Origin of the sequence: Enterococcus alishanensis (assembly GCF_019218635.1) — a bacterium.
GTDB lineage: Bacteria > Bacillota > Bacilli > Lactobacillales > Enterococcaceae > Enterococcus_A > Enterococcus_A alishanensis.
The window spans coordinates 115343-346028 of record NZ_JAHUZB010000004.1 but is presented as its reverse complement, the minus strand read 5'-3'; the positions used below and the strand labels follow the sequence as shown (position 1 = coordinate 346028).

219 protein-coding genes, 4 pseudogenes and 1 other annotated feature (2 of these 224 cut by a window edge) are annotated in these 230686 nt (G+C 36.1%); of the genes and pseudogenes, 171 read left to right on the top strand and 52 right to left on the bottom strand.

What is annotated here, in order from left to right; all coding sequences use genetic code 11:
- Positions 1-770 carry the 3' portion of a ribose-phosphate diphosphokinase gene (locus tag KUA55_RS12015; protein ID WP_218326580.1) on the top strand. 199 nt of this gene lie to the left of the window's left edge, so the window shows 770 of its 969 coding nt (coding positions 200-969); its start codon lies beyond the left edge, outside the window; the stop codon is at positions 768-770.
- Between the two features lie 82 nt (positions 771-852).
- On the opposite strand, the gene KUA55_RS12010 is transcribed toward KUA55_RS12015, so the two are convergent.
- A complete protein-coding gene (locus KUA55_RS12010) occupies positions 853-2349 on the bottom strand; it encodes a helix-turn-helix domain-containing protein (protein ID WP_218326579.1) in 1497 nt (498 codons plus the stop codon).
- A gap of 176 nt (positions 2350-2525) precedes the next feature.
- On the opposite strand from KUA55_RS12010, the gene KUA55_RS12005 reads away from it, so the two are divergent.
- Positions 2526-3125 (top strand): TMEM175 family protein, encoded by a 600-nt coding sequence (locus KUA55_RS12005; RefSeq protein ID WP_218326578.1) that lies wholly within the window; start codon positions 2526-2528, stop codon positions 3123-3125.
- 269 nt (positions 3126-3394) lie between these two features.
- Here the strand turns inward: KUA55_RS12005 and KUA55_RS12000 are convergent, their stop codons facing one another.
- Together KUA55_RS12000 and KUA55_RS11995 are read right to left on the bottom strand one after the other, a co-directional pair.
- Positions 3395-4138 (bottom strand): amino acid ABC transporter ATP-binding protein, encoded by a 744-nt coding sequence (locus KUA55_RS12000; protein ID WP_218326577.1) that lies wholly within the window; start codon positions 4136-4138, stop codon positions 3395-3397.
- 48 nt (positions 4139-4186) lie between these two features.
- Positions 4187-5785, bottom strand: a complete 1599-nt coding sequence (locus KUA55_RS11995; RefSeq protein WP_218326576.1) for an ABC transporter permease subunit — start codon at positions 5783-5785, stop codon at positions 4187-4189.
- Between the two features lie 397 nt (positions 5786-6182).
- Here KUA55_RS11995 and KUA55_RS11990 point away from each other — a divergent pair, with 397 nt between their 5' ends.
- From KUA55_RS11990 to KUA55_RS11970, 5 genes are read left to right on the top strand one after another with little or no spacing between them, the layout of a single operon-like run.
- On the top strand, positions 6183-6875 hold the full coding sequence (locus tag KUA55_RS11990; protein WP_218326575.1) for an NAD-dependent protein deacylase: 693 nt from the start codon (positions 6183-6185) through the stop codon (positions 6873-6875).
- A gap of 12 nt (positions 6876-6887) precedes the next feature.
- Positions 6888-7724 (top strand): chorismate mutase, encoded by an 837-nt coding sequence (locus tag KUA55_RS11985; RefSeq protein ID WP_218326573.1) that lies wholly within the window; start codon positions 6888-6890, stop codon positions 7722-7724.
- On the top strand, positions 7724-8248 hold the full coding sequence (locus KUA55_RS11980) for a transcription repressor NadR (RefSeq protein ID WP_218326571.1): 525 nt from the start codon (positions 7724-7726) through the stop codon (positions 8246-8248). The genes KUA55_RS11985 and KUA55_RS11980 overlap by 1 nt, the downstream gene beginning before the upstream one ends.
- Before the next feature lie 40 nt (positions 8249-8288).
- On the top strand, positions 8289-8723 hold the full coding sequence (locus tag KUA55_RS11975) for a GNAT family N-acetyltransferase (RefSeq protein WP_425514617.1): 435 nt from the start codon (positions 8289-8291) through the stop codon (positions 8721-8723).
- Positions 8716-9138: a GNAT family N-acetyltransferase gene (locus tag KUA55_RS11970; protein WP_218326570.1), complete on the top strand. Its 423-nt coding sequence runs from the start codon at positions 8716-8718 to the stop codon at positions 9136-9138. The genes KUA55_RS11975 and KUA55_RS11970 overlap by 8 nt, the downstream gene beginning before the upstream one ends.
- 119 nt (positions 9139-9257) lie before the next feature.
- Here KUA55_RS11970 and def read toward each other — a convergent pair whose 3' ends face one another.
- Positions 9258-9821: a peptide deformylase gene (gene def, locus KUA55_RS11965; RefSeq protein WP_218326568.1), complete on the bottom strand. Its 564-nt coding sequence runs from the start codon at positions 9819-9821 to the stop codon at positions 9258-9260.
- A 237-nt stretch (positions 9822-10058) separates the two neighbouring features.
- Between def and rpsO the strand changes: the two genes are divergently transcribed.
- The 3 genes from rpsO to KUA55_RS11950 all read left to right on the top strand — a co-directional run bounded on the left by rpsO (position 10059) and on the right by KUA55_RS11950 (position 15008).
- A complete protein-coding gene (gene rpsO, locus KUA55_RS11960) occupies positions 10059-10328 on the top strand; it encodes a 30S ribosomal protein S15 (protein ID WP_218326566.1) in 270 nt (89 codons plus the stop codon).
- 334 nt (positions 10329-10662) lie between these two features.
- Positions 10663-12789, top strand: coding sequence for a polyribonucleotide nucleotidyltransferase (gene pnp, locus KUA55_RS11955; protein WP_218326564.1), 2127 nt, complete (start codon positions 10663-10665; stop codon positions 12787-12789).
- A gap of 281 nt (positions 12790-13070) precedes the next feature.
- Positions 13071-15008, top strand: coding sequence for a KUP/HAK/KT family potassium transporter (locus KUA55_RS11950; RefSeq protein WP_218326729.1), 1938 nt, complete (start codon positions 13071-13073; stop codon positions 15006-15008).
- Positions 15009-15030: 22 nt separating this feature from the next.
- Here KUA55_RS11950 and KUA55_RS11945 read toward each other — a convergent pair whose 3' ends face one another.
- Positions 15031-16419: an MATE family efflux transporter gene (locus KUA55_RS11945; protein WP_218326562.1), complete on the bottom strand. Its 1389-nt coding sequence runs from the start codon at positions 16417-16419 to the stop codon at positions 15031-15033.
- A gap of 152 nt (positions 16420-16571) precedes the next feature.
- Between KUA55_RS11945 and KUA55_RS11940 the strand changes: the two genes are divergently transcribed.
- Both KUA55_RS11940 and KUA55_RS11935 read left to right on the top strand, forming a co-directional pair.
- Positions 16572-17381 carry a MerR family transcriptional regulator gene (locus KUA55_RS11940; RefSeq protein ID WP_218326560.1) on the top strand — a complete coding sequence of 270 codons (810 nt, stop codon included), beginning with the start codon at positions 16572-16574 and terminating at the stop codon, positions 17379-17381.
- A 13-nt stretch (positions 17382-17394) separates the two neighbouring features.
- On the top strand, positions 17395-17907 hold the full coding sequence (locus KUA55_RS11935; protein ID WP_218326558.1) for a ClbS/DfsB family four-helix bundle protein: 513 nt from the start codon (positions 17395-17397) through the stop codon (positions 17905-17907).
- A 48-nt stretch (positions 17908-17955) separates the two neighbouring features.
- Here the strand turns inward: KUA55_RS11935 and KUA55_RS11930 are convergent, their stop codons facing one another.
- The 3 genes from KUA55_RS11930 to KUA55_RS11920 all read right to left on the bottom strand — a co-directional run bounded on the left by KUA55_RS11930 (position 17956) and on the right by KUA55_RS11920 (position 20474).
- Positions 17956-18921, bottom strand: coding sequence for an ABC transporter substrate-binding protein (locus KUA55_RS11930; RefSeq protein ID WP_218326557.1), 966 nt, complete (start codon positions 18919-18921; stop codon positions 17956-17958).
- A gap of 394 nt (positions 18922-19315) precedes the next feature.
- Positions 19316-19642, bottom strand: a complete 327-nt coding sequence (locus tag KUA55_RS11925) for a DUF960 domain-containing protein (RefSeq protein WP_218326556.1) — start codon at positions 19640-19642, stop codon at positions 19316-19318.
- Positions 19643-19856: 214 nt separating this feature from the next.
- Positions 19857-20474, bottom strand: a complete 618-nt coding sequence (locus tag KUA55_RS11920) for a 50S ribosomal protein L25/general stress protein Ctc (RefSeq protein WP_218326555.1) — start codon at positions 20472-20474, stop codon at positions 19857-19859.
- A 335-nt stretch (positions 20475-20809) separates the two neighbouring features.
- On the opposite strand from KUA55_RS11920, the gene KUA55_RS11915 reads away from it, so the two are divergent.
- From KUA55_RS11915 to KUA55_RS11900, 4 genes are all read left to right on the top strand, one after another.
- Entirely contained in the window at positions 20810-21526 is a 717-nt protein-coding gene (locus tag KUA55_RS11915) for a 16S rRNA pseudouridine(516) synthase (RefSeq protein ID WP_218326554.1), read from the top strand.
- 9 nt (positions 21527-21535) lie between these two features.
- On the top strand, positions 21536-22222 hold the full coding sequence (locus KUA55_RS11910) for a YjjG family noncanonical pyrimidine nucleotidase (RefSeq protein ID WP_218326553.1): 687 nt from the start codon (positions 21536-21538) through the stop codon (positions 22220-22222).
- Between the two features lie 67 nt (positions 22223-22289).
- Positions 22290-22916, top strand: a complete 627-nt coding sequence (udk, locus tag KUA55_RS11905; RefSeq protein WP_218326552.1) for a uridine kinase — start codon at positions 22290-22292, stop codon at positions 22914-22916.
- A gap of 76 nt (positions 22917-22992) precedes the next feature.
- Positions 22993-23388, top strand: a complete 396-nt coding sequence (locus KUA55_RS11900; RefSeq protein WP_246601498.1) for a VOC family protein — start codon at positions 22993-22995, stop codon at positions 23386-23388.
- A gap of 140 nt (positions 23389-23528) precedes the next feature.
- Here KUA55_RS11900 and KUA55_RS11895 read toward each other — a convergent pair whose 3' ends face one another.
- Together KUA55_RS11895 and rpiA are read right to left on the bottom strand one after the other, a co-directional pair.
- Positions 23529-24215, bottom strand: a complete 687-nt coding sequence (locus KUA55_RS11895; protein WP_218326550.1) for a 2,3-diphosphoglycerate-dependent phosphoglycerate mutase — start codon at positions 24213-24215, stop codon at positions 23529-23531.
- A gap of 115 nt (positions 24216-24330) precedes the next feature.
- Entirely contained in the window at positions 24331-25005 is a 675-nt protein-coding gene (gene rpiA / locus KUA55_RS11890; protein ID WP_218326548.1) for a ribose-5-phosphate isomerase RpiA, read from the bottom strand.
- Between the two features lie 318 nt (positions 25006-25323).
- On the opposite strand from rpiA, the gene rpsL reads away from it, so the two are divergent.
- The 38 genes from rpsL (at position 25324) to truA (ending at position 48760) form a co-directional block, all read left to right on the top strand.
- The gene (rpsL, locus tag KUA55_RS11885; RefSeq protein ID WP_218326546.1) at positions 25324-25737 is read left to right on the top strand and encodes a 30S ribosomal protein S12; all 414 of its coding nucleotides are present in this window, start codon (positions 25324-25326) and stop codon (positions 25735-25737) included.
- 55 nt (positions 25738-25792) lie between these two features.
- Complete coding sequence (rpsG, locus tag KUA55_RS11880; RefSeq protein WP_218326544.1) at positions 25793-26263, top strand: 30S ribosomal protein S7; 471 nt, start codon at positions 25793-25795, stop codon at positions 26261-26263.
- Positions 26264-26341: 78 nt separating this feature from the next.
- Positions 26342-28429, top strand: a complete 2088-nt coding sequence (gene fusA / locus KUA55_RS11875) for an elongation factor G (RefSeq protein ID WP_218326543.1) — start codon at positions 26342-26344, stop codon at positions 28427-28429.
- Between the two features lie 165 nt (positions 28430-28594).
- Positions 28595-29782 (top strand): elongation factor Tu, encoded by a 1188-nt coding sequence (gene tuf, locus KUA55_RS11870; protein WP_218326541.1) that lies wholly within the window; start codon positions 28595-28597, stop codon positions 29780-29782.
- 173 nt (positions 29783-29955) lie between these two features.
- Positions 29956-30888: a DMT family transporter gene (locus tag KUA55_RS11865; protein ID WP_218326539.1), complete on the top strand. Its 933-nt coding sequence runs from the start codon at positions 29956-29958 to the stop codon at positions 30886-30888.
- A 390-nt stretch (positions 30889-31278) separates the two neighbouring features.
- Positions 31279-31587: a 30S ribosomal protein S10 gene (rpsJ, locus tag KUA55_RS11860; RefSeq protein WP_010756438.1), complete on the top strand. Its 309-nt coding sequence runs from the start codon at positions 31279-31281 to the stop codon at positions 31585-31587.
- A 21-nt stretch (positions 31588-31608) separates the two neighbouring features.
- Entirely contained in the window at positions 31609-32238 is a 630-nt protein-coding gene (rplC, locus tag KUA55_RS11855; protein WP_218326537.1) for a 50S ribosomal protein L3, read from the top strand.
- Between the two features lie 27 nt (positions 32239-32265).
- Entirely contained in the window at positions 32266-32889 is a 624-nt protein-coding gene (gene rplD / locus KUA55_RS11850; protein WP_218326536.1) for a 50S ribosomal protein L4, read from the top strand.
- Positions 32889-33176: a 50S ribosomal protein L23 gene (gene rplW, locus KUA55_RS11845; RefSeq protein WP_218326533.1), complete on the top strand. Its 288-nt coding sequence runs from the start codon at positions 32889-32891 to the stop codon at positions 33174-33176. Before rplD ends, rplW begins: the two co-directional genes overlap by 1 nt.
- A gap of 36 nt (positions 33177-33212) precedes the next feature.
- Positions 33213-34046 (top strand): 50S ribosomal protein L2, encoded by an 834-nt coding sequence (rplB, locus tag KUA55_RS11840; RefSeq protein WP_218326532.1) that lies wholly within the window; start codon positions 33213-33215, stop codon positions 34044-34046.
- Between the two features lie 42 nt (positions 34047-34088).
- Positions 34089-34367: a 30S ribosomal protein S19 gene (rpsS, locus tag KUA55_RS11835; RefSeq protein ID WP_010782058.1), complete on the top strand. Its 279-nt coding sequence runs from the start codon at positions 34089-34091 to the stop codon at positions 34365-34367.
- Positions 34368-34388: 21 nt separating this feature from the next.
- Positions 34389-34736 (top strand): 50S ribosomal protein L22, encoded by a 348-nt coding sequence (rplV, locus tag KUA55_RS11830; protein WP_218326530.1) that lies wholly within the window; start codon positions 34389-34391, stop codon positions 34734-34736.
- Positions 34737-34749: 13 nt separating this feature from the next.
- A complete protein-coding gene (rpsC, locus tag KUA55_RS11825) occupies positions 34750-35406 on the top strand; it encodes a 30S ribosomal protein S3 (RefSeq protein ID WP_218326529.1) in 657 nt (218 codons plus the stop codon).
- 2 nt (positions 35407-35408) lie between these two features.
- Positions 35409-35843, top strand: a complete 435-nt coding sequence (rplP, locus tag KUA55_RS11820) for a 50S ribosomal protein L16 (protein ID WP_218326528.1) — start codon at positions 35409-35411, stop codon at positions 35841-35843.
- Positions 35833-36024, top strand: coding sequence for a 50S ribosomal protein L29 (rpmC, locus tag KUA55_RS11815; RefSeq protein WP_218326527.1), 192 nt, complete (start codon positions 35833-35835; stop codon positions 36022-36024). Before rplP ends, rpmC begins: the two co-directional genes overlap by 11 nt.
- Positions 36025-36045: 21 nt before the next feature.
- Positions 36046-36312 carry a 30S ribosomal protein S17 gene (rpsQ, locus tag KUA55_RS11810; RefSeq protein ID WP_218326526.1) on the top strand — a complete coding sequence of 89 codons (267 nt, stop codon included), beginning with the start codon at positions 36046-36048 and terminating at the stop codon, positions 36310-36312.
- A gap of 53 nt (positions 36313-36365) precedes the next feature.
- Positions 36366-36734, top strand: a complete 369-nt coding sequence (gene rplN, locus KUA55_RS11805) for a 50S ribosomal protein L14 (protein WP_218326525.1) — start codon at positions 36366-36368, stop codon at positions 36732-36734.
- A 35-nt stretch (positions 36735-36769) separates the two neighbouring features.
- On the top strand, positions 36770-37081 hold the full coding sequence (rplX, locus tag KUA55_RS11800; protein ID WP_218326523.1) for a 50S ribosomal protein L24: 312 nt from the start codon (positions 36770-36772) through the stop codon (positions 37079-37081).
- 26 nt (positions 37082-37107) lie between these two features.
- The gene (gene rplE, locus KUA55_RS11795) at positions 37108-37647 is read left to right on the top strand and encodes a 50S ribosomal protein L5 (RefSeq protein ID WP_218326522.1); all 540 of its coding nucleotides are present in this window, start codon (positions 37108-37110) and stop codon (positions 37645-37647) included.
- Positions 37648-37665: 18 nt separating this feature from the next.
- On the top strand, positions 37666-37851 hold the full coding sequence (locus tag KUA55_RS11790) for a type Z 30S ribosomal protein S14 (protein WP_218326520.1): 186 nt from the start codon (positions 37666-37668) through the stop codon (positions 37849-37851).
- A gap of 34 nt (positions 37852-37885) precedes the next feature.
- Positions 37886-38284 (top strand): 30S ribosomal protein S8, encoded by a 399-nt coding sequence (gene rpsH, locus KUA55_RS11785; protein ID WP_218326518.1) that lies wholly within the window; start codon positions 37886-37888, stop codon positions 38282-38284.
- A 30-nt stretch (positions 38285-38314) separates the two neighbouring features.
- Positions 38315-38851, top strand: coding sequence for a 50S ribosomal protein L6 (gene rplF / locus KUA55_RS11780; RefSeq protein WP_218326517.1), 537 nt, complete (start codon positions 38315-38317; stop codon positions 38849-38851).
- 45 nt (positions 38852-38896) lie between these two features.
- Complete coding sequence (rplR, locus tag KUA55_RS11775) at positions 38897-39262, top strand: 50S ribosomal protein L18 (protein ID WP_343214720.1); 366 nt, start codon at positions 38897-38899, stop codon at positions 39260-39262.
- Positions 39263-39283: 21 nt separating this feature from the next.
- Positions 39284-39784: a 30S ribosomal protein S5 gene (rpsE, locus tag KUA55_RS11770; protein WP_218326514.1), complete on the top strand. Its 501-nt coding sequence runs from the start codon at positions 39284-39286 to the stop codon at positions 39782-39784.
- Between the two features lie 15 nt (positions 39785-39799).
- A complete protein-coding gene (gene rpmD / locus KUA55_RS11765; protein ID WP_218326513.1) occupies positions 39800-39982 on the top strand; it encodes a 50S ribosomal protein L30 in 183 nt (60 codons plus the stop codon).
- A 32-nt stretch (positions 39983-40014) separates the two neighbouring features.
- Positions 40015-40455 (top strand): 50S ribosomal protein L15, encoded by a 441-nt coding sequence (rplO, locus tag KUA55_RS11760; RefSeq protein WP_218326511.1) that lies wholly within the window; start codon positions 40015-40017, stop codon positions 40453-40455.
- The gene (secY, locus tag KUA55_RS11755; protein ID WP_218326510.1) at positions 40455-41756 is read left to right on the top strand and encodes a preprotein translocase subunit SecY; all 1302 of its coding nucleotides are present in this window, start codon (positions 40455-40457) and stop codon (positions 41754-41756) included. The genes rplO and secY overlap by 1 nt, the downstream gene beginning before the upstream one ends.
- A gap of 79 nt (positions 41757-41835) precedes the next feature.
- A complete protein-coding gene (locus tag KUA55_RS11750; RefSeq protein WP_218326509.1) occupies positions 41836-42480 on the top strand; it encodes an adenylate kinase in 645 nt (214 codons plus the stop codon).
- A gap of 177 nt (positions 42481-42657) precedes the next feature.
- Positions 42658-42876 (top strand): translation initiation factor IF-1, encoded by a 219-nt coding sequence (infA, locus tag KUA55_RS11745; protein ID WP_010756460.1) that lies wholly within the window; start codon positions 42658-42660, stop codon positions 42874-42876.
- Between the two features lie 33 nt (positions 42877-42909).
- Positions 42910-43026, top strand: coding sequence for a 50S ribosomal protein L36 (rpmJ, locus tag KUA55_RS11740; protein WP_034861773.1), 117 nt, complete (start codon positions 42910-42912; stop codon positions 43024-43026).
- A gap of 19 nt (positions 43027-43045) precedes the next feature.
- The gene (gene rpsM / locus KUA55_RS11735; RefSeq protein ID WP_218326508.1) at positions 43046-43411 is read left to right on the top strand and encodes a 30S ribosomal protein S13; all 366 of its coding nucleotides are present in this window, start codon (positions 43046-43048) and stop codon (positions 43409-43411) included.
- Positions 43412-43434: 23 nt separating this feature from the next.
- Positions 43435-43824: a 30S ribosomal protein S11 gene (gene rpsK, locus KUA55_RS11730; RefSeq protein ID WP_218326507.1), complete on the top strand. Its 390-nt coding sequence runs from the start codon at positions 43435-43437 to the stop codon at positions 43822-43824.
- An 85-nt stretch (positions 43825-43909) separates the two neighbouring features.
- Positions 43910-44848, top strand: coding sequence for a DNA-directed RNA polymerase subunit alpha (locus tag KUA55_RS11725; protein WP_218326506.1), 939 nt, complete (start codon positions 43910-43912; stop codon positions 44846-44848).
- Between the two features lie 26 nt (positions 44849-44874).
- On the top strand, positions 44875-45255 hold the full coding sequence (gene rplQ, locus KUA55_RS11720; RefSeq protein WP_218326505.1) for a 50S ribosomal protein L17: 381 nt from the start codon (positions 44875-44877) through the stop codon (positions 45253-45255).
- Between the two features lie 253 nt (positions 45256-45508).
- A complete protein-coding gene (locus tag KUA55_RS11715; RefSeq protein ID WP_218326504.1) occupies positions 45509-46345 on the top strand; it encodes an energy-coupling factor ABC transporter ATP-binding protein in 837 nt (278 codons plus the stop codon).
- Positions 46321-47184 (top strand): energy-coupling factor ABC transporter ATP-binding protein, encoded by an 864-nt coding sequence (locus tag KUA55_RS11710; protein WP_218326502.1) that lies wholly within the window; start codon positions 46321-46323, stop codon positions 47182-47184. The genes KUA55_RS11715 and KUA55_RS11710 overlap by 25 nt, the downstream gene beginning before the upstream one ends.
- Complete coding sequence (locus KUA55_RS11705) at positions 47174-47974, top strand: energy-coupling factor transporter transmembrane component T family protein (protein ID WP_218326727.1); 801 nt, start codon at positions 47174-47176, stop codon at positions 47972-47974. Before KUA55_RS11710 ends, KUA55_RS11705 begins: the two co-directional genes overlap by 11 nt.
- 33 nt (positions 47975-48007) lie before the next feature.
- On the top strand, positions 48008-48760 hold the full coding sequence (gene truA, locus KUA55_RS11700) for a tRNA pseudouridine(38-40) synthase TruA (protein ID WP_218326501.1): 753 nt from the start codon (positions 48008-48010) through the stop codon (positions 48758-48760).
- A 4-nt stretch (positions 48761-48764) separates the two neighbouring features.
- Here truA and KUA55_RS11695 read toward each other — a convergent pair whose 3' ends face one another.
- Both KUA55_RS11695 and rpmB read right to left on the bottom strand, forming a co-directional pair.
- On the bottom strand, positions 48765-51362 hold the full coding sequence (locus KUA55_RS11695) for a YfhO family protein (RefSeq protein WP_218326499.1): 2598 nt from the start codon (positions 51360-51362) through the stop codon (positions 48765-48767).
- Between the two features lie 450 nt (positions 51363-51812).
- Entirely contained in the window at positions 51813-52001 is a 189-nt protein-coding gene (gene rpmB, locus KUA55_RS11690; RefSeq protein WP_071861708.1) for a 50S ribosomal protein L28, read from the bottom strand.
- Between the two features lie 249 nt (positions 52002-52250).
- Here rpmB and KUA55_RS11685 point away from each other — a divergent pair, with 249 nt between their 5' ends.
- The 17 genes from KUA55_RS11685 (at position 52251) to gshAB (ending at position 75832) form a co-directional block, all read left to right on the top strand.
- A complete protein-coding gene (locus tag KUA55_RS11685; RefSeq protein WP_218326498.1) occupies positions 52251-52613 on the top strand; it encodes an Asp23/Gls24 family envelope stress response protein in 363 nt (120 codons plus the stop codon).
- Positions 52614-52640: 27 nt separating this feature from the next.
- The gene (locus KUA55_RS11680; protein ID WP_218326497.1) at positions 52641-54323 is read left to right on the top strand and encodes a DAK2 domain-containing protein; all 1683 of its coding nucleotides are present in this window, start codon (positions 52641-52643) and stop codon (positions 54321-54323) included.
- A gap of 376 nt (positions 54324-54699) precedes the next feature.
- On the top strand, positions 54700-57087 hold the full coding sequence (locus tag KUA55_RS11675) for a leucine-rich repeat domain-containing protein (protein WP_218326496.1): 2388 nt from the start codon (positions 54700-54702) through the stop codon (positions 57085-57087).
- 293 nt (positions 57088-57380) lie between these two features.
- On the top strand, positions 57381-58214 hold the full coding sequence (licT, locus tag KUA55_RS11670; protein ID WP_218326495.1) for a BglG family transcription antiterminator LicT: 834 nt from the start codon (positions 57381-57383) through the stop codon (positions 58212-58214).
- Between the two features lie 125 nt (positions 58215-58339).
- Entirely contained in the window at positions 58340-60193 is a 1854-nt protein-coding gene (locus KUA55_RS11665) for a beta-glucoside-specific PTS transporter subunit IIABC (protein WP_218326494.1), read from the top strand.
- 14 nt (positions 60194-60207) lie between these two features.
- Positions 60208-61614, top strand: coding sequence for a glycoside hydrolase family 1 protein (locus KUA55_RS11660; RefSeq protein ID WP_218326493.1), 1407 nt, complete (start codon positions 60208-60210; stop codon positions 61612-61614).
- Between the two features lie 175 nt (positions 61615-61789).
- Positions 61790-63817 carry an ATP-dependent DNA helicase RecG gene (gene recG / locus KUA55_RS11655; protein ID WP_218326492.1) on the top strand — a complete coding sequence of 676 codons (2028 nt, stop codon included), beginning with the start codon at positions 61790-61792 and terminating at the stop codon, positions 63815-63817.
- Positions 63818-63859: 42 nt separating this feature from the next.
- A complete protein-coding gene (plsX, locus tag KUA55_RS11650) occupies positions 63860-64861 on the top strand; it encodes a phosphate acyltransferase PlsX (RefSeq protein WP_218326491.1) in 1002 nt (333 codons plus the stop codon).
- 116 nt (positions 64862-64977) lie between these two features.
- Positions 64978-65223, top strand: coding sequence for an acyl carrier protein (gene acpP / locus KUA55_RS11645; protein WP_281419031.1), 246 nt, complete (start codon positions 64978-64980; stop codon positions 65221-65223).
- A gap of 164 nt (positions 65224-65387) precedes the next feature.
- Entirely contained in the window at positions 65388-65837 is a 450-nt protein-coding gene (locus tag KUA55_RS11640; RefSeq protein ID WP_218326488.1) for a hypothetical protein, read from the top strand.
- An 11-nt stretch (positions 65838-65848) separates the two neighbouring features.
- Positions 65849-66319: a hypothetical protein gene (locus KUA55_RS11635; protein ID WP_218326487.1), complete on the top strand. Its 471-nt coding sequence runs from the start codon at positions 65849-65851 to the stop codon at positions 66317-66319.
- 11 nt (positions 66320-66330) lie between these two features.
- A complete protein-coding gene (locus tag KUA55_RS11630; RefSeq protein WP_218326486.1) occupies positions 66331-66540 on the top strand; it encodes a helix-turn-helix domain-containing protein in 210 nt (69 codons plus the stop codon).
- A 166-nt stretch (positions 66541-66706) separates the two neighbouring features.
- On the top strand, positions 66707-67399 hold the full coding sequence (rnc, locus tag KUA55_RS11625) for a ribonuclease III (RefSeq protein WP_218326484.1): 693 nt from the start codon (positions 66707-66709) through the stop codon (positions 67397-67399).
- Between the two features lie 11 nt (positions 67400-67410).
- Positions 67411-71001, top strand: coding sequence for a chromosome segregation protein SMC (smc, locus tag KUA55_RS11620; RefSeq protein ID WP_218326483.1), 3591 nt, complete (start codon positions 67411-67413; stop codon positions 70999-71001).
- Complete coding sequence (locus KUA55_RS11615) at positions 70998-71804, top strand: Cof-type HAD-IIB family hydrolase (RefSeq protein ID WP_218326482.1); 807 nt, start codon at positions 70998-71000, stop codon at positions 71802-71804. The genes smc and KUA55_RS11615 overlap by 4 nt, the downstream gene beginning before the upstream one ends.
- A gap of 136 nt (positions 71805-71940) precedes the next feature.
- Positions 71941-73425 (top strand): signal recognition particle-docking protein FtsY, encoded by a 1485-nt coding sequence (gene ftsY / locus KUA55_RS11610; RefSeq protein ID WP_218326726.1) that lies wholly within the window; start codon positions 71941-71943, stop codon positions 73423-73425.
- Between the two features lie 142 nt (positions 73426-73567).
- Positions 73568-75832, top strand: coding sequence for a bifunctional glutamate--cysteine ligase GshA/glutathione synthetase GshB (gshAB, locus tag KUA55_RS11605; RefSeq protein ID WP_218326481.1), 2265 nt, complete (start codon positions 73568-73570; stop codon positions 75830-75832).
- A gap of 41 nt (positions 75833-75873) precedes the next feature.
- Here gshAB and KUA55_RS11600 read toward each other — a convergent pair whose 3' ends face one another.
- Positions 75874-76278 (bottom strand): hypothetical protein, encoded by a 405-nt coding sequence (locus KUA55_RS11600; protein WP_218326480.1) that lies wholly within the window; start codon positions 76276-76278, stop codon positions 75874-75876.
- Between the two features lie 133 nt (positions 76279-76411).
- On the opposite strand from KUA55_RS11600, the gene KUA55_RS11595 reads away from it, so the two are divergent.
- From KUA55_RS11595 to KUA55_RS11550, 10 genes are all read left to right on the top strand, one after another.
- The gene (locus KUA55_RS11595; RefSeq protein WP_218326479.1) at positions 76412-77311 is read left to right on the top strand and encodes a metallophosphoesterase; all 900 of its coding nucleotides are present in this window, start codon (positions 76412-76414) and stop codon (positions 77309-77311) included.
- Positions 77312-77327: 16 nt separating this feature from the next.
- Entirely contained in the window at positions 77328-78671 is a 1344-nt protein-coding gene (locus KUA55_RS11590) for a hypothetical protein (RefSeq protein WP_218326478.1), read from the top strand.
- Positions 78655-79107, top strand: a complete 453-nt coding sequence (locus tag KUA55_RS11585; protein WP_218326477.1) for a YaiI/YqxD family protein — start codon at positions 78655-78657, stop codon at positions 79105-79107. Before KUA55_RS11590 ends, KUA55_RS11585 begins: the two co-directional genes overlap by 17 nt.
- Positions 79108-79243: 136 nt before the next feature.
- A complete protein-coding gene (locus KUA55_RS11580) occupies positions 79244-80308 on the top strand; it encodes a D-alanine--D-alanine ligase (RefSeq protein ID WP_218326476.1) in 1065 nt (354 codons plus the stop codon).
- 104 nt (positions 80309-80412) lie between these two features.
- On the top strand, positions 80413-81759 hold the full coding sequence (locus tag KUA55_RS11575; protein WP_218326474.1) for a UDP-N-acetylmuramoyl-tripeptide--D-alanyl-D-alanine ligase: 1347 nt from the start codon (positions 80413-80415) through the stop codon (positions 81757-81759).
- A 307-nt stretch (positions 81760-82066) separates the two neighbouring features.
- Positions 82067-83632 (top strand): degradosome RNA helicase CshA, encoded by a 1566-nt coding sequence (gene cshA / locus KUA55_RS11570; RefSeq protein WP_218326472.1) that lies wholly within the window; start codon positions 82067-82069, stop codon positions 83630-83632.
- Positions 83633-83802: 170 nt separating this feature from the next.
- Positions 83803-84156, top strand: a complete 354-nt coding sequence (gene acpS, locus KUA55_RS11565; protein WP_218326471.1) for a holo-ACP synthase — start codon at positions 83803-83805, stop codon at positions 84154-84156.
- 17 nt (positions 84157-84173) lie between these two features.
- Positions 84174-85298, top strand: coding sequence for an alanine racemase (alr, locus tag KUA55_RS11560; RefSeq protein WP_218326469.1), 1125 nt, complete (start codon positions 84174-84176; stop codon positions 85296-85298).
- Between the two features lie 13 nt (positions 85299-85311).
- Entirely contained in the window at positions 85312-85671 is a 360-nt protein-coding gene (locus KUA55_RS11555; RefSeq protein WP_218326468.1) for a type II toxin-antitoxin system PemK/MazF family toxin, read from the top strand.
- A gap of 44 nt (positions 85672-85715) precedes the next feature.
- Complete coding sequence (locus KUA55_RS11550) at positions 85716-87161, top strand: AcpB/EbpR/MafR family transcriptional regulator (RefSeq protein ID WP_218326467.1); 1446 nt, start codon at positions 85716-85718, stop codon at positions 87159-87161.
- 122 nt (positions 87162-87283) lie between these two features.
- Here KUA55_RS11550 and KUA55_RS11545 read toward each other — a convergent pair whose 3' ends face one another.
- Positions 87284-88048, bottom strand: coding sequence for a DeoR/GlpR family DNA-binding transcription regulator (locus KUA55_RS11545; RefSeq protein ID WP_218326465.1), 765 nt, complete (start codon positions 88046-88048; stop codon positions 87284-87286).
- Positions 88049-88208: 160 nt separating this feature from the next.
- Between KUA55_RS11545 and KUA55_RS11540 the strand changes: the two genes are divergently transcribed.
- The 13 genes from KUA55_RS11540 (at position 88209) to KUA55_RS11480 (ending at position 105609) form a co-directional block, all read left to right on the top strand.
- A complete protein-coding gene (locus tag KUA55_RS11540) occupies positions 88209-89072 on the top strand; it encodes a ketose-bisphosphate aldolase (protein WP_218326464.1) in 864 nt (287 codons plus the stop codon).
- Positions 89073-89243: 171 nt separating this feature from the next.
- On the top strand, positions 89244-90659 hold the full coding sequence (gene araA, locus KUA55_RS11535; RefSeq protein WP_218326462.1) for an L-arabinose isomerase: 1416 nt from the start codon (positions 89244-89246) through the stop codon (positions 90657-90659).
- 32 nt (positions 90660-90691) lie between these two features.
- A complete protein-coding gene (locus KUA55_RS11530) occupies positions 90692-91156 on the top strand; it encodes an RpiB/LacA/LacB family sugar-phosphate isomerase (protein WP_218326461.1) in 465 nt (154 codons plus the stop codon).
- Positions 91157-91270: 114 nt separating this feature from the next.
- The gene (locus KUA55_RS11525) at positions 91271-92275 is read left to right on the top strand and encodes a dihydroxyacetone kinase subunit DhaK (protein WP_218326459.1); all 1005 of its coding nucleotides are present in this window, start codon (positions 91271-91273) and stop codon (positions 92273-92275) included.
- Positions 92272-92928, top strand: coding sequence for a dihydroxyacetone kinase subunit DhaL (gene dhaL / locus KUA55_RS11520; RefSeq protein ID WP_218326457.1), 657 nt, complete (start codon positions 92272-92274; stop codon positions 92926-92928). The genes KUA55_RS11525 and dhaL overlap by 4 nt, the downstream gene beginning before the upstream one ends.
- Positions 92921-93691, top strand: a complete 771-nt coding sequence (gene tpiA, locus KUA55_RS11515; RefSeq protein WP_218326455.1) for a triose-phosphate isomerase — start codon at positions 92921-92923, stop codon at positions 93689-93691. The genes dhaL and tpiA overlap by 8 nt, the downstream gene beginning before the upstream one ends.
- Before the next feature lie 19 nt (positions 93692-93710).
- Positions 93711-95606: a PTS fructose transporter subunit IIABC gene (locus tag KUA55_RS11510; protein ID WP_246601495.1), complete on the top strand. Its 1896-nt coding sequence runs from the start codon at positions 93711-93713 to the stop codon at positions 95604-95606.
- Between the two features lie 183 nt (positions 95607-95789).
- A complete protein-coding gene (locus KUA55_RS11505) occupies positions 95790-97532 on the top strand; it encodes an ABC transporter ATP-binding protein (RefSeq protein ID WP_218326454.1) in 1743 nt (580 codons plus the stop codon).
- Complete coding sequence (locus KUA55_RS11500) at positions 97522-99396, top strand: ABC transporter ATP-binding protein (RefSeq protein ID WP_218326452.1); 1875 nt, start codon at positions 97522-97524, stop codon at positions 99394-99396. Before KUA55_RS11505 ends, KUA55_RS11500 begins: the two co-directional genes overlap by 11 nt.
- Before the next feature lie 67 nt (positions 99397-99463).
- Positions 99464-100399 carry an NADP-dependent oxidoreductase gene (locus tag KUA55_RS11495; RefSeq protein ID WP_218326451.1) on the top strand — a complete coding sequence of 312 codons (936 nt, stop codon included), beginning with the start codon at positions 99464-99466 and terminating at the stop codon, positions 100397-100399.
- A 3-nt stretch (positions 100400-100402) separates the two neighbouring features.
- Positions 100403-100720, top strand: a complete 318-nt coding sequence (locus tag KUA55_RS11490) for a hypothetical protein (protein ID WP_218326450.1) — start codon at positions 100403-100405, stop codon at positions 100718-100720.
- A 145-nt stretch (positions 100721-100865) separates the two neighbouring features.
- Positions 100866-103601 (top strand): YhgE/Pip domain-containing protein, encoded by a 2736-nt coding sequence (locus KUA55_RS11485; protein ID WP_218326449.1) that lies wholly within the window; start codon positions 100866-100868, stop codon positions 103599-103601.
- A 175-nt stretch (positions 103602-103776) separates the two neighbouring features.
- Complete coding sequence (locus KUA55_RS11480; protein WP_218326447.1) at positions 103777-105609, top strand: amino acid permease; 1833 nt, start codon at positions 103777-103779, stop codon at positions 105607-105609.
- A 40-nt stretch (positions 105610-105649) separates the two neighbouring features.
- Here the strand turns inward: KUA55_RS11480 and KUA55_RS11475 are convergent, their stop codons facing one another.
- From KUA55_RS11475 to KUA55_RS11455, 5 genes are all read right to left on the bottom strand, one after another.
- Complete coding sequence (locus KUA55_RS11475; protein ID WP_218326446.1) at positions 105650-106303, bottom strand: ABC transporter permease; 654 nt, start codon at positions 106301-106303, stop codon at positions 105650-105652.
- 4 nt (positions 106304-106307) lie between these two features.
- A complete protein-coding gene (locus tag KUA55_RS11470) occupies positions 106308-107225 on the bottom strand; it encodes an osmoprotectant ABC transporter substrate-binding protein (RefSeq protein WP_218326445.1) in 918 nt (305 codons plus the stop codon).
- On the bottom strand, positions 107226-107864 hold the full coding sequence (locus tag KUA55_RS11465) for an ABC transporter permease (RefSeq protein ID WP_218326443.1): 639 nt from the start codon (positions 107862-107864) through the stop codon (positions 107226-107228).
- A 3-nt stretch (positions 107865-107867) separates the two neighbouring features.
- Entirely contained in the window at positions 107868-109046 is a 1179-nt protein-coding gene (locus KUA55_RS11460; RefSeq protein WP_218326442.1) for a betaine/proline/choline family ABC transporter ATP-binding protein, read from the bottom strand.
- 218 nt (positions 109047-109264) lie between these two features.
- Entirely contained in the window at positions 109265-110149 is an 885-nt protein-coding gene (locus tag KUA55_RS11455) for a VOC family protein (protein WP_218326441.1), read from the bottom strand.
- Positions 110150-110273: 124 nt separating this feature from the next.
- On the opposite strand from KUA55_RS11455, the gene queA reads away from it, so the two are divergent.
- Together queA and KUA55_RS11445 are read left to right on the top strand one after the other, a co-directional pair.
- Positions 110274-111305 (top strand): tRNA preQ1(34) S-adenosylmethionine ribosyltransferase-isomerase QueA, encoded by a 1032-nt coding sequence (queA, locus tag KUA55_RS11450; protein ID WP_218326440.1) that lies wholly within the window; start codon positions 110274-110276, stop codon positions 111303-111305.
- A 551-nt stretch (positions 111306-111856) separates the two neighbouring features.
- Entirely contained in the window at positions 111857-114499 is a 2643-nt protein-coding gene (locus tag KUA55_RS11445) for a calcium-translocating P-type ATPase, PMCA-type (RefSeq protein ID WP_218326439.1), read from the top strand.
- Positions 114500-114561: 62 nt separating this feature from the next.
- On the opposite strand, the gene KUA55_RS11440 is transcribed toward KUA55_RS11445, so the two are convergent.
- Entirely contained in the window at positions 114562-115398 is an 837-nt protein-coding gene (locus tag KUA55_RS11440) for an AraC family transcriptional regulator (protein WP_218326438.1), read from the bottom strand.
- A 154-nt stretch (positions 115399-115552) separates the two neighbouring features.
- Here KUA55_RS11440 and KUA55_RS11435 point away from each other — a divergent pair, with 154 nt between their 5' ends.
- The 5 genes from KUA55_RS11435 to adhE all read left to right on the top strand — a co-directional run bounded on the left by KUA55_RS11435 (position 115553) and on the right by adhE (position 124735).
- Positions 115553-117031: an amino acid permease gene (locus KUA55_RS11435; RefSeq protein ID WP_218326437.1), complete on the top strand. Its 1479-nt coding sequence runs from the start codon at positions 115553-115555 to the stop codon at positions 117029-117031.
- The gene (gene ebgA, locus KUA55_RS11430; RefSeq protein ID WP_218326436.1) at positions 117028-120105 is read left to right on the top strand and encodes a beta-galactosidase subunit alpha; all 3078 of its coding nucleotides are present in this window, start codon (positions 117028-117030) and stop codon (positions 120103-120105) included. The genes KUA55_RS11435 and ebgA overlap by 4 nt, the downstream gene beginning before the upstream one ends.
- Positions 120106-120265: 160 nt before the next feature.
- Complete coding sequence (gene tgt / locus KUA55_RS11425; protein WP_218326434.1) at positions 120266-121411, top strand: tRNA guanosine(34) transglycosylase Tgt; 1146 nt, start codon at positions 120266-120268, stop codon at positions 121409-121411.
- Between the two features lie 79 nt (positions 121412-121490).
- Complete coding sequence (gene yajC / locus KUA55_RS11420; protein ID WP_218326432.1) at positions 121491-121859, top strand: preprotein translocase subunit YajC; 369 nt, start codon at positions 121491-121493, stop codon at positions 121857-121859.
- Positions 121860-122131: 272 nt separating this feature from the next.
- Complete coding sequence (gene adhE, locus KUA55_RS11415) at positions 122132-124735, top strand: bifunctional acetaldehyde-CoA/alcohol dehydrogenase (RefSeq protein ID WP_218326431.1); 2604 nt, start codon at positions 122132-122134, stop codon at positions 124733-124735.
- Between the two features lie 217 nt (positions 124736-124952).
- Here the strand turns inward: adhE and KUA55_RS11410 are convergent.
- The 3 genes and pseudogenes from KUA55_RS11410 to KUA55_RS11400 form a co-directional block, all read right to left on the bottom strand.
- Positions 124953-125066: pseudogene (locus tag KUA55_RS11410) on the bottom strand (recombinase family protein); the annotation flags it as partial.
- A 459-nt stretch (positions 125067-125525) separates the two neighbouring features.
- Positions 125526-126764 carry an MFS transporter gene (locus KUA55_RS11405; RefSeq protein WP_218326429.1) on the bottom strand — a complete coding sequence of 413 codons (1239 nt, stop codon included), beginning with the start codon at positions 126762-126764 and terminating at the stop codon, positions 125526-125528.
- A 200-nt stretch (positions 126765-126964) separates the two neighbouring features.
- On the bottom strand, positions 126965-127681 hold the full coding sequence (locus KUA55_RS11400) for a MurR/RpiR family transcriptional regulator (RefSeq protein WP_218326427.1): 717 nt from the start codon (positions 127679-127681) through the stop codon (positions 126965-126967).
- A gap of 206 nt (positions 127682-127887) precedes the next feature.
- Here KUA55_RS11400 and KUA55_RS11395 point away from each other — a divergent pair, with 206 nt between their 5' ends.
- From KUA55_RS11395 to KUA55_RS11330, 14 genes are all read left to right on the top strand, one after another.
- Entirely contained in the window at positions 127888-129375 is a 1488-nt protein-coding gene (locus KUA55_RS11395; RefSeq protein ID WP_218326426.1) for an FAD-binding oxidoreductase, read from the top strand.
- 32 nt (positions 129376-129407) lie between these two features.
- On the top strand, positions 129408-130193 hold the full coding sequence (locus KUA55_RS11390; protein WP_218326424.1) for an electron transfer flavoprotein subunit beta/FixA family protein: 786 nt from the start codon (positions 129408-129410) through the stop codon (positions 130191-130193).
- Complete coding sequence (locus KUA55_RS11385) at positions 130193-131116, top strand: electron transfer flavoprotein subunit alpha/FixB family protein (RefSeq protein ID WP_218326422.1); 924 nt, start codon at positions 130193-130195, stop codon at positions 131114-131116. Before KUA55_RS11390 ends, KUA55_RS11385 begins: the two co-directional genes overlap by 1 nt.
- Positions 131117-131135: 19 nt before the next feature.
- Positions 131136-131912 (top strand): SDR family NAD(P)-dependent oxidoreductase, encoded by a 777-nt coding sequence (locus KUA55_RS11380; RefSeq protein ID WP_246601494.1) that lies wholly within the window; start codon positions 131136-131138, stop codon positions 131910-131912.
- A 16-nt stretch (positions 131913-131928) separates the two neighbouring features.
- Positions 131929-133371 (top strand): FGGY-family carbohydrate kinase, encoded by a 1443-nt coding sequence (locus KUA55_RS11375; RefSeq protein ID WP_218326420.1) that lies wholly within the window; start codon positions 131929-131931, stop codon positions 133369-133371.
- A 60-nt stretch (positions 133372-133431) separates the two neighbouring features.
- The gene (locus KUA55_RS11370; protein ID WP_218326419.1) at positions 133432-134544 is read left to right on the top strand and encodes an ABC transporter ATP-binding protein; all 1113 of its coding nucleotides are present in this window, start codon (positions 133432-133434) and stop codon (positions 134542-134544) included.
- 9 nt (positions 134545-134553) lie between these two features.
- On the top strand, positions 134554-135180 hold the full coding sequence (locus tag KUA55_RS11365) for an ABC transporter permease (RefSeq protein WP_218326417.1): 627 nt from the start codon (positions 134554-134556) through the stop codon (positions 135178-135180).
- Positions 135181-136092 (top strand): osmoprotectant ABC transporter substrate-binding protein, encoded by a 912-nt coding sequence (locus KUA55_RS11360; RefSeq protein ID WP_218326415.1) that lies wholly within the window; start codon positions 135181-135183, stop codon positions 136090-136092.
- Positions 136089-136706, top strand: coding sequence for an ABC transporter permease (locus KUA55_RS11355; protein ID WP_218326414.1), 618 nt, complete (start codon positions 136089-136091; stop codon positions 136704-136706). The genes KUA55_RS11360 and KUA55_RS11355 overlap by 4 nt, the downstream gene beginning before the upstream one ends.
- A gap of 645 nt (positions 136707-137351) precedes the next feature.
- Positions 137352-137570, top strand: a complete 219-nt coding sequence (locus KUA55_RS11350) for a hypothetical protein (RefSeq protein WP_218326412.1) — start codon at positions 137352-137354, stop codon at positions 137568-137570.
- A 186-nt stretch (positions 137571-137756) separates the two neighbouring features.
- Positions 137757-137930 (top strand): hypothetical protein, encoded by a 174-nt coding sequence (locus KUA55_RS11345; RefSeq protein WP_218326410.1) that lies wholly within the window; start codon positions 137757-137759, stop codon positions 137928-137930.
- A 42-nt stretch (positions 137931-137972) separates the two neighbouring features.
- Complete coding sequence (locus KUA55_RS11340; protein WP_218326408.1) at positions 137973-138368, top strand: BspA family leucine-rich repeat surface protein; 396 nt, start codon at positions 137973-137975, stop codon at positions 138366-138368.
- Between the two features lie 179 nt (positions 138369-138547).
- Positions 138548-139066, top strand: coding sequence for a hypothetical protein (locus KUA55_RS11335; RefSeq protein WP_218326407.1), 519 nt, complete (start codon positions 138548-138550; stop codon positions 139064-139066).
- Positions 139017-139805 (top strand): hypothetical protein, encoded by a 789-nt coding sequence (locus KUA55_RS11330; protein ID WP_218326405.1) that lies wholly within the window; start codon positions 139017-139019, stop codon positions 139803-139805. The genes KUA55_RS11335 and KUA55_RS11330 overlap by 50 nt, the downstream gene beginning before the upstream one ends.
- Before the next feature lie 29 nt (positions 139806-139834).
- On the opposite strand, the gene KUA55_RS11325 is transcribed toward KUA55_RS11330, so the two are convergent.
- The 5 genes from KUA55_RS11325 to mvk form a co-directional block, all read right to left on the bottom strand.
- Positions 139835-141181 carry an MFS transporter gene (locus KUA55_RS11325; protein ID WP_218326404.1) on the bottom strand — a complete coding sequence of 449 codons (1347 nt, stop codon included), beginning with the start codon at positions 141179-141181 and terminating at the stop codon, positions 139835-139837.
- Positions 141182-141351: 170 nt separating this feature from the next.
- Entirely contained in the window at positions 141352-142395 is a 1044-nt protein-coding gene (gene fni / locus KUA55_RS11320) for a type 2 isopentenyl-diphosphate Delta-isomerase (RefSeq protein ID WP_218326403.1), read from the bottom strand.
- Between the two features lies 1 nt (position 142396).
- A complete protein-coding gene (locus KUA55_RS11315) occupies positions 142397-143470 on the bottom strand; it encodes a phosphomevalonate kinase (RefSeq protein WP_218326402.1) in 1074 nt (357 codons plus the stop codon).
- Entirely contained in the window at positions 143467-144462 is a 996-nt protein-coding gene (mvaD, locus tag KUA55_RS11310) for a diphosphomevalonate decarboxylase (protein ID WP_218326401.1), read from the bottom strand. Before mvaD ends, KUA55_RS11315 begins: the two co-directional genes overlap by 4 nt.
- Positions 144455-145399 carry a mevalonate kinase gene (gene mvk / locus KUA55_RS11305; RefSeq protein WP_218326400.1) on the bottom strand — a complete coding sequence of 315 codons (945 nt, stop codon included), beginning with the start codon at positions 145397-145399 and terminating at the stop codon, positions 144455-144457. Before mvk ends, mvaD begins: the two co-directional genes overlap by 8 nt.
- A gap of 278 nt (positions 145400-145677) precedes the next feature.
- On the opposite strand from mvk, the gene KUA55_RS11300 reads away from it, so the two are divergent.
- Positions 145678-146343, top strand: a complete 666-nt coding sequence (locus KUA55_RS11300) for a deoxynucleoside kinase (protein WP_218326399.1) — start codon at positions 145678-145680, stop codon at positions 146341-146343.
- A 51-nt stretch (positions 146344-146394) separates the two neighbouring features.
- On the opposite strand, the gene KUA55_RS11295 is transcribed toward KUA55_RS11300, so the two are convergent.
- The 3 genes from KUA55_RS11295 to KUA55_RS11285 form a co-directional block, all read right to left on the bottom strand.
- Complete coding sequence (locus KUA55_RS11295; protein WP_218326397.1) at positions 146395-147096, bottom strand: YoaK family protein; 702 nt, start codon at positions 147094-147096, stop codon at positions 146395-146397.
- An 82-nt stretch (positions 147097-147178) separates the two neighbouring features.
- A complete protein-coding gene (locus KUA55_RS11290) occupies positions 147179-148432 on the bottom strand; it encodes a cupin domain-containing protein (RefSeq protein ID WP_218326395.1) in 1254 nt (417 codons plus the stop codon).
- Positions 148433-148451: 19 nt separating this feature from the next.
- Positions 148452-149792, bottom strand: a complete 1341-nt coding sequence (locus tag KUA55_RS11285; protein ID WP_218326394.1) for an FAD-dependent oxidoreductase — start codon at positions 149790-149792, stop codon at positions 148452-148454.
- A gap of 378 nt (positions 149793-150170) precedes the next feature.
- On the opposite strand from KUA55_RS11285, the gene KUA55_RS11280 reads away from it, so the two are divergent.
- The 3 genes from KUA55_RS11280 to KUA55_RS11270 are packed head-to-tail and all read left to right on the top strand — an operon-like array spanning position 150171 to position 152620.
- Positions 150171-151103 (top strand): PLP-dependent cysteine synthase family protein, encoded by a 933-nt coding sequence (locus tag KUA55_RS11280; protein ID WP_218326392.1) that lies wholly within the window; start codon positions 150171-150173, stop codon positions 151101-151103.
- Positions 151104-151157: 54 nt separating this feature from the next.
- Complete coding sequence (locus KUA55_RS11275) at positions 151158-151712, top strand: hypothetical protein (protein ID WP_218326391.1); 555 nt, start codon at positions 151158-151160, stop codon at positions 151710-151712.
- 2 nt (positions 151713-151714) lie between these two features.
- Positions 151715-152620 carry a magnesium transporter CorA family protein gene (locus KUA55_RS11270; protein ID WP_218326390.1) on the top strand — a complete coding sequence of 302 codons (906 nt, stop codon included), beginning with the start codon at positions 151715-151717 and terminating at the stop codon, positions 152618-152620.
- Positions 152621-152721: 101 nt separating this feature from the next.
- Here the strand turns inward: KUA55_RS11270 and KUA55_RS11265 are convergent, their stop codons facing one another.
- Complete coding sequence (locus KUA55_RS11265) at positions 152722-153531, bottom strand: Cof-type HAD-IIB family hydrolase (protein WP_218326389.1); 810 nt, start codon at positions 153529-153531, stop codon at positions 152722-152724.
- Positions 153532-153638: 107 nt separating this feature from the next.
- Positions 153639-153766, top strand: a sequence feature (ribosomal protein L20 leader region).
- A 22-nt stretch (positions 153767-153788) separates the two neighbouring features.
- On the opposite strand from KUA55_RS11265, the gene infC reads away from it, so the two are divergent.
- From infC to rplT, 3 genes are read left to right on the top strand one after another with little or no spacing between them, the layout of a single operon-like run.
- The gene (gene infC, locus KUA55_RS11260; protein ID WP_218326388.1) at positions 153789-154313 is read left to right on the top strand and encodes a translation initiation factor IF-3; all 525 of its coding nucleotides are present in this window, start codon (positions 153789-153791) and stop codon (positions 154311-154313) included.
- Positions 154314-154349: 36 nt separating this feature from the next.
- Positions 154350-154550 carry a 50S ribosomal protein L35 gene (rpmI, locus tag KUA55_RS11255; protein ID WP_010747119.1) on the top strand — a complete coding sequence of 67 codons (201 nt, stop codon included), beginning with the start codon at positions 154350-154352 and terminating at the stop codon, positions 154548-154550.
- A 39-nt stretch (positions 154551-154589) separates the two neighbouring features.
- Positions 154590-154949: a 50S ribosomal protein L20 gene (rplT, locus tag KUA55_RS11250; protein ID WP_218326387.1), complete on the top strand. Its 360-nt coding sequence runs from the start codon at positions 154590-154592 to the stop codon at positions 154947-154949.
- A gap of 365 nt (positions 154950-155314) precedes the next feature.
- Here rplT and KUA55_RS11245 read toward each other — a convergent pair whose 3' ends face one another.
- Both KUA55_RS11245 and KUA55_RS11240 read right to left on the bottom strand, forming a co-directional pair.
- Positions 155315-155971 carry a CPBP family intramembrane glutamic endopeptidase gene (locus KUA55_RS11245; protein WP_218326386.1) on the bottom strand — a complete coding sequence of 219 codons (657 nt, stop codon included), beginning with the start codon at positions 155969-155971 and terminating at the stop codon, positions 155315-155317.
- 384 nt (positions 155972-156355) lie between these two features.
- Positions 156356-156562: a hypothetical protein gene (locus tag KUA55_RS11240; protein WP_218326385.1), complete on the bottom strand. Its 207-nt coding sequence runs from the start codon at positions 156560-156562 to the stop codon at positions 156356-156358.
- 304 nt (positions 156563-156866) lie between these two features.
- On the opposite strand from KUA55_RS11240, the gene KUA55_RS11235 reads away from it, so the two are divergent.
- The 8 genes and pseudogenes from KUA55_RS11235 to KUA55_RS18745 all read left to right on the top strand — a co-directional run bounded on the left by KUA55_RS11235 (position 156867) and on the right by KUA55_RS18745 (position 161296).
- A complete protein-coding gene (locus KUA55_RS11235) occupies positions 156867-157373 on the top strand; it encodes a hypothetical protein (protein ID WP_218326384.1) in 507 nt (168 codons plus the stop codon).
- Positions 157374-157392: 19 nt separating this feature from the next.
- Complete coding sequence (locus KUA55_RS11230; protein ID WP_218326382.1) at positions 157393-158049, top strand: hypothetical protein; 657 nt, start codon at positions 157393-157395, stop codon at positions 158047-158049.
- 77 nt (positions 158050-158126) lie between these two features.
- A complete protein-coding gene (locus KUA55_RS11225; protein WP_281419028.1) occupies positions 158127-159377 on the top strand; it encodes an oxalate decarboxylase family bicupin in 1251 nt (416 codons plus the stop codon).
- Between the two features lie 67 nt (positions 159378-159444).
- A complete protein-coding gene (locus KUA55_RS11220; protein WP_246601493.1) occupies positions 159445-160149 on the top strand; it encodes a YoaK family protein in 705 nt (234 codons plus the stop codon).
- 261 nt (positions 160150-160410) lie between these two features.
- The gene (locus KUA55_RS18760) at positions 160411-160662 is read left to right on the top strand and encodes a hypothetical protein (RefSeq protein ID WP_425514616.1); all 252 of its coding nucleotides are present in this window, start codon (positions 160411-160413) and stop codon (positions 160660-160662) included.
- Positions 160656-160885 (top strand): annotated as a pseudogene (locus KUA55_RS18755) (transposase); the annotation flags it as partial. The gene KUA55_RS18760 and the pseudogene KUA55_RS18755, both read left to right, overlap by 7 nt.
- Positions 160882-161055: pseudogene (locus KUA55_RS18750) on the top strand (transposase); the annotation flags it as partial. The pseudogenes KUA55_RS18755 and KUA55_RS18750, both read left to right, overlap by 4 nt.
- A gap of 40 nt (positions 161056-161095) precedes the next feature.
- Positions 161096-161296, top strand: coding sequence for a transposase (locus KUA55_RS18745; protein WP_425514615.1), 201 nt, complete (start codon positions 161096-161098; stop codon positions 161294-161296).
- Positions 161297-161343: 47 nt separating this feature from the next.
- Here KUA55_RS18745 and KUA55_RS18535 read toward each other — a convergent pair whose 3' ends face one another.
- Positions 161344-161502, bottom strand: coding sequence for a type II toxin-antitoxin system PemK/MazF family toxin (locus KUA55_RS18535; RefSeq protein WP_218326380.1), 159 nt, complete (start codon positions 161500-161502; stop codon positions 161344-161346).
- A 184-nt stretch (positions 161503-161686) separates the two neighbouring features.
- Here KUA55_RS18535 and KUA55_RS11205 point away from each other — a divergent pair.
- Both KUA55_RS11205 and KUA55_RS11200 read left to right on the top strand, forming a co-directional pair.
- Positions 161687-161982, top strand: a pseudogene (locus tag KUA55_RS11205) (hypothetical protein).
- A 293-nt stretch (positions 161983-162275) separates the two neighbouring features.
- A complete protein-coding gene (locus tag KUA55_RS11200) occupies positions 162276-162794 on the top strand; it encodes a GNAT family N-acetyltransferase (protein WP_218326378.1) in 519 nt (172 codons plus the stop codon).
- A 1178-nt stretch (positions 162795-163972) separates the two neighbouring features.
- Here the strand turns inward: KUA55_RS11200 and KUA55_RS11195 are convergent.
- On the bottom strand, positions 163973-165580 hold the full coding sequence (locus KUA55_RS11195; RefSeq protein ID WP_218326377.1) for a DHA2 family efflux MFS transporter permease subunit: 1608 nt from the start codon (positions 165578-165580) through the stop codon (positions 163973-163975).
- 323 nt (positions 165581-165903) lie between these two features.
- On the opposite strand from KUA55_RS11195, the gene KUA55_RS11190 reads away from it, so the two are divergent.
- The gene (locus tag KUA55_RS11190) at positions 165904-166593 is read left to right on the top strand and encodes an MgtC/SapB family protein (protein WP_218326375.1); all 690 of its coding nucleotides are present in this window, start codon (positions 165904-165906) and stop codon (positions 166591-166593) included.
- Between the two features lie 41 nt (positions 166594-166634).
- On the opposite strand, the gene KUA55_RS11185 is transcribed toward KUA55_RS11190, so the two are convergent.
- From KUA55_RS11185 to KUA55_RS11170, 4 genes are all read right to left on the bottom strand, one after another.
- Positions 166635-167369, bottom strand: coding sequence for a tyrosine-protein phosphatase (locus tag KUA55_RS11185; RefSeq protein ID WP_218326373.1), 735 nt, complete (start codon positions 167367-167369; stop codon positions 166635-166637).
- Positions 167370-168572: 1203 nt separating this feature from the next.
- Positions 168573-169700: a UDP-galactopyranose mutase gene (gene glf, locus KUA55_RS11180; protein ID WP_218326372.1), complete on the bottom strand. Its 1128-nt coding sequence runs from the start codon at positions 169698-169700 to the stop codon at positions 168573-168575.
- A complete protein-coding gene (locus KUA55_RS11175) occupies positions 169701-171020 on the bottom strand; it encodes a sensor histidine kinase (protein ID WP_246601492.1) in 1320 nt (439 codons plus the stop codon).
- Entirely contained in the window at positions 171020-171727 is a 708-nt protein-coding gene (locus tag KUA55_RS11170; protein ID WP_218326369.1) for a LytR/AlgR family response regulator transcription factor, read from the bottom strand. Before KUA55_RS11170 ends, KUA55_RS11175 begins: the two co-directional genes overlap by 1 nt.
- Positions 171728-171922: 195 nt before the next feature.
- Between KUA55_RS11170 and KUA55_RS11165 the strand changes: the two genes are divergently transcribed.
- From KUA55_RS11165 to KUA55_RS11150, 4 genes are all read left to right on the top strand, one after another.
- On the top strand, positions 171923-174325 hold the full coding sequence (locus KUA55_RS11165) for a beta-glucosidase family protein (RefSeq protein WP_218326368.1): 2403 nt from the start codon (positions 171923-171925) through the stop codon (positions 174323-174325).
- Positions 174326-174329: 4 nt separating this feature from the next.
- On the top strand, positions 174330-174839 hold the full coding sequence (locus tag KUA55_RS11160; RefSeq protein WP_218326367.1) for a GtrA family protein: 510 nt from the start codon (positions 174330-174332) through the stop codon (positions 174837-174839).
- An 8-nt stretch (positions 174840-174847) separates the two neighbouring features.
- On the top strand, positions 174848-175858 hold the full coding sequence (locus KUA55_RS11155) for a glycosyltransferase (protein WP_218326366.1): 1011 nt from the start codon (positions 174848-174850) through the stop codon (positions 175856-175858).
- Positions 175859-176074: 216 nt separating this feature from the next.
- Complete coding sequence (locus KUA55_RS11150; RefSeq protein WP_218326364.1) at positions 176075-178981, top strand: glycoside hydrolase family 3 C-terminal domain-containing protein; 2907 nt, start codon at positions 176075-176077, stop codon at positions 178979-178981.
- A gap of 575 nt (positions 178982-179556) precedes the next feature.
- Here the strand turns inward: KUA55_RS11150 and KUA55_RS11145 are convergent.
- The 4 genes from KUA55_RS11145 to KUA55_RS11130 are packed head-to-tail and all read right to left on the bottom strand — an operon-like array spanning position 179557 to position 184256.
- The gene (locus tag KUA55_RS11145; RefSeq protein ID WP_218326363.1) at positions 179557-180315 is read right to left on the bottom strand and encodes a DeoR/GlpR family DNA-binding transcription regulator; all 759 of its coding nucleotides are present in this window, start codon (positions 180313-180315) and stop codon (positions 179557-179559) included.
- 54 nt (positions 180316-180369) lie between these two features.
- Positions 180370-181008, bottom strand: coding sequence for an L-fuculose-phosphate aldolase (locus KUA55_RS11140; RefSeq protein ID WP_218326361.1), 639 nt, complete (start codon positions 181006-181008; stop codon positions 180370-180372).
- Positions 181009-181029: 21 nt separating this feature from the next.
- Positions 181030-182811, bottom strand: coding sequence for an L-fucose isomerase (locus KUA55_RS11135; protein ID WP_218326360.1), 1782 nt, complete (start codon positions 182809-182811; stop codon positions 181030-181032).
- On the bottom strand, positions 182811-184256 hold the full coding sequence (locus tag KUA55_RS11130) for a rhamnulokinase (RefSeq protein ID WP_218326358.1): 1446 nt from the start codon (positions 184254-184256) through the stop codon (positions 182811-182813). Before KUA55_RS11130 ends, KUA55_RS11135 begins: the two co-directional genes overlap by 1 nt.
- A 187-nt stretch (positions 184257-184443) precedes the next feature.
- Between KUA55_RS11130 and KUA55_RS11125 the strand changes: the two genes are divergently transcribed.
- Genes KUA55_RS11125 through KUA55_RS11105 form a run of 5 tightly spaced genes read left to right on the top strand, consistent with a single transcriptional unit; the run spans position 184444 to position 189043 of the window.
- Positions 184444-185754, top strand: coding sequence for an alpha-L-fucosidase (locus KUA55_RS11125; protein WP_218326357.1), 1311 nt, complete (start codon positions 184444-184446; stop codon positions 185752-185754).
- Positions 185755-185756: 2 nt separating this feature from the next.
- Entirely contained in the window at positions 185757-186707 is a 951-nt protein-coding gene (locus tag KUA55_RS11120; RefSeq protein WP_218326356.1) for a PTS sugar transporter subunit IIAB, read from the top strand.
- A gap of 9 nt (positions 186708-186716) precedes the next feature.
- The gene (locus KUA55_RS11115; RefSeq protein ID WP_218326354.1) at positions 186717-187526 is read left to right on the top strand and encodes a PTS mannose/fructose/sorbose/N-acetylgalactosamine transporter subunit IIC; all 810 of its coding nucleotides are present in this window, start codon (positions 186717-186719) and stop codon (positions 187524-187526) included.
- On the top strand, positions 187510-188304 hold the full coding sequence (locus KUA55_RS11110) for a PTS system mannose/fructose/sorbose family transporter subunit IID (protein ID WP_218326722.1): 795 nt from the start codon (positions 187510-187512) through the stop codon (positions 188302-188304). Before KUA55_RS11115 ends, KUA55_RS11110 begins: the two co-directional genes overlap by 17 nt.
- 34 nt (positions 188305-188338) lie before the next feature.
- A complete protein-coding gene (locus KUA55_RS11105; RefSeq protein ID WP_218326353.1) occupies positions 188339-189043 on the top strand; it encodes an SIS domain-containing protein in 705 nt (234 codons plus the stop codon).
- A gap of 266 nt (positions 189044-189309) precedes the next feature.
- On the opposite strand, the gene KUA55_RS11100 is transcribed toward KUA55_RS11105, so the two are convergent.
- Complete coding sequence (locus KUA55_RS11100) at positions 189310-190161, bottom strand: MurR/RpiR family transcriptional regulator (RefSeq protein WP_218326352.1); 852 nt, start codon at positions 190159-190161, stop codon at positions 189310-189312.
- 236 nt (positions 190162-190397) lie between these two features.
- On the opposite strand from KUA55_RS11100, the gene KUA55_RS11095 reads away from it, so the two are divergent.
- The 10 genes from KUA55_RS11095 (at position 190398) to KUA55_RS11050 (ending at position 199027) form a co-directional block, all read left to right on the top strand.
- On the top strand, positions 190398-191411 hold the full coding sequence (locus KUA55_RS11095; RefSeq protein ID WP_218326350.1) for a D-isomer specific 2-hydroxyacid dehydrogenase family protein: 1014 nt from the start codon (positions 190398-190400) through the stop codon (positions 191409-191411).
- A 44-nt stretch (positions 191412-191455) separates the two neighbouring features.
- Entirely contained in the window at positions 191456-192292 is an 837-nt protein-coding gene (locus tag KUA55_RS11090; RefSeq protein ID WP_218326349.1) for a PTS mannose/fructose/sorbose/N-acetylgalactosamine transporter subunit IIC, read from the top strand.
- A 24-nt stretch (positions 192293-192316) separates the two neighbouring features.
- A complete protein-coding gene (locus KUA55_RS11085) occupies positions 192317-193162 on the top strand; it encodes a PTS system mannose/fructose/sorbose family transporter subunit IID (RefSeq protein WP_425514621.1) in 846 nt (281 codons plus the stop codon).
- Positions 193163-193190: 28 nt separating this feature from the next.
- Entirely contained in the window at positions 193191-193697 is a 507-nt protein-coding gene (locus KUA55_RS11080; protein ID WP_218326346.1) for a PTS sugar transporter subunit IIB, read from the top strand.
- A 27-nt stretch (positions 193698-193724) separates the two neighbouring features.
- Positions 193725-194585 (top strand): hypothetical protein, encoded by an 861-nt coding sequence (locus KUA55_RS11075; protein WP_218326345.1) that lies wholly within the window; start codon positions 193725-193727, stop codon positions 194583-194585.
- A gap of 18 nt (positions 194586-194603) precedes the next feature.
- A complete protein-coding gene (locus KUA55_RS11070; RefSeq protein WP_218326344.1) occupies positions 194604-195050 on the top strand; it encodes a PTS sugar transporter subunit IIA in 447 nt (148 codons plus the stop codon).
- A gap of 21 nt (positions 195051-195071) precedes the next feature.
- Complete coding sequence (locus KUA55_RS11065; RefSeq protein WP_218326343.1) at positions 195072-196142, top strand: mannonate dehydratase; 1071 nt, start codon at positions 195072-195074, stop codon at positions 196140-196142.
- Between the two features lie 21 nt (positions 196143-196163).
- Positions 196164-196790, top strand: a complete 627-nt coding sequence (locus tag KUA55_RS11060) for a bifunctional 4-hydroxy-2-oxoglutarate aldolase/2-dehydro-3-deoxy-phosphogluconate aldolase (protein ID WP_218326721.1) — start codon at positions 196164-196166, stop codon at positions 196788-196790.
- Between the two features lie 61 nt (positions 196791-196851).
- Positions 196852-197565 (top strand): HAD family hydrolase, encoded by a 714-nt coding sequence (locus KUA55_RS11055; RefSeq protein WP_218326341.1) that lies wholly within the window; start codon positions 196852-196854, stop codon positions 197563-197565.
- A 298-nt stretch (positions 197566-197863) separates the two neighbouring features.
- A complete protein-coding gene (locus KUA55_RS11050) occupies positions 197864-199027 on the top strand; it encodes an MFS transporter (protein ID WP_218326339.1) in 1164 nt (387 codons plus the stop codon).
- A 409-nt stretch (positions 199028-199436) separates the two neighbouring features.
- Here KUA55_RS11050 and KUA55_RS11045 read toward each other — a convergent pair whose 3' ends face one another.
- Positions 199437-201329 (bottom strand): Ig-like domain-containing protein, encoded by a 1893-nt coding sequence (locus tag KUA55_RS11045; RefSeq protein ID WP_218326338.1) that lies wholly within the window; start codon positions 201327-201329, stop codon positions 199437-199439.
- 283 nt (positions 201330-201612) lie between these two features.
- Positions 201613-202008 carry a RidA family protein gene (locus KUA55_RS11040; RefSeq protein WP_246601491.1) on the bottom strand — a complete coding sequence of 132 codons (396 nt, stop codon included), beginning with the start codon at positions 202006-202008 and terminating at the stop codon, positions 201613-201615.
- Between the two features lie 254 nt (positions 202009-202262).
- On the opposite strand from KUA55_RS11040, the gene KUA55_RS11035 reads away from it, so the two are divergent.
- The 7 genes from KUA55_RS11035 to KUA55_RS11005 all read left to right on the top strand — a co-directional run bounded on the left by KUA55_RS11035 (position 202263) and on the right by KUA55_RS11005 (position 213661).
- Positions 202263-203114 (top strand): VOC family protein, encoded by an 852-nt coding sequence (locus KUA55_RS11035; protein WP_218326336.1) that lies wholly within the window; start codon positions 202263-202265, stop codon positions 203112-203114.
- Between the two features lie 266 nt (positions 203115-203380).
- Positions 203381-204769: a tryptophanase gene (locus KUA55_RS11030; protein ID WP_246601490.1), complete on the top strand. Its 1389-nt coding sequence runs from the start codon at positions 203381-203383 to the stop codon at positions 204767-204769.
- Positions 204770-205119: 350 nt separating this feature from the next.
- Positions 205120-208467, top strand: coding sequence for a MucBP domain-containing protein (locus tag KUA55_RS11025; protein ID WP_218326333.1), 3348 nt, complete (start codon positions 205120-205122; stop codon positions 208465-208467).
- Positions 208468-209072: 605 nt separating this feature from the next.
- Positions 209073-210263, top strand: coding sequence for a glycine C-acetyltransferase (locus KUA55_RS11020; RefSeq protein WP_218326332.1), 1191 nt, complete (start codon positions 209073-209075; stop codon positions 210261-210263).
- A 53-nt stretch (positions 210264-210316) separates the two neighbouring features.
- Positions 210317-211318, top strand: coding sequence for an NAD-dependent epimerase/dehydratase family protein (locus KUA55_RS11015; protein WP_218326331.1), 1002 nt, complete (start codon positions 210317-210319; stop codon positions 211316-211318).
- Positions 211319-211575: 257 nt separating this feature from the next.
- Positions 211576-212928 carry an APC family permease gene (locus KUA55_RS11010; protein ID WP_218326330.1) on the top strand — a complete coding sequence of 451 codons (1353 nt, stop codon included), beginning with the start codon at positions 211576-211578 and terminating at the stop codon, positions 212926-212928.
- 184 nt (positions 212929-213112) lie between these two features.
- Entirely contained in the window at positions 213113-213661 is a 549-nt protein-coding gene (locus tag KUA55_RS11005) for an ECF-type riboflavin transporter substrate-binding protein (protein ID WP_218326329.1), read from the top strand.
- Positions 213662-213750: 89 nt separating this feature from the next.
- On the opposite strand, the gene KUA55_RS11000 is transcribed toward KUA55_RS11005, so the two are convergent.
- A complete protein-coding gene (locus KUA55_RS11000) occupies positions 213751-214191 on the bottom strand; it encodes an acyl-CoA thioesterase (RefSeq protein WP_218326328.1) in 441 nt (146 codons plus the stop codon).
- A 3-nt stretch (positions 214192-214194) separates the two neighbouring features.
- Positions 214195-215028, bottom strand: a complete 834-nt coding sequence (locus KUA55_RS10995) for an NAD(P)H-hydrate dehydratase (RefSeq protein WP_218326327.1) — start codon at positions 215026-215028, stop codon at positions 214195-214197.
- A gap of 104 nt (positions 215029-215132) precedes the next feature.
- Between KUA55_RS10995 and pepV the strand changes: the two genes are divergently transcribed.
- Positions 215133-216542: a dipeptidase PepV gene (gene pepV / locus KUA55_RS10990; RefSeq protein WP_218326326.1), complete on the top strand. Its 1410-nt coding sequence runs from the start codon at positions 215133-215135 to the stop codon at positions 216540-216542.
- A gap of 22 nt (positions 216543-216564) precedes the next feature.
- Here pepV and KUA55_RS10985 read toward each other — a convergent pair whose 3' ends face one another.
- The gene (locus KUA55_RS10985; RefSeq protein WP_218326324.1) at positions 216565-216915 is read right to left on the bottom strand and encodes a hypothetical protein; all 351 of its coding nucleotides are present in this window, start codon (positions 216913-216915) and stop codon (positions 216565-216567) included.
- A gap of 137 nt (positions 216916-217052) precedes the next feature.
- On the opposite strand from KUA55_RS10985, the gene KUA55_RS10980 reads away from it, so the two are divergent.
- From KUA55_RS10980 to ytpR, 4 genes are all read left to right on the top strand, one after another.
- A complete protein-coding gene (locus tag KUA55_RS10980) occupies positions 217053-217370 on the top strand; it encodes a thioredoxin family protein (RefSeq protein ID WP_218326323.1) in 318 nt (105 codons plus the stop codon).
- A gap of 10 nt (positions 217371-217380) precedes the next feature.
- Positions 217381-217839 carry a universal stress protein gene (locus KUA55_RS10975; protein ID WP_218326321.1) on the top strand — a complete coding sequence of 153 codons (459 nt, stop codon included), beginning with the start codon at positions 217381-217383 and terminating at the stop codon, positions 217837-217839.
- Positions 217840-217880: 41 nt separating this feature from the next.
- The gene (locus KUA55_RS10970) at positions 217881-218522 is read left to right on the top strand and encodes an endonuclease III domain-containing protein (RefSeq protein ID WP_218326320.1); all 642 of its coding nucleotides are present in this window, start codon (positions 217881-217883) and stop codon (positions 218520-218522) included.
- A gap of 70 nt (positions 218523-218592) precedes the next feature.
- Complete coding sequence (gene ytpR / locus KUA55_RS10965; RefSeq protein WP_218326319.1) at positions 218593-219204, top strand: YtpR family tRNA-binding protein; 612 nt, start codon at positions 218593-218595, stop codon at positions 219202-219204.
- A 157-nt stretch (positions 219205-219361) separates the two neighbouring features.
- Here the strand turns inward: ytpR and KUA55_RS10960 are convergent, their stop codons facing one another.
- On the bottom strand, positions 219362-220651 hold the full coding sequence (locus KUA55_RS10960) for a S1C family serine protease (protein WP_218326317.1): 1290 nt from the start codon (positions 220649-220651) through the stop codon (positions 219362-219364).
- Between the two features lie 342 nt (positions 220652-220993).
- Here KUA55_RS10960 and rlmH point away from each other — a divergent pair, with 342 nt between their 5' ends.
- From rlmH to KUA55_RS10935, 5 genes are all read left to right on the top strand, one after another.
- Positions 220994-221473, top strand: coding sequence for a 23S rRNA (pseudouridine(1915)-N(3))-methyltransferase RlmH (rlmH, locus tag KUA55_RS10955; RefSeq protein WP_218326316.1), 480 nt, complete (start codon positions 220994-220996; stop codon positions 221471-221473).
- 286 nt (positions 221474-221759) lie between these two features.
- Complete coding sequence (locus KUA55_RS10950; RefSeq protein WP_218326314.1) at positions 221760-222593, top strand: DNA adenine methylase; 834 nt, start codon at positions 221760-221762, stop codon at positions 222591-222593.
- Between the two features lie 4 nt (positions 222594-222597).
- A complete protein-coding gene (locus tag KUA55_RS10945) occupies positions 222598-224847 on the top strand; it encodes a DGQHR domain-containing protein (RefSeq protein WP_218326313.1) in 2250 nt (749 codons plus the stop codon).
- Between the two features lie 692 nt (positions 224848-225539).
- Entirely contained in the window at positions 225540-226058 is a 519-nt protein-coding gene (locus KUA55_RS10940; protein WP_218326312.1) for a YehS family protein, read from the top strand.
- A 271-nt stretch (positions 226059-226329) separates the two neighbouring features.
- Entirely contained in the window at positions 226330-227088 is a 759-nt protein-coding gene (locus KUA55_RS10935; protein ID WP_218326311.1) for a tyrosine-protein phosphatase, read from the top strand.
- Positions 227089-227121: 33 nt separating this feature from the next.
- On the opposite strand, the gene KUA55_RS10930 is transcribed toward KUA55_RS10935, so the two are convergent.
- Positions 227122-228675 carry an AcpB/EbpR/MafR family transcriptional regulator gene (locus tag KUA55_RS10930; protein WP_218326310.1) on the bottom strand — a complete coding sequence of 518 codons (1554 nt, stop codon included), beginning with the start codon at positions 228673-228675 and terminating at the stop codon, positions 227122-227124.
- A 313-nt stretch (positions 228676-228988) separates the two neighbouring features.
- Here KUA55_RS10930 and KUA55_RS10925 point away from each other — a divergent pair, with 313 nt between their 5' ends.
- Positions 228989-230203: an O-antigen ligase family protein gene (locus KUA55_RS10925; protein WP_246601489.1), complete on the top strand. Its 1215-nt coding sequence runs from the start codon at positions 228989-228991 to the stop codon at positions 230201-230203.
- Positions 230191-230686: the 5' end (the start) of a glycosyltransferase family 4 protein gene (locus KUA55_RS10920; protein WP_218326308.1), read on the top strand. The gene runs 554 nt beyond the window's last position; only the first 496 of its 1050 coding nucleotides appear in the window; the start codon lies at positions 230191-230193; its stop codon lies beyond the right edge, outside the window. Before KUA55_RS10925 ends, KUA55_RS10920 begins: the two co-directional genes overlap by 13 nt.

Genomic DNA, 230686 nt, shown 5'->3' with positions numbered 1-230686 from the left:
CCCCTGTCAACGATAATTTAATGGAACTTTTAATCATGATTGATGCTTTAAAACGTGCCAGTGCTAAAACGATTAATGTCGTAATGCCATATTATGGTTACGCTCGTCAAGACCGTAAAGCGCGTGCCCGTGAACCGATTACAGCTAAATTAGTGGCAAATATGATCGAAAAAGCTGGTGCAACTCGCCTATTAACATTAGACTTACATGCCTCTCAAATTCAAGGTTTCTTTGATATTCCAGTGGATCATTTAATGGGTGCACCATTAATTGCTAACTATTTCTTAGAAAAAAATATTTGTGGTGACGATGTAGTTGTTGTTTCTCCCGACCATGGTGGAGTGACTCGTGCCCGAAAATTAGCAGAATTTTTGAAATCACCAATTGCGATTATTGATAAACGCCGACCAAAAGCCAATGTGGCAGAAGTCATGAATATTATCGGTAATGTTGAAGGTAAAACTTGTGTGATTATCGATGACATGATTGATACTGCAGGAACGGTAACTTTAGCAGCCAATGCGTTAAGAGAAGCCGGCGCAGTGAGTGTTTACGCTTCATGTACACATCCTGTTTTATCAGGTCCAGCAATGCAACGAATTTCTGATTCAGCCATCGAACATTTAGTTGTAACAGACTCAATCTTTTTATCAGATGAACGCAAAATCGACAAAATCGATGAAATTTCTGTGGGTATTTTAATGGGAGATGCAATTAAACGCATCCATGAAAACAAACCAGTTAGTCCATTATTTGAAAAGAAATTCTAATAAATTATTTACTCTGTCAGATGCCTGGCAGAGTTTTTTTGACCAAAAAAATCGACTGCCAGAAAGACAGTCGATCATAAGATTATTTATTGACAAAATTTTTCTCATCGTAGATTTTACGTAGATTCATGTAAAGTGGCACTAGATCTTCGTTGGTGTAATCAATTTGGAAGATCTTTAGATTTGGTTTTTCTTTTTGTAAAATAGAAGAAGAAGTAATAATCAAATCATAGTCATCGCGAGCTGAAGTATCATAAGCTTCGGCATCAACAAAACGTAAATCTTCTAAAAACTGATAAATGTCTCGGACAAAGATGGCGTTATGCTCTAAGGCAACTGCAACTTTTAAATTGTCCGAATATGGAAATTGATTAAAGTAAGGTAGTAATAATTGTTTAAATGATTTTCCTAATAAACCGTGAATTGAGTTTATAAAGTTAAAGCTTGGATTTTCAGTAGCACTTTGCATGAAATTCATGATATTTTGTTCTAAGACATAACCACCTTGGGTTTGATTTTTAGCAGGCGCAAAAACCAAGCTAGTAATATTTGGAAATGGTTGGCGGTAAACAAAGAAAGTAAAGGTAATATTTAATAAATTACCAATAATCAAAGGATCATCCATGACGCCAGGTTTATCTGGGAACAAGACTTTTTTAGCAAAGGAACGAAATTCGTTTACAAAATCATTGACTGCGTTTGGTCGTGCAGAGAAATCGTGAATCGCTTGTTTTAAGCTACTATCTTCTCGAATAGTGTAGAAAGGTGCATAATGAGCAATGAAGTAAATAAAACTTGATTCCCCTTTTAATTGTCTAGGAGTCATTTCAAAATTCACTAAATCTTTTAATGAAGAGAAATCATAATAAGGATTGTCTTTCATCAAGAAATTATAACGAGGATCATACTTGGCAAAGTTTTGCTTGCTGACCCGGGCTAAGAATAGAGCACCAAATAAACGCAATTCCCGTGTACCAAAATAAGTCCGTGATAATGGGAAATAATGACTATAGTGATTAATTAATGAATCTAATATTTCTGTATCTATATTAAGAGGAATATCAATTCCGCGAGTCCCTAACCATAAAATATCAAATAAAGCCATTCGGATGAGACGTTCGTCACCTGACATACCCGCTTCCGTATAGGTAAAACGAATATTGAAATGTTTTAGATGTTTTTTTAAATTGTCGATTTTACGGGAAACAGTTGAGCGACTAACGAAGTATTTTTCACAGAATTTTTCAATGGTAGGCTCTTCTTCATTCAAGAAATATAAGATATACTGAAAGGGTACCGCTTTTTTAAGCAAGTGATAACGATATTCGTCAACCGATATTTTGATGTTTTGAATGTTGACTTTACCAGCTCTCATCATGATCTCTTTATGATCAGATTCAATTTCTTTCAATTCTTCTTCAATCTCGTTTAATTCAATAACGCTTTGTTGATAGTTTAGCTCCATGTCTTCAGACAATTGACTAATGGATAGAACGGGTTTTTCTGTTTTCAGTAAGTATTTGAAAATGTTGAATCGTAATAAGAGCGATGGATCCAACATTAACTCTTCGTATAACATATAGTATCCTCCTTGATATGTGTCACTAAATAATAACCATATTTAATTTAGTAACATTGTACTGTATTTTATATAAACTGTCTTGTTTAACACTTATAGAATAATGAATTATCAGTAATATTCTGATAAAAAAAATGGAATTGTGACTTTGTAATTTTAAGAAAGAAGATGAACCGATGACAAAAGCCCGTCTAGAGGCATTTACAGATGGTGTGGTAGCGATAGTTTTAACTGTTTTAGTGTTAGATATTCAAATTCCTGATTCACCATCTCTTTACTCAATATTAAATATTAGTAATACTTTATTAGCATATACGGTCAGTTTTATTTTTGTAGCTGTTATTTGGGTGAACCATCATCGGATGATGCAGATGGCCGAAAAAATAAATTATTCCGTCATTTGGGCCAATATTTTTTGGCTATTTTGGCTGACTTTGTGTCCAGCAGTGACTAGTTGGGTTGGCCGCAATCCAAATCGCTTTTGGCCTGAATTTTTCTACGTTGTTGTCTACATGATGTGGAGTTTTTCCTATGGAGTACTTTCAAAAAGAGTGGTCAAAGCTAATGACCCAAATAGTCATGTGGCCATCGTTTTATCTCGTGATCGTCGTAGCCAAATATCGATGATTATTAATCTTATTATTCTGGTAGGAGTGTTTTTTTATCCGCCATTAGGAATGATTGGACGTTTTTTCGTATCGGCAATTTGGATTGTTTCATATCGCACCGCAAACAAGTATTTTCAAAAAGTTCGAGGGTTATTTTTTAAATCATAAAGAGTCGGGAAATGTAGTTTTTTAAAGCAAAAAATAACGAATAAAGACTTTTAAATCAGCATTTTCTCGAAAAAATAAATAAGGTCATTTTTACTTATTTGACTTCAATTAGTTCCCATTTTATGACTCAATCTTTATTTTATAATTATGGAAAAACACGACAATTGCGCAATATACTTCAAAAATTTAATGATTAAACAGGGAACAAAAGAAAAACTGACGACATTCGATCTTAATCGAATGTCGTCAGTTTTTAGTTTATTTATTGTTTATGGTTCCGGATGTAGTACGCGATGTAGAAATTCTTTAGTACGAGCTTCTTTCGGATGAACAAAAATGTCTTCTGAGGTACCTTCTTCAGCGATAACACCTTTATCCATAAAGATTACCCGATCAGAAACTTCTTTGGCGAAAGCCATTTCGTGGGTCACAATGACCATTGTTAACCCTGATCCAGCTAAATCTTGCATAATACTCAAGACATCGCCGACCATTTCCGGATCTAGCGCAGAGGTAGGTTCGTCAAACAACATCACCTCTGGATTCATTGATAATGCGCGGGCAATGGCTACCCGCTGCTTTTGGCCACCAGATAATTGCGCAGGACGCGCATCAATAAAGCGGCCCATCCCAACTTTATTCAAGTTTTCAATGGCAATTTCTTTAGCTTCATTTTCTTTTCGTCCTAGGACTGTCATTTGACCCGTCATACAATTTTGTAAAACATTCATATTGTTGAACAAATTAAAGCTTTGGAATACCATCCCTAGATGTGTGCGATATTTTGGTAAGTTATAACCAGGTGCTAGGACGTTTTCGCCATTATAAATAATTGCACCACTGGTGGGTGTTTCTAGTAAATTGATACAGCGTAAGAAAGTACTTTTACCAGAGCCAGAAGCGCCGATGATGGTCACAACTTCTCCTTTGTTAACAGTTATGCTGATATCTTTTAAGACTTCATTATCGCCAAATTTTTTATTTAGATGTTCAATTTCGATAATACTACTCATAAGAACCTCCTACTTCATATTAATGTAATAAATTTCTTAAACAACGACCTATTTATCTGCTTCGATGGCAACATCAGTATCTTCTAAGCGAGTATAAGCATCAGGACCATCCATTTTCTTTTCAACTAAGCGCAATAGACGTGTTGCACTGAAAGTTAGAACAAAATAAATGACACAGATGATAAAGTACGTTTGGAAGAACAGGTAGTTGGTTCCGGCAGCACTTTTACCTTGGAAGAATAATTCGGTTACTGAAATGATACTTAAAACTGAAGTATCTTTAATATTGATAACTAACTCATTACCAGTTGCTGGTAAAATATTTCGCAATACTTGTGGTAAAACAACTTTGCGCATGGTTTGACCGTGAGTCATACCGATAGCGTGAGCTGCTTCAAATTGTCCATTGTCGACAGAGAAAATTCCTCCACGTACAATTTCAGACATGTAAGCTCCAGTATTAATGGAAACAATAAATAAAGCAGCAGCAATTCGATTCAAATCAATACCAAAAGCCATAGCAATTCCGTAATAAATCACGGCAGATTGAACGATCATTGGGGTGCCTCGGAAAATCTCGATATAGGCACTTAGTAACCAGCCAAATAATTTTTGGAAGAAACGATTTAATTTGTTTTTAGCTTCTGGCAATGTCCGGAAGACACCGACTAGTAATCCGATCAAGGTACCAACTGTTGTACCAACAATCGCTAAGAGTAAAGTGACACCAGTTCCCCGTAAGAACATACCGCCATTTTGACGTAAGATTCGGACAAAAACATTTTCTTTTTTACCGGATGAATTAGTCGCTACTTCTTCAGCTGCTGGTTGATCTTTGATGGCTTGATCCATTATTTCAACCCGTTCATCTTCAGGAATTTCAGCTAAAATTTGATTGACTTGCGCAATTTCTGAATCACCTTTACGCATTCCGACAGAGACTTGTGTATCTTCTGGATTGGTTTGGAAACCATTGGCAGCAGAAAATTCTACCATGTGTAATTCAGGATTGACACTTTCCGCAGTTACGCCTTCAGGTCGTTCGCTGACATAGCCGTCAATAACGCCAGATTCTAAAGCCACACGCATAGCTGGAAAATTATCCATCGCTTCTTGCTTGTTCACATCTGGAATTTGGTCCACTACATCATAATGGAAAGTTCCCAGCTGAGCAGTAATTTTGGCATCTTTAAAATCTTCTAATGAAGTTGCTTGGGCATATTTTGTATCATTTCGGGTAACGATTACTAGCTGTGATGTGTAATATGAATCAGAAAAATCAATTTCTTTGGAACGTTCAGCAGTTGGGGACATCCCTGCGATGATAGCGTCAATTTTGCCAGATTGTAAAGCCGGTAGTAGACCATCCCATTCAGTTTTGACAATCACTAGTTTGCGATTCATCTTATCGGCAATTTTTTTCGCCATTTGGACATCGTAACCGCCAGCGTAGGAGTCATCACCTTGAATTTTTACGGCACCTTTACTATCATTATTTTGTGTCCAGTTAAAAGGTGCGTAACCAGCTTCCATGCCGACCCGCAATTCTCCTTCAGGTGTTTGTGCATCTGCATGGGTTACATTTGGTAAAATGATTAAACTTAAAAACATAGCAACAAAGGCAAATAATGTTATTCTTTTTTTCATATTTTCTCCCTTTCCTTAAAGCTACGAGATGAGCCCAACAAAAAAAGCCGCCAAAAAGTTAAAGGCCGCCTGCAAATATAAGAAGATGTTCCTCTCACAAAAACATAGCGCAACTTAGCTCGATGCTAAGACAGTCCGCAAGTACGTTAGCTTGCGTCCCAACATACGAAGTGAGTAGATTCTTCGTACATTTCGGCGAAAACATCCTAGACCTATTTCAATGCGTCTATCCGCTCCATAGGGTTAATAAGTTTCGCGACCTCTACCTCATTGTATGAGGTATCTCGTATTCAGTTAGTATGGCTACTAGTCTATAATCTTACTAAACAAATGTCAATCACTCTGGCCGATAAATTGTTATTTCGTTTATAATAAAATAGATAATGAGGTGATTATTATGGACAGTCAAACGGCTGCAAAAAAAATATTGCAAGCAGATAAGCTGACTTTTTTAACGGGTGCTGGTGTTTCCACTCCATCTGGTGTACCCGATTATCGTTCCTTAAAAGGAGTGTATCAAGGACTTTCTTCGCCAGAGTATTTATTGAGTCATCAATGTATGATCAAGGAGCCAGCTAAATTCCATGATTTTGTCAAAAAGATCTATCATCCTGAGGCAAAACCCAATGTAATTCATCAAAAAATGGCGGAGCTAGCACAGACAAAAGAGGTTTGGGTGGTTTCGCAAAATATTGACGGCTTACATCAAGCAGCAGGCAGTCGGCAACTCATCAATTTCCACGGTTCTTTATATGATTGTTACTGTCGTAAATGTGGGCAAACCATTCCTTGGCAAAAGTATTTACAGACAGATCAGCATGAGGAGTGCGGCGGACAAATTCGGCCTAAAATTGTTTTATATGGCGAAGGTTTTACTGAAGAAACGATGATGGATGCTAAACAAGCGGTCTTCAATGCTGATTTAATTGTAATTGTTGGAACTAGCTTTCAAGTTCATCCATTTTGTGATTTAATTTATGATAAGAAAAAAACAACTGAAATATTAATAATTAATCAAACAGCACTGCATATTCCGATGATTCATGACTTTGTGGAAGCCGATGGCGTAACGGTGTTTGAAAAATTATAAAGGGAGAGAATTATGGTAACGGAAAAAGAAAAGATGATTGCTGGTCAATTATATTTTGCTTCAGATGCAGAATTAGTAGCCGACCGAGCTATCGCCAAAAAATTAGCCCAAGCAATCAGTCAAACAGAGGATAAACGAGCACGAGAAGAATTAGTTAAAGAAGCTTTTGGAAAAACTGGTGAACGGGTATATATTGAACCGAATATCAATTTTGATTATGGCTACAATATTTTCGTTGGCGAGAATTTCTATACGAACTATAATAGTATTTTATTAGATATTTGTCCGATTACAATCGGTAATAATTGTATGTTTGGTCCCAACGTTCAATTATACACGGCCTCTCATCCATTGAAACCTGGCAAACGTAACAGTGGGCTTGAATTAGGCAAACCGATTACGATTGGTGACAATGCTTGGCTTGGCGGGGGCGTTGTGATTGTTCCAGGGGTTACATTAGGGGATAATGTCGTGGTGGCTGCCGGTAGTGTAGTAACAAAATCATTTGGCGATAATGTGGTGCTCGGTGGAAATCCTGCAGGAGTGATTAAAACAATTGAAGAAGAAAAAACAACTGATTTGTTAGCAGAAGCACGCAAACAAATTGATACAGTTGATCAGCAACTTGTGCAGTTGTTAGAAAAACGGATGGCGGCTGTTTCTCTTGTGACAGAAGCAAAAGCAGAAAGTGGTCAAGCTGTATTTGATAGCAGCCGTGAAGCAATTGTTTTAGAAAAAATTGCTCAAAAAATTGAAAATCCAGATTTTCAAGTCCCTATCATTGAAACTTTCAAAGCAATCATGGAACAATCGAAAGATTATCAAAGAAAAAAATTAGGTGATAAATAATGTTAAGCGGTCCAGAACGAAGAGAAAAAATCTTAACAGCTCTACAAGATACAGAAAAGCCGATCTCGGCTAGTGCTTTCGCAAAAGAATTTGGCGTCAGCCGTCAAATTGTTGTAGGGGATGTCGCTTTATTGCGAGCCAGTGGTGTCGAGGTGATTGCGACTGCTCGCGGCTATTTAATTGCAGGGATAAACGAAAAAAAAGTCAGTAAAATTGTTGTTCAACACACACGACAAGAAACAGCACTTGAATTACAAACGATTGTTGAAAATGGTGGCGAGATTATTGATGTCATCGTAGAACATCCTTTATATGGTGAATTAACTGGACAATTGCATATCGAAAATCAAGCTGAAGTAGTTGATTTTATAACGGAATATGAAAAATCAAATGCCAGTCTGTTATCTGAATTAACGTCAGGGATTCACCTGCATACAATTGCTTACAAAGAAGCTGAAGATTTGGAAAAAATTAAAGCTGCGTTAAAAAAAGTTGGTATTTTATATGAAGCAAAGGAACATTAATTTTTATCGTTTTTACTGATTGGAGAAGAGGGGAAAAGTAGTGGAGATTGAAGTGAAAAAAGCGACTGAAATGGCACAAACAGAATTAATTGAAATCTTTCAAGAACGGGTAGCCGTTTTTGTCGTGGAACAAGAATGTCCATATCAAGAAGTGGATGAATATGATGCGGTAGCGTGGCATGTTTTGTTGAAGGATGAAGGTAAATTAAAGGCTTATGCCCGTATCATCGAAAAAGAAGATCATGTAACTTTTGGTCGGGTCTTAGTAGTTAAAGCTTATCGCGGTGAAAAATGGGGCAAAAAAATAGTAGCAGCTGCGATTGAAGAAACCAAAAAACGTTTTCCCGATAGAAAGATCCAAATTTCAGGACAGGCCTACTTGAAAAAATTCTATCAGTCGTTTGGTTTTGAGATTGTATCAGATATATATTTAGAGGATGGTATTCCTCATTTGGAGTTAATTTTAAATGATTGAACTTTTGAATGCAGAATATATGACGGCGGTGATGACTATTTGGTTGGAAAGTAATCTGGCTGTCCATAATTATATCCCAGCAGTTTATTGGTGGAACAAGTTTGATGACGTAAAGAGCACATTGAAAGAATCGGAAGTTTATATCTATCGTCAAGCAGATGAAGTCCTTGGCTTTGTAGGTGTACAGGAAGATTATTTGGCTGGGATATTTGTCGATAAAGAACATCGTAGTGAAGGAATCGGTCAGCAATTATTAAATGAAATGAAGCAAAAGCATTCACAATTATTACTGAATGTTTATCAAAAAAATCAAAGAGCAATCGATTTTTATTTGCGTGAAGGATTCCAAAAGATTGAAAAGCAAATAGACGAAGTAACCGGTGAACCAGAATGGTCGATGCAATGGGAGAAATAGTTTAACACACCTCATTATTGAAAGTGAGGTGTTTTTTTGTTGTGGTGGCTATTTATTAAACGAAAAATCGATAAAAGGTTGTTACAAAAAAACGACCGAGTCGGCTCGGTCGTTTCTTACTATTCAATAATCAAGACGCCATCTTTAATGCTTAATGGATTCTTTTCGTTGATGTGGTCATAGAACATTACGCCATTCAAATGATCAATTTCATGCTGTACCACGATGGCTTGATAATTTTTTAAGCGAATTTTATGTTTTTCCCCTTGTTCGTCAAAATAAGTTAGGGTAATTCTGGCTGGACGTACCACATATCCGGGTACTTCACGGTCAACAGATAGACAGCCTTCGCCTTCACCTAGAGCTGCTTCTTGGACAGAATGGCTCAAGATTTTTGGATTATACATCACAACACTGAGTTCGTCCTCTGATTTTTCGGGGTCGATGCTGGGTACATGGACAGCAATGATTCTTTTAGAAATATCTAGCTGTGGTGCGGCTAAACCAACGCCACCGCGTAAATGCATTTCTTTAGATTTTTCTGGATCTTGGCTATTTTTTAGAAATTGGATCATTTCCGCTCCTAGTTTTATTTCTTCTTCACTAGGTGGAAGTGGAATTTCTTTGGCTACCGCTCTTAAGGTAGGATGGCCTTCTCTAATAATATCATCCATTGTAATCATGGATCTGACTCCTCTCGAATGTTTTTCACCAATCTAGTTTAGCACAAAACTGAATCGGCGCCAAAAACTTCTTTTTATAGGGGAAAAATGTTGATTCCATTGGGCACTAGCTTGCATTTTCATATTAAATCAAGTAAAGTATTAGAGTGTGCGAAAGCACCGCTGCCTATCACTTGGTTGGACGATTCACCAACGTTTTACTCAGTCATAGGAAAAAATCAGAAAGAGGTGAAAAACATGGCATTTTCAAAAGAACGCAAAAACGAAATCATCAGTGAATATGCACGCCATGAAGGAGACACTGGTTCTCCAGAAGTACAAATCGCTGTATTGACGGCAGAAATTAATCATTTGAATGAACACGCACGTGTCCACAAGAAAGACCACCATTCTTACCGTGGTTTGATGAAAAAAGTTGGTCATCGTCGTAACTTGTTAGCTTACTTACGTAAAACTGACGTTCAACGTTACCGCGAATTAATCCAACGCTTAGGACTACGTCGTTAATTTTAAGCCAATTAGGAGTGGAAGCAATAATTTTTATTGTTTCGCTCCTATTTCATTATTAAAGTAATAATTTTTCAAAGAAAAATTAATCTGATTTTCAAACGGATACCATTCTACTAAGGCGGAGAAACGCCAAGAAGAACTGGCACCTATTTCATTATAATGAAGCCAATTTTAAAAAGACCATTTTTCTTCTATTGTAGAAGAATCAAAATATAAACATCCTTTCACTGATGATCGAACTTCTACTAACCAAATGAAAGTCGCGAAAGTTTCGCCGTTTCCATTTGTTTAGTAGATCCCATGAGTGCAGAAGGAAAAAAAGGAGAAATACATGTCATCAGAAAAACAAGTTTTTAAAACAACTTGGGGCGGACGTCCCTTGGAAGTTGAAGTTGGCCAACTAGCAAAACAAGCCAACGGTGCTGTCTTAGTACGTTATGGGGATACAGTCGTTTTGAGTGCCGCAGTTGCCTCAAAAGAAGCGAAGAACTTCGACTTTTTCCCATTAACGATTAACTATGAAGAAAAAATGTATGCAGTTGGTAAAATTCCTGGTGGATTTATCAAACGTGAAGGTCGTCCAAGTACCGATGCGACATTAACTGCGCGTTTAATTGACCGTCCGATTCGTCCAATGTTCGCAGAAGGATTCCGTAATGAAGTCCAAGTAACCAATATTGTAATGAGTGTGGAGCAAGATAACTCTCCAGCCATGGCAGCGATGTTTGGTTCATCTTTAGCTTTAGCAATTTCTGACATTCCTTTTGAAGGTCCGATTGCTGGTGTTGAAGTAGGTCGTGTCGATGGTGAGTATGTCTTGAATCCAACAACGGATCAAGCGGCTGCATCTGATATTGATTTAACCGTAGCTGGTACTAAAAAAGCCATCAACATGGTGGAATCTGGTGCTAAAGAAGCTTCAGAAGAAGATATGCTTGGCGCATTATTATTTGGTTTTGAAGCGATTAAAGAAATGGTTGCTTTCCAAAGCGAAATCGTAGCTGCTGTTGGTCAAGAAAAAATGGAAATTGATTTATTACAAGTCAATCCTGAATTGAAAAAAGAAATCTTCGACGAGTATTACCAAACAATGAAAACGGCTGTATTAACAGAAGAAAAATTAGCTCGTGAAGATGAAATTCATAAAGTCAAAGAAACAGTTATCGAAGTTTATGCAGAAAAATTTGCAGAAGCTGAAGATGTAGAATCATTGGCAAAAGAAGTGAAACAAATTGCTGAAGACCTTGAAAAAGATGTTGTGCGTGAATTAATCACGATCGACAAAATTCGTCCTGATGGTCGTAAACTAGATGAAATTCGTGCTTTAGATGCAGAAGTTGGTTTATTACCACGGGTTCACGGTTCTGGTTTATTTACCCGCGGACAAACTCAAGCATTATCAGCTGCTACTTTAGCACCATTAGGTGAGCATCAAATTATTGATGGCTTAGGTGTGGAAGATAGTAAACGATTCATCCATCATTATAATTTCCCACAATTTTCAGTGGGTTCAACTGGTCGAGCTGGCTCCCCTGGTCGTCGTGAAATTGGTCACGGTGCTTTAGGTGAACGTGCGTTGGCACAAGTAATTCCAAGTGAAGAGGATTTCCCTTATACTATTCGTTTAGTGGCGGAAGTTTTAGAATCAAATGGTTCTTCTTCGCAAGCAAGTATTTCAGCTGGGACTTTGGCTTTAATGGATGCTGGTGTGCCGATTAAAGCACCAGTTGCCGGAATTGCGATGGGACTTGTTTCTGATGGTGAAAATTATACAATCTTGACTGATATTCAAGGTTTAGAAGATCACTTAGGCGACATGGACTTTAAAGTTGCTGGAACAAAAGACGGAATTACAGCCTTACAAATGGATATTAAAATCCAAGGAATCACGGAACAAATCTTAAAAGAAGCTTTGGACCAAGCGAAAAAAGCTCGTTTTGAAATTTTAGAAGTGTTAACTGAAACAATTGCTGAACCTCGTAAAGAGTTAAGCCCATATGCACCGAAGATTGAAATGATCAAAATTGATCCAGCCAAAATCAAAGATGTTATCGGTAAAGGTGGCGACACAATTAACGGCATCATCGAAGAAACTGGCGTGAAAATTGATATCGATCAAGAAGGTAATGTAAGTATCGCTTCAGCTGATGCTGATATGATTAAAAAAGCCATCAAGATCATTGAAGAATTAACTAAAGAAGTTAAAGTTGGCGAAGTATACTTAGGTAAAGTTGTCCGCATTGAAAAATTTGGCGCCTTCGTGAACTTGATTAAAGGCAAAGATGCTTTGGTTCATATTTCTCAACTGGCAAACGAGCGAGTTGGTAAAGTTGAAGATGTGGTGAAACTTGGCGATGAAGTCTTAGTGAAAGTCACAGAAATCGACCGTCAAGGCCGTGTGAATGCTTCTCGTAAAGTCTTATTAGAAAAAGACGAAGAGAAGAAAGAAGACAAATAAGAATATTCTCTCATATCGCTTAATTTTCTTTGACAAATGGCAAAATTACGGTGATAATACATTGTGTTTTAGGGGAGTAGCGACATAGTTTTGACTATGCTTTTAGATCAACAATATCAAGTGTGATTACCACACTGGTCTAGAGGAGCAATTTGCAAGACCTAAACAAGCAGCCTGCTGTTTGTTTAGGTCTTTTTTTATAATCGAGGAGGAAGATTATTTTGGAGAAAACAAATCATAGCCAGAAGAAAAAGCTTTCCGTTGCGGGACTTTTGATTGCGATGGGTGTGGTATACGGTGATATTGGAACGAGCCCACTCTATGTAATGAAAGCAATTTTAAATGAACAGGGCGGCCTTGGTAGTGTCACCAATGACTTCGTAATTGGTGTTGTTTCACTAGTCTTTTGGACAGTCATGTTATTAACGACTGTAAAATACGTGATTATTGCTTTGAATGCAGATAACCATGGTGAAGGTGGGATCTTCTCTCTCTATGCTTTGGTTAGAAAAGGCGGAAAATATTTAATTGTACCTGCTATGATTGGTGGCGCCGCTTTGTTGGCCGATGGTGTCTTAACACCAGCAGTAACAGTCACGACAGCGATTGAAGGTTTGCGGGGAATTCCAGAATTTTCGGCGCACTTCGGGATGGATCAAAATATTATTGTCGTGATTACTTTGGTGATTTTATTGGTCTTATTCTTTATTCAACGTTTTGGAACTGAATTGGTAGGTCGTGCTTTTGGACCGATTATGTTGTTATGGTTCACTTTTTTAGGCGTGATGGGCTTGATGAATATTCCGTATGATTTTTCCGTGGTTAAAGCCATCAATCCTTATTATGCTCTTCATTTATTGTTTAGCCCGGATAACAAAGCCGGCATCTTTATTTTAGGTAGTATTTTTCTAGCAACTACGGGTGCGGAAGCTCTGTATTCAGATATGGGACATGTAGGCAAGAAAAATATTCGTTTTAGTTGGCCATACGTGATGGCGTGTTTGACTTTAAATTATGCTGGTCAAGCGGCTTGGATGATTCATTCAAAAGGAAATGTGAATCTTTATCAAGTAGAAGAATTAAATCCATTTTTCCAAATTCTACCAGATGGTTGGATTATTTTCGGGGTTGTTTTTGCGACGATTGCGGCAATTATCGCCTCTCAGGCCTTGATTTCTGGATCTTTTACCTTAGTCTCTGAAGCGATCAAATTAAAATTATTACCTCGTTTAAAAATTATGTATCCCGGCTCGTCGATCGGACAGATGTATATTCCAGCGATTAATTTGATTTTATGGTTGGCTTGTTCGTTGATTGTAGTGACCTTTAGAACTTCTAGTCACATGGAAGCGGCATATGGTCTATCGATTACAGTAACAATGTTAATGACAACTTTCTTGTTGTATCATTATATGCGGCAAAAAAATGTTTCTCGTTTATTGTCTTATTTAATGATTGTTTTCTTTGGTACTCTGGAAGGCTTCTTCTTTATTTCTAGTATTACTAAGTTTTTCCACGGTGGTTTTGTTGCTGTTGGTATGGCAGGTATAATTTTAATGGTAATGTATATCTGGCATCGTAGTAATCAAATTCAAGAAAACAATGCCGAAGAGGTTTCGTTAAAAGATTACTTACCGCAATTACAAGAATTGAAAGATGATAAACGTATTCCATATTACCAAACCAATGTCGTTTTCATGGTACCAAAATTAGAAAATGATCAGATTGGCAATCAATTTATTTATTCGATTTTAGATAAGCGTTTGAAGCGGGCAAAAGTTTACTGGTTTGTTAATGTGGAAGTAACCGATGAACCTTATACTAGAGAATATAGTATTGATATGATGGGTACAGATTTTATTGTCCAAGTGAAATTGTATCTAGGCTTTAGAATCTCTCAAGATGTGAATGTTTACTTGCGACAAATTATCCATGATTTAATGAGACAAGGGCGCTTAGATAAACAACCACAACATTATTCCTTGACACCAGGACGCCAAGTGGGGGATTTCCGATTTGTCTTGATTCAAGAAGAATTATCGACGGTAACCAATATTCCAAAATGGGATCGACAAATTATGCAGGCTCGTTTAGCAATTAAACGTTATGCCGTTTCACCAGAACGTTGGTTTGGAATTGAATATAGTGATGTTACTTACGAAACAGTACCGTTGGTTTTAGGTCAAGCGCGCAAAACTTGGTTGAAAGAACGGACATAAAAAAGATGCACAGTCTCTCTGATTATTCTTCAGAAAGACTGTGCATTATTTGTTTTTCAGCATGTTCTTGATTTTGTTCTTGATCTAATTTTTTTAAATGACGCATGGCTTTAAAATAAGAAGCTAGTAAAACAGCTACTGAACCCATCCAAGCTAGCGGAGGTGCAAAAGCAGCACCAGTATAACCAAATAATGGTGTTAAAATTAGAGCAGCAAAAGAGCGCATTATCAACTCCATAATTCCAGCAATTGTCGGTACTTTCGCTTGTCCCAAGCCTTGTAAGGTATAACGTAAAACAAAGAGAATCGCTAAAATCCAATAAAGAGAACCACTAATATTAAAATAGATTTGGGCTAATTGGAAAACTTTGACTTCACTACGGGCGACAAATAAATTAACTAAATGATCTCCAAAGAAAATCACGCCTAAACCAGCAAAAATACTAAAGCCAATGGTCATTATCAAACATTGTTTCACGCCTAATAAAATACGATCATATTTTTTTGCGCCAAAGTTTTGTGCAGTAAAAGTCGCCATTGTAATTCCAAAAGACATCATTGGTAAAATCGCAAACTGGTCAATTCGACTAGCTGTAGCTTGAGCCGCTACGACATTCGTACCTAAACTATTTAAAGCTGATTGTAAAATAACTGCTCCGATAGCAATAATTGATGATTGAAAACCCATCGGTAAAGCAGAATTTAAATGGATTCGAATTTCTTCTTTATCCCAAGTAAAATGTTTGCGACTAATTTGTAACAAGGGGATTTTCCTTTTGATGTAAACCACACACATTAAACTTGCAAAAACTTGGGCAATCACAGTGGCAAAACCTGCACCGGCTACGCCCATATGAAAATGAATAATAAAAATTAAATCCAATACAACATTCACCACTACTGCAATCGCTAAGAAAAATAGTGGGGTGCGGCTGTCACCTAAAGCACGAATCATATTAGACAGTAAGTTAAAAGCCATTGCCGCAAAAATTCCGGCTAAAATAATAGAAATAAATTGTTGCGCCTGGTCAATAATTTCTACCGGCGTCTGCATAAGCAATAATAAGGGCCGTAAAAAGATTAAGCTTAAAGCGGTTAAAACTACGGTCACGATCAGACTAATAATCACCGACGTAGCAAAACTTTTCCGAACAGCTAACGGATCTTTGGCCCCAAAACGCTGGGCTGTAATAATCGAAAGCCCTGCCGTTAAGCCTTGAGCAAAACCAATAATCAAAAAGTTTACCGATCCGGTAGCGCCAACTGCAGCCAATGCATCTTTGCCTAATGTTTGTCCGACAATTATCATATCCACCATACTGTAGAACTGTTGGAAAATATTTCCTACCAGCAAAGGTAAAGCAAAAAATAAGATTAATTTGGCAGGATTGCTATGGGTAAGATCTTTCATTATCTACTCCTTTTTGAGTGAAATCATTTTTGGTTCTACTGATATTACCACAGACTTTTCTGAATGCAAGGGTTATGAAAAAGTTTTTGAAAATTAATTGACATTAACACAGTGTCAACGTTTACAATAGAATAAACAAAGGGGGAAGCGTAATGTTTAAGATTAAACAATTTTCAAAACTGTCAGGAACCAGTAGTCGTATGTTACGTCATTATGAAAAAATGGATTTATTGAAACCCGCTAAAATTGATCCTGATAATAACTATCGTTATTATCAGGCAGAACAATTAACCACCGTCAATAAAATCAAGAAGCTCCAGTCATTTGGTTTTTCGCTGGCTTTAATCAAGGAAATTTTAAACCAAGAAAATCCGGTTGATCTTGAGAAATATTTATACACCCGACAGCAAGAGTTGGCAGAGGAATTAGCAGTCATTACCCAGCAAAAAGATAGTTTGGCTCAAATTCAAGCAGAGTTGGATGACCGTCAAAACTTACTAGATTACCATGTGGTCTTAAAAGAATTACCCGCTCGTAAAGTCATGAGTATTCGAAAAGTCATTGCAGATGCCAGCGGTGAAAGCGAATTGTGGCAAACACTTGGAGCAGCTGCTGAAGCTCAAAAAGTTCAATTTAGTTCACCGCCGGTGGGGATTAGTATCTATCACGACGAAGAATACCAAGATCAACAGATTGATTTAGAATTGCAAAGTACGGTTGTTGGTGACTATTCAGATATGGAAGAAGTCAAATTTTTTGTAGCTCCAGCCATAAAAACAGCTTCGGTAACATTTCAAGGATCCTATGGACAAATGCCACAAGTAATGAATGCATTGGCTCGTTGGTTGGAAACCCAGGATTACGAAATGGCTGGACCGATGTTTAATATTAATCATGTCTCCCCTGCGCAAACGCCTGATCCAGAAAAATGGGTGACAGAAGCCTGTCTCGTTTTAAAATAAAGGAGGAAAAATAATGGCAAGAGCACGTACAAAATCAGAATTACTTAGCTTTTCTCAAGAGAATTACGACAAACTATTTACTTTGATTGACAGTCTGACGCCAGCAGAGCAAGTAGGCATTTTCCCATTCGAAGATCGCGATCGTAATATTCGCGATGTCCTAATTCATCTCTATGAATGGCACCAATTATTGTTGACTTTCATTGCTGAGAATCAAAAGAGCGAGCAGGTGGTTCCCTTTTTACCCGCTCCTTATAATTGGAAAAATTATGGTGAAATGAATCTGGTCTTTTGGGAAAAACACCAAACGACTGAACTGGCGGATGCCAAGAAAATGCTGTCGAAGAGTCACCAAGCGTTGATGGACTTGGTAGCGAATTTTTCTGAAGAAGAACTATTCACCAAAAAATATTTTTCTTGGACCGGTAGCACTTCGTTAGGTAGTTATTGCGCGTCTTCCATGAGTAGTCATTATGAATGGGCTTTGAAGAAAATTCGCCAGTATAAAAAAACTTTAGCTAAGTAATAGATAAAGCCAATGAAATCTGTTCAATAAGATTTCATTGGCTTTTGTTTATTTTGGTTCTTTGATACTCTCAGGATCGATGCCTAAAGCCGCAGCCATGTCTTTATTAACATAGAACGCTAAATCTTTAGCAGACTCTACTGGCATATCTTCAGGATTCGCTTCACCATCTAAGATTTTTGCAGCCATTTCACCTGTTTGGTAGCCTAATGAAACATAATCTACGCCTAAAGTTACTAAGCCGCCTTCTTTAACTTGGTCAACGGAACCGGCAACTAACGGAATTTTTTTCTCTTTAACAACTTCGCCAACTACGGCAGCCGCACTGGCAAAAGTACTGTCAGTTGGGATGTAAATACCATCAGCATCATTGGCTACAGATTCTGTTGCTTGTTGGACATCGTTGGTATTTGATGCAGTCTTGATAGTAGTTTCGATACCCAATTCTTTTAAATATTCGGTTGCGACATCAATTTGCACTTGTGAGTTCACTTCACCGGAATTGTATAATAAGCCAATCTTCTTAGCATCAGGAACGACTGATAGCAATAGATCGATTTGTTTTTTGATGGGTGATAAATTAGTAGTTCCAGAAATGTTGGTACCAGGTTTGTCGTAACTTTTCACTAATTTTGCGGTTTTTAAATCTGTTACAGCAGTAACTAAAGTCGGAATATCTTGTGTTGCTGTGGCTAAACCTTGACCAGCTGGTGTGCCGATACCTAATAATAAATCAGGCTGGTCGGAAACTAATTTTTCGCTCATACTTTGTAAGTTTCCTTGATTACTTTGAGCATTTTGATATTCGATTTCTAGATTTTCACCTTCTGTATAGCCGTTTTCAGCTAATCCTTGGATGAAGCCTTCCCGTGATTCATCAAAAGAACCGTGCTCAACAGTTTGTAAAATACCGATTTTTTTAACTTCGCTTTTTTCATCGGCTTCACCTTGACCACAAGCTCCTAATACTAATAAACTTAACAATCCTAACCCCATTAACATTTTCTTCTTCATATACTTCTCTTCCTCTCCATAAAAAAATCACCCACTTAGAAAAACTAAATGGGTGATGAATCGACGAGAATAGATCGTACATGTTCAGCCATTTAGAATTTCTTCTACGTGGCTGGTGGTACGTTAAAATCCTTTAGCCATCATAGATAGATACAAAACTTCGGTAGTCTGCATCCATCTTGATGAATACAAACCTATCTAAAAAAGCTAAAGAAAAAGCGGTTATTCAGTTGTGAGTAGATTCTGTTTGTCATAAGAATGACCTCCAACTTGTAATTGCTCACTAGTATACATGATAAAAAATGAGATGTAAATAAGAAAAATGGAAATATTTTAATTTTAAACACAGAAAAACGACAACAGAATGAAACTTCTGTTGCCGTGGCTAATTGTTTTATCCTCTTTGGCGAATTTCGCTAGGTAATAAAATGGTTTGTCTAGTACCATCATCGTAAGCATATACTTCACTAGGAAATTCAGTTGAATACATAAAAGGTAAGTCGACGCCCATCTCAACACTATCATCATCTTGCGAAAAATGCATCGTGACATGGCCATTATTATTAATTACACCAAAAGAAAGCATATTGTTTAAAGGGATTACGCCTTTGATGTCTAAGTCAATAATATACCAGATACTATCGATTAATTCGCCAGGTAGACTGGATACAACTCCGACTGAGGCATAACGGCTGCGATTAGAATCAAATGTTTCAAACATTTTGTATCCTCCTTTGGATTAAATTTCTTTTCCAGAAATTTAATCAGATTTTTCAATGCGGATACCATTCTGAATGAGACGAACGGGTACCTTCATCTGCAAAAATTACTTATGTAGTGATTAATTTTATCCTGTTTAAGTAGAAAAAACAAATTTTTGGTTTCCAAATATAAAAAAAGCAGCTATCAAAAATGATAACTGCTTGGGCTTTAAATTATTCAGCTTCTGTTGCGCCGATAACTTCTGGTTCAGCTGCTTCTGCTGGTGCATCAACTTCTTCAGCTGCTTGTGCTTCACTGATGTTTGCGATTTGTTCTTCAGGATCAGTAACCACAGTGTAGTCTGCATCCTTAGGTAGATCAGCAACAGTAATTGATTGGCCAATTTCTAAGTTGGTAATATCTACTTCAATGTTTTCTGGTAAGTTTGCTGGAGTAGCTGAAACAATAACTGTGTATGAAGTTTGGTTCAAGACACCGCCAGCTTTCACGCCAGCTGCTTCGCCGACTAAGCTTATTTCAGTTTCAACTTCAGTTTCTTCAGACATATTTACTGATAAGAATTCTGCGTGAGTTAATACACGTGTGAAAGTATCAGATTGTGTCGCATGTAATAAAGTGTTGATTTTTTTGCCGTTTAAATCTAAAGCAAAAACGGTATTCCCACCATTTTCTCTTAATGCTTTTGATAGTTCAGCTTCATCAATTGAGATTGATGTGCTTTCTACTTGGTAACCATAAACGACTGCTGGGATCTTACCTTCGTGACGTAGTTTGTTACGTAGGGAACGGGGACGAGTTGCTCTTTCTTCAACTTTCAATGTTACTGCCATAACCAAATTCCTCCTTAAAATAGACTGCCTGCTGGTTTGTCAGACAGATTTTTTAAGTGACGGTTATTCTCAGCACGTTGGCTTTGCGAGAACGCAAAAAGACAGCTTTTTACAGCTGCCTAAAAAAAGTCTAAATTCAACTTTCTCCACCAGGTCATTACGCTGTGTATGAGAAACCTTTGACATAATTATGTCGATTCACTTAAGATACAAAGTTAATTTCTTCGTATTAATTAATGTTAGGACACTTTGAGGTATTTTGCAAGGATAAATTACTCACTTTATTTTTTAAACCAGAAAAAAAGAGTTATAATAAAGCAAAAAAAGGAAGACCCATGCGTTTAGATAAAGTTATAGAAGAACAATTGCAGACGACTCGTAAAGCAATGAAGCGTTTGTTTTTAATGCATAAAGTTATAGTTGACGGTCAAATTGAGCGTAATCCAGCTCGCAATGTCGATAGCCAGCTGCATGAAATAATCGTTGATGGAGAAAGATTAGTCACCCAGCAGGTTTATTATTTGTTAAATAAGCCATTCGGTGTAGTGACGGCTAAAAAAGATGGGCAATTTCAGACAGTTACTGAGTTGGTGGCACCGATAGATTTTAGAGCCGAGCTTTATCCAGTGGGACGCTTAGATCGTGATACTACTGGTTTATTATTGCTGACGGATAATGGACAACTAGGCTATGATTTATTACAGCCAGGCTTAAAAGTGAGTAAAACCTATCAAGCAGAAATTAATGAGCGGGTTACTGAGGCTGATATTGCTGCTTTTGCTGAAGGGATTATTTTTGATGGCGGCATTGTTTGTCAGCCGGCAAAGTTAAAAATTTTGGCAACAACTGAAAAGTCCAGTAAAGTAGAATTAACGATTCAAGAAGGTAAGTTTCACCAAGTCAAAAAGATGTTTTTAGCACGTGGAAAAAAAGTTACAGCTTTAAAACGTGTGGCGATGGGACCTCTAGTCTTGCCGGCTGATTTAGCACCCGGCGATTACCGCAAGTTAACTGTGCAGGAGTTACAACAATTAAAAATATATTTTAGATAGAGGGAAAAAATGAAATACAACACATTATTATTTGATATCGATGACACATTGTTAGATTTTAAAGCTACTGAAGAAAAAGCCTTGAATCAATTATTTACAGAGTTAGAAGTGAGAAACTTACCGCAAGATAAAGCGGCATACAAATTGATGAACCAAGGATTTTGGCGGGATTATGAATTAGGAAAAATTACCCGTGAAGAATTATTAGCTACCCGTTTTAGCCGTTTCTTCAAAACTATTGGTCGAGAAATAAACGGTCCAGCAACGGAAGATCGCTACCGCCAATTATTAAACGCCGGACATGATTTAATGCCAGACAGTTTGACTGTCGTAGAAAAATTAAGTCAAACTGAAGCACTCTACATTGTGACCAATGGTGTCTCGACAACCCAACGGCAACGTCTAAGTGAATCAGGCTTAGAACCGTATTTTAAAAAGGTATTTATTTCTGAAGAATTAGGTACTCACAAACCAGAAAAAGCTTTTTTTGATCACGTATTTAATGAAATTCCACAAATTGATTTAACCAAAACGGTGATCATTGGCGACTCATTAACTTCTGATATTAAAGGTGGACAAATGGCAGGCATCGATACAATTTGGTTAAATAATTGGCAAGACTCTGCTGAAACAATTAAGCCAACTTATGAAATTACGCGCCTAACAGAACTTTATCCGCTTTTAGACATGAATTGATAGTAGTAATTCTTTATATTTTCGTTATAATAGATAGAATGAAAAAAACGAAAGAGGTTTTAAGTAGATGAGTACAAGGCCAATTATCATCGGGGTAACCGGCGGATCAGGTAGTGGAAAGACCAGCGTCAGTCGGGCAATTTACAATCATTTTCCCGATCATTCCATCATGATGTTGGAGCACGATTCTTATTACAAGGATCAAAGTCATTTAAGTTTTGAGGAGCGGTTAAAGACAAACTACGACCATCCTTTTGCTTTTGATACGGATTTATTAATCACTCATTTAGAAAAATTATTGAAATACGAAGCCATCGAAGTTCCCGTCTATGATTATGTGAACCATACTCGTTCGGAAGCAACCATTGTGGAAGAACCGAAGGAAGTCATTATCTTAGAAGGCATCTTAATTTTAGAGGACGAACGTTTACGAGATTTAATGGACATTAAAATCTATGTTGATACAGACGACGATATTCGGATTATTCGCCGAATCAAACGCGACATGGAAGAACGAGGACGGACACTAGATTCAGTCATTGGACAATATTTAGGTGTCGTCAAACCAATGTATCACCAGTTTATCGAACCTACCAAACGCTATTCTGATATTATTGTGCCAGAAGGCGGCGAAAACCATGTTGCGATTGATTTGATTGCAACGAAAGTAGCTACCTTTCTAAATCACGATTAGTCGAGAGAATTCTCGGCTTTTTATTTTGACTGTATTTTTGATTCATGAGATAGTACTTCAAAAAGGAAGTGCCCTTATGACAATGGTTTTTACGAATTTTCCAGTTAGTGATTTACAGAAATCTATCACTTTTTATCAGAAGTTGGGATTTAAATTGAATGAAGACATGCAAAACGAACAATCAGCTGCTATGATGTGGGACGATAATTTCTGGGTCATGTTATTGTCACACGAATTTTATCAACAATTTATCGGTGAAAAAAAATTGATTGATACCAAACAATACAATACTTCAATGACTGCTTTTAGCATGGATAATGTAGCGGAAGTAAAACAATTTGGAAAATTAGCTGCTGATAATGGCGGCAGTACTTTTCACCTAGAATTAGGTTTTTCTGAAGAACAATTGTATCAATTAGAAGTAGAAGATTTAGATGGTAATCAATTACAGCCCATTTGGATGAAAGTTTAATCAAAGGAAACACCTGACAAAGGTGACGATTCAAAGGAGTTAGATCAAAAAGCTAACTTATTAAGGTCGCTACAAAATTGTCAGGTGTTTTTTATAAAAAAACGATTCAGCCAAAAGACTGAATCGTTTAAGAAAATATCTTATAGGTAATATTTTTTAGCAACTGTTAAGTCATCGTTTAATTCATAAACTAAAGGTTGACCAGTTGGAATTTCTAAGTCCATGATGTCTTCATCAGAAATACCTTCAATATGTTTAGCTAAAGCGCGTAATGAATTACCGTGAGCTGCTACTAAAACAGTTTTGTTGTCTTTTAGAGCTGGAGCAATTTCATCTTGCCAGAAAGGTAAAGCTCTTTCTAAAGTAACTTTTAAGTTTTCGCCACCCGGCACGTCACGAGGATCTAAGTCAGCGTAACGACGATCGTTTGCTGCAGAACCTTCGTCAGTTGCTTCCATTAATGGAGGTAATACATCGTAAGAACGGCGCCAGATGTGTACTTGTTCATCACCATATTTTTCAGCAGTTTCTTTTTTGTTAAGACCTTGCAATTTACCATAATGACGTTCGTTTAAGCGCCAAGATTTAACAGTTGGAACCCAAAGTTGATCAGATTCTTCTAAAATATAGTTACAAGTTTTGATGGCACGAGTTAAAACTGAAGTATAAGCAATATCAAATTCGATACCCGCTTCTTTAATTTTACGTCCGCCTTCTTTTGCCTCTTCAACACCTTCTGGAGCTAAGTCAACATCTGCCCAACCAGTGAATTGATTTAATTTGTTCCATTCGCTTAATCCGTGACGAGAAAATACTAATTTTGGCATGGATAAATCTCTCCTTGTGTAATTTATTTCTGAAATTTTCATACTACCGCTACATTGTACAATTTTTTTGGTGAATTTGCTATTAATCTTAACAACTTAAATTTAAAAAAAGTTTTTATGGGACTTCAATTGTTTTTGGTCCGTCAGGTGTACCAACAATCACGCGAGCAATCATATCTAAGAACAATCCATGTTCGACTACGCCAACTGTCTGATCCAATTCATCTGCTAAAGCATGAGGATCTTCAATCACTTCAAGATTTAAGTCAATAATATAATGCCCACCGTCAGTTGTTAATATCTCACCGTTTTCTGTCCGACGCCAACCAGGATGATAGCCCTTATCTTGAAAATGGCGGAATAAGTTTTCACTACCAAAAGGAACAACTTCAACTGGTAACGGAAATTTACCCAATTGATCTACCACTTTACTCTCGTCAACAATCCAAATGACTTCATTAGAATAAGTTGCGACAATTTTTTCGAATAAAAGAGCGGCACCGCCACCTTTAATCCCATGAAAGTCTGAACTAATTTCATCAGCGCCGTCAATTACTAGGTCAACATGATCAACATCATCGATGGCTTTTAAAGGAATTCCCAACTCCAAAGCATGTTCTTCTGTTTTCAATGAAGTAACCACACCAATAATATTTAAACCTTCTTCTTTAACCCGACGTCCCAATTCTTTCACCATGTAATAGGCGGTTGAGCCAGTACCTAAACCGACAATCATGCCGTCCTTAACATATTTGGCACTTTCAAGGCCTACTAATTCTTTCAAGTTCATTTGAAAAATCCCACTTTCTATACGTTTTCCTTATTGTAACCGCTGTTACATGAAAAAAAAAGGAATACTTTCATTAAACAAGTAAAAAAATATTTTTCAAACTAAAAAAAAGCAGCAGAGCTTGTTGACAGCTGAAATGTCCCATGGTATGCTATCAAAGGTGCTTTGTGAACAGGTCTCTCAGAAAGAGACGTGCTGACTGTGTCAAGGTACGTTTGATAATGGATGCACAGATGATGCATTATTTTTTATCGCCAAAAAAGAACCACCTGGATGTGTGGGTCTAGTCATGGCGAATCGAGGAAGGAGGAACAAGGAATGCCTACAATTAATCAACTAGTACGTAAACCTCGTAAATCAAAGGTGGAAAAATCTAATTCACCAGCATTGAATAAAGGATATAACAGCTTTAAAAAAGTTCAAACGAATGTCAATTCACCTCAAAAGCGTGGGGTAGCAACTCGTGTCGGCACTATGACACCTAAAAAACCTAACTCAGCGTTACGTAAATATGCTCGTGTTCGTTTATCAAACTTAATCGAAGTTACAGCTTATATTCCAGGTATTGGTCACAACTTACAAGAACATAGCGTGGTATTACTACGTGGTGGACGTGTAAAAGACTTACCAGGGGTACGTTACCATATCGTTCGTGGTGCACTTGATACTGCCGGTGTTAACGATCGTAAACAAAGCCGTTCTAAATACGGTACTAAACGCCCTAAAGCGTAATTATTCGAACTAAAAAAATTGAACATATTTCTCGTAAGAAGGAGGAGAGTTATTCATGACTCGTAAAGGTGCAATTGCAAAACGCGATGTTTTGCCAGATCCTATGTACAATTCTAAGTTAGTAACTCGTCTGATCAACCGAGTAATGGTTGACGGCAAACGTGGTACTGCTGCGAATATCGTATATAGCGCATTTAATACAATTAAAGAATCTACAGGAAATGATCCATTGGAAGTTTTCGAACAAGCAATGGAAAACATCATGCCTGTCTTAGAAGTAAAAGCTCGTCGTGTCGGAGGTTCAAACTACCAAGTCCCTGTTGAAGTACGTCCAGAACGTCGTACAACATTAGGTCTTCGTTGGGTAGTTAACTATGCTCGTCTACGTGGCGAACATACTATGGAAGAACGTATGGCTAAAGAAATCATGGATGCAGCTAACAATACTGGTGCTTCTGTTAAAAAACGTGAAGACACTCATAAAATGGCTGAAGCCAACCGTGCGTTCGCTCACTATCGTTGGTAAGATCCTCTTTTGTAGACAACGTCAATCAAAAGACAAGACGCAATTTTTATTTCAATTAAGAGGGGAGAAACAAAAGAAATGCCAAGAGAATTTTCGCTAGAAAACACTCGTAACATCGGTATCATGGCCCATATTGATGCAGGTAAAACAACTGCAACAGAACGTATCTTATACTACACTGGTAAAATCCATAAAATTGGTGAAACGCATGAAGGTGCATCACAAATGGACTGGATGGAACAAGAACAAGAACGTGGTATTACGATTACTTCTGCAGCAACAACTGCACAATGGAAGGGTTATCGTATCAACATCATCGACACTCCTGGACACGTGGACTTCACTGTTGAAGTTGAACGTTCATTACGGGTATTAGATGGTGCGGTTACTGTCCTTGATGCACAATCAGGTGTAGAACCACAAACAGAAACTGTATGGCGTCAAGCGACTACTTACGGTGTTCCACGGATCGTATTTGCTAACAAAATGGATAAAATCGGTGCAGATTTCTTATACTCTGTAGAAACTTTGCATGACCGTTTACAAGCAAATGCTCATCCAATTCAATTACCAATCGGTGCAGAAGATGATTTCGAAGGTATCATTGACCTAGTCAAAATGAAAGCTGAAATGTACACAAACGATTTAGGTACTGAAATTGAAGAAACTGACATTCCTGCTGATTATGTAGATTTAGCAACTGAATGGCGCGAAAAATTAGTGGAAGCTGTAGCTGAAACTGATGAAGAACTAATGATGAAATATTTAGAAGGCGAAGAAATCACTGAGGAAGAATTGGTAAACGGTATCCGTCAAGCGACAGTTAACGTTGAATTCTACCCTGTATTGTGTGGTTCTGCTTTCAAAAATAAAGGGGTACAATTATTGCTAGATGCAGTACTTGCTTACTTACCTTCACCATTAGATATCGAATCTATCAAAGGAATCGATCCTAAAACTGAAGAAGAAGTTGAACGTCCAGCCGACGACAGCGCACCTTTCTCAGCTTTAGCATTTAAAGTTATGACTGACCCATTCGTAGGTCGTCTAACATTCTTCCGTGTTTACTCTGGTGTTTTACAATCAGGTTCATACGTACAAAACGCTACTAAAGGCAAACGTGAACGTGTTGGTCGTATCTTACAGATGCATGCTAACTCACGTTCTGAAATCTCTGAAGTTTACGCTGGAGATATCGCTGCTGCAGTTGGTTTGAAAGACACTACTACTGGGGATACTTTGTGTGATGAAAAACAACAAGTTATTCTTGAATCAATGGAATTCCCTGAACCAGTTATCGAAGTTGCGATTGAACCTAAATCAAAAGCTGACCAAGATAAAATGGGTGTCGCTTTACAAAAATTATCTGAAGAAGATCCTACTTTCCGCGCTGAAACAAACGTAGAAACTGGCGAAACGATCATCGCTGGTATGGGTGAACTTCACTTAGATATCATCGTTGACCGTATGCGTCGCGAATTTAAAGTAGAAGCTAACGTTGGTGCACCACAAGTATCTTACCGTGAAACATTCCGTCAAGGTACGCAAGCTGAAGGGAAATTTGTCCGTCAGTCTGGTGGTAAAGGTCAATACGGTCACGTATGGATTGAATTTGAACCAAACGAAGAAGGTGGCGGATTCGCATTCGAAAACGCAATCGTCGGTGGTGTGGTTCCTCGTGAATACATTCCTGCCGTTGAAGCTGGTTTGAAAGATGCTATGGAAAATGGTGTCTTAGCTGGTTACCCAATCGTAGACGTAAAAGCAAAACTTTATGATGGTTCATACCATGATGTCGATTCAAATGAAACTGCCTTCCGTGTAGCTGCTTCTATGGCACTACGGGCTGCAGCTAAAAAAGCAAACCCAGCAATCTTAGAACCAATCATGGCTGTTGAAGTAGTTATTCCAGAAGATTACTTAGGTGATGTAATGGGACACGTAACTGCTCGTCGTGGTCGGGTTGAAGGTATGGAAGCTCGTACTGGTGGCTTACAAGTCGTCCGTGCAATGGTTCCATTAGCTGAAATGTTCGGCTATGCAACTACTTTACGTTCAGCTACTCAAGGTCGTGGTGTCTTCACTATGACATTTGACCATTATGAAGCTGTACCAAAAGCTGTTCAAGAAGAAATTATTAAGAAAAACGGCGGAAAAGCTGAATAATTCTTAGAAATTTCTAGGAAAACAGTTGAATTTTGTCAAGAAAGCATTGCTTTTTTGCAAGTTTCAGATAAAATCTATAAATGATGATACGGGCTCACGCTGCTAGTCAGCGTGGACTTATCAGATAAAAAATATTATACATTCATCTAGGAGGAACATTTTTAAATGGCTAAAGAAAAATTTGACCGTTCAAAACCCCATGTAAACATTGGTACTATCGGACACGTTGACCATGGTAAAACTACTTTAACTGCTGCAATCACAACTGTACTTGCTAAAAAAGGCGGCGCAGAAGCAATGGATTACTCTCAAATCGATGGTGCTCCAGAAGAACGCGAACGTGGAATTACTATCAACACAGCTCACGTTGAGTACGAAACTGACGCACGTCACTATGCACACGTTGACTGCCCAGGACACGCGGACTACGTTAAAAACATGATCACTGGTGCTGCTCAAATGGATGGCGCGATCTTAGTAGTATCTGCTGCTGATGGCCCTATGCCTCAAACTCGTGAACATATCTTGTTATCTGGCCAAGTTGGCGTACCTTACATCGTTGTTTTCTTAAACAAAGTTGATATGGTTGATGACGAAGAATTATTAGAATTAGTTGAAATGGAAGTTCGTGACTTATTAACAGAATACGACTTCCCAGGTGATGACACTCCTGTTATCGCTGGCTCAGCTTTGAAAGCTCTTGAAGGCGAAGCTTCTTACGAAGAAAAAATCTTAGAATTAATGGCTGCTGTTGACGAATATATCCCAACACCAGTTCGTGATACTGACAAACCATTCATGATGCCAGTCGAAGATGTATTCTCAATCACTGGTCGTGGTACTGTTGCTACTGGACGTGTTGAACGTGGACAAGTTCGTGTTGGTGACGAAATCGAAATCGTAGGTATCGCTGAAGAAACTGCGAAAACAACTGTAACAGGTGTTGAAATGTTCCGTAAATTATTAGATTACGCTGAAGCTGGCGATAACATTGGTGCGTTATTACGTGGTGTTGCCCGTGAAGACATCCAACGTGGTCAAGTATTAGCTAAAACAGGTACAATCACACCTCATACAAAATTCTCTGCTGAAGTTTATGTATTGAGCAAAGAAGAAGGTGGACGTCATACACCATTCTTTACTAACTACCGCCCACAATTTTACTTCCGTACGACTGACGTAACTGGAGTAGTTGAATTACCAGAAGGAACTGAAATGGTAATGCCTGGCGATAACGTAACAATGGAAGTTGAATTAATCCACCCAATCGCTGTAGAAAATGGGACTAAATTCTCAATCCGTGAAGGCGGACGTACAGTTGGCGCTGGTGTTGTAACTAAGATCGAAGCTTAATTCTGTAAAACAAAGCAACATTATACTCGGACGCAAGATCGCTGATTTTTTCAGCGATCTTTTTTTTCGCTTGAAAAAAAATAAGGCAAGCTAAATAATTTTTATGAAAACGCTTGTATTTTTCGTTAATCCATTGTCTAATTAAATTATATGAAGGACGATGAGGTGTTTTTATGAACATATTAGTTTTATTTCCAATACTAATGGGTGCTGGACTAGGCATGCAAACAGCTGTAAATGCGAAATTGAGAACTTTTGTTGAATCTCCCTATTTAGCATCGGCAATTTCATTTACAATTGGCACGATTTTTTTATGTCTGATCACACTCATTAGCGGAAGTGATTTATTAGTAACGGCAAGTGTTTTTCGAGATAATCCAGCTTGGATTTGGATTGGTGGATTATTAGGGACGATCGGCTTAACGATTAATCTTTTATTATTTTCAAAATTGGGTGGTATTCAAGCAGCGGTATTACCAATTTTCGGACAAATAATTATGGGCGTAGTCATCGATCAGTTTGGTCTTTTCAATGCACCGCAATCGATTTTAACTGTAAAACGTGGATTGGGATTGATGCTGGTAGTTATCGGTGTCTTTGTAACTATTGGTATGATGAAGAGAAATAAATTAGTTAAAAAGCCAAGAGAACAACAATTGTTGCCTTGGCAAATCATTGGGGTTGCTGGCGGTATGCTAACAGCTTTGCAAGCTGCGATTAATGGGCAATTGGGCACTGTTCTTGGTTCCCCGATTCAGGCTGCAGCAATTTCATTTACGATTGGAGCGATAGTATTAATTATCGTCTCAATTATAACAAAAGCTGACTTTAATAAAATTCAATCTACCATTAAAAATAGTAAAGATAGTTGGTGGATTTGGATTGGTGGATTCTTAGGTAGCATTTATGTTTTCGGGATGGCATGGCTCGTTCCTAAAATTGGTACTGGACAAGTGGTAGTGATGGCTTTATTTGGTCAGTTATTATTTAGTGCATTGGTTGAAAATTTTGGTTTATTTCGTTCAATTAAAATACCCATCAATTCCTCTAAAGTAATGGGATTAGTAATTATGCTAACGGGGGTCTTGATCGTTCACTTTTTATAAACTGAGATTGAAGGAATAAAAAGATAATCAAAATGTCTATATAATAGAAGAAAAAATAGTTCTCTTTATAATTGTGTAAGAAAATTATCTAGAAGTTGTCTGGTAAGGGCAACTTCTTTTTTTGAAAAAAAGTTGATTGAGTTCCAAATTTCAGAAAAAAGCAATGAAAACACGATTTAACAAAGAAAAACCTTGCAATAGCAGTCGAATTATAATATACTCATAAAGGCGCTGTTTACGAAAGTGAAACAGCACTGGGGGTTCCGTTTGGAATCTACCGGCTTTGAAACGAGAGGTTGCGACACGCCCGGACGCTTTGCCACGGAAGGGCATGACGGAGATTTTCGTGGAGCTATGTCTACTTTTAAAATAGGCGAGGAGGGAAACAAGATGGCAAAACAAAAAATTCGTATCCGTTTAAAAGCGTATGAACATGGTATTTTAGACCAATCAGCGGATAAAATCGTAGAAACTGCAAAAAGAACTGGTGCTAGCGTGTCTGGTCCAATTCCATTACCAACTGAACGCAGTCTTTACACAGTTATTCGTGCGACTCATAAATACAAAGATTCACGCGAACAATTCGAAATGCGTACTCACAAACGTCTAATCGACATTGTGAACCCTACACCAAAAACAGTTGATGCTTTAATGAAGCTAGACTTACCATCAGGTGTAAACATTGAAATCAAACTATAATAAGAAATCGGAGGTGTAATCATGACCAAAGGAATCTTAGGGAAAAAAGTGGGAATGACACAAATCTTTACAGAATCTGGCGAACTAATTCCGGTAACTGTTGTTGAAGCAACACCAAACGTAGTTTTACAAGTAAAAACTATGGAAACAGACGGTTACGAAGCTGTGCAATTAGGTTACCAAGATATGCGTGAAGTTTTGTCTAACAAACCTGCGAAAGGTCATGTTGCAAAAGCAAACACGGCTCCTAAGCGCTTCATCAGAGAATTCAAAGATGTTGAGCTAGGAGACTATGAAGTAGGACAAGAAGTGAAAGTTGATACTTTCCAAGCTGGAGACATCATTGATGTTACCGGAACGACTAAAGGTAAAGGATTCCAAGGCGTTATCAAACGTCACGGACAAAGCCGCGGCCCAATGGCCCACGGTTCTCGTTACCACCGTCGTCCTGGATCTATGGGTCCTGTTGCACCAAACCGCGTGTTTAAAAATAAAAAATTAGCTGGTCGTATGGGCGGCAACCGCGTAACAATTCAAAATCTTGAAGTTGTTCGTGTGGATGCTGAACGTAATGTTATCTTAGTTAAAGGTAATGTACCAGGCGCGAAAAAATCATTAATCACTATCAAATCTGCTGTTAAAGCAAAATAATTGTTAAAGGAAAGGAGGAACTAAGGAATGCCAACTGTAGCATTATTTAAACAAGATGGAACTCAAAATGGAGACATCACTTTAAACGAAGAAATCTTCGGTATTGAACCAAATGAAAGTGTTGTTTATGATGCAATCATCATGCAACGCGCTTCATTAAGACAAGGAACACACGCTGTGAAAAATCGTAGCGCAGTATCAGGCGGTGGCCGTAAACCATGGCGCCAAAAAGGAACTGGACGTGCTCGTCAAGGTTCAATCCGTTCACCACAATGGCGTGGAGGTGGCGTTGTATTTGGACCAACACCACGTTCATACAGCTACAAACTTCCTAAAAAAGTTCGTCGCTTAGCAATTAAATCTGTCTTATCAGAAAAAGTTGCTGAAAATAACTTAGTTGCTATCGATGCATTGAGCTTCGAAGCACCAAAAACCAAAGAATTTAAAGAAGTGTTAGCTAACTTATCAATTGACGCTAAAGTATTGGTAGTTGTTGAACCTGACAATGAGTTCGCTCAATTATCAGCTCGCAACATTCCAAACGTAGCAGTTGTAACTTCAGATAACGTAAGTGTTTTAGACGTTGTTTCTGCAAGTAAAGTCTTAGCAACACAAACTGCTCTTACTCAAATTGAGGAGGTGCTTGCATAATGGAATTATTAGACGTAATCAAACGCCCAGTTATCACTGAAAAATCTACTTTAATGATGGATGATAAAAAATACACTTTTGAAGTAGACGTACGTGCTAACAAAACATTAGTGAAACAAGCAGTAGAAGCTGCTTTTGATGTGAAAGTTAAAAACGTGAACATCCTAAATGCGAAACCAAAAGCTAAACGTGTTGGCCAATATCAAGGCTTCACGAAAAAACGTCGCAAAGCAGTTGTGACATTAACAGAAGATTCTAAAGACATTCAAATTTTCAGCGCTGAATAAGCCTGAAAAAAATCTCATTATAGGAGGGACATAGACGTGGCGATTAAAAAGTACAAACCTACCACAAATGGCCGTCGTAACATGACAAGTTCTGATTTCGCTGAAATCACTACTTCAACACCGGAAAAAACATTGTTGCAACCATTGAAAAACAATGCCGGTCGTAACAACAACGGTCGTATTACTGTACGTCATCAAGGTGGCGGTCATAAACGTCAATACCGTGTCATCGATTTCAAACGAAATAAAGATGATATTGTTGCTAAAGTTCAAACGATCGAATATGATCCGAACCGTTCAGCAAATATTGCATTAGTTCATTATACAGACGGAGTAAAAGCTTACATTTTAGCTCCTAAAGGCTTAGAAGTTGGCATGACTGTCGTTTCTGGACCTAACTCAGATATTAAAGTAGGTAACGCATTACCACTAGAAAACATTCCAGTTGGTACAGTTATTCACAATATCGAAATGAAACCTGGCAAAGGCGGACAATTAATCCGTTCTGCTGGTACAAGTGCACAAGTACTTGGTAAAGAAGGTAAATACGTTTTAGTTCGTTTGAACTCAGGCGAAGTTCGTATGATCTTAGCAACAGCTCGTGCAACAATCGGTTCTGTTGGTAATGAACAACACGAATTAATTAACATTGGTAAAGCTGGCCGTTCTCGTTGGATGCGCAAACGCCCAACAGTTCGTGGTAGCGTAATGAACCCTAACGATCACCCACATGGTGGTGGTGAAGGTAAAGCTCCAGTTGGACGTAAAGCACCAGTATCTCCATGGGGTCAACCTGCATTGGGTTACAAAACACGTAATAAAAAGGCTGCTTCAGACAAACTTATCGTTCGTCGTCGCAAAACTAAATAATTACATTGACCGTGTGTCGTATATTTTGAGAGGAGGTACACCATGGGTCGTAGTTTGAAAAAAGGACCTTTCGCGGATGACCATTTAATGAAAAAGGTCGAAGCGCAACAAGGTGTTGAAAAGAAAAAAGTTATTAAAACTTGGTCTCGTCGCTCAACAATTTTTCCTAATTTTGTAGGATTTACTATTGCTGTTTATGACGGACGCAAACATGTACCAGTTTACATCCAAGAAGATATGGTTGGACATAAATTAGGTGAATTTGCACCATCTAGAACTTATCGCGGACATGCTGCTGACGATAAGAAAACAAGACGTTAATTTTGAGGGGAGGAAATCATCATGGCAGAACAAATTACATCAGCTAAAGCAATTGCGAAAACAGTTCGCACTTCTCCTCGTAAATCTCGTTTAGTTATCGATCTTATCAGAGGAAAAAGCGTAGCAGAAGCAATTTCAATTTTAAAATTCACGCCTAACAAAGCGGCAGGAATTATTGAAAAAGTTTTAATGTCTGCAGTTGCTAACGCAGAAAATAACTTTGACTTAGACGTTGAAAACTTAGTGGTATCAGAAGCATTTGTAAATGAAGGACCAACAATGAAACGGTTCCGTCCAAGAGCAAAAGGTTCAGCATCACCAATTAACAAACGTACAAGTCATATCACCGTAGTAGTATCAGAAAAATAAGGAGGTATAATCAGTGGGTCAAAAAGTTAATCCTATCGGAATGCGTGTAGGCATCATCCGTGATTGGGATGCTAAATGGTATGCTGAAAAAGAGTATGCCGAATTTCTACACGAAGATTTAAGAATTCGTAAATTCATCGCGTCAAAACTTGCTGATGCTTCTGTGTCGACAGTTGAGATCGAACGTGCAGCAAATCGCGTGAACGTTTCAATCCACACAGCGAAACCTGGTATGGTTATCGGTAAAGGCGGATCTGAAGTTGAAAACTTACGTAAAGAATTAAACAAACTAACTGGCAAACGAGTTCATATCAATATTATTGAAATCAAAAAACCAGATTTAGATGCAAAATTAGTCGGCGAAGGAATCGCACGTCAATTAGAAAACCGTGTGGCATTCCGTCGTGCACAAAAACAAGCTATTTCTCGTACTATGAGATCAGGCGCTAAAGGAATCAAAACACAAGTTTCAGGTCGTTTAAACGGTGCTGATATTGCGCGTTCTGAAGGCTATTCAGAAGGAACTGTTCCTTTGCATACATTGCGTGCCGACATCGACTACGCTTGGGAAGAAGCAAACACAACATACGGAAAACTAGGAGTTAAAGTGTGGATTTATCGTGGAGAAATTCTTCCAACTAAAAAAAACGCTGAGAAAGGAGGGAAATAATCATGTTAGTACCTAAACGTGTAAAACACCGTCGTGAATTCCGCGGAAAAATGCGTGGGGAAGCTAAAGGCGGTAAAGAAATCGCATTTGGCGAATACGGTTTGCAAGCGGTAGATTCTCATTGGATCACTAACCGTCAAATCGAAGCTGCCCGTATCGCAATGACTCGTTACATGAAACGTGGTGGGAAAGTATGGATTAAAATTTTCCCTCACAAATCTTATACTGCCAAAGCAATTGGGGTACGTATGGGTTCTGGTAAAGGGGCTCCTGAAGGCTGGGTATCACCAGTAAAACGCGGTAAAATCATGTTTGAAGTTGCCGGTGTTCCTGAAGAAGTCGCTCGCGAAGCATTACGTCTTGCTTCTCACAAATTACCAGTTAAAACTAAGATCGTAAAACGTGAGGAAATGGGTGGTGAATCGAATGAAGGTTAAAGAAATCAGAGAATTAACCACTGCCGAAATGCTTAATCAAGAAAAGCAATTAAAAGAAGAATTGTTTAATTTAAGATTCCAATTAGCAACAGGTCAATTGGAAAACACTGCACGTATTAAAGAAGTACGTAAATCGATTGCACGCATTAAAACTGTATTGCGTGAACAAGCTGACAAATAGTGGAAGGAGGCCTTTTCTCGCATGACTGAAGAAAGAAATCAACGTAAAGTTTATCAAGGTCGCGTGGTTTCCGACAAAATGGATAAAACCATCACTGTTGTCGTAGAAACACAAAAGAATCACCCAATCTATGGTAAACGTATGAAATATTCAAAAAAATATAAAGCGCACGATGAAAACAATGAAGCAAAAACTGGCGACATCGTGAAAATCATGGAAACTCGTCCATTATCAGCAACTAAACGTTTCCGTCTAGTTGAAATCATTGAAAAAGCAGTGATTATCTAATCATCGAGATTTTCCTATAGATGTTCTTTTAAATCTGAAAGGAGGATACACTTGTGATCCAAACAGAAAGTCGTTTAAAAATTGCGGATAACTCAGGTGCCCGCGAAATTTTAACTATTAAAGTTCTTGGCGGATCTGGCCGTAAAACTGCTAACATCGGTGATATTATCGTTGCTACGGTTAAACAAGCAACGCCAGGTGGGGTTGTCAAAAAAGGTGAAGTCGTTAAAGCCGTAATCGTTCGGACTAAAACAGGCGCTCGTCGTGCTGATGGTTCTTACATTAAATTTGATGAAAATGCAGCTGTTATCATTCGTGATGACAAGAGCCCAAGAGGAACACGTATCTTTGGACCTGTCGCTCGTGAATTACGGGAAGGCAACTTCATGAAGATCGTTTCATTGGCACCAGAAGTACTATAATTGGAACTTTTAACCAAAGGAGGTGCGCAACAGTAATGTTCGTTAAAAAAGGCGATAAAGTAAAAGTTATTTCTGGCAAAAGCAGAAATAAAGAAGGCGTCGTATTAGAAGTCTTTCCTAAATTAGACAAAGTCGTTGTTGAAGGCGTCAATGTCGTGAAGAAACATCAAAAACCTTCTCAAACTTCCCCTCAAGGTGGAATCGTTGAAGTAGAAGCGCCAATCCATGCATCAAACGTTCAAGTAATCGATCCTTCAAACGGTGAAGCTACTCGCGTAGGATATAAAGTGGTTGACGGTAAAAAAGTCCGTTTTTCTAAGAAAACCGGCGAAGTTATCGATAAATAAAAAGCTAAGAAAGGAGGACTTCTTAAATGAACCGCCTAAAAGAAAAATATTTAAATGAAATTACACCATCATTGATGGAAAAATTTAACTATAATTCAGTAATGCAAGTTCCTAAAGTTGAGAAAATCGTTGTCAACATGGGTGTTGGCGATGCGGTATCAAACGCAAAAAACTTGGACAAAGCTGTTGAAGAATTAGCTTTGATTACTGGTCAAAAACCTATTATCACAAAAGCTAAAAAATCTATCGCTGGTTTCCGCTTGCGTGAAGGTATGCCAATCGGTGCGAAAGTAACACTACGTGGAGAAAGAATGTATGAATTCTTAGACAAATTAGTGTCTGTATCACTTCCACGTGTACGTGACTTCCATGGTATTAGCAAGAAAGCCTTCGATGGCCGTGGTAACTACACTTTAGGTGTGAAAGAACAATTAATCTTCCCAGAAGTTGATTACGATAATGTTGATAAAGTACGTGGTATGGATATCGTTGTCGTTACAACTGCTAACACTGATGAAGAATCTCGTGAATTATTATCACAACTTGGAATGCCATTCCAAAAATAATCAAGGAGGCGAAATAAATTGGCTAAAAAATCAATGATTGCTAAAAACAAACGCCCTGCTAAATTCTCAACTCAAGCATATACTCGTTGCGAACGTTGCGGACGTCCACATTCAGTTTATCAAAAATTTCATCTTTGCCGTATTTGCTTCCGCGAACTTGCCTATAAAGGTCAAATTCCCGGCGTGAAGAAAGCTAGCTGGTAAAAACAACAAGCGCAAAAAGGAGGTAAATAGTTCAATGGTCATGACAGATCCAATTGCAGATTTCTTAACTCGCATTCGTAATGCCAATATGGTAAAACACGAAGTAGTTGAAGTACCTGCTTCAAAAATTAAACATGACATCGCCGAAATCTTGAAAAAAGAAGGTTTCGTCCGTGATGTTGAATATATCGAAGATGACAAACAAGGCATGATCCGTGTATTTCTTAAATACGGTAAAAATGACGAACGTGTTATCACAAACTTAAAACGTATCTCTAAACCAGGCTTGCGTGCTTACGTTAAAGCTGACGAAGTGCCAAAAGTATTAAATGGTTTAGGTATCGCGATTATCTCTACTTCTGACGGTGTAGTCACTGATAAAGAAGCGAGATCTAAAAATGTGGGCGGCGAAGTGCTAGCTTACGTTTGGTAATTCTATAAAATTACAAGGAGGTGTCTTTAAGTGAGCCGTATTGGTAATAAAATTGTCGTTTTACCTGCAGGAGTTGAAGTAACTCAAAAAGGTAATGACGTAACTGTTAAAGGTCCTAAAGGTGAATTAACTCGTACGTTCTCTTCTGATATTACAATGAATATCGAAGGTAGCGAAGTGACATTTACTCGTCCTGATGACAGCAAAGAAATGAAAACAATCCACGGAACAACTCGTGCCAACTTCAACAACATGGTAGTTGGTGTATCAGAAGGGTTCCAAAAAGCTTTAGAATTAATCGGGGTTGGGTACCGTGCACAATTACAAGGATCAAAACTTGTTTTAAGCGTTGGTTACTCACATCCAGTCGAAATCGTAGCACCAGAAGGAATTACGATTGAAGTTCCGGCAAACACTCAAGTAGTGGTTAAAGGTTCAGATAAAGAAGTAGTTGGTGAAGTTGCAGCGAAAATTCGTGGCACTCGTCCACCAGAACCATACAAGGGCAAAGGTGTTCGCTATGTTGGTGAATATGTACGCCGTAAAGAAGGTAAAACTGGTAAATAGTAGGTCGTACCTACAACATGCGGCTTAGGCCAGCTTAAATTAGAGGTGAAAATTGTGATTACAAAACCAGATAAAAACAAAACACGTCAAAAGCGCCACATGCGTGTACGTAAACAAATCTCTGGTACTGCTGAGCGCCCACGCTTGAACGTTTTTCGTTCTAACAAAAACATCTACGCGCAATTAATTGATGACGTAGCGGGTGTAACGCTAGCAAGTGCCTCTGCCTTAGATAAAGATATTTCAGGTGGAAACAAAACAGAACAAGCAAGTGCAGTTGGTAAATTATTAGCTGAACGTGCTATTGAAAAAGGTATTAAAGTCGTTGTCTTTGACCGTGGTGGATACCTTTACCATGGCCGCGTACAAGCTTTAGCTGAAGCTGCTCGTGAAAATGGACTAGAATTTTAGGGAAAAGGAGGAATACCATTCATGGTTTATATCGATCCAAAACATTTGGAATTAGAAGACCGCGTTGTTTCGATTAACCGCGTAACTAAAGTTGTTAAAGGTGGACGTCGTTTACGTTTTGCTGCTTTAGTCGTTGTTGGCGATAAAAACGGACATGTTGGCTTTGGTACTGGTAAAGCACAAGAAGTACCTGAAGCAATCCGTAAAGCAATTGAAGATGCTAAGAAAAACCTTGTGGAAGTACCAATGGTTGGTACAACACTTCCTCACGAAGTCATCGGAGTATTTGGTGGCGGACGCATCTTGATGAAACCTGCAGTAGAAGGTTCTGGAGTTGCGGCTGGTGGACCAGTTCGTGCCGTACTAGAATTAGCAGGTGTTGCTGATGTAACTTCTAAATCTTTAGGTTCAAACACACCAATTAACGTTGTGCGTGCGACAATCAAAGGTTTAACAGAATTGAAAAAAGCAGAAGATGTAGCACAATTACGTGGCGTCTCTGTTGAAAACTTTGCAAGATAAGGAGGACGAAAAAACATGGCTGAATTAAAAATTACTTTAAGACGATCAGTGATTGGACGTCCTCAAAACCAACGTGACACTGTTAAAGCGTTGGGTCTTGGAAAAGTGAACTCTACAGTTGTAAAACCTGCCAATGATGCAATCAAAGGTATGGTTAACACTGTGTCTCACTTAGTGGACGTAGAAGAAGTTAAATAAAGTGAAATTTTGAACTAAGGAGGTGCCAATCAATGAAACTTCATGAATTAAAACCAACAGAAGGTTCACGTAAAGTGCGTAATCGCGTTGGACGTGGTACTTCATCTGGTAACGGCAAAACAGCTGGACGCGGTCAAAAAGGACAAAACTCTCGTTCAGGCGGTGGCGTACGTTTAGGATTCGAAGGTGGACAAACACAATTATTCCGTCGTTTACCAAAACGTGGATTTACTAACGTAAATCGTAAAGAATATGCTGTTGTTAATTTAGATGTATTAAATCGTTTTGAAGACGGTGCTGAAGTAACACCTGTTGCTTTAGTTGAGGCTGGTTTTGTGAAAAACGAAAAAGCTGGAATTAAAGTCTTAGCTAATGGCTCATTAGAGAAAAAATTAACAGTTAAAGCTGCGAAATTCTCTAAAGCTGCCGAAGAAGCAATTAAAGCAGCTGGTGGATCAATCGAGGTGATTTAATGTTCAAGCTTTTAAAGGATTCTTTCAAAGTTAGAGACATTCGATCACGGATCTTTTTCACTATCATCATTTTATTAGTTTTTAGACTTGGTGCACAAATTACGGTACCTGGAGTAAATGTTAGTGGTTTGCAACAATTGAGTGATTTACCATTTTTCAACATGTTGAACTTGGTTAGTGGTTCAGCGATGCAAAACTTCTCAATTTTCTCAATGGGTGTTTCACCATATATCACCGCATCAATCGTGATTCAATTATTACAAATGGATATCGTACCAAAATTTGTTGAGTGGTCAAAACAAGGGGAAGTTGGTCGTAAAAAGTTAAATCAGGCAACGCGCTATTTAACTTTAGTATTAGCTTTTGTTCAGTCTGTTAGTATTACAGCTGGTTTTAACTATTTCGCATCTTATGGTTTCGTACCCGAACAAAATGTTCAAACATTTGTAACAATTGGAGTTATTCTAACTGGCGGAACAATGTTTGTTACCTGGTTAGGAGAACAAATCACCGATAAAGGGATCGGTAACGGTGTTTCAATGATTATCTTTGCGGGGATCATTTCTCGATTGCCAGAAAGTATTCAGGAAATTGCGGAACGTTACTTTATTAATATTGATCAAAGTGATTTATGGAAATCAATTATTTTTATCGCAGTCTTATTGATCGCGATTATTGCAATTGTCGTATTTGTAACTTTCTTTCAACAAGCTGAAAGAAAAATCCCAATTCAATATACTAAACAAATTGTCGGTGCGCCTACTAGCAGTTATTTACCATTAAAAGTAAATGCCGCTGGTGTTATCCCTGTTATCTTTGCCAGCTCGTTTATTGCAACTCCCAATGCAATTTTGCAAGCTTTAGCAAGTAGTTATCAAGCAGAAGATTGGTATTCAGTATTGCAAGACTTATTTAGTTACAATACAGTACCGGGTGCGACGATTTATACAGTTCTGATTGTTGCTTTTACTTTCTTCTATGCTTTTGTTCAAGTGAACCCTGAGAAATTAGCGGAAAACTTGCAAAAACAAGGAAGTTACATCCCTAGTGTAAGACCAGGTAAAGGAACAGAAGAATATGTATCATCTATTTTAATGCGACTAAGTGTAGTCGGAGCATTGTTCTTAGGATTAATTGCTTTACTACCAATCATTGCACAAATGGTTTGGGACTTACCTCAATCAATTGGTTTAGGTGGTACCAGCTTATTGATCGTAGTGGGGGTTGCATTAGAAACAGCAAAACAATTACAAGGACTTATGTTGAAACGACGTTATGTTGGTTTCATGGACGAAGACTAAACGGCATTGTTGAGGATTTCCTCAACGTCCGTGGTCTCTTCTTAAATAAATTCTTTGAAACAATCTAGGAGGGAATGCAATGAACCTCATCTTAATGGGGCTGCCAGGTGCAGGTAAAGGAACACAAGCAGAAAGAATTGTTGCTACATACGGTATTCCACAAATTAGTACTGGAGACATGTTCCGGGAAGCAATTAAAAACGAGACTGCTCTCGGTTTAAAAGCTAAATCATTCATGGATGCAGGCGATTTGGTTCCAGATGAAGTAACAAACGGCATCGTAAAAGAGCGTCTAGCGCAAAAAGATACTGAAAAAGGTTTCTTGTTAGATGGTTTTCCTAGAACATTAGATCAAGCAGAAGCTTTAGAAGCTATGTTAAAAGATCTAAACAAAAAAATCGATGCTGTAATTGAAATTCAAGTTGCAGAAAAAGTCTTAATCGAACGACTTGCCGGTCGTTATATGTGTCGTAATTGTGGCGCTACTTATCATAAAATTTTCAATCCAACAAAAGTTGAAGATACTTGTGATCGTTGTGGTGGCCATGAGTTCTATCAAAGAGAAGATGACAAACCTGAAACTGTTAAAAATCGTTTAGCAGTAAATATGGAAGCTAGTGCACCAATTTTAGACTTCTATAAACAAGCAGGGTTGTTACATTCGCTTGATGGTGACCGTGACATTGACGAAGTCTTTAGTGACGTAGAAAAGATTATTGGTTAATAATTTGACTACCGACTTGAAATGCAGTTTTTCTTGCCAAGTTCGTTAATTTGTGATAGACTATGTCAGTCCGACTTCTGGCTTTACAGAAGTAACGTCAAGAATTAAGGTGGGAACTGCAGGTTTCCGCCATTTTATCGTGTGAAAATGCGAAACAATAACAAGGAGGTACTCTGCGTGGCAAAAGATGATATGATCGAAATCGAAGGGACAGTCGTCGAAACTTTGCCGAATGCAATGTTTAAAGTCGAACTAGAGAATGGACATGAAGTTCTTGCTCACGTTTCTGGAAAGATTCGAATGCACTACATTAGAATTCTGCCTGGCGACAAAGTGACTGTGGAACTTTCTCCGTACGATTTGAGTCGTGGTCGCATTACCTATCGCTTTAAGTAAATTGTACTCCGTAAAACTTCAGGAGGTATTATCATGAAAGTAAGACCATCAGTAAAACCAATGTGTGAACATTGTAAAGTAATTCGTCGTAAAGGACGGGTTATGGTGATTTGCTCAGCAAATCCAAAACATAAACAACGTCAAGGATAATTTGGAGGTGTAATTAAGTATGGCTCGTATTGCAGGAGTAGATATTCCTCGTGAAAAACGCGTAGTAATTTCTCTTACTTATATTTACGGTATCGGAAATACTACTGCTAAACAAGTTTTAGCCAACGCTGGCGTGTCTGAAGATGTTCGTGTTCGTGATTTAACGAATGAACAAGAAGACGCTATCCGTGCTGAAGTTGATAAATTAAAAGTTGAAGGGGATCTTCGTCGTGAAGTGAACTTAAACATTAAACGTTTGATGGAAATCGGTTCATACCGTGGTATCCGTCACCGTCGTGGTTTGCCAACTCGTGGACAAAACACTAAAAATAATGCGCGTACCCGTAAAGGCCCAGCAAAAGCTATTGCAGGTAGAAAAAAATAATTAGTGAAGGAGGTTAAATCTTCATGGTAGCAAAAAAAGTTAATCGTAAACGCCGTGTGAAAAAGAATATCGAATCAGGTATTGCTCATATTCATTCGACTTTTAACAATACAATCGTCATGATTACCGATGCTCAAGGAAATGCTTTAGCATGGTCTTCTGCCGGTGCATTAGGCTTCAAAGGAAGCAAAAAATCTACACCATTTGCTGCACAAATGGCTGCTGAAACAGCATCTAAAGCTGCAATGGAACATGGTTTGAAAACTGTTGATGTAACTGTTAAAGGACCTGGTTCTGGTCGTGAAGCAGCTATTCGTTCATTGCAAGCAACTGGTTTAGAAGTAACAGCAATTCGTGACGTAACTCCAGTGCCTCATAATGGATGCCGCCCTCCAAAACGCCGTCGTGTTTAATGAGTGCCCCAATACATGAGTTTGATTTACCGGAAAACGTCATTGAACAAGACACTTTTCGTTTTGAAAGGGGTAAAAACTAAGAATGATTGAATTCGAAAAACCAAGAATCACAAAAATTGATGAAGACAGAGATTATGGCAAGTTCGTTGTTGAACCTTTGGAAAGAGGTTATGGCACTACCTTAGGTAATTCTCTACGTCGTATTCTACTTTCTTCTTTACCGGGTGCGGCTATTACCAATATCCAAATTGATGGTGTGCTTCACGAATTCTCCACTATCAAAGGTGTTAGAGAAGACGTCGTACAAATCATTTTGAATATTAAAGGCCTAGCTTTGAAATTATTCGCTGAAGAAGAAAAAACCCTTGAGATCGATATTACTGGACCAGCTATCGTAACTGCCGGCGATATTATCGTTGATAGTGACGTTGAAATCTTAAATAAAGATTTGTATATCTGTACTGTTGCTGAAGGCGCGACTTTCCATGCTCGTCTAACAGTAAGACCTGGTCGAGGCTATGTTCAAGCAGACGAAAATAAAAAAGAAGAAATGCCAATTGGCGTTCTTCCAGTCGATTCTATCTATACGCCTGTACGTAAGGTCAACTATCAAGTTGAAAATACTCGGGTTGGTCGAAGAGATGATTTTGATAAATTAACGATGGAAATTTGGACTGATGGTTCAATCATCGCCCAAGAAGCATTGTCTCTAGCTGCGAAAATTCTTACTGAACATTTAGACATCTTCGTAAATCTTACTGATGAAGCGAAAAATGCCGAAATCATGGTAGAAAAAGAAGAAACGCAAAAAGAAAAAATGTTAGAAATGACCATTGAAGAACTTGATTTGTCTGTACGTTCATACAATTGTTTGAAACGTGCTGGGATCAATACGGTTCAAGAATTAACTAACAAGTCTGAACCAGAAATGATCAAAGTTCGTAACTTAGGCCGTAAATCACTTGAAGAAGTGAAAGCCAAATTACACGATCTTGGATTAGGACTACGTAAAGACGATTAATATTGTAACAAAGGAGGGAAACCTACGTGAGTTATCGTAAATTAGGACGCACATCTAGCCAACGTAAAGCGATGTTGCGTGATATCACAACTGACTTAATTATCAACGAACGTATCGTTACGACTGAAGCTCGTGCGAAAGAAGTTCGTTCAACAGCTGAAAAAATGATTACTTTAGGCAAACGCGGGGATCTTCATGCACGTCGTCAAGCAGCACGCTTTGTACGTAATGAAGTCGCTGATGTTCGCGAAGAAAACGACGATATCGTTGTAGAAACAGCGCTACAAAAACTATTTTCAGATCTTGGACCTCGCTATGCAGATCGCCAAGGTGGATACACTCGTATCTTGAAAACAGAACCTCGTCGCGGCGACAACGCCCCTATGGTAGTTTTAGAATTTGTATAATCACTCTTCACTTTATAGATGATTCAATTAGAGTGTTATGATGTTGGAGAAGATTCTCCGAGTCTAGCTCAGATCTGCTCCTCATGTATTTGAGGAGCAGACACTCTCATCATAAAGTGTTTTTTTATACCTAAATGATATGTCTTGACATTCAGTATAAAAAAGCATTTTAATAAAAAGCCGACTACTTGATTGAAAATAGTTGGCTTTTTTGCTAGTCTAAGAACAGATTTAAAAAGGATAAGGTGCTGTAATGGAGCCAATTATTGAAATCAATCAAATTGAATATAGTTATCAAGAAGATTTACCTACAGCTTTAAAAAATGTTAGTCTTTCGATTGAAAAAGGCGAGTGGCTAGCCATCGTTGGTCATAATGGGTCTGGGAAATCAACGTTAGCCAAAACAATTAACGGTTTACATCTGCCACAAAAGGGCGAGGTTAAAGTTGGTGGTATGTTGCTCTCAGAAGAAAATGTCTGGGATATTCGAAAAATGGTGGGGATGGTGTTTCAAAATCCTGATAACCAATTTGTTGGGGCGACGGTGGAAGATGATGTTGCTTTTGGACTAGAAAATCAAGGTATTCCTCGAGATGAAATGTTGATTCGAGTCAAGGATGCTTTAGAAACTGTTAAGATGTCTAAATTTGCAACACGCGAACCTGCCAGATTGTCCGGTGGTCAAAAGCAACGGGTAGCCATCGCAGGTGTTGTTGCTTTGCGCCCTGATATTATTATTTTGGATGAAGCAACTAGTATGTTGGATCCAGAAGGTCGGCGGGAAGTGATTGAAACCATTCACCAGATCAAAGAAGAAAGTAATTTAACGGTTATTTCGATTACCCATGATATTGACGAGGCAGCCTCTGCAAGTCGTATATTAGTTATGCAAAAAGGCGAGTTAGTTCAAGAAGGAACTCCTGAAAAAATTTTTTCTGAAGGCCCACGTCTGGTGTCATTAGGATTAGATTTACCATTTCCTGAAAAATTAAAAGCAGCTTTAAAAGTGCGAGGCATTCAGGTACCAGAAAGCTATTTAGATGAAGAAGGGATGATGAACTGGTTATGGACATCCGTTTTGAAAAAGTAAGTTACGTTTATCAACCAAATACACCCTTTGAATCTCGTGCTTTATATGATATTGATTTAGAGATTAAAGAAGGTTCTTATACAGCATTAGTCGGTCATACCGGTAGTGGGAAATCGACACTCTTACAGCATTTGAATGTTTTATTAAAACCAACTGAGGGTGTCGTTAATATTGGTGATCGTAAAATTACACCAGAGACTGATAATAAGAATTTGAAACCTGTCCGGAAAAAAGTTGGGATTGTATTTCAATTTCCTGAAGCACAATTATTTGAAGAGACTGTGGCTAAAGATATTGCTTTTGGACCACAAAATTTTGGTGTGAGTACAGAAGAGGCACTGGAATTAGCCAAAAAGAATCTTGCTTTAGTTGGTTTAGATGAAAGTTATCTGGAGCGATCACCTTTTGAGCTTTCTGGCGGGCAAATGCGGCGAGTAGCCATCGCAGGTGTGTTGGCGATGGAACCAGAAGTTTTAGTCTTAGATGAGCCAACAGCAGGCTTAGATCCCCTTGGTCGTAAAGAGATGATGGAAATGTTTTGGCGTTTGCACAAGGAAGAAAATATTACCATTGTTTTGGTGACCCATTTGATGGATGATGTGGCAAATTTTGCTGACTTTGTTTATGTTTTAGAAAAAGGTCAAGTGATTGAAGGTGGCTCACCACAAGTTGTGTTTCAAAAAGTTGATTGGTTAAAGGAAAAGCAACTAGGTGTGCCGCAAGCAACGGATTTTGCAGAAAAAATGCAAACAAATGGTACGCACTTTGCTCATTTACCACTGACAGCTGAAGAATTAGCTGATTGGATTGTCGAGGAAGGGGCGAAGAATCGTGGATAAATTGATTTTTGGCCGTTTTATTCCCGGAGATTCTGTGATTCATCGGATGGACCCTCGAGCGAAATTAGCAGGTAGTTTTTATTTTATTGCGATTGCTTTTTTAGCAAATTCTTGGCCTAGCTTTTTATTTTTAGGAGCAGTAGCCATTTCCGGGGTATTGTTATCTAAAATTGATTTACGCTTCTTTTTAAAAGGAGTACGTCCATTAATTTGGTTAATCATTTTTACAGTTGCCTTACAGATGTTGTTTACGCGTGGTGGTACTATTTATTGGTCGTGGGGTATATTTAGTTTGTCGCAATATGGCGTTCAAAATGGTTTGTTCATTTTTTGCCGCTTTATGTTGATTATTTTTACTTCTACCTTGGTGACTTTAACTACACCGCCGTTGTCGATGTCAGATGCGATTGAATCATTATTAAACCCGTTAAAAAAAATTCACGTACCGGTGCATGAAATTGCTTTGATGTTATCGATTGCTTTGCGTTTTGTGCCCACTTTAATGGATGAAACGGAAAAGATTATGAATGCCCAGCGTGCTCGTGGAGTGGATTTTGGTGCCGGAAGTATTATTCAAAAGATTAAAGCGATTGTGCCATTACTGATTCCTTTGTTTGTTTCTAGTTTTAATCGTGCCGAAGAATTAGCTACGGCGATGGAGGCACGTGGGTATCGTGGCGGCGAAGGTCGGACAAAATATCGGCGTCTAAAATGGGGCAGAAATGATTCTATTTTGGTAGTTATATTTGCAATCGTTACAGTTGGTTTATTATTTTTACGGAAGACTTAGCGTTTACTAAGTCTTTTTTTATGAGGAGAATTTATGAGATATAAAGCGATTATTGCCTATGATGGAACCAATTTTAATGGCTTCCAACGACAACCAAATGGACGGACTGTCCAAGAGGAGTTTGAAAAAACTTTGCAGAAAATTAATCACGGGGAACCGATTATGATTCATGGTTCTGGTCGAACAGATGCAGGTGTTCATGCTTTAGGACAAGTGATTCATTTTGATTATGACGATCCGCGTCCGCTGGAAAAACTGCGTTTTGCTTTAGATACACAAACGCCAGACGACATTGCGGTGCGCTCGGTGGAGCGTGTAGCGGAGGATTTTCATGCCCGTTATCATGTGGTAGAAAAGACGTATCATTACAAAGTACAAATTCAAAAACCACGTAGTCCTTTCAGAAGATATTACGCCGCTTACTATCCTTATCCTTTGGACTTGGAAAAAATCCGTCAGGCATTACCAGCCTTGTTAGGAACCCATGATTTTACTTCCTTTTGTGCTTCCGGTAGTTCGGTTGAAGATAAAGTACGCACGATTTACCAAGCTGATCTGGAAGTTAATGGGGATGGCACTGAACTGACTTTTATTTTTCGAGGTAATGGTTTTTTATATAAAATGATTCGCATTTTGGCAGGTACTTTGCTGAAAATAGGGAATGATCGTTTAGCAGTAGATAGTATACCAGTAATTATTGCCAAAAAAGATCGTAATGCAGCAGGACCAACTGCTCATCCAGAAGGACTTTATTTAGCAGAAGTAAAATATGCAGAAAATCCGTAAAGCGTTAAGCTCTACGGATTTTTTTTGGTCGTTTTAAGAATAGATAGAGAATGAACAGGGTTAGCGAAGCCAAACTAATAAGTATTCCTGGAATAAGTCCCGTTGGTAGATAACTAAAGGTTATTTCATGCTGACCTTTTGGTACATGGATACTTATAAAAGCATCTTGGAAGGCTTTTATTTTAGTTTCTTTGCCATCAATTTTGGCTGTCCAACCTTCATCGTATGGTATCGTAGTGACTAATGTTTGGGCTTGATTGATATCAACGGAACCACTGGCACTGTGTTTACCGACTTTTAAATCAACGCCATTTTCTTTTATTTGATCAGTAGCAAATTGGAAAGCCATCGTGTCTAAAGCTAAAACTTGTGGGCTTTGGAAACTTACCGATTTAGTACCGGAAAAACTGGCAGTGAAAGTCACGTTGGTTGCGTTTTGATAGTAGCCAAGATCATAGTATTGACCGGTAATATTTATTTGGGCTTCACGAGTTTGACCATTGGTAGTCACTGTTGCTGTCGAACTCTCTAAAGCACTAAAATCAGTTGGATATAAGCTTAAATAAGCTTGTGTGTTAGCCGGGACAGAAACTTGATAAGAAACTGATTTAACCCCTTCAGAATCGCCATCAGCGGTAATCGTCGTTGTCGTACCTGCCGTAGATACTTTGGCATTTGACGTACTGATTTCACGCATAGGTAAAAAGGTATAGTAGGTGTAATCAGAACCAGCTAAGGCGTTGTAAAGTTTTGTTTGGGTGCCTAAATTATCATTACTCATTTTCTTCAACTGATCAATTGATGGATCAGCGGTAAAAGCTAAAGGTAAAGCATTTTGATTTTCATATAAAAAATAATCGCCGGAGGCATCTTCTTGAGTGAAACCATATTTACCTAAGTTTTCAGTTTTAGCCAAATTATATTTGATTCCAGTAAAAGCATCCATTAGTAAAGTATTGTTTTGATAACGAATATTTAAGTTGGTTCCTTGTGAACGAAAACCTAATTCGTTTAAATAAGCAGACGAATGACGATTACGAACAGAAGAAAACATGCTGATACCGCTGTAGCCATAATTTAATCCGTCATTTGCGGAAACAGGGTCCAAGTTCTCTAAACGATAAAACGACTGATTTTCAGCCTTGGTTTGATCTACCAGTGTCTTAATTGGTGTTGAAGGCTTAGTATAAAGACTGCGGGAAGCATAATTCCAATCGTCTAAAATCCCTCGCAACATATAATTGCTGTTAATAAAACTTTCGCAAGAAACAATCAGTAATAATAAAAGTGTCACAGTTTTAACCGGGACTTTATTGAAATAGCGTCCTGTAAACACGAGTGCATATAAACCCAAGAAGCAAATCGATAAGATAAAATTATAGGTTTTCAGATAAGTATAGTCTTTGCCTTTAATTCCCCAAAAAATCGAGAAGGCAGCGATTAATAGTAAAAAGATAGCCACCAATTGCAGCACATTTTGCCGATCTAATTTTTCCCAGCCCCAAGCAGCTAGCGTAATGACTAAGAAAGAAAGTAAATAGGCATAGCGAAATAAAAACATATTGGGTGCGTGCATTCCATGCCAAAATAGATTTAACGGAATGATATAAAAACTGGCTACAATTAATCCACCGACTAAGCCATAAAGCACTTTGTTTTTCCAAGGAATCTTACGATTGATAAAGTAAAAAATACATAAAGCTAAAGGTAAGAGACCAATATAAATAAAGGGAATTGAGCCATATTTTGTCGTATCATAGACGCCAATCATATTTTTAGCCAATAAATCAAACCAACTAGTAGCTTCTGTTTTAAAACCACTGATGGTGGTCAGCTGTTCGCCATTGGCACGTAAATCTAAAATGGCCGGTAAAATCATCACCATTGAAGTGCCGCCAGCTAAAAAGGAGGTAATTATATAGGAAACAATACTTTTTTTGTACACTTTAAAATTGGTAAACAAACGAGCCAAATAATACAGAACCGAAAAAATGCCAACCATAAAGCCCATATAATAACTAGTGAGAAATAACATTAAATAGGAAATAAATAATACTTTTGGTTTTTTATCATCCATTAAACGATTGACACCTAAAATAATCAGTGGTAAATAAACAAAGGTATCTAACCACATAATAATTTCAGAATGGGCAATCGCAAAAGACATCAAGGCATAAGTAACACTCAAAGCGACCGTATTCCAATTGCTGAGTTTAAAACTATTCTTGGCATAAAACCAAAAAGCTAAACCAGCGGCACCAATTTTTAAAAGAGTAATAAAATATAACGCATCAGGCATCATATTATTAGGGAAAAAGATCACCAGTGAGGTAAAAAATCCACCTAAATAATAGGATACCAAAGATAAATAGTTTAAGCCTAAAGAGGCATTCCAAGTATAAAAAAAGCCTTGCTTACCTAACAACATATTACGGAAGCTAGCATGAAAGTTTGAAAATTGAGAAAAGGCATCGCTGGCTAAAACACTGCGAGAACTGCCAGGATAGATACCGATGGTTAAATAAGCAATCACCATTAAGCTTAAGGGAATCAAGAAACTCGCCAGCATGTACCAGCGGTTTTCTTTCAGGAATTTCTTCATAATATAAAATCACCATTCTTCTTTCGAATTCTATTCAAATTTTACCATAGAAGATTTTAATTAAGTATGAAGAAGCTGTGAAAATAACTGAAAGTGTAAAACTCTTAAAGAATAATTTCAAAATAAAAAGCCTATGACTGATTGCCACAAGCTTTATGATAATTAATTTTAACGAGTTTTTTTAATTTTGTTAAACTGTTATCTAAATTTTCTTTGCGCTAATTTTTTGAGCCTAATCTTAAGAAAGGATCATTGGTATAGGAGTTGCTAATCCGTAGATCACCCAGCTTTTTTATGATGAGTGAGCAATTCGGGGTCTACTTCTATTGTTAAGATATCAAAAGGATCATTCAAACTTTTTGTCACCTAAAAAAAATATACCTTTTTCAATAGAAGAAAAAAACCACTGATCATAGCGATCAGTGGTTTTTGAAATATGTTTGGTTGAATTTAAACGCGCTCAACTTTTCCAGATTTCAAAGCACGAGTTGATACCCAAACTTTTTTAGGTTTGCCGTCGATTAACACACGAACTTTTTGCAAGTTAGGTTTAACTGTGCGTTTTGTAGCGTTCAATGCGTGTGAACGGTTATTGCCGCTGCTTGTTTTACGACCAGTGAAATAGCATACTTTTGCCATGTTTTGTTTCCTCCTTCGCCTTGATTGTTGGAGCGCTTCTTTGGCTCATACTAAAATAATTTATCACAAAGGAGTTAAAAAAGCAACTGCATTTTCTCAGAAAGATTGACAATTCAGTCATAAGCAGTTAAATTATAGAATGTTGGGCTCGACTGACCAAAGAATCTTTCTTTGAAAAGTTAGTGGGCTATGATAAAATGTTATAGTAGAAAAAATGGGTCAGAAGGCTCGTTTAAGGAGGCTAATACTATGGCTGTCAAAATCAATACACAAGCAGGCACAATTGAAATCTCAAATGATGTGATTGCTACAGTCGTCGGTGGTGCGGTAACAGATGTATTCGGCATTGTCGGTATGGCTAGCAAAAGCCAGATTAAAGATAATATCACTGAAATTTTAAGAAAAGAAAATTATTCTCGCGGTGTCGTGATTCGTCAAGAAGAAAACGGGATTGCTGTGGATGTTTACACGATTGTTAGTTATGGGACAAAAATTTCTGAAGTGTCGCGTAACGTACAAGAAAAAGTGAAATACAACTTGGAAACCTTGTTAGGTGTTAAAGCCAATTCGGTAAATGTTTTTGTCCAAGGTGTGCGTGTCCTGCCTGATTAGGGTAGATTTTAAGGAGGATAATCTTAAGTGAAGATCACAGAGATCAGCGCAAGTCAATTCCAAGAAATGGTGGAAGCTGGCGCTAAACGTCTGCAAGCAAATGCAGAATTTGTTAACTCATTAAATGTATTTCCAGTACCAGATGGCGATACCGGAACAAATATGAATTTATCAATGACCAGTGGTGCAACTGCTGTAGTCAATGCACCAAATGAAAAAGTTGGCGAATTGGCCAATATTTTAGCTAAAGGGTTGTTGATGGGCGCGCGGGGAAACTCTGGCGTTATCTTGTCACAACTATTCCGTGGCTTTTCAAAAGAAATTCCTGATGAAACAACTTTATCTGCACAGCGCTTAGCTGATGCATTGGTTCACGGCGTAGAAACAGCTTATAAAGCGGTGATGAAACCAGTTGAAGGAACGATTTTAACGGTTGCTCGTGAAGCAGCCAAAGCTGGTGAAAGAAAAGCTCGCCAAACGGATGATGTAATTGAAGTAATGACTGCGATTGTGAAATACGGTCGTCGTGCATTAGATAAAACACCAGAAATGTTGCCAGTCTTAAAAGAAGTTGGCGTAGTTGATAGTGGTGGACAAGGTCTATTATTTATTTATGAAGGCTTCTTAAGTGCTTTAAATGGTGAATTTGTTGCAGATGAAAGCTATGAGCCAAGTCCAGCTGAAATGGATGAAATGGTTAATGCTGAACATCATCGCAGTGTACAAGGTCAAATGGCAACAGCAGATATTCATTTTGGTTATTGTACTGAGATCATGGTTCAATTAGGTGAAGGTCCAACGGTTGATAGCCAATTTGATTATGAAACTTTCCGTAACTATTTAAATGAGCTAGGTGATTCTTTATTAGTGGTCAATGATGAGGAAATCGTCAAAGTCCATGTCCATACAGAACATCCCGGCGAAGTAATGAACTATGGTCAAAAATTTGGTTCATTAGTTAAAATTAAAGTCGATAATATGCGTTTACAACACGAAACAATCTTAGAACATGATGAACAAGTCGCTGAGTTTGAAGGCGTGAATGCTGAGCGTAAACCTTATGCGGTGATAGCCATTGCAGCAGGTAGCGGCGTGCAAGAATTGTTCAAATCATTAGGTGCTTCGTATATTATTTCTGGTGGACAAACCATGAACCCAAGTACTGAAGATATTTTGAAGGCAGTTAGAGAAGTCAATGCTGACCAAGTTATTATTTTACCGAATAATAAAAATATCTTTATGGCGGCCGACCAAGCTGCTGAAGTGGCAGATGTCCCAGTGGTAGTAGTACCAAGTAAAACTGTTTCTCAAGGGATGACAGCGATGTTAGCCTTCAACGAAACACAAAACTTAGACAACAATAAACAAGCCATGACAGACATGCTAGATTCTGTTGTTAGCGGACAAGTCACTAATGCTATTCGGGACACTGCCATTGACGGCGTGGAAATTCACGAAGGTGATTATCTAGGTATGATCGATGGTAAAATTGTTTTATCAGAAAAAGATTTATACCAAGCCTCACTGGATACTTTAAAACAAATGATCAATGACGATATCGAAATCGTAACAATCATTTTTGGCGAAGAAGGCAATCAAGCCGAAGCTGAAAAAATCAGCAAGGTCTTAACAGAAACCTATCCTGATTTAGAAGTGGAAATCCACGAAGGTAATCAACCAGTTTACCCTTATTTATTGTCAGCTGAATAATAAAGATAAATAAAAACCATCTCTTTTTGAAGGAGATGGTTTTTTTGTCGTTGTTTATAGAAAAATTCCCAAAAAAGGTTAAATTTTTGGAAATAATTAGTTATTTTTTGATTTGTGGTTTTGTAAAAGAAAAATTATTTTAACTGAAAATAGACTTATCAAAAGAAAAGAATTTCTGTGAAACACAACTATTAATATTAATAGTAATAGCCGTGTTTCGCTAAAAATATTCATTTTATTTATTTGTAAGTAATATTTTTTGTTTAACGTTCGATTGTAAAAACTTCTCAAATTTTAATAAATGTACTATAATTTATTTTGAAAATCGGGTTATTTTATAACTTAATTTGAAATAATGTTTTTTTGGGAGGATTATATGAAAAGAAAAATGATGTTTTTTGCTGTTGCTTTACTATTAGCACCACAAGCAATGATGCCAATCACCAGTCTTGCTGTTACTGATGACGAGAGTAGCTCGGTTGTTGCAGCTGATGCGACACAAGATAGTTGGATGCCAGATAAAAATTTGCAAAAGATTGTTGGAGATCAGTTAAGCAATCCAGATTTTACGCAAGCAGATATGGCTAATTTGACTAATTTATCAATTAGTAATGCTGAAATTACAGATTTGACAGGTATTTCTTATGCTACAAATTTAACAAGTTTAGATATAAACAATACGGATTTGTCTAATACTAAGAATCTAGCGGAAATTGGCACACTAAGTAAATTGCAAACATTGACTGCTACAAATGACAATTTATCAGATGTCTCACTTTTGCAAAATAGTCAATTGACAAGTTTGGAGCAAGTGAATATCTCAAATAATTCATTTACTAACATGGATAGTTTTGAAGGCTTAGAACTACCGGCTTTAAAAGAAATTAATCTCTCTAACAATCAAATTGAAAATGTAAATGGAATTACAAAAATAAAAGTACCAGTCATTGAAAAGATTGACATTTCTAATAATAAAATCTCAGATGCTTCACCACTGCTTTCTACCGATGCGATTAATTCAGTCAAAGAAATGAATGTATCCAACAATTTATTTACTTCTTTAAGTAGTGTAACGGGTATTAATTTGCCTAATTTAGAAAAAATTGATATTTCTCACAACCAATTAAATGATGTTTCAATCTTGCAAAGTGCCCATGTCCCTGCATTAAACTATATCGATGCCTCTTACAATCAAATTAGTGACATTTCACCAATTGCAAATTCATCTATCACTAGTTTGACAACTTTGATTGCCAGTCATAATCAAATCAAGGATGTTGATGCATTTGCAAACTCTTCTTTTACTAAATTAGAAAGCTTAGATGTCGCGTATAACCAAATTGGTGACATCTCTGTCATGGAAAATTTAGTAGCAAAATATCCTAGTCTGCATACTTATATCGTTGATCATAACAATATTAATAATATTCAATTTATGGAAGGCTATGATCTAAGTTCTAGTACTTCAGCAAGAGATCAAGACTATGAAGAAAATGTAACCTTGGTTAAACCAACAAGTGCAAGTGGAGAAGTAGCTAGTCCAATCTTGTCAACGGATTTCCGTTATGATGATAGTTCTGGTTATTACCATGGCTATTCAGACCCAGAAGGAACAACACTTTCAATTAGTTCGATCACTGGAATCACTGGTGTAAAAAAATATGATGACTCAACAGTTACAGCTGCAGAATTAGATGGTGGATCCGTTCAAAGTGTTAAAAGTTTTATGGTTGATCCAGCAAACTTACCAAGTGAAATTACCTTTAACTGGAATGGCGCACAAGGCCAATTTAGTGGAACAGGAAAAATAAATATTACTTGGGTGGATGCACAAGCGCCAACTATTGAAGCAAGTGATCAAACCGTTAAAATGGGTACTGATTTTGATCCAAAAGCTAATGTTACAGCGTATGATCAACAAGCAGATGGTTCTGAAAAAGTTGATTTGACTAGTGGCATCAGTGTGATTAATAATACTGTAGATACTTCTCAAGCAGGCAATTACTCAGTGGAATACAGTGTAACTAATTCTTATGGTGTAACGACAACAAAAACAATTCAAGTCACTGTTGCAAAAACTTATACGGTTACTTTTGCTGCCGGTAAAGGTGGTTCATTGACAGGAAATACAAGTGTTGAAGTTCCTGAAGGGACAAAATTAACCGATCTACCACAAACAGTTGCTGACGAAAGCGATGTGGAAGATATTTTCTTCTTAGGTTGGTATCAAGGAGAAAAAGCGGTGAACCCTGCTGATGTAACGATTGATCAAGATACTACCTTTACAGCAAAATTCGGAACCGCTGTTTATCGTTTGTATAATAAAAACAACGGGGATCACTTGTTGACTAAGAATAAAAATGAAAAAAATGATATTGAAGCACAAGGTTGGGTAGTAGAAACAAACCCTGCAAATGAATATGGCAGAGCGGCGTTCTATGTACCAGTTAAAGCAGATAGCGCTAGCAAAAATAAAGTTTATCGGATTTATAACCCAAATACTGGTGAGCATTTTTATTCTACTAATAAAAAAGAATGTGACGCAGCAGTCAAGGCAGGTTGGAGACAAGAAACAGATCCTAACTATACCTGGGTTTCTGAAGGCGATGTAAAAGTCTATCGTGAATTTAATCCTGATGTACACACTGCTGGTAGCCATAATTTCACTACGAATTTAGCTGAGCATGAAAATGTGGTTAAAGCAGGCTGGTTAGATGAATCAAAAGATACATCTCTATGGACTGTTTTAAAAGCTGGATTTTAGAATAAAATAAGAAAACAGTCAGGTAAATTATTTTTTACCTGGCTGCTTTTTTACTAACTAAAAAGATTTGATTAAAATAAAATGAAATTTTGGATTGACACCGGTTTCAGTCGATGCTATACTTTGGCAAGTGGTCAGATGTTATTACTTCGGGTAAGCATGACTGACTGGATTATTTAAATGATGGATGTTATCACTTGATGTGAGCATGACCTGTTTACCACACGAATTGTACGTGTTTGTAAATAGGCTTTTTTATTTCCATCGATTGCCATCGTTAGTGGGGAAACTTTATGATCATAAAACGAGTACTAAATAATAATACGGTTATCTCAAGCAACAGCAAAGGCTTAGATGTCTTACTGATGGGTCGTGGGGTAGCTTTTGGAAAAAAGAAAGGCCAACCAGTTGCAATTGAACAGGTTGAAAAAACTTTTATCCTTCATGACAGAGATACACAAAATAAATTTACTGAACTGATGATTAATGTGCCAATGGAGCAAATTATGGTGGCTGAAAAAATTATTAATTTTGGTAAAATTAAACTAGGCAAAGGTTTAAACGAAATTCTTTATGTCAATCTGACGGATCATATCCATTCGGTGATTGAAAGATACAAAGAAGGAATTATCTTAAAAAATCCTTTACGTTGGGATATTGCAAGATTTTATCCTGATGAGTATGCAGTAGGAGAAAAAGCCTTAGAAATCATGCGCAGTGAATTAAAGCTTGAGCTGGAAATCGATGAAGCGGCTTTCATTGCGACACACTTTGTGAATGCTGAGACTGATCAGACCAATGATTTGGCTTATGAAATTGCAGAAATCACTAAGAAGATTGAAACAATCGTCAAAGATTTTTATCATACAGAATTTGATGAAGCTTCTCTAGACTATTATCGATTTATTACCCATGTGAAATTTTTTGCCCAACGGCTATTAACAGGTGATCATTATGATGATGAAGACAGTGAGCTACTAGAAACGCTGAAGAAAAAATATCAGAATGAGTATCAAGCCGCTTTAAAGATTAAGGAGTTTGTCATGGAGATTTTTGATTATGAACTGAGCTCTACTGAGATTCTCTATTTAACGACACATATTAGACGAATAACAAAGAACTTATAATAGGATTGTTATCCCAAAAGGAGCATGACCTAGAACACCACTATTTTTAGGGGGTTTTAGGTCATTTTTTATTTCTAGGAAAATATGAACTAAGAAAATAACAAATGATAATTGGAGGAACAAAAATGAATTACGCAGATTCAGCGAAAAAAATATTAAAAGAGATTGGCGATCAAGCTAATGTACAATCAGCTACTCATTGTATGACCCGTTTACGTTTTATTTTGAAAGATGAAAGTATTGTAGATGATCAAGCCGTAAAACAGATTCCCGGTGTGATGGGTGTTATGAAAAAAGCAGGTCAATATCAAATTGTGATGGGAAATGATGTGGCAGATTACTATCGTGCTTTGAATAAATTAGGAGATTTTGGTTCAGCTACAGCAGTCGAAGGAGGACCTAAGAAAAACTTATTTGATACTTTTGTAGATGTGATTTCAGGCTGTATGTCTCCTTTGATTCCAGCTTTGATCGGCGGTGGTATGATCAAAGTAATCTTAATTTTATTACCATTGTTAGGTTGGATGAGTGATAGTTCTCAAAGCTTCCAAGTGTTGACTTTCTTTGGTGATGCACCATTTTATTTTATGCCAGTGATGTTAGCATACACGGCTGCCCAAAAATTTGGTGTGACCCCGATGCTAGCAGTTACGATTGGTGGCATTATGCTACATCCTAATTTTGTTAGTATGGTTACAGCCGGCGATCCGGTGAGTATTTTTGGCTTACCGATTACTTTAGCTACTTATAGCTCATCAGTGATTCCTATCCTATTAATGGTTTGGATAATGAAATATATTGAACAATTTTTTGATCGAATCATTCCAACTGTATTGAAGAGTTTCTTGAAGCCTTTATTAATTATTTTGATTTCAGGTGTTTTAGCACTTGTAGTAGTTGGACCTTTAGGAACTTACGCCGGACAAGGTTTGTCAGCATTGGTTTTATGGATTCAAAGTAAGGCTGGTTTCTTAGCTTTAGGATTGATGGGAGCATTGATGCCGCTAATTGTTATGACTGGGATGCATTGGGCATTTTCACCAATTTTCTTAATAGCATCAATTCAAAATCCAGATGTTTTAATTTTACCAGCCATGTTAGCTGCTAACTTGGCTCAAGGAGCAGCGTCATTAGCGGTTTCCTTCAAAGCAAAAGATAAAAATTTAAAAACTTTAGCAATGGCTGCTGGGATTTCAGCGCTATTGGCAGGGGTAACAGAACCAGCTTTATACGGAATTACGTTGAAATATAAAAAACCTTTATACGCAGCGATGATTGCTGGTGGAATTTGTGGTGTTTATATGGGCTTCACTGGTTTATCGGCTTATGCCTTTGCCGTACCATCATTAGTCGCGTTACCTCAATTTGTTGGGCCGAATGGAAATGCGAATATTATTAATGCGATTATTGTCGCAATTGCTTCAATGGTGATTACATTTATTTTAACACTGGTCTTTGGTTTTGATGAGGAACCGATTGTTGCTGATCAAGAAGCGTTAGAAGTGGTTGAAGCAGGTAGTCATGACCCGAAAAAAGTTTTTGCGCCCGTAAAAGGACAAGTCATCCCTTTAGAGAAAGTCAATGATTCAGCTTTTTCTAGCAAAATGATGGGAGAGGGAATAGCGATTATCCCAGAAGAAAATACGATCGTTGCCCCTTTTAGCGGAAAAGTTTCTGCCCTTTTTCCAACGAAGCACGCTATTGGATTAACTAGTGATAGTGGTATGGAATTATTGATTCACGTGGGGATTGATACTGTTGAATTAGGCGGTAAGTATTTTGAAAGCTTTGTAGAAGCTGGTGACCATGTGAAGAAGGGGCAGCCATTATTAAATGTTGATTTTGCTGCTGTAAAAGCTGCTGGATATGATATTGTGACACCGATTGTTGTTACGAACTATGATCAATATATCGATGTGGTAGCTAAAGATGAAATGAATGAAACAACAGCTGATGATGCAGTATTATACGTTGTATAGAAAGGAAACGATCAATGAGTAAATTTCCAGAGAATTTTTTATGGGGTGGCGCGATTGCTGCCAATCAAGCAGAAGGTGCTTATAACGAAGATGGTAAAGGATTGAGTGTGCAAGATGTTGCACCTCATGGTTGGAAAGACCGACCGACTGAGGTACCGACGGAGGACAATTTAAAACTTGTAGGAATTGATTTTTATCATCGCTATCAAGAAGATATCAAATTATTTGCTGAAATGGGCTTTAAGGTTTTCCGACTATCGATTGCTTGGTCAAGAATTTTTCCAAAAGGAGACGAAAAAGAGCCAAATGAAGCTGGCTTAGCTTTTTATGATAAGGTTTTTGATGAATGTGCAAAATATGGCATTGAACCATTAGTTACTTTGTCACATTATGAAATGCCGCTACACTTATCCAAGAGTTATGATGGCTGGCGCAACCGAAAAATGATTGATTTTTTTGAGCATTATGCACGTACAGTTTTAACCCGTTACAAAGACAAAGTAAAATATTGGTTGACATTTAATGAGATTAATTCAATTGGTCACGCGCCGCTATTAAGTGGAGGGATTTACACGCCATTGGCAGAATTGACTAAACAAGATATCTATCAAGCGATTCATCATGAGTTGGTTGCTAGTGCCAAAGCAGTGAAAGCTTGCCATGAGATTATTCCAAGGGGGCAAATTGGTTGTATGATCCTAGGAATGCCGGTTTATCCATTGACCCCCGCACCTAAAGATGTCTTGAAATCGTTAGCAACAGAAAGAGAAAACTATTATTTTTCCGATATTCAAGTTCGTGGGTACTACCCAACGTATACCAAGCGCTTCTTCAAAGAAAATGAGATTCAGTTAGAGATCACCAAAGATGATTTGGCTAGCTTAAAAGAAACAGTTGATTTTGTTTCCTTTAGTTATTATATGTCTACTTGTGAATCAGCAAATCCAGATAAAGAAACTGGTGAAGGCAATATTTTAGGTGGTGTTCCCAATCCTTACTTAAAAGCCAGTGAATGGGGTTGGCAAATCGATCCTGAAGGACTACGTTATTATCTAAATAATCTGTATGATCGCTATCAAAAACCAATTTTTATCGTGGAGAATGGTTTAGGAGCAATAGATGAATTAGTTGAAATGCCTGATGGGACAAAAACAGTGATTGATGACTATCGGATTCAATATATGAATGATCATTTAGTCCAAGTAGCGGAAGCAATCGAAGACGGAGTGGATATTATGGGATACACTTCATGGGGCTGTATCGATTTGGTCAGCTTTACGACTGCTGAATTGAAAAAAAGATATGGTTTAATCTATGTAGATCGTCATGATGACGGCAGTGGTACTTTGGCACGCTATAAAAAGAAAAGTTTTGATTGGTACAAAGAAGTTATCACAACAAATGGTGCTTCGTTAAAATAAAATGTAAACCGTGAGATGAAATGTTCAATTCTACCTCACGGTTTTTTTCAGCATTCAAATAAAAGAGACAATTTAAAATGAATACCTCCATTAAAAATTGAAAAAAACTATATTAACTCGTACAATATACAGATAATAAAGAAACGACAATACATAGAACAAATGAGGTAAAAAGATGATAACCCAACCAGTCAGTGTTTTACCTGGCGTAGGCGAAAAGCGCCAACAAGTCTTGGCGAGTCTGGGAATTTTCACTATTGAAGATTTGCTGACTTACTATCCTTTTCGCTATGAAGATATTCAAGAACGTAATTTATTAGAAATTAACGATCAAGAAAAGGTGACTTTAAAGGGTGTGGTTGTATCAGCACCGGTCGTTAGTCGTTTTGGCTATAAAAAAAGCCGGATGCAATTTCGCATGATGCAAGAGCATGCTGTCTTTAATGTGTCTTTTTTTAATCAAAGCTATTTAAAAGATAAAGTCGAAGTTGGTGAAGATATCGCCGTTTATGGTAAATGGGATGCGAAACGAAAATCATTAGCTGGCATGAAAATTTTAGCCAGTAAGCAAGAAGAAGATTTTGCCCCAATCTATCATGTGACGAAAGCGATTCGCCAAACGACTTTAATTGAATTAATCAAAGTGGCTTTTGAAAAATTTGGTAACCAAATCGAAGAAAATCTGCCGAATCATTTAATTGAGAAGTATCGCTTAATGCCAAGAAATGAAGCCGTTCGAGCGATGCATTTTCCTAAAGATCCAAAGGAAAATCAATTGGCGAAACGCCGGGTTGTTTTTGAAGAGTTTTTTATGTTCCAAATGAAAATGCAAGGTTTAAAACAAAAAGAACATAGTGAGAAAAATGGCATTAGCGTGTTGTATGATGTTGAACGGTTGAAAAATTTTACTCAAAGCCTGCCGTTTGAATTAACTGAGGCTCAAAAAAGAGTCACCAATGAAATTTGTCGTGATTTGCGCAGCCCAAGACATATGCAACGCTTGCTACAAGGAGATGTGGGGAGCGGGAAAACGGTGGTGGCAGCCATTGCTTTGTACGCTACCATGACCGCTGGTTTTCAAGGGGCTCTAATGGTACCAACAGAAATTTTGGCCCAGCAGCATTTAGAAAGTTTGAATCAATTATTTGATCCATTGGAAGTATCGATCGCATTACTAACTGGTTCAACCAAAGCTAGAGATCGGCGTGCGATTTTGACAGGCTTAGCCAATGGAGAAATTGATATTATTGTCGGTACCCATGCGTTAATTCAAAAAGATGTGGAATTTAGCAATCTTGGTCTAGTGATTACCGATGAACAGCATCGTTTTGGCGTGAATCAACGGAAAGTCTTGCGGGAAAAAGGCTGGCATCCAGATGTTCTATTCATGACAGCCACGCCGATTCCACGAACCTTAGCAATTACGGCTTATGGTGAGATGGATGTTTCTATCATTGACGAAATGCCTGCGGGAAGAATTCCAGTGAAAACTTCTTGGATTTCCCAAAAGCAATTTGATTCAACTTTAGATTGGGCCCAGGCTGAATTAAAAAAAGGCCACCAAATGTATGTTATCTGTCCTTTAATTGAAGAATCAGAAGCCTTAGATGTCAAAAACGCGACGGAAATTTATGAGCATTTAGCGGCTTATTATGCACCAGATTATAAAGTCAGCTTACTTCACGGCAAGATGAAAAATGCTGAAAAAGAAACAATTATGGAAGAATTTAAAGATGCTGGCAGTCAGATTTTAGTATCCACTACCGTAATCGAAGTTGGGGTCAATGTTCCTAATGCAACAGTCATGTTTATTATCGATGCTGATCGTTTTGGTCTGGCTCAGCTACATCAATTGCGGGGACGGGTTGGCCGTGGCTCCGATGCTTCTTATTGTATTTTAGTAGCCAATCCTAAAAATGAAATGGGTAAAGAACGAATGAAGATCATGACGGAAACCAATAATGGCTTTGTCTTGAGTGAAAAAGATTTAGAATTACGGGGACCAGGTGAAGTTTTTGGCTTCCGTCAATCAGGCTTGCCCCAATTTTTGATTGCTGATTTGGTGAATGATGCCAATATTTTAGAAGTGGCACGTGATGAAGCAATGGCGGTTTGGCAAATCAAGGATTGGCAAATTTTACCAGAGTTTTCTAGTCTAGCCAAAGTGGTTCAGCCAGATGCGGGTGAAACCTATTTCGATTAATGCTATACTGCTAAAGTAAACTTTTAAAGGAGCGATGTTTGAATGAAAATTGCAGTCGATGCAATGGGTGGCGATTTTGCCCCTAAAGCGATTGTTGAAGGCGTCATGTTAGCAAAACAAAAACATCCTGAAATTGAATTTCAATTATATGGAAAAGAAGACGCGATTCGAGAATTTATTACCGATGAAAAAAATATTACAATTATCCATACAGATGAAAAAATTAACTCTGACGACGAACCTGTTAAAGCCATTCGCCGGAAAAAGACCGCATCTATGGTCTTAGCGGCGCAAGCAGTCAAAGAAGGGAAAGCCGATGCGATTTTTTCTGCAGGAAATACTGGCGCTTTATTAGCGGCTGGCTTATTTATTGTTGGTCGTATCAAAAAAGTCGAGCGCCCTGGTTTGATGTCGACATTACCAGTTTTAGGTGAAGGTCCTGGTTTTGATATGTTAGATTTAGGAGCTAACGCTGAAAACAAACCAGAACATTTACATCAGTATGCTATTTTAGGTTCTTTTTATGCTAAACATGTTCGCAAAATTACCAATCCACGAGTGGGTTTATTAAATAATGGAACGGAAGAAACCAAAGGTAGTGAATTAACGAAAGAAGCCTATAAATTATTAAATGCCGAAGAAAGCATCAACTTTGTCGGTAATGTTGAAGCCCGTGATTTATTAGATGGTGTGGCTGATGTCGTAGTTACTGATGGCTTTACTGGCAATGCTGTCTTAAAAACCATTGAAGGCACAGCTTTAGGTTTAATGACTTTATTAAAAGGCAGTATCACTGACGCAGGTACCAAAGGAAAATTAGGTGCTTTAATGTTGAAAGATACTTTATATAGCTTAAAAGACAAATTGGACTACTCTAGTCATGGCGGGGCTGTTTTGTTTGGTTTAAAAGCACCAGTCATTAAAACTCACGGCTCTACTGGTCCTGAAGCAGTTGCAACTACAATTGATCAGATTGCAACCATGTTAGATACAAATGTGGTGGGTCAATTGGTTCAGTTCTTTGAAACAGAAGATCACCAGTAAAAACCGATGATTTCTAGTCAATTTGTCTGAAAAAGGTAGACAAACTAGATGAAACTCAGTAAAATAAACGTGACCTTCTAGGTGAACGCAAGATAAACAAGCGGAGGTGAATGTTCTTGACTCGTGAGGAAGCTTTTAATAAAGTAGCAGAAATTATTTCGAATCACTTTGAAATTGATAAAGAAAAAGTGACACCCGAATTGAGTATTAAAGATGACTTGAATGCAGATTCAATCAGTATCATGGAGTTCGTTTTAGAATTAGAAGACGAATTTGGCACAGAGATTTCTGATGAAGATGCAGAAAAAATCGAAACAGTAAGTGCAGCTGTAGATTATATCATGGCTAGCGAAAAAGCTTAATGGAACAACCGCGTGAGGATTTCACCTCACGCTTTTTTATTGTTTAAAAATACATAATTAAATTAAAACGATAACTTTTTATCGAAAAACGATAAATTTTTATTGACTTTCATTATTTGGTGGTTTATGCTTAGTTCATCAAATAAATGAAAGAGGTTGTTCAAATGAAAAAGGAAAGTTTATTTAAGGGATTGAAATGGTTATTTACAGGGTTGATGGTTGTAACGGGATTTGCAGTCAGCAGTATTTTGATGGTGGCAGTTTTATTACATGGTTTGGATGTTAGCCAATTTACAGTTGAAGGGGCTGAAGTATTTAGTTCACCAGTATTTACTGGTTTGATGGTTTTAAATTACAGTCTCTTCACAGCTATTTTTTACTTGGCTCGTCGTCTATTTAAAAACTTCCAGTTAGGTGAAATTTTCGGATTAGAAAACCAAAAATTAGCTAAAATTTTGGCAGGATTATTAGCCGTCTTAACTTTTACAAACGGTGTACCGGATCTAGCTTTTCATAGTTATACATTGAATCTAAACTATTTAATTATCGGGATTGTTATTTGGATTGTTGCAGAAAAATTCATTGCTGTTGAACAAACAAGCAAATTTGCATAGGAGGGATCGTCATGAATCGTGAAAAAATGGTCTTTAAAGCTTTGAAATGGTTATTTACCTTTTTCGTCGTAGGGATTGGCATTTCAATCGTAGGTACTGCATTTATGTTTATTGCTTTGCGGTTTATCAATGTAGAAAGTTTAGGCGTGACTGCTACTGAGATGGGCTTTGTTGATTCGCCGATTTTTCTAGGATTATTGATAATCAATTTAGTCTTAATCGGCTTGTTATTTTATTATGTACGAACTTTCTTTAAAAATTTAGAATTGGATCAAATCTTTGTGATACGTAATGTGAAAATGGCCAAGAAAATTAGTTTACTACTATTAATTTTAACCTTTACAAATGGGCTACCAGATCTATTTAAAGAAGCTTATACTTTAGAATTAACTTATTCACTGGCGGCAGCTATTATTTGGGCATTGAGTAAAATTTTAGAAAAAGCCAATATGATTGCCGAAGAAAATCAATTGACGATTTAGGAGGGTGCCGAATGATTCAAGTAAATTTAGACGTCATGCTAGCGAAACGTAAGATTTCTTCTGGTGAATTAGCTAAAAAAATCGGCATGACCAATGCCAACATATCGATTTTGAAAACAGGAAAAGCCAAAGCTATTCGCTTTTCAACGCTGAATGAAATTTGTAAAGTTTTAGCCTGTACACCAGGCGATATTTTAGAATATATAGAAGATGAAGCATAAGATCACCTAGTAAGATTTCGTTAAGAGATTTTACTAGGTGTTTTTAATTATTAAAAATTTAGCGCTTTTAGTAAAGATAAACAAACAATCTCGCTAAGTTCGTTTAAAAATAATTGAAAAAACAGTATAATGAAACATGAATCTGTAAAAAAAGGACTGTAAGCCAATGGATATCGGATTGATCAAAGAATTGAAAGAAAATTACCAAATCGTTTTTCATGATATAAATTTATTGGAACAAGCATTCACCCATTCTTCTTATGTCAATGAGCACCGCAATTTACAAATTTCTGATAACGAGCGTTTAGAATTTTTAGGCGATGCGGTATTAGAAATTCAAGTATCAGATTATTTATTTCGACAATATCCGAACTTGCCAGAAGGAAAATTAACCAGACTACGTTCGGCAATTGTACGAGAAGACAGTTTATCGAAATTTGCCAAAGAGTGTCATTTTGATAAATATGTGTTATTAGGCAAAGGAGAAGAAAATTCTGGTGGCCGTAACCGCGCTTCTTTATTATGTGATTTGTTTGAATCATTTTTGGGGTCATTGTATTTGGATCAAGGCTATGGGGCGGCATTAAAATTCATCGAAGCAGTCATTTTTCCTAAAGTTGCTGCCGGTGATTTTACTCGAGAATTAGATCATAAAACCAAATTGCAAGAAGTCTTACAAAAAAATGGCGATGTGTCGATTGAATATCGTTTAGTCGCTGAGGTTGGTCCTGCCCATGAACGAATTTTTAGTATTGAAGTCTACGCCAATGGCAATTTGATTGGCGCAGGTGAAGGAAAATCAAAAAAATTAGCTGAACAAGATGCTGCTGCTAAAGCCTTACAGGACTTGGAAGCTTAGGAGAGAAATACGTGCATTTAAAACGAATTGAAATCGCTGGATTTAAATCTTTTGCGGATCGGACAAAAATTGAATTTGAACCGGGTGTTACCGCGGTGATTGGGCCAAACGGCAGTGGGAAAAGTAATATTACTGAAGCCATTCGCTGGGTATTAGGTGAGCAATCTGCTAAGAGTCTGCGGGGCGGGAAGATGCCAGACATTATTTTTGCTGGATCAGAGACTCGTCAACAATTAAATATCGCTGAAGTGACGGTTATTTTAGATAATAGTGATCATTATTTGCCGTTAGATTTTAGTGAAGTCAGTGTCACTAGACGCTATCGTCGAACGGGAGAAAGTGATTTTTTCATCAATAAAAAAGCTTGTCGCTTGCGGGATATCCAAGAATTATTTATGGATTCTGGTTTAGGGAAAGAATCTTTTTCGATTATCTCACAAGGGAAGGTTGAAGCAATTTTTGCCAGTAAACCAGAAGATCGACGGGGAATTTTTGAAGAAGCAGCTGGTGTGTTGAAGTATAAGCAACGCAAGAAAAAAGCTGAGCAAAAATTATTTGAAACAGAAGACAATTTAAATCGAGTGGAAGACATCGTCTATGAGTTAGAAGAACAATTGACTCCTTTAGCAGCTCAAAGTGAGGCCGCTAAGGAGTTTTTAGTACTCAAAGAACAATTGCAAAATAAAGATGTTAGTTTGACGGTTGCCAGAATTCTGACTAGTAAAGAAACCTGGGAAGAAACAAAAACTGATTTTGAGGGTTTATCGGCTGAGATTGAACAAAAGAATACACTGATTCAATCGACTGAAAAACAATTGGGAGAGCTACGGCAAAATCGTGGTGTGCTAGACCAGCAATTAGAACAAGGTCAGCAACAATTACTACACCTAACAGAGAGCTTAAAACAAACAGAAGGCCAAAAAGAACTATTGTTGGAACGCTCAAAAAATGCTAAAAAATCTAGCAGTGAATATCAAGCTAGCTTAGCCCAAACCAATAGTAAAATAGAAGAAACCCAAAACCACATTCAACAATTGGAAACGGAACAGACTGAAAAATTGGTCGAACGCAATCAATTAGTCGAAGCTATCAAGATGAAAACAGCTGAGAGTGCCAAATATCAAAAGTCTACCAAAGAACTGATTGAAGATTTGCGAGGCAACTATGTTGAATTGATGCAAGAACAAGCCAATGTCAGCAATGATCTAAAATACTTGGAGCGTCAATATCAACAGGAAACGGCTAAAAATCAACAAAGTGCGACTCGATTTGAAAACTTGAAACAAGAATTGGCTGAATTAAAAGAGCAACAAGCTAATGCGCTAGAAAAAAGCGGACAGATGGAAGTTTTGCTGAAAACCCAACAAACAGACTATAAAGAATTATTGATGCGTAAAAATCAATTAGAGACGAACATTAAGCAAGAACAAAATACGATGTACGATTTGATGAGCCAAGTCCAACAAGCCAAAGCCCGTCAAAAAAGTATGCAAGAAATCAAAGAAAATTATAATGGTTTCTACCAAGGTGTTCGTAGTGTCCTGCAACATCGCAAGGATCTTTCTGGAATTGTTGGTGCAGTGGCAGAATTAATAGAAGTGCCAGACCAATATACTTTAGCGATTGAAACAGCTTTAGGGGCAGCCGCCCAACATATCGTGGTGGAAAATGAACACGACGCCCGCAATGGGATTACTTATTTAAAAGAACATCGTTTAGGTCGCGCGACTTTTTTACCATTGACGACGATTAAAGCCCGTAGTTTAGCCGTTAATCACAAAAGTAAAGGGGAAAATCTACCAGGATTTATTGGCACAGCTAGTAGTTTGGTAAAATTTGATGATCGGGTCAGTAATATTGTTGAAAACTTATTAGGTGGCATTGTGATTGCAGAGGATTTAACGAGTGCCAACCAAATTGCCCGTGCACTAAATTTTCAAGTCCGTGTGGTTTCTTTAACTGGTGATGTGATGAATGCTGGTGGTTCGATGACTGGTGGCGCAAATAAACAAGGCCGCAATAACCATTTATTTAGCCAAGGTCACGAATTAGAAAAACTTACGCAGCAAGCTGAAATGATTCAGCAAAAATTACAGGTCAAAGAAAAGAATGTCGCTGACTTGCAACAACAATTAGCTGATTTAAATCAAGCATTGGAAAACTTGCGAAATCAAGGAGAAGAAACCCGACTAGCTTTTCAAGAAGCACAAAATCTAGCGGAAAGCTTAACTAATGATTTCACTCGCTTAGAAAAAGAACAAAGCTTATTTGCTTATGAAGCCAAAGAGCTGGAAACTTTCCTGGCTGATTATGAAAAACAAAAAAAGGAACTAACAGCTAAACAAATTGATCTGAAAGCACAACAAACCAGTGTTGATCAAGAAATCAAACAGCTGAATGAAGAAAGTGATTTGCTGGAAGAAAAACGCCAAACTTTAGCGAGTGAGCTTAGTCAATTACAAGCCAATCAAGCGGTTTTAGCAGAACAAAGCAATCATTTAATGAGCCAAAAGAATCAATTAAATCAAAGCTTGATGGAATTGCAAACCGAGCAACAACGTTTAGAAAATCAAATCGCGGCTTTATCTGACGCTTCTTTAAATCATGAAGAAACCGATGAAAGCTTAGCCCAACGCTTGGCTGAATTTACGGAAAAGAAAAGCGCTTTGGAAACTGACTTGGCTGATTGGAAAACCAAACGACAAGCCATTCAACTGCAAGTGGATCAGTTGGATGAAGCCTTGACTACCAATAATCGCCTGCAAAAACAATTGCTAGCACAACAATCGCAAGTCGATGTGCAAAAGAACCGTTTGGAGTTGCAGTTAGATAATGAGTTGGCCTATTTGCAGGAAGAATATAATTTAACCTTCGAAGCAGCTGAAAATCAAGCTGATCAAATTGAGAATTTGGCTGAAGCTCAACAAACAGTGACACAATTGAAACGCAAGATTGAACAGTTAGGGCCAGTCAATTTAAATGCGATTGAACAATACGAACAAGTTTCAGAACGCTTTGACTTTTTGACGACGCAAAGAGATGATTTGCTATCGGCTAAAGAGCAGTTGTTTGAAACAATGGATGAAATGGACGATGAAGTGAAAAAACGCTTCTATCAAACATTCAAAGGTATTCGAGATAAATTCCAAGTAGTTTTCCCGAATATGTTTGGTGGTGGGAAAGCCGAATTAATTTTGACTGACCCTGATGATTTATTAAATACTGGTATCGAGATTGAAGCCCAACCGCCAGGAAAAAAATTGCAAAACTTATCTTTATTATCTGGTGGTGAACGTGCTTTAACAGCGATTGCTTTACTATTTTCGATTATCCAAGTGCGACCTGTACCTTTCTGTGTCTTAGATGAAGTCGAAGCGGCATTAGATGAAGCCAATGTTGCGCGATTTGGTCGTTATTTGCGAAACTTCCAGAATGATACTCAATTTATCGTTGTGACTCATCGTAAAGGTACGATGGAGGCGGCCGATGTTTTATATGGCGTGACGATGCAAGAGTCGGGTGTCTCTAAAATAATTTCTGTACGACTAGAAGAAGCCAATGAAGGTGGAAATTTTACCCCAAAGAAAGAGGAAGCTAAATGATTAAATTGATTGCGATTGACTTAGATGGGACATTGTTAACCAACGAAAAAACCATTTCGGAAAGAAATAAAATAGCACTGCTGAAAGCCAAAGAAAAAGGAGTTAAAGTCGTTTTATGTACTGGACGACCACTAGTTTCTGTCCAAAATTATTTGCAGGAATTAAACTTATTGGATGCCGAAGATTATTCGATTACTTATAATGGTGGCTTGGTGCAAGCGAATACTGGAGAAGTTTTGGGAAAAACCGCTTTTAGCTTAGCTGAAGTGAAAGATGTGATTGAATTATTGAAGAGTCTAGATTTACCGACGGATATTTTATCAGGCTCTTCTTCATTACAGATTGAAACTTCTAAAGATCATCCTTCAATTTATCCATCAATTAACCAATTTGTAACTTACTTTGATAAAAAGGAAGCTGACTTAACTGAAGAAATTTTATACAATAAGGTTCTTTCAGCAACGGAAGAAGATATCTTAAACAATAAAATTGCTAAAATTCCAGCCGCATATTATGATCGATATGAAATCTTTAAATCACGCCCAATTTTACTAGAATTTATGCCTAAAGGTGTGACTAAAGCTTTTGGTTTAAGTGTTTTAGGTAAAGAATTAGCGATTGAGGCCAGTGAAATGATGACCTTAGGTGATGAAGCCAATGATCTTTCGATGATTGAATACGCAGGACTTGGTGTAGCGATGGGAAATGCCACTGAAGAAGTCAAGAGTTTAGCGAATTATATTACTGGGACAAATCAAGCTGATGGTGTCGCCCAAGCAGTCGAAAAATTCGTCTTAAATTAAGGAGAGAATCAAGATGGGCTTATTTGATCGAATAAAAAATGCTTTTAAAGCAGAACAAGTAGAAAAACCTGAAGTAACAGAAGAAAATACACCAGTCGAAGAGGCTACAAATCAAACCTCTGAAGAAAATACAGTTATGCCAGAAGAGGTTGCAAGTAATGATGAAACTGAAAAATCTCTGACACAAGAAGCTTTAGAATTATCAGCGGAAAAAAATGCTGGTGCGGCAGAACCAGTAGTTCCAGATGAAAATCTGACAGAGACGGCAGGACCAATTGAAACAACTGAAGAAGTGAATGCAGAAAATGAAGCGATTGAATCAACAGAAACGCCATCAATTACAGAAGCGTTAGAATTATCAGCTGAAAAGAATGCTGGTGCGGCAGAACCAATAGCACCGGAAGCTGAGTCAGTAGAAACACTCGATAATGCAGAAATAACAGAAGCACCGAAGAAAACTTTTGTTGATGAAGTATTGGAAAGAGTTTCAGAAAAAAATGCTGATGAAGAACCCATTGTACCAATTGAAGAAACGGTTGAAGTTGAAGAAATGCCTGTCACGATGGCAGAGCAAGAAAATACAGCTGAGATTACTACTGACACAGAAATTGATTTGCCAGTTGAAACTGTTGCAGAAGCAAATAATCAACCAGAAATAGTCGAAGAAGCTGAAACAGCGGAAGAAATTCAAAATAAATACGACAAAGGTTTGGAAAAAACGCGTAAATCTTTTGGTCAACGGATGAATGAATTATTCGCTCGTTTCCGCCGTGTCGATGAAGAATTCTTCGAAGATTTAGAAGAAACTTTGATTGGCGCCGATGTTGGCTTTGATACGGCATTAAAATTAACTGATGCTTTGCGTCAAGAAGTTAAGTTGCAGAATGCTAAAAAGCCCGCACAAATTCAAAATGTCATTATTGAAAAGTTAGTGGATATTTATGAAGCAGAAGGCGTAGATGAAAATAACCAAATTAATTTGCAAACAGATCAATTAAGCGTGATTTTATTTGTTGGCGTCAACGGTACAGGTAAAACAACCAGTATCGGGAAATTAGCTCATCAATATAAAAATGAAGGCAAAAAGGTTTTACTAGCAGCGGCAGATACTTTCCGGGCTGGAGCGATTGACCAGTTAATTGTTTGGGGCGAACGCTCTGGAGTTGAAGTGGTTCGAGGGAAAGCGGGTGGCGATCCGGCAGCAGTTGTTTTTGATGCGGTCAATCAAGCCAAAAATGGCGATTACGATGTTCTATTGATTGATACAGCAGGTCGTTTGCAAAATAAAGTCAATTTGATGAACGAGTTGGAAAAAATCAAACGAGTGATCCAACGGGAAATTCCATCAGCTCCTCATGAAGTGCTATTGGTAGTTGATGCTACAACTGGTCAAAATGCATTGAGTCAAGCCCGTCAATTTAAAGAAACCACGGACTTAACTGGTTTGGTTTTAACAAAACTAGACGGGACTGCTAAAGGTGGGATTGTTTTAGCCATTCGTAATGAATTGCAATTACCGGTGAAATTAGTTGGATTAGGCGAAGGTATCAATGATTTAGAAGTCTTTAATCCTAATGATTTTGCGATAGGTTTATTTAAAGGATTATTACAAGCGGAATAAATTGAAGTCTTTCCCCTAAAAATTGGCCATTCTGTCCAGTTTTTAGGGGTTCTTCATTTGAACGAGAAATTTTAGGGTTTTAAGCAATTATTTTTTGATTCCTGAACTTTTTTTTATATAATGAGCGGGGGAGGAAGAATCCATGAATATTAAAAAAATGATGCAAGCAGATAAAGTGATTCCTTATTTACTGCAGGCACGTTTTGGCATTGAAAAAGAAAGCCAGCGTGTCAATTTAGCAGGTGAATTAGTCACATCAGATCATCCTAAGACTGTAGGTGATCGTTTGTTTCATCCGTATATCCAAACAGATTTTGCAGAAACACAATTAGAATTAGTGACACCAGTTGCCGAAAATATTACTGATGTACTGGCTTATTTAGAAGCGATCCATGATGTGACTCAAAGAAGTATGCCTGAAAATGAAATGATGTGGCCGTTATCAATGCCGCCAGCCTTACCAGAAAATGAAGATGAAATTGATATTGCCAAACTTTTCCGCCACGAGGATGTTTTATATCGTCGTTTTTTAGCGCGGGTTTATGGTAAAAGAAAACAAATGGTTAGCGGGATTCACTTTAATTTTGAATACGGTGAAGATTTAGTCAAGCAACTATATCGTCAACAAAATGAAGTAGTGACATTAGAAAAATTCAAAACAGAATTATATATGAAGATTGCCCGTAATTATTTGCATTATCGTTGGCTGGTTATTTATTTATTCGGCGCAAGCCCTTTAAGTGAAGCTCGTTATTTTTATGACGACGATCGTCCAGACGAGCCAGTCCGCAGTATTCGCAGTAGTCGTTTTGGCTATGTGAACAAGCCAGATGTGGTGGTTTCTTATGAAAGCTTAGAAAAATATAACGAAGACCTATTAGAAAATGTTGAGCGGGGACGTTTATCTGAAGAAAAAGAATACTACGCGCCGGTTCGTTTACGCGGTGGGGAGCGGGTTTCTGATTTAATTAATCACGGTATTCGTTATGTAGAGCTGCGCAATATTGACTTGAATCCATTTGATCGTATCGGAATTAACTATCAAGAAGTTGAGTTTTTACAATACTTTATGTTGTATTTATTGTGGACTGATGAAGGCGAAAATGCTGATAAATGGGTGGCAGAAGGTGCTGTCCGTAACGAAGAGGTCTCATTAGAACATCCTTTGAAAGAAACGACTTACTTAGCAGAAGGTCAAAAGATTTTTGCTGAGATGTTAGAGATGGCTGATATCTTAGATTTAGATCGTCAATTAATCGAAGAATTTGCGACTTGGTTAGAGCAGCCAGAGAAAACAATTGCCGCCCGAGTTTTAACGGCTGATAAAAAAGAGGGGCAAGCGGCTTTTGCCACTGACTTAGGAAAAAAATATTATGATCAGGCTTATGAAAAGCCTTATCAATTAACTGGTTTTTCCGAGATGGAGTTATCCACCCAAGCATTATTATTTGATGCGATTCAACAAGGGATTGGCGCAGAAGTGTTAGATCGTAGTGATCAATTTGTTCGTTTGCAACATGGCGACCATTATGAGTATGTAAAAAATGGCAATATGACTAGTCGTGATACGTATATTTCGCCGTTATTAATGGCCAATAAAACTGTTACTAAAATGGTCTTAGCTCAAGCAGGCTTCCGAGTGCCTCAAGGGGAAACCTTTAGCAGTTTAATGGAAGCTAGAAAAGCCTATCCAAAATTTGCCCAACAAGCTTTTGTGATAAAACCCAAATCAACCAATTATGGAATCGGGATCACTATTTTTAAAGGCGAAACAGCTTTGGCGGATTATCAAACTGGTTTAGCCTTGGCTTTTAAAGAAGATCAAGAAGTGATTGTTGAAGAATTTATGGTGGGAACAGAATACCGGTTCTTCGTAATTGATGGAGAGGTCACTGCTGTTTTATTGAGAATCCCAGCCAATGTCGTTGGTGATGGCAAAAAAACAGTTAAAGAATTAGTGACTGAAAAAAATCAAGATCCATTACGAGGCAGCGATCATCGGGCTCCTTTAGAAATTATTCAATTAGGCGAATTAGAACAGTTGATGCTGAAAGAACAAGGCATGACCATCCAAAGTGTCCCAGCTGAAGGTCAGCAAGTATTTTTACGGGAAAACTCTAATATCTCTACTGGTGGCGACTCGATCGATATCACTGATGAAGTCGATGAAAGTTACAAAAAAATTGCGGTTGATGCAGTAGCTGCTTTAGGAGCAAAAATTAGTGGGATTGATTTGATTATTCCAGATATTCATAAACCTTATGAAAATGAACAAGATTATGGAATTATCGAAGCAAACTTCAATCCAGCGATGCATATGCATATCTTCCCATACGCCGGACAAGGTCGCCGCTTGACTCAAGACGTGCTGACTTTACTCTATCCAGAAATGCAAATTAAACGCTAAAAAATGTGCCGTAAGTGATTTTTACACTTGCGGCACATTTTTTAATAGGCAAAATCATCAATTTTGATGGTCTGTTTTCTTTCTTCAACAGTTAAGCCAGTTTTTTCTTCCCACCATTTTTTTAATTCTTTTTCGTAGGTACAAGGGAATTGCTTGGCTACTTCTAACAAAGGTTCTCCTTGCATTTTGGCATAAGGAAAGTTGAAAGCAAGATTGTATTTTAGCTCGGTCAATAAGCTATAATATTGGAACATCAAATACATCATTTCTTCCTCATCGTGCACAGCTAAAACGGTTGGTGCACGATCTAACATAAAACCAAAACTGCGCATCATAAATAAAACAGCTGGTAAATGTTCACTTTCGATGTCTTCCACTTCTTTTAAAATATCAATATGCAAGTCTAAGGCAGTAAGTAAATCTTTTTGCAATTCATCATAAGTCATAACAGACACCTCCTGATTGTTTAATTATCTTTAGTATAGCATAGCGCTTACATGAGAATTACTAAGAATTTGCATTTCACTGGGAAAATTGGTTTAATTTCCATAGAGCAATGTCGAAGGAGGCGTTTAAAAAATGGGAAAATTAGCTATCATCAGTGATTTGCACGCCGACATTAATCATTTTGAAACGATTGAATTAAATATATTATTGAATGTTTTGAGAGAACACGAAGTAACCTGGGTGCATTTTGCTGGTGACAGCGCCAATAAAATGCAGCGCACCTTGGAAATAAATCAAATTTTTCGTTTGTCTGGGATTGAAACGACTTTCAATTTAGGCAATCATGAAATGGCTGATATTCAAGGAGAAGAAATGATTGAGCATTATCCTGACAGTCATTTTTTAAATTTACGTTATTTACCTTTAAATGATAAAAAAGTTTTACTGGGCTTAAATGGCTGGTACGACTATGGCTTTTCTCAAAATCAAGATGTCGTAGAAAATATTGCTATCAAAAATCGCTATTGGTATGACCGAATGATTACACGAGATGGCAACGATCAGGAAGTTACCCAAAGAATCTTGAAGGAATTAAAACCAATTTTAGATGAATTAGCTGAAAAAAATTATCAAGTGGTGATAGCGACACATTTTGTACCTCAATCGGAGTTTATTGTCCAGATGACTGGTGAATATGCTGTTTGGAATAAAATGAATGCTTTTTTAGGAGCCGCCTCATTAGGAAAACTCTTAGACCAATATGATAATATTGAACAGGTTGCTTTTGGTCATACCCATCGGCGTTTTCCCGATAAGATCATTCACGGCACAAATTATAGTTGTCGACCTTTTGGTTATTTTTATGAATGGCAATTAACCCGCAATTTTATTTTGAGCAATCAATTGGCCGATAGTTTTGTGCCCATGAAAATGCGGCGAATTATTCGTGATCATCAAAAGGCTTTTGATCAATATAAGCATCGTTATCTAGCCGAAGAATTTGCGGCTTGTTTAACTTTTGTCGATTATTAAGTAGGAAGTGAAAAACATGCAAAAAGTTCGTAAAATAGTATCAGCAGCAGTGGAAACCACCCCTTTTCTACTTAGTAATTTGATTACGATAATTCCTTATTTTATGTATATTCATTTGTTAAACGGCCGACAAGTTATATCTGTCTTACCGTTCGTTTTATTTTATACTTTTCGTATGACAGGGATATTTTTATTAAAAGGGTTGAAGGAACCAATTGAAAAATATACGCTAATGATAGTTGCGCTACTAATCGGTAGTTTAGGCAGTATTTTTAGTTTGCTAGGAGAAGTTTATCCAACATTTTATTTAATCGGAGGAATTGGCTTAGGACTTTGTGCCGCTTGGTTGCCACCAGCCAATGTCAGTGTCCATTTTTATGAGAAAAAACAGGGTCAGGCGAAGATGCCTAACTGGCAATATTTATTGGTATTGCTATTATTAATTCCTTTGTTCTGGGGACTGACATTGCCATTAAGTAAGCAAATGTTGATTGTTCCAGCAATATTGACAATTTATTTTATTGCTGCTTATTATGGGATTCGTCGCCATCCTGATTATCAACTGGATTTTAAACATCTGTCACGGCAAATGTTTTCTCTTAGAGAATTTATTTATTTTGCGCTATTTTTTGTCATTTTATTTCTATTACGCAGTGGGCGATTAATGTTCAATGAATTTTATTTAAATATCGCGATTTTGGGGTTTACGCTGCTTTTTCTAACGCTTATTTTCAGTTTACAACGCAAGTATCAGCAGTGGGTATTGCCCCTTTGGCAAAATCTTATAACCTTTCTCAATGGAATCTTTGGTAATTTTATTATATTGTTTGGTTCATTTTACGTATCCGCTGTTTATGGTCGAGCGCAATTGGTTTATATGTTGTTTATTCCTTATGCGGTCGGTATGATTTTGGCTAGTTTGTTTGGTGAAAAAGTTCGGCGTAAGACAAATAAATCATTGCATAGTCAGTTGTTTGGTTTAGGAATCGGCTTATTATTAATGCTTATCCCGAGTTTCTTTTCATTAGGGATTTTTGTACTGACTTTCTTTCAAAAAAGTATCAATCAGTGGTTGAATCAACTTTACGATGAGAGCGATAAGATTCCAGCTAGTCGAAAATTTACGGCAAAATACGCTACTGCAAATTTAGGCAGTATTTTTCATCAATTTATGATGATGGTAGGCATGACTTTGGTGCTGTATTTACGCCATGATCCGTTACAAAGTATTCTATTGTATCAACAACAGCCAGTAGATTTTGTAGCTGTGATGACAATTATCAAACAAGTTTCAATTATTTGCTTGTTAATTGCTTTAATAATAGTGGAAAGGATTGAAAAACATGCGGTTAATCATTGATGGTGACGGTTCACCAGTTAAAGATACGACCATCGAAATTGCTGAAAAATATCATTTACCGGTGGTAATTGTCACTAGTATCGATCATTACTCCACCAAAGAATATCCTGATTTTGTTACCTTCGTGTATGTTGATCGAGGACAAGATTCAGCTGATTTCAAAATCGTTTCAGTCATCCAGTCACCAGATATATTGATTACGCAAGATTATGGCTTGGCTTCATTAACTATCAGTAAAGCTTTTGCCGTCTTGCATCAATCAGGGATGCGCTACACCAAAATGAATATCGATTCTTTATTGGAGCAGCGATTTTACGGCGCACAAATGCGAAAAGCGAATAAGCGTACAAAAGGGCCAAAAGCCTATACTGAAGAAGATCGACAAATTTTTCGAACAAATTTAGAAAAAATAATTCTAGAAAATGAAAGTCACTAGCTTAATTTAAAAAGGGAAAATCCTTACTAGCGCTAAGCAGACACGAAAAGTAACGAAGATAAGCAAAAAAAATTTATAGTCTAAGGTGATTTTGTGCTAAAATAGACAGGATCGAAAAAGTAATGGAGGATATGTTTTGAAAATAGTATTACTATACGGAGGAAAAAGTCCGGAACATGATGTGGCAATCTTATCTGCTTTTTCTGTAATTTCAGCAATTTATTTTGATTATTATCAAGTGCAACTGGTGTATATCTCCCGTGAGGGTCAATGGATCAAAGGACCGTTACTTACGGAGGCTCCTACAACAGATCAAACTTTACGTTTGTCTTGGGATCCTTCTGGTAATGAAACGATTGGCTTTAGCGGAAAATTAATCGCACCTGGCGATATCAAAGAAGAAGATGCGATTGTCTTTCCAGTTTTACATGGACCAAACGGTGAAGACGGTACGATTCAAGGTTTCCTAGAAACAATTGATATGCCTTATGTCGGAGCCGGTGTCATGACTAGTGCCAATGCCATGGATAAAATTATGACTAAATACATTTTACAAGCTGCTGGCATTCCACAAGTTCCATTTGTTCCTGTTTTAAAAAATCAATGGAAAGAAAATCCTAAGCAAGTGTTTGATAAGTGTGAAGGTACTTTGTTGTATCCAATGTTTATTAAGCCAGCTAACATGGGTTCTTCGGTAGGTATTACCAAAGCAGAAAATCGGGAAGACTTACAAAACGCTTTAGAAGAAGCTTACCGATTTGATTCACGGGCATTAGTTGAACAAGGTATTGATGCGCGAGAAATTGAAATTGCGATTTTAGGTAATGATGATGTTCGCACGACTGCACCTGGTGAAATTGTTAAAGAGGTCGCTTTCTATGATTACAACGCGAAATACATTGACAATAAAATCGAAATGGTTATCCCAGCTGATGTGCCAGCTGAGGTGGTTGAGTCTACCCAAAAATATGGTAAATTAGCCTACACTATGTTAGGTGGTAGTGGTTTATCTCGCTGTGATTTCTTTTTAACAAATAAAAATGAACTCTTTTTGAACGAATTAAATACGATGCCTGGATTCACTGAATTTAGTATGTATCCTTCTTTATGGGAGAATATGGGACTAAAATATGGTGATTTAGTTGAAGAATTGATTCAATTAGGTTTAAAACGCTATCGACAAAAAGCGAATTTCGAATAAAAAGTTGGCAGTTGTTTTTTTAACAATTGCCAATTTTATACATAAGAATAAGTCAAAAGGCAAATGGTTTAATCGCTTTGAGCGGTTGTTTTAGGAGGACAAGCATGAATTTTACAGTCAAGATTGTGGCGACGGCTGTTTTAGGTGAATTAGTCGGTGACGAAGAAACTAGAGTAACTGGAGCAGAGTTTGATTCGCGAAAGATCACTCAAGGAAATTTATTTGTCCCGTTGCAAGGAACAAATGACGGTCATGATTTCGTCGATAAGGCGATTGAAAATGGTGCTAGTGCCGTTTTATGGAGTAAAGATGCCAGTTTAGCGCCATCAGAAATTGCTGTTATCTTAGTAGAAGATGTGTTGAAGGCTTTTCAGTCGTTAGCTAGTTATTATTTATTGGAAGAAAATCCTGATGTGATTGGAATTACCGGTTCAAATGGTAAAACAACCACCAAAGATATGACCGCAGCTGTTTTGAGCCAAAAATATCAGACGTATAAAACTCAAGGAAACTATAATAATAATATTGGTTTGCCTTACACTATTTTGCATATGCCTGAAGGAACCGAAAAATTAATATTAGAAATGGGCATGGATCATGCTGGCGAGATTGATATTCTTTCTGAGTTGGCCCAACCAGACGTTGCGGCAATCACGATGATTGGTGAAGCCCACATCGAAAATTTAGGTTCTCGTGAAGCAATTGCAGAAGCAAAATTAGAGATTGTCCACGGTTTAATCGATGATGGCTTGTTAGTCATTCCTGCAGAAGATGCCTTATTGAGTACCCGAGTAGAAAATTTTGTCCAAAAAGTTGAAACTTTTGGGATTGGAGCTGGTGACCTTTCAGCAAACATTGTCGAAGAAACAAAAAATCACACTGTTTTTGAAGTTGATCAAGCTACCTATCAAATTCCGATGCCTGGTAGTTACAATGTCAAAAATGCGTTAATCGCACTTGCTATTGGACGCTGGTACGGACTAGCTGCTGAAGAAATTAGCCGTGGTTTAGCTTTAGTAGAAATCACTCAAAATCGGACTCAATGGTTGAAGGCGACAAATGGTGCGGATATTTTATCGGACGTTTACAATGCGAATCCAACTGCAATGGGCTTGGTTTTAGATACATTTAGTAAATTACCAACAAATGGTCGAAGAATAGCTGTTTTAGCTGATATGTTGGAATTAGGACCAGATACCAATCAATTACATGCTGAAATGGCGAATCATATTAATGAAGCGTATCAAGTACTTTATTTATATGGTGCTGAGATGATTTATTTAAAAAACCGTTTGGCTCAAACTCAGCCTAGCTTAACCGTGCATTATTTTACTAAAGAACAAAAGGCTGAAATGATTGCCCAAATTTTACAGGATTTACAGCCAGAAGATAGCATTGTTTTAAAAGGTAGTAACGGCATGGGGTTGTTAGAAGTGATTACAGCTTTGTAAAATAATAGTGTAAACTTGCAGAAAGCGAGAATTTGTGCTAATATTTTATAGCCGAAAGATGAAGTGATAATTATCATTCAAATAAATTTTTTGGAGTGAGATGACTAACTTGTTGTCTCACTCCAATTGTTTGCAAGATAGATTTGTAGATAAAAAGGTGGAACAAACTCATTTGTCCTGCCTAGTTGACTTCTAGCGATTTTTCGGTGGTATCACAAGGAATTGACTGATGGGACCAGTCAGTGCGTTGGTTAGATACGACAAATACGCTGAAAAAAAGAGTCAAAATTATTAGGAGGATTTATATTTGAAATTTACAGAATTACAGTTACCAGATACGTTACTAAAAGCGATTGAGCGCGCTGGCTTTGAGGAAGCAACACCGATTCAAGCCCAAACCATTCCATTGGCTTTAGATGGCCGTGATGTAATCGGTCAAGCCCAAACAGGAACTGGTAAAACAGCTGCTTTTGGTTTACCAATGTTAACTAAAATCGATGCCAGTCGTCAAGAATTACAAGGATTAGTGATTGCTCCAACTCGTGAGTTGGCTATCCAAACACAAGAAGAATTATTCCGTTTAGGTCGCGACAAAAAAATTAAAGTGCAAGCTGTTTACGGTGGTGCTGATATTGGTCGCCAAATTCGTGGCTTGAAAGATCGTCCACATATTGTTGTGGGTACACCAGGTCGGATGCTTGACCATATCAAACGTCATACGCTAAAACTTGAAACTGTTGAAACATTAGTTTTAGATGAAGCTGACGAAATGCTAAACATGGGCTTTTTAGAAGACATCGAAAGCATTATTAGTAAAGTCCCAGCGACACGCCAAACCTTATTGTTCTCAGCTACAATGCCTGATGCAATTAAAAAAATCGGCGTGAAGTTTATGAAAGACCCAGAACACGTAAAAATCAAAGCCAAAGAAATGACAGCTGACTTAATTGATCAATATTACGTACGGGCAAAAGATTATGAAAAATTTGACATCATGACTCGTTTATTTGATGTTCAAACACCTGAATTAGCCATTGTTTTTGGCCGGACAAAACGTCGTGTAGATGAATTGGCACGTGGTTTAGAAGCTCGTGGTTACCGTGCTGAAGGTATCCATGGTGATTTATCACAACAAAAACGGATGAGCGTTTTACGTTCATTTAAAAATGGAGACTTAGATATTTTAGTGGCAACTGATGTGGCTGCCCGCGGATTAGATATCTCAGGTGTGACACACGTTTATAACTATGATATTCCTCAAGATCCAGAAAGTTATGTTCACCGCATTGGTCGGACTGGTCGTGCTGGTAAAGGTGGGATGTCAGTAACTTTCGTAACACCAAACGAAATGAGTTACTTACATGTTATCGAAAACTTAACGAAAAAACGCATGACAGCTTTACGTCCACCAACTGAAAAAGAAGCATTCAAAGGTCAATTAGGTGCAGCGATTGAAGAAATTGAAAAACAAATGGAAGAAAAGCATAATGATTTAGAAAAATATGCTGACTCTGCCAAAGATTTGTTAGCTACTTATTCACCAGAAGAATTAACTGAATTGCTACTTAAAGTGATGGCTAAAGATCCATCCGATGCTGTTCCAGTTAAAATTACACCAGAACGTCCATTACCAGCCAATAAAAAAGGCGGTGGTGGAAACTATCGTGGCAAACGCAACAATAGTGGTGGTAATCGTAACCGCGGTGGCGGCAGTGGTGGTGGCAACAAAGAAAACTACCGTAAAGATCGCAAAGATGGTTTCAAAGACCGCGATCGCAAAAATAAAAATTATTCAAATCGCAAACCTAAAAGCAACAATAATCGTCCCAACGATAAAAAACGTGGCTTTGTGATTCGAACAAATAACGATTAATCAAGAAGCTGTGCCATTTATTTGGCACAGTTTTTTTTATATAAGTGACACTTTTGTCATAAGTTCAGATTAATTTTGCTAGGAGATTTAATTTGAGGTAAAATGAAACATAGTATTTTAAAGAGTTTTTATGACAGACTAGTGATAACCAGTTAGAAAGGTTAGAATAAATGATTAAAGGTATTGGAATTGATGCTGTCGAATTAGCAAGAATTGAAAAAATTATTGAACGACGGCCGCATTTTATTTCACGAATTTTAACACCAGGAGAAATCGAATTATTTGATGCCCACATTAAACAACGCCAAGTTGAATTTCTGGCCGGTCGTTATGCTTGTAAAGAAGCTTTTTCAAAAGCTTGGGGAACAGGGATTGGTGAAATCAGTTTTCAAGATTTAGAAATTTTAAGAAATCAAAAAGGCTCCCCGATCTTTACTAAATCTCCCCATCCTTTGGATCAAGTCTTTGTGACGTTGACTCATACTGAAGAGATTGCGATTGCGCAAGTTTTATTGGAGAGATAGAAAGAAGGTCAAACAATATGGTAGTCACCTATCATCGGCCAACACGGGCAATTATTCACCGTAAGGCAATTTTTGAAAATATAAAAAAAGAAGTCAAACGATTACCAGCAGGAACCGAGATGTTTGCGGTAGTTAAAGCCAATGGCTACGGACACGGTGCGGTTCCAGTGGCTCAGGCAGCACTGGCAGCTGGCGCGGCAGGTTTTTGTGTCGCAACTTTAGATGAGGCAATTGAATTAAGAGAATCGGGCATTATTGAACCGATCTTAATTTTAAGTGTAGTTTTTCCTAGTTATTTATCGGTGGTTTTAGATTACGATCTATCGATTACCGTAGCGACTAAAGAATGGTTAGTGGATGCTCAAGATATATTAGAAACTTTTGGTGAAAACCATCCTGTTAAAATACATCTAAAAGTTGATAGCGGCATGGGAAGAATTGGTTTTCGTGAAGAGCCTGATTTAAAAGAAGCCATCGACTTGCTAGAATCTTCTGATAAAATGGAATGGGAAGGTATTTTTACTCATTTTGCGACTGCTGATGAAGTTGATCAAAGCTATTTAAAAAAACAAGCCAGTCGTTTTAAAACAATGCTAGAAAATTTAACAAAAATGCCTCGTTACATCCACGCTAGTAACAGTGCCACCACTTTATGGCATGAGGATGAAATGTTGGGTAATGTCATTCGCTATGGGGTAGCAATGTATGGATTAAATCCTTCTGGTGATGTTTTAACGGAACCTTATCATTTGAATCCAGCTTTAGAATTAATTTCTGAAGTGATTCAAGTCAAAGAGTTACCAAAAGATGAAGGTATCGGTTATGGTAAAACATATACGACAAAAGAAAGTGAATGGATTGGTACAGTTCCAATTGGATATGCCGATGGTTGGGTCCGCAAAATGCAAGGATTTTCATTGTTGGTAGATGGTCAAGCTTGCGAAATTGTCGGTCGGGTGTGTATGGATCAATTAATGATTCGTTTGCCAAAGAAATATCCAGTGGGTACAAAAGTAACGTTAATTGGTAAAAATGGCGGTAAAGAAATTACCATGCAACAAGTTGCCGATTATTTAGAAACGATTCATTACGAGGTTGCTTGTCTGCTTTCAGAACGTGTACCGAGGATGTATCGAGAATAGGGGGTTAGGGTTAATGGTTAAACGCGGCGACATTTATTTTGCTGACTTGTCTCCAGTAGTCGGTTCAGAGCAAGGCGGCATTCGTCCAGTATTAGTTATTCAAAATAATTTAGGCAATCATTTTAGTCCGACAATTATTGTCGCGGCAATTACTGCAAAAATGGCTAAACCAAAATTGCCAACACATATCGGCATTGAATCGGATGGTACAGGCATTGAAAGAGATTCAGTCATCTTATTAGAGCAGATTCGGACAATTGATAAATGTCGATTGAAGGAAAAAGTATGTCACTTGGAAAAAGAAGTGATGGAAGAAGTCGATGCAGCATTAAGAATCAGTGTCGGTATTGAAACAATGACAGTTTTACCATAAGAATATATACATAGTTTAAAATAGTGAGATAAAGGAGGGTTTATGTGAAAAATTTATTGAAAACTTCAGCTCAGCGACGCATTTCAATTATTGGTATTTTACGAGATTTTCATGATTGGCAAGATCCTAATCTACTGGCAAATTTATTAGATTGTACACCGAAAACGATTTTGACTGACGTCGATGCGATTAATAGTGATTGGGGCGACAAAATCGGGATTGAATATTCTAAAGCAAAAGGCATTCGTTTGGACAGTACGATGCAAAATAAGATTCGCCCATTGGCCCATGATATCATGGAGGAATCTGAAAGTTTCCAATTTTTAGAAAAAGTATACTTTGAACCGGAACAAGATGCTGAATACTGGATGCGAGAACTATTCGTCAGTGAAGCGACTTTTTATCGAATGATTCGCCTAATTGATGATGTTTTAGAAAAACGAGATTTGGTATTGGAACGCAAACCATTTCGCATTACTGCTAAAGATGAGCGTTGGGTCCGAATTTTTTACACACAAGTTTTTATTGAAAAATATGGCTTGGATAAATTTCCTTTTGACCTAGATATGCTGAAAGTTCTAGATTTTGTTACGGCAGCAAGCGAGACTTTTAATGTGCATTTAAGTGATCGCAAAAAAATGGAGTATGGATTCTTGGCAGCCGTTGGAATTATTCGAACAGCACAAGGCTTTTATAATCAAAACAAAGAAGTATTCACCGATGAAGTAATGTCAGCACTAGAACCACTACGTCCTTTAGCCGAAGCAGCGATCGCAGATTCTCGTTATCATACTGACGATAATTGGTATACAGAGGTCAGCCACTCACTCTTTTTAGATTACTTTATCACTTGTCACGATGGTGGCAGTATGAAAAAAGATGCAGATGCTTTTGTTAATCAATTAGTCGAATTTTTTGGCACACCAATTAGTGAACAAAGCCGCACGAAAATTGTGCAAAGCTTTGCTCAGATAAAGCGCTCTTACGATATATATCCCCATAGTCGAATGATTTTATTTAATGACGATGCTTTCTTTTCAAGAACCGCACAAAACTATTATCCTCACTTTTCAAAATTGGTTCAGCAGTTACTGAGTGACTTAGAAAAAAATACCATTTTTCCATGGTTCACTAGTTTTTATTTTAAAATTTTACGGGTCGTCTTTACCGATTGGGGAGAATTGACCCATCATCTAGATGTTTATGCTACCAAAGCCAAAATTTTAGTGGTTAGCGATTCTGGTAATGAACATGGGCAAATGGTGATGGAATTAATCAAAAGCCGTTTTTATTATCGGGTAGAGCTAAATTTATATGAAGGTTCTGTTTGGGAATTTGCGGAAGAATTGGCAAAAGCTGAAAAATACGATTTAGTTGTTACAAATTTTGTAGTGAAGGATTATCCTTATGAAAATAGCTTGATGGTAGATGATTTTTTAACAGAAGTTGACTTTGAGCAGATTAATGAAGTGATTAAACAGGTGAAATAGCAACAATATTAAAACCGATTATCAATATTATTTAACACTGTAACAAATGGAAATTGATCATAGTCAGAAACCATAAAAATAAAAGGCTTTACAAACATCGAACTGTTTGTAAAGTCTTTTATTTATTCTGCGGGTAATATAACTTCGATATCATTTTCTAGGCAAGCTTTTTCAAGATCTAACGGTAATTTTGCATCGGTTATCAAGACATCTATTTGATTTAATGTTAAAGCTTCACAAAAGAAAGCTGTTGAAAATTTTGAACTATCTACTAATAAAATCGTTTTTGCTGTTTTTTTGTGGAAACTCTTTTTGACTAACGCTTCTGACTCAGTCAAATCGGTGATGCCATGAGTATTTATTCCTTTGCAAGATAAAAAGAGTAAGTCGGCATTGTGTTCTTCAATATATCTTAAAGCGTGATAGCCATTTACACTGGATCTTTTAGAATAGACTTCACCACCCGTTGAAAAAATTCGATTATTGGTTTCTTCAGATAACATGTGAGCAGTCAACAATCCGTTAGTTACAATGGTGAGATTATTGAAATAGCTTAATTTTTGCGCTAAGTAAAAGCAAGTGCTGCTGGAATCTAAGAAAATAATTTGATTTTCAGAAATATAATCCAGTGCCAGTGCAGCGACGATTGCTTTTTTGTCGCCATTATCTAAATTGGTGACGGAAATAGGCCGTTCAAGATGGGCATCTTTTACATAAAAAGCACCTCCGTTGACTCGCTCGACATCTCCTCTTTTTTCTAACTGAGTTAGATCTCTCCGAATAGTTGCTTCACTGGAAAAAAATTGTTTGGCTAAGGAAGAAACAGTTTGAAATTTCTTTTTCGCTAAAACGTCTAGTATTTCTTCTTGTCTTTTGTGTAATTTCATCCGCTAGACCTCTTTTTAAACTATTATCCCAAACCACTTGTTCAATATCAATCAAATAAGCAAACAAAAATGCTCGAATAGCAACTTTACGGGAGGATATTGTTTATATGTTTGCAAAGGATATACTTTATTTGTAAATAAAATTTTGGAGGTAGATACGATGCTTTATACGATGAAAGACTTATTAAAGGTGGCAAAGGAGAATAAATTTGCCGTTCCAGCATTTAATATCAGCAGTTTTGATATTTTAAAATCGATTATTGAAACGGCTGAAGAAACAAATTCTCCGGTGATTTTAGAAATTCATCCGTTGGAGATTGATTATGTTGGCGATAATTTTGTTTCAGTAGTTCAAGAATATGCTTTAAGAAGTCAAGTTCCTGTGGTTATTCATTTAGATCATGGTGCTGATATAGAAAATGTGACACGAGCAATTAAAAATGGTTATACATCTGTGATGATTGATGCTTCCCATGATTCACTTGAAGACAATATTGCAATTACGAAAAAAGTTGTTGAGATGGCGCATTCAGTTAATGTTTCAGTAGAAGCTGAAATTGGAACGATCGGAAATAATGGTAGCTCTGAAGGTGGCAGTTCTGAAATTATTTATACTGATCCAGAACAAGCAATTTATTTTGTGAAAGAAACTGGCATCGATACATTAGCGGTAGCAATAGGGACGGCCCATGGTTTATATCCAAAAGACGTAACGCCAAAATTAAATATTCAATTGTTAAAAGAACTAAATCAAAAACTGGATATTCCATTTGTTTTACATGGTGGATCAGGAAACCCTGACGCAGAAGTTTCTGAATCAGTGAAATACGGGGTTGCAAAAGTAAATATTTCTAGCGACGTCAAAAGTGCTTTCTTTGCTGAATTAAGTAAACAGTTGGTAGAGAATCCAGATGTTTATGAACCATTTGAGGTTTATACTTCTGCCAATGAAGCAGCTAAAAAAGTTGTGAAACATAAATTTACGGTGATGAATACAATTGGTGCAGCAAAATATTATAAATAATCTATGGAGAAGTCTTTTTGCAAAGAGACTTCTTTTTTTGCTCCAAAATGTTCGTAATCGAAAAAATGACCACGCTTTCTTGATTGCCATTCAACATTCGCGCCGTATATTGATTGGCAATGAACAAATATATAAAATCAAACTAGATAAAAACAAGGAGGATTTAAAATAATGCAGAATGAATTTTGGTTTATCGTAGGTAGTGTTGAATTTTACGGCGAAGAAGCCTTATCACATGTTCGCGCTCATGCTGAAGAAATGGTTGATTATTGGAACAGTAATCAAGTTTTTGAATTTCCTGTGAAATTAAAAGAATTAGGTATTTCCTCCAGTAATATTGAGAATCTTGTATTAGAAGCCAATTATCGAAAAGAAGTCAAAGGTGTCATTTTTTGGATGCATACTTTCTCTCCAGCTAAATCTTGGGTGAAAGGCTTAAAAAAATTGCAAAAGCCAATGTTGCATTTAGCTACTCAATATAATGAAGAATTGCCATGGCAAACAATTGATATGGATTTTATGAATTTAAATCAAAGTGCCCATGGTGACCGCGAATTTTCTTTTATCAATAAAAGGTTAGACATGAAAAATAAAATTGTTGTCGGTTATTGGCAGGATGAAACAGTGATTGAACAAATCAATTGTTGGATGAACTTAGCAGAAACGACGGCTGTTTCTGAAAATATTAGAATTGCTCGTTTTGGTGATAATATGCGAAATGTTGCGGACACTGAAGGGGATAAAGTTTCTGCTTTAATCGATCTTGGTTGGGAAGTTGATTATTACGGTGTCGGTGATTTAGTTGCTGAGATGGAGCAAGTATCAACAGCAGAAATCGATCAAGTATATCAAGAATATTTAACAGAATATGAAATATCTGATGAAAATAAGCAGTCTGAATTTTTTGAAGAACATACAAAAGAGCAAGCTAAAATGGAAATTGCTTTAGAAAAATTTCTTATTAAAAATAATTATCAAGGATTTACTTCAAATTTTGAAGATTTACATGGTTTGAAACAATTACCTGGTCTGGCTGTTCAACGATTGATGGTCAAAGGATACGGATTTGCTGGCGAAGGTGATTGGAAAACTGCTGCTTTGACATATTTACTTAAACATTTAGCAAAAAACAATCAAACAGGATTTATGGAAGATTATACTTATAACCTCAATAAAAATAACGAATACATTATGGGAGCCCACATGTTAGAAGTGGATCCAGTGTTAGCAAATGAAAAACCAATTTTGGAAGTGGCACCTTTAGGAATTGGCGGCAAGGAAGACCCTGCTAGATTAGTTTTTGGTGGAAAGGCAGGTTCGGGAACAGTCACTTGCATGATTCACAATGGAAATGAATACGAAATAATTATAAACAAGATTGAAGCAATTAATTGTAAAGCAGCTGATTCCCCTAATTTACCTGTAGCTTGTGTTTTGTGGAAACCATTACCAGATTTCAGCCAAGGAGTTCGAAAATGGTTAGAAGCAGGTGGTGGTCATCATACAGTTTATTCTTTAGCTTTAAATGCAGAGCAAATTACTGACTTATGTGATTTGCTAAATCTTAAATGGACGCTGATTAAATAAAACTGACTAAATAAACGAAGGAGCATGGCAAAATGAAAATTGGTATTGGATCAGATAGTAACGGCATCGCTTATCGTGATGATTTATTAAAATTTGTGAATGAATTAGGACACGAGGCAGAAGTTGTCTTGTTACAAGAAAATGAAGATTATCCAGATGTGGCTGTCGCATTAGGAAAGAAAATATTAAATCAAGAGTTTGATCGTGGCATTTTAATTTGTGGTACTGGGATTGGCATGGCAATTGCCGCAAATAAAGTCCCTGGCATCCGTGCGGCGAATATTACTGATGCTTACTCGGCTGAAAGAGCGGAGTTGAGTAATCATGCACAAATCATTACTTTTGGGCAACAAGTTTTAGGTTTTAATCTAGTAAAAGAATTAGTAAAAATCAATCTAGGTGAAACATTTGTCGATGGTCGATCAACACCAAAAATTGAACGCATCATGACTTATGAAAAAGAATTAAAAAATATTACGGTTAGCGGGATTAATTAATGACAACATTATGATTGCGTCGTTTAAGAGACCGGTATCAGATGACGGTGACTAATAAATATATCGGTCTGTTGATTGTAAAAAAATTGATATCAATCTGAAAGGATTATCGTTATGAAAAAAATAATGAATCATCCAGAAAACCTTGTGGCTGAAATGATTGAGGGAATTGTTTTATCTTTTCCCTCCGCTTACGAGCGCATTAATGATCAAAATGCGCTGCGTTATATTAACAGAAACGAAAAAAAAGTGAGTATCGTAGTTGGCGGTGGTAGTGGGCATGAACCAATGTTTTTCGGCTTTTTAGGAAAAGGTTTGGCGGATGCAGTAGCTATCGGAAATATGTTTACGGCACCAAATCCGTTGTTAGTTGTTGAAACAGCTAAAGCAGTCGACAATGGTGCAGGGATTCTTTTTCTATATGGTAATCATTCTGGCGATCTTTTAAATTTTGGTATGGCAACTGATTTATTGAGACTTGACGGTGTTGAAGTTGAAAATATCGTCGTTTCTGATGACATCGGCTCTTCCGATAATATGAATAAACAAGAGCGACGGGGCGTTGCTGGAATTGTTTTTGTCATAAAAATTTTAGGTGCCGCAGCTGAAAGAGGTTACAGCTTTTTAGAATGTTTACGTATCGGAAAAAAAGTCAATCAGCGACTTTATTCGTTAGGTGTTGGAATTAATCCGGGCATCAATCCATTGACTGGAAAACCTAATTTTGAAATAGCTGAAGATAAATTGGAATTTGGGATTGGTGTCCACGGTGAACCAGGAAAAAATCTAATCGATCTAATGTCGGCAGAAGAATTAAGCCGGTTGATTGTACAGAATCTTGGAAAAAATGAGGCTTTTAAAGAAAATGCCAAGATTGGAATTTTAATAAATGGGTTAGGTTCGTTCACTTTGATGGAAGAATTGTTGATTTCAAGAACCATTCTTCAAGAAACGCAAAAGATGGGCTTATCAATTGTTGATGTAGTCATTGGAAATTATTTCACGACCAATGATATGAATGGATTTTCGGTTTCAATTCTTGAGATGGATGATGAATTGATTGATCTATACCACGATGACTATTCGATGCCTTTTCAACAAATTGGAGGCAAAAAATGAAAACGATAACAATTAACCAATTAAAAGACATGCAGATATCCGTGGCAGATACAATTATTGAAAATCGAGAATATCTTGGTGAAATTGATCGGAAAATTGGCGATGGCGATCATGGAGAAGGGATGTATGTTGGGTTTTCAGCGGTAAAAAAGATGCTAGCACAAAATAAAAAGTATGAGACGGTTAGTGATTTTTATAAAGACATGGGCATGGCTCTCTTGTCTTCAATGGGCGGAGCTTCCGGCGTTCTTTTTGCCAGTATTTATATTTCTTTAGCAGAAGAAACAAAAGATGCGACACAATTAGAAGTGAATCAACTAATCAAAGGCTATAAAAAAGCGGTTGAATGTATAAAAAAACGTGGGGGTGCCTCAGCGGGCGATAAAACGATGGTTGATGCGTTAGAACCGGCAGTTAAGGCGATGGAAAAGAATTTTTCAAGAGAAGCTGATTTTGTGACGATTCTATCGACGGCAACCACGGCTGCTGAAACGGGGGTTTTGGCGACCAAAGAAATGGTTTCAAAACATGGACGCTCAAAAAATCTCTACGAAAGAACATTAGGCTTTCAAGATGCCGGAGCTACTTCGGTCGCATTAATTTTCGCGACAATGTTGGAATATGTTAGCGAGGTGGAAAATAATCGTGAGTAAGATTTATCTAGGCACTAATCTGAAAATGTTTAAAGGTTATCAAGAAACGCTTGAATACATTAAAAGGGTGAATGAAATCACCCAAAATATTTCCTCGGACATTCAAGTATTTGTGATCCCTTCTTTTTTAACAATTAGTGAAGCTATCGAAAAAACACAACAAAAAAATTGTTGGATTGGTTCGCAAAATATGGCTAGTATAGCAGAAGGTGCGTATACCGGCGAAATTTCGCCAAAACAATTAAAAGAAATTGGCGTCACCATCAATGAATTAGGACATTCGGAAAGAAGACAATTTTTTGGCGAAACCGATCAAGAGTTAGCTAAGAAAGTTAAAGCTTCCGTCGATTTTAAGATGCGTCCACTTTTATGTGTTGGTGAAAATGCATTGGAAAAAGACAGCAATGCTAGCTCTGCCACTGTCTTACGACAATTACAAATTGGTTTGGCAAAACTGACTGTTGAAGAACTAAAAAATGTCATGATTGCTTATGAGCCAGTCTGGGCCATCGGTGAAAATGGTGTACCAGCTGAACCAACGTATGTGGAAGAAATCCATCAAGTAATGCGTGATTGTTTAATGACTTTGGCTGGAGAAATCGGACAGGAAATTCCGTTGCTCTATGGCGGCAGTGTGAATTTAGCGAATTACCAAGAGCTTTTATCTAAAAAAAATGTCGATGGTTTATTTATTGGTCGAACAGCTTGGGAAATTGAAAAATTTAAAGAAATTATTTTATTCGCAAATAAAAATTATGTTTAAAACATAAGGAGGAAAAAAGATGGAATTACATGAAATGACCAGTCAAAAGCTTATTTTAGTCAATCAAAAATTGATCAGTAAAGAGGCAATCTTGAAGGAAATGATCGAGTTGTTTTTTGCTCAAGGAATTGTCGCTGATAAAAAAGCTTTTTTGGATTCAGTCCTGCAAAGAGAAGAAGAATCTGCTACCGGGATGGAAAATGGTTTAGCAATTCCCCACGGAAAAAGTTCAGCAGTTTTAAAACCAGCTTTTGCGGTGATGACTTTAGAAAACCCTTTGACAAATTCTGCTTGGGAATCTGTCAATCAAGAAAATCAAGTTGAAACTATTTTTCTTTTAGCAGTACCGGCAGATAAAGCTGGCAGCACTCATTTAAAATTACTTTCTGAATTATCTGTTCAATTAATGGATCCAAATTTTATCCAATCGATTCATCGAGCAACAACAGCGCAAGGAGTTTACACGATTCTACAAGATCGCGATCAAAAAAAATCTGAAGAAGATGCGGAACCAGTGGTTGCTACGGATAAATTTATTGTCGGTGTAACTGCCTGCACGACGGGTATCGCCCATACGTATATGGCTGCCGAAGCTTTGGAAGAAGCTGGAAAAAAATTAGGCGTCAAAGTGCATATTGAAAAGCAAGGTGCCAGTGGTATTGAAGATAGGTTAACCAAGGAAATGATTGCCCAAGCGGACGGCGTAATTTTTGCGGTAGATACTAACGTAAAAGAAAAAGAACGTTTTGCCGACAAACCTTTTGTTGAAGTAAAAGTTGCGGTGCCGTTAAAAAAAGCCGAATCATTATTAACGGAAGTTTTAGAAAATCCGCAAGGTAAAGTTAAAATTGCCAACAAAGTCACGGACTCCAGTAACGAGTCACAAGAAGAGAAAAAAGGCATCTATACGCACTTTATGACTGGTGTTAATTTTATGTTACCGTTTGTCATTGCCGGTGGAATTATCACAGCGTTAAGTTTTGCATTTGGGATTGAAGCCAGTGATCCAACGAGTGCATCTTATAATGTTTTAGCTGCTGCTTTAAATGAAATCGGTGGCGGAACAGCTTTAGCTTTAATGGTACCAATTTTAGCTGGTGGGGTAGCTTATTCCATTGCCGGACGTCCCGGGATTGCACCAGGTGTGATTGGCGGAATGTTAGCAAGTACAAGTGGCGCAGGATTTTTAGGCGGATTAGTCGGCGGGATGTTCGCTGGTTATCTGACAGCTTTTATTGTAAAACATTTAAAAGTACCAAAATCAATTCAAGCGTTATCAAATCTAATTATTGTCCCGTTACTTTCAGTTTTAATCACCGGACTAGTAATGAAATTTTTAATTGGTCAACCAATTGCAGCCTTAATGAATTTCCTTAATGATTGGTTAAATTCATTAGGTACAACGAATGGCGTACTATTTGGCATATTAATTGGCTGCTTCATGGCGTTTGACATGGGTGGACCGTTAAATAAAGCAATGGCAACATTTGCGATGGGGATGATGGCTAATGGTGTGTACGAACCAATTGCCGCTTGTATGGTGGCAGGAATGACGCCGCCGTTAGGAATTGCTTTGGCAACTGTTTTATTCAAAAAGAAATTCTCGCAAAAAGAAAGAGAAGCAGGAATGTCTTGTTGGATTATGGGTGCGTCATATATTACTGAAGGCGCAATTCCTTTTGCAGTCGCAAATCCCTTCCGAATCATTCCGAGTTTGATGGCGGGTTCAGCAGTCGCGGCAGCTATTTCAATTACTGCAGGTTGTGCTTCAAGAGCACCACATGGTGGAATTTGGGTAATGTTTATTCCAGGTGTAATGAATAATTTATTGATGTATATTGTTGCAATTGTTGCTGGTACGGTTGTAACCGGATTATTAGTAGGATTAGTCACAAAAAATCCTAACAAAGTATAAAAAATAAGTTAAACGATTACCGTAAAAATAAATTCTGTTTATCATAAACTATTCTTCTAAAATTGAAGGGTAGTTTTTTATTTTGTAATTTCTTATTTTAGAGGGAAAATATTAGAATTATGGGCAATAAAAATTTATACTAGGTAAGAAAGTATAATTATTATTTTGAAAGGAAGTGAAGGAATGCTGAAAAAACTATTAGCCAATGTTGGAGAGTATAAAAAACAATCGTTATTAACGCCGTTATATACCTTTGGTGAAGTCTTGATGGATGTAATAATGCCCTTAATTATGGCGGCCTTAATCGACCAAGGAATTCAAAAAAGTAATAGCGGGAAAATACTTGAATTTGGTGGACTTTTATTTGTTTGTGCTATTTTTGCTTTATTTTCGGGAACTTTAGGCGCTCGTTCGGCTGCCAAAGCGTCAGCGGGTTTTGCTAAAAATTTACGCCATACCTTGTTTGAAAGAATTCAAGGCTTTTCATTTTCCAATATTGACCGTTTTTCTGGCTCCAGTTTGATTACACGGATGACCACCGATGTCACCAATGTTCAAAATGCCTATCAAATGATTATTCGAATCTTGGTGCGTTCACCCTTGATTTTGATTTTCTCTTTGATTATGACATTTTATATTAACCGTGATTTATCATTGATTTATGTAGTGGTGGTACCGATTCTAGGGATTGGTTTAGGAATTATTGTCCATTTTGCCCATCCAATTTTTATGAAAGTGTTTCGTACATACGATCGGTTAAATCAAGTGGTTAATGAAAATTTACAAGGCATTCGAGTTGTAAAAGCTTATGTGCGAGAAGATTTTGAAGAAAAGAAATTTAGCGATGTTTCTCAAACGGTTTATAACAATTTTTCGAAAGCGCAAACGATTGTAGCTTTTAATATGCCGTTATTACAAATGGCGATTTACACTTGTATGTTGTTGCTTTCTTGGTTTGGTGCTCGTTTTATTGTAGATGATAGCTCATTTTCTACAGGTGAACTAGTGAGTATGTTCAACTATACGATGCAAATTTTGATGAGTTTAATGATGTTATCAATGACATTTGTTCAATTGATGACGGCGCGTTCTTCTGCTGAACGGATTACCGAAGTGTTGGATGAAGAAAGTGATTTGAAAAATGGTGCCAATCCATTGATGAGTGTCTCAGATGGTTCGGTCGTTTTTAAAGATGTCTGCTTCAGTTATCAAGATGACATGGATAAGCTAGTTTTAGAAAATATTAATTTATCGATTCAATCGGGTGAAGTAATCGGGATCGTCGGTGGAACCGGAAGTTCAAAATCTTCTTTGGTTCAATTAATTCCACGGCTGTATGATGTAACTCAGGGACAGGTCTTAGTTGGCGGAAATGACGTACGGGATTATGATTTGGAAACCTTACGAGATCAAGTTGGCATGGTTCTGCAAAACAATGTTTTATTCTCTGGTACAATTTATGAAAACTTACGCTGGGGAAATCCTCAAGCAACAGATGAAGAGGTCCAAGCTGCAGCTAAAGTTGCCCAAGCCGATGAATTTATCAATGAATTTCCTGATGGCTATAATACGATGATTTCTGAAGGTGGGAATAATGTTTCTGGTGGACAAAAACAGCGTTTGACAATCGCTAGAGCGTTACTGAAAAAACCAAAAATTTTGATTTTGGATGATTCTACTAGCGCAGTAGATACTAAAACAGATCGTGCGATTCGTGATGGCTTGGAAAAAGAAATTCCCGGGACTACTACCTTTATTATTTCTCAACGGATCAGCTCAATTCAAGATGCCAATCGAATCATTGTGCTGGACGACGGTAAGATAAATGGCGTTGGTACCCATGATGAATTGATGGGAAACAATCAAATCTATCAAGAAGTCTTTAATTCTCAAGAGAAAGGGTTTGGTGAAGCACATGAAGAATAAAAAAATGCCCACTAACCCGATGAAAACTTTAAAGCGCTTGTTAGGTATTATGATCAAGCAATATAAATTCCGTTTAATGATTGTTTTTGTCATGATTTTATTTAGTGCTTTTGCTAATGTGCGGGGCTCATTATTCTTACGAGTAGTTATTGACGATTACATCACACCATTGATTGGTTCGAGCAATCCTGATTTTAGTGGTTTGTTAAAAGCAATTTTGACGATGGCTAGTATTTATGTGGTTGGAATTCTAGGAACTTTAGGATACAACTTAATCATGGTGCGGGTTTCTGAAGGTACGCAAAAGAAAATTCGGGATGAGATGTTTGATAAGTTGGAGCAATTACCGTTAAATTATTTTGATTCCAACTCTGACGGCGATATTATGAGTCATTTTACCAATGATACTGATACCTTACGACAAATGATCTCACAAAGTATCCCCAATTTACTGACCGCTTTAGTGACTTTTATTTCTGTCTTTGTTGCGATGATCAGTTTGAGCATTCCATTGACAATATTTGTGATGATTTCAGTTACTGCCATGATGTTTATGATTCGTTTTATTTCTCAAAGAAGTGGGCGTTTCTTTGGTGCGCAGCAAAAAAATATTGGTCTCGTTAATGGTTATATTGAAGAAATGATGCATGGTCAAAAAGTGGTTAAAGTATTTAATCACGAAGCCGCTTCGATTGCTGAATTTGATGAAATTAATGAAAAACTCAAAGAAAGTGCGACAGATGCCAACAGTAATGCCAATATGTTAATGCCCATTATGATGAACTTATTAAATATCCAATATGTTTTGGTAGCAATTATTGGTGGCTTACTAGCGGTTTACAATGTATCTATTTTGACAGTAGGGATGATTGCTTCTTTCTTACAATTAAGTCGTTCATTAAACGGTCCTATCAGCCAAATTTCCCAACAAATTAATTTCGTTATTATGGCGTTAGCTGGTGCGGATCGGATTTTTGAATTGATGGATGAACAGCCAGAAACAGATGATGGTTACGTTACTTTAGTAAACGCCAAAGAAGAAAACGGTGTGATTACTGAAACTACTGATCGGACTGGTATGTGGGCGTGGAAACATCCTCATGAAGACGGTACGACTACCTATACAAAATTAACTGGCGATGTCCGCTTTGAAGATGTTGACTTTAGTTATGATGGTAAACATGTTGTCTTGCATGATATTAATTTATATGCAGAGCCAGGACAAAAAGTTGCTTTTGTTGGAGCAACGGGTGCTGGTAAGACGACAATTACTAATTTAATCAATCGTTTTTACGATATTCAAGATGGAAAAATCCGTTATGATGGCATCAATATCAAAAAAATCAAAAAAAATTCCCTACGAGGTTCTTTAGGAATGGTTTTACAAGATACGCATTTATTTACCGGGAGTATCAAAGAAAATATTCGTTACGGTCGTTTAGCAGCGACTGATGAAGAAGTCTATGCAGCTGCAAAATTATCAAATGCTGATATGTTTATTAAACATTTGCCGCAAAAATACGACACGATCATTACAGGTGATGGTGAAGGCTTGTCACAAGGGCAACGTCAATTATTAGCAATTGCTCGCGCTGCAATTGCAGATCCGCCAGTAATGATTATGGATGAAGCGACTTCTAGTATTGATACGCGAACAGAAAGTATCGTTCAATCTGGAATGGATCGATTAATGGAAGGTCGCACCGTTTTCGTGATTGCCCATCGCTTATCTACTATTCAAAATTCTGATGTGATTATGGTAATGGATCACGGTCAAATCATTGAACGGGGAGATCATGACAGCTTATTAGCCGAACATGGGTTATACTATCAACTATACACAGGTAAAGTTGAACTGGATTAAATAAAAAGACAAGACACTGTGTAGTTGCTGCATGGTGTTTTTGTCATTTAAAGAAAGGATGAATCAAATGAAAAGATTTGCAATCAAAGATTATGGAAAAGCTGCTGATGTATTTGAAGAAATTGAGGCGAGTTCCCGAGAAGTTGATGCTACCCATGTCAGAGTGGAAGTGAAAGCTTTTGGCGTAAATCCTTATGATGTGTCGGTTCGTTTAGGAAATATGAAAAGTTTCCGTCCTTTGAAATTTCCTTATGTCTTAGGCAATGATTCGGCTGGGATTGTGACAGAAATTGGTGCAGATATCAAAAATGTGGCGGTAGGAGATGCAGTCATTGCACATTCTGTCGGAGGTGCTAATGGTGAAGAATTAGTTTTACCAGGACATAAATTAATTAAAAAACCTGAAAAAATGTCATTTGCACAAGCTGCTGGTTTCGTGACACCATGGATTACGGCATATAACATGGTGACTCATTTATTAGGAAATCAAATTGGTGAAATAGTCATGGTACAAGGAGCTTCAGGTTCAGTTGGCTCTTTATTGGTTCAATTATTAAAAGCCAACGGCAAAAAAGTTTTGGCGACTGCGTCAAGTCGTAATGAGGCTTATGTGCGTGAATTAGGGGCGGATGAATTTTCTGCTTACGACAAAGAAGATGCCGGTGAAAGATTTGCTGAGACAGCTGACACTGTGATTGACGGAACAAAGGGTGGTCGTAGCAGTGCTTCAGGTGTGAAAATTATGAAAACTGGCGGCAATTATGTGGCCTTAAATCAGTTGCCAGAGGATCAAAGTAAGGCTGGAAACTACTTACATTTTGGTCCTTCAAAAGATTATTCAGATCTAGAAGCCTTAGAAAAATTAGTAGCATTGTATGAAAAAGATGCTATACAAATCAAGATGGCTGATAGTTTACCTTTTACTTTGGCAAGCGTGATTAAAGCCCACGAAATGTTAGAAGGTCATCCACCAGCTGGAAAAATTGTAATTGAAAGGGTGTAAGGGATGAATCAAGAAAAATGGCAGATGGTTTTAGCGAATTTTGATGAGTTGAGTTTTATTGATACCGGCTTCTATCGTATTAGAGAAACCGAAAATGGTTATAAAATTGCTTATTTAGCTCCCGGACCTTGTGGTGAAAAAGTTCAGAATCCCGAAATTACCCTAGAAAAAAATTCTGATGGAGTCAATCCCGTTAGTCTGATTGATTTGGAAAGTACACCGATTGTTCGCCTGCAAGCAGCCGATCAAGAACAGCTGTTGGTAGCGACTGATGCACTGTTAGATAAATTTTTACAGGCAAAGGCGTTAACTTTTTCTTAATAAAATTTACCAAGAAAAGGTTTTCAATTTTGACAAAATAAAATAATTGTCGCATTTTGGCCTCCAACAAAAGTCGCTAGGATTGAATTGTAGGGAAAAAGCATGCTACATTAAATAAGCGAAATTATGTGAATGGGTGAATGCAATGAAAATTTTACAGTCATTAAAAAATACCTTTAAATTATTTATCTTAGATTGGAAACGAATCGGGAAAAACCCGATTGCCGTATTCTTGATGATTGCACTAATGGTGATTCCATCACTGTATGCGTGGTTTAATATAAAAGCCTTATGGGATCCATATTCTAATACTAGTGAATTGCCGATTGCGGTATACAGTAATGATGCTGGGACAACTTTTCAATCGCAGGATGTAGAAATTGGTCAGCAGGTGATTGAAAATCTGCATCAAAATAAACAACTTGGCTGGCGCTTTGTAGATTCGAAAAAGGAATTAACAGAAGGCGTCAAGTCAGGCAAATATTATGCAGGTATTTATTTACCAAAAGAATTTTCCAGTGATTTAATGAGTTTTACTACTGGTGATATCAAGAAACCAAAAATTGAATATTATCTAAATCAAAAGATTAATGCGATTGCGCCTAAAATTACTGATAAAGGGGCCACCTCCATTCAATCAGAAATCAGTACCGAATTTATCGGAACTGCTAGCGACACCTTGTTGAAGGTTTTCAATCAAGTAGGGTATGACATCGATAGTAATCTGGTATCGATCAATAAAGTCAAAGATCTGATTTTAACAACCAATGATAATTTAGACGAAATTGATAAATACACCCAAGAAGTAGTGGCTCTGCAAGGGAAAATGCCAGAATTAAAAGCTAAACTTGCCAAAGCTAATGAATTGACGGCTTATCTACCTGAAATCGATCAAATGGGACAAAAGCTAGTAAAATTAAATCAACAAATGCCGACGATTCAAAAGCAAGCCGGCGTAATTTTAACGATTCAAGATAAGATTCCGGAAATCCAACAAGCCGCTGGACAATTAAATCAAGTGGACAGTGATTTTGCAAATATTCAACAAACGATGACTGACGGTATTAACGATGCTAAACAAGGATTACAAGTTATCCAACAAGTGCAAGCAATTTTACCGGATGTTGAAAAATTAGGAAACCAAGCTACTGATTTTGCTGATGCCACTAAAAAGGGTGCCGAACAATTACAAGCTGCGATTCCTAATATTTCTAACAGCGTTCAAGTCACGTTGACTTCGATAGGTGAAGTAGCTAATACTACTAGCGCGATTAGTAGCCAAATTTCAACCTATCTAACAGATCACCAATTAACTGATCAAGAAAAAGCAGATATTAATCGATTGATAACCGATTTTCAAAGTAACATTGCGAATCAACAAACTGCAATTGATGGTCTAACCAATTTATTAGATCAATTAAAAACAGCCGCCGATCAAAATGGTTTGACTGAACAAAGCCAAAAGTTGGCTACTCTGATTAGCCAATTAACAAATTTGAAAGATGTATTGACCGATATAAACAATCGTCTGACTTCATTAAACACGGCTGTCCAAAATGGCAATGTTGATGAAGCCACTCAGCTGTTGGATCAAATTACAGCTGCCGCAAATAATATTTCAACCTTAGTTGGTAGTATTGATGTTAATGCTGCTAGCGGTATTGTGGAAAATGTGCTGACAAAACTAATCACTACGATTGATACGGCACAAGGAGTCTTAACCCAAGCCCAACAAATTGATTTTAATTCATTGCTGAACTCAACGGCTAAAACAGTCAATCAAGCTGTGACGATTTTAGAAAAATATCAAGCTCAAATGCCAGCAATTGGCCAAGAAATTCACGATGCCAATACATTGCTAAGTGGTCATATGACTGAAATTGTCGGGGGTATCAATACGGCGGCAGATTTATATCAAAATGAACTGCCAGTGGTAGCAGATAAATTAAACACCGCTGCTAATTTTGTCCAAAACGATTGGCCTGGAGTGAAAAGTGATTTAACTAATGGCTTGAATGTCGCAAATCAAAAATTGCCTGATGTCGAAAATGCGCTAAATCTGGCGACTGATTTAATTAATAATGATTGGCCTAGTTTAAAAGCAGGTATTCAAAAGGCTGCCACCGCCATCAATCAAGGAGAAAAAACAGTTGACTTAGGCGAGATTGTAAAATTACTGAAACTAGATGCAACAAAAGAAAGTGATTTCTTCGCTAGTCCTGTCGAATTGAAAACAAATACTTATTATCCGATTGAAAATAACGGCTCAGCCAGCACACCTTTTTATACAGCATTGTGTTTATGGGTGGGGGCAGTATTATTTTCAAGTGTCACAACCACCAGTTTTGCTTTAGATAAAAAAGATCGCGGGCGTTACACTAAACGAGAACAATATGGTGCACGTTTAGGAACTTATTTAGTTGTTGGCACGATTCAAGCTTTAATTGTAACGCTGGGAAATTTATTTATTCTCGGTGTTTACACAAAAGATCCAGTGGAAAGTGTCATCTTTGCAGTTTTAGTTGCACTGGCCTTTACTATGATTGTATACACCTTGGTTGCGCTATTTGGAACAGTAGGAAAAGGGATTGCGATTATTATTTTAGTACTGTCGATTTCTGGCGGAGGCGGAAATTATCCAATCCAAGTTTCTGGGAAATTTTTCCAAGCGGTAAATCCATGGTTACCTTTTACCCACGCAGTGAATCTATTACGGGAAAGCGCCGGCGGAATTTATTGGCCGAATGCTACACCAGCGATCTGGATTTTGATTGGCTTATTCGTTGGTTTTGGCGTGATCGGAGTATGGATGTATCCGGTGTTAGAACCGCATCTAAAAAAACTTACAAAGGTTGCCCATGAAAGTAAAATTTTCCATTGATAAAGAGTAACGAACGACAGTTATTTTTGACTGAAGTTCGTTGCTTTTTTTTGCTGAAAAAATAACTTATATTTTTTTGAAAATAAGCTTTTTAATGATTGAAAAAAATGATTGACTTTTCACATGGAGGCGAGTAATATTGCGCTTGTTTGCAGTAATTAGAGGAGTGGAAAAAGTGGATTATCTTAAACGTTTATTAGTGGGACGCCCATTAAAATCTTCGGAGGACGAAGGCCAAAGTTTATCCCGTTTTGCAGCACTTGCAATGCTGTCTTCTGATGCATTATCATCAGTCGCTTATGGAACGGAGCAAATTGTTGTTGTGCTGGTCACTTTATCAGCAGCTGCAATTTGGTATTCTTTACCGATTGCTGCAGTCGTTTTAGTTTTATTAACATCTTTAATTTTATCTTATCGACAAATTATTCATGCCTATCCCCATGGCGGTGGCGCTTATGTCGTGAGTAGTGAAAATTTAGGAAAGAACGCCGGTTTAATCGCTGGTGGTTCACTTTTAATAGATTATATGTTGACGGTGGCAGTTTCTGTGTCAGCTGGAGCTGAAGCAATTACTTCAGCCATTCCGTCGCTGTATGCTCACCGAGTCGCAATTTCGATTGTGATTGTTTTGTTAATTATGCTGATGAATTTACGCGGTTTGCGAGAATCAGCTGGATTTTTAATGTTTCCGGTTTATACCTTTATTGCAGTGATTACGATTTTAATTTTATATGGCATCTTTAAAGTTGTTACCGGTATGGATGCTTATCATGCGACAGCTGCACCAGGAGCGCTGGTACCGGGTGTTACGATTGCTTTATTGTTAAGAGCCTTTTCATCTGGTTCTTCTTCTTTAACAGGGGTAGAAGCGATTAGTAATGCTGTTCCATTTTTCAAAAAGCCAAAAGCTAAAAATGCTGCCGGCACTTTAGCGATGATGGGTTTAATCTTAGGATTTTTCTTTACGGGGATTACTTTTTTAAACTACTGGTATGGAATTGTTCCTACAACAGAAGTAACCGTCTTGTCGCAAGTTGGTTCAGCAGTTTTTGGTGGTCAAGGAATCATGTATTATTTGTTACAGTTTTCCACCGCTTTAATTTTAGCAGTTGCAGCCAATACTGGCTTTTCCGCTTTTCCAGTCTTAGCTTATAATCTAGCCAAAGATAAATACTTACCTCATAATTATCAAGACCGAGGTGATCGTTTAGGTTATTCCAACGGGATTATAACTTTGGCATTGGGTTCAATTGTTTTGCTTTTGATATTCCAGGGATCAACAGAACGTTTAATTCCTTTGTACTCAGTCGGCGTATTTATTCCATTTACCTTGTCACAAACAGGGATGGTTTTAAAATGGCGCAAAGAAGGCAAAAATTGGTTTAGAAAATCGATTGCTAATATCATTGGGGCTGCGATTTCTTTTTCAATAGTGGTAATTTTATTTGTTTTCCGCTTGCCTGATATTTGGCCATTCTTTATTATTATGCCTATTCTGATGTATATTTTTTATCGCATTCATACCCATTATAAAAATGTGGCGGAGCAATTACGGATTGCCAATGATGAACCGATAAAAATTCATGAATATGACGGAAATACAGTGGTGGTTTTAGTCGGGAATGTTACCCAAGTGAATGTTGGCGCCTTAAATTATGCTCAGTCAATTGGGGATTATGTGATTGCGATGCATGTCTCGCTAGAGGAAAATGAAGAGAAGGAAAAAGAAATTCGAGCAGAGTTTAAAAAACATTTTCCAGATATCCGTTTCTCTGTTGTTCGATCACCGTATCGTTCAATTATTAATCCAGTTACCCGCTATGTTAAGCGGATTAGTAAAACAGCTAAAGAAAGAAATTATACTACGACGGTCTTAATTCCTGAGTTTGTTCCTAATAAAGCTTGGAAACGTTCGTTGCATAATCAGACGGCGCTACGTTTACGTTTGAAATTAGCTTATCGCGATGATATTATCATCTCAACTTACAATTATCATCTGAAAAAATAAAGAAGACGACTATCAATTTTTTTGATAGTCGCCTTTTTGTTTATCGGTTGGTAGGATCTAGTCTTCTTTCGACAATACCTAATAACCAGTCGGTAATAATTGCCATTAAAGCGGTAGGTAACGCACCAGCTAAAATAATGGACGTGCCATCTGTGGCATTGGTTCCGCGAATAATAATATCGCCTAAACCACCGGCACCAACGAAGGCACCAATCGCAGTAATTCCGATTGCCACGACTAAAGCATTTCGAATCCCTGCCATAATGACTGAAACAGAAAGAGGCAGTTCAATCATGTAAAGTCTTTGCCAAGCGGTCATTCCCATGCCTTTACCAACATCTAGTGCATTGCGATCGACTTGTCGCATACCAGTATAAGTATTTTTGATAATCGGTAACAAAGAATAAAGAAATACTGTCAGAATAACAACATTTACCCCTAAACCTAAGCCCAACATTAAAATAGAAATCATCGCTAGTGAAGGAATCGTTTGAATAATATTTGCAATTCGAATGATCCAGTTGGCTAATTTAAAGTGCTTAGAAATAAATATCCCAATCGGAATCCCCACAAGTGCCGCAAACAACACACCATAAATAGAAATCAAAAAGTGACGAGTGAACTGGGAGAAGACATAAGCACCATTGGTTTGGAAATAGTAGAAAAATTGTTGGAATGTATTCATGTTTTCCATCTCATCACTTCCCTTCAAAGTAGTTGTTTTCTTTTAGAAACTCTTCAGCTACAACAGATGGTTCAAGTAAATCATTATCTGCCCGATAATTTAATTTTTGCATTTGTTCGGTATCAATCGTACCACTTAATTTATTCATGGCTTCTTTTAAATCTGGATGTTCCTTTAATAAACGATCAGTGACCACCGGCGCGGCATCATAAGGTGGAAAGAAACTCAAGTCATCTTCCAGCATCACCAAATCATAACTAGCAATCCGGCCATCAGTCGAATAGCCTAAAACGATATCCATTTTTCCAGCATCCACAGCATCATAAACTAAACCAATCTGCATCGGTAAAATAGAATTAAAGGAAAAGCCATAGGTTTCTTGGAAGCCATCATAGCCATCACCTTCACGGGTAATCCAAGCGGTATCAACACCGGCTTTTAACTCACCAGCCATATTTTTTAAGTCACTTACTTTAGTTAAATTATATTTTTCAGCCGTGTCTTTTCTAACTAGAAAAACGTAGGTATTGTCAAAACCATAAGAAGGAAACCAAGTTTGATCATAGCGTTTTTGAAATTCATCACTGACAATCTCAAAAGCTTTTTTAGGATCTTTTTCAGCTGGTAAACCTAAAGTAGTTGTTACATCGGTTCCAGTATAACGAGCCGCTGAAATAGAGGCATCGCCATTGATCATTGCTTGGTGATTAATCGTTGTGGTAGCTAAATTATTTATGGTAGTTGTATTTAAATCAGTATAATGTTCAACCATACCACTGACAATGCTGGCTAAAATTTGTGCTTCTGAGGTGATGCCACCCGTAATTGCTACTGTATCTTCAGTATTATTAGAGGCTAATCCAGGAAAAGAACAACTGCTAAAAAGTACCAATGAAGCCGTTAAAATGAATAAAAGTTTGATTTTCTTCATTTATTCCACCTCCTGTTTTAAAGCAGTCGGTGTCAATTTGTTTTCCAATAATCCGAGTAGAAAATCAGAAAGCAAAGCAATAATAATAACTGGTACAGTCCCTGCGATAATTAATGGCGGTTGGAAATTATTTAGTCCACTAAAGATTAAGTCTCCCAAGCCACCGGCACCGATATATGAAGCCAAAGTCGCCCAAGCGATAACATAAGTTGCGGCTAAACGAATCCCAGCCATGATGGTTGGCATGGCAATCGGTAATTCGACAGAAAAAATTGATTGTAAATTGGTCATCCCCATACCTTTGGCCACATCACGATAATTCCAATCGACATTTTTCATACCGATATACGTATTACGTAAAATTGGCAATAAAGAATAGATAAATAGCGCAATGACTGCCGGTAATTTACCCACGCCAAAGAAAGGAATCATTAAGGCCAATAAAGCTAAGGAAGGAACCGTCTGTAAAACTGAAGCCAAACCGATCACAAAAGAAGAAATTTTTTGAAATCTAGTTAAAACAATGCCCAACGGTACAGCTACCAAAATTCCTAAAGCTAAGGCCAGTGCAGAAATATAAATATGCTCGGCACTTTTCGTTAGAATTTGTCCGCCGTATTCATTAATAAATGCTTGCACAAGCTACGCCCCCTCTCCATTGGTGGCAACACTTTCGGCAGCTTCAGCAAAGGAATCTTCTTCGCCCCATAAAACATCGTAAATAATATCAACTAGCGATACCCTTGTCAGAATACCCACTAAACGGTCGTCATCGTCAACTACCGGTACGTATTTAACACCACGTTTTAAAATTCTTTGTAAACTATCTCGCACCAAAGCAGATTTCTTCACATAAAATACTTTTGGATTATAAATTTCACCGATACTAATATTTTTGCCAGTTCGACGCATTTTATCAATCGTTTCAACATCGACAAAGCCTTTCAAGACATTGTTTTCATCGACAACCAATAAAGTATCTACCCGTTTTTCTCGCATCAGTGAGATAGCGCTTTGCAAGCTTTTTTCTGATGTGATGGAAATTGCTCGATCGGTCATTAATTCACCAACCGTTGTTGTGTCAGGTTTGGCTTGTAATAAGCGATCTTCGCCGATTAATTCTTCAACAAAAGAATTAGCAGGATGTTGCAAAATATTTTCGGGAGTATCATATTGAATGACTTTTCCGTGATCCATTATTGCAATGCGATTGGCTAATTTTAGCGCTTCATCCATATCGTGGGTAACAAAGACAATTGTTTTTCCAAGACGTTCTTGTAAATCCTTCACCAAGTCTTGAAGTGAATCTCTCGTAATCGGATCCAAGGCACCGAAAGGCTCATCCATTAAAATAATATCTTGATCTGCCGCAAGCGCTCTCACTACACCAATCCGTTGCTGTTGACCACCGGAAAGTTCATTAGGATAACGATCCAGCATTTCTCGAGGCAACTCGACTAAATCAATCATCTCTTCGGCTGTTTTATTACGTGTTGCTTGATCAACTTTTAGTAATTTTTGGACCAAAGTAATATTTTCACGAATAGTCATATGGGGCATTAAGCCAATACTTTGAATCACGTAGCCAATTTGACGGCGTAATTCGACTGGATTTTTTGTTTTGATATCTGCCCCATCAATTGTGATCGTTCCTTTAGTTGGATCAATCATTCGATTAATCATCCGCATCGTTGTTGTTTTACCACTACCACTAGTACCAATAAAACAAACGAATTCACCTTGGTTAATCGTTAAATTAACATCTTCAACGGCAACTTTATTTCCGTTGTAAACTTTTGATACATTCTCAAAATGAATCATTTTTCCACCTCTTTTTTTAATCAAAAATAATGAGTTCATTAAATTAAGTATGAGGTTAATTGGAAAAAAATGCAAATTTGGTGTGAATAATAAAGAAACGACAGCGTTTTTTCAACTATGGAAAGCGATTAAAAGAACAATCTTTTTTTTCAAAAAAACACCTAAAATAAATTGTCATACTACAAAAAAACGACTTGAGTGAATTCAAGTCGTTGACCTTATTTATCTGGATATAAATGAGCCTCAATTTCAGTACGTTGATCAGCTAAAAAAGGAGGCAAAGCCAAAGTTTCGCCTAAATGCTCCAAGTCTTCATCTAAAGTAAATCCTGGTTTCAACGTAGCAAATTCTACACGAATCCCACCAGGCTCACGAATATAGAGACTTTTGAAGTAGCCGCGGGTAATTAATTTTTCTACCTGCCAATTTTGTGAGAGAGCCTTTTGGTGTAAAGCTTCTAACGACTCATCATTTTCTACAGCAAAAGCAATGTGATCGATACTGCCACGACCCATACGGGTTTTTTCAGTCGATTGACTTTGGAGAATCGCAACATAATGATTTGCTTGAGGCTCATAACGATTATCAACAAAAGACCAATCCAATAATTTTTCAAAAAAATCGATTGTTGCTGCTGGATTTTCCACATAAAAATGAATGGCACGAATATCGATGATTTGCCGATCGGCGGGGATCTCATTTAAGACCAATTTATTTTTTTCTAAACTAGATATTTGAGTTTCAGTTAAAGTAATTAAAACATCATCTGGATCATGTAAAATAATCGTATTTTCTTTCGCTTCATACGAGACGCCAAATTTTTCTATTCGTTCTTGCCAATATGACAAACTATTTTTCGGTAGATTCAAACCAATCTCAGCCAAATACTCACGGTTGTCATAGCGATGGCCTAAATGGGGTACGGCAAAAAAAGTGATTACTGAACCGGCAGATCCTTGATAATCGCCGTAAAATAAATGTGGCATTCGATAATTTTCTTGATTAACGGTATTTTTAACGAAACGTAAGCCAAGAATTTCAGTATAAAAGTGAATGTTTTCTTCCTTATGACGCGTTAATAAAGATATATGATGATACAACATAAAATTCTCCTCTTTTCTTATTTAAAGTAAGTATATCTCAAAAGAAAAAGAAGGCAAATAATCAACCTGACTTTAATCAAAAGTCAAAGCGTGATAAGATAGCTGATGGAAAAGAGGAGAAGAAATGCTAACAACAGAAGATTTTGATTTTGATTTACCAGAAGAATTAATTGCCCAAACCCCTCTAGCAAAAAGAGACAGCTCAAAACTATTAATATTAAATCGCGAAACAGGCGAGGTAAAAGACACCCATTTTGATCATATTATTGATGAGTTGCAAGCTGGAGATGCTTTAGTGATGAACGATACACGTGTTTTACCAGCGCGTCTGTATGGAGAGAAACCAGAAACCGGTGGTCATCTGGAAGTTTTACTATTAAACAATATTAATGGTGACGAATGGGAAACGTTAATTAAACCAGCCAAAAGAGCCAAAGTTGGCACAGAAATTTCTTTTGGCGATGGACGCTTAAAAGCAGTCGTGACAAAAGAGTTAGACCATGGTGGGCGTATTGTTGCGTTTTCATATGAAGGCATCTTTTTAGAAAATCTAGAATCCCTAGGTGAAATGCCGCTACCACCTTATATCAAAGAACGCCTAGAAGATCCTGAGCGTTACCAAACAGTTTATGCGAAGGAAAATGGGTCAGCCGCTGCACCGACAGCAGGGCTACATTTTACTCCTGAATTATTAAAAAAAATTGAAGCCAAAGGTGTAAATTTAGTGTACTTAACTTTACATGTTGGTTTAGGTACTTTCCGACCAGTCAGTGTCGACAATATTGCGGAACACGAGATGCATAGTGAATTTTACCGTTTAACGGAAGATGCTGCTGAACAATTAAATCAAGTTCGTAATAATGGTGGAAAAATTGTTGCGGTAGGTACCACATCGATCCGTACTTTAGAAACAATCGGTACAAAATTTAATGGTGAAATTAAAGCCGATAGTGGTTGGACCGATATTTTCATTACACCAGGTTACCAATTTAAAGTTGTCCAAGCTTTTTCTACCAACTTCCATTTACCAAAATCAACTTTGGTGATGTTAGTCAGCGCCTTTGCTGGGCGTGAAAACACTTTGGCCGCTTATCAACATGCGATTGATGAAAGATATCGTTTCTTTAGTTTTGGCGATGCAATGTTTGTAAAATAGCACAAGAAAACCCCAGGCGCTCGATTCGCCTGGGGTTTTTAGATATCGGAAGGATAAGATCATTCGAAATGTTATTACTTTGATTATACATGTAAAGTATGACATGAATTTCTTGATGATAAACATAAATATTTGTTTGTTGTTACATTTTCACATAAATCTTCGATACTCTTTACGCATTTTTTTTAATTCTAATTTTGATCAACTACTCAACTGCTAATGCGCATTCACTATTTATAAAATGATACTTCACACATATATTCTATTCAATTTTCGCACTTTGGTGAATCTGGTACTACTAACAATTTTTACTGTTTATAATATTCTACTTCTTACCGAGAAATTCTTCGAATGAACTTTGTTTCCTCCTTCCTTGTATCTATAATATAGCATAATTAGTTAGAAAAAGAAAGCGATTACAATCATAAAATTAAAAAAAATTATTCACCTCTTTTGAGGGAAATACGAATCACATTCTTTGAATCTGTTAGAAAAACTGTGTTATAGTTAAATCATATGATAACTTATCTAACATTTAAAGGAGGAATTTGATGGCAGATTATCGTAAAAATATTGAAGAAGTAGAGGAGGAATTTGCAACAAATATTCAAAGTGGATTAACCGAAACGGAAGTTAACGAACGACTTAAAAATAACGGAAAAAATAAATTTGATGAACCACCTAAGGAATCACTGGTAAAAAAATTCTTAGTTAGTTTTAGTGATTTTACCACCCTCGTTCTAATCGTCGCAGCAATCATCTCGCTTTACACTGCAATCGCCACCGACCACGGAGATTATTTCGAAGCCTTTCTAATTATCGCAATCGTGATTATCAATGCTGTATTAGCAATTGTTCAAGAAGGTAATGCTGAAAAAGCCTTAGCAGCTTTAGAAGATATGAATAAGCAGACTGCAAAAGTCATACGAGATGAGAGAACGATCGATGTAGATGCAGAAGATTTAGTTGTGGGAGATATTTTAGTCTTAGAATCTGGTGCCATGATTGCAGCGGACGCTCGAATTGCAGAAGGCTCACAGTTAAGAGTAGAAGAATCAGCTTTAACTGGTGAAAGTGAGCCAGTTGAAAAAGACCCTGACTTTATTCCAGAAGATGAAGCACCTTTAGGCGATCGATTAAATATGATCTTCAAAGGCTCAACAATTGTTAATGGTCGTGGGAAAGCAATCATTACAGCGGTCGGAATGCAAACTGAAATGGGTAAGATTGCCGGTTTGTTAAATGATGACCATAATCAAAAAACACCTCTGCAAAAACGATTAAATCAGCTTGGTAAAAGAATTAGTTTGATCGCTTTGGCAGCTGCGGCTTTTGTGTTCTTCATTGGTTATTTACAAGGTGAACCTTTATTAGAAATGTTCATTACAGCAATTTCATTAGCTGTAGCGGCTGTTCCAGAAACGTTAGCCGTAATTGTTACCTTAACTTTGGCTTATGGTGTTCAAAAAATGGCGAAGAAAAATGCCATTATCCGTAAATTGCCAGCAGTGGAAACTTTAGGCTCGGCCAATGTCATCTGTTCTGACAAGACGGGTACATTAACTCAAAATAAAATGCGGGTTCGACGTGTTTGGACTCATGGTGATAGTGTTGTTGATACTGAAGAAGGTATGACGGATGAAGCGATGGAAGTATTATCAGTAGCCGCTTTATGTAGTGATGTCTTAGTTGAAAATGATGACAATGAATTAGTTATCAAAGGAAATCCAACGGAAGCTGCAATTGTACGAGCAGTGGAAGAAAATTATCATACCAAAGCTGAATTAGAAGAAAAACATCCCCGAGTGGGAGAAATTCCTTTTGACTCAGAACGTAAAATGATGACGACCATTCACAAATGGGGTAAAAAATATTTATCAATTACTAAAGGCGCTTTTGATGTCCTATTGCCAAAATTCCATTATGGTGATGTTGATCAAGCAGCGATTGTCAATGACCGTTTTGGTAAAAAAGCTTTACGAGTGATCGCTGTCGGGTATCATTTGCATGATGAAATGCCAACTGAAATTACTTCAGAAGCTTTAGAAAAAAATCTAACACTAATGGGCTTAATCGGGATGATTGATCCGCCTCGCCCTGAGTCAAAAGGCGCTATCAAACGAGCGAAAAAAGCCGGAATTAAGACAGTTATGATCACCGGTGACCATGTTGTAACAGCAGGGGCGATTGCCAAAGAATTGGGAATCATGAAATCTCGCAAAGAAGCTATCTCTGGCGCTGAATTACAAAAAATGAGTGACGATGAGTTAGATGGACGCGTAAAAGATTTATCTGTCTATGCTCGGGTAACCCCTGAAGATAAAATTCGGATTGTTCAATCTTGGCAAAGATCAGGTGCCGTTGTGGCTATGACAGGTGATGGTGTCAATGATGCACCCGCACTTAAGGCCAGCGATGTTGGTTGTGCGATGGGTATCGCCGGAACCGATGTAGCTAAAAGTGCAGCGGATATGATTTTAACAGATGATAATTTTGCAACGATTGTTGATGCAGTGGCGCGGGGCCGTTCGGTATATCAAGGGATTCGTAAAGCGATTAATTTCTTATTGAGTTGTAACATCTCAGAAATTTTTATCGTATTAATTGCTATGTTATTAGGCTGGGGTGCACCATTTACCGCCGTTCAACTATTATTTGTTAACGTTGTGGCTGATGGACTTCCAGGTTTTGCATTAGGCCGTGAACCGGCTGAAGCGGGCATTATGGATGAACCACCGATTCCACGGAATGAAAGTATTTTTGCTCGTGGATTATGGCAAAAAATTGGTTTAAATGCGTTGATGTTTACTGTGGTTGCTTTAGCGGCCTTTTACATTGGTGCGTTTGTACCTTCGATTAGTTATTTTGTCCAACCAAGTTTTGAAGTTGCACAAACCTGTGCTTTCTTAGTATTGGCGTTTTCTTCTATCTTACATGTCTTTAATGTCAGAAGTTCTCGCTCAATCTTCCGAGTAAACCTATCTACTAATAAATCATTGGCTCAAATGGCCTGGTTAGCGATTGGAATTACAGCAGCAATTGCGATTATTCCACAGACCCAAGAATTATTTAGTTTAGTGTCTATTAGCTTTAATCACTGGATTATTGTGGTACTACTTTCATTTGTACCGATTATTATTAATGAAATAATTAAATTCCACAAAGCACCAGAAGTTGATCCAGAGGAAATTTAAAAAAATCTAAAAAGAAAACACAAATGACTCGATATCTTTATCGACGCATTTGTGTTTTTATTTTAAGTTGAAATAAATTGATTACGGTATTGAAGCGGAGTAACTTTCATATTAGCAACAAAAAATTTGGAGAAGTAAGAAGGCGATGAAAAGCCCACTTCATAACTAATGTCCGTTATATTTAATGAACTTTTCCTTAACAAGGAACAAGCTTTTTGTAAACGAAGCTGTTGTATATAGTTACTGGGACTGATTGCCTTATGTCTTTGAAAGAGTTTAAAGAGATAGGTTCGATCGATTTTGTGTTCTTCAGCAATTTGCTGGATAGAAATATTTTGGGTGTAATGTTCGTCAATATAGTACAGAATATTTCGAAAAACTTGTTCACTTTGACTTACAATTTGATTGGTTGAGAAGCTTTCTAACAGGTAATCTAATAGGGCATAGGATTTACTCATACTTGAAAATTGATTGCCTTTTTTAAAAGAATCGTAGATCTCTTCAAACAGAATATTTATCTTTGTATCAAAAGAGCCTTTAATTACGCAATGCTGCGTATTGAGATTAATTTGATCTAATAAAGACGCTACCTTACTTCCAGAAAAGCCAATCCAGCGGTAACTCCAAGGATTCTCTTTTTTGGGAAAATACATATTTTTTGAATTCGCTGGAATCATAAATAAGTCTCCAGCAGTAATGTGCTCCTCACTGATTTGAGGAGTAGAAAAATACCCTTCACCGGCGACACAATAATGCAATACCCAGTAATCGATTGGCGCATACTCGGAAGGTTTTGTCGGACGACAACGCTCATAGCCCACTTCATACAAATGAAATTCTTGGCTACTTTTTGCTTCATTTACTAAGATACTCACATCGTTTTTCATTTGGATATCCATAAGGTCACCTCTTTTTGACTATAAGTAAAAAGGGATAGAAAGTCAACATTAGTACAATAAAATGGAAACATCAGTTGTTTTTATTTTATTGAAAGCGCTATATTATTTAAGCATAGCAATTGCATAAAAACTAACACTTGAAAGGAAGTATCTTATGGATAAATCGAGAGAACGTTTAGGTTCTGTAGCGCTCATGCTAATGACCTTTTCAGCTGTATTTGCCTTTCCCAGTATTGTCAATAACAGTATCCAGATTGGTTTAGCGACAATACCAGGTTATTTGTTCGGAACTATTTTTTACTTTTTACCATTTATTTTAATGATTGCTGAATTTGCTTCAGCCAATTCTAAAAAAGAATCGGGGGTGCATAGTTGGCTCGAATCTGTTTTAGGACCTAAATGGGCTTTTCTAGGCGCCTGGTCATATTTTTTCGTTAACTTATTTTTCTTTTGTTCATTATTACCTAATACCTTAATTTATGGCTCTTATGCTTTTTTAGGTAGAAATGTTTTTGAAGGAAACAATAGTACAATTATCATTGCAATTATTTCGATTGTTTTGTTCTGGATAATGACTTGGGTCTGTATCAAAGGGGTTGCTTGGATCTCTAAAGTGACTAGTTTTGCTGGTAGTGCTCGTTTATTTATGGGTGTTGCCTTTGTGGTACTGGCATTTATCGTTGTCTTCGGATTTGGTCATGAACCAGCACAAGATTTTAACTTTTCATCGATTGCACCTAAGTTTAACTGGACCTTCTTCATGACGATGGCTTGGATCTTACAAGCTGTTGGCGGAGGAGAAAGTATTGGCGTATATATCAAAGACGTAAAGGGTGGTAATAAAACCTTTGTTAAAACAATGATTGGCGCAACAATTATTGTCGGCGTGATGTATATTTTGGGCGCAGTGGCAGTTGGTTTTGTTGTACCAGCTGATGTATTGACTGGTAATTTTTCTAACGGAATTTTTGATATATTCAAGATTTTAGGTAATTTTTTCCATATTCCTAGTGGTGTGATGGTTCGCTTAGTCGGCGTAATTTTATTTATTGGTAGCCTGGGTTCACTGGCATTGTGGACAGCAGCACCGGTAAAAGTGTTCTTCTCTGAGATTCCTGAAGGCGTTTTCGGTAAATGGTTAGTTAAAACAAATGAAGAAGGGAATCCGACAAATGCTTTGTTGGTCCAAGGAGTGATCGTAACGATTTTATTAGTTATTCCTGCCTTGGGAATCGGAAATATGGATAGCTTTTTAGAAACATTGATTAATATGACCGCTTCAACATCATTGTTACCAGTCCTATTCTTATTGATTGCATATATTGGATTACGTTGGAAAAAAGACGATATGGAGCGAAGTTTCAGGTTTGGTAACCGAACTGTTGGTTTAACTGCTGGAATTTTATTATTGGCAATCTTTGTCTTTGTCTTCTTCATGTCCACTGTGCCAGATCCACAATTAATTATCGCTGAATTGAATGGTACTTTGGCAAAAGGGACAGCGAGTCCGATTGGCATGTTGGTTTATAATGTCGCCGGATTAGTTATTTTCATGGGCTTTGCGTGGCTTTGTTGGGCACGATATGAACGAAAAAATAAAAAAATTATGCAAGATAAGGTGGCTGTAAAATGAAAGTTTGGGAAAATTATCAAGTAGATAGCGTCAACCGTTTAGCACCGAGAGCTCATTTTTTGAGTTTTCCATCAATTGAAAAAGCTAATTTAGGCGACAATAAGTACACTCACGCCTTTAAGAATCTAAATGGACAATGGAAGTTCATGTTTTTGGCTGCTCCAGAATACAGTCCACTAGATTTTTATCAGAAAGATTTTGATACACAACAGATGGACGATATTACCGTACCAGGAAACTGGCAAGTTCAAGGATATGGGAAGATGCATTATTCAGATTTATGGTATAACTTTCCAATTAATCCACCTTATGTACCAACTGAAAATCCGACAGGTATTTATAAAAGAACTTTTGAAGTAGATGAAAGTTTTAGAAATCAAAAAATCATTTTACGTTTTTGTGGGGTTGACTCAGCTTACCACGTTTGGGTGAATGGACAGGAAGTTGGCTACAGTAAAGGTGCCCGCAATGAAGCGGAATTTGATATTACTGACTTAGTAGATTTTGATAGTAGCAATGATTTAACAGTCCGTGTTTACCAGTGGTCTGATGGGACTTATTTAGAAGATCAAGATATGTGGTGGCTCAGTGGAATTTTCCGTGATGTTGAATTGATTGCTGTTCCTCAGACTGGGATTGAAGATTTCACAATCGTGGCTGATTTGACGGATGATTATGAAACAGGATTACTAGATGCAAAAATTCGTTTAAGAGAAAACAACGGTCAAAAAGTTTCACTTCAGTTATTAGATGCTGCTGGAAATATTGTTTTCCAAGAACAGCAAACAGCTGAAGCAACCGATATTCATTTTACGAAACAATTGCCACAGGTTCGTCACTGGACAGCTGAAACACCGTACCTTTATCAAATAATGATCACTGTGGAGAAAGATGGACAATTAATAGAAGCAATTCCACAAAAGGTTGGTTTTAGAAATATTCGTGTAACTGGAGAAACATTCTTGGTCAATGGTGTAGCCATTAAGTTTAAAGGTGTCAATCGTCATGATTATAATCCTAGAAATGGTCGAGTAGTAACCAAAGAAGAAATCGAGAAAGATATTGTATTGATGAAACAATTCAATATTAATGCAGTTCGAACAAGTCATTATCCAGCATCTTATTACCTATATGAGCTATGCGATGAATATGGCATGTATGTCATTGATGAAACGGATTTAGAGTGCCATGGCTTTGAATTAACTAACCGCTATGATTGGATTAGCGATGATCCTAAGTGGGAGACAGCTTATGTTACTCGGATGGTACGCATGATTGAACGTGATAAAAATCATCCTTCAATTATTTTCTGGTCACTGGGAAATGAATCTTCCTTTGGTCATAATTTTAGAAAAATGGCTGAGGTAGCCAAACAAATGGATCCAACTCGTTTGGTTCATTATGAAGGAGACTTTGAAGCCGAAGTTACCGATGTTTATTCTACGATGTATACATGGTTAGAGCATCCGACAAGAGAATTATTGATGAAAAATATCATAGAAGATTCGAAAAAACCTCATATTTTATGTGAGTATGCTCATGCAATGGGGAATGGACCAGGTAATTTTAAAGAATATCAAGATTTATTTTATGCTCATGATAAGTTGCAAGGGGGATTTGTTTGGGAATGGTTTGACCACGGCATTGAATCCTATGATGAAAATAATGAAAAGTATTACCGTTATGGCGGGGATTTTGGTGATGATCCTAGTAATAAAGACTTTTGTATCGATGGCATGCTGATGCCTGATCGGACACCTTCTCCAAGTTTATATGAGTTTAAAAAAGTGATTGAACCAGTAGAAACTACTGAAAAAGATTTAGCAAAAGGAGAATTCACTTTATTAAGTCGTTTTGATTTTGCTAATTTAGACCAATTTAAAGTGGTTTACAATTTAATGGAAGATGAAACAATTTTAGTGAGTGGTGAGCAGAATTTACCAAGTATTCCAGCCAGAAATCAAGGAACATTGAGTTTAGATTATGCTTATCCTAAACATCCTAAAGCAGGTGCACATTATTTCTTAAACTTATCCTATCAGTTGAAGGAAAATACTGAGTATGCGAACGCTGGTCATGAATTAGCGACGGCACAATTTATTTTGCCACTACAAGTTCCTGGTATGACAGTCGTACCTACAGGAAAAATGCAAATTTCAGAAAGTTTAGCTGAGTTGCAGATTACTGGTGCTAATTTCAAAGTTGTTTTCGATACAGTACGCGGCACTATGACGGAACTAGAAAGAGATCATCAAACAATTATTTCTAAAGGACCAATTTTTACTTTTTGGCGGGCGCCGATTAGTAATGATATGGAAATTATTGATGAGATGAAAAAAGTTCAGTTCTTACATTTAGAGCATGATAATGTTAGAAGCTTTAACTATCAAGATCACCAAGACTTTATTCAAGTGGAAGTAGAAGTCATTCATGGTACTACCAACAGTTCTTGGCATTATCAATGCTGCTACCAGTACAAAATTTTCCCAAGTGGCGATATCTTATTTAATTTAAAAGCTACTCCTGGTGGCAAAGTTGATATGGCACCGGATATGTTGCCGCGTTTAGGGGTAACAATGCATCTAGATAAAAATTTAAATCAAGTCAGATATTTGGGACAAGGACCGTTAGAAAATTATGCCGACTCTCGTGAAGCAGCCCAACTAGGAATCTATCAAAGTACAGTGGACAATATGTTTACAAATTATGTCGTACCACAAGCAAATGGGAATCATATGGAGACTGAATGGGTATCTCTAACAAATGATCGCGGACAAGGATTGTTGGCTTCAACCAATCAAAGTTTTAATTTCAGCACTTCTTATTATGATGAAGCTACTTTAGATGTAGCTAAGCATACGAATGAATTGCAAAAGAGCGATCACGTCGTGCTGAACATTGATTACAAGCAAAATGCTTTAGGTAGTTATGCTTGTGGACAGTGGCAATTAGAGAAATATCGGACGAAATTTGAAGCCTTTGAATTATCTTTCCGATTAACCGCTTTTAACAATAAAGAAGTCACTGATTTGAATTTAGCAAAAGAGAACATTCAAGTTAGTACTAAAGACTAATTATTATAGCTAAGTCATAAGTTATCATAACTGTGACTTAGCTTAATTTTTGTTTATCGGAAGCTAAGGAATCTTGCAAAAGCAAATCAAAACAAGTATCATTGTACAAGTTGCAAATATGGCAATATTACATAGATAAAAAAGAAAGTAGGCACGACTTATGACTGAACCAGCGATTAAATATCGTCTGATAAAGAAAGAAAAACATACTGGTGCTCGTCTGGGAGAAATTATTACACCTCACGGTACTTTTCCGACACCGATGTTCATGCCAGTAGGAACTTTAGCTACGGTTAAAACGATGTCACCAGAAGAACTAAAAACGATGGGTGCAGGGATTATTTTAGCCAATACTTATCACTTATGGTTACGCCCAGGTGAAGACTTGGTGGAAGAAGCCGGTGGATTACATAAATTCATGAATTGGGATCAACCAATTTTAACTGATTCCGGTGGCTTCCAAGTTTTCTCATTGGCTGATATGCGTAATATTGAAGAAGAAGGTGTGCACTTTAAAAATCACATCAATGGTTCAAAAATGTTCTTATCACCAGAAAAAGCTATCAATATCCAAAATAAATTAGGTCCCGATATTATGATGAGTTTTGATGAATGTCCACCTTATGATGAATCCTATGATTATGTTCAAAAATCGGTGGCACGGACTTCTCGCTGGGCAGAACGCGGCTTAAAAGCTCACGCCAATCCAGATCGCCAAGGACTGTTTGGGATTATTCAAGGGGCTGGTTTTGAAGATTTACGTAAACAAAGTGCCAAGGATTTAGTCAGCTTAGATTTCCCTGGTTATTCTATCGGAGGATTATCGGTAGGTGAACCAAAAGCTGAGATGAATCGGGTATTAGAATTCACGACACCTTTGATTCCAGAAAACAAACCACGCTATCTAATGGGTGTAGGCGCTGCAGATTCACTAATCGATGGCGTCATTCGCGGCGTCGACATGTTCGATTGTGTCTTACCAACGCGAATCGCTCGTAACGGGACAGTCATGACTTCGCAAGGTCGTTTAGTAGTGAAAAATGCGAAATTTGCTCGTGATTTCAGACCACTAGATGAAAAATGCGATTGCTACACTTGTAAAAATTATAGTCGGGCGTACATCCGCCATTTGATTCATAGTGATGAAACATTTGGTATTCGCTTAACTTCTTACCATAACCTGTACTTCTTAATTAACTTAATGAAAAATGTTCGTCAAGCAATTATGGACGATAATTTATTAGAATTTCGTCAAGCATTCTTTGAAGAATATGGTTTTAACAAAGAAAACGCAAAAAGTTTCTAATTTTACTAGAAAAGACTAGTTAAACCTTTTAATCTTTGTTAGAGTTGATATGGATACTTATAATGTGAGGAGAATTTTAATGGGTAATTTATCGATGATTATTTTATTAGTTGTGATGGTTGGGATGTTCTTTATGATGAACCGTTCTCAAAAGAAACAACAACAACAGCGTCAAAATCTTTTAGACTCTATGAAAGCTGGCGACAATGTCGTAACTATTGGCGGTTTGCACGGTGTGATTTCTGAAATCAACAATGCAGATAAAACAATCACTCTTGATTGTGAAGGCATCTTTTTAGTATTTGATCGCGCGTCAATTAAATCAGTTACACCTGCTGCAGGTGCAACAGTAGCACCGGTTGCCTCAGTTGAAGAAGAAGTGACTGTTGTGACACCAGAAGAAACACCAGCTGAGCCAGAAGTAAAAGACACAACTGAAGAAAAATAAAATTTCTAGCCAAACGTGAATGAATGAAGCGTTTGGCTATTTTTTTGTCCTTTTTGTGAATAAAGTTCTAATTAAAAATAACTCATATTTCCATGCTTTAAATGATTGCAAAGGAATATACCAATAATAAGACCTTTATATGAAGGAAAAAATATTTTTTATTTGGTGTGAAAAAAATCACAAAAAAACTATTTACAAATAAAAACCGTTGATGTATGATATGAATGTGAAATGATTAACAAATAATTTTTAGCAAATTTAGGAGGCTAATAATGGTTAAAACAGTAGAAAAGGAAAACACAAAGGAAATCAGTGTTGAAGAAATGATTGATGATTTAGCAGTCAAAGCCAACGTTGCATTAGACGCAATGGCAGACTTCACACAAGAACAAGTTGACCATATCGTACACGAAATGGCAATGGCAGCATTAGATAAACATATGCTTTTAGCAAAAATGGCAGTTGAAGAAACTGGTCGTGGTGTAGTCGAAGATAAAGCGATCAAAAATATGTATGCTTCAGAATATATCTGGAACAACATCAAACATGATAAAACTGTAGGTGTCATCGGCGAAGACAAACAAAAAGGTATCATCGAAGTTGCTGGACCAGTTGGTGTTATCTGTGGGGTTGTACCAACAACTAACCCAACATCAACAACTATTTTTAAAGCGATGATCGCTTTAAAAACAGCGAATTCAATCGTCTTCTCATTCCATCCATCAGCACAAAAATGTTCAATTGAAGCTGCACGTATCGTTCGTGACGCTGCGATTGCTGCTGGTGCTCCTGAAAACTGTATCCAATGGATTGAAACACCATCAATCGAAGCTACTCAAGGTTTGATGAATCATCCAGGCGTAGCCATCGTATTAGCAACTGGTGGACCAGGCATGGTTAAATCTGCTTACTCTACTGGTAAACCTGCTTTAGGTGTAGGTGCTGGTAACGCTCCTGCTTATATCGAAAAAACAGCTAAAATCAAACGTGCAGTTAATGACTTGTTTGTATCAAAAACATTTGATAACGGCATGATCTGTGCTTCTGAACAAGGAATCATTGTTGATAAAGAAATTTATGATGAAGTGAAACGCGAATTCGAAAAGCATCAAGCATACGTTGTAAAAAAAGCTGAATTGAAAAAATTAGAAGACGCTGTAATGAATGAAGGCAAATCTGCTGTTAACCCAGCAATCGTTGGTCATTCAGCAATGGATATTGCACAACGCGCGGGTATCAAAGTTCCTGAAGGGACTAAAATGATAATCGCAGAACTAGATGGCGTTGGCGCAGACTATCCATTATCTCGTGAAAAACTTTCTCCAGTCTTAGCAATGGCTAAAGCAAACAGTCAAGCAGAAGCATTAGATATGTGTCAAATAATGTTAGAACTAGGCGGACTAGGTCACACTGCTGTTATCCATACTGAAGATGAAGACTTGCAAGTGAAATTTGCTTTGCGTATGAAAGCTTGCCGTATCTTAGTAAACACACCATCTGCTGAAGGTGGTATTGGTGATATCTACAACGAAATGATCCCATCATTGACTCTTGGTTGTGGTTCATACGGTAAAAACTCTGTATCTAAGAACGTATCTGCTATTAACTTAATCAATGTTAAAACTATGGCGAAACGGAGAAATAATATGCAATGGTTTAAATTACCACCAAAAATCTTCTTTGAAAAAAATTCATTATTATATCTAACTAAGATGCAAAATGTTGAACGAGTTATGTTAGTTTGTGACCCAGGTATGGTTCAATTCGGTTATGCTGACATCGTTCGTGAAGTATTAGGCCGTCGTAAAAATGACGTGAAAGTTGAAGTATTCTCAGATGTTGAGCCTAACCCTTCAACTGATACTGTTTACAAAGGTTTAGAAGTATTCAATGAATTCCAACCTGATACTGTAATTGCATTAGGTGGTGGTTCTGCAATGGATGCGGCGAAAGGTATGTGGATGTTCTTCGAGAACCCAGACACTTCATTCTTCGGCGCGAAACAAAAATTCTTGGACATCCGCAAACGTACTTACAAAATTGCTGATCCTAAGAAAACACAATTCGTATGTATTCCAACTACTTCTGGTACTGGTTCTGAAGTTACACCATTTGCCGTTATTACAGATAGCGACACTCACGTGAAATACCCATTAGCAGATTACGCATTGACTCCAGATGTAGCGATTATTGACTCTCAATTTGTTATGACTGTGCCACCTTCAGTAACTGCTGATACTGGTATGGACGTATTAACTCACGCAATTGAGTCTTATGTATCTGTAATGGCTTCTGACTACACTCGTGGATTGAGTTTACAAGCAATCAAAATGGTATTTGAAAATCTTGAAAATTCAGTTGAAACTGCTGACCCAGATGCACGTGAAAAAATGCATAATGCATCAGCGATGGCAGGTATGGCCTTTGCCAATGCATTCTTAGGAATTTGTCACTCAATCGCCCATAAAATTGGTGGAGAATATGGTATTCCTCACGGACGTACAAATGCAATTCTATTGCCACACATCATCCGTTACAATGCCAAAGATCCTCAAAAACATGCGATGTTCCCTAAATATGACTACTTCCGTGCAGATGCTGACTACGCAGACATCGCTCGTTACCTAGGATTAAAAGGTAACACTGATGCAGAACTAGTTGAAGCTTTAGCAACAGCTGTTTACGATTTAGGTGTTAAAGTGGGCATCAACATGAACTTGAAAGCTCAAAACTTATCTCAAGCAACTTTAGATGCAACTGTTGATCGCATGGCAGAACTTGCTTACGAAGATCAATGTACAACTGCTAACCCTAAAGAACCATTAATCAGTGAGTTGAAAGAAATCATCATTACAGCTTACGATTACAAAGCTTAGTCACACTAAAAAATGTTATGGGAGTAACCATAAGCAATCTTTTGGCTACTATTAACCATAGTCTTCCTAATTGAACCTCCACTTTTTGTGGAGGTTCTTCTTTTTTTGTTCTGGAAACCATGCATTTCGCTGGTGGTTCTGGGGTCTCTGTAGCATCCAGTCATAAGTATTTTGTTCATGAAATGCCTGGTAATCGTATCGACTGCTAATTATTTGTGTCAGCAACACTTAACAGTGTTAGAGTAATCATTCTGCCCATTGAAGCGTTCTCAATCGTTCCAAGATTGAAAACTTTAGTTGTCACATTATCATCTAATAATGGTTCAATAACGTAAAAACTAAACCAAACGTATGTTAGTTTAACAAATAAGAATGTTGCAAGAGATTCTAGCAATCTCAACACATTTAATCACTTCTAAAACAGTTTTGTAAGAGGTGATACCAACACCTGAATTGTCTAAGCTAAAATATACTGAAGTCAAGGATTTTGACTTTATTCAGTCGCTTTTGTGTTGCACATAGAGTGCAAATTCAAGTGAAAATAAAAGAGCTAAACTCGCTATTCATAATTAATGAGAAAAAATCAAGCTTGTCATTATGGCATTTGATAAAAGATAAACTGTTATAGCAATTCTAAAAGTCTTATGCTCATGACAAAAAGACCCTAAATAATAGAGAACTGATATTTTTCTATCAGTGTCTGTTATTTAGGGTATCTTCTATATTTATATTCTTTTGTCTGTTTTTGAAGTTTGAAAGCTCACATTAACTATTTTGGAGTAAGCTTTATTTATTCTTCGACTTTATTTTTTTGAATAACCTTTGCTAGTACCAGACAAGCAATAATACAGCCAACAGCCATCACAATTGCATAGATGAACATCATGTTAAAACCTGTTTTACCGCTGTTATTGTCTAACCAACCACCAATCATCGTATACATAAAAACATCTGGTAAATAACCTAAGCAAGAAACGATTCCAGAAACGCGGCCAGTTTTTGAAACCGGGATACCTGCATCATCGATAATCGCAAAATATTGACTACGAATTAAATAGATAAAGAACATACCGGCAACGAAATTTCCTAAAATAATTGTTAACAGACCTTTATCTGCAGGTAAAATTAGGAAAAGTCCGTATGACAGAGCCGTCAAAGTAGCACCACCGACAATCACTTTAATTCGAGAGCCGATTTTGTCAGCTAAAAGTCCACCAATAATTCCGCCGAAAGCTTGAATCACATAACGAGTGCCACCTAATGTAGCACCACCAGCAACTGATAGTCCGTAAATATTGATAGCTAAAGTATTAATATAGCCAAAAATACCATATAAACTATAGCCAAAGAATACGATCATCACTAATAACCAAACACGAGGAATCGCCAGCTGTTTGAAGGTACCGATAATTACTTCAGAGAAAGACTCAGCATTTTCTTCCTTGTCAGTGTCTTCAATAATAAACCAATTTAAAATACCAATAATAATTACAACAATCGCACATGTCCGAATTGCCCAAGCTGTCCCTAAGATTTCATTTGCAAAACGACCATAGACTGCAGTCATTCCAAATACCAAAATAGCATTTAAAATTCCCCGTAAACCTTCTTGTAAACCAAATAATCGACCTTGTTCCGAAGAATCACCTAACATCCGAGTTGCTTTAATCATTGCAGACCAATAGGTAATAATAGTTGAAATTCCCATCAAAACAAAAATTAGTCTAGCTGTATTGAAAGAAGGGAAGGTTGAAAACCAAATACCTAACAAACCAGTTGCCAAAAATGAAATAGTTAACAATTTTCGTGCAGAAAACTTATCGGCCACAATCCCACCAATAAAATAAGAAACAGTCGCCATAGTGGCATAGCCAGAGGATAGCATTCCCATTTGAGCATTACTTAAATTCATCGCTTGCTGAATTGGTACATAGAACGTTTCACGAATATAAGGTAATTGGAAAATGATTCCGGCGCCAGCGGCTAAGAGTAATAGGGTCCCGTATTTTTTAACAGATGCTTTGTTCATTAAATAACCTCCATTTTATCTAATTGTCAAAAATAAGTCCATTGACACACTATTCTCTCTAGTAACGGTTTTAGTGTAAAGGCTTTCTTTAAGCTTGTCAATTACTTTTTATAATAAAAATCTCATGAAAAAATTATCAAATTGACGATTGTATGAATAAAAAATGGAAAATATGGAAAATGAAAAATCTTCTACGAAAATTAAGTAGAAGATTTTTTATTTTGATTTAGCTTCTGAATAATTTCTTCAATAACTAAAAAAAACACTGTTCGAGTTTTTTCGTGTGAATTTAAGGATTCAGACTGATGAGATTTTGTTAAATAGATCGTTTCGTGATTCTCTAAATTAATTTCAGTATTCAGTTCTTCTAGGATTAATAATACCTTAGCCTTTTTCTTTGCAGCTTCTTGGAACAAATAGTCAAATTGCGCAAATTTTCCAGCAACTGAAAATATTAAGAGTAATGTCTTATCACTTATTAAGCTAGGGATAAGCGATTCTTGTGTAGCTAAAATAATATTTTTATCGACAGTATAGTTTAATTTATATTCAAAATATTCCAAGGCAATATGAGTAGGACCATAGCCGAAAAGAATAATTTTATCATAGGTGTCGATAAGTTCAGCAATATATTCAGCATTGTCTTCTTCAAAGTTTTCCATAAAGTCTTGTATTCTAGTGAATTCGTTATTCATTTTTTTTTGCTTAACTAGTTCTTTTCCAGATAAGAAACGTGCATATTCTTTATAACCTGAGAAGCCTAGTTTTTTAACAAACTTAGATATTTTAGAAGGAGATACACCAGCAATTTCGGCAGCTTCCGTAATGGTTAAACTTGAGTGCTCCTTGCTAGCAGCCAGCAAATTTTGATGTATTTTTAGTTCTAAGCTATTTAATCTATCTATATGAACGTGCATATTAAAGCCTCCTAGATTTTATAAGTCAATGATACCATAGCAGAAAAAAAAAACCTATCTCCTGTGGAAAATTTTCCGTTTTTGATTAAAAAAATCAAATTTTATTGGAAAAATTAATCAAATTTTAATGTAAAGTAAAAAAAAACTCTGTATACTCTGAAACAAGAAAACGTTTTATAAATTTCAAAATGAATGGAGTTATTTCAATGAATTCAGACACTTTAGTTAAAGAGAGTATCATTAATGATGTTAAAAAACTTGTTCCAGCTGCCCAAGTTCTGACTGATTATGAAACTTTGTATGATGCTTCTTCGGATCGCTATCGTAAATACGCAAAAGCAAAAAGAGTTTTGGATAATCCAATACCTACTGCAGTAGTGCTACCTAATAATACTGAAGAAGTTAGAGAATTATTAATGTACGCAAATGATAATGATATTAATGTCATACCTAGAAGTGGGAAAACGGCGACTGAAGGGGGTCTTGAAAACTGGAAAGATTTGGCTCTAGTGATTGATGGCTCTAAGATGAATCAGATTTTAAAAATTGATTCTTATAACATGCAAGCAACCGTTCAAGCTGGGGTGAGATTGCAAGATCTTGAAGATGAACTAAGAAAAATTGGCTATACCACCGGACATTCACCACAATCAAAACCAATCGCTCAATACGGTGGACTTGTTTCTACTCGTTCAATCGGACAGTTTTCTACTTTATATGGTGGAATTGAAGATATGGTCGTTGGGTTAGAATGTGTCTTTCCTAATGGTCATGTTTCAAGAATTAAAAATGTTTCTCGTCGAGCAGGTGGCCCTGATATTCGTCATATTGTGATTGGGAATGAAGGAACATTATGTTATATCACTGAAGTCACTGTAAAAATCTTTAAATATTATCCTGAGAACAATAAATTCTTTGGCTATTTAGTAGATGATGTTGAGACTGGAATTAAAGTCTTGCGTGAAGTCATGACTAATGGCTATCGTCCATCTGTAGCCAGAACGTATTCATCTGAAGATGCGAGACAACATTTCTATCATTTTTACGAAGAAAAATGCGTCTTGATTTTCATGGCTGAAGGACCAAAAGGCATTGTTGAGGCAACAGGCGTAGGAATTGAAGAAGCGGTTGAGAAATTCAATGAAGGAGTTTATAAACAAGTCGATAGCCAGCTAATCGAAAATTGGTTTAATCAATTAAATTGGACAGAACAAACCATTGATGATGAAGTGCAAGGTATGATCGACAATGACAAACATGATGGTTTCACAACAGAAATTTCTGCCGATTGGGAGACAATTCCTCAAATCTATAATAATGTAATTGATCGGATTCGTAATGAATTTCCGCGGGCTCAAGATTTAACTATGCTAGGAGGACATTCATCCCATAGTTACATTAATGGAACCAATATGTACTTTGTTTACAATTATAATATCAACTGTGAACCAGAGGATGAAATGAAACTTTACCATCACCCTATTCAAGCCATTATTGTTGAAGAAACTTTAAAACTTAATGGTTCTATGTGTCACCACCATGGTATTGGCAAGTATCGCAATGAATGGACAAAAGAGGAACATCAATCAGCATATTATATGTTAGAAAGCTTGAAAGAAATCTTTGATCCAAAAGGAATTATGAACTTTGGGAATATTTATCCAGTGCAAGAGGGATATAAATATCAAAAATAGTCTCATTTATTTAAAGTTAGGATGCGTGAAAAATGAAAATCATTTGTTTAGTCAAATTTGTACCTGATGCTGAAAAATTCGAATATGATGAAATAAATGACCGAATTAATCGAGAAACATCTTGCTTAGTTTTAAATCCTGATGATAAAAATGCTTTAGCTTGGGCCCTTCAAGCAAAGAAAACTGATAAGAATGTGAATGTTGAAGTAGTGTCGATGGGACCTAAAAAAATTGAAAAAGAGTTAAAAGATTTTGTCCGCTTAGGGGCAAACAAAGCCACACTCATTTGTGACAAAGCATACGCTGGGAGTGATTCTCTAGCTACCAGCCGTGTTTTGGCTAAGTATCTTAGTGAACAAAATTATGATTTGCTTTTGACTGGAACCCATACTTTAGATGGTGGGACTGGCCACATCGGTCCCCAAGTCGCTGAATTATTGGCAATTGATCAATTCTCTAATGTTAAAAAAATTGACTGCTTTGATGGCTATACAATTGTAGAAGCATTACAAGACAATCAAATACTCCAGTTAAAAATACCGTTTCCTTGCTTAATTAGTATCATCAGTCAAATCAACGTACGCTTGGGTTTCGTTAGATATGAAAACATCGATAAAAACGTCGATGAACAATTCTCTCTAGTAACAAACGAAACCTTAGTGTTAGATGAACATTTGATTGGGAGAAAAGGTTCACCTACAAAAGTAAGAAAAAATATTTTTATAAAACCTGAAAAAAAAGATCATCAAACTATGCAGGTAGATGATGAAGGAATCGAAACTGTAGTAGCTTTTTTACAAGAGAAAGGATATCTATAATGTTTAAAGCATTAGTACTATTAGATGAAGAACAATTAAACTATTCTCTTGATTTGGTGGAAGTCGCGAGTCAACTAGCTGGTGAAGAAGAAGTTGCGCTTTATGGTCTAGGAATAAATTTATCAAATAAAGAGCTTAAAGGATTGGATTATTTGCTGACAATCGAGACACAAGAATCCCTAAAAGATAGTCGGATTGTTGCAGGATTGATCCAACAGGTTCAGACGACATATCAATTTGATACGATTATTATCTTAGCAACTGATTTTGGCCGGATGGTTGCGCCGAGATTGGCTATGAAACTAGAAGCTGGGTTAGTTGCTGATATTACTGCAATTGAGGTTGATGAAAAAGGCAGAAAACTAATTCGTCCAGCCTTTGCAGGAAATATGTTAGCAAGTATTGTTTGTGACTCGACACCAATTATGGCAAGTGTTCATCCAAATGTTTTTCATCCAGAGCTATTGACTAAAGAACCGAAAGTGATCACGTTTTGTCCAGATGGAATGAAAGCGTCCACAATTGAAATAATTAAAATTGAAAATCAACCAGAACTAAAAGATATTCGTGAAGCAAAAGTTCTGGTTTCTGCGGGAGCAGGTTATGAAACGGAAATAGAGAATTTAGTACCCCTGGCTAAACAATTAGCTGGCTTGGTTTCTGTTTCAAAAGAAGTAGTTGAACGAGGTAAAGCACCACGAGAAATTCAAGTTGGTCAATCCGGTAAAACTGTTAGTCCTGATTTGTACATTTCCTTAGGGATTTATGGATCGATGCAGCATGTTGAAGGATTGAAGAAGGTAAAACACTTAATTTCAGTAAATACAGACAAAGGTGCACCGATGAATTATTTAGCAGATTTAACGGTTATTGGTGACGCGGCAACTTTTGTTGAAAAATTAACTATGCGTTTAAAAAAATAAAAATAAAGAAGGTATAAACATGGAAATTAAAGACTTCAAAATGGATTTATTTAATATTAAGGGCAAAAACGCAATTGTAACTGGTGGGAATACAGGACTAGGTCAAGCATTCTCTTTAGCTCTAGCTGAGGCTGGCGCAAATATTTTTATGGCTTCAATTATGCCTGATGATGAAGCGTTTAACAAAACATTGGAAGAACGTGGCGCGAAAACTTTCTATATGTATGCTGATATTACTCAAGATGGTGTAGCGAAAGAAATTATTGAAAAATGTGTTGCTGAATTAGGTTCAGTTGATATTTTAGTAAACTGTGCTGGTATTTGTCCGGTAGATGATGTTTTAAGTTATGGCAGAGATAAATGGGATCCAACCATCGCGATTAATTTAACGGCGGCCTTTGATTTAAGTCATGAAGCGGCGAAATTTATGATTCCACAAAAGAGCGGAAAAATCATCAATATTTGTTCATTGTTCTCGTTCTTAGGTGGTCAGTGGGCACCAGCATATGCGGCCTCTAAACACGGAATAGCTGGCTTAACTAAAGCATATTGTGATGAGTTAGCGCAATATAACATTCAAGTAAATGGCATCGCGCCAGGTTATTTCAAAACACCAGTTGCAAAAGCTTCTATTGAAGATCCTGAAAGAAATAAATGGATTGTTGATCATACTGCTGAAGGCCGTTGGGGAGATGTGGCAGACTTAATGGGTGCGACAGTCTTTCTAGCATCAGAAGCCTCTCATTTTGTAAATGGTCACATCTTAACTGTTGATGGTGGTTTTTTAGTCCGCTAATTGAAGGAGAACTTTGATGGGAAAAAAATATATTGTAGGTATTGATGGTGGGAGCCAAAGTACAAAAATTGTTGTTTTTGACTTAGAAGGAAATATCATTGCTGAAGGGAGAGAAAATCTACGACCAATGCACTTGGATGATGGCGGTGTCGTTGAACATCCTGGTGATGATTTGTGGGATTCCCTTTGTATTGCGGCAAAAAAAGCCATGGGGCAATTTGGTATTCGGAAAAATGATATTATTGGGATTGGCTTAGGTTCGATTCGTTGTTGTCGGGTACTTTTGAAAAAAGATGGCTCATTAGCACAACCGGTGATTAGTTGGATGGATAAGCGAACAGCTACTCCTTATACTAGAGATAATCCAGAAGTTCAGTATGTAACATCTACAAATGGTTATTTAACCCACCGCTTAACCGGTGAATTTAAGGATAATATTGGTAATCACTTTGGTCAGTGGCCAGTGGATTACGAAACCTGGGATTGGTCAACTGACGAAAAAGTCTTAGAACAATTCAATTTATCCCGAGATATGTTATTTGATGTTGTTAAACCAGGCGATATTTTAGGTCACATTACTGAAGAAGCCAGTCAAAAAACGGGGTTTCCCGTAGGACTTCCGTTAGTAGCGACTACTAGTGATAAAGCAGTGGAAGGTTTAGGGGCTGGTTTAATCCATGATTACTCAGCTTTTGTTTCTTTAGGAACTTATATTAGTAGCATGGTCACCGGAAAAGATATGCCAAAAGATTCCACAAATTATTGGGGCATTATGTCTTCAATCCCAGAGAAATACGCCTATGAAGGTTACGGCATCAGACGTGGTATGTGGACAGTTTCTTGGTTTAAAGATTTATTAGGTGAAAAAATTAGTATTCGAGGAAATTATCAAGATATTTCTGAAGAAGAATATTTGAATGAACAAGCACAAAATGTCCCTGCTGGTAGTGATGGCTTAATGACTGTATTGGATTGGCTAGCTAATCCTTGGGAACCTTATAAACGGGGGATGATGATTGGTTTTAATGCCCATCATGATTATCGCTACATGTATCGTTCAATTTTAGAAGGCATTACTTATACAATGAAAAATAATGTGACTAATATGACCAATGAACTTGGTAAGGAAATTAAAGAAGTCATCGTAACTGGTGGCGGTTCAAATAGTGATTTGTTAATGCAAATCTTCGCTGATGTTTTCAATCTGCCAGTAAAAAGAAATGTTGTTAATGGAAGTGCCAGTGTTGGAGCAGCCATTAATACCGCAGTTGGCCTAGGTGTCTATAAATCATATGAAGAAGCCGTTGATAAGATGGTAAAGGTGAAAGATGTATTTACTCCTAAAGCTGATAATGTTGCGATCTATCGCCGGCTAAATGAAGAAGTGTATCAACAAATAGCTACGCATATTGATCCAGTTTTAATGAAGTCTTACGAAATTTTACACCCAGAGAATTAGCAAAAAAAGCCGTTGAAATACACGGCTTTTTAGAGTTTTAACTAAAGTGAGGGAAGACAGATGATTGAATTTACTGAGATAACAAAAAATTATGGCCCTTCAGCAGTTGCCGTCGAGAGACTAAATTTAAAGATTGAAGACCACCAATTTATCTGCGTGATCGGGACAAGTGGCAGTGGTAAAACGACATTATTACGGATGATTAACCGTATGATTGAACCTTCAAGTGGTGATATTGAAATAAATGGCCAATCAATTAACGATCTCGATGGTGATACATTAAGAAGAAAAATAGGTTATGTTATTCAAAATATTGGTCTATTTCCCCACATGACAATTAAAGAAAATATCATGATTGTGCCTAAGCTGTTGAAATGGTCAGAAGAAAAAAAATCCGGTATCGCTGAAAGATTAATTAAGAAGGTGGAACTCCCTCAAGATTATCTGGATCGTAAACCAGCAAATTTATCTGGTGGTCAACAACAAAGAATTGGCGTAATTCGTGCACTAGCGGCAGATCAAGATATTATTTTAATGGACGAACCTTTTGGCGCATTGGATCCAATTACCCGTGACGCTTTGCAGGAAATGATTAAACGCCTACAGCAAGAAATGGGAAAAACAATTGTTTTTGTCACCCATGATATGGATGAAGCGATTAAATTAGCTGACAAAATTATTATTATGGATCATGGCAAGGTCATTCAATATGATACCGCTGATGAAATTTTACGTAATCCTGCCAACGATTTCGTGGAAGAATTGATTGGAAAACGTAAGAAGAACAAACATATCGACAATCAAATTTTTGTTCAAGATTTAATGGGAACTGAGATTGCTAGTATCTCCTTAAGTAAGACGTTAGTTGAGGCGGTTAATCTGATGACTGAAAAAAAAGTGGACTCACTTTTAGTTGTTGATGAAAGTAATCGTTTAAAAGGTTTTATTGATATTAATGATGTCGATTGTGGATTAGATGACTCAGTCAATATTTATGAAATTATGCAGACAGAAACTGCCAGTGTAAATCAGAAGGAAAAAGTGGTTGATGTCATCGATCCATTATTAAATATGGAATTAAAATACTTGCCAGTTGTGAATGATGACAATCACTTAGTGGGAATTATCACACGTTCGTCGTTGGTTTCATTGATTTACAAAGAGTTGAAGTAGGTGAATAATATGATTAATTTTTGGAATCAATATGGTGCGGAAATTCTTTTTAAACTTTGGGAGCATCTGTATATTTCTTTTGCGGCAATTTTTTTAGGGATTGTTGTGGCTGTTCCATTAGGAGCTGGATTAACGAGACTAAAAAAAGGCTCAAACACGATTATTAATATTGTTGGATTTTTTCAAACGATTCCTTCGATGGCGTTGCTGTCGATTATGTTACCGATTTTTGGGATTGGGAAAGTACCAGCAATTATTGCCCTTTTTCTATACTCACTATTGCCTATTTTAAGAAATACATATGTCGGGATTCAATCAGTTGATGCTATTTATTTAGATGCGGCAAAAGGGATGGGGATGTCAAAATGGCAGCAACTTTTTCAAATAGAATTTCCATTAGCAGCTAGTGTCATCATTTCAGGTATCAAGGTTTCTGCTGTTTATGTTATTTCTTGGACAACCTTGGCAGCTTACATCGGGGCTGGTGGCTTAGGAGATTTTATATTTAATGGCCTTACCTTATATCGCATTGATTTGATTATGATGGGAACTATCCCAATTACTTTGTTGGCCTTATTAACAGATGCTGTACTTAGGTTTATTGAGTCACGAGTTACTGTGGGACGGGGTGAGTAGATGAGAAAGAAAATAATTGTTTTAACCATATTTTTTTGTACCTTTCTTGTTTTTGTGGGCTCAACTTTTTCTAAGAAAAATGACACGATTACGGTTTCTGGCGGAGTTACTTCAGAATCACAGATTTTAGGAAATATCGTGGTGCAACTATTAGAACACTACACGGATAAGAAAATTGTTTTTTTCAATAACCTAGGCTCCGCAAATATGATGCAAGCAGCCATGGAGCGAGGAGATTTAGATATTGCTTCTCCACGTTATACTGGAACCGATTTAGTGGGGACTTTAAAACTCGCGCCAGAAAAAGAGCCTGATAAAGCTTTAAAAATCGTTCAAGAAGAGTTTCAAAAACGTTATAATTTTGATTGGTTTCCTAGTTACGGCTTCTCCAATCAATTCACCTTTATGGTGACAAAAGAAACTGCCGAAAAGTATCATTTGAAAAATGTCAGTGATCTAAAACAATATGCAGCTGAATTAACTTTAGGAACCGACCAAACTTGGTATAAACGAGAGGGAGACGGCTATCAAGCCTTTACTGAAGAGTATGGCATGAAATTTCAGCGGGTCTTTCCGATGCAAGTAGGTTTATTGTACGATGCACTGGTAGCAAATGAATTAAATGTCATCCTGGGTTATTCTACCGATGGACGTGTAGGTAGTTATGAATTGGTGATGCTAGAAGATGATCGCCAATTTTTCCCACCCTATACTTGTAGTTTAGTGGCTAGCGATAAAATTTTAAAAGAAAATCCTGGATTAAAGGAAATTTTGAAGAAGTTAGATGGAACCATTGATACAGAAATGATGCAGAAAATGAATGATGCTTCAGATACTGAATTATTAGAACCAGCCTTAATTGCACGTCAGTTTCTAGAAAAAAATAATTATTTTGAGGAGGATAGCAGATGATTGATGGATTAATAAATTATCTCAGTGACAACTCTTCTTATATCATTAGTCAATTATTTACTCACTTATATATTTCGATTGTTAGTGTTGTTCTAACATTCTTAATTGGGTTTCCGATTGGTATTTTTCTTTCAGATAATAAAAAAATCGCGGGTATTGTTATAGGAATCATTAATGTTATTCAAACAATTCCCTCAATCGGTATGTTGACTATCTTGTTAATTCTATTAGGATTGGGCAAAAATACAGTAATTGCCACCGTAATCCTGTACTCCCTCCTACCAATTGTCAGCAATACTTATGTTGGTCTAAATAATGTGGACCCGACGTATGTTGATAGCGCCAAGGGAGTAGGTATGAGCCGCTTCCAAATTTTACTGATGGTAAAGATTCCGTTAGCCTTACCAGTTATTTTGGCCGGTGTCAGAAATGCTTTAGTGATTGCTGTCGGTATCACTACAATTGGTTCATTTGTCGGAGCTGGTGGCTTGGGAGATATTATTTTAAGAGGGATAAATATTACCGAAGGCGGACCGATAATCCTAGTAGGCGCTATATTATGCGCATTTGTTGCTTTATTTTTGGATCGTCTATTTGCTTGGATCATCAAGTAAAAAGCTGAACTTCTTGAAAACCATAAAATGAACCTCAAATCAAAGACATTTAATGAAAAACCATGTAGAAATATGAAAAGATATGTTTGATGCATCAGAAGTAATAACATGACGCTAAACCTGTACTGAGATAAAGAGTGCAGTTTTTTTCGGATTAGCTTGCAAAATAGTTAGGATTAAGCGCAGCATATGGTTGATTTTGTCTATCGATTGTTGGTGATTTTCATCATTTGGTAGTCTACATAAATTAACAGGTTTATAAGCAATCTGCTAAAACTCTACCAGGTGTTAGTATTCATTAGATAGTATACCGTAAGTACTGATAAAAATTCTTGGCTGATTTCAGAAGGTTGAATAGTAGAAGGTACTAGCTTTTACGGAAAATAAATGAATCAAGCAGGTTTTGAAGTAGAAAAACTTTGAGACCTGCTTTTTTATGTTTGAAATCTTAAGAAATCCACCCGTTTTTGGTGGGTTAGATCGTTGAAGGACACCAGCTGCTGAAAAAGTCTATCTGCTTAGTTAGTTTCTTTGTGCTATTGGAATTATTAGTCTTAAAATTAAAGAAATAATCAATTTCAAATTATTTTTTAGTGGATAAAAATAATGTTTTTTGGAATTGTGCTTATTTGAAGGAGTGAAAAAATGAAAACGGAACAAAAATTTAAGCGGATAAAATGGAATAAGCAACTGATTAGCATAATGGCAGGGATATTATTAGTAGTACAACTCGGCTTAGGCAGCTTGCCAGTCTTGGCAGAAACTCATCAGGAAAGCACAGATGAGACCCAAGTGCTGGAAAATTCGTTACTGGCAGCTGATGAAATTTTGGAAGAAGCCAACTGTGTCGAAAAAAACCGCTGAAGTAAAAGAAGTTGTACCAACTGTCGCAGCTCAGGTAGATAGTTTCGGTACCAAGAAGAAAATATTTTTACATGGGACACTTTAGGACCAGTAGCAACAATAACTGGGCTTTTATCAGGTGCTGTACTTGAAGAAAAAGATATCAGGATTCCGGCAGAATATGATAGTAAACCAGAGAAAATAAACTTGGCAGAAGTTTTTGGCGATCATCTAACTGCAAGTTCTAACTTATGGAAATTAAAAAGCTTCACGATTGAAAACTCTGCTGAGAAAACACCTGTTAAAATTTTAGATGATGATCTGACGGAGTTGTTTGGCCGGTATGACAATGGTGGTGGAAGTGGAAGACCAATTATTTAATCGATTGATTTTGGGAATGTAAATATTGAGAATGTGAAGAGTATGGCGAGACTTTTTTTTGGTTGTTCAAATTTGAAGATGATTAATTTGATCGGGGTAGACACTAAAAATGTCATAAATATGCGTGATATGTTTTACAATGTCAGCAGTTTAGAAAGTTTAAATCTTAGCAATTTCAACACAGCCAAAGTGATAAATATGTATTATATGTTTTCCGGAACCAGCAGCCTAGAAAGTCTAGATTTAAGTAATTTTAAAACAGGTAATGTGCTAGATATGTATTATATGTTTTCCGAAGTCAGCAGTCTAAAAAGTCTAGACCTTAGTAATTTCAAAACAGTCAAAGTGACAAATATGTCTGGTATGTTTAACGGAGTTAGCGCCCTTACCGAATTAAAACTTTCTAGCAATTTCAAATTTAAAGCTCACCTAACCTAAGGACACCAGACGGTACACAAAGATGGATCAATGATACTGAAATATTTGATTATGATACTGCTTTAACCACTTATCATAATGGGCTAACATCTGAGACACCAACAGTGACGTATCAAGTGCTAGATAACCCAGTAAAAATTACTTTTGATGTAAATCAAGGAGAGTAGGATTTTGACCCTGTGGAAGCTATTATCATCAATGGAAGTGAGGGACTAGCAGATCCAAAACTAGTTACCAATAATGGTAATTATGTGCCAACAGGATGGACATATAACAAGGGTGATGGCGATAAAGAAATGGTATTTGGCACAACGATCTTCACTAAAAGTGCGACATTTAAAGTGAAGGATTGGCGCAAACGAAATTATACTGTGATTCGTTATAGCGATGGTAATAAGACAGAGTTACAAGAAAATACGAAAGATTTTGATGAAGAATTACAACTTTCTGGGAATTTTGAAAAAGCTGGCTACACTTTGAGTAGCTGGAAAGATACTGATGGGAAAATTTATCCAATGAATGGACTTTTTTCTGCCGATGGAGTATCTGATGGCGCAACTATCGAACTATTTGCCCAGTGGAAACGTAAGCCTGTCACATTAACCAAAAATAAACTCATAGTATCTTTACCAACCGATAGCTCTTATGATGGACAAAGCCGTTCGGCAAGTGACGGATCCTATCACGATAGCAGCTGAATTAGTTATGGCAATCGCCAATGCGACAGGTGGGACTGAAAGTGATCTTGTGGAGATTATTTTTTGGGATACGATTACTTTAGATAATCCGATTGTCGTATCGAAAAGTACGAGTCATGTTTTACTAAAATCCCAGAATGGCAGTACTATTATTAGTCGAAACGCTGAAAATACACAAGAAATTTTTTCGGTAAATGATGATGCCGGCTTAACTTTGGAAAGTATAACGGTGGATGGTGGAAATAATTACACAGTCGAATATGTTTCAGGAAGTTTGACGGTAAATCCAACGACAAATCCAGACCCAGATCCGAATCCCAGTGATCCAGACCGTCTGCCACTTTATCGAGTATATAATAAAAATGATGGGGAACATCTATACACGCTGAGTCGACCAGAAGCACAAGGTCTGATTAATCTAGGTTGGCAAGACGAAGGCATCGGTTGGTATGGTGGGGAAACAACAGGCATTGCAGCTTATCGTCTTTACAACCCGAATTCTGGGGAACATTTTTACACTTTAGATAGAGCCGAATATGATTCGGTGGGACAAGCAGGTTGGAATAAAGAAGGGATTGCTTTTTACGCTGCAGAGAATACTGAGATTCCCATCCATCGCTTGTTCAATCCAAATGCACGAGATGCAGGATCCCATCACTATACTTTGAGTCTAGCGGAGAATGCGCATTTGATTCGTGAGGGATGGCGCTCTGAAGGTGTTGGATTTTTCGGGAAATAAATACGGCTTTAACGAAAACACGTCTCTGCTTATAAAAGAGGAGACGTGTTTTTTCGATAGGTTTGTACAAAAAATAGAAAACCTAGTGCGAGGACAATAAAGAGTAGAATAAAGCCGTTTCTACTCCCAAATACCTCTGGCGTAGCAATGTTTTTTGGTACAGCAATAAATAGATGAGCGACCACGGTGGTGGATACTGCACCGGAAAATTGTTGTAAAGTATTTAAAATACTATTGCCGTCATCTTGTTGGTAGTCGTCTAATTGTGTTAGTGCTAAGGCCATGACATTGCTGACAGCCAAACCAAGTCCTACCATATAAAGAATCGTTAAACTTAGAAATAATGGGATATTATTTTGACCGATCAAAAAGATGAGCAGAAATAGGGCTAATGAAGATAAGAAAAAGCCACTGGCAATTGGTTTAAATGGACCAATTTTGTCCAGTAATATTCCAGCAATCGGTGCAACGACCGCTACTGTAATCGCACCAGGAAACATAAATAGACCAGCTTCTGTAGCAGTTTGCTGCAAACCTAATTGTAAAAAGTTAGGAAAGATAAATGAAATACCCAATGAAGCCGCTTGAAAAGCCAACGATCCATACATGAAATAGAAAAATTTCTTATTTTTAAAAATCGATAAATCCAGTAGATGATTCTGACGGTTAAAATAATAGAAGGTTAGTAAGCTGGCAATCGCTAATATCAACCAGAGCAGTGAAACTCGTTGGATGGCAATCAAGAGACTGGCCAAACCAACAGCTAAACCTAGGAAACTTTTTAAATTGAATTTTTCGTGCTTGCTGACTTTTTCCATCGACATCGCATAATAGCCTAAAACAAAGGAAAGAATAACTAATGGAATCAACAAAAGAAAAATCATACGCCAGCCAAAACTAGTTGCAATTATACCGCCGTAAGTTGGTCCAACTGCTGGAGCTAACGATGTTGTCATGGTGGCTAGTCCAATCAGTGTGCCACGTTTGTTTTTAGGTGCTTTCGTTAACACAATGTGATACATCAAAGGCATGGCGATCCCAGTTCCAGTTCCTTGGAAGATCCGTCCTAGTACTAAAACACCAAAACTAGGAGCAAGAAAACAAGTAATGACCCCTAATAAAAAGAGTAAATTCGCCGTAATAAATAATTTCTTCACCGCAAAGTTTCTCATTAAAAAGGCAGAAACAGGTACAGTAATGGCGAGAGCTAACAAGTTACTGGTGGTAATCCATTGTACAGTTGTTGTGTTAATCTGGAATAAACGCATCAAGGTGGGAAAGGTGACATTCATTGAAGTTTCGATTAACACCCCGACAGAACTCATAATTGCAGTGGCGATCACGGCTGGTAATAGCCGCCATTTTTTTGTTTCCATAATAAACTCCTAACTAAACTAAAAATCAGCAAAAAAAAGCTGATATAACAGGGAAAATGACTATTAAATAATTAGTCTTTTCTGTTCTTTGGCTGTTATCTTAGCTTGGTTTTAGTTCGGGGTCAATCAATTTGATTACAAAAAAAGTCAACGAAATAGGTTCGTTGACTTTAGCGTTGCGCGTATTGTTTTAAATCAATTCCTCGCAGCTCGGCCCATTCTCTTGGCTGACCGGAAATAATCACTGGACTTTTAATTAAATCAGCTGTTTTTTCACAGTTGGTTAAGACATATAAGTGTTTCAACTCATTTTTCCAACTTTCGATCATGGCGATGGTTTCATCGACCCCTTTTGACATTAATTTGTCTAAAAATGTCGCTGAGATACCGACAGATTGGGCGCCAAGGGTCAGAGCTTTAAAGATGTCAAAGGCATTGCGAATGCCGCCAGATGCTAGAATATGTCCATCGTGAGAAAAACTTTTGGCTTCTAGTAGGGAGATCACAGTGGATTGTCCCCAATTGTCTAAATAATCAAATTCTCTTTTTTTGCGGCGGGTGTTTTCAATCTGTGTAAAACTGGTACCACCATTGCCAGAGACGTCAATATTTTTAGCACCTAAGGCTAATAATTGCTGAATCGTTTCACGGGTCATACCAAAACCAACTTCTTTAATAATAATTGGTTTTTTGATAGTGGTAAGAATTTCTTTTAGATTGTCTTGCCAATCACTAAAATCCCAATCACCCTCCGGCATGACAATTTCTTGTGGCACATTTAGATGGACTTGTAGACCGTCTGCTTGCATCATGTCGATGACTTTTTCAGCATCTTGGGCATTTCGACCTGCACCAACATTGGTTAGTAAGAGTCCATCAGGGTTTTCTTTGCGGACCACCGAGTAGGAATCAGCTACGGCTGGATCTCTTAAAGCAGCAGAAGCTGAGCCAGTCGCCATCATTAAGCCGGTTTCTCTAGCAATAATAGCCAAATTTTGATTGATCTCTTTGGTTTTTGGACTACCACCGGTCATAGCATTAATGTAAAAAGGAAAGTCTAAATGGAAGCCAGAAAATTCAGTCGAAAGATCAACATTTTCCAATTTAGCTGAAACCAATGATTGGTGAACAAAAGAGACTGCGTCAAAATCATTATTTGTTTTTGTGTGGTAAAAAGCTTTCGCTAAGGATACGTGTTGGTCTTTTCGATTCATCTTATTCTCCTAAATGATAGACATGTAACGGTAACGGTGTGATGCCAGCTTTTTCCCAAGCACTCATTAAGGGTAAAATACCGGCTTTTTTATCGACAATCACGATGCCGCAATCACCGCCGCCAGCACCAGAAGATTTAGCTGCACCATGATATTTTTCAGCTAAGTCGCAGAGCTTTTTCAGTTCTTCTGTTTCGATCACAACGTTACTAATCGTAGTTAATTGGGCTAATAATCTTCGGTTTTCCCGAATTTTTTCTTGAACAGCTTCGATATCACCTTGTTGGAAGTTTTCAATCATGGCAGTCACACAAGCGTTGCTGTCTTTTAGAAATTGTTGATAGGCATTTTCTTTTTCTTCCCGGGACTGATGAACTTGATCGACCAAGTCAGAAGTTGAAGCAGGAGAGCCAGTCCAACCAATCAATAAGCGCAAATCTTCTGGTGCTTCTAACGGCTCGATCCGCAAGCAAGGCCAGTCGCTGGCAATTAGATCCGTAATTTTTTGCTGTTTCAAACGTTCTAAGACCCAATCATGATCAAAGGTTGAGAAGGCTAACCAACCACCATAAACGCTAGCGGCAATATCACCACAGGAACCATTTCCTTGAACGTTTAAGTGAGCCAATGTGGCTAACTTGAATAATTCTAAGTTAGATAATTGTAAATCATAAAATGCATCTAAGGCTTTAACAGTGGAAACTGTCACGGCACCACTAGATCCTAGACCATATTTTCGTCCATTGGAATTATCCAACTCGCTAATCACTTTCAAATCAAAGAAGGCTAGTTGTTTGCCTTTTTCTAGGGCATATTTTTCGGTAAAGTGAATCGCCGCTAAAATATAATGGAAGGGATTGTCTCGAATATCTAAAACTAGTTCGCCTTTACGACGAGTCCAACGAATCGGCATATCACTATATTGGGCAGATTGAATAGAACCACTTTTTTTAGCGGCCTCAATTGTAACAGTGATAAATTGATCGATTGCTACAATAATCGCCGGGTGACCTGGTTCCACTACAGCATATTCACCAGCTATGTAAAGTTTTCCTGGTGCAGAAACTTCAATCATGGGTTCACGTCTTCTTTCGTTAAAATTTCAATTCCTGGCCCTGCATGGGCGACAACTAATTGTTTTTCTGGAAATTTTTCTTTTAAGGTCGCGATTAATTGTTCTTCATTTTTTCTCTCCAGTAAAATTTTTACATTTGGTCCAGCATCCATGGTTGAATAACAAGCAAAGCCTTCAGCTCTTAACTGTTGGACAAATTGCATGATGCGCAAACTTTCAGATGACCAATAAGTAAAAGGTGGATTTGCTGCTAAAGTAGTGCCATGCATTTTTAAAGAACTGGCTTCGGTCACTTCACCGAGGGCGGTAAAATCTTTTTCATGGATGGCTTTTTTAGCTTTGGCTAAATCATGAGGGACTGAATCCAACCAACCTTGATAAAAGGCTGAAGTTTCAACTGTTCTTTGCATGCCATCACGACTAGAAACGGCTTTTTCTTGGTCGTCAACAATCATAAAAAGCATTGTTAATTCATTCTCCCAATGATCAGAGGCAATCGGAACAGCATAAGAAGTTTGATCATCTGTGCCTTGCAGCCATTCAGCAAAACCGCCATAAATACTGCGACTGGCTGAACCAGATCCGCGTCTTGCTAGTCGAGACAATTCTTGGCTAGACAAATTTAAATTTAAAGCTGCACTGGTAGCGCCAGCTAAAGCAGCCAAGCCACTAGCAGAAGAAGCTAAGCCAGCAGCTGTAGGTACGAAGTTTTGACTTTTGATTGTTGCAAACTGTTTTACTTGGTGTTTATCTCGTAAAACATCTAAAAAATTACTGATCTTTGCGGTTGCTTTTTGATCTTGTAACTTTTCATCTAAATAAAACTGATCAGCTGGGAAATCATCTGAAAAAGTCACCGTTGTTTCAGTGTAAAAAGCATCTAATGTTAGCGATAGACTATTATTCATTGGCAGGACCAAAGCTTGATCTTTTTTCCCCCAATATTTTATCAGGGCAATATTCGTATAAGCGCGAGCTGTTCCACTAGACATGGGCATAGGCTCCTAATCCTTCTACCCAAGTATTATTGGCACCGGCAGAAAGTAATGTTTCTTGTAAACGATGGGCACTTACCTCATCTTGCGCCAGCGCGATCATACAGCCACCGCGACCGCCGCCAGTTAATTTTGCTCCTAATGCACCATGGGTCAATGCCGTTTCAATCAAATGGTCTAAGGCTTGATTACTTGTTCCTAAAGTTGTTAAAACATGCTGTGCTTGATTCATATAATCTCCTAAACGTTCTGGAGAATTAGTTAAAATGGCTTGTCGGGCTTGTTTAGTTAGTGAACCTAGTTTATGAATATGCGTGCCGATTTTTTTAGGCATTTTTTCCATTAAAGTTGCAACATCTTTGACAGCTTTACGGGTTTGTCCTTTGATACCAGTATCGGCTACAACTAAATAAGCATCCATGTTTAACTCAAATGGTTCGATCCCGATTCTTTTTTGATAAAGAATAGGTGATACGCCGCTGATAGTGGTAGCGTCGATCCCACTAGGATTACCATGAGCAATTTTTTCAGCTTGATTAACAAAATATAAGACATTTGCTTGTGTTGCCGGGATGTCTAACAAATCGAAAAATGCCCGGGTAATTGATACTGCCACAGCGGCACTTGAGCCCATCCCACGTTCTGCTGGTACAGTGCTATCTATTTTTAAATAAAAAGGTTGTTGGATTTTAAATTGTTTGATCATTTGCCAAATAAGCACTTTGACACTGTTCATGCTGTCAGGTGCTTGACCGATTGGTCCGGTAAAAAAGCTGGACTCAATCCAAGACTCGTTTACGGGATGAAAAGAGATAGTAGTTTGAATACCAGTCCCACTAAAAGGTAAAGCAATGGCTGGTTCCCCATAAACGACTGAATGCTCACCCATTAAAATTATTTTTCCACTGGCATAGCCGTGACCATTTTTTTTCATAATCATTCTCCTAGAAAATTGGCAAAGCTGCTTACCAATTATTTATGTTGAGAAGTCCTCTCAATAAATGCAATCTATCCTATTTTACTCATAGTTTGCGAACAAGTAAATGAAAGCTTCTTATAGAAGTAGTAAACTGAAAAATTTTTTAAACATTTCCTTAAAATATTGTAACAATTTTATTGATTGTTAAAAATTGACACCACTAAATGTTGGGGGTATATTAGATAAGTTGAAAGAAGAGACACTATATTTTGTATGAAACGAGTTGGAGGTTCATGAGTGTGATAGTATTAGCTGGAACGATTGGTGCAGGGAAATCAAGCTTAACGGAAATGGTTTCAAAACATTTAGGGACAGATGCATTTTACGAATCAGTCGATGATAATGAAGTCTTGCCATTATTTTATGCCAATCCTGAACAATATGCCTTTTTGTTACAAATTTACTTTTTAAATAAACGATTTGATATGATAAAAAAAGCGATGCAAGCAGATCATAATGTTTTGGATCGTTCGATTTACGAAGATTCTTTATTATTCCATCTAAATGCCGATCTTGGTCGGGCAACAGATACGGAAGTAAAAGTGTATGATGAGCTATTGAAAAATATGATGGAAGAATTGCCTTTTGCTGCCTACAAAAAGCATCCTGATTTGATGGTTCATATCAAAGTTTCCTTTGAAACAATGTTAGACCGCATCGAAAAACGGGGACGGGAATATGAACAATTAAGTTTTGACCCGACTTTATATGATTACTACCAAGAATTAAATAAACGTTATGACCAATGGTTTGATAATTACAATGAAAGTCCAAAAATTCAAATTGATGGTGATGCACTTAATTTTGTCGAAAGTAAAGAAGCCGAAAAAATGGTTTTAAAAATGATTGATCAAAAATTAGCCGAAATTGAAAGTGCTGAATGGGCAAAAGAAGCATAAAAAAGTCGTTGAAATTCATTTTAGAATTTCAACGACTTTTTGTTTGAATTATTATGCAGCTGGATTTAATTTTAGTTTGTCGTTACTTTTCTTTTCTAAATGCTTACCTTCAAGGTAAATGAGCGCAAAGATAATAATCGGGAACCACAAAGCTTTGTTACCAAAATTAGAGGTTAATAATGTACCTAGCCAACCACCAAAACCGAACCCTAATAAAATTAGAGAATATAAAGCTGATTTTTGGAAGGCCCCAGCTTGTTTAAAGAAGCCCTTCATAAGATAACTAAAAGCATTTTGAACAACTAATGTCACGGCAACATTACCATAAACTAAATCTTGACCAAATTTATGGAACGCATTGCCTTGCATACCAGATATGAAGGAAATGATTATACAAATTGTCATAGTCGATAAATTGCTTGTTGTGATATTTAATGATAGTAAAAATAAGATAATAATTTCAATAATTAAAACTTTAAAAGACCAGTCTTTGGAATCTTCTCTTTGGATAACTGCTGTAATCGCTGCGCCAATTCCAAAAGCTAGAATAGTTGCTGCAACTGTAAAGAAATGCGACCAGTTTTTAGTTGCTAATGTTTGTCCTAATAAGATAATGTTCCCAGATTGAACAGTACTAAAGACTTTTCCAATAAAGTACGTATAGCCATCCATACCACCAGCTGCTACCGCAAGTAAGAATGCAATAATAGGGAAAGACATGTAAGGTTCGTTATTGTGTATATCGTTATTCATTTTGTTGATGTCCTTTCTTTGTCAAAAATATTTACGCTGACCTTAGTTACTAAAGCCAGCGTAACAAAATGAGCCACTTTTTTTAAAAGACGTCTTTGGCGTTTAAGCCGTTGCTATCTTCTGATTCGAAAGGATTGTTGCTGGTATGTTTTTTGACCTCTTGATTAATTTTATCTTGATCAAACCAAATAACTGGGCTTGGTGTTTCTTCTTGTGGCAAGCTTTCGACAAACTCTTTGGTTAAGTTCAAATGATCAGCCACGATTTGTGAAGGTGTAGTAGCTATCCATTTGTTTAGAGAAATATCTGAGTACTCAGGAATTTTAAAGACTTCTACAAAGATTAATTTTTCAGTTCCGGTATTTTGAACATAATGTCCAGCAACTGTTGGGACATAACCAACATCACCAGCACGATAGTCATAAGTTCTAGCTAATCCATTTGAATTGAAGACGGTCATCCGAGCTTCTCCTTGAATATAATATTGCCATTCAGCGCCTTTTGGATGCCAATGTAATTCCCGCATTGCACCAGGTTCTACTTCAACAATGGCTGCTGAAATTGTTTGAGCAGCTGGGAAAACTTTTGAATCGACAATCCAAACTCTTCCAGCTTCAGATTCAATTGGTTTTAATGAATCCATATGGAAAGTTAATGGTAGTGGTGTTTCGCCATTGTTGTTAGGACGTTTAACTTCTTCAATTGGTTTTGGCACTTCAGCTTTGAAAATATATTTTTCTTTTTTAGGTAAGCTTTCCAATTCAGAAACTTTCTTTTTAAAGTTTGCTGCTACGACTTCTGGTGGGGTATGAGCCAACCAATCAGTAATAAGCATCGTATTATTTTCAGAAAAATCTGGTTCGCTGAAGATCAGTAAAAATTCAGTTCCTTGATCTAGCCCTTGAATAGAGTGAGCCACACCTGCTTCAAAGTTCCAGATGTCACCAGCTTTTACGTCATCGATAAAAGATTTACCATTTTCATCAATGGCAGTTACGCGGGCATTTCCGTAAAGCATTAAACCCCATTCTGCTTCTTTATGCCAATGCATTTCCCGATAAACACCAGGTGCTAAGTTCATATCAACGCCGGCAACTTGATCAGATGCTGGAATTTCACGGTTCGTAATTTCTCTGGCCCAACCACCATCTTCTAGACGGTTACGAACATCATCGTAGCTAAAGCGCATATTTGGTAAAGTACCGTGGTCAGTTGCTGGAGGAGTTAAAAAATCTGGTCCTTCAATGTCACGCATGGTATCGTGTGGGCCACGATTGTAATAACCTTTGCCATCTGATTTACGAATTGGTTGTGGTGCATTTTCTTCATTGTTCATAGTAAAACACTCCTTTTTTTTAGAAAATTTTAGAAAAATCGCTTGCTAAGGAAGGATAAGCTAAGATCGTTTCCCGCAATTCCTGCTTGGTCATTTTCATTTTTAATAACAAGGTGAAATAATTAATGAATAAATCGGCTTCATTGCTTAAACTAGTGACACCGACAATTTGTTGGTCCGCCTTACGGATCACAATTTTTGCTTTGGCAATTGGTTCATTACTGCGATGATAGTTTAACCAGTGATGCATATCGATTTCTTCAATTGAATAAATGTTTGGTTCCTTTAAAGCATCATTTACAAAGACGCCTGTTTGAGCAATTTTTGGATTACTAAAAACCGACATGGAGGCTATAGGATATTCGATCGGTTGTATTTTTTCACTAAGAATCAAATCAGCAACATAATTGCCTTGAAACTCTGCATAATTTGTTAGTTTTGGTGCGGTTGAATCATTGGAATCGCCAATGGCATAAACATTTGGATTAGTGGATTGTAAATATTCATTGACCGCGACTCCGTGAGGACCATAGGTGATACCAGCTTTTTCTAATGCTAAATTTTCAACATTAGGTATCCGACCAGCCACACAATAAATGACATTGGTTTCAAAAGTTAAGCCTTCTTCGGTAGTTACTTTAAATAAATCATCTTTTAGCTTCTCAACTTTTTTAATCGTATTGTCAAAATGATAATCTACACCACGCTGTCTTAGCTGATCGATTAAATCACCCACCAGCTCTTGGTCAAATGCTGCAAGAGCCCGATGATTATGCTGTAGTACATGAACTTGATCACCAATAACACTGGCAATATTAGTAATGGCAAAAGCGATAATACCGGCACCAATAATCGTGATGGAAGAAGGAAGGCTTTCTGCATTTAGAAAATGAGAACTGTACTGTAGATATTCTTTACCCTCAATCTCTAACTCTCGTGGTCTAGCGCCTGTAGCCAAAATGATTTTTTCACCATGATAATCAACACCGTCCACGGTTACAGTAGTCGCATCCTTGAACTTGGCGCCACCATAGATGGTGGTGATTCCCCGTTCTGCTAAATCTTGTTGAATCACCTTTGAGGTGTCTGCGATTTGTTTGTTTTTGAACGCCATTAGTTGTTGCCAATTAATTTCTGGGACTGTATCAAATCCCTTGCCTAAATGACCTTCGACAGCTTGTTTGGTTTCAACGGCAGATAATAAATATTTCTTTGGGGTACTGCCGTGATTTGGCGTAGTGCCACCCCATTGATAAAATTCGATGATTGCTACGGATAAGTTTTTTTCTCGCAATCTTTTGGCAGTAGTTAGACCTGCGATACCACTACCAATAACTAATACATCAAAATAATTTTTCATTACGACCTCCAATCTAGCTTTAGTTCTAACAACAAGTCCAGTATAATCCTTTAAAAAAAAAACACTAAACGAAAACCATTTTAATTAAAAGCTATTATATTTTTGAATTATATTAAACTTTTAAAAGCTATTTCAAAGAAAAATTGTGCGGCTTCTTTCATTGACTTTAAAAATGATAAATGCTAATTTTTATTCGAGGAGTGAGGTGCAACATGGCAAATAGGCAATTATTAACGACAGTCTGTTGGACTATGGTACGCAAAAAGTAGCATAGTTATTTATCATGTCTGTTACCCACATTCGAAGTAAAAGGTAGTTTTTACTAGCGGTGCTGATGGATAAGTCAGCACCCTTTTTGTTTAATAAAGGAGGAATAAAATGATTGTCAATCAAGTAGAGCAATTAATTGGGAATACACCGCTGTTTGAATTTGCTGCGGAAGATTTTGGTGGCTATTACGGTACGAAGATATATGCTAAATTAGAATACTTGAATCCTGGCGGTAGTATTAAAGACCGCTTGGGAGAATATTTACTAAAAGCAGCAATGAAAGCTGGAAAAGTTCAGTCTGGCACGACTATTATTGAACCAACTGCTGGAAATACGGGTATCGGTTTAGCATTAGCCGCCGTTCCATTAGGGCTGAAAGTCATGGTGGTGGTTCCTGAAAAATTTAGCCTTGAAAAACAACAATTAATGACTGCTTTAGGAGCAAAAATAGTCCATACAAAAACAGAGGATGGCATTATTGGTGCGATTGCTAAAGCACAGGAATTAGCAAAAGAGATCAAAAATAGTTACATCCCGCTACAATTTGAAAATTTTGATAATCCGGCAGCATATTATCAAACACTAGGCCCAGAAATTTTTTCAGAATTGGCTGGTGAGCTGACTAGTTTTGTAGCTGGTATCGGCAGCGGTGGTAGTTTTGCTGGAACGGGAAAATTTTTGCAAGAAAATAGTATGAATCTCCGGTTAATCGGGGTAGAACCAGAAGGCTCGATCCTAAATGGTGGACCAGCTGGCAGTCATGAGATTGAAGGTATCGGTGTGGAATTTGTGCCGCCATTTTTAGCAGAACTTCCCGTCAATGAAATTTATACAATCAGCGACTTAACGGGTTTTACTTATACAAGAATGTTAGCTAAAAATTATGGATTATTGGTAGGTAGCTCTAGTGGTGCAGCGCTGGCAGCCGCGATTGAAGAAAGTAAAAAATTACCAGCTGGCAGTAAAATCGTGACTATTTTTCCAGATGCAGGTGACCGCTATTTATCAAAAAATATTTATAGTCCAACTTTATTTGATTAATTTTTTAATAGAAATTGGTATAATTAATGATGAAGAGAAAAGGGGTGGGAAATTTTGGGTCAAACAATTTTAATTGTCATCATGATGTTATTTTTTATTCGCGAACAAACAAGACTATCAAAAGTCTCCCGCTGGCAATTTTTCATCTTACCATTGTTTTCTGCTTACTTATTTTTCAATCACTTAACTACGACTATTCACTTAGGTGCGTTTTTAGGCATTGCGGTAATAAGTCTGATGATTGGCTTTTATCAAAGTCGCAGTTTAGTGGTGCGAATAGTTAATGAAAACAGATATTTTTTTGTGATCGATGGTAGAGAAAGTCCGATGTATCAGAAAAATCTTTATAGTAAGAGTGGTCGAACATATTTGATCGGTTGGCTGCTAGCATTTGCTTTTCAAATAGTTATAGCAATCTATTTTCACGGATTCAATCGTGGTTTCTTTTATGAATTGGCTGATGTTTTCAGCTTAACTGGGACAAAAGCTGTTTGGTATGCTTGGGAGATTTATTTTGTCTCAAGTTTCAGTTACTTATTGTTTGCTATTAGTAAATCTAAACGTTTAAAAAATGCCCTATTGAAAATTAATCAAGAAGTTGGAGAATAATGATGGAAGTCAAACAAACATTTAATGCCGAAAAATGTTCTTGGATCAATATCGATACAACTAAAGCCCATGAAGTTGAAAATCTAAAAAAAGATTTGTCGATTAGTAATGAGATGTTGAATTATTCATTGGATAAAAATGAACGGGCGCGAGTGGAGTATGACGCTGAAGATGAAGCGCTGTTGGTGGTTTTCAATGTGCCGCATTTAACAAAAACTGATAATCATTACGAGACAAGTCCGATGTCGTTTATTATGAAGGACAGTTATTTTATTACCTTTGTTAATGAGCGAACTGATTATGTAGAAAAGATCATTGAGGACTTATTGAAAAAAGATAGTCAGCAAACTACGGCCAGCTTGTTATTTCATAGTTTATTTATGATTTCCGATAATTATTTTCCATTAATCGATGAAGTCAACAATCAAAGAGTGGCTCTAAATAAAAAATTACGCCAAAAAACCACTAACAAAAATTTGTTAGAAATGTCCGACTTAGAAATTGGTTTGGTGTATTTAGTAACTGCGACCCGACAAAATACAGTTTTATTAGAACAAGTCAAAGCCCAAACGATTTACCAAGCTTTCAATGCCCAAGAAAAAGAAGAGTTAGATGATGTATTAATCGAAGCGCGCCAAGCGGTGGAAATGACTCGCTTAGCTAGTGACATTTTAGATCAATTGTCTGGAACCTACAATAATTTGTTAAACAATAATTTGAATGACACGATGAAAATATTGACTATTTGGTCTTTACTACTAACGATTCCTACTATTGTAAGTGGTTTTTTCGGAATGAATATGCCGCTGCCGTTTGAAAATTCAGAAGCTGGTTGGATAATTTCACTAGTGATCAGCTTAGCGTTGTCAGCATGGTTGATTATTTTATTGTGGCGCAGAATTAAATAAAACAGCACGTTTTTCGGCGATTATGTACCGATTCCCCAAAGTTTAGACCAAAAATCTAATGTTTTGGGGGTCACTACATTTTCCGAAAATGTGCTGTTTTTTTATAGAATAAATTTTTCAATCATTTCAGCAATCGCACTTTGATTGTGGTCTGCCGTGGTAGTAAATGTTGCTAATTTTTTAACTTCAGGAACTGCGTTAGCGACTGCTACACCTAAGGCTGCAGTTTCCAGCATACTCAAATCATTGATATTGTCACCAATCGCAATGGTTTGATCCAAAGGGACGTCTAAATGCTGCGCTAATTTTTTCAGCGCCGCTCCTTTGGTTACACCAAGAGGATTAAATTCCATGTAACGATTTGAAGAATAACTAATGTCTAGTTGTGCTTTTAAATCTGCCGGAATAAGCTTTTCTAGTGATCGTAAATAAGTAACATCACTATTTTGAAAAATTATCTTGTAACAGGTTTGATTTTTTAAATTCGAAATATCAGGTGCCGCTAAAAGATGGTGCTGGGGACTATTGTTGTAGAAGTCCAGCATTTCACTAGCATTATAAATATACGACATCTCAAAAGTATTAACATGGATAGCCACATTTAAATCTTTGCCGATCTCAAATAAAGCTTGAATCATTTGAAAATCCATTGACGTTGAATCAAGTAATTTGGCCCCATAATTTTCCATGATGATGCCACCGTTGAATCCGATCATGTAATGTTCCTTTTGGTTTAAAGCTTGCAATTCAGTTAGAGTAGGTTCAATAGAACGATAACCCCGACCGGTTGTAGGGACGAAATAGACACCTTTTTCTTTTGCAGCAGCAATGGCTTGTCGATTTCTTTCAGAGACTTGTCGCTGGCTATTTAATAAAGTTTCATCGAGGTCACAAGTAATTAAACGATACATAGTTGAGCTCCTTTAGTCGATTGGATAAATTTATTATAGCAGAAACAGAGAAGTCTTTTAGGTCTTGACATAAAGGTTAATACCCTGTATAATTGAAAAAGTTGAGAAAATGAAAGCAGAAGCACCCGCTTCTCGCCTTACGCGAAAACATCGCTGGGCTAGATAGGAAGTCTTATTCTTAGGAGTAAGTACGACTATGTGCGGGTTCGTAAAGAACTCGTTTTTTTTCGCTTTCTCTCAAAAAAATTCGGAGGTGAATGACCATAGCAAAGGATATGATGGTAAACGACGGCATTCGTGCAAGAGAAGTACGATTGATTGATCAAGACGGCGAACAATTAGGTGTAAAATCTAAAGTTGAAGCTTTACAAATTGCTGAAAAAGCAAATCTTGATGTAGTTCTAGTCGCTCCTGGCGCAAAACCACCAGTAGCAAGAATTATGGATTACGGAAAGTACCGCTTCGAACAACAGAAAAAAGACCGTGAATCACGTAAGAAACAAAAAGTGATTAACACAAAAGAAGTTCGTTTAAGTCCAACAATCGATATTAATGATTTTAATACAAAACTTCGTAATGCTCGTAAGTTCTTAGAAAAAGGTGACAAAGTGAAAGCTTCGATCCGTTTCAAAGGCCGCGCCATTACCCACAAAGATATTGGTCAAAAAGTTCTTGATCGCTTAGCTGAAGAAACAACTGACATTGCGACAGTTGAGCAAAAAGCGAAGATGGATGGACGTAGCATGTTCTTAGTGCTGGCACCGAAAGAGAAAAAAGACTAGCAAGTCACGAAAAGATTTTGAGGAGGAAAATTAGTCATGCCAAAACAAAAAACACACCGCGGTTTAGCAAAACGCGTAAAACGTACTGGTAAAGGCGGTTTGAAACGTTTCCGCGCGTTTACAAGTCACCGTTTCCACGGAAAAACTAAAAAACAACGCCGTCAATTACGTAAAGCAAGCATGGTATCAAAAGGCGATTACAAACGTATCCGCCAACAACTTGCTCGCATGAAGTAAAACTAAAAATCAAGATGAACTATTTAGGAGGAAATCAACATGGCACGTGTTAAAGGTGGAACAGTAACTCGTAAACGTCGTAAAAAGACTTTAAAATTAGCTAAAGGTTACTACGGTTCTAAACACACTCTATTTAAAACAGCTAAAGAACAAGTAATGAATTCATACAACTACGCATATCGCGATCGTCGTCAAAAGAAACGCGACTTCCGTAAATTATGGATTGCACGTATCAACGCTGCAGCTCGTATGAATGGCTTAAGCTACTCAAAATTAATGCATGGCTTAAAAGTTGCCGGTATTGAAATCAACCGCAAAATGTTAGCTGATTTAGCAGTTAACGATGCAGCTGCTTTCACAGCACTAGCTGACCAAGCTAAAGGATCTTTAAGTAAATAATTTTTAAACATTGATTTAACAATGTTAAGCCCACTATTTTTAGTGGGCTTTTTTTGTTTTCTAATAATTTCCCTTAGTTCTTGATACCAATCGATAACTGATGATGAATTATAAAGAGCAGAGCCGTAGTTAAGCTTATTTTAATTTTTATGAAAAAGAATCTAATGTAACTCTTACCTTCACCTGTACTTGAAAGTGTATAGTTTGTTCTATTCAATTTAACTTTGGTGAAATATTGGAAAGATGGCTGTTCACCATGGTAGCTATTGTTGTGATTGGACTGTCATTAAACCAAATAAAAAAAGGTAGAAATGTAAAAAAATAGCTTAGTCGGCTATTTTTTTTGGGATGAAATAATATTAGATTTAAAAAATTAAAAGTGCTAAATCCCAAAGCATGTGAATGACGATTGGGACGAGAATATTTTTACTTTTTAAAAATGTAACTGAAAAAATAATACTCAATATCAAGACATTAATGAAGCCACCGGAAGCAAAATTTTGAATGAAACTTCCTGTTTTAACCCAAATAGGAAAATGAATACATAAAAACAAGACCGAAGAAATAAGAACCGCAGGGATCGTTGTAGTTTTTAATAACAACGCATTCAGCAACCAACCTCTAAACACCATCTCCTCGGTAATTCCCACAAATAAGAAGACACCAATTAAATCAGTTGCATTAAAAGAATTGCTAAATTGCAAGCTGCCATGTTCAACCCATTCTCCCAAAATAATATAACTAATCATCAAAAATGTAATCAAAATATAAGGTGCGACACGAAATTTATTTGTAAAAATTTTATCAAAGGGTACATATAAAGAATCGTGATATTTTTTCATCAAAAGAAAAGCTGGAACAGTCCAAGTCGCAAATTTAATTAATGAACCAGATAATGCTTGCGGGAAGGGTGTGGCAAATAATTGAAAGCCAGATAATTCATAAAAAGACCACCATAAAAAGAAAATCACGAGATAAATGCCGATTATTTTTGTGGGCACTTGTTTTTGGAGGTTTGTCATAGAAAACTCCTTTGTATATTTTCTGAAATAATTCTATCTCAAATACAAAAGGAATAAAAGAAAATATTCCCTCACCAAAGTGTTTTTTTCACCGACCAATAAATCATGCTCAAGACGATGAAAATCAGTCACCCAAGATCATACAAAAAATTGAACATTATTTCAGCTGCTGAAGTTGCAGAGTGAGCACTTCTATATTAATCGGTGTCGTTTTGTTAAAGACTAATTCATCCAAACTTATACCAAAAAATCGAGCCAGAGCTACCAATTTTTCTAAATCAGGTGTCGTGTCTCATAATTCTCATTTTGAAATTGTCTGTCGCGAGATGTAAAGTTTGTCGGCAAGAAATTCTTGCGAGATTTTTTTTTATCAAATTAATTAATTTAGCTTGAAATTCGATAGTCAAATAAGAAGTGATGTTTTACGACTAATTGATAAATTCGTTCTTCAATATCTGTGAGTGTAGAAAAATTTCGAGTGCTATTTCGATAATAAATACTTCTAGAAATACCGAATAAAGAGGTTAAGCGAGTAATAGCTAGCTTTTCAGTGTGTTGATTGATGAAACGAATAATGTTTTCCGCGGTCACCACCTTTCCTGGTAGAAAAAATTATTAAAGGTGCATGGGTTCATTTAATAGATTACAGTGAATAACTTGTCTACATTTACATTACAGAGTTAAACACCTCAATAGGTTTTTCAAACAATGTATCTGGACTTAAATTTTACCCAATCAACGTATAGTCAGAAATTAACACCTATTAAAAAAAAATGAATAAAAGCTTTCATTAAGGGGTTCATAGCCGATTTTAATTCTCTTTTTTTCCCTCTTTTTTTTACAAATAAAGCCGAGGCAATTAAGATGACTTTACTGAAAAGAAAGAAGGAATTTTATGAAAAAAGTAGCATTAATTACTTATAATGAAAAAGCTGTTAATTATGAAGCCTTTTCTCGTTTAAAAGAATTATCAAATGGAAAAACACTGGTCATTAAACAGGCTGCCATTATAGAAAAAGATCGTTCTGGAAAAAAAGTCTCTATTAGAGACGGTGTTGATTATGAAAGCACGGATCGAATTTTACGTGGCGGATTAATCGGTATGATTATTGGGATACTAGCAGGTCCTTTAGGTATCTTATGTGGGTGGATTATTGGTGATGTTGCAGGAATGGGCTCAAATTATATTAAAGCAAAAAAGACAACAACTATATTTGATTCCATTAGTCAAGTATTAGACGATGGTTCTGTGGGCTTACTTGTATATATGAATGAATCAAATGAAGACATTATTGATACTATGCTAGTTAAAGACCTTAATGGAGTGATTGTAAGATTCAATTATGAAGAAGTAGAAGCAGATATTGAGCTAGCTAAACAGCATGAAAATACAAAAGCATAGGAAGTGGATAGTAATGAATATGAGAAAAAAGGTAAGTCTTAGTATTGTAACATTAGCAGCAATTGCGACATTAGGTGCATGTGGTACAACAAAAGAAAAAGTAGATAATGTTTATGGAGATTCTAGTTCACAAAAAACAAATAAGGAAAAAGATGGTGTTGTTGAAACTGAAACAAACGAAAAGCTAAAGTATGATGGTTACTTCAAAGACATAGTGACACATGATGTTGATCCTCGAATTGAGACAAAACTGTCTTACGATACTGATTACGAAAACACAGACTGGGATAATATCACATTTAAAGTAGATCATGCAAAATTTGTTACTGTTGATCACTATAAGGACACAGATGGCACACCTTATAAAACGTTAGCATCGCTTCATTACAAACTTGAAAATGAAGACTCATCTGATAAACATATTACACCAGATACTGCTGAATTGGTGATGAAAGATGGAGAACATGTCAAGGCTGAAATCTTTATGAATGTTTGGGATGACGAAGTTTTAACTTCACACAAACATAAAGATGGCTACATGCATTTTAAAGTAGCAGATGAGAAGAAATTGGAAGAAATCAAAGCTATCGATATTACCTTTAAAGCTAAAGATAGCGAAGGAAATGAAGTGACGCATACTTATACTGTAAACATGCCTATAGATGCTGAAAAATAGAATTATGGTCAGATGTGATTACGATACGCTCATTAATGGTAGTGATATCTCAAAATTAAAATGTAAAGGATGTTTTTATGATGAAAAAAGAAAATAATGCACCACAACCAATTCGTAAAAAAGATGGAAAGGGATGGCTAGATTTTGGCCCTCGAGACATTCAAAGGGATATTGAAGGACCTGATTTTTTAATTCCCCCTGCAACTGATCACGGAACATTGCCTAATATGCGTTTTAGTTATAACGATGTTCGTAATCGACTGGAAGATGGTGGTTGGGCACGAGAAGTTACCAACCGAGAAATGCCTGCATCTGATAAGGTCGCAGGAGTTAATATGAGTTTGGCGCCTGGTGCCTATCGTGAAATGCACTGGCATAAAGAAGCTGAATGGGGATTGATGTTATATGGAAATGCCCGCGTAACAGCTATTGATGAGAATGGTAAGACTTATATTGATGATGTAAAGGCTGGAGATATTTGGAATTTTGAAGCTGGTGTTGCACATTCTATTCAAGGTTTAGATGAAGGTTGTGAATTTTTATTAGTTTTTAGCGAGCCTGATTTCTCTGAAAATAATACGTTACTAATTACAGACTGGTTAGCTCATACACCACCTGAAATTGTTGCAGCTAATTTTAAAAAGAAACAATCTGAACTGGAAAGCTTACCGGATAAACAAAAATATATTTTTAGAGCAGATGTACCAAAAGCTATTGATGAGGTCTCTCGTCCAAATAAAAATGGAGAGGTCCCAAACCCTTTGACCTTCCATATTGATACATTGGATCCAATTGAATCAGAAGCAGGACGTGTGTGGATTGTTGATTCGAAAGTATTTCCTGGCTCTCCAACTATATCTGCTGCAATTGTTGAAGTTGAGCCTGGTGGTATGCGGGAATTACACTGGCATCCTAAAGCTGCTGAATGGCAATATTATATTCAAGGCGATGCGCGCATGACTGTATTTAATTCTAATTCATTAGCAAGAACATTTGATTATCATGCAGGCGATGCTGGGTATGTACCCATGGTGGCTGGTCATTATGTCCAAAATATTGGTAGTGAAAAGCTAATTTTTATTGAAGTATTTAAAAATCCTGATTATTCAGATATTTCTTTAAATAAATGGTTAGCTACGATCCCATCTCAAATAGTAGCAGACCATCTAAATCTCACTAAAGATTTTGTCGAAAGCTTACCACAAGAAGAATCTCCTTCTCCAGTTATTTGGTTTGATCAAGATAAGATTGATGAAGCTTTAAAAAATCCTAGTAAAGATTCCATTAATAAAATGAAATCAGGATTAAACGCAACAGATATTTTTTAAATTCAATATCCTCTTTGATTCTATGATTGAAGGGGATTTTAATATAATGAAAAGAGATGTTTAAATAATGATGAATAAAGAAATTAAAAGTGGAGAACCATATATGGAGTTTCCCATGATTGCTTTTTTCTTAGCTGTAGCAGCTGGAAGTATGAGTGGATATACTTATTTTATAGGAAAAGCATTTAGTACAGTACAATCAGGAAATATTATTTTATTAGGTCAATCATTGGCGGAGAAAGATTGGTCACATTTTTTTACTGTGGCGTTAACAGTACTAGCTTTTGGTATCGGAGCTGCAATCACAGCAATCATTCAAAAAGATAGCCCTAAAAACTGGTCGTTCAATGTCATTATTATAGAAGTTATTGTTTTATTCTTATTGTCATTAAACTTTATAAATTCGCAATTACAAACCGTTCATATTTGTATGATTATCTCTTTATTAGCAGGAATGCAAGGAAATGCTTTCCATAAGTTTGGTAAAGATTTAGTTTATGGAAATGTTGCAGTAACTTTGGTTGTACAAAATGCTTTTAGCTTTTTAATGAAATCATTTTTTAACCAATCTGGAGCTGCACATAAAGCTTTTCTGTACTTTAGCATTTTGGTAGGCTTTGGATTTGGAGGTTTTGCGGGAACATTATTGACAAGTAATTTCAATGATAAAGCTTTATTTCTACCGATTATTGTTCTATTGGTAATATATACTTTAGGTAAGAATATAGAATCTAAAACTAACCAAGCTATATCTGTTAACCCACAAGGTTAATATTTAAAGAGTAGATCAAAATTAATAACCGAAGAGGATTTTCTTTTCGTTTTTTTAAAAGTAACAGGGAAAAATTATTAATGGATTTGACAATTCCTTATGTATTTAACCATTTAAACTGAAATTTTTAATAGTAAAGTCGTTTCTTATTATTATGGAAAACTAAGAGTGTAAAAAAACCGTGTGAGTAACCGTTATTCTAGATATGGGTTGCTTCACGGTTTTTCTTTTTCTGAAGTAAGATGAAGAGGTGATTACAAAATGTCTAATAAGAAAAGAAATTCTGAATCGGTGAAGTTAGCTGAATCCAGTCTTAATACTTACCAGCCAGAATTTGTAAAAGATACGCAAGATGTCTTGAAAGGCGTATTTGGTTCGTTGTTTGAAAAAATGCTACAGGGAGAACTAAACAATCATCTAGGTATAAATTCCATTCTAAAGAGCTTAAGGAACATGAAAATCGTTGGAATGGTTATGGGAATAAAACACTCAAAACAAGTTTTGATGAAGTAAATATTGATGTTCCCAGAGATCGAGATGCTTCTTTTGATCCTGAGCTAGTCCCTAAAAGAAACCGTATGTCTCCGACATTGAAGAAAAATTTCTTTCTATGTACCCTCGTGGAATGAGTCAACGAGATATTGCCACGACGATTCAGGACACCTATAGGTTTGATATCTCTCACGAAGTGATCTCTGATATTACAGATGCACTTCTTCCCGAATTAGAGGAATGACAAGCGCGCCTATTAGCCAAATGTTACGCCTTTTATTTGTCGATTGTATGTACGTCACTTTACGAGAAAACTACGAAGCAAAGAAATCTGCAGTCTATACAAACCTTGGTTACGATTTGAACGGTAATAAAGATATTTTAGGTTTATGGCTACATCAAACTGAGTCGAAAAATCGCTGGATGCAAGTATTTGATGAACTAAAATCACGTGATGTTGAAGACGTCTTTTTTTATCTCCATGGATGGTGTTTCTGGCCTCGAAAAAGGCACAAAAACGATTTTCCCTTTAGTGGTTGTTCAACTTTGTATGGTTCATCTTGTTCGAAATACATTACGCTATATTCCAAGTAAAGACTATAAAGAAGTGTGCAGAGATATGAAAAAATTCTATGGTGCTTCCTTCTTCACTTAAAGCTGCTCACGCTGCAGTTTCTTAGGGTAAATCTTGTTGTACCTAGTTTAACGATAGCAAATCACCACCAATAATGTGGATTGATTAAATTGATTATTTGAGATGACTAATCCAGGTCGTCTTTTTTTGTTTTCTTCCGTTGAACCTACTTTAGGATTTATCCAAATAATATCTCCAGTATTGGATGATGCAAAAGGATTTTCCACTTTCTGAATTAATTTAATAGAACCATCTTTTTTAGATTAACTTTTAACATTACATATTACTGAATGTAATGTAGTTAAGTAACGTTGGCAGGAGTTGGTAAAATAAAGACTATTTCATCTATTCGAGAAAAAAAGAGAGGATATGAAAAAATTTTCGCTTAGCAATCAATAGGGAGAACGAAATATTTTATTACTTTATATTGGCATAAATACTGAGTATAGAATTTCTGATTTACGTCAATTAAAGTCATTTGATGTTTTAGGAATTTCTCGTGGTCAAATTGTTGTTTAAGAACTGAAACAATCCACTTAAAAAATATTGGTTCTCGGTCTATTAGAAAGTCCTTCAGTTATTTATTATGTAAACAAGGAATAAAAAAAGAGATTATTCAATCTTTATTAAAACATCCTTCACAGAGGGCGGTCTTGCGATATATTGATATCACACAGCAAGATAGAGATGTAGCTGTTAGGAGCTAGGAACTTTAAATTACCATGCTGTTCCACCTTTTTATAGTACTTATGAATTTGGAAAGACTTTTATAGAAAAAAATCAAGGAACTTCTATGGTTATCCAAACTTCCGACAATGTAAATATACAATAAAAATAAAAAGTGAGAAATCATTCTAAAGTATAGAGTAAGCTGTTTAATGTAAAAAAAGACAAAAAAACTATAATTTCTCTGATAACATTGATTTCTTTGAATTTTAGCTCATTAGATACTATATAATGTGTTTAGGGTAAGAATATTAATTTTAAGGAGTATAAAGATATGGACACAGAAATCAAAGTTACTTACAGAAATCCTACTGAGGACGATGCAAAAAATATCGTTGATTTTTATAATTTAGTTGGTGGTGAAACGACGTATTTAAGTTTTGAAGAAAATGAGTATCCTTTAAATGTGAAAGAAGTAAAAGAATTAATCATTAATACAAATCACCAGATAAATTCTACGATACTTTTAGCACTCATAAATGGAAAAATAATAGGTATCGGAACGGTGAGTTCTGGAAATAAAGTTAAATCAAAACATTGCGGTGAACTTGGTATAGTGGTAACAGAAAAATTCCAAAGCATAGGTATTGGAAAGGAAATTATTTACCAGCTATTAACTTGGGCAAAGTCTAATGGTGTGACTACCAAAATTCAACTAGATACCCGTGTAGATAATAAAAAAGCCGTAAAACTATATAAAAAATTCGGATTTAAAATAGAAGGTAAGCTCGAAAATACTACTATAATAGAAGGTAAGTACTATGATTTATATGTGATGGGGCTGATGTTATAGTCTATAAAACTGTCATTGGTGAAAGCAATATAAGTTGAAAAAATAAATAGTTAATAAAAGAATATTATCAAGTAATACTTCTGTTTTTTGAATATGTCTTTTACGCACTCTTTTCTTTATTTCTAAAAATGCAATCTATGAGTGTACCAAAAGATAAATTAATTATCTCTTAGTAATTTAACAATTATGTAACTATAATTTCAAATGAGGTGTCACTTTTTTATTTTTATAAAAAAAAATTCTTCTTGTAAAGGCTGTAAAAATACTATTCAAAATTATTATTGAAGTAATTGATTATGTGAGGAACTATAATACGAACATAAATCCACATGAATGAAAAAATTGTAGCTGATATAAATACATTGACTGGCCATGTAATTTCTTTTTTTAAACGAATATGATTGATAATATAAACGATATAATAGCTACAGAAAAAACTTAACATTAATTCTTTGAGGTAAAAAATTCTGAGTTTCAACTTTTGATTAATTTTTTTATTATATCGTATTTCATAATTCTCAGGATTTATAAATAATGTGATGATTGTTCCAATAATGCCAACCTTTCCTGTTTTATCAGCTGCTAAAATCAGTAGAAAAAAGCAACAGATGAAAGGAATAAAAATGACCATATCTCTTAAATCACGCTTTATCAAATAGACACTTCCTTTGTGAAAGGATTTTTATAATATATGTAGAAGAAAAAATATCAAGTCAGTGAAATTATGTACTAGTATTTTCCAAACTATTGAACAATTTTATTGCTTAATTCCTAGTTTTTATTATATTTTATGAAACGGTAAAAAAATCAGGGATTATATGAAAAAAAATAATATTGGATATGTATTCAGATGAAATTATCAAATATGGAGGCCAAATAATTTTTGGGGTTATGGCATACCCTCATAAATGTTCGATGGTCATAATATGCAAGCAAAAAATAAAAAACCATACACAAAGAAATGTTAGCACTAATGAATCAAGATCAGGATTAGATGGAAATGGACTACTCATAAATGTAATAAAAAAATTAGCTCAACTTTTGACAGTAGCTCCCCACCTTTGCTACCATTTCCTAAGAATTATAAGAAATGAGACAAGCTGAGAAAAGTATTTTTCAAGGTTACAACATTGTCGATATTGTCCTTAACAACTGTCAAAAGATAAGCAAATCAATTTTTAGTTATTTTTTTGTTTGTATAGTCCAAATGTTAGAAAGAAACTAATCAGTATAACAATAGATGAAATACCTATTGTTTTTACTAAACTATTTGTAAAGTTAATATCTAATTTTACAACCATATTATTTCGCATAGTTTCTGTTATGTTCAATATCTTTGGATTGGATACTTTTAATGCATGAATAGCTGATCCTGCACTATTTATCACACTTGATTCCAATGAATGCTGCATTTTTGCTGATATTCCTAAACCATCAAGAGTATGGGGAATGTCATTTTGTAGTTTTGAATTAAATATTGTTCCGATAATAGCAACACCTAATGCAGATCCAATTTGTCGTGTAGTGGATTGAATACTTGATCCCTGTCCTGACTGAATAGGTGGGACATCCTTTAATACAATGGATGTTAACTGGGCTGAAGCAAATCCAAGTCCTATACCGTAAATAATAAGCCAGATAACAATCCAGGCTAAACTATTATTGGGATTTACAGTTTTGAAAAAGCCAAAAAATCCTAAAGTTTCTAAAAATAAACCAAGAGATACAACAAAAGATGCTGATGTTTTTTCAACAATAAATGTAGCCATACCACCTGCTAAGAAAGCTCCTAATCCCATCACTGAAAGTATAATTCCAGACTTTATTGGACTAAGTACTAAAATATTTTGCAAGAATAATGGTAATAAAAATAAGAGTCCAGATTCTCCGATAGCAACGATACCAGCAATAATATTTCCTAATGAAAAACTTTTAAACTTAAATAGTGATACATCTAGTAAATGAGATTTATTTTGTTTGTTCAGACGCGATTCCCATACTATAAATAATGAAAATACTAATATACCAATGGCAATTAATATAGGTATAATGGATAAATTAAAGAACGTTGGATAGCCATTATTGGCATGCCACCAGCCGTATGTACGACCTTCTATAACTCCGAATACAAAAGAAATTAAACTTATCGTAGAAAGTAAAAAACCGATAAAATCAAATTTTCCTACTATTTTTTCACCATAAGTTTCGGGTAAATATTTTAATGCTGAAATAATGATGAAAACACCAATTGGAAAATTAATCCAAAAAATCCAGTGCCAAGATAAGTAAGTTGTCAAATACCCACCTAATAATGGACCGATTGCTGCCATACCAGCAATTACTGATCCCCATACTGCAAAGGCAACAGTTCTATCCTTTCCAAAAAACAATGAATTTACAACTGATAAGGTTGTTGGTAAAATAGATGCTCCACCGACTCCTTGTATCGCTCTAGCAGTTAGCATAAAAGTAATATCTTTTGAGAAGCTTGCCAATATTGATCCGAACAGAAAAATTATAATTCCTATAATTAATATTTTTTTCCGACCAAAGTTATCTGCAAGTCGCCCCATGGTAATGAGCAATGAAGAAAAAAGCAGAGAATACAGAGTAATAATCCATTCGGCATTTGTAAAGGATAATTTCAAATCCTTCATTATGACTGGTAATGATACATTCACAATTGTGCCGTCAATAATAACTAATGATACGGATAACGCTAATATTGTTAAAACCCACCATTTGTGTTTAACAGTTTTAGTATAAGTATTTGTTACATTTAACATTTTGCACCTCTTTTTTAATTTGATAATATAATGTGCTTTCAGATTACCGCATTACCTGTAAAAGACTAATCAAATAAAAATATTTCTATTTTTAAATAACTTAAATTTGTCAACAAGTGTCATCAAAAAAGAGTATAATTGTCATAAAAAAACTATATCCATTTTTTTAAAAAAAATAAAAAAATGAATTATAAATTAATGGCTATTTTTAGGTTAATCACATAGGATCTAATAGTAAAACATATAGGTCTCTGTTAACTATCGCATGATTTTTCTAAATTAATTACTACCGTTTCAACAAAAATATATTTGTGAGGTAAATGATGAATTTAATTAATATTTTAGAACCCTTATTATTTAGTATACTTGTATCTTCTATGATTGGTTATAATAGAGAAACCAAAAGTAGTCCTGCAGGAATGAGAACTTATAATTTAGTTTGTTTGGGTGCAGTCATTTTGACTATCATATCTAAAGAATTATCTGAAGCTACTGCTCAAGCAGTGATCACTAACCCTGAATTAAAGGGAATCATCAGTGCTGATTCTAGCAAAATCATTGCTCAAATAGTTAGTGGTATTGGTTTTTTAGGTGCTGGAACAATTATTGTCTCTCAAAAAAGAGTAAAAGGTTTGTCGACAGCCTCTTCTTTGTGGGTAACTGCTGCTATAGGGATCGCTGTAGGATTACGATACTACCTGCTAGCTTTATTTAGTTCATTATTAGTGGTAGTTATCTTAGCAACTTTTAACAAAATCATTCCCTTTCAATCTTTAAAAAATTTAGCCATAACTATTTCATCAGTGGAGACAGAAAAAATGATTACAGAATATTTTAAAAATAACCAAATAACTGTTAAAAATTTAACAACAAAAGTATACACAAATGAAGATAGGAAATACTATACTAATATGTACACCATCAAACCTCGTCATGTCACAGACATGCATCACCTTATTATTGATTTAGCACGAATAGATGATATCAGCTCAATAGAAATACTCGATGTGTAGGAGGCTCTTACGACAAGCCTCTCACACATCGAGTATTTTGTTTATTTTTGTATATAAATTTTTTGAAATTGTTCAATATAATCATCCTGCAATTTAAGACCAGATGTTAAGTAATTATCCAAACTTCCAAACTGTTTAATTAATATTTCCTTCGCATGTTCTAAGTAAGAAGAATCTACAACTAAAGCAACCTTTAAGTCATCTATTTGAGAAGCAGACAACTTGCCATCTAATGAATTGAGAATTGACTGATTAGCAATCTTTCGAGATTCATTTGTTTTCAAATAGTCCTTCATAATTTGTTCATCAGAGGCACCTGAAATTTTTAATATCAAAGCAGCGGCGAATCCTGTTCTATCTTTTCCCGCAAAACAGTGAAATAATATAGGCTGTTTTGTTTGTAAAACTTCTGTTAGAAATTTTGAGTAACCATTTAACGCTGACTGACTTGTTACAATCTCGGTATAAGTTTCTAACATAGATTTATGAATATCAGAATTACTTAGCATACCTTCTAAAGAAGCACCGTTAGCTGTAATAGAGGCTAAAATATCAATATTGCTTATTTCTATACCATTAATTTTTAAATCTGGATTTTTCTTTATTTCATCGGCACTTCTAAAATCATAGACTTTTTTTATTCCGCATTTATTTTTTAAAAAATTTATATCAGATTCATTTAGTTCCGTGAGTTCTCCACTCCTGAAAAATAGTCCGCTTTCTAATTTTCCTAATTGCGTAGTTATATCACCAATATCTCTAAAATTTGTTATCATAAAATGTATCCTCCAATTTTATTAATGGCTTTATTGTACAATTTTTTTATCAAATAAGAAATTTTTAAGACATAATTTTCTGTTGCTTATATTTTTTCAATTCAGATTACTGTTAGTATGCCCATTAGTAACACTTTCTATTTTCCAAAAAATTTTATTTTACTGAATCCTTTGGAACGTTTGATAAGGTGGTTATTATGTTGTAAACGAATTAGACTCAAATAAATGAGATATATTGTTATTAATAATAACGATTACAAAGAAGAAATATTTTATAAAAAAATTTTAGGTTGTGACTAGGTGTGTTTTATAGCCATACGCTGAAGCAGAAGAACGAGGGTTAGAAACTTTATTTTTTAGAGTTTATTACTCAAATTTGGGTAATTTTTCACGGTTAATTATGATGAAGGAAAGCACCGCTCGAGCAATCTCAGATAAAGGGATTGTAAAATCGTGGGTTCCATGTATACAAGAAGAAAGTTCAACCCTTGATTCGAAAGCTGGAGATTGAAGTCCACTCATCCATGAGGAAAACTTACCGTTATCAGTCTCATCGGGGAAAATCGAATTCATCAATGCTTTATACACAGATGTGTGTTATCAAAAAATCACGACAGATACAACAGCAAGATTGTCTCTTATCGAATTTCAGGGATGCTGAATATATTGGTAATCAAGGAGGATTTATAAGAGGTAATCTACGTGATGGAAAACAGCATCTAGTATCGAACCTTGGATGAGCCTACCATATGAACGTCTATACTTACAAATTAAAAGAACATAAGATTTTCCAAAATAAGTCCCGTAAAAAAATTTGTTTAGAAAATTCAATCATTGAGAATTTCTTTAGTCTAATAAAGCAAAAAATCTATAATGTAAGAGAATAGCACAGCTTTGAGAAATTGAAATAAGAAATTGATTACTATAATTATGAGCTTATGAAGGGAAAACTAAATTGGCTGAGTCCAGTGAATATAGGGAAGTGACAATAAAAGCTATCTAAAGTCATCAATAAAAGCACAGAAAAATGGAGTGGATTTCTCCACTCCCAAAAAGTCTAACTTTTTTGATCGCTACACCCACTAATTTTGGTGGACTTTTTTTATAGAGTTATACTCTTTAATGTCGTAAAAAAATAGTACAAATTTTAAAATACTCACTGACTTTTGAGCTGTGCCTTAAAAGTCGGTGGGTATTTTTGTATCAATTAAATTCTTTTTGCACCACATGTAAGGCGGCGCTGATTACTTGGTCCATATCGTAATATTTATAATTACCCAAGCGTCCACCAAAAATTACTTGTGGCAGTTGTTTGGCTTTGGCGCGGTACTGTTTGAAAAGTTGATTATTTTTTTCATCATTAATCGGATAATAGGCCTCTTTTGTTTCATCCCAATCTTGAGGAAACTCTTTGGTAATTAAAGTGATATTATCTTCCCCCTGACCATCAAAATGGCGCCATTCCATGCTGCGAGTGTAAGGCGTTTTGCTGTCAGTGTAATTAATCACAGCATTGCCTTGAAAATTTGCGGTAGGCTCTGCAACTGTTTCAAATCGCAGTGAGCGATATTCTAAAGGACCATATTCAAAATCAAAAAAAGCATCAATCATTCCTGTATAAATGGTTTTAGGAAATTCAGCTAAATAAGTTGATTTATCCGCAAAAAAATCAGTGTTCAATTGAACATCAATGAGTTCGCTTGCCAGTAATTTTTCAAAAATTGTCGTGTAACCACTAACAGGAATTCCTTGATAGCGATGATCAAAATAATTATTGTCAAAGGTAAAACGAGTCGGCAGGCGCCGAATGATAAAACTTGGGAGTTCTTTAGGATCTTTGCCCCATTGTTTTTGCGTGTAGCCTTTGATTAGTTTTTGATAGATGTCAGTACCAATCAGGCTAATGGCCTGCTCCTCAAGGTTTTTAGGGGAGCCAGTCAGACCGGCAGCTTTTTTTTGTTGAGCAATTTTAGCTTGCGCTTCTGCTGGCGTTTTCACTCCCCACATTTGATAAAAAGTATTCATATTAAAAGGTAGATTATACAATTGGCCTTGATAGTTAGCGATGACTTGATTGATATAATTATTGAACTCTGAAAATTGATTAATGTACTGCCAAATTTCTAAGCTATTCGTGTGAAAAATATGGGCACCATAATCATGGACATTAATGCCATGCTCTTGGTGTGTCGCTAAGTTTCCTCCAATTTGCGGGCGTTTTTCGATAACTAACGAGCGTTTATTTCTTAGCGCCGCTTCATAGGCAAAAATTGCACCAAATAGACCAGCGCCGACAATCAAGTAATCATAATTTTTTTGGTTGATTTTCATTTAAATACCTTTCTTTTGTAAAGGAATCAAAACATTTAATTTAAACCAGTTGTCCTCCAATTTCACAGTCAAACTGCCATTATACTTTTCAGCAATATATGCGCTGCTTTTTAATCCGTAGCCGTGATATCGCTGATCTTCTTTAGTAGTTTGTGGCAGACCATCTTCAAAATGAAGGGGCGTCTCTGAATAATTTTCTAGACTATACATGACAAAATTAGCTTTTTTGGATACGCGTAAATTAATCAAGCGTTTTTCTGTACTTGCTAAAGCCAAGGTGGACTCAATCGCATTGTCTAAAGTATTTCCTAGTAGACTGACTAAATCCATCGTATTCATAAAGCTTAACAGAGCACCATCAACAATACAGGTGAAAGTGATTTGATTTTCAATACAATAAATATTTTTTCGTGTGACAATCACATCAATAATTGGATTGCCTGTTTTAATATTGGTTTGATATTTTTCAATATCTTCTTTGAGTTGATTGACATAGCTAAGACGTTTGTTTTCGTCTGGCTCCATTTCAATAATCGAGAGCTGGTGTTTGAGATCGTGAAATTTCCGATTGATAATCTGATTACTTTCACGATAGGCTTCATATTGTTCATATTGAGACTGAAAGACATTGTTTATCGCAGTTAATTCTTGTCGCAGGTTATTTTCATAACGAGAGTTTTCTTGAATGTAAATCATAAAAATCCCACAAAGATTAATCAAGCTACGAAAAATAAAAATTGCAACAGAATCCCCAATCGCAAAGTTTGTACTTGAAAGAATAAAGCCGATATTACTCATAGTAAAAATTATGACAGCTGTCAAAATAACTTCCAACGTATCTTTGGGTTGGATATTTTTCAGTAACAGTTGGTGGTTGCTCTTTTTTTCAATTGCAAAATAGATCCAGGCTAGTAACAAGTAGCTAATCAGCATAAATGCAATCTGTAATGGGATGATTTCTTCAAAGCGATTATAAAATAAATAACAATAAAGCTGCCAAGTCAAGGATGCAATAAATTCAGCGAAGATGAAAGCCTTGCTGACATTGTATAGGTTACTGAGGGCTCTTTGATTAACCAATACCATAAAGGTTAAAAGCATCCAACAGACATTGATAATCATACCAGGAATCCAAAAAAACAAAGGCCAAGTACCTACCCAAAGTTGCAGACAAATTTGACCAATGAGCAAGGCAATAGCCTTTAAATAAAAAAAGTTTTGTCGTTTTTCTGGTACGATGGCCATTATGAGAGCGATACAGGCAAGCCACTCAGAAATTGCTGTATAAATACGGGGAATATTTGGAAAAATATCATTCATCAATTCATATCAGCTCCTAAATAGTTGGTTAAAGCCTGCATAAAATCTTTTTTGCGGGGCCGACTGATAATTAATTCATATTTATCCAGGTACAGTATATTGCCATCAATCGATTTGACGTGTTTCAAGTTGACCAAATAACCATTATTAGAACGGAAAAAGTCTTTGTCTTTTAATTGATTTTCAACATTTTTCATCGAATCCAACACAGTATAATCACCAGAGACACTGTGGAAATGCAAATAATGCCCCTCGCTTTCAACAAAAAATAAATCATCTAGAAAGATTTTCCGAATGCCACTGTTCGTTTTTAAGGTATAGCTTTCTTTAGGACTTTGATTCAGACGTTCTAGCACTCGTTTAAAATGTTCTTGAAAATTAAATCGGGTGATGGGCTTTAATAAAAAGTCAGCCGCCTCCACTGCATAACCTTCAATGGCCCATTGAACATAATTTGTCAAAAAAATAATGATGACATTAGTATCTACCTTGCGAATTTTTTTTGCAGCGGTCATACCGTCCATAATCGGCATTTCTACATCAAAGTAAATCACATCATAATTGCCTTGATAATTATCCACAATTTCAATGCCATCACTAAATTGGATTAATTCTAACGAGATATCTTGTTCATTACAAAAATTCGTGATTAAACGAGCAAGGGTTTGACTGGCCTCTGGGCTATCTTCAACAATTGCGATTTTCATTTCAGGCCTCCGTTTCTTTAAATACTTCCTTATTATAGAAGAAGGCGGATAAATATCAAATAAAATCTGTTTAAATTTTTTTCAGCGACAAGTTATGCTGTAATTTTATCAGGTTATGTAATTTAGGTTTGCGAACGCTTACTTTGTTGTTAGAGTATTTTTAAGAAGCATGGAAGAATAAAGGTGGGGGAACTTATGAAACATGAAAATATTGTAAAGCAGTTGAATTTAGGTCAAAAGGCAGCAATGATGTCCGGCAAAAATACGTGGGAGACTCAAGATATCAAAGGTCTAATCCCATCAATGTTTTTATCTGACGGGCCTCATGGTTTGCGTAAACAGCTAGGTAGCTCCGATCACTTAGGCTTAAATGAAAGCGTACCAGCAACTTGTTTTCCGACAGCAGCGACTTTGGCCAATAGTTGGGATGAGAAGATTTTAACAGAAGTTGGTTATTGTTTAGGTGAAGAGGCACAAGCTTTAGATGTGCAGGTGGTTCTGGGACCGGGTTTAAATATTAAGCGTAATCCTAAATGCGGCCGGAATTTTGAATATTATAGTGAAGACCCTTATTTAGCTGGAAAGTTGGCAGCGGCTAGCATTCGTGGTATTCAAACAAATGGTACGATCGCAAGTCCGAAGCATTTAGCAGTTAATAGTCAAGAAAATAGAAGAATGGCCTCAGATTCGATTGTTGATGAACGAACATTACGGGAAATTTATCTGACTAATTTTGAAATTGCGGTAAAAGAAGGACAACCAAAATCGATTATGAGTTCTTACAATTTGATTAACGATGTTTACGCTAATGAAAATTCTGAACTTCTTCAAGATATATTAAGAAAAGATTGGCATTTTGACGGCTTTGTAGTTTCCGACTGGGGTGGTGATAATAACCATGTAGCAGGCGTGAAAAATGGTAGTCATTTAGCAATGCCTGGACAAGCAATGACAGGGCCGTTAGAAATTTATCGTGCTGTCAAGAACGGACAACTTGATGAAGCAGTACTTGATGAGCGAGTAGATGAGTTAATTGATGTGATTTTCCAATCGACCGCTGGAAAAAATGATAACGTGACGATTGATTGGGATCATCATCATAAGGTTGCCAAAGAAGCAGCAATGCGTAGTGTCGTTTTATTAAAAAATGACAATGTCTTGCCTCTTGCCAACAATCAAAAGGTAGCAGTCATTGGTGATTTCGCTCAAAATCCGCGCTATCAAGGGGCTGGATCATCAGTAGTCAATCCTAAAAACTTGGAATCAACAATGTCCGTCATTGATGGTTATCCGTTGGACGTGGTCGGCTACGCGCAAGGTTATACCCGTGGTGGCGTTACTCAACCAGAATTGGAAGCAGCAGCTTTGTCATTAGCAGAAAAAAGTGATGTTGTTTTATTGTATGTTGGTTTAGATGAAATTTTTGAAAGTGAAGGCATGGATCGAAGTAGTCTTAGCATGCCTAATAGTCAACAGCAATTGATTGAAAAGTTGGCAGCTCTTGATACGAAAGTTGTGGTAATCTTGTCCGCTGGTTCGGCTATTGAAATGCCGTGGGTGGATCAAGTTGACGGCATTTTACATGGCTATTTATCTGGGCAAGCTGGTGCGAGTGCCATGCTGGAAGTTATTTGTGGGCATTACAATCCTAGCGGGAAATTAAATGAAAGTTATCCTATGACTTATGGAGATGTTTACTTCGGTGAAAACTTTCCGGCCACTAGCCGTTACTCATATTATCAGGAAAGTCTTTTTGTTGGTTACCGTTACTATGAAGCTGCAAAAAAAGCAGTTAGGTTTCCTTTTGGTTTCGGTCTTAGCTATACGACTTTTGATTATTCTGATCTAAAAGTGAATGATACATCTATTGAGATGACAATTACGAATACAGGTGATGTTGAGGGTGAAGAAATTGTTCAACTATACGTTGGTAAAAAAGATAGTCAGCTGATTCGTCCAGTCAAGGAGTTGAAAGGCTTTAAGAAGATTGCCTTGCAAGCGGGAGAAAGTCGTACGATAACGATTGGTTTTGATGATAAAACCTTCCGCTACTATGATGTCGATGAAAAAAATTGGCAAACTGAGGCGGGGGAATATCAAATTTACGTTGGAAAAAATGTCGCTTCAATTGAATTGCAGGGAAGTGTGACAGTTGCTGGTGTTGAAGTGAGGAACCATAATCACGAGAATTATCAAAAACATTCTTTCGAAAAAATTACATTATCGGATTTTGAAGAGCTGTATGGCAGAGCTTTACCGCGAGAATCACAAGAAAATCAGATGGTGTTACATGAGAACAATGTCATTTCAGAATTAAAATATGCGAAAAGTTGGATTGGTCGTTTTGTTTATGGTCGTTTGCATAGTATGTTGAAAAAAAGTGAGGCTAAAGGGGAACCGGATTTGAATATCCTGTTTATCTATAACATGCCTTTCAGAGCAATAGCTAAGATGACTAATGGAATGGTTAGTATGGAAATGGTTGAGAAAATTTTATTAGCAGTTAATGGCCATTTTTTCAAAGGCGTGGGTGGTTTGATTACCAGCTTTTTCCGCAACCGTAAAGAACAAAAGATTAATATATTGGAACAGGAGTGAGTAGATGGCTGAAAAAAATCAAGCAACCGGTGTATTAAAAAAATTCAAACAGAATCATCCCGATTTATTTGAGTTTATTCTATTTAATATTATGAGTAACGTTGCAACAATCACTAACTTTATCGTTCTGTGGATTGGTACTGGCTTTTTATTTACCAGCTTTGCTAATCGCAGTTTTAACTGGTTCATTTTTAATTACGGTATTGATCAAGGTGGACTGGGTGGATTTTTAAGCTTTTTACTCGCTTATATATGTGCCCAAATTGTCAATTTCATCGTACAGCGAAAAGTTGTGTTCTCAGCCAACGTAAAAATTGCTAAAGTGTTGCCTTGGTATGTTTTAACAGTAGTGGTGGCAGGTTTGATTTCGATTTGGTTGCCACCATACATCATATCGATTTTGACTCCTTATGTTGGGGGTTGGGCTGCTACAATTGCAAATGCTGTTAATATTGTCATTCAGGTTGTGATAAACTATCCTATGATGAAATTTGTAATTATGAAAAAGGAATGATAGTAAACATGAAAATTTTAAGTATAATCGTTCCTTGTTATAACTCGGCAGAATACATGGAACGCTGTATCAATTCTCTTTTGCTTGGTGGGGAATTGGTGGAAATTATTCTTGTGAATGATGGATCTAGAGACAATACCCCTCAAATTGCTGATCATTATTTGGAAAATTTTCCAACTCAAGTGAAAGTTGTTCATCAAAAAAATGGTGGCCACGGACAAGCGATTAATTCTGGGTTACAAATCGCGACAGGGAAATTTACGAAAATTGTCGATAGCGATGACTGGGTGGATGTCCAATCTTATCGAGAAATTTTAAATTTTTTAGAAACTAAAGCAGACGACTTAGAGATTGATATGTTGATAAGTAATTATGTTTATGAAAAGCAAGGTCAAAAAAATAAAAAGGTCATGAACTATCGCCGTTTTTTACCAACGGACAAAGCATTTACTTGGCAAGATGTGAAATTTCCTTTTGGTAAATATTTGTTGATGCATTCTGTCATTTATCGCTTGGAAGTATTGAAAGAATCGCACATTCAATTGCCGCAACATTCTTTTTATGTGGACAACCTTTATATTTTCGAGCCGTTACCAATCGTGGAGAACATGTATTATTTAGATGTTGATTTCTATCGTTACTTCATTGGACGAGAGGATCAATCGGTGAATGAAAAAGTTATGATTAGCCGTATCGATCAACAAATTGCAATAAATAAAACGATGATTGCCTATTATTCTGATACACAAGGAACAGAGGATAATGTGCTGACTTATATGCGACGTTATCTAGAAATTATTACAGCAGTTTCATCGATTTTGTTGATTAAAGAAGGTTCATCAGAAAGTTTGGAGAAGAAAAAAGAGCTATGGCAATTTATCCGTAGCCAGGATACGCATTTGTATTATCGTCTGCGTCTCGGGCTTCTAGGAATAGGCCTGCATTTGCCTGGTAAGGTGGGTCGCAAGACGACAGTCGGCGTTTACCATATGGCACAACGAATTTATGGATTTAATTAAAATTACGTTCAGTTGAAGTCATTTTAGATTTCAACTGATTTTTTGTGACGCTTTAAAAATAAAATGAAAGCCTGTTCAAGTTATGTAGAATAAATGACAGATTATGCAGCATAAATATATTTTTTGAAATTCGAAAGGTATACTAAAAAAGTAAGAAACCCCTTACAAAGCTAGGGTTGTAGTTTAAGGGGTTAAAACAATTTAAGGAGGATTCATATGAAGAAGTATTTAAAAATAATTATTCCCATTGTGATTGTTTTGGGGATTGTTGGCGGAGGGGCATTCTTTCTCAACAAACTGAGTCAAGATGGTACGTTGAATATGGAAGATGTATATGCCACAATTGAAACCGTTTCAGTTTATTTTATACCAACTGCAATTTTACTAGTTGTAATTATTATTGCTTTAATTGTATTCCGTAAAAGAAGTCGAACTTTTAAGTTTTGGCTAAAGGCAGAATCTGTTATTGCCTTATTGGTAGCGGTTGCTATCACTATAAATGTGGTAGTTTTTGGTCCGATGGCTAGTTTGTTTAATTTGAACTATGCAAAACTAAATGAAATCAGTGCTGCTACGCTTGACGATAGTGCCGCACTAACAAATGAAATCGCAGATGAAGGAACGGTTCTACTAAAAAATACTGATAATTACCTACCTTTAGGGACAGATACAAAAAATTTAAATGTCTTTGGCTGGGCCTCTACTAATCCAGTCTATGGTGGAACTGGTTCAGGGAATGTTGATACGAGTAGTGCAGTTAACTTGTTAAACGGTATAGAAAATGGTGGCTTTAATCTAAATACTGAGCTTTCTGATTTCTACACTGATTATCGTAGTGATCGTCCAGAAGTTGGTATGTGGGAGCAGGATTGGACATTACCAGAACCGACTGCAAAATCCTATTCTGACAAATTAATGCAAAATGCCAAAGATTTTTCTGATACTGCCGTTGTTGTAATTGGTCGTGTCGGAGGCGAAGGTGCCGATTTACCGACAGACATGAATGCTAAAGGAATCACTTATGATGGTAATGAGGGTGATTTCACTGATGGTCAACATTTCTTAGAATTATCACAAACTGAAAGAGATATGGTTGATCTTGTAACGAATAATTTTGAAAATGTAGTAGTTGTAATTAATTCAGCAAACTCAATGGAGTTGGGTTGGTTAAACGATTATGAAAATATCAGAGGCGCCCTTTGGATGGCAGGTCCTGGAACAACTGGATTCAATGCGTTGGGATCAATTTTAAATGGTGATGTTAATCCTTCTGGAAAAACTGTAGATACTTATGCTTATGATTTAACAGCAACGCCTACTTGGAACAACTTCGGTGATTATCAATATGAAGATAGCGATTACACCTATATTAATTATGTTGAAGATATCTATGTTGGTTATAAGTTCTATGAAACTTATTACGAAGCAAATGATGAAAGTTATGACGCAGCTGTACAATATCCATTTGGATATGGTCTGAGTTATACAAACTTCACCCAAGAAATGACTCCAGTTACAGTCGCTAATGATGGTAAAATGTCCTTTGATGTAACTGTCACAAATGTTGGTGATGTTGCTGGTAAAGATGTCGTACAGAGTTATTTCACACCACCTTATACGAATGGTGGCATTGAAAAAGCAAGCACGAACTTGATTGCTTTTGAAAAAACTGACACTCTAGAACCTGGTCAAAGCCAAACCTTAACAATTACTTTTAATCAAGAAGATATGGCTAGCTACGATTCTACAGGGACAGGTGCTTATGTTCTGGAAGAAGGTCAGTACGCAATTCAATTAAAAGCTGATTCTCATACAGTGTTAGCTGAGCAAAACTATACCTTAGGAGCAACAATTATGTTTGATGAATCAAACAAACGCTCAACCGATGAGATTGTTGCCACGAATCAATTCGATTATGCAGAAGGCGAAGTAACTTATCTTAGTCGAGCAGACGATTTTGCCAACTATGAGACAGCGACAGCAGTTCCTGAATCTCGAGCTCTGACAGAGGCAGAAAGTAATGGTTTGATGAACTCTAGTAATTACGAATTAACCGATGACAGTGATGCAGAAATGCCAACAACTGGTGCGGATAATGGCGCTACCTTGTCAGATTATGTCGGTGTAGATTATGATGATGATTCTTGGAATGATTTACTGGATCAATTAACAATTGATGATATGAGTAACGTCATTAGTTATGCTGGCTACCAAACTGTTTCTGCTGATTCAGTAGGCAAGGCACAAACTTATGATTTTGATGGTCCAGCTGGAATAAGTAGTTTCTTTGTCGCAACAAACGGATCAGCTTTTCCAACGGCCGTGATGATTGCTGCAACTTGGAATAAGGATTTAGCTAATCAACGAGGAACTGCAGTAGGAACTGAAGCCAGTGAATTAGGTATTTCAGGGTGGTATGGTCCTGCAATGAATATCCACCGAAGCGCTTTTGCAGGTCGAAACTTTGAGTATTATTCAGAAGATGCTGTAATGTCAGGCTTTATGGCTGCCAATGAAATTGCCGGTGCAAATACACAAGGTGTTTATTCTTACATGAAACATTTTGCTTTGAACGACCAAGAAACTAATCGAACAGACTTATTGTTAACTTGGTCGAGAGAACAAGCAATCCGTGAAATCTATTTAAAACCATTTGAAATGGCTGTTAAAGAAGGTGGCGCAACTGCTGCAATGTCAGCTTTTAACTACATTGGTAATAAATGGGCTGGAGCTAACTCAGATCTAATGAACACTGTGCTACGTGATGAATGGGGCTTTGATGGATTTGTTTCCACTGACTATTTTGGCGGATATGGCTACATGGAAGCTGATATTGCTATTCGTAACGGGAATGATACCATGCTTTCAACAACTGGTGAGAATGGTGCAACTTTAGAAGATACAACAAGCGCAACTTCCGTTTCAGCAATGCGGACAGCTGTTCATAATGTTTTGTACACTGTTGTAAATAGTCGTTCATACTCTGATGGGCAGACTGAAAACCAATTACTTCCTTGGGAACAAACAGTTCGAAACATCGACATTGCGGTTGGTGCAGTTATTCTAATCATACAAGGTTTGATTGTTCTACTATATGTAAAACGAATTAAGAAGAAGGCTTAGAATACAATATATTTGTTTCCAAAGTCGGTAATTTTTTAGAGGCATAAATGAATAGTTTATGATGAAAAATACGGAGAAAGTGCGTTTCCTGAAAAAAGGAAGCGCACTTTTTGATACACACTCATTTAAAAAAAGTGAAGCTTGTTTACTTTAAATATTTCAATAGAGATGAACACAGCGAGTTGAATATGTAGAGGATCTAATCAGTGGATCTGTTCCATAAATCGACAAATTTTAAAGTGGCAAAAAAAGTCCCATTAGTTTTATTTTTTGAGTTAGATGTATTTTGAGTTGAGTGTCCTTAATTTATTAAAAACCTGATTTAAAGTCTATCGTTTATGTTTTACCGAGTACTATTAAGCTTTAAATTTGGCTGATCCAGCGGAAACTTCATTGGCTAAATAATGAAAAAAAGAACCTCTACTATTTTCAGTAGAGGTTCCTTTTGTATTTAATGTATAACTAAAAGAAGTTAATGATAAACCTATTTTCATTGATGTCATAGCATATATAATATAGCATTTTTAGAAGATCATTTTCTTTGAAATTTACAAATAAAATTCAAAAAAATATATTTAATATAAAATTTCTGTATCGTATTTTTTAGCAATAGCTAGATATTTATCATCGGGTTGCTGATCAGTAATGACATATTCAAAAGAAGCCCAGTCTGAAAATTTATAAGCGTGTTTTTTTCCAAATTTAGTGTAATCTGCTAACAGTAAACTTTTACCGCCCATAGCCATAGCCTTTTTTTTGACTAATGCTTGCGCAAAATTAGCCTCGTAGATACCAAATGAATCGATACCAGTAGAACTGAAGATACATAAATCTATTTGAAATAACTCTAGAAATGAGTTGCCATAATCACCAACGACACTCTCGGCATCTTTAATCACTTCACCAGCAATCATAAAAATTTTAGAATCTTCTGTACAAACATGGGAAAATTCATATGCAATTTTGAGACCATTTGTTATAACAACTAGTTTTGGAGTATTTGCTAAATATGGAAGTAATCTTTTAACGGTAGAGCTTGAATCAATAAAAATACTCATTCCGGGACCAATAAAAGTGCTAGCTATTTCAGCTATTTTTTCTTTTTCAGAGATCATGACATTTTCTCGGTAATTAGTGGAAATAACATGATTTTGTTCCACTTCTAAAACAACTCCTCCGCGGTATCGGCGAATAACTCCTTCCTTTTCAAGAATAAGTAGTTCTCGTCTTAAAGTAGAGTATGAACAAAATAACATTTTTTCGAGTTCGTAATTATCTAATTTCTTATATTTTTTCAATAAATTTACTATCTGATCTCTTCTAGAATCACTCATAAATGTACCTCCTCAATCACTGACAATGAATGATTTAAGTGTACCATAGGGCTGTTATTTTTGTCCGTAGGTTTCAAAACGGATCGCCATGTTTGCCATCTCATCATCAGTCATAACTGTAGGAATTCCCACAGTTGACGCAATGATATGAACTTTTGAGCAATATTCTAACTCCTCTAGGACCGCGAAGGCTTCTGCCATTGTTTTTCCACCTGTGAGAACTCCGTGGTTTGCTAATAAAACAGCTTTTCTATCTTTCATTGCTTCAAAAGCATTAATCGCCAATTCTTCAGTTCCAAATGACGCATATCTGGCACAGCGTACATTTTTCCCAGCGGTAGCAATCATATAGTGAGAGGCTGGAAGTGGTTTTCCAAGTAAGGCTAAAGCAGTTGAATAAATAGTGTGACCATGAATAATACAATTTAAATCATCACGTTTCTCATACATTATGCTATGCATGCGCCACTCACTTGATGGTAGTCGTGTTCCTTCAACGATAGTGCCATTAAGTTCCATAGTAACTATATCTTTAAGTTCAATTTTATCGAAAGGTATTCCTGATGGTGTGATAAGCATTAGATTGTCTTGACGAATAAAAGAGCTTAGATTTCCTCCTGTTCCTAAAGTATAGCCATCTGAAATTAATTTATTTCCGTAATCAATCAGTTCTTGTTTTTGTGATGAATACATGGAGATCCTTCTTTCTCAATATTATTTATAAAATGGTCCAAAAGTTTGACAGGCTTTGAAATCTGAAGACTCTGTGTCTTTTGTTCCAAACCCAGAAAAGACATGCGGTCTAAATATTTTTTTACTTGGGACATTGTGAAGAGACACTGGGATTCGTAACATACTAGCTAAAGTTAATAATTCTGCGCCGATATGTCCATGAACACTAGCACCATGGTTGCTTCCCCAATTATTCATCATTGTATAAACATCTTCAAAACCAGTTTCACCTAGGTTTGGAGCAAACCAAAGTGTTGGCCAAGTCTCGTCGGTCCGTTTATTCAAAATATCGTGAACATGTACTGGTAATTCACAAGAATAACCTTCAGCAATCTGTAGGGTTGGTCCAACCCCATCAATAATATTCAACCGAATCAAAGTCAAAGGTAGTTCAGCTTGTAAATGATATTGACTTGAAAAGCCGCCACCTCTGAAGTATTCATAATTAGCTCGACACCATTTAGTTTTACTAAGACAGCTATCAATGTCTTCTTCGGTCATATTCCAAAATTCTTTCATAGTTGGTTGTCCATTTTCATCAAGACTGCCACCACTACCATCCAAAGCACTAGCACCTGAATTTAATAGATGAATTAATCCATTCTGAGCTTTACCGGTCAAATCATAACCTGTGATTCGTTTAATTGATTCAGTGCTCCAGTAGGTTCTGACATCAGAAAATATTGGTGCTTTATTCGTTAGAAGAGAACCAAAGAGCATAGCAGCAGCATTACAAGTGTCGTTTTCTGTAGCAAAAGAAATCGGTTGTTTTGGTCCGTTCCAGTCAAATGTGCTAGTTAAGATTGATTCCATAAAGTCGCCATTAGGTAACCAATCTGTCCATTGGCGTTGACCTTGAAAGCCTCCCGAAATAGCATTTCTTCCTTTAGCTTCTTCTAACCATCCTAATTGAGCTAACTTAGGGTTGCCAAATAAAATATCACGAACGATTAAGGTTTGCTTTGCAATAAAATCCCACTGATCATTATCAGAAATATAGCGGGATTTAGTAATTATTTTCGGAAATTCTTTCCCTTCATTAATATCAATCCCTTCTTGACATTTAGTGTCAATCCACTCTCGAATAACTTTGTATTCGTTAGGGTCAAAAATTTCCAATTCGATGCGACGTAAGATTTCTGTCATATCAACATACTCAATGTGCATACCTAAATATTTTTCAAAGAATTCTTGATTAATCTGACTTCCGGCAATCCCCATTGAAGAAGAACCAATGTTAACGTAAGATTTATTTTTCATTTCCCCAGCAGCAATGCTAGCACGAGCAAATAGTAATATTTTTTCTTTAACATCTTCTGGAATAGCTTGATCATCGTTGTCTTGAACTTCTTTACCATAAATTTTGTACGCAGGAATTCCTTTTTGAGCATAGCCGCTCATTGCAGCTGCTAAGTATACAGCCCCGGGTCTTTCGGTTCCGTTGAACCCCCAAATAGCTTTAAAAGTACCTGGTCGTAAATCAATCGTTTCAGTACCGTAACACCAACAGGGTGAGACAGTTAAAGTTGCAATAACATCCTGCTGTGCAAAAGAATCATCTACTTTGCTAGCGTCAGCATAGCCTCCAATTGTGATATCTGGAACGATACATTCTACCGGTGATCCATCCATATAATAAAGTGATGATTCTATTAACTTTTTCGCTTTGAGTGCCATCTCCATAGTTTGTTGTTCTAGTGATTCTCGGACACCTCCTTGTCTACCATCGATTGCAGGTCTAATACCGATTTTAGGATAATTCATTAGTAGTTCCTCCTCATAAATTGTTTATATTGGTTATAACTATTATTGAACTCTTCTGATTTTTCCGGATAAAAATAAATAGGGGGATAATTTTCATTGACAATGCTTACTAATTCAACACGATTTTGAATTGTTTCAATGGCTAAAAATTGGGCCAATGCGTTTCCTAATGCGGAATTTTCAGAATAACAGACAGCTATGGGTGATTGAATTAAATCAGCAGTCAATTGATTCAAAAATTTTGATTTACCGCCACCACCAAATAAAAAAAGAGTACTTAATGGCGTGGATTGAGCTAAATTTTCTAAGACAGTAGCATATTTAAAAGCTAGATTTTGATAAATAATCAGAAAAATTTGGTGTGGTTCATCGATAGATGGAAACTGATGGAATTCTCCATATTTTTTTAATTTTTCCACGAATTGTTCCTGATTTATCAAATCAGAATTTTGATTATCAAAGAAAAAATCAATGGGACTGCAGTTAATTAACATTTCTTGAATTTGTTGGATGGTTATTGATTGAGATTGATTAACAAAATTTAATGCTTCTTCAATAAACCACATACCTAGCAAATTTTTCAGTTTTAATATTTTTCCATCACCGGCTTGTTCATAAGAGTAATCAGAATTAAGTGGTTGATTTACCAAAATACCCCTTTCTGATTTTTCTCCTAGTACAGACCATGTTCCTGAAGATAAAAAGAAACAAGAATGATCATTTGAAGGTAACGCAAAAATAGCACTAGCTGTATCATGTTCCATGACTGAGTGAACCAATATTTTTTTATTGTTTAATTCGATTTCTCCGATTTGAGTGTAAGGCAGAACAATTGTTGAAAATAAAGAAGTAGAGACGCCTAATAGTTCTATCAAATCTAATGCCCACTGATGCTTATCTATATCAAATAGCTGACTTGTTGAAGCGATTGATGATTCTGTCCAAATTGCACCGGTTAATAGATACTGAATTAAATCAGGCATCATTAAAAGGTGGTTAGCTTTCTTTAAAACTTCAGGATAAAAATCTTTTAAAAAGAGTAGCTGTGAACTGGTATTAATAGATGCATTAGCGATCCCTGTTCGTTCTTGAAACACGTTAGGTAAGGACATACCATAATGTAAATACTCAGCTTGTAACATGGTTTGATAACATAAAGGAAGCATTAAGAGATTTCCGTTTTCATCTAATAAACCAAAATCACATCCCCAAGTATCAAATCCAATGCTTTCAATAGAATATTCAGTTGAAGCAAGAACGATGATTTGTTTGATTTCAGATATAATTTTATCTATATTCCAATAAATTTGATTTTTTGTAGAATCGATTAATTGATAGTCTTTAAATCTATAAATTTTTTCTTCTGTAAGTTTTCCATTATTTAAAGAAAAAACCACACCTCGGCCACTTGTTGCACCTAAATCAAAGGATAAAACTGTGGACATTTCATATACCTCCCAATCTAATTACATAATCCATATTTCAATAATAATCATACATTAGAACGCTTCCATTTTTTTAGATGGCGTATTTTTTGAAGAATTGCCAACAAACTTTCCAACTATGGAAACGTTTTTATGCAAACGCTATAATTTATTTAAATAAAATAAAAAAACTTTACAGGAGGAAAAAATGACAGTAAAAAATGGACGCAAGTGGTTTTCAGAAAGTAGATATGGTTTGTTTATTCATTTTGGCTTATATTCAGTTGCCGGAAGACATGAATGGGTTCAGACTTTAGAAGAAATCAGTGTTGAAGGTTATAAAAAGTATTTTGATCATTTTAATCCTGACTTATTAAACCCTAAAGAATGGGCACAAAATGCTAAAGATGATGGGTTTAAATATGTGATTATTACTGCGAAACATCATGATGGTTTTTGTCTGTGGGATACTAAAGAAACTTCATATAATGTAATGAATTCGCCTTATCAAAGAGATTTATTAGGTGAACTTATTGAAGAATTTAGAAAAGTTGGTATTAAAATTGGTATTTATTATTCATTGTTAGATTGGTACCAGCCTGACTTTTTAGTTGATGGTTACCACCCAATGAGAAACAACAAAGAGTATATTGATAAAAATCCTGGTGACATGAAGAATTATAGACAATTTTTAACTAATCAAGTGAAAGAAATATTAACAAATTACGGAACGATTGATTATTTATGGTTTGATTTTTCATATAAAAGTAGAGACTGGGGAACTTCGGTTGGTAAAGGTGCTGCTGATTGGGGAAGTGTCGAGCTTGAAAAAATGATTTATGAAATTCAACCTAATATATTTATTAATGACCGTTTAGATCTTAATAGAGGCGTGCTTACACCAGAACAGTTTGCACGGAACAATGCTATGGAAAACGAAGAAGATGTCTGGGAAACAGTCCAAACCTTGAATAATAGTTGGGGCTATGATCGGGATAATTTGAACTTCAAAACAAGTGAAATGGTAGCTAAACAATTAGTAGATACAGTTTCTAAAGGCGGCAATTTCACAATGAATATTGGGCCAAATGCTCGAGGAGAATGGGACTCGACTAGCGATGAGATTTTAGAAACTGTAGGAGAATGGTTACGAAAACACGGAGATTCTATCTATGGAGCTACATTGTCTAAGTTTAAAGCACCCTTAGATTGTCGCTATACTCAAAAAGGGAATAAATTATTTTTACACATTTTTAGTTGGCCATATAGAACAATTTTATTACCAGAGTTAGGCGGAAAGATCTCGTTTGCAAGACTGTTAAATGATGGTTCGGAAATTCGGTTTACAGATACAAAAAATTTAGGAGGAGATAGAAAAGCGACCACTAATTTATACAAAGAGATTACAGAAGTTCATGTAAAAGAAGCACTTGATCCAAGCATGTTGATGCTAAATATTCCAGTCAGAAGACCAAATGAACTAATTCCAGTGATCGAACTAACATTAAAGGAGGGGTAAAAATGAGTGTGGGAATAATTATCGCAAGTCATGGTGATTTTGCTCTAGGTGTTAAGCAAACAAGCGATATGATTTTTGGGGAAAAAGAAAAAGTGGAAGTATGTATTTTAAAACCTGAAGATAGTTTAGAACTATTTCGTGAAAAATTAGATAAAGTATTAACTAAATTTGACTCAGATGATGAGCTATTATGTTTAGTTGATTTATGGGGAGGCACACCATTCAATCAATTAAATCAATTAAAAGAAGAAGAGACGAGACCGATTGAAATAGTTTCAGGTTTAAATATCCCCATGATATTAAGAGCGTATAGTGATAGATTCAATCCAAATGAAACGGCGGCTAGTATTGCAAAATCTATTATGATAGAAGGATCAAATGGGATTAAAACATCAGCTAGTAATAATGAAGAATTAGTACACAAACAATCTAATCCAATGGATCTCCCAATATCTGAAAGTAAAATGATTAATCTGGGAATCAGACATGTAAGGTTAGATGAACGTTTGATTCATGGTCAAGTTGCAACACTTTGGTTAGGGTCTTTGGGAGCTACAAGAGTGATGATTGTCGATGATGAGGTAGTTAATGATCCTATTGCCAAAGCTTCATTAAAAGCTGCTGTTCCAGGAGGCATTAAGTTAAGTATTTTAAAAACTGAAACAGCCGCACGACGAATAAAAGAAGATGCCTACCATGGACAAAAGGTAATGTTAATTGTAAAAAATATCAAAACGATTTTTCGTTTGATTGAATTAGGGGTGCCAATTAATAAGTTTAATTTAGGCAACTCTAGTCCCAAAGAAGGTACAAAACAAGTGACCAAATCAGTATTTCTATCAGAAGAAGATGTGCATAAAATTTTAGAATTAGAAAAAGATGGAGTTGTTGTGACGGCTCAGATGGTTCCAATGGAGGAAGAGAAATCGTTCTCACAATTTTATGGGAAGTAGGGAAAAAGAATGAATATTGAAATTTGGCAAATTGTAGTCTTATCATTATTAGGGTTTTATGCAATTGTAGAAAATTTAGGTATTAATGTTATTGCTAATCAAGCATTAATCGTTGGGACGATTACTGGGTTAGTTATGGGTGATATAAAGATGGGGTTGGCAGTAGGGGCAACCTTACAATTGATGGGATTAGGAATTCAAGCTTATGGTGGAGCCAGCGTACCAGACTATATGACAGCATCAATTGTAGGTACGGTATTTGCAGTGATAAGTGGTAAAGGTGTGGAATTTGGTATTGGTTTAGCAGTACCAGTTGCATTGTTAATGATTCAGTTAGATATTTTTGCTCGTTTTTGCAATGTTTTTTTCCAAAAGAAAATTGATAAAAGTATTGAAGAAGATAATGTTAAAGGAATCAAAATGTACCACTTAATGGGGACAATAAGTTGGGGTCTTTCTCGTGGATTACCGATTTTTATCGTATTTAGTTTTGGTGATGGTGTAATTAAATTTGTTTCAGATGTTATTCCTGAGTGGCTAACTGGCGGACTCTCAGTGGCAGGTGGGATGCTACCAGCAGTTGGTATTGCTATTTTATTGCGATTTTTACCTGTTAAAAATTTCATAACATATTTAATGATTGGCTTTTTAGCAGTGGCTTATTTAGAAATACCAATGTTTGGCGTGGCGCTTTTAGGTCTAGCATTAGCTATTTTAGAGTTTAAAAAATTAATCAGTAATCAAAACACATCTGAAAATACAGTACCAGTTAATGTAAATGCAGGAGGGGGACTAAGTGACGATGAGTACGAAAATTAATCAAAAAGATCTGGATAAAGTAAGTTTGAATTGGTTGGTAGGTAGTCAATTGTCCTGGAACTATGAACGAATGATGGGCGGAGGTTATCTATTTTCAATGCTTCCTATTCTAGAGAAGCTGTACGGAAAAGATAAAGAGACAAAAAAAGACATGATGCGTATGCAAAGCCAATTTTTTAATACTACTCCTCATATGGGTGGATTTATTTTAGGAATGGATATTGCAACAGAAGAAGCTGAAGGTAAAAATTCGAAAGATACGGTATCTAGTTTAAAAACCGGATTAATGGGCTCCTTTGCTGGTGTTGGAGATACAATTTTTGGAGTGCTTTTTCCAACAGTTTTTGGTTCAGTAGCATCATATTTAGCCTTAAAAGGAAATGCGATTGGTGTCATCATCTGGTTGCTAGTAAATATTTTAATATTAATATTTAGATTTTTTTCTGTAAGAATAGGTTACAAACAAGGTGTTAAATTAGTAACGAGTATGTCTGGACATTTAAATGCTCTAACAACTTCAGCAACACTATTAGGAGTTACAGTTATTGGTGCAATGATACCTTCAGTTATAAATGCTAAGATTGCTTGGACTTTTAAAACTGGAGATGTTGAACTGAATATTCAAGATACACTTGATCAAATTATGCCAATGATGATCCCAGCTATCTTGGTAGGTGTCATCTATTGGTTGTTAGGTAAAAAACATTTTAATTCAACAAGAGCAATTCTTTCGATTATTGTACTGTCTATTATTTTAAAAGTATTAGGAATCATGTAGAAGTTTACACGAGATTTAAGAGAGGGTGTTCATTATGTCATTAGAATTTTTTGATGAATGTAGAAAACTTACTGAAATACTTGAAAAGTATGAAGCAGCAAATATTACAAAAGCGGCTGAGATCGTTGCGGAAGGAATAATGAATGGCGGTATCACACAATCTTTTGGAAGTGGTCATTCGTATGCTGCGGCGCTCGAAATCAGCGGGCGCGCAGGAGGGTTAATACCATCGAAATTAATTATGGATCCTGCCGGTGGTATGTATGAACAGAATCACGGGGTAGGTAAAACATTAATGCATAAAGTTTTAGTTAGTCCAAATGATATTTTTTTCTTAGTTTCAAACTCAGGACGAAATCCGATGATTATTGAAATGGCTGAAGAAATAAAGAAACATGACAATAAATTAATAGTTGTAACTGCACTTGAATCATCTAAGGCGTCAACTTCTCGACATGAGAGTGGTAAATTATTGTATGAATTTGCTGATGTAGTTTTAGATAATCATTCAGTTTATGGTGATGCGGCATTGAATATTAGTGGATTGGAAACAAAAGTATGCGGCACATCCTCCTTTGCAGCTACACTGTTATTACAGCAAACGATGTATGAAGCAATTAAAATAATGGTATCTAAAGGTTTTGAACCACCGGTGTATTTAAGTGCGAATATTGATGGTGGTCATGAAAGAAACTTGAAAATAGAAAATCAATATGCAGAAAGAATTTTCCATATTTAATTTTATGAAATAGCCCTATCTATCCTAGATTCCTTATTAAAGATATAAAGTAGCTAATTTCTTAAAATGTTGATTTTAGTTATTTTTAATAGTGAAAAAAATCTGAAGTTAGAAATAATTAGACTACTTTATGAAGGAAGTTCAGTCAGTAGACAAAGTTCATGTTTTGGCTACTGTCTACAGTATTTTATTTACGACAAATTTCAAATAACGAAGGACTCAGTAATCATCATTGCCGATTACTGAGTCCTTTTTTATTTAAATGATTATTCTTTAATTTTGTTGATGACTTCTCGAATTTTTCCAATCGAAGTTTGCGAACCAGCTGCATTTCTGAACATCAAAATGGTGAAAATAGCGTCTAAAATGCTTAACTGAGAAATTCGTGACGCCAGTGCTTCAGACCGAAAAGCAGTTTCTTCAGAAATCGAGGTGAACACAATATCTGCTAGTTTAGCTAACTGGGATTGGATTTGGCTGGTGACCACAATAATTTTTGCACTATTTTTTTTAGCTACTTCTGCTAACTGAATGGTTTCTTTTGATTTACCAGTGTGGCTTATCAGCAAAGCACAGTCTTTTTCCGTCATCATGGAAGCTTCCATTAATTGGATATGATAATCAGCGTTGTGAACAACATTTACTGGGCTACGAAGAAATTTATGATAGGCATCTGAAGCAACAATTTCCGATCCTCCCACACCAAAGAAAAATAATCTATCGGAATGATCAATGAAGTCAACAGCATCTTTTAATTTCTGCTTATCCAAAAGTTTCTTGGTATCTAGAAGAGTTGAAATATTTGAGTCGAAGATCTTATAAGCCATTTCAAGTTCGTCGTCGTCTTGTGTAATGCCTTGATGGATCGTTGTCATCGAATTTTGATAATCGTCACTAGTTAATAACGCCATTTTAAAGTCTTTAAAGCCTGAAAACCCTAGTTTTTTAGTGAATTGAAAAAAAGTGGAATCAGCGATGTTTAAATCGTTAGCTATATCACTGATTGAGCTATGGCTAACTTTTTGCGGCTCTTTCAAAATATAATCAGCAATCGATTGCTCTTTAGGCGTTAAATTTTTGTAGATGGATTTTATTGTTAAACGAATAGAAGTAGCCATGATGATTAATCTCCTTAATTATTTATATTTCTAAAACTATATCATGCATAGAAGTTTATTCAACCTGTATTTTACATGATAAGTGGGAGAAGAACAAAAATCAATAAAAACTTTTTTTCTTAAATCTATTTACAAAAAAATATTTTTTTGTATAATAAGAGTATGAAATGAATACGCTATCATTATTTATGGAAAAGGCTGTTGAAAAATCGAGTGGTTTAAAATGGAGGAAGAAAATGACAAAATACAAAATTGGTATTGTAAATTCAAGTAGTTTTGGAAAAGTTTTCCCTAAGCATTTGGAACGGTTAGAAAAAATTGGACAAGTCCAGCACATTAATGTTGATTCGGAAATTGGAGGAAAGGAGTTGGCTGAGACTTTACAGGGAATCAATATTGTCATCGCCAGTGTAACGCCATTTTTTACTGAAGAATTTTTCCAGCATAAAGATGAACTGTTGATGATTTCTAGACATGGAATTGGTTTTAACAACATAGACTTAGCTGCAGCAAAAAAACACGATACAGTAGTAACGATTATACCTGCTTTGGTTGAACGAGATGCTGTAGCAGAAAATAATGTGACGAACTTATTGGCTTTAATGAGGCAAACAGTTCAAGCTCACAATCGAGTTGCCGATAATCGTTGGGAAGATCGGGCAAGTTTTGTCGGCCACACACTTTTTAATAAAACAGTTGGTGTAGTTGGAGTCGGTAATACTGGTAGTTGTGTCGTAGAAACCATTCGAAATGGATTTCGGTGTGAAGTATTGGCTTATGATCCTTATAAATCAGCCCTGCATATTGAAAGTTACGGTGCCAAAAAAGTTGAATTTGATCAATTGTTAGAGCAGTCGGATGTGATTTGTTTATGCGCTAGTTTAAATGATGGTAATTATCATATCATTAATGAAGAGACAATCGCTAAGATGAAAGAAAGCGTTTATATCTCTAATAGTGCAAGAGGGGCATTAATTGAAGAGGCAGCGATGGTCGCAGGTTTAAAAAGTGGGAAGATTGGTGGCTTAGCGACAGATGTTTTAGAAGAAGAACCTGGTCGAAGTGATCATCCTTATCTTAAGTTTGAGAATGTCATTATGACACCGCATACTTCAGCTTATACAATGGAATGTTTAGAATCGATGGGCGAAAAATGTGTGGAAGATGTTGAAGCTATTATTGCCGGTCAGTTGCCGGAGAGGGCCGTACAAGCCGAAAGTAAATATTTAAAAACGAATGTTTTAGTATAAAAAATTAAGCATTGATTGATATTAAAGATTCAGAGGGAGGACTTATGGAAACATTAAATGTATTACAAAGTTTATTGATTGCCTTATGGGTTGCAGCAATTATGTCACGTTGGCTAGGTGGTGGGGCGACTTTAACCTTACGTTTTTCACCTTTAATGACTGGTTTAGTTGTTGGGATTATTATGGGAGATGTACCACAAGCCATGATTGTTACTGCCGCATTGCAAATGATTTATATGGGGGTGTTTTCTCCTGGCGGTTCGATGCCAGCAGAACCATCTATTGCAGCAGCGATTGCTGTACCCGTTGCGTTACTAGGTAATTTAAAACCAGAAGCAGCGATTGCAGTAGCTGTACCCGTTGGACTTTTAGGAAGTTATTTGTATCAATTCCGTTTCTTTATCAATACATTCCTTGGAAAATATACCGATAAAGCCGTGGATGATTTAAATGATAGTGCTATTAGACGGTCAATTATTTGGTATCCAACAATTGCTTCTTTCTTATTATTCGTACCATTGGTATTCTTCGCATTGTATTTAGGGGCACCAGTAATTGCAGATATTATTACAGCTTTAGAAGGTACCGTAGTTATTCATATTTTAGAAGTTGTCGGTGGTGGTTTAGCCGCGATTGGTATTGCAACAACGGTCTATGTTATTGGTCGAAAAGATTATCTAGTATTTTTCTTCTTAGCATATTTCTTAAGTGTCGTGTTCAAATCGTTAGAAATCACTATGGTAACTTATGCAATCTTTGGTGTGTTAATTGCCTTGATTTTTGTTCAATCACAAAAAGGGAAATTGGCGCCGGCACCTGCACAAGCTAGCAGCTCCAGTACTTTAGATGATGACGACGATGATTATGATGATGGATTTTAATAAGGAGGAAAAAAGATGAGTGAAATGACTGAGACAACCCAAGCGCCAGAAGAAATTACAAAAAAAGACGTAACAAAAGCCTATCTCCGTTGGCATTTTGCAAACGAGATTCCTCACTCTTTTGAGCGATATTTAGCACCGTCACTACTATACGGGATGATGCCGATTCTACGAAAACTATATAAGGATCCGGAACAATTAAAAGCAGCGTACAAACGTCAATTATTATTCTTCAACACTCAGTTAAGTTGGGGTGGTGGGGTCATCACTGGTTTGATGTCTTCGATGGAACAACAACGAGCAGAAGAAGAAAGCCAAAATAAAGAAATTATGATGCAAGATGATTTAATGTACAACACAAAAGCGGGTTTGATGGGTGCTTTAGCTGGGATTGGTGATGCAATTGATTCAGGCACGGTTCAATATATTTTTATCGCGATTGCTGTTCCATGGGCACAAGAAGGTAGTGCTTTAGGTGCAATTTTCCCATTTGTTTGTTTTGCTTTATATCAAGCAATTTTAGGTGTGTTTTTTGCAAGACAGGCTTTTACAATGGGACGAAGTGCATCAGGTTTAATGCAAAGTACTGGAGTTCAGACAGCAATTGAAACATTATCCGTTTTAGGGTTGTTCATGATGGGGATTTTAGCAGGTAACTATGTAAATGTCTCCTCAGCATTGAAATTTGATATTTCAGGTCGAGAATTTGTTATTCAAGATATTTTAGATCAGATTGCACCAGGTATATTACCGCTAGCGGTTGTAATGGGTGTGTACTGGTTCTATACGAAAAAAGGGTTAAAAGTAACCCAAGCATTACTCTTGCTGACTGCAATCTTAATTGTATTGGCAGCAATCGGAATTTTATAAATCTGAAACATAAAGGAGAAAATAAAAAATGGGTAGAGTTAATTTAGCACGCGTTGATGAACGATTGATTCATGGTCAAGTAATGGTGACCTTATCACAAAAAAGTGGTGTAAATTCAATTTTTGTTGTTGATGAAATAGTAGCAAAAGATAAATTTATGAGAGATTTATATAAAAGTGCTGGTGGCCGAACAGGTCAAAAGACCATTGTGATTACACCAGAGAAAGCTAAATTTTACTGGGATGAATATAAATTTAAAGATTATGATTGTATTTTGATTACTAAGACTGTCAGTGTTATTTATGACTTAGTGAAGCATGGCTTACCAATGGAGGAATTAAATATTGGTGGGATTGCGCAAAAAGATCCTGAAAAAGATTTGCTAGTAACGAAATCAGTTTATTTGAATAAAGAAGATGCAATAAAATTAAAAGATTTAAACGAAAACTATGGTGTGAAAGACATCTATTTCCAAGCAACACCATCGGCACCTAAGTCTAGTTTAAAAGATGTATTAAAACAGTTTGATTTATAGAAACTCATCATATTAGGAGGTCATGAAATGGCAGCAACAGAAAAATTTAAAGATTGGCAATTTCGCTACCAATATATGTACGCAACTCGCAGAAGTGAAAAATCTAAAAAACGTTTCATTGGTGCCTTAGTGACCGACTTGTCTGAGTTGGGTGTTGAACCGAAAGTGATTGAATTTGATCAACAAAAAAAGGGTGCATCTCGTAATATTTATGTCGGTGATTTGAAGCGGGCGAAAAAAATTATTTGTACCTATTATGATACCCCGCCAAATTTTTTTGGTGATTATGTCTTATTTGATCGTCAAGCTCAGTCTCGTAAAACAATCTTTTTTATTGTTTTAACAACCATCATTTCAATAGTCATAGGTTTAGCTGGTCTGTCATTGTTTATGCAAAATAATTTATTTGCCTTTGATTTTAGTCAGTTGAAAACATATGTTGGGATTGCAGCAATACTGCTTTTCTTTCTGATTTTCGGTAAAGTCACAAAGGGTTTGTCAAATCGGAAAAATTTGGTAAGAAACACTTCAACGATATTGATGATGTTAGCTATGATCGAAGAAAATAAAAATGCCGATATCGCTTATGCTTTTATTGATGAAGGTAGTTATGGCGAAAGAGGACTAGAAGTGTTAAAAGAGTCTACTAAAAAAACAACTCCTATTTATTTTATGGATTCAGTTGGTGCTGAAACACCATTGTATTTTAAAGGAGATAAGACTGAAAGCTTTTCTAAAACAGCAGTTGATACTAAAACAAAAAGACAGATGAATTATATTTTTTGTGGTGAATCAAAAGATACTACATTTTATTTATCAAAGGATATATTGAAAAGAAAAGAAATTAACATGGCAAACATTAATCAATTAATAGAAGCTTTTTCATAAAAAAATGGAGGTTTTGAAATGTTAGGAATCGTAATTGCCACTCATGGAAAGTTAAGTGATGGTCTCAAAGATTCAGCAGAAGTCATTATTGGTGCGACTGATAATATTGCAACAGTAAATCTGAATCATGGTGAGGATATTCAACAATTAGGTGCCAAAATTTCTGAAGCTACTCAAAAAGTTGATCAAGGAGATGGCATTATTATTTTAACCGATGTTATTAGTGCTAGTCCGTATAATCAATCCTTAATGGTTGTAAGTCAGATGAACGAAGACGTACAAACCAATACGTATGTTATCGGTGGCGTTAATTTACCAATGTTATTGGAAACAATCAACCATCAAATTCTATCAACACCTGTTAATGAGGCAGCAAAAGCAATAGTAGATCAAGGTGCTGTCAGTATGAGCCTCTGGCATGCTTCAATGGTGGCAGATGATGAAGACGAAGAAGATGAATTCTAAAATCAGAAAGGAAGTAAGTCTATGAAATGGGGCTTTAGATGGTATGGTACAGAAGGTGACCCGATTCCGATCCAACATGTGAAACAAATTCCTGCGATTGATGGGATTGTTGGCACTTTACTAAATAAAATGCCTGGAGATGTCTGGGAAATTGACGAAATTAAAGAATTAAAAGCTGAAGTTCAAGCAGGAGATTTGGAATTATTAGGTATTGAAAGTGTTGCGATTCACGATGCAATTAAAGCCGGAACGGATGAACGAGATCAATATATTGATAACTATATTCAAACCATTCGTAATTTAGCAGCGTGTGATGTTCGTTTAATTTGTTATAGCTTTAAACCGATTTTTGGATGGTTTAAAACAAATATGAATTACGAATTACCTGATGGCAGTACAACCTTGCAATTTGATCAATCCGTAATTGACGAATTGGAACCTCAGGATTTATATAAACGCATTGCCAGTCAGTCAAAAGGGTTTCAAATTTCCGGCTGGGAAGAAGAACGATTAGCTAAATTCAATGGATTAGTAGCCATGTATGATGGCGTGACGGAAGAAATCTTATTTGAAAATCTAAAATATTTTCTAGAAAAAGTTATTCCTGTTTGTGAAGAAGTTGATGTTAAAATGGCTATTCATCCAGATGATCCACCATGGGAAATTTTTGATTTTCCACGTATTACAAAAAATCTTGCTGATTTGAAGCGGATTATCAATGCAGTTGATTCACCCTATAATGGACTAACTTTTTGTACTGGCGCATTAGGTGCTGATCCAAATAATGATATCCCTCAAATGATTCGTGAAGTCGGTGATCGAATTAATTTTGTTCATTTCCGTAACGTGGGCTTTTTAGGAGAGCAAAACTTTATCGAGACAGCTCATTTATCAACAGAAGGTTCATTAGACATGTATGCTATTATGGAAGCATTAGTAGATGTCGGCTATGAGGGACTTTTACGACCAGATCATGGACGAACTGTTTGGGGTGAAGTTGCCCGACCAGGTTATGGATTGTATGATCGTGCGATGGGCTTGACTTATACTCAAGGCTTACACGAAGCAATTACAAAAGCCAAAAAGAAATAGGAGGGTCATTAATTGTTTGATATGAAACAGCACCCAGTTTATTTAAAGATGAAAGAAGCAAGACTATTACCGCTTTACACGGCTACTGATTTAACTTATTTACCAATAGTTGAAAAGATTTTAGTAGATCATTCACTACCACTTATTGAAGTAACCTTTAGAAGTGATTTGGCGGTAGCAGCGATTAAACAACTTTCAGCATCGGGTGATTTGATGGTTGGTGCCGGAACTGTTAAGACAAAAGAACAAGCAGTTGCAGCAATTGAAAATGGTGCACAATTTATCGTATCACCAGCGATTGTGCCAGAAGTAGTTCTTTATTGTAAAGAAAAAAATATTCCAGTATTTCCAGGAGTTGCTACCCCCGGGGATCTTCAACGAGCACTGGAATTAGGATTAGATGTTGTGAAGTTCTTCCCTGCGGATGTTTATGGAGGCTTAAAAGCTATTAAAGCATTAAGTGGCCCTTATTTTGAGATGTCATTTGTACCAACGGGTGGGATCAACAAAAATAACTTAGCTGAATATCTTTCTTTTGATAAAATTCTAGCTGTAGGCGGATCGTTTATTCTTTCTGAAGATGTCGTGAAAGAAGATAATGGTGAAAAAGCCAGTTTAATCTTAGACGAGTTAATGAAAATAAAATAATCAAGAAATAGTGTGGTTGATTTTTTTGCCATGCTATTTTGTTGTGTTGGGAGGAATAAGTATGGAAAAAGTGGAATTGCTAATATTTGATATGGATGGTCTGATGTTTGAAACAGGACGCTTAGCTTATCGTTCGTATCTTAAATCAGCTGAAAAGTATGATTATGAAATGAATCATAATGTTTATTATTATTTAACTGGTCGCGTAGAAGAGGCGATCCTTAATGAGATGGGCAATCTTTATGGTGAAGAGGTTCCTTATCCAGAATGGCGCGAAGAAATGAAAGCAAGTAAAAACCGGGTTTTTGCAGCTGAAAAAAGAGTCTTTAAGAAAAAAGGACTGGAGAATCTACTGAAATACGCTAAAGATAGTCAAAGAATGGTTGCCGTCGCTTCTTCTAATTTTCTGCACAATATTGAGGAATATTTGGAGATTGAAGGAGTGATCCAATACATCGATTTTATTATTTCGGGTGATGAAGTAACAAATGGAAAACCTGATCCAGAAATTTTTCTGAAAGCCTGCGAAAAAGCCAATGTTTCACCAGAAAACGCGGTCGTTCTTGAAGATTCTAGAGTGGGAATAAAAGCCGCAAAAGCCGCAAAAATTCGTGCATTCTTAGTAGAGGATGAAATTACCGACCTGCCAATAAATATGGGGAAATATAAATTGTTAATGGATTTATCCCAATCTTTGGCCTATGAGGTGAAACCGGATGTAAGCTTCAAAGATCTTGATGAAGTGGTTGATTATTTAAAAAATGAGAAGATTTAAGTAGTAATACGGAGATCTAGGCACCCATATAAAAGAATAGAGCGGATAAATAAACAAAATAAGTATGTTTAACCTCACTTTAACGAGTGGGGCTTTTTGTTTGTATTTACTTCCTGAAATATCTTGAAGTAGTTTTACAGATAATGCTATACTTTTATAATTATGTTACAAAAGTTTTTTTATTAAATAATGCAACAAAATAAATCAATTTGATTTGTTAATGTTTTTTAAAATAAGGAGGAGTTATAAAAGATGGAAATACTAGTTGATATAAAAAATGTTAAGTGGACAGTGTTAAATGAATAAAAAATTGATATTCTTATTGATTATTTATTTAACCTTTATAAGTTTGGGATTACCAGATTCTTTATTGGGAGTTTCTTGGCCAGAAATGGCTAGAAATTTCTCTGTTCCTTACAGTGCTGCTGGGATTATCTCTATGACGATCTCAATTTGTACGATTCTTTCAAGTCTTTCAACGATGAAATTGGTGGCGAAATTAGGAACGGGCAAGTTAGTTTTATTAAGTGTATTGGCGACGGCTATTGGAATAGTAGGAATTGGCTTTACTCTAAACTATGCTTTTTTAATTTTCTTTGCCTTGCCAATGGGGCTAGGTGCAGGGGCAATCGATACTTCATTGAATCAATATGTGGCTTTGCATTTTAAAGCCCATCATATGAATTGGCTGCACGCTTTTTGGGGAATCGGCGCTACTTTAGGCCCGATAACGATGGGGGCTGTGATGCGAGGAGGTCATTCATGGCGATTTGGCTATTGGATTATTGGTGGAATCCAGTTGTTTTTAGTTGCAGTACTTTTTTTCAGCTTGCCCTTATGGGAGGAGGAGAAAAGAACTGGGAAAAATAAATCAAACCAATCCAATCTAAAATTTGTCGATGCGTTCAAAATACCAGGAGTTCCGTTTGCATTGCTTTCCTTCATATTTTATGTGGGAACTGAAGCAACTATTGGTTTATGGGGTAGTAGTTTTCTAATTGATATAAAAGGAATTTCAGTAAGTTCGGCCAGTTTTATAGTTTCCATCTTTTATGCTAGTTTAACTGTTGGTCGGATTTTTTCTGGTTTCATAACTTTTTGGCTTTCTAACAAAAAGTTGCTTATTATTAGTGAATTATCTTTGCTAGTAGGAATCATAATTATCGGAATAGGTTCTGGAAGTATGCTTTATCTTGGTTTTGGATTAATTGGTTTGGGTTGTGCTGCTATTTTTCCAACAATGCTTCATGAAACACCCAAAAGATTTGGTGATCAAAATTCTGGTGTTATCATGAGTTTACAATTGGCACTGGCATATGTGGGAACCACCTTATTGCCTCCTTTATTAGGTGTACTTACTCAAACTTATAGCATGTCATTATTTCCAATCTTTCTTTTTATCTATGGCATAATTTTATTGACAGCAACAATCATTATTGAAAAACTTCAAAAGTCGAGATAAGGTGAATTTATTTGCTTAATGCACAACCGAAAGATATTAGAACATAGGATGAAAAAAATGATACTAAGTTTTTATACCTTAAAAACGTAACAGATAGTCTGGAATATAGGCCGAACGTTCTGGTGAAAAAAATTTTAAAAAGAAAAATCAGTTAAAATAGATTCCTAATTTGAAAAGTGACGATGTCGGCATTCCTTAAAGTTTATCGGTACTTTTCATGAAGGAATCTGATATCAAAAAAATGTAGAAGATGCTTATCAAGATGTTTGTACTGGAGAAAATCCAAGAGATGCAAGCGAGGAAGAAATTATTGAATTGTATCAATCAATGTTATAGACGATAAAATCCCTTGACTCACAGTCAAGGGATTTTCTATTTGAAATCTATAATAATGAAATATTCATATTGATTATTTTGTTTGATTCACACCGTACCAGCCAATACCTTCATCTTTCCAACCAATTGAAAGCAAACTACGATGTTCGCCAGTGTTAGTTGTATAATTGTGATTCCCTGTTAATGCATTTGGATTATATGAGCGATATAACGGCACTGTTTGGTTGACATCTGAATACCAGCCGATACCTTCGAAAACCCAATTACTAAAGACTAAGAAATCTCTTTCGACTACATTTGAAGTATAATGATGATCGCCTGAAACGGGATTGTACATACGATAGACCGCATCTCCAGCTTCGGGTGCATACCAACCGATTTGTTCATAGCGCCAGCCAAAATCAACTAGTACATTTTTTTCATCTGAACTGGCGGTAAAGAAATGTTCGCCGGTATTAGGATTATACAAACGGAACATTGCTATGGATTTTTCCGGTGTAGGTTCTTCATCTTTTGCTACATTAATAATGCAAGTCCCTATTTTGTCGCCATCTTTACTTGTCGCGGTGATTAAAGCTAGACCAGCTTTTTTAGCAGTTACTAATCCTTTAGCAGAAATACTCGCTACTTCTGGCGTATCGCTGCTCCAAACATACTCTTGATTAGATGCGTTTGATGGAGAAATTTCAGCATCTAGTAAAAAAGTCTCTCCAATCGCCAAATCTTTTGTTTTTGGTGTCACAGTAATACTGTCAACACTAATAATTTTAGGCCCAATTTTTACAACAGCGGTTCCAGTGATGCCGCCATCTTCAGTGATGGCAGTTATTGTGGCAACACCTTCACTGATACCAGTAACTTTTCCAGTAGCATCAATCGTGGCAATTGATTCGTCAGAAGAAGACCAACTGATATTTTGATTTTCAGCATTTGCTGGCAAAACTTCGGCAGTAAAAGTTTCTTCTTGTTCAATGGTTAATTCACGATAAGACGGGCTAACGAGAACATCACTAGGATGAACTGTTCGATCTTTGACAGTAATTGTTGCGGTCGCTTCGATGTTTGTGCCATCTTGAGTGATTGCAGTAATCACTGCTGTCCCAGCTTTTTTAGTCGTAATCAAACCAGTATCAATTTCAACGCTGGCGATATCAACATTGTTACTGTACCATTTTAGATTCCGATTGGTTGGATTACTTGGTTTGAATTCTGGTAATAATTGCCACTGTTCATCAACAAATAATTCTTTTGTACCAGGATGAATGTTTAAACCGGATACCAGAACATCAGCCGGAGCAGTTGCATCTTCTTCTTGCGGTTTAGCATCAATTACAATGTAGGGAAATTCAGATGTTAAACCAAAAATAAGGACAACTCCGTTTTCCAGAGAACCTAAACCAAGAGCATCTAGTATTTGATCTATAATCGTATCAATTATTTTTTCGATTGTATCACCGATGATACCTCCGATACCTGGAATCAAGGAAACAATTGTTTTAAGAATTCCCTTAAGGACACCAATTGATCCACCCAAAAGTAATTCACACATACTTTGACTTAAATACAATTTTACCAAAGTACCTTCAAAAACAATTCCAGTTACCCCACCAGCAGGAACGGCAATTCTTGATGCTGGTGTATTTGGTGTAATCTTTAACATATTTCCTTCAGCACTGACTGAAAATTCATTGCCAAGTTCTGCTTGCGTTTCCGCAACATAGGCCTGTGTTACTTGCAGCTCACCCGTATTTGTTTCTGCTAAGTAGCCAGCATCAAGTAAATTATCAATAATTTTCTCCGAATCCATTTCTTTTAGAACTTGATTCACTACTTGTTGCTCTTCTGGCGTGACTATTTCTGTCTCAGTTTCAGGAGTTATTTCTGCTACCGCGACAATACTAGGTATTGAAACGCTACCAATTATTAACCCCGTCATAACTAACAAACCTATCTTTTTCAAATTCATGACACACTTCCTTCCAAATAATTGTAGATTTTGTTGCTAAAGATTAATGATTTTTATTAATCTTTAAAGATATATTCTTGCCTTTAAAAATAACTAAAAACATTAACTTTATTACATTATATTATATGTCGTTGATGAATTCAATTTGAATTGGAATAATTTGAAATTGCTGGGCTATAGCGAAAGAATTAACTTATTTTTTTTTCGTATAATCATTAATTTTATAAAAAAAGCCAGTCAAAGCTAGATTATTTCTAACTTTGACTGGCATAGATAATTTGATTTAATTTCCTTTTGAGGCAATGACTTCGATTTCAATCAAGGCACCCAATGGCAAGTTTCCAACTTCATAAGCGGTACGAGCTGGATATTCACCATCTTCAAAATAAGCGGCATAAATATCATTTACTTTTGCAAAATCACTAACATCATCCATAAAAATATTTGTCTTCACAATATCTTTCATTTCCATATCTTCATGGGCTAGTAAAACACGGCAATTTTCTAAGGATTGTTTTGCTTGGGCTTCGATTCCTTCAGGCATTTTTCCAGTTTTTGGATCAATTGGTAACTGTCCAGAACTAAATAAGATACCATTAATCATCGATCCATGCACATACGGACCTACTGCTGCGGGTAATTCCTCGCTAATAATTCTTTTGATGGCTTTTTTACTCATTAACATCAACTCCCTAATATTTATTCTTTTTCAGCTATAGCCATATATCTGAAAAAGATATCGAAAACAGTTTATCATCAATATGCATTTTTTTCATGGGGGTAGACCAAAAAGTCGCTTAACAATAGATGAGCATTATTTGGTTTCTCTTTGAAATAAATTGAATAATAAAACTAAAGTATCACAAACGGATGATTTTACAGACAATATAGAAACCGCTAAGATGAGAAATATAGTCAATTTGGAGGTAAATAATGCATAAATTTAAATTATTAGACGGCGATGGTATTGGTTTCGTTGTCTTGAAAGTAAAAAATTTTTCGGAAATGGTGGCATTTTATCATAACGTCTTAGGTTTAGAAGTCATTCAAGCAGAAGAAGACACAGCCTCATTAGGTGTAAATCAACGAACGCTGTTAATGTTACAGAAAGTTTCGAATGGAGTGGCCAATCCAGCTGCAACGGGTTTGTATCATTTGGCATTCTTATTACCAACAAGAAAAGATTTAGCCAATATTCTTCAGTATCTCCTAGTTAATGATATTCCTTTAACTGGTGGTGCTGATCATGGGTATAGTGAGGCACTTTATTTAAATGATCCTGAAGGAAATGGTGTCGAGATTTATTGGGATAAGCCGATATCTGAGTGGGATATTCGTGAAAATGGCGAGGTCGTTGGTGTCACCGAGCCAATGGATGCTGAAGGCCTAATTCAATTGAGTGATGAGAACTGGCAAGGATTTCCTGCGGTTAGTAAAATTGGACACGTCCATCTAAAAGTAGCTGATTTAGTTAAGACACAAGAATTTTACGAAGATATGCTAGGTTTTTCTTTGAAATATAATTTTGGAGAACAAGCGAAATTTCTATCTAGCGGCACTTATCATCATCACATCGGCGCAAATACATGGTCAGGAAATGATTTACCCGCGATGAAGGATACAGATTTAGGTTTGGCATATTTTTCAATTGAGCTACAAACTGAAGAATTTGAATTATTGAAACAGCATTTAGCAAAAAATAATCAAAAATTTGATAATTCTGCATCTGATCAAATTTGGATGACGGATCCAAATGGTATTAACATTTTAATTAGTCACCTTTAACCTTTTATATTATATAGAAGGTTTTTTTATTTTTAGGAAATTATCATCTTATTTTTAGCTAATTATCTTTGTTTTATTTATGCATTGTGAAAATTATTGCTTGATTTTAATGAATGTAAAAGCGCTTTCATGTTAAACTGACCAAAGAACGTGAACAATTTTCAACTTCACCAGATTTATGAATGATTCATCCTTGGTATTATACTGTCCGCTCATCATCTATCGATAACCGGGGTATTGTATAAATATATGTAGGAGGTTTTTTGATGGAGAAGAAATATGTAGCAGAACCATTCAGAATTAAAGCAGTAGAGCCTTTGAAAATGTTGACTCGCGCAGAACGTGAGGAAAAAATTCAAGCCGCTAAGTACAATCTTTTCAATTTAGCTGGGGAAGATTGTTACATTGATCTACTGACTGATTCTGGAACAAATGCTATGAGTCAAGATCAATGGGCAGGCATTATGCGAGGTGATGAGGCATATGCTGGTTCGTCCAGTTATTACAAATTAATGGATGCTGGCAAAGATATTTTTGGTTATGGTTTTATTCAGCCCGTGCATCAGGGCAGAGCAGCCGAAAAAGTGTTACTACCACTATTTTTATCAGAAGGGAAATTTGCAATTTCTAACATGTTCTTTGACACGACTAGAGCGCATGTGATTCTAGCAGGTGCCCGACCAATTGACTGTGTGGTAGAAGAAGCAAAAGATCCCAAAGTTCGCGCCAAATTCAAAGGTAATATGGACGTACGTAAACTAGAAGAAACTATTAACGAAAAAGGGATAGAAAATGTTGGTCTAGTAGTTATGACTATCACCAACAATTCTGCCGGTGGTCAGCCAGTTTCGATGGAAAACTTGCGAGCAGTTTCAGAAATTTGTAAAAAATATGATTTACCAATGTGTATTGATGCCGCTCGATTTGCCGAAAATGCTCATTTTATAAAACGGGATGAAGATGGCTACCAAGATAAAGAAATCAAAGAAATTATTCGCGAAATGTTTAGCTACGGTGACATGTTTACTATGTCAGCGAAAAAAGATGCCATCTTAAATATCGGTGGATTGTTAGGAATTAAAGACGGCGATTCACCACTAGTACTTGATGTAAAAGCTAATTGTATCAGTTACGAAGGATTCTTCACTTACGGTGGATTAGCTGGACGTGATTTAGAAGCGATGGCAATTGGTTTATATGAAGGCATCGAAGAAAATTATTTAGAGTACCGAATTGGACAAATGGAATATTTAGCCGCTCGTTTAGATGAAGCTGGGATTGCTTATCAATCACCAGTTGGCGGTCACGGTGTGTTTATTGATGCAGCAGATATGTTTCCAGATATTCCTTATTATGAATTCCCAGCTCAAACTTTATGTATCGAATTATATAAAGAAGCAGGAATTCGGACCTGTGATATTGGTTCATATATGCTAGGTAATGATCCAGATACCAATGAACAATTAAAAGCTGATTTCGAGTTTTCTCGACTAGCAATTCCACGCCGAGTGTATACACAGGCTCACTTAGATATTATGGCCGATGCATTAATTGCTATTAAGGAAAGAGCAAGTGATGTGAAAAAAGGTTATCGAATTACTTGGGAGCCGCCAATTTTACGTCACTTCCAAGCACATTTGGAACCAATTGAATAAAAAATACATTTGTAAGCAGCAATGGAGAAAATCCATTGCTGCTTTTTATTTTTAATTGTTAATAAAACGATTAAAAATCACATATCAATAAAATAATATCTAAAAAATCATTAAAATAAAACTTTATTGTAATTTAAGAAAAAAATCTATATTTTTTTTTAGATATAAAACAAATGAATACGAATTAACTCAAATAGAATATACATAATATTTGATTTTAATAACATAAATAGTTTTTAAATTGTTGTTTTTAGTTTAATAATACAAATATTTATAAAAAAATGATTTACATTATATAATTAATTAATGAAAATAATTTAAAAATAAATAATTTGCATGAGGTGAGAACAATGAAGAAGTGGACAATAGTACTTAGCATATGGCTGAGTATAATTTTTATAGGAGGATTTTCGAAGAAAGCGCTTGGTGCGCCTGTTAATTCAATCGATCAGTTAGAAAGCGCTGTAAATAATGCGAAAGATAATGAGACGATTACTTTGAGTGAGAGTTTTCCAGAAGTAATTGATCGAACAATTAAACTAAAAGAAACAGCCAATCAAATAATAATCGATGGAAACGGACAAACTTTTAAAACTGAACTTGGAAAAAATGTTGAAATATTTTCCTATGGTAGTGGCAATGGCAATGCGACATCTACTTTGACACTACAAAATATGAAGCTTGTGGGAAATGGGACTTCCGATAGAAGTAAGGCTCTATCTACTAATGATTATTCGGGAACATTTATTTTAGATAACGTATTAATTGATAGTTTCAATGGAGGAGGACATGGAGGGGCAATTTATTTGTCTGCTGATACTATTATTAAAAATTCTACTATCTCGAATAATCAACAACTAGATCATGGTTATTCAGGCGGAGCGATTGGAACAAAAGATGGCTTTAGCAAAAAAGTTGAAATAACAAATACTAAATTTATCAATAATTGTACACCAGATGTTCATGGAGCAGGTGTCGGTGGTGAAGGTGGTGCTATTCATTTTCACCAACCAACAGCTAGTGCGGTAATTGAACTAACGGACAATTACTTCGAAGGGAATTCCGCAGCAAAAGATGTAGATGCTAGTAATGAAAAATCTCTTTTAGCTGATGGAGGTGCCATTTCTTTTTGGAATATAAAAAAAGGAGTAACTATAGATTTAGAGGGGAATACTTTTGCAAATAATATTGCTGGAGATGACGGCGGAGCGATATTAATTCAAGGTAATGACACTATATCAAGCGGAATAAATTTTATTGACAACACTTTTTATGGTAATGAGGCAAAAGGGAGAGATTCAAGTTCAAACAGTGGTGGAGCAATTCAAGTTTTTGCGGTCGGTTTTAAATCTGTAAGTGTAAATTATATCAATAATAGCTTTATTAATAATACTGCTACTCATAGTGGAGGTGCAATCGGGAATAGTGGAACTTATAATCTTGCAACGGGAAAATTTTATAATAATTTATTCATAGGTAATACTTCTGAATCTTCACAACCTGACGATAAGAGTAATAATATCGCTGGAGGATCTTCGGAGTCTAAGAAAGATTCAAATGTCGGATTTGCTGATAATAAAGTTAAAATGAAAGACGTCTTTGGTTTTGAAACAATGAACCTTTCTGAAAACTATAGTACAGTTATGGCTGGAGCAACAGTTGATGGATCGGCAGCAATTATCCCAACAATACCAATTGCTCCTGAAAAAGCAGCTGATGATAAAATTGATAATTTTGTAACAGTAATTGATTCTATATTGGATCAAAGAAATCGACCGCGACCAAGTGAAACAGATATTAATACTAACGGCTTAAAATCAGATATTGGAGCTGTGGAAATCAATTGGGTTAAATACGATGCTAATGGTGGCACATTTGAAATGAATAATGAATTAACTTCCTATGATGGAAAAATTTATTATGAAGGTGCCAATCCAACTGAGTATTATCAAGTTGGTTACGATAAACTATCAGAAACAGTTGTAGATGGAAAAAATACACTCAGTGCCACACCTGATGATCCTGAGTCGGAATTTTTGGGTTGGTCAAAATATAAAAATGCAACAGAACCAGATGAAGGATTAGAAGCTGGGACAACAATCACGATACAAAAAGGTAATGAAGTCTTGTATGCTGTTTATCAAAAGAAAGCTGCTGCAGATGTTACGGTTCGGTATATTGAGATAAATGAAGATGGAGATGAAGTTCAAGAATTAGGTAAAAAAATTCTAAAAGGGAACATTGGTGGAGAGTATAAAGCACCATTCCAAGAATTTGAAGGTTATAGATTAACAGAAATCAGAGATAGTGAAGGAAATATAACTCAAACACCGACAGGAGTATTCACTGATGAACCGCAAACCATTATTTTTAAATATCGTAAAGAAAAGTCTTCAAAAGGTACGGTATTAGTTCATCATGAAGACGAGTCTGGAAAACCAATAGCGAAATCTGAAGTTCAAACGGGAGAAGTGAACGCACCATATACTACCTCTGCTAAATCAATTAGTGGATATACTTTAAAAACAACACCAGCTAATGCAAAGGGCTCTTTTACTGATGGAGTGATTGAAGTTACTTATGTTTATAGTAAAGACCCAGTCGGTCAAGGAAAAGTGATTGTGAAATATCAAGATGAAACTGGTAATAATCTTCTAACAGATGGTAGAGAATCGGTAGAATTAACCGGCGATATTAATAGTGTTTATGCAGCTGAATTGAAAGAGTTTGAAGGATATACTATAAAGACAATTCCTAATAATTTTTCTGGTCTATATACAGATAAAGAACAAGAAGTAATTTTAGTTTATAGAAAAGGTGAAGCTGGTCAAAGAAACGGTGTAGTATTGGTTCACCACGTAGATGAACAAGGCAATCCCCTGGTAAAAAGTGAAGCAACTCTAGGTGAAATTGACGAATCATACACTACTAATCCTAAAACAATTTCAGGATATGAAGTAGTGAATCGAACACCAACTAATTATCGAGGCACGTATAGAGACGAAATCATTACTGTCACTTATGTATACAAAAAAACAGCCATTGAAACTGGGAATGTTACTTATCATTATCAAGATGAAGCCGGTAATAAATTAGCAGATCCAAAAATAATTTCTGGAGAAGTAGGTGCGAGCTATCCGGGAGCAAATGATAGCATCTTACGAAATTTTGATGGCTACTATTTAACAGATATCGAAGGAGAATATGCTGGCTTATTCACTGTAGAAGACAAGAAGGTAACTTTAATTTATGCTGAACAAACTGTTCCGACAATTAAACAAGGTCTAGTCATTGCTAAATATCAAGATGAAAATGGCAATGAAATAGATGATACAGTCTTTTCTTTAGGAGATATCGGTAGTAATTATACGACTGAACAGAAAGAAATTGACGATTACACTTTCAAAGAAGTCAAAGGAAATCCGATAGGAAAGTATACCGACGAAACTATTACAGTAACTTATGTTTACACAAAAAATACTGAAGTTGGTGGCGGAGTAACTGGAACGAATAACACTGGTACCACAAGCAGAGGTAGTACCTTACCTGTGACCAGTAGCGGCAATAATGCAACTACTAAAAATTTACCACAAACTGGTGAAAGTAAAAGAATGGCTACAATCTTAACTATTTTAGGAGTAATTGTCTTAGCTGGCTTGGCTTTTATCGTATATCGTCGTAGAGAGCAAACAAAATAATTAACGTATCGTCTAAAGACTAGAGATAGTTTTTAGACGATTTTTTGTGAAAACATTCAAGAATCTTATCAATCGCATCAATTAAATCAATAATTTGTGAGAAATTTTTCCACTAAAATGAGAGAATGGAAACGATTTATAAAAAAATCGGTTTTATTTATATTGATTTAGAAATAAGAATGAAAAAAATTTTTTTGTGAGGTGTCAAACGATTAAAATCTATTTATTATCGATAAATAAGTAGCTTAAACAGGGGAATAGTTTGCAATAATCTAATAAAAGATTTATTAATTGTGAATAAAAAAACTTTGTAATTGCAAGAAAAATATTCTGATTTTAAGGTTTTTGTTGATTAAATCATAATGAAAGATAGACGTAAATTCACTGAAGAATTGATTTAAATTAAAATTTTTTTCATCAAAATTATAATTCAAACAATTTGAGGTGAGATTAATTGAAAACGTTAACAACCAGTTATATACTAAGCATGTAATCAAATGAAAGCGGTAATATCAATCATTCTTGTCCATATTAAGAATTATAAAAATTTATAATATAACAGAATGAGAAATATTTACACTTTCAAATTAATGGGAGGAATTATAATGAGTTCAAAAGTACTTGATCAGTTCTTAGAAACAAACTTGAATGATCTAAAAGAAAAAGGTTTGTTCAACACAATTGACGTGTTAGAAGGAGCAAATGGTCCAGTCATTACTGTTAACGACAAAAAAATGATCAACTTAGCTTCTAATAACTATCTAGGATTTGCTACAAATCCTGAAATCGTTGAAGCTGATGTTGAAGCAACTGAACACTACGGAGCTGGTGCTGGTGCGGTTCGTACAATTAACGGAACTTTAGATATCCACCAAAAATTAGAAGAAAAAATTGCTGAGTTCAAAGGAACTGAAGCTGCAATTGCTTTCCAATCAGGTTTCAACTGTAACATGGGTGCAATTTCAGCAGTAATGAAAAAAGGCGATGCAATTTTATCAGATGAATTAAATCATGCATCTATTATTGATGGCTGTCGTTTATCTGGAGCGAAAATTATTCGCGTAAATCACCAAGATATGGCAGATTTAGATGCTAAAGCAAAAGAAGCGACTGAAAGTGGCGAATACAACAAAGTAATGTACATCTCTGACGGTGTATTCTCAATGGACGGCGATGTTGCGAAAATTCCTGAAATCGTTGAAATTTGCGAAAAATACAATGTTATCACTTATATTGATGATGCTCATGGTACAGGTGTTATGGGTCATGGTCATGGAACAGTTAAACATTTTGACATGCAAGATCACATTGACTTCCAAATGGGTACTTTGTCTAAAGGTATCGGCGTTGTCGGTGGATATGTTGCAGGTTCTAAACAATTAATTACTTGGTTGAAATCTCAAGCACGTCCATTCTTATTCTCAACTTCATTAACACCAGGAGCTGCAGGTGCTTGTATTAAAGCGATTGATTTAATTGAAACACATCCTGAATTTGTTGATAAATTATGGGATAACGCTAACTACTTCAAACAAGAATTAAAACGTATTGGTTATGATATTGGGGTTTCAGAAACACCAATCACACCAGTAATTGTGGGCGACGAAAAAGTTGCACAAGAATTTTCTAAAAAATTATTAGAAAACGGTGTATACGTTAAACCAATCGTATTCCCAACTGTGCCATTAGGAACAGGTCGTGTTCGTAACATGCCAAATGCTGGACATACAAAAGAAATGTTAGACGAAGCAATCACTGTTTATGAAAAAGTAGGTAAAGAATTAGGAATCATCTAAAAAAAGGTAAAAAGTTTCACACTATAAAATGTTATTCAGAAAGGGAGAACAACATGAAAAAAGTAATGATTACCGGAGCATTAGGACAAATTGGATCAGAATTAGCTGAAAGATTACGTCGTGACTTAGGTGTAGATAATGTAATCGCAACAGATATCCGTAAACCTGAAAATAACCCAACAGTTGAAAATGGACATTTTGAAATATTAGATGTTCAAGACTATGATAAATTCTTAGAAATTGCTAAAACAAACAAAGTAGACACAATTATTCACTTAGCAGCTTTACTTTCAGCAACTGCTGAACAACGTCCTGCTTTTGCATGGAATTTAAATATGGGCGGATTAATGAATGCATTAGAAGTTGCTCGTGAAGTAGGAGAAGGAACTAAATTCTTCGCACCTTCATCTATCGCAGCATATGGACCAGATGCACAACCAGATAACACACCTCAAGATACTGTCATGCATCCAACAACTATGTATGGTGTAACAAAAGTTTCTGGTGAAATGTTAGAAAATTATTACCACGATAAATATGGTGTAGATACTCGTTCCGTACGTTTCCCTGGTTTGATTTCTTATAAAGTTGAACCTGGTGGCGGTACTACTGACTACGCTGTAGATATTTATTATGAAGCATTGAAAAACAAATCTTACAAATCATTCATCGACAAAGGTACTTACATGGATATGATGTACATGGACGATGCAATCGATGCAATCGTTAAGTTGATGAACGCTGATCCTTCTCGTTTGGTTCACCGTAATGCCTTCAATATTACTGCAATGGCATTTGAACCAGAACAAATCGCAGCTTCAATCAAACGTCGTATTCCAGACTTTGAAATGGGCTATGATGTAGATCCAGTTCGTCAAGGAATTGCAAACTCTTGGCCAAATGCGATTGATGCTACAGATGCGAAAACAGAGTGGGACTTCTCACCTAACTATGATTTAGATAAAATGACTGACGAAATGTTAGTAAGACTTTCTAAAAAATTCGCTGAAGAAGGCGTAGAAACTAAAGTATCATTTGATACAGTTGAAAGCTAATCTACTAGTTTAACAGAAACATCACAAGTTAAGAATGTCAGGAAGGTAACATTAGAAAAAGGTAAATGTTAAAAATAACATTCACCTTTTTCTGCCTTCATGGTAGAATAAGCGAGGAATAAAAATAACGTACTAGAGATACATATTTTAGAATAGAACTTCTGAAGGATGGCAAAAAAAGCTAGTTTATTTTTATTATTCCAAAACAAGTTAAGAAGTGCACAAGTAGAGGTGCGTACTTCTGAAGGAGGAGAAAAATGGCTTCAAACGAGAACAATACAGCTACTCCAAATGGCGGCGGCGAATTACAACGGACGATGACTTTCTTCCCAGCACTTTCGACAGTTATGGGAACGGTAATCGGAGCCGGCGTATTCTTTAAAGCAGCCAGCGTAGCACAGAATACAGGGTCAACAAGTATGGTTATGCTTTCGTGGTTCTTGGGAGGATTAATTAGTGTCTGTGCTGGGTTAACAGGGGCAGAACTAGCAGCAGCTATTCCTGAAACAGGCGGTATGTTACGTTATATCGAACGAGCATACGGAAAATTTGCAAGTTTCTTACTAGGTTGGGCACAAGTTATTATTTATTTCCCAGCTAATGTAGCGGCATTATCTATTATTTTTGGTACACAATTTAAGAACTTATTCGGTTTATCAGATGGTACTGTAGTTCCAATTGCAATCGTCGCTGCGATTTCAATTATGTTAATCAACTTTTTAGGCTCAAAAGCCGGTGGTATGCTTCAATCAGTTACTTTAGTATGTAAGCTATTACCACTTGCTGCAATCGTAATCTTTGGGTTATTACGCCAAGGGGATGTTTCAGTTAGCTTGTTCCCAGTTCAAGCTGGCGCAAGTGCTGGTGGTTTTGCTCCTGCATTAGGTGCTGGTTTACTAGCAACAATGTTTGCTTATGATGGCTGGATTCACGTAGGTAACATTGCTGGAGAATTGAAAAATCCTGCCCGTGACTTACCTCGAGCAATCGCTGGTGGTATCTTAGGGATCATGGTTGTTTATTTATTAGTAAACTTTGCTTATTTACGTACTTTGCCAATTGATCAATTAGCAGGTAATGAAAATGCATCAATGGAAGTTGCCGGTAGAATCTTTGGCGGCATGGGCGGTAAAATTGTAACTATTGGTATTTTAATTTCTGTATATGGAACAATTAATGGTTATACTATGACAGGTATGCGTCTTCCTTACACAATGGGTAAAGAAAAAACATTACCATTCTCTAACCAACTATCTAAATTAAACAAAAACTCAGTTCCTTATATTGCGGGTGTTTTAGAATTAATTATTGCTATCATCATGATGCTAGTTGGTGGTTTCGATATGTTAACAGATATGTTGATTTTCGTAATCTGGATTTTCTACACACTAGTATTTATTGCAGTTATCAAACTTAGAAAAACTGAGCCAGATTTGGTTCGCCCGTACAAAGTACCTTTATACCCAGTTATTCCAATTATTGCTATTTTAGGTGGCTTGTTCATCTTAGTAATGACCTTACTTACTCAATTCTCATTAGCAATGGTCGGTATCTTAATAACTGCAATCGGTATTCCTTTCTACTTCTTCATGCAAAGTAAAAATAAATAATTGATTCAATTGACTGAAGTAGCTTTTTAGCTGCTTCGGTTTTTTTATGTTTCAAATAGTTTTCATTGCATTTTGAAAGTTAACATTATAATATGGTTAGTGATTCCTTTGCAATCTTAATATAATTATTAATCGAAATTATTTCATCTTAAGTAGGAGTCAATCATATTTTAGGAGGAAGAAAATGAATAAAGGTTTTTCAGTTAAAACAATTGTTGCGATCGGAATTGGCGCGGCAGTATTTGTTATTTTAGGACGTTTTGTTACAATTCCAACCGGTATTCCTAATACGAATTTACAAACAACATATCCTTTCTTAGCTTTGATGTCTGTTTTATTTGGTCCAATTGCAGGTGGTTTGATTGGGTTAATTGGTCACACACTCGTTGATTTTACAACTTATGGTCCTTGGTGGAGTTGGATTATTTGTTCAGGTGTGATGGGAATTATTTTTGGTTTAGCTGGTCGTAAAATTGATTTGCAGCATGGTGTTTTTGGTAAAAAAGAAATGATTAGTTTTAATATTTTCCAAATTATTGGAAACGTTGCTGTTTGGGCTGTTTTAGCACCAATTTTAGATATTTTAATTTATAGCGAACCTGCTAATAAAGTATTTACCCAAGGAATTGTTTCTGCAATCTTAAATGCTCTATCAGTAGCAATTATTGGAACAATTATTATGAAAGCTTATGCAGCTACGCAAACAAAACAAGGTAGTTTGACAAAAGATTAATTTAAAAAGCACAAAAAGTTTAATGTACCGCCCCTAAAAATGTTAGATTTTTGGGGGCGATACATTAGTTAAAAACTTTTTGTGTTTTTTTATTTGCCGGTTTCATTTTTGGTTAAATCAAAATAGGTTTCAAATAATTGATGCAATTCAGGTTGTGATTTCTTAAGTTGTACTAAACGATTGGTTTCGTAAGACATAAAGCAATGTTGACTGGTTCCAGTTGTGACTAGCTTATCATTTTTAGAAATTTGATATTCAAAATTTAAGCGCGTCCCCGTATATTTACTGACATATGGCTGAATGATAATCTCATCACCAAAGTAAACCATCTCCTTATAAGTGCAACTCACTCCTAAAACAGGTACCATGATGCCCATTTCTTCAATTTTTTCAAAAGGATACCCTAAAAAAGTTAGGACGTCGACACGGGCCTCTTCAAACCAGCGAATGTAGTTGGAGTGATGAATAATCCCCATTTTGTCAGTTTCATAATAAAAAGGTTTGCGTGGATAGCCAGGATATTTTTCCATTGTTTAGTTCCTTTCTGTGGCGTATTTTTTCATATATTTTGGTAGCTCATGGCTAATATTGGTGGGCAAAATAACATAATTATCTACTGCTAAGTCATCAGCAATTTTGCTATGAAGATAAACAGCCGCTGCAATTGTTTCCGTATTTTTTTCAAATTGGGCTAAAAAGCCAGCAATCATACCTGCTAAAGTGTCACCCATTCCACCAGTCGCCATAGCTGGATTACCGGCTGTATTGTGATAGATTTCTTTTCCATCGTAAATCTTGGTGCGGTGACTTTTTAAAACAATTGTTGCTTGGAGAGCTTGTTGTTTAATTTGATTATTTGCATCATCTTGTTTAGCTATCGGTAAACCACTCAATCGTTGCCACTCCATTTGATGAGGGGTAAAAACAGTGTGTTCTGGATAATTTAAAGCCAAAGTATGATTAGCAAATAAGGTAATCGCCGAGCCATCAATAATTAGCCATTGGTTTTCTTTTTGTTTGCTTAAAATTTCTGATAATAGTGCCAAGCTTTCATATTCAAGACCTAACCCGGGACCAATTAAGATGACGTCTGTCTTAGCTAATAATTCTTTTTGCAAAGAAATTTCTCGAAAGTTTAGAACCATTGCTTCTGGCAGTCTGGCGTGTAAGGCACTGTGATTTTTTTCATCGGTCACAACAGTCACTAGGCCTGCACCTGATTGCAGACAACTTTCGGCACTCATGATAATGGCGCCACCATATTGTCGGTTGCCGCCAAGTAATAATGCCCGCCCGTAAGTTCCTTTGTGGGAATCGGCCGCTCTTTTTTTGATAACTTCAGTTAAAATATCTTCAGTTATATTCAAAAATATCCACCTTCTTTCTACCTTCTCATTATACCAGAGTTATCAGTTTTCAATTAAAATCGAAAGTGCTATCATTAAATTGACATCAAGAAGGAGGAACTTTCATGAGTATTGATTGGAAAAAAGAAGTTGAGGCACGTAAGACAGATTTATTTGCTGATTTAAATGAATTATTACGGGTGAAAAGTGAACGAGATGACAATCTTGCAACAAAAGAAGCACCCTTTGGTCCTGGTCCTAAAGAAGCTTTAGAAAAAGTTTTAGCGATGGCTGAACGAGATGGCTTTGCAACTAAAAATGTTGATAACTATGCAGGTCACATTGACTATGGAGAAGGTGATGAAACTTTAGGTATTTTTGCTCACGTTGATGTCGTGCCAGCTGGTGAAGGTTGGGATACAGATCCTTATGAACCAGTAGTAAAAGATGGAAAACTTTTTGCTCGTGGCTCTAGTGATGATAAAGGTCCAACAATCGCGGCTTATTATGGAATGAAAATTATTAAAGAATTAGGCTTGCCAGTTTCTAAAAAAATTCGTTTTGTTGTCGGAACGGATGAAGAAAGTGGCTGGGCTGATATGGATCACTACTTTGAAAAAGAACCAAAACCAGATTTTGGTTTCTCACCGGATGCTGAATTTCCAATGATTAATGGAGAAAAAGGCAATGTAACTATGATTCCTCATTTTGATGGGACAAATGGCACAAACTATGTATTGGTGAATTTCGATGCAGGCCTACGTCAAAATATGGTACCAGGAAATGCTAAGGCGATTGTCAAAGTTTTGGATAATACTGAAGCTGCTAAATTAGCACATGAATTTGAAGATTATGTTATTAATAATCCAGTTAGTGGAACTGCAAGTGTGGATGGCAATTACGTTACATTAGACTTAGAAGGAAAAGCTGCCCACGGTGCAAGCCCGCAATTAGGGACCAATGCCGGAACATTTTTAGCCGTCTTTTTAAATAATTTTGACTTTGATGGTGGTGCCAAAGCCTTTATCGACTATTCTGCTAAATATATTCATGAAGATGTTTATGGTAAAAAATTAGGTGTTGCTTTCCGTGATCCTAAAATGGGTGAGGTAACAATGAATGCTGGTATCTTTAGCTTCAAAGATGGCGAAAAAGATAATTATATTACCTTGAATTTCCGTTATCCAAAAGGAACAACAGCGGACGCAATCAAAGGGAAACTAGCAGACTTATTTGGTAAGGATGCAAAAGTAACGCAAGATGGCCATCATATGTTGCCACATTATACACCATTAACGGATCCATTAGTTGCGAATTTAATGGCTACTTTTGAAGATCATACTGGTCTAAAAGGGGAAGAAAAAATTATTGGTGGCGGCACATTTGGTCGCTTATTAGAACGCGGCGTGGCTTATGGCGCTCAATTCCCAGGCTATACCGATACGATGCACCAAGCCAACGAATTTATGCCAGTTGAAGATATTTTACGGGCAACAGCAATTTATGCAGATGCCATTTATCGTTTGGTGAAATAAAGAAAAAAAGCTATGCCTTGGTTTAATCCAAAGCATAGCTTTCTTGTTGTGCACGATTAATTGAAAGTACAGTACCGGTTTTAGCATCTGCTAAAAATTCATACGCAACTAAAGTACCATCTTCAATTCGAGTGATGCCGCCTTCAACCGTTTCAATGTTGATTGCAAAACGTTGCATCGGTTTGGTTTCAAAAGAAATCCAAGATCCTTCAATCGGACCTTCATTGGTAAATGAGTGTTTTACTTTGTTTAAAATTGCATCTGGAGATAAGTTTTGTTTATTACGATACCAGCGAGTACCAATAACGCCTAAAGCGAGTCCTAACGCTGAACCAATTGTTAATCCACGTGAAAATTCTTCAAAATTTGCCATCTACTCAACTCCCACTAGAAATGTTGACTTTATTTTAACATACAACCGTCTCAAACCCACGGAAAAATCGCTTTGATTATCGCTTATTTGAAAAAAAGAGTATAATTAAGACAATAATAGAAAAGGTTGTGACGGTTATGATTATTCCTAAAAATATAGAAGAACTAGCAAGTTACGCTGAAAAAGGAAAAAATGTGTTCTTTTTTACGGCGGACTGGTGTGGAGATTGTAGTTTTATTAAACCGCAAATGCCTGAAATCGAAGCGGATTTTCCGCAATTTAACTTTATCCAAGTAGATCGCGATCAATATATTGATGTTGCAGCAGAATGGAGTATTTTTGGGATCCCTAGTTTTGTTGTCACTAATGACGGTGAAGAATTGGGTCGCTTAGTCAATAAAAATCGTAAGACAAAAGAAGAAATTAGCGGCTTCTTAAAAATGGTAGAAGGGTAGGCGAGAGCGGATGTTTGCACAAACATATCAAAATATTTTAGTTGGAACTGACGGTAGTGAGCAAGCGATGGAAGCATTCAAAAAAGCAGTAGCAGTTGCTAAACGAAATGACGGAACTGTTTTTGTTGCAAATGTGATTGATCATCAATTATACAGTTTTATGGGCTACTCACCTTTAAATGAAAGTATTATTGACCAACAAACCGAAGATGCCAAAAAATTAATTGAAGAATGTAAACAAGTCGCTAAAGATATGGGTTATGATCGAATCGAAGGGATTGTTGCCTACGGATCGGCCAAAGAAGCGATGGCTCGTACCTTGCCAGAAAAATATGATATTGATTTAGTGATGGTAGGTCAATCTGGTTTAAACGCAGTGGAGCGATTTATGACTGGAAGCGTGGCTAGTTATACTATTAAAGAAGCAGTCTGTGATGTCTTGATCGTTCATCCAAGTGTTGAAAAATAAAGCAAAAGCTGGTGGGAGCCAGCTTTTTTAATGGAGAAAAGATGGATAAATTATTTCAACAGTTAGAAAATCATTATGGTCAACAAAAATGGTGGGATGTCCATAATCAACTTTTTTCAGTGACTGAAATGGTGTTGATTCAAAATACGAATTCAGTCAATGTGGAAAAAGCGATGGTGAATTTACGTCCGTATTTAACTGATTTAGAGACGGTATTATCGTTACCAGAAGATAATTTAGCAACATTAATTCGACCTAGCGGCTATTACAAAATCAAAGCCAAAAGACTGCGGGCAGTTTATCAATGGTTAGTCGAACATTCGAAAGAAATAGTTGAAAAAATACCCACTGAAGATTTGCGAATCGAACTGTTAAATATTTATGGTATTGGTAATGAAACAGCAGATGTAATGATGCTTTATTTATATAATCGCCCCGTTTTTGTAGCAGATAATTATGCTCGACGTTTGTTCGAACGCTTAGGCTTTGGAAAGAATACAGACTACAATAAGATGCGGAATATATATCAACCAGAGGTTAATCAATGGCCAGCTAATCAAGCTAAAGAATTTCACGCGTTAATTGATGAACACTGTAAAGCGCATTGTTTGAAAAAACCTCACTGTAAAAATTGTCCGCTGTTGGAAACCTGTCAATATCCAGATAAAGATTTGACTAGATGAAAAAAATCTCATGCAAAAGTTACAGAGTTTTTGGTAAGATTATCTGTTGTATAGAGAAGGAGGATGCAAAGTGATTTTTGCTTATAATAAACAAAATGTCGGTGATACTTTAATGGTACTCATTGCAGATGATCATCAAATGGATAATATTTCTGAAAGAAAAGGCAATGTTGCCAGAATTAGTATACCTGACGGCACAACAGTTGCTTGGAATTTCTTTGATATTTCAAGATTAATGATTTTTAAAAAAGATGGACAACAATTTTTATCTGAAAAAGAAATTGATTTACTAAATCAAGAACTAAAAAATGCAGGTTTTGAAGAACGTTTACCTGATGATAATGAACCAAAATTTGTTGTAGGTTATGTTAAAACAAGTGTTGACCATCCAGATTCAGACCATTTACATATTACTGAAACAGAAATTGACAATGGACAAGTATTACAAATTGTCTGCGGAGCAAAAAATATTACCGCTGGTCAAAAAGTGGTCGTAGCTAAACCTGGTGCTATGATGCCAGATGGCATGATGATTTGGCCAGGGAAATTACGGGGCATAGAAAGTTTTGGCATGATTTGTTCAGCAGCAGAATTACACTTACCTGACGCAAAAACAGGGCAAGGAATTTTAGTTTTACCAGAAGATACGCCGACTGGTGAAGCGTTCCCGATTGGGAAATAGATTTTAAGAGGCTGTGACATCAGTCTTTTTACAGATAAAAAATAGTATGTAGCAGTTTTTAATGAGTGCTGTACCAATATTTTGAATCTGTTTTGGCTGATGTTGCTGCCTCTTTTGTGAAAAAAAGAAGACCGTCAAAGGACGATCTTCAAAAAACTTATTGATTTTGATTACTTGCTGATGAAGTAAGTTGTGAAGCATCCATAGTTAATTTCGCTTCAGCTGTTTCTTCTTTTCCATCGCGATAGTAAGTAATTTTCACGGTGTCACCAATTTTATGTTTGTATAAAGCTGATTGTAATTCAACACCTGTGTCTACTTCAGTGTCACCAATTTTTGTAATGACATCATATTGTTTCAAACCAGCTTCATCAGCAGGAGTACCAGCAGTCACGTTAGCAACTACGACACCTTGAGTCACTGATTCAGGAAGGTTCTTCAAGAATTGTGATTGTTGTTCGCTAGTGATATTTGCTAAATCAACCATCGAAACGCCGAGACCAGGACGACTAACAGAGCCGCTAGTTTCAATTTGATTAATTACTGAGACAACATCATTACTTGGAATGGCAAAACCAATTCCTTCTACGCTGACACTTGATTCAGTTTGAACAATTTTACTTGAGTTAATGCCGACAACTTGACCAGCTGCATTTACTAGTGGACCACCAGAGTTCCCAGGATTAATCGCTGCATCTGTTTGGATTGCATTGATATTTACTGTTTGGCCTTCTTCATTTTGGCTAGTTACTTGACGATTCAATGAAGAAATAATCCCAGAAGTAACTGAATTAGCATATTGAGAACCTAAAGGAGAACCAATCGCAATCGCAGTTTCACCCACTTTTAAGTTGTCCGAATCACCAAATGTTGCTGGCGTAATATCTTTTACTTTGTCAGAATCAACTTTCAAAACAGCTAAGTCAGTATAAGAATCTGTTCCGACTAACTCAGCCGTCACTTTACTACCATCAGATAGCAATACTTCTAAACCATTTTGTCCTTCAACTACGTGATTGTTTGTTACGATATAAGCAGTATTGCCCTCAACTTTGTAAATCACACCAGAACCTTCAGAAGATTCCTCTAAAGCACCACTATTATCGCTAGAATCACTTTGGCTATTGCCACCACCAAAAATACTTGACCAATCAGAATTTGATTGCGCATTTTGTAAATTAACAACTGAAACAACTGCATCTTGTGCTTTTTCTACTGCCTCAGTAATATCTGAGCTAGAATCTACTTTAACATTACTGACCTGTGTCGATCCAGCAGAAGGCGAGCCACTCGTGTTATTCGATGAACCCAGCCCATTAGCAAAATAAAATATTCCTAAAATTACTCCTGCACCAACCACGCCCCCGGCAACACCTGTCAAAAAGCGTTTCAAGCCATTGCGGGGTTTTTTAGGACTAGGGGTAGGGATAAAATCTTTTTCTTCCATGTTTAATTTCCTCCAACTATTATTAATCTTATTTAAAGTATAGTATCTTTGTATGAGATTAGTCTACTACGTTGATTTGAACTTTTTATGAAGAAGATTGGGAAAAATTTCTGTAAATAGTAAAATAAGGTATAAATTTGTCCACAAGGGTAAGTGGAAAAACTATGAATAACTAAAAAAATCAAAACAAATAGTTATCCACAAATCTGTGGATAACGGGGATAACTCTGGGGAAAACATATGTTTGTATCCAAAAAGCTGGTAAAAAAGGCAAAATAATCCAAATTTTTGTGGATAAGCCTGTGATTAATGTGGATAAAAAAGTGGAAAAGAGGAGACAAAATGAATATCAAAATTATTTCAGTGGGGAAACTAAAAGAAAAATACTTAATTCAAGGGATTGCCGAATACACCAAACGACTATCTAAATATGCCAAAATTGAATTAATCGAAGTACCCGACGAAAAAGCACCGGAAAAACTAAGTGATGCAGAAATGCGTCAAGTCAAAGAAAAAGAAGGCCAACGAATCTTAGCCAAAATAAAAGAGCAAGAATACGTCTACGCCCTAGCAATAGAAGGAAAAAATCCCAGCAGCGAAAGCTTTGCTGCCGAAATCGATCGCCTACAAGTCAGCGGCAAAAGCCAATTTGTCTTTGTCATCGGCGGATCACTAGGCTTAAGCCAAGAAGTAATCAAAAGAAGCAACACGCAAATCTCATTTGGTAAAATGACTTATCCCCATCAATTGATGCGCTTGATTTTAGTTGAGCAGATTTATCGGGCTTTTCGGATTAATATGGGGGAGCCTTATCATAAGTGAGTAGTTGTAATATTATGAATTAAAAATTTATTAAAAAGATGAATATTAAAAAGTTGATTTTTAATGAAAAATGAAAATAGGAATATTCAATAAAAGTTTTAGTGTATAATTATAGTGAAATAAATCTTAGGTATCGTTAGTATATAAAGAGTATTTTTCTATTAGTGATCTAAGAGTGAATATAGACATACAGAAGTATCCTTTGCTGTACTAAATGTATTAGTAGCATTTAAATAATGATTAAAAAAAGTTTTAGTAATAAAATAATAAATTTATGGAGATTAAAATGAACAATAAAGATGAGGAAAAAATACCTAAACCATTTCTGAGATGGGCTGGGGGAAAAACTTGGTTAATAAAATATTTGGGTACTATTTTAAAAAAAAAGAAATTTAATAATTATTTTGAACCCTTTTTGGGCGGAGGGGCACTTTTTCTTTCGATCAACCCCAAAAAAGATATTTTTTTATCTGATTTAAACGAAGATTTGATAAATGCTTACAAGGCTGTTCAACGAGATCCTAAAAAAATTGTTACAGAATTAAAATCCTATAAAAATGACGAAAGTTTTTATTATGAAATGAGGAGTAAAGATATACAAGATCCTATCTTAAGAGCTGCAAAATTTATATATCTCAACAAAACCTCTTTTAATGGTATTTATAGAGTAAACAATGAGGGTAAATATAATGTTCCATTTGGCTTTAGAAGTAATTATCCAATAGAGGAAGACAATATTTTCATGGTTAGTGAGAGATTACAATATGCTAATATTCGTTATGGAGATTTTTATGAAAACGCTGATGCAATTAAAGAAGGTGATTTAATCATTCTGGACCCTCCGTACACTGTATCACACAATGAGAATGGTTTTATAAAATATAATCAAAAACTTTTTTCATTAGAAGATCAATACAGATTAAGTGATTTTATTGATCACATAAAGGATAGCGGAGCATATTATATTCTTACAAATGCCGCTCATGAGAAAATTATTGAAATTTTTCAAAAAGACGAAGATATCAGGTACGATCTATCTAGAGCGAATGCCATTGGTGGAAAAAATGCAAATAGAGGGCAAATAAAAGAATTTGTATTTACTAATATAAAGGAGGGCTGATTCTATGGAAAATATATACAGTAAAATAATTGGGGGAAAAGAATTAGATAAGAAAAAGAAATTCTTTTCAGCAGAATATGATTACTTAAGTTTAAAACACCAGGCTTCAGATCAATATATTGCATCAGGTTGGGAAATAGAAAAAAGGTATAAACATACTACAAGACTAAAGAAGAAAAAAAGCGAAAAAGAAATATTTTTAAATAGCTGCTGGAGTTTATTTTATAATATGGGGTTTGATAAAATGAATTCTGATAAAACAGAAATAGGTTCTAATGATGTAGATATAATTGCTGTAGATAACGAAACTGTTATTTTTGCATATTGTCGATTTTCTGAAGAAATTCAAAAAAGGGATGGATTATTAGATGATATAAAAACAATTGTAAATAATCATGAGGCGTGTATTCGATATGCAAAAGATTTTCCAGATGGAAAAAAAAGAAAGCATGTAATATTATTAATAACTAAAAATTATATTCTAAATGACCAAGAGATAGCATATATGGACAAAAAAGTATTCCACTTTAATGAAGAGAATATAGATTATTACGAAGAGTTAACAAGACATTTGGGCAGTGTCGCTAAGTATCAGTTGCTTGGATATCTATTTGCTGGTAAAAAAATTCCAGGGATGGATGATAAAATCCCTGCTATTGAGGGAGAAATGGGCGGTCATAAATATTATTCTTTCTCAATTGAACCAGAGAAACTTTTAAAAATTGGATATGTGTTGCATAGGAACAATGCCAATAGACAAATGATGCCAACTTATCAAAGAATAATAAAAAAAACTAGATTAAATTCAATACAGTCGTTTGTAGAAGATGGTGGATTTTTCCCTAATTCATTAATCATAAATATTCAAAGTAAAAAATTAAATTTTGATTATTCAGAAAAACAAGTCCAAGGAGCTGTTTCAAAGATTGGCGTACTGCACTTACCACAGTTGTATAGGTCTGCTTATATTATAGATGGACAACATAGGCTGTATGGGTACGCCAATTCTAGATTTGCTAAGACTAACTCAATACCTGTTGTAGCTTTTTTCAATCTTGAGAAACAGGAACAAGTTAAACTTTTTATGGATATTAATGAAAATCAAAAAGCAGTACCAAAAAATCTAAGGGCCACACTACAATCTGATATTTTTGGAACATCTAAATATTTATTCGAGAGACAAGTAGCTTTAAAGTCTCGTATTGCTCAAAATTTAGCTGAAGAATTGGATTCTCCACTGTATCGTAGAATCATTGTTGGTGAGAACTCAACTACTGATTACTGTAATATAACACTAGAAACCATCCAACAAGCATTAAATCAGAGTGATTACTTTAACCAATATACAAAAAAATCCAATGATTTAATCTCTACAGGAACATTAGATACTGGTTCTGTGAAAGAAACCGAGATTATTATAATGAAGTTTTTGAAGGAAAACTTTTTGTATATTCAAAAAAACCTAGATAATGAATGGAATGAAACTGACAAAACAAAAAGATTCTTAATTACTAACCCTGGTATTTATAGCTTGATCAAAATTATGAATGATATAGTCAATTTGTTATTAGAAGAAAAGAAAGACACACAGAAAGAAGTTAAAATTGATGAACTTTTAAAGGAAATGCAGCCATATTTAGATACAATCATTTCCTTTTATAAGGAAATTTCGTTTGAAGAACGAACAAGAATAAAGAAAACGTATGGTGGAAATGGGAAAAAACTATACTGGCGTACACTTCAGAAAGCTTTACATGAGCATTATCCAGAGTTTTCGCCTGAGGACATGGTGACTTTCTGGAAAGATAATGATAAAAGATATAACGAAGTTACTTATTCTTATATCAGAGAAATCGAGCTTTATATGCGTGAAGATTTTAAAAAGAAATTAGTGAAGAAATATGGAGATGATTGGTTTAATAATCTACCGAAATCTGTATATGATCAAGCGAATAAATTAGCATCTGATAAAAATTATGGTAAACCTAAAGAAGAAGCAGTGGATCCTTGGACATGTTTGAACTTTATACATTTCAGAGATATTGCTTTAAATAATTGGCAAGATTTATTTGCGAGTGATTATACATTACCAGAGGAAAAGGGAAGAAGTGGAAAGAAGGATGATAAGACAAAATGGATGGTTAAATTATCAAGTATAAGAAATGAAAACTCTCATGTGTATGTGAGTGTAAAAGAAGACGAATATAAATTTGCTGAAAAAATACACAATTGGTTGATATCTAATATATATTAAACTAACGAATAAGTATTACAATATTTACATGAAAATTGTTTGGATATATACAAATCACTTAGAAAAATTTAAAAATATATTGAATATCCTTATTAAATATAGATTGGGTAGTTTATAGATTAGTTTTTCTAAAATATATAAATAGCAACTTCCTTTTTTGTGTGAGGCTTATAAAAAAAATTCTTTAGCATCTCATTTGGTTAAATATATCCTTATTATAATTATCATGTTGATCAACTTAGTAAAAATAAATTTCACTACTTTATCGCTTTAAAAATTTAACTTTGACTTTAAAAGCGTCAGTAAATTAGTTATCAAATATTTCTTTTTTCATAAATACTATAAATTAGAGAGTGCATTTGTATTTGAGAATGCCTCTTTTTTATTTTTTGTAAAGAGAATAATTAAAAATGGAAAAGATAATACTTAAATATTTTAGCTTATAATTTTTACTATTCAACATGAAGTTGCGGGATCCCCATTTTTTAAATGTATGAATATTATAAATTTCTCCATTAATGGAGAAACAATAATAATTATCGTCCACATCAATAATTATAGATTACCTAATCCATGCTACAATAACTGAAGACAGGTTTGTCAGTATTTTCGTAAATGCTAGATGGGTTTTTATATCATAAGATTAAAAAAATGCTGATAAATAAAATATCAAATAATAAGGAGCCTCCTCAATGAATAATAACGACAGATTACTACGATTAAGATATGCAATAGATATAAAAGATAATGACTTAATGAAAGCCTTTGAATTAGGTGGTTTAACTGTTACAAAAGAAGAAGTGCGAGATATGTTAACTAAGGTGGGAACACCTAAAGAGAATGAAAACAATACGTATGCCAAAGCCATCAATAATGAAATGCTGGATAAATTTTTAAATGGTTTCATTATACTTAAGCGTGGTGAACAAGAAAAGAAAACAGAAAGTGTGGCACAGCCAAAAAGTAAGGATATTAAATACATCAATAATGTCCTTTTAAAGAAATTGAAAATTGCTTTGTATTTAACAAGTGATGATATGTTAGCAGTTTTTGCCGAAGCTGGCGTATATCCTTCAAAGGGAGAGCTGGGTGCGATTTTGAGAAAAGAAGATCATCGTAATTTTAAACCTTGTGGAGATAAATATGCTCGCAATTTCTTAAAAGGATTAGGTATGGTCTATCGGAGTCAAGAAAATCGTAATAGTCGATGATTTTTTGTAATATAGAGGATTAAAAAATAGGCTGAATTAGTATGATACCTTAACTAAGATTTTATTATTTCTTTGTCTTAGCTGGGGTATCATATCATTTTTTATCAAAAAGTATACAAATTCTGACATGAACATTTCTAGTATTTTGTTAAAATGATAAGAACAAAAAAATACTTATTAATTTTATTTGGTAAAATGGAATATTTTTTAAAATCGTTAAAACTTGATAAGTAAATTGTTGCAGTCTAATCAATGATTTGGAGTGATATTTGTGATCGACTTACATTGTCATATTTTGCCTGGGATAGATGATGGTCCTCAAACATTGGAAGAGAGTATAGCTATGGCTCATGAAGCGATCCGACAAGGGATTAACTATATTTTATGTACCCCTCATCATGATAATGGTCATTATAATAACCCTGCTTCAAAAATTATCCCAGCTGTTCAAGATTTACAACAACAATTAGATCAGCGTAAGATTGAGTTAACTTTGTTTGAAGGTCAAGAAATACGTTTAACTAGTAATCTGATGAAAGAAATTCAACAAAAAGACATTCTATTTGTTGATTTAGCGAATCAATATTTATTGATAGAGTTTCCAACAATGGAGGTACCAGCTTATGCTGAACAGTTATTTTTCCAACTGATTGAACAAGGCCATGTACCGGTAATTGTGCATCCTGAACGCAATGCTATTTTTTCTCAAAATCCAAATCGCTTACTCCCCTTTTTAGAGATGGGTACACTAACTCAGTTGACAGCACCTAGTATTGTTGGTTTTTTTGGTAAGAAAATTCAAAAGGCAGCCAAGATAATGCTGGAAAATAATTTGGTTTATATGGTGGCTTCTGATGCACATAGTATTAAAGACCGTGGTTTTTATTTAAAAGAGGCTTATCAGGAAATTGAAAAAATGTTTGGTAAACAATATGCGAGGGACATGGAACAGATGTCAAAGGATTTGTTGAATGGTGATCTAGTGCAACGACCAGCCTTTAGAAAAGTAAAACACAGTTTTTTTAAATGAATAAAATAAAGCACGAGTAGTTAAAATATTATTTTAACTACTCGTGCTTTTTAGTTCGGGTAATTTTTTTTGTTGATTTTTTTTGAGATAAAGACTGCTTAGTATTTTTTCTAAAGTATAAAAATCGAGCTTCGTTGGTTCTGTTGGAATGACGATATTTGGTGTTAAAGATTGCTCCGCTACAGAAATTTTTTTAGTGGAAAGAAATAAATCCATTGATCTGCTCTTAAATAAACAATCATTATGGGTGTAAATTTCTAATTTATATTTATCAATAAACTCATTTTTGATTGTTTTAATGAGTTTTTTTTCTTCTAAACTTGATAGATCCGATTCAAAAAAAATCTGCAAAGGTTCTTCGATTTTTGAAAGCAGCGTGAGGGACTCTAGTAATAGTGAATAAACTGAACGTAAAAAGTTGGTTTCTTTAAAAAGTGGGAAACCCGTCTCACTATACAGTAAAGAAATCAAAGTTTCTGAAAGACTCTTTAAATGAATGGGTAGCTGCTGGTTTGAAACATCAAATAAGCCATTTAGGTTGGTTGCCGTCTGATTTTCGTTATGAAATATTTGTGCGCATAAATGTGCACTGTATAAACTTTGACTAACCAGTTTAAGGTCATCTTTTTGAATGAAAAGATTTTGGTTATCCAATAAAATTTTTTTAAATGCTTCGACCGATTGGAATAACTGTGTCTTTCTTTCATAATGAAATGTCGTGAACTTTTTTAAAATGTAACTGTCATTAAACACCTCATCTTTTGTGAAGATGTATAAAAAAAGAAATCCGATTTCTTCTCGATGATAAAATTCTTTTGGTAAAACATCCTTCAATTCATAAAAAAAATGATCAAATAAGTCATTTTTCTCAATATTTTCCTTTAATTCTTTCGATAAAGTGATGTACTTTCCCTGTTTTGTCCGTTCAATGCCTATTGCAATCATGCAAAAGAGCTTTTTATACCCAAAGTCTGACAGACATAAATGAAAGAAAGGAATAACTTTATTAATAATTTTTTCCACTTTTAATTTTGTTGTACTGCCATAAAGCCAGGTGTCTTTGGTATAGGAATGAAACAAGAGCGATAGACTTAATCGACGAATTTGGATTTCACTACCAATTAGTTCCAGAGAACGTCGTTCGATTGAAATCCCCTTAGGTAAAAGTTTTTTTCTGAATTTATTAATCATTCGCCACAAAGAAGATTCACTTACGTAATATTCATGTGAAAACTGGATAATTGAAGGGATTTTTGAAAAAAAAATTTTCATTAGAAGCTGATAATTAATCGTTTCTTCAATAATTTTAAAGACTAAATCTTCTAAAGCAGTCTCAAAGTCATAATCTAAAAAAAAGCCTTTTTTACTATGACTTTTAATTACGATTTCTTTGTTTAAGGAGAAAGTATCAATGTCTTCTTCAATAAATGTTAGGTACTTTGAAATTGTCCGTTGATTAATCTCCAATGTCAATGACAATTCATCTACAGAAACCCAAGTTTTTTTTTCCATAAAGAAATAAATGATTTTAATTTTTGTGACTGTTTCTTTATCAAACAGATCAGCAAGTTGATTAATTGGAATCATTTTGCATGATAATCTCCTTCCAATAAGTCAATGACTTATTTTTAATGTAGTAAATATTTTAAAAAATTATAAATTCGAAAAAAATAAGGACTTGTTAATTTAAGTTTTAATAATAATCACACTTATAAGTATATATGTTAAAGATAAAGTTATTCTGTCAGAAAAATGCTAAAAACTAACAAAAAAAGATGTTTATTAACTAACTAGATAGAATAATATTAATTATATTTGTTGTGACAATTTGTTAATTCTAATGTAGGGGAGAAACATTTTGATTGATCGAATGAAGGCGCAAGGCTTTTTATACTTAATAATGATTTTTCCATTAATTGATATTTTTAATGGGGTTTTTATATCTTATGGGCATAATATTCCTTTAGGAACAGCTTATCGAATATTTTTTATTGCATACATAATATACGGTGTTTTATCAAAAGGCATAAAACTTAATGGTAGTTATGCTCTACTAATTATTTCACTCTTTTTATTTATAATACTCTGTATTGTTCAAACTATTTTTTTTGAAACGACTATTTCTTTATTAATAGAAGAATTTTCTTATGTTATTCGTTTTTCATTGTGCTTGTTGATTCCTTTTTTTGCTAATCAATTTGAAGAATATTTGTCAATTAAAAAAATTATGAACGTAGCCATCTCCTTAAATGTTCTATTAATTGGGGGCTTAATTATCCCTTATTTTCTTGGTTTAGGGAATAGCACATATGATGATACAGCTGGTTTTAAAGGTTTTTATTTTGCAACGAATGATATCGCTTATGCTTTTTTAATTATGCTTTTTTTCATGGGCTGGCTGCTTATTCAACGAAAAAGAAGATCGATCCCTGCCGGTTACTTATTGATTCTTTATTTTCTTGATATGTATTGTTTATTGATTTTAGGAACAAAGTCAGGATTGTTGGCTGGTTTGATCTATTCTATTTATTTGATTTTCCATTTTCTTTATCGCTATCGAAGTCAAACATTATATGAACAATTTTTTGTTTTTGAATTTTTGTTAGCTATGCTTTTTTTTCTATTAGTAAAAGGAAAAGAGTTCATATTAGGATCTCTATCTGGAGTGCTACAACGATTTGCTTATTTTAGAACACTGTATCAAGACGATTGGGTAAGGCTATTTATGAGCTCTCGAAATGTCTATCTTAAAGAAGCTGTAGATAATTTTTTACAATTGCCTGATAATCAATATATTTTTTGGTTCGGCCAAGGTTTTGAAAACCGTTGGAATTGGTATGGAAGAAGAGGCGGATTAGTCGAAATGGATTTTTTTGATATGTTTTTTTCTTATGGAATTATCGGAACTATGATTCTTATAGCAGTGATAGTTTATTTTTTAAAAGTAGCCTTGTATCGAAAAGCGAATAAATTCAGCATTTTTTTATTAGTTTTTACCATTATATATAGTCTTTTAGTGGGACATGTATTTTTCTCAGCATTATCGGCAACGGTGTTTGGTTTTATGTGCATGTTTATCCAAGAAGTAAAGAAGGAGCAAGTATGTCAAGAATAATTATGGTAGGACCAGAAAGTACTGGCAAGGGTGGGATTTCAACAGTTATTAAAAATTTTATTCAATATTTCCCCGAAAATAATAATTTGCAAATAGATTATCTATTTTCTTGGCATGAAAATTACAAATTACGCTATGCTTTACAGTCGTTTGGACAACTTTGGCACAAAACCCATACCAAAAAAATAGCAATTGTTCATTTTCACGTGTCGCAAGATGCTAGTTTTTACCGAAAATCTGTTTTGTTAAAAGCAGTCAAAAAAGGAACAAAAACTATTTTTCATATGCATGCACCAAATTTTGAAAAATTTTACCAACAAGCATCTGTAAAAAAGAAACAATATATTCGTAAAATATTGGATCAAATCGATTTAATTGTGGCTCTTAGTGAAGAGTGGGCTGTGTATTATCAGTCTTTGACAAAGACAGAAGTAATCGTGATTCATAATGCTGTTTATGTACCACAAGATAATCATTATCAAG

Excerpts from the sequence above, each read along its gene's own strand:
- KUA55_RS11080 (WP_218326346.1), top strand. The coding sequence starts at position 193,191 with ATGGGTAGAGTTAATTTAGCACGCGTTGATGAACGATTGATTCATGGT.
- KUA55_RS11020 (WP_218326332.1), top strand. The coding sequence starts at position 209,073 with ATGAGTTCAAAAGTACTTGATCAGTTCTTAGAAACAAACTTGAATGAT.
- rpsS (WP_010782058.1), top strand. The coding sequence starts at position 34,089 with ATGGGTCGTAGTTTGAAAAAAGGACCTTTCGCGGATGACCATTTAATG.
- KUA55_RS11115 (WP_218326354.1), top strand. The coding sequence starts at position 186,717 with ATGAATATTGAAATTTGGCAAATTGTAGTCTTATCATTATTAGGGTTT.
- KUA55_RS11665 (WP_218326494.1), top strand. The coding sequence starts at position 58,340 with ATGAATTACGCAGATTCAGCGAAAAAAATATTAAAAGAGATTGGCGAT.
- KUA55_RS11675 (WP_218326496.1), top strand. The coding sequence starts at position 54,700 with ATGAAAAGAAAAATGATGTTTTTTGCTGTTGCTTTACTATTAGCACCA.
- KUA55_RS11060 (WP_218326721.1), top strand. The coding sequence starts at position 196,164 with ATGAAACAGCACCCAGTTTATTTAAAGATGAAAGAAGCAAGACTATTA.
- rplV (WP_218326530.1), top strand. The coding sequence starts at position 34,389 with ATGGCAGAACAAATTACATCAGCTAAAGCAATTGCGAAAACAGTTCGC.
- KUA55_RS11365 (WP_218326417.1), top strand. The coding sequence starts at position 134,554 with ATGATTAATTTTTGGAATCAATATGGTGCGGAAATTCTTTTTAAACTT.
- rplE (WP_218326522.1), top strand. The coding sequence starts at position 37,108 with ATGAACCGCCTAAAAGAAAAATATTTAAATGAAATTACACCATCATTG.
- KUA55_RS11130 (WP_218326358.1), bottom strand. The coding sequence starts at position 184,256 with ATGTCCACAGTTTTATCCTTTGATTTAGGTGCAACAAGTGGCCGAGGT.
- KUA55_RS11405 (WP_218326429.1), bottom strand. The coding sequence starts at position 126,764 with ATGAACAAAGCATCTGTTAAAAAATACGGGACCCTATTACTCTTAGCC.
- KUA55_RS11615 (WP_218326482.1), top strand. The coding sequence starts at position 70,998 with ATGATTAAATTGATTGCGATTGACTTAGATGGGACATTGTTAACCAAC.
- KUA55_RS11370 (WP_218326419.1), top strand. The coding sequence starts at position 133,432 with ATGATTGAATTTACTGAGATAACAAAAAATTATGGCCCTTCAGCAGTT.
- yajC (WP_218326432.1), top strand. The coding sequence starts at position 121,491 with ATGGGTAATTTATCGATGATTATTTTATTAGTTGTGATGGTTGGGATG.
- KUA55_RS11340 (WP_218326408.1), top strand. The coding sequence starts at position 137,973 with ATGGCGAGACTTTTTTTTGGTTGTTCAAATTTGAAGATGATTAATTTG.
- udk (WP_218326552.1), top strand. The coding sequence starts at position 22,290 with ATGAGTACAAGGCCAATTATCATCGGGGTAACCGGCGGATCAGGTAGT.
- dhaL (WP_218326457.1), top strand. The coding sequence starts at position 92,272 with ATGAAAACGATAACAATTAACCAATTAAAAGACATGCAGATATCCGTG.
- rpmJ (WP_034861773.1), top strand. The coding sequence starts at position 42,910 with ATGAAAGTAAGACCATCAGTAAAACCAATGTGTGAACATTGTAAAGTA.
- KUA55_RS11945 (WP_218326562.1), bottom strand. The coding sequence starts at position 16,419 with ATGAAAGATCTTACCCATAGCAATCCTGCCAAATTAATCTTATTTTTT.
- KUA55_RS11035 (WP_218326336.1), top strand. The coding sequence starts at position 202,263 with ATGCATAAATTTAAATTATTAGACGGCGATGGTATTGGTTTCGTTGTC.
- KUA55_RS11540 (WP_218326464.1), top strand. The coding sequence starts at position 88,209 with ATGCTTTATACGATGAAAGACTTATTAAAGGTGGCAAAGGAGAATAAA.
- KUA55_RS11030 (WP_246601490.1), top strand. The coding sequence starts at position 203,381 with ATGGAGAAGAAATATGTAGCAGAACCATTCAGAATTAAAGCAGTAGAG.
- KUA55_RS11500 (WP_218326452.1), top strand. The coding sequence starts at position 97,522 with ATGAAGAATAAAAAAATGCCCACTAACCCGATGAAAACTTTAAAGCGC.
- KUA55_RS11235 (WP_218326384.1), top strand. The coding sequence starts at position 156,867 with ATGAAAAAAGTAGCATTAATTACTTATAATGAAAAAGCTGTTAATTAT.
- KUA55_RS11160 (WP_218326367.1), top strand. The coding sequence starts at position 174,330 with ATGGCTGAAAAAAATCAAGCAACCGGTGTATTAAAAAAATTCAAACAG.
- KUA55_RS11350 (WP_218326412.1), top strand. The coding sequence starts at position 137,352 with ATGAAAACGGAACAAAAATTTAAGCGGATAAAATGGAATAAGCAACTG.
- KUA55_RS11980 (WP_218326571.1), top strand. The coding sequence starts at position 7,724 with ATGTTAAGCGGTCCAGAACGAAGAGAAAAAATCTTAACAGCTCTACAA.
- def (WP_218326568.1), bottom strand. The coding sequence starts at position 9,821 with ATGATTACAATGGATGATATTATTAGAGAAGGCCATCCTACCTTAAGA.
- KUA55_RS11225 (WP_281419028.1), top strand. The coding sequence starts at position 158,127 with ATGATGAAAAAAGAAAATAATGCACCACAACCAATTCGTAAAAAAGAT.
- KUA55_RS11280 (WP_218326392.1), top strand. The coding sequence starts at position 150,171 with ATGATTGTCAATCAAGTAGAGCAATTAATTGGGAATACACCGCTGTTT.
- KUA55_RS11525 (WP_218326459.1), top strand. The coding sequence starts at position 91,271 with ATGAAAAAAATAATGAATCATCCAGAAAACCTTGTGGCTGAAATGATT.
- rpsH (WP_218326518.1), top strand. The coding sequence starts at position 37,886 with ATGGTCATGACAGATCCAATTGCAGATTTCTTAACTCGCATTCGTAAT.
- KUA55_RS11475 (WP_218326446.1), bottom strand. The coding sequence starts at position 106,303 with ATGGAAAACATGAATACATTCCAACAATTTTTCTACTATTTCCAAACC.
- KUA55_RS11455 (WP_218326441.1), bottom strand. The coding sequence starts at position 110,149 with ATGTTGTATCATCATATATCTTTATTAACGCGTCATAAGGAAGAAAAC.
- KUA55_RS11185 (WP_218326373.1), bottom strand. The coding sequence starts at position 167,369 with ATGATAACAAATTTTAGAGATATTGGTGATATAACTACGCAATTAGGA.
- KUA55_RS11145 (WP_218326363.1), bottom strand. The coding sequence starts at position 180,315 with ATGAGTGATTCTAGAAGAGATCAGATAGTAAATTTATTGAAAAAATAT.
- KUA55_RS11085 (WP_425514621.1), top strand. The coding sequence starts at position 192,317 with ATGACTGAGACAACCCAAGCGCCAGAAGAAATTACAAAAAAAGACGTA.
- rplT (WP_218326387.1), top strand. The coding sequence starts at position 154,590 with ATGGCACGTGTTAAAGGTGGAACAGTAACTCGTAAACGTCGTAAAAAG.
- KUA55_RS11140 (WP_218326361.1), bottom strand. The coding sequence starts at position 181,008 with ATGTATTCATCACAAAAACAAGAACTGATTGATTACGGAAATAAATTA.
- KUA55_RS10980 (WP_218326323.1), top strand. The coding sequence starts at position 217,053 with ATGATTATTCCTAAAAATATAGAAGAACTAGCAAGTTACGCTGAAAAA.
- KUA55_RS11995 (WP_218326576.1), bottom strand. The coding sequence starts at position 5,785 with ATGAAAAAAAGAATAACATTATTTGCCTTTGTTGCTATGTTTTTAAGT.
- KUA55_RS10950 (WP_218326314.1), top strand. The coding sequence starts at position 221,760 with ATGAACAATAAAGATGAGGAAAAAATACCTAAACCATTTCTGAGATGG.
- KUA55_RS11040 (WP_246601491.1), bottom strand. The coding sequence starts at position 202,008 with ATGAGTAAAAAAGCCATCAAAAGAATTATTAGCGAGGAATTACCCGCA.
- KUA55_RS11285 (WP_218326394.1), bottom strand. The coding sequence starts at position 149,792 with ATGAAAAATTATTTTGATGTATTAGTTATTGGTAGTGGTATCGCAGGT.
- KUA55_RS11375 (WP_218326420.1), top strand. The coding sequence starts at position 131,929 with ATGGGAAAAAAATATATTGTAGGTATTGATGGTGGGAGCCAAAGTACA.
- fusA (WP_218326543.1), top strand. The coding sequence starts at position 26,342 with ATGCCAAGAGAATTTTCGCTAGAAAACACTCGTAACATCGGTATCATG.
- KUA55_RS11920 (WP_218326555.1), bottom strand. The coding sequence starts at position 20,474 with ATGGCAGTAACATTGAAAGTTGAAGAAAGAGCAACTCGTCCCCGTTCC.
- KUA55_RS11220 (WP_246601493.1), top strand. The coding sequence starts at position 159,445 with ATGATGAATAAAGAAATTAAAAGTGGAGAACCATATATGGAGTTTCCC.
- KUA55_RS11390 (WP_218326424.1), top strand. The coding sequence starts at position 129,408 with ATGAAAATCATTTGTTTAGTCAAATTTGTACCTGATGCTGAAAAATTC.
- KUA55_RS11175 (WP_246601492.1), bottom strand. The coding sequence starts at position 171,020 with ATGAATGATATTTTTCCAAATATTCCCCGTATTTATACAGCAATTTCT.
- KUA55_RS11640 (WP_218326488.1), top strand. The coding sequence starts at position 65,388 with ATGAAAAAGGAAAGTTTATTTAAGGGATTGAAATGGTTATTTACAGGG.
- KUA55_RS11330 (WP_218326405.1), top strand. The coding sequence starts at position 139,017 with ATGGACAAAGCCGTTCGGCAAGTGACGGATCCTATCACGATAGCAGCT.
- rpsE (WP_218326514.1), top strand. The coding sequence starts at position 39,284 with ATGGTTTATATCGATCCAAAACATTTGGAATTAGAAGACCGCGTTGTT.
- glf (WP_218326372.1), bottom strand. The coding sequence starts at position 169,700 with ATGAAAATCAACCAAAAAAATTATGATTACTTGATTGTCGGCGCTGGT.
- KUA55_RS11070 (WP_218326344.1), top strand. The coding sequence starts at position 194,604 with ATGTTAGGAATCGTAATTGCCACTCATGGAAAGTTAAGTGATGGTCTC.
- plsX (WP_218326491.1), top strand. The coding sequence starts at position 63,860 with ATGAAAATTGCAGTCGATGCAATGGGTGGCGATTTTGCCCCTAAAGCG.
- KUA55_RS11575 (WP_218326474.1), top strand. The coding sequence starts at position 80,413 with ATGAATTTTACAGTCAAGATTGTGGCGACGGCTGTTTTAGGTGAATTA.
- KUA55_RS10960 (WP_218326317.1), bottom strand. The coding sequence starts at position 220,651 with ATGGAAGAAAAAGATTTTATCCCTACCCCTAGTCCTAAAAAACCCCGC.
- KUA55_RS11090 (WP_218326349.1), top strand. The coding sequence starts at position 191,456 with ATGGAAACATTAAATGTATTACAAAGTTTATTGATTGCCTTATGGGTT.
- rplX (WP_218326523.1), top strand. The coding sequence starts at position 36,770 with ATGTTCGTTAAAAAAGGCGATAAAGTAAAAGTTATTTCTGGCAAAAGC.
- KUA55_RS11865 (WP_218326539.1), top strand. The coding sequence starts at position 29,956 with ATGAACATATTAGTTTTATTTCCAATACTAATGGGTGCTGGACTAGGC.
- KUA55_RS11585 (WP_218326477.1), top strand. The coding sequence starts at position 78,655 with ATGCGGTTAATCATTGATGGTGACGGTTCACCAGTTAAAGATACGACC.
- KUA55_RS11120 (WP_218326356.1), top strand. The coding sequence starts at position 185,757 with ATGAGTGTGGGAATAATTATCGCAAGTCATGGTGATTTTGCTCTAGGT.
- KUA55_RS11355 (WP_218326414.1), top strand. The coding sequence starts at position 136,089 with ATGATTGATGGATTAATAAATTATCTCAGTGACAACTCTTCTTATATC.
- rpsO (WP_218326566.1), top strand. The coding sequence starts at position 10,059 with ATGGCATTTTCAAAAGAACGCAAAAACGAAATCATCAGTGAATATGCA.
- tuf (WP_218326541.1), top strand. The coding sequence starts at position 28,595 with ATGGCTAAAGAAAAATTTGACCGTTCAAAACCCCATGTAAACATTGGT.
- KUA55_RS11380 (WP_246601494.1), top strand. The coding sequence starts at position 131,136 with ATGGAAATTAAAGACTTCAAAATGGATTTATTTAATATTAAGGGCAAA.
- recG (WP_218326492.1), top strand. The coding sequence starts at position 61,790 with ATGATAACCCAACCAGTCAGTGTTTTACCTGGCGTAGGCGAAAAGCGC.
- fni (WP_218326403.1), bottom strand. The coding sequence starts at position 142,395 with ATGAATCGAAAAGACCAACACGTATCCTTAGCGAAAGCTTTTTACCAC.
- alr (WP_218326469.1), top strand. The coding sequence starts at position 84,174 with ATGGTAGTCACCTATCATCGGCCAACACGGGCAATTATTCACCGTAAG.
- rpiA (WP_218326548.1), bottom strand. The coding sequence starts at position 25,005 with ATGAACTTGAAAGAATTAGTAGGCCTTGAAAGTGCCAAATATGTTAAG.
- KUA55_RS11485 (WP_218326449.1), top strand. The coding sequence starts at position 100,866 with ATGAAAATTTTACAGTCATTAAAAAATACCTTTAAATTATTTATCTTA.
- KUA55_RS11510 (WP_246601495.1), top strand. The coding sequence starts at position 93,711 with ATGGAATTACATGAAATGACCAGTCAAAAGCTTATTTTAGTCAATCAA.
- KUA55_RS11630 (WP_218326486.1), top strand. The coding sequence starts at position 66,331 with ATGATTCAAGTAAATTTAGACGTCATGCTAGCGAAACGTAAGATTTCT.
- KUA55_RS11190 (WP_218326375.1), top strand. The coding sequence starts at position 165,904 with ATGAATTTAATTAATATTTTAGAACCCTTATTATTTAGTATACTTGTA.
- rplD (WP_218326536.1), top strand. The coding sequence starts at position 32,266 with ATGCCAACTGTAGCATTATTTAAACAAGATGGAACTCAAAATGGAGAC.
- rpsJ (WP_010756438.1), top strand. The coding sequence starts at position 31,279 with ATGGCAAAACAAAAAATTCGTATCCGTTTAAAAGCGTATGAACATGGT.
- rplP (WP_218326528.1), top strand. The coding sequence starts at position 35,409 with ATGTTAGTACCTAAACGTGTAAAACACCGTCGTGAATTCCGCGGAAAA.
- KUA55_RS11075 (WP_218326345.1), top strand. The coding sequence starts at position 193,725 with ATGGCAGCAACAGAAAAATTTAAAGATTGGCAATTTCGCTACCAATAT.
- KUA55_RS11910 (WP_218326553.1), top strand. The coding sequence starts at position 21,536 with ATGAAATACAACACATTATTATTTGATATCGATGACACATTGTTAGAT.
- licT (WP_218326495.1), top strand. The coding sequence starts at position 57,381 with ATGATCATAAAACGAGTACTAAATAATAATACGGTTATCTCAAGCAAC.
- KUA55_RS11195 (WP_218326377.1), bottom strand. The coding sequence starts at position 165,580 with ATGTTAAATGTAACAAATACTTATACTAAAACTGTTAAACACAAATGG.
- KUA55_RS11010 (WP_218326330.1), top strand. The coding sequence starts at position 211,576 with ATGGCTTCAAACGAGAACAATACAGCTACTCCAAATGGCGGCGGCGAA.
- KUA55_RS10945 (WP_218326313.1), top strand. The coding sequence starts at position 222,598 with ATGGAAAATATATACAGTAAAATAATTGGGGGAAAAGAATTAGATAAG.
- KUA55_RS11015 (WP_218326331.1), top strand. The coding sequence starts at position 210,317 with ATGAAAAAAGTAATGATTACCGGAGCATTAGGACAAATTGGATCAGAA.
- rnc (WP_218326484.1), top strand. The coding sequence starts at position 66,707 with ATGGATATCGGATTGATCAAAGAATTGAAAGAAAATTACCAAATCGTT.
- KUA55_RS11125 (WP_218326357.1), top strand. The coding sequence starts at position 184,444 with ATGACAGTAAAAAATGGACGCAAGTGGTTTTCAGAAAGTAGATATGGT.
- KUA55_RS12005 (WP_218326578.1), top strand. The coding sequence starts at position 2,526 with ATGACAAAAGCCCGTCTAGAGGCATTTACAGATGGTGTGGTAGCGATA.
- KUA55_RS11490 (WP_218326450.1), top strand. The coding sequence starts at position 100,403 with ATGAATCAAGAAAAATGGCAGATGGTTTTAGCGAATTTTGATGAGTTG.
- KUA55_RS11385 (WP_218326422.1), top strand. The coding sequence starts at position 130,193 with ATGTTTAAAGCATTAGTACTATTAGATGAAGAACAATTAAACTATTCT.
- KUA55_RS11435 (WP_218326437.1), top strand. The coding sequence starts at position 115,553 with ATGGATAAATCGAGAGAACGTTTAGGTTCTGTAGCGCTCATGCTAATG.
- KUA55_RS11935 (WP_218326558.1), top strand. The coding sequence starts at position 17,395 with ATGGCAAGAGCACGTACAAAATCAGAATTACTTAGCTTTTCTCAAGAG.
- KUA55_RS10985 (WP_218326324.1), bottom strand. The coding sequence starts at position 216,915 with ATGGCAAATTTTGAAGAATTTTCACGTGGATTAACAATTGGTTCAGCG.
- KUA55_RS11265 (WP_218326389.1), bottom strand. The coding sequence starts at position 153,531 with ATGTATCGTTTAATTACTTGTGACCTCGATGAAACTTTATTAAATAGC.
- KUA55_RS11725 (WP_218326506.1), top strand. The coding sequence starts at position 43,910 with ATGATTGAATTCGAAAAACCAAGAATCACAAAAATTGATGAAGACAGA.
- mvk (WP_218326400.1), bottom strand. The coding sequence starts at position 145,399 with ATGAAAAAAAATGGTCACGGCTATGCCAGTGGAAAAATAATTTTAATG.
- KUA55_RS11445 (WP_218326439.1), top strand. The coding sequence starts at position 111,857 with ATGGCAGATTATCGTAAAAATATTGAAGAAGTAGAGGAGGAATTTGCA.
- KUA55_RS11155 (WP_218326366.1), top strand. The coding sequence starts at position 174,848 with ATGAAAATTTTAAGTATAATCGTTCCTTGTTATAACTCGGCAGAATAC.
- rpsG (WP_218326544.1), top strand. The coding sequence starts at position 25,793 with ATGACTCGTAAAGGTGCAATTGCAAAACGCGATGTTTTGCCAGATCCT.
- KUA55_RS11270 (WP_218326390.1), top strand. The coding sequence starts at position 151,715 with ATGGAAGTCAAACAAACATTTAATGCCGAAAAATGTTCTTGGATCAAT.
- KUA55_RS11165 (WP_218326368.1), top strand. The coding sequence starts at position 171,923 with ATGAAACATGAAAATATTGTAAAGCAGTTGAATTTAGGTCAAAAGGCA.
- infC (WP_218326388.1), top strand. The coding sequence starts at position 153,789 with ATGACCATAGCAAAGGATATGATGGTAAACGACGGCATTCGTGCAAGA.
- KUA55_RS11395 (WP_218326426.1), top strand. The coding sequence starts at position 127,888 with ATGAATTCAGACACTTTAGTTAAAGAGAGTATCATTAATGATGTTAAA.
- KUA55_RS11940 (WP_218326560.1), top strand. The coding sequence starts at position 16,572 with ATGTTTAAGATTAAACAATTTTCAAAACTGTCAGGAACCAGTAGTCGT.
- araA (WP_218326462.1), top strand. The coding sequence starts at position 89,244 with ATGCAGAATGAATTTTGGTTTATCGTAGGTAGTGTTGAATTTTACGGC.
- rpsM (WP_218326508.1), top strand. The coding sequence starts at position 43,046 with ATGGCTCGTATTGCAGGAGTAGATATTCCTCGTGAAAAACGCGTAGTA.
- KUA55_RS11715 (WP_218326504.1), top strand. The coding sequence starts at position 45,509 with ATGGAGCCAATTATTGAAATCAATCAAATTGAATATAGTTATCAAGAA.
- ftsY (WP_218326726.1), top strand. The coding sequence starts at position 71,941 with ATGCCAGAAGAGGTTGCAAGTAATGATGAAACTGAAAAATCTCTGACA.
- KUA55_RS11025 (WP_218326333.1), top strand. The coding sequence starts at position 205,120 with ATGAAGAAGTGGACAATAGTACTTAGCATATGGCTGAGTATAATTTTT.
- KUA55_RS11470 (WP_218326445.1), bottom strand. The coding sequence starts at position 107,225 with ATGAAGAAAATCAAACTTTTATTCATTTTAACGGCTTCATTGGTACTT.
- rpmD (WP_218326513.1), top strand. The coding sequence starts at position 39,800 with ATGGCTGAATTAAAAATTACTTTAAGACGATCAGTGATTGGACGTCCT.
- KUA55_RS11110 (WP_218326722.1), top strand. The coding sequence starts at position 187,510 with ATGAGTACGAAAATTAATCAAAAAGATCTGGATAAAGTAAGTTTGAAT.
- KUA55_RS11555 (WP_218326468.1), top strand. The coding sequence starts at position 85,312 with ATGGTTAAACGCGGCGACATTTATTTTGCTGACTTGTCTCCAGTAGTC.
- queA (WP_218326440.1), top strand. The coding sequence starts at position 110,274 with ATGCTAACAACAGAAGATTTTGATTTTGATTTACCAGAAGAATTAATT.
- KUA55_RS11915 (WP_218326554.1), top strand. The coding sequence starts at position 20,810 with ATGCGTTTAGATAAAGTTATAGAAGAACAATTGCAGACGACTCGTAAA.
- rpmC (WP_218326527.1), top strand. The coding sequence starts at position 35,833 with ATGAAGGTTAAAGAAATCAGAGAATTAACCACTGCCGAAATGCTTAAT.
- KUA55_RS11895 (WP_218326550.1), bottom strand. The coding sequence starts at position 24,215 with ATGCCAAAATTAGTATTTTCTCGTCACGGATTAAGCGAATGGAACAAA.
- KUA55_RS11495 (WP_218326451.1), top strand. The coding sequence starts at position 99,464 with ATGAAAAGATTTGCAATCAAAGATTATGGAAAAGCTGCTGATGTATTT.
- KUA55_RS11930 (WP_218326557.1), bottom strand. The coding sequence starts at position 18,921 with ATGAAGAAGAAAATGTTAATGGGGTTAGGATTGTTAAGTTTATTAGTA.
- KUA55_RS11925 (WP_218326556.1), bottom strand. The coding sequence starts at position 19,642 with ATGTTTGAAACATTTGATTCTAATCGCAGCCGTTATGCCTCAGTCGGA.
- KUA55_RS10930 (WP_218326310.1), bottom strand. The coding sequence starts at position 228,675 with ATGATTCCAATTAATCAACTTGCTGATCTGTTTGATAAAGAAACAGTC.
- truA (WP_218326501.1), top strand. The coding sequence starts at position 48,008 with ATGAGATATAAAGCGATTATTGCCTATGATGGAACCAATTTTAATGGC.
- KUA55_RS11135 (WP_218326360.1), bottom strand. The coding sequence starts at position 182,811 with ATGAATTATCCTAAAATCGGTATTAGACCTGCAATCGATGGTAGACAA.
- KUA55_RS11400 (WP_218326427.1), bottom strand. The coding sequence starts at position 127,681 with ATGCACGTTCATATAGATAGATTAAATAGCTTAGAACTAAAAATACAT.
- rpsQ (WP_218326526.1), top strand. The coding sequence starts at position 36,046 with ATGACTGAAGAAAGAAATCAACGTAAAGTTTATCAAGGTCGCGTGGTT.
- KUA55_RS11990 (WP_218326575.1), top strand. The coding sequence starts at position 6,183 with ATGGACAGTCAAACGGCTGCAAAAAAAATATTGCAAGCAGATAAGCTG.
- KUA55_RS18745 (WP_425514615.1), top strand. The coding sequence starts at position 161,096 with ATGTTGAAGACGTCTTTTTTTATCTCCATGGATGGTGTTTCTGGCCTC.
- rpmI (WP_010747119.1), top strand. The coding sequence starts at position 154,350 with ATGCCAAAACAAAAAACACACCGCGGTTTAGCAAAACGCGTAAAACGT.
- KUA55_RS11150 (WP_218326364.1), top strand. The coding sequence starts at position 176,075 with ATGAAGAAGTATTTAAAAATAATTATTCCCATTGTGATTGTTTTGGGG.
- KUA55_RS11950 (WP_218326729.1), top strand. The coding sequence starts at position 13,071 with ATGGGTGTGGTATACGGTGATATTGGAACGAGCCCACTCTATGTAATG.
- rpsK (WP_218326507.1), top strand. The coding sequence starts at position 43,435 with ATGGTAGCAAAAAAAGTTAATCGTAAACGCCGTGTGAAAAAGAATATC.
- KUA55_RS11050 (WP_218326339.1), top strand. The coding sequence starts at position 197,864 with ATGAATAAAAAATTGATATTCTTATTGATTATTTATTTAACCTTTATA.
- KUA55_RS11100 (WP_218326352.1), bottom strand. The coding sequence starts at position 190,161 with ATGGCTACTTCTATTCGTTTAACAATAAAATCCATCTACAAAAATTTA.
- rplW (WP_218326533.1), top strand. The coding sequence starts at position 32,889 with ATGGAATTATTAGACGTAATCAAACGCCCAGTTATCACTGAAAAATCT.
- KUA55_RS11460 (WP_218326442.1), bottom strand. The coding sequence starts at position 109,046 with ATGATTCATTTTGAGAATGTATCAAAAGTTTACAACGGAAATAAAGTT.
- KUA55_RS11200 (WP_218326378.1), top strand. The coding sequence starts at position 162,276 with ATGGACACAGAAATCAAAGTTACTTACAGAAATCCTACTGAGGACGAT.
- KUA55_RS11440 (WP_218326438.1), bottom strand. The coding sequence starts at position 115,398 with ATGGATATCCAAATGAAAAACGATGTGAGTATCTTAGTAAATGAAGCA.
- KUA55_RS11230 (WP_218326382.1), top strand. The coding sequence starts at position 157,393 with ATGAGAAAAAAGGTAAGTCTTAGTATTGTAACATTAGCAGCAATTGCG.
- ebgA (WP_218326436.1), top strand. The coding sequence starts at position 117,028 with ATGAAAGTTTGGGAAAATTATCAAGTAGATAGCGTCAACCGTTTAGCA.
- KUA55_RS11750 (WP_218326509.1), top strand. The coding sequence starts at position 41,836 with ATGAACCTCATCTTAATGGGGCTGCCAGGTGCAGGTAAAGGAACACAA.
- KUA55_RS18760 (WP_425514616.1), top strand. The coding sequence starts at position 160,411 with ATGTCTAATAAGAAAAGAAATTCTGAATCGGTGAAGTTAGCTGAATCC.
- acpS (WP_218326471.1), top strand. The coding sequence starts at position 83,803 with ATGATTAAAGGTATTGGAATTGATGCTGTCGAATTAGCAAGAATTGAA.
- pnp (WP_218326564.1), top strand. The coding sequence starts at position 10,663 with ATGTCATCAGAAAAACAAGTTTTTAAAACAACTTGGGGCGGACGTCCC.
- KUA55_RS11245 (WP_218326386.1), bottom strand. The coding sequence starts at position 155,971 with ATGACAAACCTCCAAAAACAAGTGCCCACAAAAATAATCGGCATTTAT.
- KUA55_RS11055 (WP_218326341.1), top strand. The coding sequence starts at position 196,852 with ATGGAAAAAGTGGAATTGCTAATATTTGATATGGATGGTCTGATGTTT.
- rpmB (WP_071861708.1), bottom strand. The coding sequence starts at position 52,001 with ATGGCAAAAGTATGCTATTTCACTGGTCGTAAAACAAGCAGCGGCAAT.
- gshAB (WP_218326481.1), top strand. The coding sequence starts at position 73,568 with ATGAATATTAAAAAAATGATGCAAGCAGATAAAGTGATTCCTTATTTA.
- KUA55_RS10970 (WP_218326320.1), top strand. The coding sequence starts at position 217,881 with ATGGATAAATTATTTCAACAGTTAGAAAATCATTATGGTCAACAAAAA.
- KUA55_RS11095 (WP_218326350.1), top strand. The coding sequence starts at position 190,398 with ATGACAAAATACAAAATTGGTATTGTAAATTCAAGTAGTTTTGGAAAA.
- KUA55_RS11360 (WP_218326415.1), top strand. The coding sequence starts at position 135,181 with ATGAGAAAGAAAATAATTGTTTTAACCATATTTTTTTGTACCTTTCTT.
- KUA55_RS11970 (WP_218326570.1), top strand. The coding sequence starts at position 8,716 with ATGATTGAACTTTTGAATGCAGAATATATGACGGCGGTGATGACTATT.
- adhE (WP_218326431.1), top strand. The coding sequence starts at position 122,132 with ATGGTTAAAACAGTAGAAAAGGAAAACACAAAGGAAATCAGTGTTGAA.
- KUA55_RS11295 (WP_218326397.1), bottom strand. The coding sequence starts at position 147,096 with ATGAATAACGATATACACAATAACGAACCTTACATGTCTTTCCCTATT.
- KUA55_RS11290 (WP_218326395.1), bottom strand. The coding sequence starts at position 148,432 with ATGAACAATGAAGAAAATGCACCACAACCAATTCGTAAATCAGATGGC.
- KUA55_RS11900 (WP_246601498.1), top strand. The coding sequence starts at position 22,993 with ATGACAATGGTTTTTACGAATTTTCCAGTTAGTGATTTACAGAAATCT.
- KUA55_RS11045 (WP_218326338.1), bottom strand. The coding sequence starts at position 201,329 with ATGAATTTGAAAAAGATAGGTTTGTTAGTTATGACGGGGTTAATAATT.
- KUA55_RS11590 (WP_218326478.1), top strand. The coding sequence starts at position 77,328 with ATGCAAAAAGTTCGTAAAATAGTATCAGCAGCAGTGGAAACCACCCCT.
- KUA55_RS11505 (WP_218326454.1), top strand. The coding sequence starts at position 95,790 with ATGCTGAAAAAACTATTAGCCAATGTTGGAGAGTATAAAAAACAATCG.
- KUA55_RS11005 (WP_218326329.1), top strand. The coding sequence starts at position 213,113 with ATGAATAAAGGTTTTTCAGTTAAAACAATTGTTGCGATCGGAATTGGC.
- KUA55_RS11660 (WP_218326493.1), top strand. The coding sequence starts at position 60,208 with ATGAGTAAATTTCCAGAGAATTTTTTATGGGGTGGCGCGATTGCTGCC.
- KUA55_RS11300 (WP_218326399.1), top strand. The coding sequence starts at position 145,678 with ATGAGTGTGATAGTATTAGCTGGAACGATTGGTGCAGGGAAATCAAGC.
- KUA55_RS12000 (WP_218326577.1), bottom strand. The coding sequence starts at position 4,138 with ATGAGTAGTATTATCGAAATTGAACATCTAAATAAAAAATTTGGCGAT.
- pepV (WP_218326326.1), top strand. The coding sequence starts at position 215,133 with ATGAGTATTGATTGGAAAAAAGAAGTTGAGGCACGTAAGACAGATTTA.
- rpsL (WP_218326546.1), top strand. The coding sequence starts at position 25,324 with ATGCCTACAATTAATCAACTAGTACGTAAACCTCGTAAATCAAAGGTG.
- KUA55_RS10925 (WP_246601489.1), top strand. The coding sequence starts at position 228,989 with ATGATTTTTCCATTAATTGATATTTTTAATGGGGTTTTTATATCTTAT.
- tgt (WP_218326434.1), top strand. The coding sequence starts at position 120,266 with ATGACTGAACCAGCGATTAAATATCGTCTGATAAAGAAAGAAAAACAT.
- KUA55_RS11545 (WP_218326465.1), bottom strand. The coding sequence starts at position 88,048 with ATGAAATTACACAAAAGACAAGAAGAAATACTAGACGTTTTAGCGAAA.
- rlmH (WP_218326316.1), top strand. The coding sequence starts at position 220,994 with ATGAATATCAAAATTATTTCAGTGGGGAAACTAAAAGAAAAATACTTA.
- KUA55_RS11985 (WP_218326573.1), top strand. The coding sequence starts at position 6,888 with ATGGTAACGGAAAAAGAAAAGATGATTGCTGGTCAATTATATTTTGCT.
- KUA55_RS11595 (WP_218326479.1), top strand. The coding sequence starts at position 76,412 with ATGGGAAAATTAGCTATCATCAGTGATTTGCACGCCGACATTAATCAT.
- KUA55_RS11170 (WP_218326369.1), bottom strand. The coding sequence starts at position 171,727 with ATGAAAATCGCAATTGTTGAAGATAGCCCAGAGGCCAGTCAAACCCTT.
- KUA55_RS11600 (WP_218326480.1), bottom strand. The coding sequence starts at position 76,278 with ATGACTTATGATGAATTGCAAAAAGATTTACTTACTGCCTTAGACTTG.
- KUA55_RS11325 (WP_218326404.1), bottom strand. The coding sequence starts at position 141,181 with ATGGAAACAAAAAAATGGCGGCTATTACCAGCCGTGATCGCCACTGCA.
- KUA55_RS11530 (WP_218326461.1), top strand. The coding sequence starts at position 90,692 with ATGAAAATTGGTATTGGATCAGATAGTAACGGCATCGCTTATCGTGAT.
- mvaD (WP_218326401.1), bottom strand. The coding sequence starts at position 144,462 with ATGTCTAGTGGAACAGCTCGCGCTTATACGAATATTGCCCTGATAAAA.
- KUA55_RS11315 (WP_218326402.1), bottom strand. The coding sequence starts at position 143,470 with ATGATTGAAGTTTCTGCACCAGGAAAACTTTACATAGCTGGTGAATAT.
- KUA55_RS10975 (WP_218326321.1), top strand. The coding sequence starts at position 217,381 with ATGTTTGCACAAACATATCAAAATATTTTAGTTGGAACTGACGGTAGT.
- KUA55_RS11635 (WP_218326487.1), top strand. The coding sequence starts at position 65,849 with ATGAATCGTGAAAAAATGGTCTTTAAAGCTTTGAAATGGTTATTTACC.
- rplC (WP_218326537.1), top strand. The coding sequence starts at position 31,609 with ATGACCAAAGGAATCTTAGGGAAAAAAGTGGGAATGACACAAATCTTT.
- KUA55_RS12010 (WP_218326579.1), bottom strand. The coding sequence starts at position 2,349 with ATGTTATACGAAGAGTTAATGTTGGATCCATCGCTCTTATTACGATTC.
- KUA55_RS11105 (WP_218326353.1), top strand. The coding sequence starts at position 188,339 with ATGTCATTAGAATTTTTTGATGAATGTAGAAAACTTACTGAAATACTT.
- rplO (WP_218326511.1), top strand. The coding sequence starts at position 40,015 with ATGAAACTTCATGAATTAAAACCAACAGAAGGTTCACGTAAAGTGCGT.
- KUA55_RS11695 (WP_218326499.1), bottom strand. The coding sequence starts at position 51,362 with ATGAAGAAATTCCTGAAAGAAAACCGCTGGTACATGCTGGCGAGTTTC.
- secY (WP_218326510.1), top strand. The coding sequence starts at position 40,455 with ATGTTCAAGCTTTTAAAGGATTCTTTCAAAGTTAGAGACATTCGATCA.
- KUA55_RS11065 (WP_218326343.1), top strand. The coding sequence starts at position 195,072 with ATGAAATGGGGCTTTAGATGGTATGGTACAGAAGGTGACCCGATTCCG.
- KUA55_RS11710 (WP_218326502.1), top strand. The coding sequence starts at position 46,321 with ATGGACATCCGTTTTGAAAAAGTAAGTTACGTTTATCAACCAAATACA.
- KUA55_RS11000 (WP_218326328.1), bottom strand. The coding sequence starts at position 214,191 with ATGGAAAAATATCCTGGCTATCCACGCAAACCTTTTTATTATGAAACT.
- KUA55_RS11685 (WP_218326498.1), top strand. The coding sequence starts at position 52,251 with ATGGCTGTCAAAATCAATACACAAGCAGGCACAATTGAAATCTCAAAT.
- KUA55_RS10940 (WP_218326312.1), top strand. The coding sequence starts at position 225,540 with ATGAATAATAACGACAGATTACTACGATTAAGATATGCAATAGATATA.